This window comes from Type-F symbiont of Plautia stali, from assembly GCF_059731105.1.
The window spans coordinates 1-193,573 of sequence record NZ_AP035911.1; the positions used below are offsets into that span (position 1 = coordinate 1).

160 protein-coding genes and 4 pseudogenes are annotated in these 193,573 nt (G+C 53.7%); 93 read left to right on the top strand and 71 right to left on the bottom strand.

All coding sequences use genetic code 11. The features are described 5' to 3' along the window. The first annotated feature begins 91 nt into the window (after positions 1 to 91). The 12 genes from AC6I7A_RS21470 (at position 92) to AC6I7A_RS21525 (ending at position 14,481) form a co-directional block, all read left to right on the top strand. Entirely contained in the window at positions 92 to 1,294 is a 1,203-nt protein-coding gene (locus AC6I7A_RS21470; RefSeq protein ID WP_009093252.1) for an AAA family ATPase, read from the top strand. Beyond that, positions 1,291 to 2,262: a ParB family protein gene (locus AC6I7A_RS21475; protein ID WP_009093251.1), complete on the top strand. Its 972-nt coding sequence runs from the start codon at positions 1,291 to 1,293 to the stop codon at positions 2,260 to 2,262. The genes AC6I7A_RS21470 and AC6I7A_RS21475 overlap by 4 nt, the downstream gene beginning before the upstream one ends. Positions 2,263 to 2,446: 184 nt before the next feature. Next, on the top strand, positions 2,447 to 3,373 hold the full coding sequence (cscK, locus tag AC6I7A_RS21480; RefSeq protein WP_058958383.1) for a fructokinase: 927 nt from the start codon (positions 2,447 to 2,449) through the stop codon (positions 3,371 to 3,373). A gap of 158 nt (positions 3,374 to 3,531) precedes the next feature. Further along, positions 3,532 to 5,046: a carbohydrate porin gene (locus tag AC6I7A_RS21485; protein ID WP_267372807.1), complete on the top strand. Its 1,515-nt coding sequence runs from the start codon at positions 3,532 to 3,534 to the stop codon at positions 5,044 to 5,046. A 66-nt stretch (positions 5,047 to 5,112) separates the two neighbouring features. After that, the gene (locus tag AC6I7A_RS21490; protein WP_046103061.1) at positions 5,113 to 6,483 is read left to right on the top strand and encodes a sucrose-specific PTS transporter subunit IIBC; all 1,371 of its coding nucleotides are present in this window, start codon (positions 5,113 to 5,115) and stop codon (positions 6,481 to 6,483) included. Further along, positions 6,483 to 7,892, top strand: a complete 1,410-nt coding sequence (locus AC6I7A_RS21495; RefSeq protein ID WP_058958381.1) for a sucrose-6-phosphate hydrolase — start codon at positions 6,483 to 6,485, stop codon at positions 7,890 to 7,892. Before AC6I7A_RS21490 ends, AC6I7A_RS21495 begins: the two co-directional genes overlap by 1 nt. 28 nt (positions 7,893 to 7,920) lie before the next feature. Next, positions 7,921 to 8,925, top strand: coding sequence for a substrate-binding domain-containing protein (locus AC6I7A_RS21500; RefSeq protein WP_058958380.1), 1,005 nt, complete (start codon positions 7,921 to 7,923; stop codon positions 8,923 to 8,925). Between the two features lie 477 nt (positions 8,926 to 9,402). Continuing rightward, positions 9,403 to 10,350: a LysR family transcriptional regulator gene (locus AC6I7A_RS21505; protein WP_009093245.1), complete on the top strand. Its 948-nt coding sequence runs from the start codon at positions 9,403 to 9,405 to the stop codon at positions 10,348 to 10,350. Positions 10,351 to 10,675: 325 nt separating this feature from the next. Further along, a complete protein-coding gene (locus tag AC6I7A_RS21510; RefSeq protein ID WP_058958379.1) occupies positions 10,676 to 11,245 on the top strand; it encodes an HD domain-containing protein in 570 nt (189 codons plus the stop codon). A gap of 37 nt (positions 11,246 to 11,282) precedes the next feature. Continuing rightward, entirely contained in the window at positions 11,283 to 11,981 is a 699-nt protein-coding gene (locus AC6I7A_RS21515) for an RraA family protein (RefSeq protein WP_058958378.1), read from the top strand. Positions 11,982 to 12,007: 26 nt separating this feature from the next. Then, positions 12,008 to 13,426: a DASS family sodium-coupled anion symporter gene (locus AC6I7A_RS21520; RefSeq protein ID WP_058958377.1), complete on the top strand. Its 1,419-nt coding sequence runs from the start codon at positions 12,008 to 12,010 to the stop codon at positions 13,424 to 13,426. Positions 13,427 to 13,449: 23 nt separating this feature from the next. Further along, positions 13,450 to 14,481: a hydroxyacid dehydrogenase gene (locus AC6I7A_RS21525; protein ID WP_058958376.1), complete on the top strand. Its 1,032-nt coding sequence runs from the start codon at positions 13,450 to 13,452 to the stop codon at positions 14,479 to 14,481. A 249-nt stretch (positions 14,482 to 14,730) separates the two neighbouring features. Here the strand turns inward: AC6I7A_RS21525 and AC6I7A_RS21530 are convergent, their stop codons facing one another. The 3 genes from AC6I7A_RS21530 to AC6I7A_RS21540 all read right to left on the bottom strand — a co-directional run bounded on the left by AC6I7A_RS21530 (position 14,731) and on the right by AC6I7A_RS21540 (position 17,287). Next, complete coding sequence (locus AC6I7A_RS21530; protein WP_058958375.1) at positions 14,731 to 15,276, bottom strand: chorismate mutase; 546 nt, start codon at positions 15,274 to 15,276, stop codon at positions 14,731 to 14,733. Between the two features lie 310 nt (positions 15,277 to 15,586). Further along, on the bottom strand, positions 15,587 to 16,753 hold the full coding sequence (locus AC6I7A_RS21535; protein WP_046103058.1) for a zinc-dependent alcohol dehydrogenase: 1,167 nt from the start codon (positions 16,751 to 16,753) through the stop codon (positions 15,587 to 15,589). Beyond that, entirely contained in the window at positions 16,754 to 17,287 is a 534-nt protein-coding gene (locus AC6I7A_RS21540) for an SRPBCC family protein (protein WP_058958374.1), read from the bottom strand. A gap of 229 nt (positions 17,288 to 17,516) precedes the next feature. Between AC6I7A_RS21540 and AC6I7A_RS21545 the strand changes: the two genes are divergently transcribed. After that, the gene (locus AC6I7A_RS21545; protein ID WP_058958373.1) at positions 17,517 to 17,756 is read left to right on the top strand and encodes a hypothetical protein; all 240 of its coding nucleotides are present in this window, start codon (positions 17,517 to 17,519) and stop codon (positions 17,754 to 17,756) included. Positions 17,757 to 17,758: 2 nt separating this feature from the next. Here AC6I7A_RS21545 and AC6I7A_RS21550 read toward each other — a convergent pair whose 3' ends face one another. After that, a complete protein-coding gene (locus tag AC6I7A_RS21550; protein ID WP_058958372.1) occupies positions 17,759 to 18,670 on the bottom strand; it encodes a hypothetical protein in 912 nt (303 codons plus the stop codon). A gap of 415 nt (positions 18,671 to 19,085) precedes the next feature. On the opposite strand from AC6I7A_RS21550, the gene AC6I7A_RS21555 reads away from it, so the two are divergent. The 7 genes from AC6I7A_RS21555 to AC6I7A_RS21585 all read left to right on the top strand — a co-directional run bounded on the left by AC6I7A_RS21555 (position 19,086) and on the right by AC6I7A_RS21585 (position 27,920). Continuing rightward, positions 19,086 to 19,295 carry a hypothetical protein gene (locus tag AC6I7A_RS21555; protein ID WP_058958532.1) on the top strand — a complete coding sequence of 70 codons (210 nt, stop codon included), beginning with the start codon at positions 19,086 to 19,088 and terminating at the stop codon, positions 19,293 to 19,295. Positions 19,296 to 19,882: 587 nt separating this feature from the next. Further along, positions 19,883 to 20,836, top strand: coding sequence for a hydroxyacid dehydrogenase (locus AC6I7A_RS21560; protein WP_058958530.1), 954 nt, complete (start codon positions 19,883 to 19,885; stop codon positions 20,834 to 20,836). A 10-nt stretch (positions 20,837 to 20,846) separates the two neighbouring features. Further along, the gene (locus tag AC6I7A_RS21565) at positions 20,847 to 21,545 is read left to right on the top strand and encodes an RraA family protein (RefSeq protein WP_167429303.1); all 699 of its coding nucleotides are present in this window, start codon (positions 20,847 to 20,849) and stop codon (positions 21,543 to 21,545) included. Positions 21,546 to 21,614: 69 nt separating this feature from the next. Beyond that, complete coding sequence (locus AC6I7A_RS21570) at positions 21,615 to 23,012, top strand: DASS family sodium-coupled anion symporter (RefSeq protein WP_058957578.1); 1,398 nt, start codon at positions 21,615 to 21,617, stop codon at positions 23,010 to 23,012. A 12-nt stretch (positions 23,013 to 23,024) separates the two neighbouring features. Further along, complete coding sequence (locus AC6I7A_RS21575; protein ID WP_058957577.1) at positions 23,025 to 24,188, top strand: metallo-dependent hydrolase; 1,164 nt, start codon at positions 23,025 to 23,027, stop codon at positions 24,186 to 24,188. Positions 24,189 to 24,324: 136 nt separating this feature from the next. After that, the gene (locus tag AC6I7A_RS21580) at positions 24,325 to 26,205 is read left to right on the top strand and encodes a sigma 54-interacting transcriptional regulator (protein WP_058957576.1); all 1,881 of its coding nucleotides are present in this window, start codon (positions 24,325 to 24,327) and stop codon (positions 26,203 to 26,205) included. Between the two features lie 134 nt (positions 26,206 to 26,339). Beyond that, on the top strand, positions 26,340 to 27,920 hold the full coding sequence (locus AC6I7A_RS21585) for a sensor domain-containing diguanylate cyclase (RefSeq protein WP_058957575.1): 1,581 nt from the start codon (positions 26,340 to 26,342) through the stop codon (positions 27,918 to 27,920). 24 nt (positions 27,921 to 27,944) lie between these two features. Here the strand turns inward: AC6I7A_RS21585 and AC6I7A_RS21590 are convergent, their stop codons facing one another. Then, the gene (locus AC6I7A_RS21590) at positions 27,945 to 29,726 is read right to left on the bottom strand and encodes a sensor domain-containing diguanylate cyclase (protein ID WP_009093227.1); all 1,782 of its coding nucleotides are present in this window, start codon (positions 29,724 to 29,726) and stop codon (positions 27,945 to 27,947) included. 346 nt (positions 29,727 to 30,072) lie between these two features. Between AC6I7A_RS21590 and AC6I7A_RS21595 the strand changes: the two genes are divergently transcribed. The 3 genes from AC6I7A_RS21595 to AC6I7A_RS21605 all read left to right on the top strand — a co-directional run bounded on the left by AC6I7A_RS21595 (position 30,073) and on the right by AC6I7A_RS21605 (position 34,508). Further along, a complete protein-coding gene (locus AC6I7A_RS21595; RefSeq protein WP_046103052.1) occupies positions 30,073 to 31,506 on the top strand; it encodes a methyl-accepting chemotaxis protein in 1,434 nt (477 codons plus the stop codon). Between the two features lie 348 nt (positions 31,507 to 31,854). Continuing rightward, positions 31,855 to 32,094, top strand: coding sequence for a hypothetical protein (locus AC6I7A_RS21600; RefSeq protein ID WP_009093224.1), 240 nt, complete (start codon positions 31,855 to 31,857; stop codon positions 32,092 to 32,094). Between the two features lie 278 nt (positions 32,095 to 32,372). Continuing rightward, entirely contained in the window at positions 32,373 to 34,508 is a 2,136-nt protein-coding gene (locus tag AC6I7A_RS21605; protein WP_058957582.1) for a sensor domain-containing phosphodiesterase, read from the top strand. A gap of 48 nt (positions 34,509 to 34,556) precedes the next feature. Here the strand turns inward: AC6I7A_RS21605 and AC6I7A_RS21610 are convergent, their stop codons facing one another. Further along, positions 34,557 to 35,093 (bottom strand): GNAT family N-acetyltransferase, encoded by a 537-nt coding sequence (locus AC6I7A_RS21610; RefSeq protein WP_153009203.1) that lies wholly within the window; start codon positions 35,091 to 35,093, stop codon positions 34,557 to 34,559. Between the two features lie 246 nt (positions 35,094 to 35,339). Between AC6I7A_RS21610 and AC6I7A_RS21615 the strand changes: the two genes are divergently transcribed. Together AC6I7A_RS21615 and AC6I7A_RS21620 are read left to right on the top strand one after the other, a co-directional pair. Further along, a complete protein-coding gene (locus AC6I7A_RS21615) occupies positions 35,340 to 35,909 on the top strand; it encodes a pyridoxamine 5'-phosphate oxidase family protein (RefSeq protein ID WP_058957573.1) in 570 nt (189 codons plus the stop codon). Positions 35,910 to 36,273: 364 nt separating this feature from the next. After that, on the top strand, positions 36,274 to 37,650 hold the full coding sequence (locus AC6I7A_RS21620) for a DUF2382 domain-containing protein (protein ID WP_230200863.1): 1,377 nt from the start codon (positions 36,274 to 36,276) through the stop codon (positions 37,648 to 37,650). 326 nt (positions 37,651 to 37,976) lie between these two features. Here AC6I7A_RS21620 and AC6I7A_RS21625 read toward each other — a convergent pair whose 3' ends face one another. Beyond that, complete coding sequence (locus tag AC6I7A_RS21625; RefSeq protein ID WP_153009202.1) at positions 37,977 to 38,474, bottom strand: hypothetical protein; 498 nt, start codon at positions 38,472 to 38,474, stop codon at positions 37,977 to 37,979. Positions 38,475 to 38,673: 199 nt separating this feature from the next. Here AC6I7A_RS21625 and AC6I7A_RS21630 point away from each other — a divergent pair, with 199 nt between their 5' ends. From AC6I7A_RS21630 to AC6I7A_RS21665, 8 genes are all read left to right on the top strand, one after another. Then, positions 38,674 to 39,288, top strand: coding sequence for a TetR/AcrR family transcriptional regulator (locus AC6I7A_RS21630; RefSeq protein ID WP_058957571.1), 615 nt, complete (start codon positions 38,674 to 38,676; stop codon positions 39,286 to 39,288). Positions 39,289 to 39,744: 456 nt separating this feature from the next. Next, on the top strand, positions 39,745 to 40,818 hold the full coding sequence (locus AC6I7A_RS21635; RefSeq protein WP_058957570.1) for a TauD/TfdA family dioxygenase: 1,074 nt from the start codon (positions 39,745 to 39,747) through the stop codon (positions 40,816 to 40,818). A 132-nt stretch (positions 40,819 to 40,950) separates the two neighbouring features. Beyond that, a complete protein-coding gene (locus AC6I7A_RS21640; protein ID WP_082668194.1) occupies positions 40,951 to 42,336 on the top strand; it encodes an MFS transporter in 1,386 nt (461 codons plus the stop codon). 27 nt (positions 42,337 to 42,363) lie between these two features. Continuing rightward, complete coding sequence (locus AC6I7A_RS21645; RefSeq protein WP_058957569.1) at positions 42,364 to 43,521, top strand: ATP-grasp domain-containing protein; 1,158 nt, start codon at positions 42,364 to 42,366, stop codon at positions 43,519 to 43,521. After that, on the top strand, positions 43,522 to 44,787 hold the full coding sequence (locus AC6I7A_RS21650) for an ATP-grasp domain-containing protein (RefSeq protein WP_058957568.1): 1,266 nt from the start codon (positions 43,522 to 43,524) through the stop codon (positions 44,785 to 44,787). 112 nt (positions 44,788 to 44,899) lie between these two features. After that, positions 44,900 to 46,024, top strand: a complete 1,125-nt coding sequence (locus AC6I7A_RS21655; protein ID WP_058957567.1) for an ATP-grasp domain-containing protein — start codon at positions 44,900 to 44,902, stop codon at positions 46,022 to 46,024. A 148-nt stretch (positions 46,025 to 46,172) separates the two neighbouring features. Next, entirely contained in the window at positions 46,173 to 47,408 is a 1,236-nt protein-coding gene (locus tag AC6I7A_RS21660; protein ID WP_058957566.1) for an aminotransferase class I/II-fold pyridoxal phosphate-dependent enzyme, read from the top strand. After that, positions 47,386 to 48,684 carry an NtaA/DmoA family FMN-dependent monooxygenase gene (locus AC6I7A_RS21665; RefSeq protein WP_058957565.1) on the top strand — a complete coding sequence of 433 codons (1,299 nt, stop codon included), beginning with the start codon at positions 47,386 to 47,388 and terminating at the stop codon, positions 48,682 to 48,684. Before AC6I7A_RS21660 ends, AC6I7A_RS21665 begins: the two co-directional genes overlap by 23 nt. A gap of 547 nt (positions 48,685 to 49,231) precedes the next feature. On the opposite strand, the gene AC6I7A_RS21670 is transcribed toward AC6I7A_RS21665, so the two are convergent. After that, complete coding sequence (locus tag AC6I7A_RS21670; RefSeq protein WP_072215493.1) at positions 49,232 to 49,417, bottom strand: hypothetical protein; 186 nt, start codon at positions 49,415 to 49,417, stop codon at positions 49,232 to 49,234. Positions 49,418 to 49,765: 348 nt separating this feature from the next. Here AC6I7A_RS21670 and vapB point away from each other — a divergent pair, with 348 nt between their 5' ends. The 6 genes from vapB (at position 49,766) to AC6I7A_RS21700 (ending at position 56,051) form a co-directional block, all read left to right on the top strand. After that, a complete protein-coding gene (gene vapB / locus AC6I7A_RS21675) occupies positions 49,766 to 49,996 on the top strand; it encodes a type II toxin-antitoxin system VapB family antitoxin (protein WP_498005065.1) in 231 nt (76 codons plus the stop codon). Next, positions 49,993 to 50,409: a type II toxin-antitoxin system VapC family toxin gene (locus AC6I7A_RS21680; RefSeq protein ID WP_058957563.1), complete on the top strand. Its 417-nt coding sequence runs from the start codon at positions 49,993 to 49,995 to the stop codon at positions 50,407 to 50,409. The genes vapB and AC6I7A_RS21680 overlap by 4 nt, the downstream gene beginning before the upstream one ends. 32 nt (positions 50,410 to 50,441) lie before the next feature. Next, a complete protein-coding gene (locus AC6I7A_RS21685) occupies positions 50,442 to 51,185 on the top strand; it encodes a hypothetical protein (protein ID WP_058957562.1) in 744 nt (247 codons plus the stop codon). A gap of 864 nt (positions 51,186 to 52,049) precedes the next feature. After that, positions 52,050 to 53,435 carry an aminotransferase class I/II-fold pyridoxal phosphate-dependent enzyme gene (locus AC6I7A_RS21690; RefSeq protein ID WP_498005068.1) on the top strand — a complete coding sequence of 462 codons (1,386 nt, stop codon included), beginning with the start codon at positions 52,050 to 52,052 and terminating at the stop codon, positions 53,433 to 53,435. Positions 53,436 to 53,464: 29 nt separating this feature from the next. Further along, complete coding sequence (locus AC6I7A_RS21695) at positions 53,465 to 54,961, top strand: class I adenylate-forming enzyme family protein (RefSeq protein ID WP_498005070.1); 1,497 nt, start codon at positions 53,465 to 53,467, stop codon at positions 54,959 to 54,961. Between the two features lie 124 nt (positions 54,962 to 55,085). Next, positions 55,086 to 56,051 carry a DMT family transporter gene (locus AC6I7A_RS21700; protein ID WP_058957561.1) on the top strand — a complete coding sequence of 322 codons (966 nt, stop codon included), beginning with the start codon at positions 55,086 to 55,088 and terminating at the stop codon, positions 56,049 to 56,051. 39 nt (positions 56,052 to 56,090) lie between these two features. On the opposite strand, the gene AC6I7A_RS21705 is transcribed toward AC6I7A_RS21700, so the two are convergent. After that, positions 56,091 to 56,969, bottom strand: a complete 879-nt coding sequence (locus AC6I7A_RS21705; protein ID WP_058957560.1) for a LysR family transcriptional regulator — start codon at positions 56,967 to 56,969, stop codon at positions 56,091 to 56,093. Between the two features lie 370 nt (positions 56,970 to 57,339). On the opposite strand from AC6I7A_RS21705, the gene AC6I7A_RS21710 reads away from it, so the two are divergent. Beyond that, positions 57,340 to 58,428, top strand: a complete 1,089-nt coding sequence (locus tag AC6I7A_RS21710; RefSeq protein ID WP_058957559.1) for a hypothetical protein — start codon at positions 57,340 to 57,342, stop codon at positions 58,426 to 58,428. Positions 58,429 to 58,439: 11 nt separating this feature from the next. Further along, positions 58,440 to 59,192, top strand: a complete 753-nt coding sequence (locus AC6I7A_RS21715) for a hypothetical protein (RefSeq protein ID WP_058957558.1) — start codon at positions 58,440 to 58,442, stop codon at positions 59,190 to 59,192. Positions 59,193 to 59,211: 19 nt separating this feature from the next. Here AC6I7A_RS21715 and AC6I7A_RS21720 read toward each other — a convergent pair whose 3' ends face one another. After that, positions 59,212 to 59,967: an RES family NAD+ phosphorylase gene (locus AC6I7A_RS21720; RefSeq protein WP_498005084.1), complete on the bottom strand. Its 756-nt coding sequence runs from the start codon at positions 59,965 to 59,967 to the stop codon at positions 59,212 to 59,214. 379 nt (positions 59,968 to 60,346) lie between these two features. After that, entirely contained in the window at positions 60,347 to 60,703 is a 357-nt protein-coding gene (locus tag AC6I7A_RS21725) for a hypothetical protein (RefSeq protein ID WP_230200858.1), read from the bottom strand. 195 nt (positions 60,704 to 60,898) lie between these two features. Between AC6I7A_RS21725 and AC6I7A_RS21730 the strand changes: the two genes are divergently transcribed. Next, positions 60,899 to 61,210: a GNAT family N-acetyltransferase gene (locus tag AC6I7A_RS21730; RefSeq protein ID WP_072215492.1), complete on the top strand. Its 312-nt coding sequence runs from the start codon at positions 60,899 to 60,901 to the stop codon at positions 61,208 to 61,210. 102 nt (positions 61,211 to 61,312) lie between these two features. Here AC6I7A_RS21730 and AC6I7A_RS21735 read toward each other — a convergent pair whose 3' ends face one another. The 4 genes from AC6I7A_RS21735 to AC6I7A_RS21750 form a co-directional block, all read right to left on the bottom strand. Beyond that, a complete protein-coding gene (locus AC6I7A_RS21735; RefSeq protein WP_058957580.1) occupies positions 61,313 to 62,110 on the bottom strand; it encodes a hypothetical protein in 798 nt (265 codons plus the stop codon). Positions 62,111 to 62,271: 161 nt separating this feature from the next. Beyond that, the gene (locus AC6I7A_RS21740) at positions 62,272 to 62,565 is read right to left on the bottom strand and encodes a DUF1493 family protein (protein WP_058957557.1); all 294 of its coding nucleotides are present in this window, start codon (positions 62,563 to 62,565) and stop codon (positions 62,272 to 62,274) included. Further along, complete coding sequence (locus AC6I7A_RS21745) at positions 62,559 to 63,017, bottom strand: STM2901 family protein (RefSeq protein ID WP_058957579.1); 459 nt, start codon at positions 63,015 to 63,017, stop codon at positions 62,559 to 62,561. The genes AC6I7A_RS21740 and AC6I7A_RS21745 overlap by 7 nt, the downstream gene beginning before the upstream one ends. A 147-nt stretch (positions 63,018 to 63,164) precedes the next feature. Beyond that, positions 63,165 to 64,445: a DUF1173 family protein gene (locus tag AC6I7A_RS21750; protein ID WP_058957556.1), complete on the bottom strand. Its 1,281-nt coding sequence runs from the start codon at positions 64,443 to 64,445 to the stop codon at positions 63,165 to 63,167. Between the two features lie 410 nt (positions 64,446 to 64,855). Here AC6I7A_RS21750 and AC6I7A_RS21755 point away from each other — a divergent pair, with 410 nt between their 5' ends. From AC6I7A_RS21755 to AC6I7A_RS21780, 6 genes and pseudogenes are all read left to right on the top strand, one after another. Next, the gene (locus AC6I7A_RS21755; protein ID WP_153009200.1) at positions 64,856 to 65,077 is read left to right on the top strand and encodes a hypothetical protein; all 222 of its coding nucleotides are present in this window, start codon (positions 64,856 to 64,858) and stop codon (positions 65,075 to 65,077) included. A 425-nt stretch (positions 65,078 to 65,502) separates the two neighbouring features. After that, positions 65,503 to 66,780, top strand: a complete 1,278-nt coding sequence (locus AC6I7A_RS21760) for an HlyD family secretion protein (protein WP_064484510.1) — start codon at positions 65,503 to 65,505, stop codon at positions 66,778 to 66,780. Then, positions 66,773 to 68,872: a peptidase domain-containing ABC transporter gene (locus tag AC6I7A_RS21765; protein ID WP_058957554.1), complete on the top strand. Its 2,100-nt coding sequence runs from the start codon at positions 66,773 to 66,775 to the stop codon at positions 68,870 to 68,872. Before AC6I7A_RS21760 ends, AC6I7A_RS21765 begins: the two co-directional genes overlap by 8 nt. 137 nt (positions 68,873 to 69,009) lie before the next feature. Then, positions 69,010 to 69,618, top strand: a complete 609-nt coding sequence (locus AC6I7A_RS21770) for an ATP-dependent Clp protease proteolytic subunit (protein WP_058957553.1) — start codon at positions 69,010 to 69,012, stop codon at positions 69,616 to 69,618. A gap of 573 nt (positions 69,619 to 70,191) precedes the next feature. Further along, a pseudogene (locus AC6I7A_RS21775) lies at positions 70,192 to 71,311 on the top strand (IS3 family transposase). Positions 71,312 to 71,788: 477 nt separating this feature from the next. Next, the gene (locus AC6I7A_RS21780; protein ID WP_058957550.1) at positions 71,789 to 74,326 is read left to right on the top strand and encodes an excinuclease ABC subunit UvrA; all 2,538 of its coding nucleotides are present in this window, start codon (positions 71,789 to 71,791) and stop codon (positions 74,324 to 74,326) included. Here the strand turns inward: AC6I7A_RS21780 and AC6I7A_RS21785 are convergent. The 6 genes from AC6I7A_RS21785 to budA form a co-directional block, all read right to left on the bottom strand. Continuing rightward, positions 74,323 to 75,183 (bottom strand): MBL fold metallo-hydrolase, encoded by an 861-nt coding sequence (locus AC6I7A_RS21785; RefSeq protein WP_058957549.1) that lies wholly within the window; start codon positions 75,181 to 75,183, stop codon positions 74,323 to 74,325. The genes AC6I7A_RS21780 and AC6I7A_RS21785 overlap by 4 nt on opposite strands. Positions 75,184 to 75,348: 165 nt before the next feature. Next, on the bottom strand, positions 75,349 to 76,662 hold the full coding sequence (locus AC6I7A_RS21790) for a CitMHS family transporter (protein ID WP_058957548.1): 1,314 nt from the start codon (positions 76,660 to 76,662) through the stop codon (positions 75,349 to 75,351). 331 nt (positions 76,663 to 76,993) lie between these two features. Continuing rightward, the gene (locus tag AC6I7A_RS21795; RefSeq protein WP_072215494.1) at positions 76,994 to 78,445 is read right to left on the bottom strand and encodes a flagellin N-terminal helical domain-containing protein; all 1,452 of its coding nucleotides are present in this window, start codon (positions 78,443 to 78,445) and stop codon (positions 76,994 to 76,996) included. A 203-nt stretch (positions 78,446 to 78,648) separates the two neighbouring features. Continuing rightward, the gene (locus AC6I7A_RS21800) at positions 78,649 to 79,422 is read right to left on the bottom strand and encodes a (S)-acetoin forming diacetyl reductase (protein ID WP_058957546.1); all 774 of its coding nucleotides are present in this window, start codon (positions 79,420 to 79,422) and stop codon (positions 78,649 to 78,651) included. A gap of 23 nt (positions 79,423 to 79,445) precedes the next feature. After that, the gene (alsS, locus tag AC6I7A_RS21805) at positions 79,446 to 81,125 is read right to left on the bottom strand and encodes an acetolactate synthase AlsS (RefSeq protein ID WP_009093213.1); all 1,680 of its coding nucleotides are present in this window, start codon (positions 81,123 to 81,125) and stop codon (positions 79,446 to 79,448) included. A gap of 14 nt (positions 81,126 to 81,139) precedes the next feature. Beyond that, complete coding sequence (gene budA / locus AC6I7A_RS21810; protein ID WP_009093211.1) at positions 81,140 to 81,922, bottom strand: acetolactate decarboxylase; 783 nt, start codon at positions 81,920 to 81,922, stop codon at positions 81,140 to 81,142. Positions 81,923 to 82,026: 104 nt separating this feature from the next. On the opposite strand from budA, the gene AC6I7A_RS21815 reads away from it, so the two are divergent. Both AC6I7A_RS21815 and AC6I7A_RS21820 read left to right on the top strand, forming a co-directional pair. Beyond that, positions 82,027 to 82,929 (top strand): LysR family transcriptional regulator, encoded by a 903-nt coding sequence (locus tag AC6I7A_RS21815; protein WP_058957545.1) that lies wholly within the window; start codon positions 82,027 to 82,029, stop codon positions 82,927 to 82,929. 71 nt (positions 82,930 to 83,000) lie between these two features. Beyond that, a complete protein-coding gene (locus tag AC6I7A_RS21820; RefSeq protein ID WP_033736884.1) occupies positions 83,001 to 83,246 on the top strand; it encodes a hypothetical protein in 246 nt (81 codons plus the stop codon). A gap of 38 nt (positions 83,247 to 83,284) precedes the next feature. On the opposite strand, the gene AC6I7A_RS21825 is transcribed toward AC6I7A_RS21820, so the two are convergent. The 4 genes from AC6I7A_RS21825 to AC6I7A_RS21840 form a co-directional block, all read right to left on the bottom strand. Next, complete coding sequence (locus AC6I7A_RS21825) at positions 83,285 to 86,329, bottom strand: efflux RND transporter permease subunit (RefSeq protein WP_058957544.1); 3,045 nt, start codon at positions 86,327 to 86,329, stop codon at positions 83,285 to 83,287. Then, positions 86,326 to 87,459 carry an efflux RND transporter periplasmic adaptor subunit gene (locus AC6I7A_RS21830; protein ID WP_058957543.1) on the bottom strand — a complete coding sequence of 378 codons (1,134 nt, stop codon included), beginning with the start codon at positions 87,457 to 87,459 and terminating at the stop codon, positions 86,326 to 86,328. The genes AC6I7A_RS21825 and AC6I7A_RS21830 overlap by 4 nt, the downstream gene beginning before the upstream one ends. A 93-nt stretch (positions 87,460 to 87,552) precedes the next feature. Continuing rightward, entirely contained in the window at positions 87,553 to 88,722 is a 1,170-nt protein-coding gene (locus AC6I7A_RS21835) for a sensor histidine kinase (RefSeq protein ID WP_058957542.1), read from the bottom strand. Next, complete coding sequence (locus tag AC6I7A_RS21840; protein ID WP_058957541.1) at positions 88,719 to 89,414, bottom strand: response regulator; 696 nt, start codon at positions 89,412 to 89,414, stop codon at positions 88,719 to 88,721. Before AC6I7A_RS21840 ends, AC6I7A_RS21835 begins: the two co-directional genes overlap by 4 nt. A 129-nt stretch (positions 89,415 to 89,543) precedes the next feature. On the opposite strand from AC6I7A_RS21840, the gene AC6I7A_RS21845 reads away from it, so the two are divergent. Beyond that, positions 89,544 to 90,332 (top strand): MipA/OmpV family protein, encoded by a 789-nt coding sequence (locus AC6I7A_RS21845; protein WP_058957540.1) that lies wholly within the window; start codon positions 89,544 to 89,546, stop codon positions 90,330 to 90,332. Between the two features lie 195 nt (positions 90,333 to 90,527). On the opposite strand, the gene AC6I7A_RS21850 is transcribed toward AC6I7A_RS21845, so the two are convergent. After that, complete coding sequence (locus tag AC6I7A_RS21850) at positions 90,528 to 91,409, bottom strand: ROK family protein (RefSeq protein WP_058957539.1); 882 nt, start codon at positions 91,407 to 91,409, stop codon at positions 90,528 to 90,530. Between the two features lie 316 nt (positions 91,410 to 91,725). Here AC6I7A_RS21850 and AC6I7A_RS21855 point away from each other — a divergent pair, with 316 nt between their 5' ends. Together AC6I7A_RS21855 and AC6I7A_RS21860 are read left to right on the top strand one after the other, a co-directional pair. Next, positions 91,726 to 92,550 (top strand): winged helix-turn-helix domain-containing protein, encoded by an 825-nt coding sequence (locus AC6I7A_RS21855; protein ID WP_058957538.1) that lies wholly within the window; start codon positions 91,726 to 91,728, stop codon positions 92,548 to 92,550. Continuing rightward, positions 92,547 to 93,044, top strand: a complete 498-nt coding sequence (locus AC6I7A_RS21860) for a FidL-like protein (protein ID WP_058957537.1) — start codon at positions 92,547 to 92,549, stop codon at positions 93,042 to 93,044. Before AC6I7A_RS21855 ends, AC6I7A_RS21860 begins: the two co-directional genes overlap by 4 nt. Before the next feature lie 105 nt (positions 93,045 to 93,149). Here the strand turns inward: AC6I7A_RS21860 and AC6I7A_RS21865 are convergent, their stop codons facing one another. The 13 genes from AC6I7A_RS21865 to AC6I7A_RS21925 form a co-directional block, all read right to left on the bottom strand. After that, positions 93,150 to 93,623 (bottom strand): YqeJ family protein, encoded by a 474-nt coding sequence (locus AC6I7A_RS21865; RefSeq protein ID WP_058957536.1) that lies wholly within the window; start codon positions 93,621 to 93,623, stop codon positions 93,150 to 93,152. After that, on the bottom strand, positions 93,616 to 94,491 hold the full coding sequence (locus tag AC6I7A_RS21870) for a winged helix-turn-helix domain-containing protein (RefSeq protein ID WP_058957535.1): 876 nt from the start codon (positions 94,489 to 94,491) through the stop codon (positions 93,616 to 93,618). The genes AC6I7A_RS21865 and AC6I7A_RS21870 overlap by 8 nt, the downstream gene beginning before the upstream one ends. 197 nt (positions 94,492 to 94,688) lie before the next feature. Further along, positions 94,689 to 95,027, bottom strand: coding sequence for a hypothetical protein (locus tag AC6I7A_RS21875; protein WP_009093197.1), 339 nt, complete (start codon positions 95,025 to 95,027; stop codon positions 94,689 to 94,691). 645 nt (positions 95,028 to 95,672) lie between these two features. After that, positions 95,673 to 96,110, bottom strand: a complete 438-nt coding sequence (locus AC6I7A_RS21880) for a DcrB-related protein (RefSeq protein WP_058957534.1) — start codon at positions 96,108 to 96,110, stop codon at positions 95,673 to 95,675. Positions 96,111 to 96,158: 48 nt separating this feature from the next. Further along, entirely contained in the window at positions 96,159 to 98,321 is a 2,163-nt protein-coding gene (locus AC6I7A_RS21885; RefSeq protein ID WP_058957533.1) for a peptidase domain-containing ABC transporter, read from the bottom strand. A gap of 24 nt (positions 98,322 to 98,345) precedes the next feature. Continuing rightward, positions 98,346 to 99,605, bottom strand: a complete 1,260-nt coding sequence (locus AC6I7A_RS21890) for an HlyD family secretion protein (RefSeq protein ID WP_058957532.1) — start codon at positions 99,603 to 99,605, stop codon at positions 98,346 to 98,348. A 14-nt stretch (positions 99,606 to 99,619) separates the two neighbouring features. After that, positions 99,620 to 100,939 carry a TolC family outer membrane protein gene (locus tag AC6I7A_RS21895; protein WP_058957531.1) on the bottom strand — a complete coding sequence of 440 codons (1,320 nt, stop codon included), beginning with the start codon at positions 100,937 to 100,939 and terminating at the stop codon, positions 99,620 to 99,622. A 22-nt stretch (positions 100,940 to 100,961) separates the two neighbouring features. Further along, entirely contained in the window at positions 100,962 to 101,561 is a 600-nt protein-coding gene (locus AC6I7A_RS21900) for a LuxR C-terminal-related transcriptional regulator (protein ID WP_498005015.1), read from the bottom strand. Between the two features lie 50 nt (positions 101,562 to 101,611). After that, positions 101,612 to 102,349, bottom strand: a complete 738-nt coding sequence (locus tag AC6I7A_RS21905; RefSeq protein ID WP_064484509.1) for a fimbria/pilus periplasmic chaperone — start codon at positions 102,347 to 102,349, stop codon at positions 101,612 to 101,614. Next, positions 102,315 to 103,658: a fimbrial protein gene (locus AC6I7A_RS21910; protein ID WP_058957528.1), complete on the bottom strand. Its 1,344-nt coding sequence runs from the start codon at positions 103,656 to 103,658 to the stop codon at positions 102,315 to 102,317. Before AC6I7A_RS21910 ends, AC6I7A_RS21905 begins: the two co-directional genes overlap by 35 nt. An 8-nt stretch (positions 103,659 to 103,666) precedes the next feature. Continuing rightward, entirely contained in the window at positions 103,667 to 106,252 is a 2,586-nt protein-coding gene (locus AC6I7A_RS21915) for a fimbrial outer membrane usher protein (RefSeq protein WP_058957527.1), read from the bottom strand. Next, positions 106,230 to 107,027: a fimbrial biogenesis chaperone gene (locus AC6I7A_RS21920; protein WP_058957526.1), complete on the bottom strand. Its 798-nt coding sequence runs from the start codon at positions 107,025 to 107,027 to the stop codon at positions 106,230 to 106,232. Before AC6I7A_RS21920 ends, AC6I7A_RS21915 begins: the two co-directional genes overlap by 23 nt. A gap of 54 nt (positions 107,028 to 107,081) precedes the next feature. Further along, entirely contained in the window at positions 107,082 to 107,633 is a 552-nt protein-coding gene (locus tag AC6I7A_RS21925) for a fimbrial protein (protein ID WP_058957525.1), read from the bottom strand. Positions 107,634 to 109,108: 1,475 nt separating this feature from the next. On the opposite strand from AC6I7A_RS21925, the gene AC6I7A_RS21930 reads away from it, so the two are divergent. The 4 genes from AC6I7A_RS21930 to AC6I7A_RS21945 all read left to right on the top strand — a co-directional run bounded on the left by AC6I7A_RS21930 (position 109,109) and on the right by AC6I7A_RS21945 (position 115,219). Further along, positions 109,109 to 109,699 carry a helix-turn-helix domain-containing protein gene (locus AC6I7A_RS21930; RefSeq protein WP_033736875.1) on the top strand — a complete coding sequence of 197 codons (591 nt, stop codon included), beginning with the start codon at positions 109,109 to 109,111 and terminating at the stop codon, positions 109,697 to 109,699. Positions 109,700 to 109,734: 35 nt separating this feature from the next. Further along, complete coding sequence (locus AC6I7A_RS21935; protein ID WP_058957524.1) at positions 109,735 to 110,370, top strand: helix-turn-helix transcriptional regulator; 636 nt, start codon at positions 109,735 to 109,737, stop codon at positions 110,368 to 110,370. A 242-nt stretch (positions 110,371 to 110,612) separates the two neighbouring features. Continuing rightward, entirely contained in the window at positions 110,613 to 110,762 is a 150-nt protein-coding gene (locus AC6I7A_RS21940; RefSeq protein ID WP_230200864.1) for a DUF333 domain-containing protein, read from the top strand. 506 nt (positions 110,763 to 111,268) lie between these two features. Next, positions 111,269 to 115,219 carry a S6 family peptidase gene (locus AC6I7A_RS21945; protein ID WP_058957523.1) on the top strand — a complete coding sequence of 1,317 codons (3,951 nt, stop codon included), beginning with the start codon at positions 111,269 to 111,271 and terminating at the stop codon, positions 115,217 to 115,219. An 80-nt stretch (positions 115,220 to 115,299) separates the two neighbouring features. Here AC6I7A_RS21945 and AC6I7A_RS21950 read toward each other — a convergent pair whose 3' ends face one another. From AC6I7A_RS21950 to AC6I7A_RS21960, 3 genes are all read right to left on the bottom strand, one after another. Continuing rightward, a complete protein-coding gene (locus AC6I7A_RS21950) occupies positions 115,300 to 115,503 on the bottom strand; it encodes an Hha/YmoA family nucleoid-associated regulatory protein (protein WP_009093180.1) in 204 nt (67 codons plus the stop codon). Beyond that, a complete protein-coding gene (locus AC6I7A_RS21955; protein WP_058957522.1) occupies positions 115,496 to 115,933 on the bottom strand; it encodes a PACE efflux transporter in 438 nt (145 codons plus the stop codon). Before AC6I7A_RS21955 ends, AC6I7A_RS21950 begins: the two co-directional genes overlap by 8 nt. A gap of 308 nt (positions 115,934 to 116,241) precedes the next feature. Further along, positions 116,242 to 116,844, bottom strand: a complete 603-nt coding sequence (locus tag AC6I7A_RS21960) for a YceI family protein (protein ID WP_058957521.1) — start codon at positions 116,842 to 116,844, stop codon at positions 116,242 to 116,244. Positions 116,845 to 117,049: 205 nt separating this feature from the next. Here AC6I7A_RS21960 and AC6I7A_RS21965 point away from each other — a divergent pair, with 205 nt between their 5' ends. From AC6I7A_RS21965 to AC6I7A_RS22005, 9 genes are all read left to right on the top strand, one after another. Beyond that, positions 117,050 to 117,253 carry a hypothetical protein gene (locus AC6I7A_RS21965; RefSeq protein ID WP_153009197.1) on the top strand — a complete coding sequence of 68 codons (204 nt, stop codon included), beginning with the start codon at positions 117,050 to 117,052 and terminating at the stop codon, positions 117,251 to 117,253. 255 nt (positions 117,254 to 117,508) lie between these two features. After that, positions 117,509 to 118,645: a UDP-4-amino-4-deoxy-L-arabinose aminotransferase gene (arnB, locus tag AC6I7A_RS21970; RefSeq protein WP_058957520.1), complete on the top strand. Its 1,137-nt coding sequence runs from the start codon at positions 117,509 to 117,511 to the stop codon at positions 118,643 to 118,645. A gap of 1 nt (position 118,646) precedes the next feature. Then, the gene (gene arnC / locus AC6I7A_RS21975) at positions 118,647 to 119,630 is read left to right on the top strand and encodes an undecaprenyl-phosphate 4-deoxy-4-formamido-L-arabinose transferase (protein ID WP_058957519.1); all 984 of its coding nucleotides are present in this window, start codon (positions 118,647 to 118,649) and stop codon (positions 119,628 to 119,630) included. Then, entirely contained in the window at positions 119,627 to 121,606 is a 1,980-nt protein-coding gene (gene arnA / locus AC6I7A_RS21980) for a bifunctional UDP-4-amino-4-deoxy-L-arabinose formyltransferase/UDP-glucuronic acid oxidase ArnA (protein ID WP_058957518.1), read from the top strand. The genes arnC and arnA overlap by 4 nt, the downstream gene beginning before the upstream one ends. Beyond that, positions 121,606 to 122,508, top strand: a complete 903-nt coding sequence (gene arnD, locus AC6I7A_RS21985; RefSeq protein WP_498005023.1) for a 4-deoxy-4-formamido-L-arabinose-phosphoundecaprenol deformylase — start codon at positions 121,606 to 121,608, stop codon at positions 122,506 to 122,508. Before arnA ends, arnD begins: the two co-directional genes overlap by 1 nt. After that, entirely contained in the window at positions 122,508 to 124,175 is a 1,668-nt protein-coding gene (gene arnT / locus AC6I7A_RS21990) for a lipid IV(A) 4-amino-4-deoxy-L-arabinosyltransferase (protein WP_082668217.1), read from the top strand. Before arnD ends, arnT begins: the two co-directional genes overlap by 1 nt. Beyond that, complete coding sequence (gene arnE / locus AC6I7A_RS21995) at positions 124,175 to 124,495, top strand: 4-amino-4-deoxy-L-arabinose-phosphoundecaprenol flippase subunit ArnE (protein WP_058958154.1); 321 nt, start codon at positions 124,175 to 124,177, stop codon at positions 124,493 to 124,495. Before arnT ends, arnE begins: the two co-directional genes overlap by 1 nt. Next, a complete protein-coding gene (gene arnF / locus AC6I7A_RS22000) occupies positions 124,492 to 124,857 on the top strand; it encodes a 4-amino-4-deoxy-L-arabinose-phosphoundecaprenol flippase subunit ArnF (protein WP_058958153.1) in 366 nt (121 codons plus the stop codon). The genes arnE and arnF overlap by 4 nt, the downstream gene beginning before the upstream one ends. A 149-nt stretch (positions 124,858 to 125,006) precedes the next feature. Beyond that, entirely contained in the window at positions 125,007 to 126,536 is a 1,530-nt protein-coding gene (locus AC6I7A_RS22005) for a Fic family protein (protein WP_058958152.1), read from the top strand. A 22-nt stretch (positions 126,537 to 126,558) separates the two neighbouring features. Here AC6I7A_RS22005 and AC6I7A_RS22010 read toward each other — a convergent pair whose 3' ends face one another. Further along, positions 126,559 to 127,263, bottom strand: a complete 705-nt coding sequence (locus AC6I7A_RS22010; protein ID WP_058958151.1) for a haloacid dehalogenase type II — start codon at positions 127,261 to 127,263, stop codon at positions 126,559 to 126,561. Between the two features lie 406 nt (positions 127,264 to 127,669). Between AC6I7A_RS22010 and AC6I7A_RS22015 the strand changes: the two genes are divergently transcribed. Next, positions 127,670 to 129,352 carry an AAA family ATPase gene (locus AC6I7A_RS22015; RefSeq protein ID WP_498005027.1) on the top strand — a complete coding sequence of 561 codons (1,683 nt, stop codon included), beginning with the start codon at positions 127,670 to 127,672 and terminating at the stop codon, positions 129,350 to 129,352. 1 nt (position 129,353) lies between these two features. Beyond that, positions 129,354 to 130,349, top strand: a complete 996-nt coding sequence (locus AC6I7A_RS22020; protein ID WP_058958149.1) for a hypothetical protein — start codon at positions 129,354 to 129,356, stop codon at positions 130,347 to 130,349. Positions 130,350 to 130,800: 451 nt separating this feature from the next. On the opposite strand, the pseudogene AC6I7A_RS22025 reads toward AC6I7A_RS22020, so the two are convergent. The 5 genes and pseudogenes from AC6I7A_RS22025 to AC6I7A_RS22045 all read right to left on the bottom strand — a co-directional run bounded on the left by AC6I7A_RS22025 (position 130,801) and on the right by AC6I7A_RS22045 (position 136,060). After that, a pseudogene (locus tag AC6I7A_RS22025) lies at positions 130,801 to 131,076 on the bottom strand (type II toxin-antitoxin system RelE family toxin). Then, positions 131,076 to 131,324, bottom strand: coding sequence for a type II toxin-antitoxin system Phd/YefM family antitoxin (locus AC6I7A_RS22030; RefSeq protein ID WP_058958148.1), 249 nt, complete (start codon positions 131,322 to 131,324; stop codon positions 131,076 to 131,078). The pseudogene AC6I7A_RS22025 and the gene AC6I7A_RS22030 overlap by 1 nt, the downstream one beginning before the upstream one ends. 280 nt (positions 131,325 to 131,604) lie before the next feature. After that, positions 131,605 to 132,738, bottom strand: a complete 1,134-nt coding sequence (locus AC6I7A_RS22035) for a glutathione-independent formaldehyde dehydrogenase (RefSeq protein WP_009093156.1) — start codon at positions 132,736 to 132,738, stop codon at positions 131,605 to 131,607. A 390-nt stretch (positions 132,739 to 133,128) separates the two neighbouring features. Next, on the bottom strand, positions 133,129 to 134,076 hold the full coding sequence (locus tag AC6I7A_RS22040) for a sulfonate ABC transporter substrate-binding protein (protein ID WP_058958147.1): 948 nt from the start codon (positions 134,074 to 134,076) through the stop codon (positions 133,129 to 133,131). Positions 134,077 to 134,170: 94 nt separating this feature from the next. Further along, positions 134,171 to 136,060, bottom strand: a complete 1,890-nt coding sequence (locus AC6I7A_RS22045; RefSeq protein ID WP_058958146.1) for a sigma-54-dependent Fis family transcriptional regulator — start codon at positions 136,058 to 136,060, stop codon at positions 134,171 to 134,173. Between the two features lie 275 nt (positions 136,061 to 136,335). Here AC6I7A_RS22045 and ssuD point away from each other — a divergent pair, with 275 nt between their 5' ends. The 5 genes from ssuD (at position 136,336) to AC6I7A_RS22070 (ending at position 143,297) form a co-directional block, all read left to right on the top strand. Beyond that, on the top strand, positions 136,336 to 137,508 hold the full coding sequence (gene ssuD, locus AC6I7A_RS22050; RefSeq protein WP_058958145.1) for an FMNH2-dependent alkanesulfonate monooxygenase: 1,173 nt from the start codon (positions 136,336 to 136,338) through the stop codon (positions 137,506 to 137,508). Between the two features lie 19 nt (positions 137,509 to 137,527). Next, positions 137,528 to 138,940: an FAD/NAD(P)-binding protein gene (locus AC6I7A_RS22055; protein WP_058958144.1), complete on the top strand. Its 1,413-nt coding sequence runs from the start codon at positions 137,528 to 137,530 to the stop codon at positions 138,938 to 138,940. Positions 138,941 to 139,010: 70 nt separating this feature from the next. Beyond that, positions 139,011 to 140,417 (top strand): LLM class flavin-dependent oxidoreductase, encoded by a 1,407-nt coding sequence (locus tag AC6I7A_RS22060; protein WP_058958143.1) that lies wholly within the window; start codon positions 139,011 to 139,013, stop codon positions 140,415 to 140,417. Positions 140,418 to 140,626: 209 nt separating this feature from the next. After that, entirely contained in the window at positions 140,627 to 142,087 is a 1,461-nt protein-coding gene (locus AC6I7A_RS22065) for an MFS transporter (protein WP_009093150.1), read from the top strand. Further along, positions 142,080 to 143,297 (top strand): acyl-CoA dehydrogenase family protein, encoded by a 1,218-nt coding sequence (locus AC6I7A_RS22070; RefSeq protein ID WP_046103096.1) that lies wholly within the window; start codon positions 142,080 to 142,082, stop codon positions 143,295 to 143,297. Before AC6I7A_RS22065 ends, AC6I7A_RS22070 begins: the two co-directional genes overlap by 8 nt. Positions 143,298 to 143,332: 35 nt before the next feature. Here the strand turns inward: AC6I7A_RS22070 and AC6I7A_RS22075 are convergent, their stop codons facing one another. From AC6I7A_RS22075 to AC6I7A_RS22105, 7 genes are all read right to left on the bottom strand, one after another. Next, positions 143,333 to 143,983 (bottom strand): methionine ABC transporter permease MetI, encoded by a 651-nt coding sequence (locus tag AC6I7A_RS22075; protein WP_058958142.1) that lies wholly within the window; start codon positions 143,981 to 143,983, stop codon positions 143,333 to 143,335. Next, the gene (locus tag AC6I7A_RS22080) at positions 143,967 to 145,070 is read right to left on the bottom strand and encodes a methionine ABC transporter ATP-binding protein (protein ID WP_058958141.1); all 1,104 of its coding nucleotides are present in this window, start codon (positions 145,068 to 145,070) and stop codon (positions 143,967 to 143,969) included. Before AC6I7A_RS22080 ends, AC6I7A_RS22075 begins: the two co-directional genes overlap by 17 nt. Before the next feature lie 2 nt (positions 145,071 to 145,072). Further along, on the bottom strand, positions 145,073 to 145,879 hold the full coding sequence (locus AC6I7A_RS22085; protein ID WP_058958140.1) for a MetQ/NlpA family ABC transporter substrate-binding protein: 807 nt from the start codon (positions 145,877 to 145,879) through the stop codon (positions 145,073 to 145,075). A 24-nt stretch (positions 145,880 to 145,903) separates the two neighbouring features. Continuing rightward, complete coding sequence (locus tag AC6I7A_RS22090) at positions 145,904 to 147,262, bottom strand: LLM class flavin-dependent oxidoreductase (protein ID WP_058958139.1); 1,359 nt, start codon at positions 147,260 to 147,262, stop codon at positions 145,904 to 145,906. Further along, positions 147,259 to 148,449 (bottom strand): SfnB family sulfur acquisition oxidoreductase, encoded by a 1,191-nt coding sequence (locus tag AC6I7A_RS22095; RefSeq protein WP_058958138.1) that lies wholly within the window; start codon positions 148,447 to 148,449, stop codon positions 147,259 to 147,261. Before AC6I7A_RS22095 ends, AC6I7A_RS22090 begins: the two co-directional genes overlap by 4 nt. A 9-nt stretch (positions 148,450 to 148,458) precedes the next feature. Continuing rightward, positions 148,459 to 149,670, bottom strand: coding sequence for an SfnB family sulfur acquisition oxidoreductase (locus tag AC6I7A_RS22100; protein ID WP_058958137.1), 1,212 nt, complete (start codon positions 149,668 to 149,670; stop codon positions 148,459 to 148,461). Positions 149,671 to 149,939: 269 nt separating this feature from the next. After that, entirely contained in the window at positions 149,940 to 150,407 is a 468-nt protein-coding gene (locus AC6I7A_RS22105) for an SgcJ/EcaC family oxidoreductase (RefSeq protein ID WP_058958136.1), read from the bottom strand. Between the two features lie 838 nt (positions 150,408 to 151,245). Here AC6I7A_RS22105 and AC6I7A_RS22110 point away from each other — a divergent pair. Then, positions 151,246 to 152,283, top strand: coding sequence for a tyrosine-type recombinase/integrase (locus tag AC6I7A_RS22110; RefSeq protein WP_058958135.1), 1,038 nt, complete (start codon positions 151,246 to 151,248; stop codon positions 152,281 to 152,283). 228 nt (positions 152,284 to 152,511) lie between these two features. On the opposite strand, the gene feoB is transcribed toward AC6I7A_RS22110, so the two are convergent. The 3 genes and pseudogenes from feoB to AC6I7A_RS22125 all read right to left on the bottom strand — a co-directional run bounded on the left by feoB (position 152,512) and on the right by AC6I7A_RS22125 (position 155,820). Continuing rightward, positions 152,512 to 154,836: a Fe(2+) transporter permease subunit FeoB gene (gene feoB / locus AC6I7A_RS22115; RefSeq protein ID WP_058958134.1), complete on the bottom strand. Its 2,325-nt coding sequence runs from the start codon at positions 154,834 to 154,836 to the stop codon at positions 152,512 to 152,514. Next, the gene (locus AC6I7A_RS22120; RefSeq protein ID WP_058958133.1) at positions 154,836 to 155,060 is read right to left on the bottom strand and encodes a FeoA domain-containing protein; all 225 of its coding nucleotides are present in this window, start codon (positions 155,058 to 155,060) and stop codon (positions 154,836 to 154,838) included. Before AC6I7A_RS22120 ends, feoB begins: the two co-directional genes overlap by 1 nt. Before the next feature lie 191 nt (positions 155,061 to 155,251). Further along, positions 155,252 to 155,820 (bottom strand): annotated as a pseudogene (locus tag AC6I7A_RS22125) (Rpn family recombination-promoting nuclease/putative transposase). Between the two features lie 355 nt (positions 155,821 to 156,175). Between AC6I7A_RS22125 and AC6I7A_RS22130 the strand changes: the two are divergent. The 3 genes from AC6I7A_RS22130 (at position 156,176) to AC6I7A_RS22140 (ending at position 158,267) form a co-directional block, all read left to right on the top strand. Next, positions 156,176 to 156,457: a hypothetical protein gene (locus AC6I7A_RS22130; protein WP_058958132.1), complete on the top strand. Its 282-nt coding sequence runs from the start codon at positions 156,176 to 156,178 to the stop codon at positions 156,455 to 156,457. Between the two features lie 914 nt (positions 156,458 to 157,371). Then, positions 157,372 to 157,608 (top strand): YgdI/YgdR family lipoprotein, encoded by a 237-nt coding sequence (locus AC6I7A_RS22135; RefSeq protein WP_058958131.1) that lies wholly within the window; start codon positions 157,372 to 157,374, stop codon positions 157,606 to 157,608. 353 nt (positions 157,609 to 157,961) lie between these two features. After that, the gene (locus AC6I7A_RS22140; RefSeq protein ID WP_058958130.1) at positions 157,962 to 158,267 is read left to right on the top strand and encodes a hypothetical protein; all 306 of its coding nucleotides are present in this window, start codon (positions 157,962 to 157,964) and stop codon (positions 158,265 to 158,267) included. 66 nt (positions 158,268 to 158,333) lie between these two features. On the opposite strand, the gene AC6I7A_RS22145 is transcribed toward AC6I7A_RS22140, so the two are convergent. Continuing rightward, on the bottom strand, positions 158,334 to 158,510 hold the full coding sequence (locus AC6I7A_RS22145; RefSeq protein WP_072215522.1) for a DUF2256 domain-containing protein: 177 nt from the start codon (positions 158,508 to 158,510) through the stop codon (positions 158,334 to 158,336). Positions 158,511 to 159,725: 1,215 nt separating this feature from the next. On the opposite strand from AC6I7A_RS22145, the gene AC6I7A_RS22150 reads away from it, so the two are divergent. After that, positions 159,726 to 160,127: an H-NS family histone-like protein gene (locus AC6I7A_RS22150; RefSeq protein WP_009093130.1), complete on the top strand. Its 402-nt coding sequence runs from the start codon at positions 159,726 to 159,728 to the stop codon at positions 160,125 to 160,127. Between the two features lie 153 nt (positions 160,128 to 160,280). Here AC6I7A_RS22150 and AC6I7A_RS22155 read toward each other — a convergent pair whose 3' ends face one another. Further along, entirely contained in the window at positions 160,281 to 161,837 is a 1,557-nt protein-coding gene (locus AC6I7A_RS22155; protein WP_058958129.1) for a sensor domain-containing diguanylate cyclase, read from the bottom strand. Between the two features lie 275 nt (positions 161,838 to 162,112). Here AC6I7A_RS22155 and AC6I7A_RS22160 point away from each other — a divergent pair, with 275 nt between their 5' ends. Then, positions 162,113 to 162,514 (top strand): H-NS family histone-like protein, encoded by a 402-nt coding sequence (locus AC6I7A_RS22160; protein WP_058958128.1) that lies wholly within the window; start codon positions 162,113 to 162,115, stop codon positions 162,512 to 162,514. A gap of 361 nt (positions 162,515 to 162,875) precedes the next feature. After that, complete coding sequence (locus tag AC6I7A_RS22165; protein ID WP_058958127.1) at positions 162,876 to 163,544, top strand: DUF2268 domain-containing putative Zn-dependent protease; 669 nt, start codon at positions 162,876 to 162,878, stop codon at positions 163,542 to 163,544. A gap of 52 nt (positions 163,545 to 163,596) precedes the next feature. Here AC6I7A_RS22165 and ahr read toward each other — a convergent pair whose 3' ends face one another. The 3 genes from ahr to AC6I7A_RS22180 all read right to left on the bottom strand — a co-directional run bounded on the left by ahr (position 163,597) and on the right by AC6I7A_RS22180 (position 167,337). Next, positions 163,597 to 164,613, bottom strand: a complete 1,017-nt coding sequence (gene ahr, locus AC6I7A_RS22170) for an NADPH-dependent aldehyde reductase Ahr (RefSeq protein WP_009093125.1) — start codon at positions 164,611 to 164,613, stop codon at positions 163,597 to 163,599. A 104-nt stretch (positions 164,614 to 164,717) separates the two neighbouring features. Further along, positions 164,718 to 166,691 carry a methyl-accepting chemotaxis protein gene (locus AC6I7A_RS22175; RefSeq protein WP_058958494.1) on the bottom strand — a complete coding sequence of 658 codons (1,974 nt, stop codon included), beginning with the start codon at positions 166,689 to 166,691 and terminating at the stop codon, positions 164,718 to 164,720. Between the two features lie 349 nt (positions 166,692 to 167,040). Then, the gene (locus tag AC6I7A_RS22180) at positions 167,041 to 167,337 is read right to left on the bottom strand and encodes a hypothetical protein (protein ID WP_058958493.1); all 297 of its coding nucleotides are present in this window, start codon (positions 167,335 to 167,337) and stop codon (positions 167,041 to 167,043) included. Between the two features lie 198 nt (positions 167,338 to 167,535). Between AC6I7A_RS22180 and AC6I7A_RS22185 the strand changes: the two genes are divergently transcribed. The 3 genes from AC6I7A_RS22185 to yajD all read left to right on the top strand — a co-directional run bounded on the left by AC6I7A_RS22185 (position 167,536) and on the right by yajD (position 168,619). After that, positions 167,536 to 167,712, top strand: a complete 177-nt coding sequence (locus AC6I7A_RS22185; protein WP_009093122.1) for a con-10 family general stress protein — start codon at positions 167,536 to 167,538, stop codon at positions 167,710 to 167,712. A gap of 215 nt (positions 167,713 to 167,927) precedes the next feature. Continuing rightward, positions 167,928 to 168,095: a hypothetical protein gene (locus AC6I7A_RS22190; protein WP_162836542.1), complete on the top strand. Its 168-nt coding sequence runs from the start codon at positions 167,928 to 167,930 to the stop codon at positions 168,093 to 168,095. Between the two features lie 176 nt (positions 168,096 to 168,271). Then, a complete protein-coding gene (yajD, locus tag AC6I7A_RS22195; protein ID WP_009093119.1) occupies positions 168,272 to 168,619 on the top strand; it encodes an HNH nuclease YajD in 348 nt (115 codons plus the stop codon). A gap of 56 nt (positions 168,620 to 168,675) precedes the next feature. Here the strand turns inward: yajD and AC6I7A_RS22200 are convergent, their stop codons facing one another. Further along, positions 168,676 to 169,398, bottom strand: a complete 723-nt coding sequence (locus AC6I7A_RS22200; RefSeq protein WP_058958492.1) for a 2-phosphosulfolactate phosphatase — start codon at positions 169,396 to 169,398, stop codon at positions 168,676 to 168,678. Between the two features lie 749 nt (positions 169,399 to 170,147). Between AC6I7A_RS22200 and AC6I7A_RS22205 the strand changes: the two genes are divergently transcribed. From AC6I7A_RS22205 to AC6I7A_RS22215, 3 genes are all read left to right on the top strand, one after another. Beyond that, entirely contained in the window at positions 170,148 to 172,475 is a 2,328-nt protein-coding gene (locus AC6I7A_RS22205; protein ID WP_058958491.1) for an FdhF/YdeP family oxidoreductase, read from the top strand. A 236-nt stretch (positions 172,476 to 172,711) separates the two neighbouring features. Then, the gene (locus tag AC6I7A_RS22210) at positions 172,712 to 173,827 is read left to right on the top strand and encodes a metallophosphoesterase (protein ID WP_058958490.1); all 1,116 of its coding nucleotides are present in this window, start codon (positions 172,712 to 172,714) and stop codon (positions 173,825 to 173,827) included. 56 nt (positions 173,828 to 173,883) lie between these two features. Beyond that, entirely contained in the window at positions 173,884 to 174,684 is an 801-nt protein-coding gene (locus tag AC6I7A_RS22215) for an MBL fold metallo-hydrolase (protein ID WP_498005043.1), read from the top strand. 49 nt (positions 174,685 to 174,733) lie between these two features. On the opposite strand, the gene AC6I7A_RS22220 is transcribed toward AC6I7A_RS22215, so the two are convergent. Continuing rightward, the gene (locus AC6I7A_RS22220) at positions 174,734 to 176,659 is read right to left on the bottom strand and encodes a methyl-accepting chemotaxis protein (RefSeq protein WP_265139309.1); all 1,926 of its coding nucleotides are present in this window, start codon (positions 176,657 to 176,659) and stop codon (positions 174,734 to 174,736) included. Positions 176,660 to 177,266: 607 nt separating this feature from the next. Beyond that, positions 177,267 to 178,931: a methyl-accepting chemotaxis protein gene (locus AC6I7A_RS22225; RefSeq protein ID WP_058958489.1), complete on the bottom strand. Its 1,665-nt coding sequence runs from the start codon at positions 178,929 to 178,931 to the stop codon at positions 177,267 to 177,269. A 610-nt stretch (positions 178,932 to 179,541) separates the two neighbouring features. On the opposite strand from AC6I7A_RS22225, the gene AC6I7A_RS22230 reads away from it, so the two are divergent. After that, positions 179,542 to 179,871 carry a hypothetical protein gene (locus AC6I7A_RS22230; RefSeq protein WP_046103071.1) on the top strand — a complete coding sequence of 110 codons (330 nt, stop codon included), beginning with the start codon at positions 179,542 to 179,544 and terminating at the stop codon, positions 179,869 to 179,871. A 59-nt stretch (positions 179,872 to 179,930) separates the two neighbouring features. Here the strand turns inward: AC6I7A_RS22230 and AC6I7A_RS22235 are convergent, their stop codons facing one another. Further along, entirely contained in the window at positions 179,931 to 180,164 is a 234-nt protein-coding gene (locus tag AC6I7A_RS22235) for a hypothetical protein (protein ID WP_058958488.1), read from the bottom strand. 726 nt (positions 180,165 to 180,890) lie between these two features. On the opposite strand from AC6I7A_RS22235, the gene AC6I7A_RS22240 reads away from it, so the two are divergent. From AC6I7A_RS22240 to AC6I7A_RS22250, 3 genes are all read left to right on the top strand, one after another. Further along, a complete protein-coding gene (locus AC6I7A_RS22240; protein ID WP_058958487.1) occupies positions 180,891 to 182,108 on the top strand; it encodes a diguanylate phosphodiesterase in 1,218 nt (405 codons plus the stop codon). A 169-nt stretch (positions 182,109 to 182,277) separates the two neighbouring features. After that, on the top strand, positions 182,278 to 182,487 hold the full coding sequence (locus AC6I7A_RS22245) for a CsbD family protein (protein ID WP_009093260.1): 210 nt from the start codon (positions 182,278 to 182,280) through the stop codon (positions 182,485 to 182,487). A gap of 187 nt (positions 182,488 to 182,674) precedes the next feature. After that, a complete protein-coding gene (locus tag AC6I7A_RS22250; protein ID WP_033736893.1) occupies positions 182,675 to 183,439 on the top strand; it encodes a MerR family transcriptional regulator in 765 nt (254 codons plus the stop codon). 72 nt (positions 183,440 to 183,511) lie between these two features. Here the strand turns inward: AC6I7A_RS22250 and AC6I7A_RS22255 are convergent, their stop codons facing one another. Both AC6I7A_RS22255 and AC6I7A_RS22260 read right to left on the bottom strand, forming a co-directional pair. After that, entirely contained in the window at positions 183,512 to 184,000 is a 489-nt protein-coding gene (locus AC6I7A_RS22255; RefSeq protein ID WP_009093258.1) for an Hsp20 family protein, read from the bottom strand. A gap of 171 nt (positions 184,001 to 184,171) precedes the next feature. Beyond that, complete coding sequence (locus AC6I7A_RS22260; protein WP_009093257.1) at positions 184,172 to 184,411, bottom strand: hypothetical protein; 240 nt, start codon at positions 184,409 to 184,411, stop codon at positions 184,172 to 184,174. Between the two features lie 368 nt (positions 184,412 to 184,779). Here AC6I7A_RS22260 and AC6I7A_RS22265 point away from each other — a divergent pair, with 368 nt between their 5' ends. From AC6I7A_RS22265 to AC6I7A_RS22275, 3 genes are all read left to right on the top strand, one after another. Continuing rightward, complete coding sequence (locus AC6I7A_RS22265; protein ID WP_058958486.1) at positions 184,780 to 185,004, top strand: DUF3606 domain-containing protein; 225 nt, start codon at positions 184,780 to 184,782, stop codon at positions 185,002 to 185,004. Positions 185,005 to 185,522: 518 nt separating this feature from the next. Beyond that, positions 185,523 to 187,307 (top strand): EAL domain-containing protein, encoded by a 1,785-nt coding sequence (locus tag AC6I7A_RS22270; RefSeq protein ID WP_058958485.1) that lies wholly within the window; start codon positions 185,523 to 185,525, stop codon positions 187,305 to 187,307. A gap of 168 nt (positions 187,308 to 187,475) precedes the next feature. Then, a complete protein-coding gene (locus AC6I7A_RS22275; protein ID WP_009093254.1) occupies positions 187,476 to 188,663 on the top strand; it encodes a diguanylate phosphodiesterase in 1,188 nt (395 codons plus the stop codon). Positions 188,664 to 189,924: 1,261 nt separating this feature from the next. On the opposite strand, the gene AC6I7A_RS22280 is transcribed toward AC6I7A_RS22275, so the two are convergent. Both AC6I7A_RS22280 and AC6I7A_RS22285 read right to left on the bottom strand, forming a co-directional pair. Then, positions 189,925 to 190,998, bottom strand: coding sequence for a RepB family plasmid replication initiator protein (locus tag AC6I7A_RS22280; RefSeq protein WP_009093253.1), 1,074 nt, complete (start codon positions 190,996 to 190,998; stop codon positions 189,925 to 189,927). Positions 190,999 to 192,222: 1,224 nt separating this feature from the next. Then, positions 192,223 to 192,971: pseudogene (locus AC6I7A_RS22285) on the bottom strand (NmrA family NAD(P)-binding protein); the annotation flags it as partial. Positions 192,972 to 193,573 lie beyond the last annotated feature (602 nt).

Genomic DNA, 193,573 nt, shown 5'->3' on the forward strand with positions numbered 1-193,573 from the left:
GAAAAATCCAGGTTTTTGGCATTTTTCTAAAAAATTGGCAGATATGCGCTTTTTGTGTAGTATGCCAAAAAACATTAAATCAGAGGGGCTTATGAAGCGTGATTATGGTGGCGTGCTGGAAATGGCCACGCGCGCCAATTCCATGTTACATGGACTGAGTAACCATATTGAGCAGCAGCGTCAGGAGTTTAACCAGACCGGTTTTTACCAGACCTTCTCACGTAATGCCGTTGCCAATATGCCTTTGCTGAGCAAGCACGCGGTCGTCGCGGCTATCGGGGATATGGAAGCTGCAGGCTACCAGTTTGGCAAAAAACAGACGGGCAGTACCTCGCAGTATGCACTGACCATTCAGAACGTCGTCGACATTTATCAGCACCGTAAAGTGCCGAAATATCGCGACCGCCACGACGGCCCCTTTGTCGTCTTTGTTGTCAGCCTTAAGGGCGGGGTCTCTAAAACGGTCAGCACCGTTACGCTCGCCCACGGTATGCGCGCGCACCCCTCCATGCTGCATAACGATCTGCGCATCCTGGTTATCGACCTGGACCCGCAGGCATCAAGCACCATGTTCCTGAGTCATACCAACAGCGTGGGTTCCGTTCTGGAAACGGCCGCTCAGGCGATGCTCAACGATCTCGATGCAGACCAGCTTCGCGAACAGTTCATCAAACCTACCGTCATGCCTGGCGTGGATGTTATCCCGGCGTCAATTGACGATGGCTTTGTGGCCAGCGACTGGGAAGAGCTGGTTGCCGAACACCTGCCGGGGGTCGCGCCATCCGAAGTTTTACGCCGTAACGTCATCGATCGTCTGGCAGGTGATTACGATTTTATCTTTCTCGACACCGGCCCGCATCTGGATTCCTTTATGCTAAACGCGATCGCAGCCAGTGATGTGCTGCTGACGCCTACGCCACCGGCCCAGGTCGACTTCCACTCCACGATGAAGTATCTGACCCGCCTGCCGGAAATGCTGGAGCGTATAGAATCTGAAGGCGTTGAACCGCGACTGAAGGCAAATATCGGCTTCATGTCAAAAATGACCTCTAAACACGATCACCTGACTTCACAAAGCTATGCGCGGGAAGTCTTTACGAAATCGATGCTGGACTGCAGCTTACCGCGCCTGGATGGATTTGAACGCTGCGGTGAATCTTTTGACACAGTGATCAGCGCCAACCCCTCCTCGTATCCGGGCAGTGCCGATGCCCTGCGTAAAGCGAAATATGAAGCTGAGCAATTCTCAAGGGCGGTATTTGATCGCATCGAATATATCAGGAGCACCCTGTGAGCAAACCTATACAGCGCATTGGCCGCAAATTTGGCGACTCCGCGATAGCAAGCATGATCGACAGCAGCAGCCAGTCGCGGACTTTTACGCTGAAATCAGGCGCGAAGGCGACCTTTGTGCGTCAGCTGATCCCGCATGACGATATCGAAACCCGGACCAGCGTCGACCCGGCCATTAACGGAAGGGACCAGAGCAGCCTGACACCGGAGTCGCTGCAGGAGATCACCCGGACCATTACCCTGCAGCAGTTTTTCCCGGCCATTGGTCGCGTGAACGGTGACAAAATTGAGATCATGGACGGTTCCCGCCGCCGCGCCGCCTGCATTCTGTCGGGTGCCAGTCTGGAAGTCCTGGTAACCGCCGATGCGCTGAGCCTCGCGGATGCGCGTCAGCTGGCCGCGGATATTCAGACAGCAAAAGAGCATAACCTGCGCGAGCTGGGACTGCGCTTTATGCTGATGAACGAGAACGGCATGAGCAAATCAGAGATTGCTAAAGCCGAAGGCATCTCTAACGCCAAAGTCTCCCGCGCGTTCCAGGCGGCTGCCGTACCCGCCGAATTTATCGGCCTCTTCCCGGTGGTGTCGGAACTGACATTGCAGGACTACCAGTTACTGCTCGACGTCTGGGAGGAAGCAAAGGCGGAGGCCGCAGACGTCACGGAACTGGTCAGCGGGATTGAGCAGCAGCTGGAGGCTGAGGGTTCACTGCTGAGCGCAAATGCAGATGAGAAAAAAAGTGCCATTCTCAATGCCTTTAAAAGCGCCCGTCGCCAGTTAAAAAAGCCCGCGCCGGTCAGCAAAACGGTGACGGAAAAACTGGCCACCTTTACCACAGCAAACACCTATGCGCGCCGTAAAACCAATGACGAGAAACGCACCGTACAGTATGAATTCAGTCGTCTGCCGAAAGAGATCGCTGAGCAGATAGATGCATCAATCCGGCAGATTCTCGCCACCATGAAGTAACCTGCCTCGCTTCAGCGTAAACGAAACCGGCTCAGGCCGGTTTTTTTATATCGCTTCTCTACCCCAATGACCTGCTCGCGGCTGTCAGCGAGATATCACTCCAGCAGAAGAACACTTGAAGTCGGCATCGTTTCCCGCTATAGCTAAAACGGTTTAGCGTTCAGGTCTGATTAAAGGAGTAGGTATGTCAGTTCGCGTGTGGTGCCTCGGCGATGCCGTGGTGGATTTACTTCCCGAAATGCCGGGTCGGTTAATGCAGTGTCCGGGCGGGGCGCCCGCCAATGTCGCAGTGGGCGTCGCGCGTCTGGGGGGAAACAGCGCGTTTATCGGCCGGGTTGGCGCGGATCCCTTTGGAGAGTTCATGCGGCAGACGCTGCAGGAAGAGCAGGTCGACACCGGGGCCATGATAAACGATCCCCGGCACCGCACCTCGACGGTGGTGGTCGGGCTGGATGAACAGGGCGAACGCTCCTTTACCTTTATGGTGCGGCCAAGCGCCGACCTGTTTCTTGAACCGGGCGACCTGCCTGCGTTTGACCGCGGGGAGTGGCTGCACTGCTGTTCCATCGCCTTAGCGGCAGAGCCTTCGCGCAGCACCACGCTGAAGGCGATGGAACAGATCCGGGCCGCAGGCGGGCATGTCAGTTTTGATTTGAATCTGCGCCACGACCTCTGGCCCAATCCGGCACTGCTGCAGGCGGTAGTGAGCGAGGCGCTCAGCCACGCCGACGTCGTTAAACTGTCAGATGAAGAGCTCGATTTTCTCTGTCCGGAGGGTGAAGCGGCCGGGCGCATGCTGCAACTGGCGTCGCGTTATCAGATCAATTTGTTGCTGGTGACGCGGGGCAGGGAAGGGGTGCTGACCTGTTATCAGGGCCGGGTTGCGCACTACAGCACCTCCCCTGTGGTCAGTGTCGATACGACGGGCGCAGGCGATGCCTTCGTGGCGGGGTTATTGTGGGAACTCGCAAAGTCGGGTCTGCCCGCCAATGAATCGCAGCTGGCCCGCGCGCTGGCGAGTGCCCAGCGCTGCGGGGCACTCGCTACCACGGCTAAAGGTGCCATGACTGCACTCCCCTGGCTCCACCAGCTTCACGAACTGACGGAGTAATCCCTGCTTTTTAACCCCTGTTTTGCGAACTATCTCACAATCACTAAACCGGTTTAGCTATTTTCGTTGCGAAGGGAAATTACCCGTGGCTATGATTTGGCCTAAACCGGTTTAGCAAAAAGCCGGTGATGATAGCCTCCTCTCAGGGACATAAAAAAATGAAAAAAAGCACCATTGCAGTGACCCTTTCTACCCTGTTGCTTTCCTCTCCCGTCTGGGCCGATTCCAGCATGAGCAGTATCGAAGCCCGTCTGGCAGCCATGGAGCAGCGGCTTCAGGCGGCCGAGCAGCGGGCGGATGCCGCCGAAACCCGCGCGCGGGCTGCTGAGAAGCAGGCTCAGCAGCTGGCGGCGGTTCAGCAGCAGAATCAGGCCTCTGCCGCTCAGGTCGAACAGCGCACCGCGAAGCTGGAGCAGCATTCGGCCGATGAAGGCGGCTTTGAATTTCACGGCTATGCCCGATCCGGCCTGCTGATGAACAGTTCAGCCGCGAAAACCCAGGGCGGTCCGACCGTAACCCCCGCCGGGGAGACCGGCGGTCACGTTGGTCGTCTGGGTAATGAACCGGACACCTACGTTGAGCTGAATCTGGAGCATAAGCAGACGCTGGCCAGCGGGGCCACAACCCGTTTCAAAGCGATGCTGGCCGACGGGCAGCGGACCTATAACGACTGGACGGCCGCCAGCAGCGACCTCAATCTGCGTCAGGCGTTTGTTGAACTGGGCCAGCTGCCTACTTTTACCGGCGCCTTCGACAACGCCACCGTCTGGGCCGGTAAGCGTTTTGACCGTGATAACTTTGATATCCACTGGATCGACTCCGATGTGGTGTTCCTTGCCGGAACCGGTGCCGGTATCTACGACATGAAATGGAGCGATCAGGCGCGCAGCAACCTCTCTCTCTATGGCCGTACTTTTGGCGACATTGAAAACAACGAAAACACCGCGCAGAACTACATCCTGTCACTGAACAACTTTGTCGGTCCGGTGCAGATGATGGTCAGCGGCCTGCGGGCAAAGGATAACGATGACCGCCGGGATATTGAGGGTAACAAAGTCAAAAGCGATGCAGCCAATACCGGCGTCCACGCGCTGCTGGGCCTGCACAACGACAGCTTCTATGGGCTGACAGACGGTTCGTCGAAAACTGCACTGCTTTACGGTCACGGACTGGGGGCGGAGGTGAAATCCATTGGCTCTGACGGCGCACTGCTGCCGGAGGCCAGCACCTGGCGTCTGGCAAGTTACGGCATCACGCCGCTGGGCGGAGGCTGGCACATTGCGCCTGCTTTACTGGCGCAGCGCAGTGACGACCGTTACGTCAAAGGGGACAGCTACGACTGGGCGACGGTCAACCTGCGGCTGATTCAGGAAATCACGCAGAACTTTGAGATGCAGTATGAGGGCTCCTATCAGTACATGGATCTGCGTCCGCAGGGGTATAACAATCGCAACGCGGTCAGCGGCAGCTTCACCAAGCTCACCGTGGCGCCCACGCTGAAAGCCGGTGATGTCGGTGACTTCCTCAAGCGCCCGGAAATCCGGCTCTTTGCTACCTGGATGGACTGGGATCACCGGCTGGATAACTATGCCAGTGACGACGCCTTCGGCAGTAAAGGGTTTGATGCCGGTGGCGAATGGAACTTCGGCGTTCAGATGGAAACATGGTTCTGACCGGCTGGCCCCGCATCCGGGGCCGGATAGTCACGCGGATAAAAACATAACAAGACAGAGGTATGTATGGACTATGTGAAGATTTCCCGGGCACTCCTGCCCCTGCTGGGTGGCAAAGCGAACATCGCCAGTGCCGCACACTGCGCTACCCGGCTGAGGCTGGTGCTGGCCGATGATGCGCTGGCGGACACCGCTGCCATTGGCCGGATTGAGGGGGTAAAGGGGTGCTTCCGCAATGCCGGACAGCTTCAGGTGATCTTTGGCACCGGCGTGGTGAACAAGGTGTATGCGGCGTTCATCGCCGAGGCGGGCATCAGCGAATCGAGTAAGTCTGAGGCGGCGGATATTGCGGCCCGTAAGCTCAACCCTTTCCAGCGAATCGCCCGTCTGTTGTCGAACATCTTTGTGCCGATCATTCCGGCCATTGTGGCGTCGGGGCTGCTGATGGGTCTGCTGGGGATGGTCAAAACCTACGGCTGGGTTAACCCGGAGAATGCGCTCTATATCATGCTCGATATGTGCAGCTCGGCGGCCTTTATTATCCTGCCGATCCTGATTGGCTTTACGGCGGCGCGCGAGTTTGGCGGAAACCCCTTTCTCGGCGCGACCCTCGGCGGCATCCTGACGCATCCGGCCCTGACTAACGCCTGGGGGGTGGCGTCGGGTTTCCACACCATGAACTTCTTTGGTTTTGAAGTGGCGATGATCGGCTATCAGGGGACGGTATTCCCGGTGCTGCTGGCAGTGTGGTTTATGAGCATGCTGGAAAAGCAGCTGCGCCGGGTTATTCCGGATGCCCTCGATCTGATCCTGACCCCGTTTCTGACGGTGATTCTGTCCGGCTTCATTGCGCTGCTGATCATCGGTCCGGCCGGCCGTATGCTGGGTGATGGCATCTCCTTTGTGCTCAGCACCCTGATCGCACACGCAGGCTGGCTGGCAGGCCTGGTGTTCGGCGGACTCTATTCCGTGATCGTTATTACCGGTGTGCATCACAGCTTTCACGCTATCGAGGCGGGGCTGCTGGGTAACCCCTCCATCGGGGTGAACTTCCTGCTGCCTGTCTGGGCGATGGCGAATGTCGCTCAGGGCGGTGCCTGCCTGGCGGTGTGGTTTAAAACCCGTGATGCAAAAATCAAAGCGATTTCGCTGCCCTCCGCGTTCTCTGCGCTGCTGGGGATCACGGAAGCCGCGATCTTTGGTATCAACCTGCGCTTTATGAAGCCTTTCATTGCCGGCCTGGTCGGGGGCGCGCTGGGGGGAGCCTGGGTGGTTTCGGTGCACGTCTACATGACCGCCGTCGGCCTGACCGGTCTGCCGGGCATGGCCATCGTGCAGGCCGGATCGCTGCTGAACTATATTATCGGTATCGCCATCGCCTTCATTTCGGCGTTTGTGATCTCTTACCTGCTCAAATATAAAACGGACGCGGAATAATGAGCGCATCAACACGTCTGGCCGCCATCCTGCAGGCGGTCATGCAGGGTATGCCCGCGGCGCTCAGCGATCGCCACTATCCCGGCTGGCATCTGGCACCGGTGACCGGGCTGCTCAACGATCCCAATGGCTTTATCCATTTTGACGGACACTATCATCTCTTTTACCAGTGGAATCCGCTGGGGTGTGCGCATCAGCATAAGTGCTGGGGTCACTGGCGCTCAGCGGATCTGCTGCACTGGCAGCATCAGCCCATTGCCCTGATGCCTGATGAGGAGTATGACCGCAGCGGTTGCTACTCCGGCAGCGCAGTGGAGGAGAACGGCGTGCTGACGCTGATCTACACCGGTAACGTCAAATTTGAGGATGGCTCGCGTACCGCGTGGCAGTGCCTGGCGCAGCAGAACAGCACAGGGGGATTCGACAAACTCGGCCCGGTCATTGCCGTGCCGGAGGGCTACACCGGCCACGTCCGCGATCCTAAAGTGTGGCAGCACGAAAACCACTGGTACATGGTTCTGGCGGCGCAGACCACGCAGCGGCAGGGCAGGGTGCTGTTACTGCGTTCTGACGATCTGCGCGCGTGGCACTCTCTCGGCGAAATAGCGGGCAGCGAGCGGGGGGGACTGGGTGCTGCGGGCTACATGTGGGAATGCCCGGATATGTTCACGCTGGGCGACAGCACCTATCTGATCTGCTGTCCGCAGGGCGTGGCGCCGGAAGAAAAACGCTACCTGAACAGCCACGCCTGCGCCTGGCTGAGCGGCTCTCTGAATTATGAGCGGGCTGAATACACACACGGCCCGCTGAATGAAATGGATGCCGGGTTTGAATTTTATGCGCCGCAGACCACGCTTACTGCGGACGGACGGCGTCTGCTGGTGGGCTGGATGGGCACGCCGGATGGCGAGGAGATGGCCCAGCCGACGGTCGCGCACCGCTGGATCCACCAGATGACCTGCCTGCGTGAACTGAGCTCACGCAACGGGCGGCTCTGTCAGCAGCCGGTTGCCGAACTGCAGGCGCTGCGCGAAGCGGAGCAGCACTATCAGGGTCGCGCTGATGACATGCCACCGATCGCCGCCGCGCGACTGGAGCTGATGCTGGAGAGTCAGGGAGATATCGAACTCAATTTTGCCGATACGCTGATCCTGTCGTGGCAGCAGGATGAACTGCGGCTTGCCCGTCGCAGTCTGGTTTCGGGCGAGTGGATCTTCCGCTACTGGACAGGGGCAGCCCGCCGGTTGCAGATCCTTTGCGACCACTCCAGCGTTGAGATCTTCATCAATGATGGGGAGGGCGTGATGAGCAGCCGCTATTTTCCGGACACGGCGGCGAAGCTCACCCTGCGCGGAGGCGCAGAACTGACGGCCCGCTACTGGTCGTTGCGTCGCTGCATGGTAGAATAACGGCCTGTTCCATCAACCGTGTCCTGCCGTGAGAAAAACCAAACGCGTTACCATCAGTGACATTGCCGGGCTGGCTGGCGTTTCAAAAGCCACTGCCAGCCTGGTGCTTAACGGCCGTGGCGAAGAGTTACGGGTGGCAAAGGAGACGCGTGAGCGGGTTCTGACGCTGGCCCGTGAACACCATTATCAGCCCAGCATTCACGCCCGGATGCTGCATGATGCCCGCAGCCACACACTGGGGCTGGTGGTGCCGGAGATCACTAACCATGGTTTCGCGGCCTTTTCGCATGCGCTGGAAAATCTCTGCCGGGCAGCCGGTCTCCAGCTGCTGATCTCCTGTACCGATGAAAATGGTGCTCAGGAGAGGGTGGTCGTGAATAACCTGGTTGCCCGTCAGGTCGATGGGCTGATTGTCGCCTCCAGCATGCTGGATGACAGTGATTATGTCAGCCTCAGCGAACAGTTACCGGTACTGCTGTTTGATCGCCACATGAACAACACCGCGCTTCCCTGGGTGATCACCGACTCGGTCACCCCTACCGCCGATCTCGTTGAAAAACTGGCGCGCGCCTGTCCGGAAGAGATCTACTTCCTTGGCGGACAGTCTGCGCTGTCGCCCACCCAGGATCGTCTGTCGGGATTCCGGCAGGGGCTGGCGCGCGCGGGGGTGACCCTGCAGCCGGAGTGGATTATTCAGGGTGCCTACCATCCCGGCAGCGGCTATGAGATGTTTTCGGCATTGTGTGACCGGCTGGGACGCCCTCCTAAAGCGATGTTCACCGCCGCCTGTGGTCTGCTGGAAGGGGTGCTGCGCTACATGAGCGAGCATCACCTGCTGACCCGCGATATCCGCATCGCCAGTTTTGACGATCACTATCTGTATGATTCGCTCTCCATTCCGATCGATACGGTAGAGCAGAATGTCCCGGCGCTGGCGCAGGCCTGTTTCTCCATGCTGACCACCCTGATCCGGGGAGACGATCCCACCGAGAGCCAGCTGGTCTTGCCGGCCACACTGCGGCTGCGCGGTTAACGGATGCGGGTCAGATCCAGCGCCTGAGTTCGCTGTTCTCTGCATCACTGAGGCATACAACGTCATATACACCCGCCAGATCATTTTCGCCGTATCGTTATAACGATACGGCGACCTCTTAAGGTGCGTAATGCACTGTGCATTCACCCTGAGACTGCGGCACCTGATAAGGGTACAGGCGGTATCGGGCCATGCATAACGAGCCATCGCTCACACGTATTAAAAAAACCATCGCTTCAGCTCAGGTTGTCGGGGGACACAGCGCGCGAGAAAAAATATAATGGCAATCGATAATTCAAAGAAGATGATGCAAAAAAGTTAACGATGTTTAACCTCATTTACTTGCAAATATAAAATCATCATCTCTTTTAGCAACTTTGAAATTTTTAATCATTATCTTCAGCATTTCAATACACGCAGATTGCTGTAAATCAGGCGAGTAAAACGCGCTGATTACAGGCTTACAGGGAGGTCATAATGAACTTAATCAGCATGCGATACTTTGTTGAGCTGGCTGAAAATTTAAATTTCACCAGGGCTGCACAAAATCTTTCAACCTCTCAGCAAAATCTCAGTGTACACATAAAAAAATTAGAGGATTATTATGATACGATTCTCTTCCACAGAAAACCGCAGATTAAACTCACTCAGGCTGGCAGCGCGCTGTATGATTCTGCGATAAAGATACTGATGGAAAGCGATAATATCTCATCGCGATTAAGCGACATTAAGCATCATCATATTGGCACGTTATATATCGGGGCGACGCCCTACAGAGGAAGTTACTGGCTTCCTATGGTTCTGCCGGACTATATAAAAAAATGGCCCAACATTACGATAAACCTGACAAACGAAAAATCAGCCAGGATGGAACAGATGCTGATGTCCGGAGAGCTGGATTTTTTTGTCGGGATAAAACAAGGGGATGATCCCCTGTTAAAAACCATCCCATTGATGAACGACAGGCTCTATCTTGCCGTAAATAAAAATCTGCTGATTGAGCATTTTGGCAGTGACACGGATAATTTTATCGCAGGATGCCAGCAGGGCACGACGCTTGATAAATTCAAAGACTTTCCCTTTATCTGTTTTAAATCGGATTACCGGCTGCACAAAATTGTTAACGCATGCTTTGAGGAGGCGGGGTTTGAACCGCGGAGAATATTTGAGGTTGACTCCATCGATGTTATGCTTGCCCTGTTTGAATTTGGTGTCTTTTTTCTGACTGAAATAAGAATACCCTCCTTACAGGAACGCTATCCGGAAGGTGTGTTTCTGCCCGTTCTTCTTCAGAATGACTATGTTTTCAGTCCGCTGAGCATTATTTACCACAAAAACCGCTATCTATCACGCTATGCGCGTGACTTCATCTCCCGGACAACGGCGCTATTTGGTACGCCCGGACCTTTTTCACGGCATCGCTGACGCAACCCGCGTGGTGATAAGCCTTCCTGTAACGGAGTTGACGGTTTTATTATGAACCAGACTCCGGAATTTCTGTGAGGTTAATTGCAAATCTCACCGTTTTATATTGACGGCTTAAGCGTGATTAACGAAGTCCTTATTGCAGAATAGTTAAATTAACTTTAAAGAATGCATAAACAACATTTCTTTGTCGGAAATAAATAAAATATTGTTTCTGTTGGTGCGTATTAAAAAATAGAATGCCCGCAAGGTCATCATATTCACCCGGTTTCCGATAGGGTGAAGGTTCTTCTTTATTATCTGACAGGACTTTGTGAGGCAGGAAATGTGCGAAATCACCATTGAAAAGATAAAAGAGTTTTTCCCTCAGTTAGCAGCAGTCAAAAACAGAAGGCTTGCGGATGCTGCATGTGAAATCTGGGTTGAGGCATTTCGGAACAGTGCATGGGAGAACATTGAAGATGCACAGTTTGCGATCAGAGCACCGGATGTTTCTTTGGTTAAGCACACCGAGAATGTCACGGATAATGTCCTGCTTATTGCCCGGAATATCCAGAAAAAATTCGGGTATGAAGTTGACACCGATATTCTGATTGTTTCCGCTGTACTGCATGATGTATGCAAGCTGGAAGAGATGGAGATGGGGGCGGGTGGGCCGGGCACCAGTAAAAAAAGTCAAACAGGTAAGCTTTATCAGCATGGCTTTTTAAGTGGCTATTACACCCATAAATACCGACTTCCGGAAGCAATTACGGCATTGGTCGTCGCGCATTCAGGACAATCCAAAGTTATCCCTCAGGGCATTGAGGGGATGATTTTATTCTATGCAGACATGATGGATGCTGATGTCCATTTTGTTCATGCCGGAACAGATATTTGTCTTACTGAAAAATAAAACGTCAGAAACAGATCATATTAATAAGGAGTCGCTCATGTCAGTGGGTAATCGCGTTTTCACCAGGAGAAAATTGCCGGATCCTGAACTGGTTAAAGCTTTCAGTAAAATTGCAGCCGCAAATGTGGCGGATTGCATGGGGAGATTATGCGGAATGAACCCGCAAATCAGACTGATGTCGAACCCCTCCGGCAGAATTATGTGCGGGGTTGCATTGACGGTCAAAGCCCGAGCGGGTGACAACATGATGCTCCATAAAGCGATGAATATTTCACAACCTGGCGATGTCATTGTTGTTTCCAATGAGGGGGAACGGAGCCGGGCTATCATGGGTGAAATCATGTTTAATTATTTACAGGGCTTCAAAAAAATAGAGGGGATTGTTATCGATGGCCCGGTCAGAGACATTGATATTCTCTCTCAGGGAACATTACCTCTCTATGCAACCGGAACCACCCCCTCGGGACCTTACAAAGAGGGAACCGGAGAAGTTAATGTCCCGATTTCCTGTGGCGGTATCATGGTCAATCCTGGCGATATCATCCTGGGTGACAGGGATGGCGTCATCGTCATTCCGAAAGACGACGCTTACTCTGTTCTGGAAAAATCAAAAATATTATCTGAGAAAGATAAAGAAAAAGCCGTCAATTCCGCAGCCGGTACGGTTGATCGTCAATGGGTAGACGATTTAATGGAAAGAAAGAATGTAGAGATTATTGATAATCACTATGAGTAATAAAATAAAACCAGGAAGAACGAAAAATGAAAAGCAAGATAACAAAGCTTATTCCGGTCGTTATTTTCCCTGCGTTATTCTGGACGCTACCCTGTCCTGACGGACTAGATATTAATACATGGCATATGGCGGGCTTATGCCTTGCGCTGATGTGTGGACTCATTCTGAAGCCGTTTTCCGAGCCCATTATCAGCCTGATTATCGTAGGGCTTGGGGCTTTTTTCGTGAAAGATCCCAACGCGCTTTTTTACGGATGGGGACAACAGAACGTCTGGTTTATCCTGGCCGTGTTACTGGCTTGCAGCGCATTCAGAAAAAATGGGCTGGGTAAACGCATGGCATACATTTTACTTTCTAAATTCGGCAACACCTCCTTTGGCCGTTCGTCGCTTGGCCTGGGTTATGTCATGCTGATATGCGATCTGATATTGAGCCCGGCAACGGGATCTAATACATCACGGTCTGCGATTGTCTTCCCGATTTTCAGGGGCTTATCGGAAGCGCTGGATTCCCATCCCGACAAAAATCCCCGAAAACTGGGCGCATATCTTGAGCTCTTACAGCACGTCGTTACCATGTCAACAGCGGCGCTGTTTTTAACCGGAATGGCATCCAATGCCGTGATTGCATCGACGATAAACAATGTCGTTGGGATTGAATTGACGTGGGCGCTGTGGTTCAAAGCCGCTCTGGTCCCCGGTTTACTGATCCTTTTTCTCAGCCCCATTGTGGTCTACAAGTTATTCCCACCCGAAATGCGTGACCTGGGAAATATAAAACCCATCGTTCTGCAAAAGATTGCGGAAATGGGCCCCATGAAGCGGGATGAAAAGGTCATGTTTGTGCTTTTTATCTGTGCCATTCTGGGATGGAGTATTGGCTATAAGATTGGCATGGGACTCTATATTGTTGCCTTTATCTGGTTAGCGCTGGAGCTGGTGTTTGGATTGTTAAACTGGGATGACCTGATGGCTGAAAAAGGCGCCTGGAACATGTTTACCTGGTTTGGTGCTTTTTACAGTCTGACCGTGGCGTTAAATGATGGCGGATTCTATACCTGGATTGCGTCACAGCTTCAGCTGTATCTGAATCTTAACGCGATTAGCGGCTCTCTGGTTCTGGTGATTCTGGTATTACTCAGTCTGGTCGTGAAATATTTTTTTGTTTCGAACTCCGCTTATATCGTTTCCATATATCCAGTGGTGCTGACCTTAGCCAAAGCGACCCAGGTCAATATGATGGCCCTGTCGTTGATGCTGGTCTTCTTTGGCGCATACGGTGCTTTGCTTTGTAATTACGGAAACGGGGCAAGTATTTATTTATGCGGGAACGGCTATGTCAGCCAAAAGGACTGGTATACAAAAGGCACGATAATACTCATCCTTATTTCTTTAGTGCTCTTTACTGTCGGTCTTCCCTACTGGAAATTGATAGGCATACTGTAATCTATAAATAACGAGGTTTTATTATGGGATGGAAAGTGCTTTTGCCACAGGAATTGAAACAGGATGGACGACTTCTGCTTGAACGGCAGGGGCATACGTTAATTGACGGGCGTGGCTTTGAAACCGACGACGTGATTGCAGACATGCAGTTACACCAGCCGGATGCCATCATTGTTCGTGTGACCAAAATGTCTCGCAAAGTGTTTGAGGCGGCAGCACCGAATTTAAAAGTTCTTGTCCGGCATGGTGCCGGGTTTGATGCGGTTGATTTGAAGGCTGCTGATGACTTTGGCGTCAAATGCCTCTATGCGCCTGTTGCGAACAGTACATCCGTTGCGGAGACGGCATTGTTACTCATGCTTTATATGAGCCGCAATGTCAGCCGACTTCGTGCAATGCTGCCGGTCGACTACTATGCGGCAAAATTAAAAACGCCGATGACAACCTTAAACGGCAAAACCGTGGGGATCATCGGGTGCGGAAACATAGGCAGCCGGACCGCTAAACGTTGTCTGGCGATGGAAATGAACGTGCTTTGCTACGATCCTTACAAGCCTGCTAAAGATTTTCCCGATGGGGTTGAGGTCGTAAGAGACCTGGAGAGAATTTTTACGGAGAGTGATTACGTCTCACTGCACGCCCCCGATACCTCAGTGACGCATAATATGATTAACAAAGAAAAGTTAGCCATGATGAAACCGGGTGCTTTTCTGATCAATACCGCGCGCGGTGGGTTGGTCAATGAAGACGATCTGGTTGAAGCCTGTAAAAATGGCATCATCGCTGGCGCAGGACTGGATGTCATTGCTCATGAGCCGATGCACCCGGATAACCCTCTGGCGGCACTGGATAATGTGCTCATCACCCCGCACGTGGGAGGCAATACGGCTGAAGCCGCCATCCGGGCTTCTTACATGGCTGCTATGGGGGTTGCCGAGATGTATGAAGGTAAGGCCCCCACCTGGCCCATTCCGGTGATTGATTACCAGATTGCGCGAACTTACGCTGATACAAAAGAGAGTCATAAAATCCCCGCCGGGATGTTTGATTATTAATTCACTCCTGCACTGATCATCGATCCTGGCATTGCTAACACTCTGCATAAGAGCCTGTCGGACAACAGGCTCTTATGCCTGCATTAACGTAAACGCATCCTTTCGCGAACAGCATTTGCCGCTATCCTTCAGAGTGAAAAGTCGCAACAGGGCTGATGCCTGTAACGTTCTCACTTATGACCGGTGACGCATCCTGAGATTCCCCCTTGGGAGCAGAACGTTCTGCAGGGTCTGCGTGACGCCCTCCGCCTAATGCCTGCGCTGAATGCGGGAAAGGGAGGTCACGAGGTTGTTTTTGTCCGCCTCACTGAGGTGGGGGGCCGCGAGCTGCGAGAGCAGCCAGGCTTTGTCGGCGTCTGCCAGGGTGCCTGCCATCAGCCGCTGACTGATCGCCGTCAGTAACTGTGTATCCAGCCGTTGTATCTGCTGCCGGGTCTCTGCCAGATCCGGAACAGCCTGCAGGCTATCCGGCGTGGAAAGCCAGTCAGCCCGATAGCGATACTGAATGGCTTTACTGGCATTCATCAGGGCGTGAATAAAAGGTTCCACCGATTCCGGCTCAAGTCCTTCCTGCTGCGCATTGTGCAGCATGTTCTCCAGTACCACCTGCTCCCGGGGCAGATCCTCCACGGGTAAATGATGCTGCGCTTTATAACCTGCCACGGCTTTCATGACCTGCATACGTTCATTCAGGGCGGTTGAAATGGCCCCGAGTGAGACGGAAGAGACCGACCCGGCGAAAACGTTGCTGCACATAAAGAGTGAAGAGAAAAAAATCGCTACAAACTGCGTCATTTGCCTGCTCCATGAGTGAAAAGTGGCACTAATTTATGCATGAAACGATAACGTAGTGTGATTAATATTTTTACAAAATGTGAATAATGGCGGTACCGGCAACATTCAGGCAGGTTATTCATTTAACATCGTTTTTTGGCTTTCAGGTTCATAAAAAATTCATATGATCCTGCCATCCTGATCGGTCGGTCCCCGCTCTGCTCAGGGGGAACGGGCTGCCATAAAAGGATAATCTGACGTTGAGGTAAGCGCGGGGGACAAAGAGAAAAGGGCGGCTCAGCCGCCCGGATCGGTCAGGGGCATCCTGTTCTCAGGGAACAAAGACGGCACGAACACAGCCATCTTCTTTATGCTTAAACATCTCATAGCCGCGCGGCGCTTCTTCCAGCGGGAAGCGATGCGTCGCCATAAACGCCGGGTTGAGTTCATTCTGCGCGACATGTTCCAGCAGCCTGTGCATATAGCGTTGCCCGTGCTGCTGGGCGGTGCGGATGGTCAGACTCTTGTTGATCATCAGCCCCAGCGGAAACTTATCCATCACGCCATACACGCCCAGGATAGCGATGTTGCCGCCTTTGCGGCAGCTGTAGAGTGCCTGACGCAGGGCGGCCCCCACATCCGTTTCAAGATGCAGCATCTGTTTCGTCTTGTCGTAGACCTGACTTAAGCCTTCCCCCCTGGCCTCCATGCCGACCGCATCGATACAGCTGTCCGGGCCGCGGCCGCCGGTCAGTTCCAGCAGGGCTTCGTGGATATCGACCGAGGTGTAATCCAGCGCGATGCTGCCTGCAAAGTCCCGCGCCATCGCCAGCCGCTCAGGATAGCGATCGATACCGATGACCTGATGTGCTCCCATCAGCCAGGCACTCTGCTGAGCCATCAGGCCGACGCCGCCACAGCCCCAGACCACCACCGTGTCACCCGGATGGATGTTGCAGAAATCGGCACCCATGTAGCCGGTTGGTGTCGCATCGGAGAGGAACAGCGCCTGCTCATCGGTGACACCGTCGGGAACGACAAAGCAGTCATTGTCGGCAAAGGGGACGCGGACATACTCCGCATGCGAGCCCGCATAGCCGCCAAAGGCATGGCTGTAAGCGTAAATTCCGCCGGTCGGATGGCCCAGCGCCGTCTCCCCTTTTTCCCACTGCGGATGTGTGTTGTCACAGCAGGAGGGGAGTTGTTGCTGGCAATACCAGCAGGAGCCGCAGGAGATGAATGAGGGTACGACCACCCGGTCACCGCGGCGGATATTTTTCACCGCGCTGCCGACCTCGACGACCTCGCCCATAAATTCATGGCCCAGGATATCTCCCTCGCGCATCGTCGGGATCAGACCGTCAATGACGTGGAGATCGGAGCCGCAGGTCGTGGTAAGCCTGACCCGTATGATGGCATCATGAGGGTTAATCAGACCAGGATCGGCCACCGTTTCAACGCTGAGATCGTTGACGCCATTCCAGCAGAGTGCGCGCATCTATTTCTCCTTATCCTTACGGCTGGCATGGCGGCCCGCAGGCTGCCCCTCCAGCGTGGGAATTTCACCGGTTTCAGCCAGGCTCTTGAAGCGATGTAACGCTTTGCTGGCCACCTCTTTCGGCAGCAGATCGAATAACGTGGTCACCTTTTTCCCCAGTGCCCCGCCCGGTGGGGTGAACTGCAGCGTCAGGGCCAGTTCGGTCCCCCATTCACCCGGCGCGGGGCGAAAACGCAGTTCACCTTCGTTAGGAATGTCCGCGCCGTCCAGCGAACGCCAGGCAATGACTTCGCCCGGCTGCGCTTCAACAATCCGGCTTTCCCAGCGGTAATGCCTGCCGAGAGGCCCTTCAACCTGCCAGTGCGCATCGCTTTTATTCACCGGTGTCACGCTGGCGAAGTGGCTCATAATCCGGGGCAGGGTATCCGGCTCAAGCCACAGGGCAAAAAGCTCGGTTGCGGGCAGGCCGATCGTTATCCAGCGCCGGAGCGTGAGGGTATTGTCACTGGTCGTTGTCTCAGATGTGGTTGTCAAAACGTCCTCCGGGAGTTCTCAGTGGAACGGGATTACAAGATTTGAGTTAAGGACAGTGCGGGGGATTATGCGAGCGAAGCCGCGTCAGTCAGATCAAAGCTGCAATCTCAGAAAGAGGTCAGGATGCCTGCCGGATAGCCAGTGCAGAGACGCACTCTGGCATTCCGGAACAGAGACCTGGCGCCGCCGGGAGGGACATTTACAGCAGCAAAAAGAGGGAGATAGGGCCTTGAGTAACCTGTTTTCCGCGAACAAAAACGTCGCGGAATATGTGAGAAAGCTGGAGAAGCAGGCAGCCAGCCGCTCAGAAGCGAACTGGCATGAAGGACTGAAAATTAGCACCAAAAGCGCGCTGGAAAAAATCAATGCGGCTTATGAGGCTAACCTGATCGGTGCTGAAGAGAGCCTGAGTCTGAAGCAGCGGGTTTACCGGGTGCAGGATAAGCTGATTGCGCTCGCCTTGTGGTGACCTCAGCCGATCAGACCGCCTGTGCGTAAATCGGCGGGGGTAAAAAACTGATACTTCAGCACGCAGCGTCGTCCGGCATTGAAGGCCGTTCGTAAAGAAGGAAGGTTGCCTGGCAGAATCGTGCCGGTCAGCAGCGCGCGCTCGCCATGGTGCAGATGAAGCTGCCGCAGCAAAAGCCGCTGCGCGCTCGCGGCAAGCCCCCGGCCCTGACAGGCAGGGATAATGACTTCATCCATAATCTGGAAGCCTTCAATAAACGCCGTTTGCCGTGGCACACAAATAATCAGTCCAGCCATCCTCTCCTGCCAGACAATCAGACGGACGTGCCCGTCAGCGATATCATCACGCAACTCCTGCCTGCTGGTAGCCTGTAACTGATCGCGGAGATGCGGCAGGGTCTGCCTGCTGACGCGATAGGCGTGATGAATCGCCGCGAGACAGGCGGGAAAATCGCGCCGGCTGGCAGTGACCAGAGACAGTTCGCCTGTGACAGGTTCCGGCAGCGAAGCGGGATCGCTGAGAAAAAGCAGCTGGTCAGTAAAGCCGATTTCAGCGTGAGTCACAGGCAACAGGACCCGCAGCCTGAGCGGATTCAGCACCTGCCACGCCCGCATGATGGCGTCAGCCGCCGCAAAATCCAGCGCGCCATCACGTGCGATGACATCAATGAAGGGCTGAGCCAGGTCTCCTCCCAGATAGCGCGGCCCGGTGAGATAGCGCTGGCCGTTTATCGTCAGTTCCCGCTGCAAAAAGGTGTGCTGGGGCAGGCCGGTTTCACGCCAGGGAAACGCGGCGGAAAAGTGATGATCGTGGCAGCGACTCTGCTCCCGGGCCAGCCAGCGGGCAAGCCAGGCGCTGAGACAGCCCGACGAGACAGGAACAGTACGGTAGAGCGACACCATATAATCCAGCATAAGAGTCCTTATTGCCTGCCGTAAGGGAACGTCTGAGCCGTGCCGGTTCGCAGAGAAGGCTGCTGAGAGTGTAACGATATGCTCTGTTTTTGACCATCCCGACAGCATCGGTGACGCTCTGCCCGAGCGGGCGCGCATCTGAAGCCGGAACGGTAGGCCAAAAAAATGCGCGGATGAGCGTGTTATCTGTGCTGTCGTCAATCGCGACAAGGGGCGTCTATTCACATCCGGCCCTGTTATGTCTGCATCGTCAAATTAATTGATGCAATAAGGCTGGCTTGCCCAAAAAAATACTTTGTTTTATCTTTTACGTAAATATTACAGATTCAGATAATCGGCGGGCGGATCCTGCATTATGCTTTAAAGGCTATTCCATAATTATAAAGCGTGCCTTTTTTACACAGCAGGGGGTTCCATGGTTCATATTGATTTATGCACCAAAGAGGGCGTGATGAAAGCTTATGCTTTTCAGACGCCCATGCAGGCGATGAGCCTGGTAGAGAAAATAAAAGATGATGAGTTTCAGTGGTTTAATCTTGAGTGGGACGGGCAGCGTTTTACCTGTCCCTACCATTTTATTAAAAGACTCAGCAGCCGTTCTTATATTAAGTCATTCTGGCGTTAACGTAACCTGATTGATGACGTTATCACGCTCTCGCCAGCCAGTACCGTTCATCTGTATCTGAAAAAATGATGGGTGGGGCAGAAATAGCTCCATCCAATTTTTCAATGAAGCGCCTGTCATCAGTGCTCAAAAAAGTTGAACGGAATGAAAATTTTTATCTGTCACCTCTGAGCGCAACCCGAAACGAAAAAACCTTTCCTTTTTCATTATTGCAGGAAAAAGAGATCTTTATTTCTTTCCTGTTGTCGGTGGTCTGGAAATAACATTAACAGCGTTATAATTTATCCCTTCATTAATCTGATCTACCTTCCTTTAACCAGTCAGAAAAAATAAGAAAATTTAATTAACCAGCTATTAACGTAGTGGTTATTTCATATTGAAATTTTTTCTTTTCACTCTGAAATGTGCTTATTTTTCCATTGCGCAGGGTGAGACTGTTGTCACTCTTTTAAAGCGGCTTGTCAGCTAACATTAAAATAAAAAATTATTATTTTTCATGCTCTTAATTATTTTAGTTTGTCTGTCTTTTTCATTCTGGCATGACCTCTGCAACAGCCGGGGAAAGAAACCACAAGGGAGTACCTTAAATGAGCTATAAAATTCTTCTTCCGCAGGAGATCATGAAGGAAGGGCGGGACTATCTGGAGAGTCGTGGCTACGAACTCATTACCGGTTCCGGCATGGAAGAGGAGGATATCATTCGCGATATTCCTGACTGTGACGGAATTATTGTTCGACTTTCAAAAATGTCTGAGCGCGTATTTGCCGCAGCAAAAAAATTAAAAGTGGTTGCACGCCATGGCGCAGGCTATGACACCGTTGACTTAGAGGCGGCAAAACGCCACGGCGTCACGGTGCTTAATGCGCCTGTCGCCAACAGTATGTCCGTGGCTGAACTGGCGCTTTTTTTCATGCTGCACTGCTCACGTAACTTCCGTCTCGTCGAAGAGAAGATGCTGGAAGATTATTACCGGGCAAAACTGCGCACGCCAAAAGTTGAGCTGGACGGGAAAACCCTCGGCCTTATCGGCGTCGGCAATATTGGTTCACGCGTAGCCATGAAGGCTCTGCATGGCTTCAACATGAAAGTCATTGCTTTTGACCCCTACAAAACAGCTGCTCAGGTGCCGGATGGTGTTGAGTTAACTCAGGATTTTGACCGGATTTTCCGGGAGAGTGATTTTGTTTCGCTGCACTGCCCGGCGACAGAAGAGACCTTTGACTTTGTCGGTGAAAAGCAGTTTTCACTGATGAAGCCAGAGGCTTACTTCATCAATACCGCACGCGGCAAGCTGGTCGATGAAAAAGCGCTGTATCACGCGCTGTCGACCTTTCAGATTGCCGGAGCCGGGCTGGATGTCCTGAAGAAAGAGCCGTTCGACCCCGCCGATCCCATTTTTGCACTGAGTAACGTCGTAATTGCCCCCCATATTGGTGCCGCCACGAAAGAAGCCACGGACCGTGCCTCGCTGCATTCCGCCATCGGCATTGATGAAGTGTTATCGGGCAAAAAACCATCCTGGCCGGTGCCGGGCTTTTAAGGAGAAGCGTATGTCTATTGGTAACCGTATTTTCACACAGCGTCCCGCTTTTGACGTGGCGTTACTCGAAGCCTATCAGCAGCTGCCTGTAGCCAACATTGCTGACACCATGAACCGGATTGCTGTACTCGGTAACGGCATCAGGCGCATCTCTTCACCGGCCAGACCTGTCATGGCGGGCTATGCCATTACCGTGAAGGCGCGCGCCGGTGACAATCTGATGCTGCATGCGGCGCTGGATATGGCAACAGAAAATGATGTCATCGTGGTCTCTAACGAAGGCGATCGGTCCCGTGCGCTGATGGGAGAGATCATGATCGCTTACGCTCACTACGATCGCAAAATTGCCGGCATCGTGCTGGATGGGCCTGTCCGGGATATTGATGCCCTCTCGGTGCTCGATTTCCCCATCTTCGCCACGGGTTCAAACCCCGCCGGTCCGTTTAAAGAGGGACCGGGAGAGGTCAATACCCCCATCGCCGTCGGCGGTGTTGCGGTGTGTCCGGGGGATTTGATCGTGGGCGATGCGGACGGGGTGATAGTCGTCCCGCTGAACGATGCCGCGGCGCTGCTCGAAAAAGCGACGGAATACGCCAGTTTTGACGCCGGTAAAGTTGCCGCAGCGAAGCGTGGCACCGCGAACCGGGCATGGGTCAGAAAAGCATTAGATGAAAAAGGCGTTGAGTTCATCGACGACGTTTACCGCTAATTCTTAAAATAATGAAAAGCCGCGTCCCGGCGTCCCGGCGCGCGGCTGCTAAGCTGAGGTAATATCATCATGCTTTATCTGAAGCTCTTACCCATCCTTTTTTTCCCCGTTCTGTTCTGGATGATCCCGCCCCCGGAAAGCCTCTCCGCCCAGACCTGGCACTTAGTCGGTATCTATCTGGCGATGCTGTGCGGTCTGGTTCTGCGTCCGTTCACCGACGCCGTGATTATGCTGATTATTCTGGGCTTCGCGTCACTGTTCATTGCGCCAGGCCCGCTGTTTGCGGGATTTGGCAGCCCGATGGTCTGGTTTATCATCAGTGCCTTTATCATATGCAAAGCCTTCGTGATCACCGGCTTAGGTAAACGTATCGCTTACCTGCTGCTTCAGCGCTATGGCAAAAACACGCTGACACTGGGTTACCTGATGATGGTGACCGACACGGTGCTGGCACCGGCCACAGGCTCAAACATGTCGCGTTCCGGCGGCATCACCTACCCCATTTTCCGCAACATCGCCGAAGCACTGGGATCAACGCCCGATAAGGGCAGTCGCAGGATTGGCGCTTATCTCACGATTCTGATGTATGTCGTCTCGATGGGAACCTCCAGCCTGTTCCTGACCGGGATGGCGACCAACTCGATTACCGTCTCGCTGGCGAATGAGATCATGAATGTGAATCTCAGCTGGATGGTCTGGTTTAAGGCTGCCATCCTGCCGGCGGGCCTGGTGCTGCTGGCGGCCCCCTGGATCCTCTATAAACTCTATGCGCCTGAGCTGAAGAGCATCGATAACGTCAATGACATTGCCGTTCAGGGATTGCACGAGCTGGGCCCGGTTAAGCGTGAAGAGAAACTGCTGATGGTCTTCTTTGTGCTGGGTATTCTCGGCTGGATGACCGGCTCTTTAACGGGGATCCCCTTCATTCCGGTGGGGCTGGCATTCCTGGCCTGTCTGCTGCTGTTCGGCGTACTGAACTGGAACGATGTAGCCAGTGAAAAATCGGCCTGGCAGACCTTTGTCTGGTACGGTGCGTTTTACGGTTGTGCGGTCGCGCTCTCTAAAGGCGGTTTCTATGTCTTTCTGGTCGACGTGATCAAAAACTATCTGGACCTGTCGCAACTCAGCGAAATCAGTGCCCTTGGCGTACTGGTTTTTATCAGCCTCGCGGTGCGTTACTTCTTCGTTTCTAACAGTGCCTTTGTGGTCTCTTTCTATCCGGTGTTATTCACGCTGGGCATGACCACGCAGGCCCACCCGATGTACATCGCACTGTCACTGGCCTTCTCTGCCGGGTATGGCGCACTCCTGACCCATTACGGCAACGGCGCGGGTGTCTTCACCTTCTCAAGTGGGTATGTCCCGCAAAAAACCTTCTGGTTACTGGGTAGCGCCATGGTGCTGGTCAACGTGCTGGTCTTTTTTCTGATAGGGATCCCCTACTGGAAAATGATCGGTATTGGATAAAGGAAAAGCAAAATGAAACTGGATATTCTGATTAAAAATGGCCGGGTAGTGGACCCGGAACGCGCCATCTTCCTTGACCAGAGCGTTGGGGTGGCAGGCAACCGTATCGTCGATCTGCAGTCGGTTGACAACCCGGAGGCGGAGACCGTTATCGACGCGGCGGGCTGCCTGGTGCTGCCGGGCCTGATTGACTTTCATGCCCACGTTTTTCATGGGGGCACAGCTATCAGCGTTAATCCCGATGTGATCGGCCTGCCCAATGGCGTGACCGGGGTGGTGGATGCGGGCAGCAGCGGCTGGGTGAACTACGGGCTGTTCCGTAACAGCGTCATCAACACGGCGCAGACGCGGATAAAAAGCTATCTGAACGTCGTCAATGTCGGCCTCTCCACGCTGGGCGGCGGGCCGACCGGGTATCTGGAGAATACCAACCCGGCCAACTTCAACGTGGAAAAGATTGCCCGGACGGTAAATGAACATCGCGACAATATTCTCGGTCTGAAGCTGCGTTACAGCCAGGATATCGCCAGAGGACGTCACTTCAGTGGCGATCCCTTCTTCGCCACCGTGGAACTGGCCCGCGAGCTGAACACCGGGCTGTGCGTGCATGTGACAGATTCGCGTCTGCCCGCCGATGAACTGATTACGCATTTTCAGGCTGATGATATCTTCGCGCACTGTTTCCACGGCACCGGCCATGCCATCCTGCAGGCCAACGGCGAGCTCTTTCCGGACATCAAAGCGGCCAGGGATCGCGGCGTCATTTTCGACTGTTCGAATGGTGTGGCGCACTTCGACTTTGCCGTGGCGCGGAAGGCGATGGAGCAGGGGTTTAATCCGGACATCATCAGCACCGATCTGACCCTGCGAAATAGCCTGCGCACCGATAAGGTCTTCAGTCTGCCCTTTATCATGTCCAAGTATCTGAACATGGGAATGTCACTATTCGATGTGGTTCGCGCCGTCACCACCACGCCTGCACGCCTGATGAAGATGCAGGGCGAGGCAGGCACGCTGGCTTCCGGCGCCTTTGCCGATATCGCTATCGTGAAACTGCGGCAGGAGAAAGTGGTGTTTGAAGACACCCGGGGTGAACGCTTAACGGGCGATCACTATCTCGACAACTGTGCGACCATCAGCAATGGACAGATTGTCTATCGTCGCCAGCGTTTCTGATTGAGAATCCCGCTCATAAAAATCTGCCTGCGTATTGCCCTGCGCAGGCGTTGTTCGTTTCGTCACGCGGCATCGGTTGCTGTCAGCGTGACGAAAGTTGCCGCTTTTCCGGTAAAACGATGGCGCAGAATGGCCTATGAAAAACAACGAAATTGCGATCCTCTCGGTGTCACAAACCATCACACAACGCATCTCGAATGTCCTGCTTGAGAAAAAAATCGATATTCCGGTTTACGAATATCGCTATTTTGACGTGGTTGAAAAAGCGCAGCAGCTGATTCAGGGAGGAACCCGCATCCTCATCAGCCGGGGTGGCACCGCGGCACTGCTTCGGAATAACGTGGCGGTTCCGGTCATTGAAATCGCCCACGACCTGCACGGCATATTTCGTATCCTGATGGAAGCGCGCAAGAAGTCACAAAAAATCGCCGCAGTCGGGTTTCCGCAGTTCTGCCATGTTCTTCGTCATTACCAGAACATGACGCATGAAGAGTTCAAAATCTGTCAGGTCTACAACCACTATGACATTGATAACGTCGTCAAAAATCTGGCAGATAATGATTATGATCTGGTGATTGGCGGCCTGACCGTCGCGGAAATGGCCAGAAAGTACGATCTGAAGGTCATCATGGGGGACACCGATAATATCGCTATCGAGCAGGCTCTCGATGTCGCGGCGAGCACGCTGAAATATATCAACAGGGAGAGCACGAAGCTGGCGATGGCCTGGTCAGCCCTCAATCAGTCGCGGGAGGGGATCCTGTGGCTGGATCAGTCCGGGGAAGTCATCAATATCAACGCCCGGGGCTTGTCGCTTTTTCCCTGCCGGATCGGGGATAAGATTTTAAAAAACGACGCGTTTAAAACGCTGTTCAGCTGCATCATCAATGAGCGGGATATCACCGACGAGGTACATGAGATCAAGGGCGACGCCCTCCGGCTGACGGTGAAACATATCCCCGGTCAGCAAAATTTTTATACCCTCATCACCGCCGTCAGAGCGGGACAGCACGAGGGATGCGCTCCGGTCCCGGCGAGAAAGCCTGCAGGCAGCAGCTTCACCACGGTTTACACCTTTTCGGACATCGTGGGCCGCTCGCCTGAGATGGTGTCTGTGATTGAGCAGGCCAGACTTTATGCGGCTCACGATCTGCCGGTGAATATTCTCGGGGAGACGGGCACGGGCAAAGAGCTGTTTGCCCAGAGTATTCATCACGCCAGTGCGCGCAGCGCAGGGCCTTTTATTGCGCTTAACTGCGCGGCAATCCCGGAGTCCCTGCTGGAAAGTGAACTGTTCGGCTACGCTGAAGGGGCGTTTACCAGTGCCCGGCGGGGCGGCAAACCCGGTATTTTCGAAATGGCGATGAACGGCACGGTGTTTATCGACGAAATCAGCGAAGCCCCGCCCGCCGTGCAGATCAAATTGCTGCGTATTCTGCAGGAAAAACGGTTCAGCCGGGTAGGGGGCGAGGGGCTCATCACCGCCAGTTTCCGCCTGATCACCGCCAGTAACAAAGACCTGAGTCAGATGGTGGCCGCGGGACAGTTCCGCCAGGATCTCTTTTACCGCATTAATATTCTGGAGCTGCGGCTGCCGGCGCTGAGAGTGCGTCGGGGCGACATTATGCTGATTGTCGACGCGCTGCTGGCCAGCCAGAACCGGACGCTGACGTTTAGCGACGAAGCGGTTGCCCTGCTCAATAATGCGGCGTGGCCGGGCAATATCCGTGAGCTGAAAGCCGCTATCCTGCGGCTGGTGGTGCTGCATAAGAGCAGCACAGTCGATGCCGATGCATTGCAGTCACTCTGCCACCTTTCTTCAGCTGCCGGTGAGCGTGAGGCGCCACCCTGCACACTCAGTGACGAGGTGAATTTACTGGAGAAGCAGGAGAGGAAACTGATCGCGTCGGTGATCAACAGAACCGATGGCGATCGCGCCCGGGCCGCCGTGATGCTGGGCATCAGTCCCACCACCCTGTGGCGAAAGATGAAGCGATATGGACTGAACTCTGACTGACCGGCGTGCGCGCTGTCGGGTAGCGCCGGAACGGTAATCATCCGGAAGGAGAGGTAAATCTTCTTCTTTTCTCCCCTTCAGCCGTGCCATCAACGGTTACACTAAAGGGATACTTACTCCGGATTCCGACTGCAATGCCCCACGAAAAAATACGCCTTCGCTCCCTGCTGACGCTGCTTTCCATTGGCGGCGTCATCCTGACCTCCGGTCTGCTGCTGGGAGCGCTGCTGCTGTTTCAGAAGGCCAATATCGAAGACAGCCTGCTTGAGGGGAATATTGCCTATGCCCGCAAACTGGCGGATACCACCGATCGTTATCTGGCGACAGCGCAGCGCGAACTGGCGTGGAGTGCGTCGCAGATCAGGGACCTCGGCAATCTGACACAGCTGAAAAGCGAAACCGATCGCCTGCGGATGCAGTCGGGCTTTTTCAACTCGGTCGTGGTCGTGAATCATGACGCTGTTATTGCCGCAACTTCACCGGAAAGTCTGAAACTGGTTGGCGTAAAACTCCACTCGGCGGCCAGCCTGCAGGCGATTTCCACCAAAAAGCCCTTTATCTCCGCGCCGTTCACCTCTGCCGCCGGTAACTATGTGCTGTTTTTATCCCAGCCGCTATTCAGCGCCGATGGCCGCTACCTGGGCTACATAGGCGGCACGATCTATCTCAAAAAACAGAGCATGCTGAGCGACATCCTGAGCCAGCATTTTTATACCAAAGGCTCTACGGTGAGCGTGGTCAGCAATGAAGGTCTGATCATCTTCAGTCACGACCCGGCACAGGTCGGCACGAAAATGCAGCTGAGCCAGGCGCTGCAGAAGCGGCTTGAGGATACGGAGAGCGGGCATTTCACGCTGGAAAACGACGGTCGTCACTATCTGATCGGCTATGGCACACTGCACAAAACCGGCTGGAACGTGTTTATTACCGGCACCTCAGAAACGGTCAGGCACCTGCTGATGCGCACGGCGGAAAACGCTATCTGGTTCACGCTGGGCATTATCGTGCTGACCGCGGCGATTATTGCTTTTCTGGCGGGACGCATCGCCTCTCCGCTTGAGAAGCTGGCGGACAGAGTCCGCAACGGCGGCAGCGAAGCGCAGGCTGAATCCCTCTCCTCGGTCAAAACCTGGTATTACGAAGCCGACCGGCTCCGGGAAGCGGTGCAGGAGCATCGTCACGCCGTCGCCGGACATCTGGCGGCACTGAACGATGAAGCGATGACTGACCCCCTGACCGGACTCTGCAACCGGCGCGGATTCTCGGCGCTGGCGGCGCAGAGTGATAACGAATATGAACAGTGCGTGATCGCCATCGATATCGACCATTTCAAAAAGATCAATGACTGGTACGGACACGATGCGGGCGATGCGGTGCTGGTAAGTCTGGCGGCGCTGCTGCGTCAGGCCAGTCGTACGGGGGATATTGTCAGCCGGTTTGGGGGAGAAGAGTTTATTCTGCTGCTGCCGAATACGTCGCTACCGGACGCCGCCCGCACGGCGGAACGTATCCGTGAGAGCGTCAGCGCTACCCTGTTTCCGTTTGTCGGGACGATGACGATATCCGCAGGCGTCGCGTCGCGGGATCAGAGCAGCGAACGCGAAGCGCTGTTACGGCGTGCGGATGAAGCGCTCTATGAGGCAAAAGGCGCCGGACGCAATACCGTTGTGATTGCCGGATCGGCGGGATTCAGCGTGTTTGATCCGGCCCGGTAGAAGGCTGACGCTGGCGCAACCGGCTCAGCATTTGCTGCGGAGTCGCCAGCCGAGCCACTCATCCAGCGCCGCTTCCGCCAGCGGCCGGGAGTAGAAAAATCCCTGCGCCTGATCGCAGCCAAATTCGGTCAGCGTGTTGACCGTTTCCGCATTCTCCACGCCTTCGGCCAGCACCGTATAATCGAGATCTTTCAGCATCGCAATAATACTGCGGGCGATAACCCGCGAGCCGGTATCACTGGAGATTTCGCTAATCAGCGAGCGGTCCAGCTTGATGACGTCCAGAGGCATACGTCGCAGGTAGCTGATATTGCTGTAGCCGGTACCAAAGTCATCCAGAGAGATCCCAAATCCGCGCAGTTTCAGCATCTCAAGCCCCTGCATCGCTGACGGGCTCTCCAGAATCCGCTCTGTCTCCAGGCACTCGATGCCCAGCAGTGAAACCGGCAGCTTTGCCTTGATCATCTGCTCTTCAAGCTCGTCGGCAAACCCGCTGCGGGAGAAATCGCTGCTGCTGACGTTGATGGTGACGGGCAGCTGAATATAGTTGTCACGCAGCCGGGAAAGGCGGGTGATGGCCTGCTCTGTCACCCAGCGGGTCAGCTCGCTGAGCAGTTCAGTCTGTCCGGCAAAAGGCAGAAACTCTGCCGGAGAAAGCTCGCCGCGCTGCGGATGCCGCCAGCGGATCAGTGCTTCCAGCCCAATCGGCTTTCCGCTATGCAGACAGATTTTCGGCTGATACGCGAGCCACAATCCTTTGTTTTCCCGTATCGCCAGGGCCAGATCGTGCATCAGCGTGAAATCCTGAGTATGCCGTGTGTCGGTGGCTTCACTGAAACACATCGACGCGACATCCCGGGCGATCGCTTCATGAAGGGCGCTGACGGCGCGGCGCAGAATCTCCTGCGCGGGCATCTCACCGGTGATGAAACTGGCCTCACCGGTATGCGTCATCAGCGCGACAGACAGCCCGTCGCCCAGATCCGCGCTGATGCCCGTCAGCTGCTTCGCCACCCATCCGGCACTCAGCCGGCTCTCCTGGCGGGTTAACAGGGCAAAACGCCCGGTGGCCACGGTATAGAGTATCTCGCCCGGCGCCGGGCGCAGGCGCAGAGGCAGCAGCGTGGCGACATCTTTCAGCAGGCTTTCAACCGGCCCCATCCCCATCGAACGCGCCAGCTCGTAGGCGCGCGGCATATCAATGCAGTCAATCAGGACCAGTCGCCGTGGTGTCCGATCACCCGAGGCGGCCAGAAACTGGAGGTCGCGGATAAGCCGCTGACGGTTAGGCAATCCGGTGACGGGATCGGCAAAACCTGCCGAATACCAGGCTTCCAGAAATGACATGACCAGGGTGGCCAGCATCGTGAGCATGGTGACCTGAGCCGGACTGAAAGGGTGGGGCGTGGTGTCGGTGACACACAGGGTGCCCAGAATCATGCCCGTGCTGTTTTTCAGCGGCGTACCGGCATAGAAGCGGATAAAGGGTGCGCCGATGATCAAGGGGTGCGTCGCAAACCGTTCATCCAGCAGGGTATCCGGGATCACCACGGTGCTGTCGCTGTCGACCGCATACCGGCAGAGCGAATCTTCGCGGCTGGACCGGGTAAGGGTAAAATTATGCGCGGCCATCACATGCTGCTGCTCATCATCCAGCACGGAGATAAAACTGCCAGGAATGCTGAGCGCCTGACTGGCCAGCCGGACAAACTGACGCAGTACTTCATCACGACTTTCGTCGGGATTGCGCAACGCGCGCAGGGTTCGCGTGCGACCATCATCGCCGCCGCTGAGACTTATGAACATGAATTCCTCCGCCCCGGCTGGTTACGGAGCGAAATTAAGCAGAAAAATTGCAGAGTAGTGTGTAATGAGTACAGGCAATTTCCGTAAAAATAAAGTGTCCTGACAAATTTATTACGTAACGGAATGCAGAGAGCAGCAAACGGTTACCGGAACGGCTTTCTTCAATAAAATATTTTCAGAACGGCGATTCTTTTATTTTGTCGTCAAAAAATTTGTATTTCTGAAATATCCTGCCAGGATAGAAAGAACAAAAATAGTGCACTATATAATAACGCACTAAAGCAGATGACAGAACTTATTATTGCCCGACTTTTACACACACCAATAACAACATCAGGGAAACCTTATGAACTCACTCCGGCATTTCACCATCCGGCGCGTCGTGCTGTGGATGATGATCATTTCACTGGGCGTGGTTGCACTGGCAGGCGGCTACAGTAGCCATGTGCTGCGCGACATCTATCGTCAGACCGATCGCACCGCCGTTCTCACTCAGCAGCTCAGCTTTCTGACGCAAAGCGCTATCGCCATGCAGAGCGGAAGCGCCGCCGACAAAAGTGCGGTGATGGCTGCCATGCCGGAAGGCGCTGACTGGGAGCGTCTGCGTACGGCACTCACCACCACACCTGCAGACTATGCCTCTGCGGCACGGGCGCAACTGAACAGCATCACGCAGCAGCTGGCGCAGCATCAGGCGCCGCTCAGGGCTGACCGGCATCAGCTGCAGGGTGTACTGCTGGCGGCGCTGCTGGCGGCGTTCGCGTTACTGCTGTTCTGCGATCGCTATCTGGTCGTGCATCTGGTGCGTCCGGTGGCAAAAATTCGCGGTCACCTGAAAATCATTGCAGATGGCGATCTGACGCAGGAGCCGGAAGACCTGGGCCGTAACTGTGTCGGACAGCTGGTTCCTCTGGTGAAAGAGATGCAGCACAGCCTGTTGCATATGGTCAGCGCTATCCGCGATAACGCCGCCATTCTTCATCGTGAAGCCGCGGATATTGCTGCAGGTAACGCAGACCTCTCCGATCGGACCTCCACCCAGGCTGCGGCACTGGAGCAGACCGCCGCCAGCATGGAAGAGATTACCGTCACCGTGCGCCACAACGCGCAGAACGCCCGTGAAGCGCGGGAGCTGGCCGTCAGCACAACCGATACCACGCAGCAGGGCGCGAAGCTGGTGCAGACGGTGACTGCGGCCATTACCAGTATCGCGGAAGGGTCAGAAAAAATTCGTCAGTTTACCGCCACCATTAACGGCATCGCGTTTCAGACCAATATTCTGGCGCTGAATGCGGCCGTAGAGGCAGCGCGTGCCGGTGAGCAGGGCCGCGGCTTTGCCGTCGTGGCCAGCGAAGTGCGCTCGCTGGCGCAGCGCAGTGCGGCGGCGTCTAAAGAGATTGAAGAGCTGATTTCAGATACCGTGGCGCGGGTTGACGATGGCCGCCGTGCAGCGGAGAGTGCCGGCACCACGATGGAAGCCGTCCTGCGCGGCGTTGGCGGCGTGAATGAGCTTATCGGGCAGATTGCGCTGGCGTCAGATGAACAGAGTAAAGGCATCGCTCAGGTCACCGTCGCCGTTGCTGAGCTCGACCGCGTGACGCAGCAGAATGCGACGCTGGTGCAGCAGGTGTCAGCCACCGCGGGCAGTCTCAGCGGTCAGACGCAAACGCTGGGCAGCGTCATCACCCGCTTTACCCTCCCGCATCAGGCGGCTGCCGTGGCGAACAGACGCGAAGCCACGGAACAGCCTGGCGGATGGGCTGCCTTTAGTCAGGCCTGACATCAGTCGCCCGACGAGGAATGGGCCTGTATGAAAACCGCGTGCACGTTCGCGAATGATTATTAAATCGCGCTCTGACACCTTATTTTTTAAGGGCAGAGCGTGCGGCAATAATCGCAGGATGAGTCTGCAACTCATCCTGTCGGTTATTCTTTTATCGATGTGCTTATTATTCAGGCATCGTCAGAAAGATAATTTGCCTTATTTAATCATCGCACGCTGCATTCACTGATTTCACAGGACGGCCTGCTGTGCCGGGCGATTAAAACATAACCAGCATTTATGCTTTGGTCAGGCGTGTGATGGCGTCCGGCCCTCTTTACGGCCACCCTAAGCCGGGAGTTTCATATGGGAAATCAGATTTTACAGCGGCCTGTCGCCGTGCAGTGCAACGTACGTGAACTCCGCCTTGCCGCCGGGTTTTCTCAGGAGATCGCCGCAGAGCGTTTCGACCTCAGCCAGCGTGTCTGGCAGACCAAAGAGGCGTCAAAAAATCCTGCGCGGCTCAGTCAGGGGGAATACGAATTGCTGATGCTGCTGGCCGGGGAGCATCCGCACTTTGAGCTGGTAGCAAAACAGAAAAAATAGGGTTTTCAGCCGCTGTTTTCTCTGAAGTTAGAATATGGCAGGCCGATAAACAGATTAAGCGAAGCGCAGCCACCGGCTGCGCCAGATTTTACTGACGGGCCTTTCTTCCGGCAGCGGGTCAGCAGCGCATGCTGCCTGGCCTGTCTGATTGAACGTGTCCTCTTTATGCTGTGTCATGCCGTCCACAGTACCGATCCGCAGAGGAAGTGATCCTGAAACGTCCCGTTTATCATGATGCCGAGGCGGCGCGCCTCGATGCACTCAGGCAGTACCAGATGATGGATTCACCGCCAAACGATGCGCTGGATCGTCTGACTACGCTTGCCGCCCGACTGTTTCAGGTGCCCGTCGCGTTTGTTTCCCTTATTGATGAAAAGCGGCAGTTCTTTGCTTCCCGTTACGGACTGAACATTACGGGCACGTCACGCAACGTCGCGTTCTGCCATCACACCTTAACGCAGGGCCGGATACTCTGTGTGCCGGATACCCTGCAGGATCCGCGCTTCTGCGACAGCCCGCTGGTGCATGGCTATCCCTATATCCGCTTTTATGCCGGTATTCCGCTCTCCACGCCGGATGGTCATCACATCGGCACGGTCTGCCTGACCGATACCCGTCCCCGCGCGCCGCTGACCCCAGAAGATCGGCAGCATCTCAGCGATATTGCCGCGCTAGTGATGGATCGCATGGAGATGCACCGGCTTAAATTACTGCGCTATACCAGTCAGCAGCGGCTGGAGGCGATCTCCTCTACCTCGCCTGACGCCATTATCTGCACGGATCTGCAGCGCGGCATCACCTTCTGGAACCCTGCTGCTACCGCTCTGTTCGGCTACAGCGCGGAGGAGATGCGCGGTCAGTTCGTCAGTGAGCTGATCCCGGCGCGCTGCCAGATCGACTACCGTAATGAACTGGCCCGGATTACCTCCGATGAATCGGCGATCTCGCGTCCGCGCTCTCTGCAGATCTGGGGACTGACGCGTAACGGACGCGAATTTCCGGCCGAGGTCTCTTTCTCCGGCTGGCGTGAAGGGGGAGAGCGGCTGGTGGGCATGATTATCCGCGACGTTACCGCCCGTCATGAAAGTGAGGCACGGCTTTGTGAGCTGGCCTCTCTCGATATGCTGACGCGCCTCGCCAGCCGCAGCGCGTTTATGGATCAGGTCGCTCAGCTCACTAAAGCGGAGATCCCCTATACGTTACTGATGACCGATCTTGATGGCTTTAAGGAAGTGAACGATACCCTGGGCCATGCGGCCGGGGATGCGCTGCTGTGTCACGTTGCCGAACAGATTCGTACCGTGTGCACCGGTGCGGTGACGGCGGCGCGCCTGGGCGGTGATGAATTTGTCATTCTGCTGACGGGGGGCTGCGCGGAAGCGGCGCTGACGGCAGAGAAGCTGATTGCCGCCGTTCAGACGCCGTTCAGCTATCACGACTCACCGGTTGTGGTCGGCGCCAGCACCGGTATCGCCTCCTACCCGGAGCACGGCCGGGATCCCTCTGCAGTCATGTCCGCCGCCGACCTGGCGCTCTATCGTGCCAAAGCGTCGGGCAAAGGCTGCAGCATCCTGTTCAGGCCCGCCTTTCGTGAAGCGGAGCAGCAGCGCCGTCGTTTTGAACGTGAACTGGAGTCCGCGGTGCGGCAGCAGCAGTTCACGCTCTACTATCAGCCCCGCTACGACGTCGAAAGCGGCAAGCTCACCGGCTGTGAGACGCTGGTGCGCTGGCAGCATCCGACGCGCGGCCTGCTGTTGCCGGCTGATTTCATCGCCATGCTGGTGAAGAGCCCGCTTTCCGTCACGCTGGGGGAGTGGATTATCCGGACGGCGCTGGATCAGGTCCGGCAGTGGCAGGTGCGCGCGCCCCATCTTCGCGTCAGCATCAATCTGTTTCCGCGCCAGCTGGTGGGCAACAGCCTGGAGAAGGTGCTCCGCGAGAGTGCCGGTGGCGATGCCGGTTTTGTCGAGCTGGAAGTGGATGAGCCCCTGCTGACGGTGCTGGTGCAGGATATGCCGGTGCAGGTTGAAGCTATCCGCCAGACCGGCGCTTCATTCATTATCGACCATTTCGGACGGACGCTGGGCGCGATCAACCTGCTGCGCTACAGCTTTGTATCGGGCTTTAAAATCGATAAGTCACTCACGCGCGAGCTGGGCTCCAGTATGCGGGTGCGTATGATGTTCCGGGCTATCGCCGGGCTGGGTAAAAGTCTGGGTATCCGGGTCGCCGCCGAAGGGGTCGAGGAAAAAGAGCAGATCGCGTTCGTGACGACGGCAGGATGCGACATTATGCAGGGTAACGGGCTGTGCCAGCCGCTGAGCCCGGCCGATTTTGAAGCGATGCTCTGCGCAGAAACGCCGTCTCTGCCTGCCGCGGCCATCGCCGCCGGTTCAGGGGCCGCTCTGCGCTGATCGCGCGTCACTGAGGCGGGGGAGAGTCATCTGTGGCCTCTCCCGGCCTCAGGGCCGGTACTCCTGTTTCAGCAGGCCGAAGATCCAGTCATCCTGCCACGCGCCGTCCAGAAAGAAATTCTGCCGCAGTGTTCCCTCCTGAACGAAACCCGCCGAGAGCAGGGTGCGGCGTGAGGCTGCATTACCCGCCGTCACCGTGGCGACCAGACGACGGTAATCCAGTTGCTCAAAGCAGAGCCTGATGGTGGCATGCAGTGACTCACGGCCGTAGCCTTTTCCCTGCGCATGGGCGGCAACAATAAAACCGAACTCGGCAATGCCGTCTCCGCGATCGATAAACCCGCAGAAACCTGCGGGCAGCCCGCTGGCTTTTTCCTCCATCACCAGGCAGAGCCAGTGCTGGCAGCCCTTTTCCCATTCAGGCAGGCGAACATCAAAAGAGCGAGTTTTTATCTCTTCGGCGCTGCGCGGGTCACAGATATATTTCATCACCGATCTGTCCTGACTGACTGCCAGATAGAAGGGCCAGTCCTCAGGGGAGAGCGGCCGGTAGGTCAGACGTGGCGAACACATTTCAGACAACATAGCCGCCTCCATGGCGTAACGCTTTTCGCGATCTCAGGGATAGCGCAAAAATAACACAGAGACGCAGAAACAGAACATGCGGCACGCATTTTCCCCCTTCCTGACCCGTTCAGTGACGGCCGGATCGGCTAAAGGGACCCGATCCCGCAGTCTACCTCCCGCGATGGCAGGCCATCTGGTCACTTCGTTGCTACGCTTGAGCAGAGCCGTCTGGCTTGCCTCCCAACCCTGACGAGAGAAACCCCGATGGATTTGACACAGTTTGAAGCAATCGCCTGGGCTGCGCTGGAGGCGGCCGCCGCCGATCCACAGGACGCATTTCGTTATCTGGCACTCTGTACCGTTGACGCTGAGCAGCGCCCTCAGGCGCGCACGCTGGTCCTGCGCCAGAGTCGCAGTCCCCGTCGGATGCTGACTTTTCACACTGATGTCCGCAGCCCGAAGTGGCAGGAGATGGCGGCCAATCCGGCGGTCACCGTACTCGGATATTGTCTGCAGCGGCGCCTGCAGCTGCGACTGGCGGGCCGGGTCAGCTGTTATGCGGCGGGGAGTGATATCGCCCGGCAGGCCTGGCAGGCATTACCTCAGCACACCCGGCAGACCTATCAGGGCGGGCCGCCGGGCGAGATACCGATACCGGCGAATAAGATGCCCGCTGTGCACGCCGCAGACTCTGGCGAGCCGCACTTCGGCGTGGTGATCCTGCAGGTCACCACACTGGAGGGCTACCAGTTACAGCGTAACGACAATCAGCGCGCCCTGTTTCGCTATGCGCCCGACGGCGAACTGAAGGCGTGTCAGTGGCTCAATCCCTGAAGGCAGACGTTCCTGTTCCCCGGGCCAGCCTGAAAAAAGGGCTGGCCCTTTTTTTGAGCAGGCTAAAACAGCAATCTGACTGTCTGACACAGTAAGAACCTTTTTTTATCTGTCGCCTCGGTTATGCGATTTTAGCGCCACGTTATCCTCATATGGCTGCGTTTATGTGCATTTTCCTTTCTTTTGCTCATCTTTGTGCCAGGCTTTAACTAACCGAAAAGCAGTGACTTATGCTCAAGGCCAGGGGAAGTACAAATGATCGCTCTGTATGACAGGCAGGTTAACCATGAACAATCAGCCTCCTGAAAAATCAGGGTCAGCGGATAACGAGCAGGTGATAAGCCTTGCTGAAGAAACGGCAGAGGTGTCAACACAGCGGATCAGTGACGGCGTTGTCAGGGTAACCCGGCAGGTCACTGAGCATCAGCAGACGATGGCGCTGATGCTCCGGCAGCAGACGGCGGCGATAGAGCGCATTCCCAAATCGGAAAGGCTGGCGGCGATGCCGGCGATCCGGGAGGAAAATGGCGTTCTGATCATCCCGATTGTGGAAGAGGAAGTCGAGATCGTTCGTCATCTGGTGCTGAAAGAGGAGTGGCACATCCGCACGGTCGTCAGCGAGGCGGCGACAGAACAGGTCGTGACCCTGCGCAGACAGCACGCTCACCTGACCCGATCCCCTCATCCAGAGTCATCCGAATCCATCAGCGAGGAACACAACATGGCGCGTGAAACAATCGTAACAATGTTCAGCAATCTCTCACTGGCAGAGGGGGCAAAACGTAACCTGATCAAAGCAGGCTTCCTGGATGATGATATCGATATCATCTCCGGCGAACGGCTGCGGACAGAAGGTCATGAGGCCCGCCATCCTGGCTTCTGGCAACGCCTGTTCGGCAACACGCTGGAGGAAGATCAGGCCGAAGTGTATGAAGATGCGATGCGTACCGGCGGGGTGGTGCTGTCGCTGCGCGCTGATGAAGATGAGCTGCCGCGCGCGCTGGGCATTCTTGATGCCCATGAAGAGCTGACGGAGCGTACCGCCGCCGTTCCCGGTGACGCTACGGTTAACAGTAGCCTGACGCCGCCAGCCAGCGGAACGTTACCGGGTAACGAGACGGTCAATCCGCTGAACAGTGAGCGCGGCACGACCCGCACCGCGCTGACCGGTGATGAGAGTGATGAGGATGTGCTGCGTCTGGCTGAAGAGCGACTGGAAGTGGGTAAGCGACTGGTCAGCGAAGGCTCGACCCGCGTCCGTCGCTATACGGTCACCGATCGGGTGTCTGAAAATGTCTCGCTGCATGAGCAGCACGCCGAAATCTTCCGCCGCCCGGTGAACGAAGCGGGTTCGCCCGATAATGTCGACTGGTCAGAAAAAACGGTGGAAGTGGAGGAGTCGCACGAGCAGCCGGTGGTTAATAAGACCGCGCAAATCATCGAAGAGGTGGTGCTACGTAAAGAGGAGAGCGACCGGGTGGAGACCATCAATGACTCGGTGCGCCGTCAGGAAGTCGACATCGACCATGCCAGGGCCGATCACACCCGCGCCGCACCGGTCAGCGGCCAGGGCACAGCGACCGATCCCCTGCTGGAAGGCACGCGACAGGCCCGTGCAGAGCAGGATCACCGCTCGCTGACGCCAGACCATCCCGATCACCAAGAGGGGCTGATGGACAAGGCCGGGGACAAAATCGCGGAAGCGAAAGAGAAAGTCGAAGACAAGTTTAAAAAGCCGTGATGCAGTGAGGGCGTCGCGCACTGTCCTCAATAAGCATTGATAGCTTTTTATCGGGCCGGACTGTTCCGGCCCGGTTTAACTCGCTATTTCAAGCCTTATGATTAGGAGCCGGTTACTGGCAGATCCTTTCATGATGTGCACTGAACCACCTTTTGTAGTCAGCCTGATGCCATCGTACATGACCTTATCCTTCTGTTTAGTTAATGATGATGACCTGACTTTAAGATTTTCGTCATTCATCTTACATAAACTTCATTCATAAGCGTCAGATTTTTATAGAGATTCAGATTAAGTTAATCTGAATCTTATGTTTACATAAACTGCATTCATAAAATGTTAAATGACAGCGCTACGCAAAATCTGGCGGGATTTACCCCTGCGGCTTTCTCAGATTTCACCCGGTGACGTCTGCTCGTAATCAGCCCATTTTCCCCTATCAGGCGGGCGGGGACCACCGGAAAAATCCGCTGAGCGATCCAGGAAGATTTTTCGATTACCGGATATATACCATAAAACGGAACAAAACAGCAGGCGGGTGACGGGCAGGGCAGATCCTGAAAGGATTCGGTTATGCCTGGATAAAGGGTGCGGTGTGGTGATTGGGCACTATAAGTTGAGGCTCCAGCCGTAAATCGTCCCCCTGATGCCGGTTTTCCGGTTATAGTCTTTTTCGGATCTTCTAAATCAGGAGAAAGAGACGTGAGCAGCATACAGTGAATAGGCAGCCAGAATGGCACATCTGATATAAAATAGAACTTATGCTGAATTATTGACTGAATGCGGAAATTATTGCTTATAAGAATAAAAGCTGCATTATTAGTCAAATTAGCTCAGCCTGAGTGTCTGAGGGACGACATCACTCAGAAGACAGGATCAGACTGGCCGGCACCATAACGTTCCATATCGTCCCGCCTTATCCTCTTTGCCTCACCATCATCGAAAGTAAAATTTTAGTTAAAAACGCTTTACGAAGGCATTAACCGGATTGTAGATTAAGTAATCCACAATAAAGGTTCGTGATCCATGAAAAGAAACGCTGGCAGACCAAGAGAATTTAACCCTACTGACTTTCTGAACGTTGCTCTGGCGCTGTTCTGGGAGAAGGGCTTCAGGGCGACATCTCTTGCCGATCTTAGAGAAAAATCGGGGCTGGCCAGCGCAAGCATCTATAAACTTTATCCCGACAAACATGCCATCTTCCTTGCTGCGCTTCGTCAGTACATGGATGGCGGCCTGCGGCGCCTCACGCAGCGTGAAACCGAACTTGAACCCGAAACAGCCCTGACCCAGACGCTCGATTTTTTTGCACAGCTCACCGCCGGTCCTGATGGATCACGGGGATGCTTTTCCATTGCGGCGGCCAGTGAACTGCTTCCTGGCGATGAGGATGTCCGGGAGCTGATTGAATATATGTTTTCAGGCCTGATTTCCCGGCTGACGCGCATTCTGCAAAAGGGCCAGAAGAAAGGCGTATTCCGGAATGATTATGATGCCGGCGTTATGGCTGAAGGCCTTTTTATGATGCTGGAAGGTATGAGGTTATACGGTAAAGTAAAACCAAAAATTGAAAATCTGCGAAGATCGAATGCGTTTTTTATCAATTCTGTTCTCGCATTGCCTATCAGTAACGATAAGTGACCGGGATAACGTGATGCTGATGGCAGGAATGACCGTCCGGAGAAAAAAAAGGAACAGACTCTTGACCGTTCTGCATTCGTCAGGCAAAAACGTTATCTGCGGCTGGAACGAAAAAGGAAAGTTCTATAAAAGAACATTTGATGAAAGCACACTGATTATACTTACACCATCAACTGCAATAATTACAGTAATGTAATTATCAACCCTTACATATAAACACTGAGCTCGTTGCCTCAGGGTATTCTCACGCCATCAATAAAAATGAAACCGTTTCACACCTGTTGACAGTGAAAACATGACCCATACGTGAAAAAGCTATTTATCCTATCTTTCATTGCTTATGCATAATTGTCACTAATAATTCATCAAACAGGTTTGACTCAGATAATTTCGGAGAGTAGTTTTTATATAGTTTTGTAAAGAACCCCCTGTATCACACTGGATGAGGATTTATAAATGAAGCCGAATGTAGACCAGAATATTGTTCTCAGTACGGAAGAATCAGAATATATCCGATCAGTTCTTGAAAAAATTGACTATGATCCGTCAGGCTCAGACGTTTATTTAAATAAAATCAGAAAGGTTGCCTATACGGTATTTCCTGAAAGGGTGATCACGGCAATCAATAAGGTTAAAGGCTTTTCAGCGAGCGCGCTCGGTTCATTGCAGATTGATAATCTGCCGGTAGATGAGTCAGTCACCGGCAGTCCACGTCATAATGAATCAGGCAGCGCATTCAAAAGTGGCGTATTGACTGAAAATATACTGGTGACAATGGGTGTGCTTACGGGTGAACCCTATTCCATTGCTCATGAAGGCCATGAGCTGGTAAATAATCTTACGCCGCATAAAGAGGCAGCCAAAGAGTTTACCGGTCTCGGGTCTGAAGTTGAGCTCGATTTTCATATTGAAAATGCTGCGCAGGCATATATGCCGGAAGGCGATACGTCACCGCTTGCACTCATATTACTGGGCGTCAGAGGGGAACCGCTTGGCGGGCCGCAGACCCGCATTTCCGACTGCCGCCGGGCGCTGGAAAAACTTTCAGAAGAGGATATCAAGCATCTGTACGGCAAAAATTTCATTATCCGCGTGCCTTACCGCTGGCGCGGCGCGTCTGCTGAACCACGTGATAATACTGACCTGAGTCCGATTCTGTCAGGCCCTATCTCTTCCCCGCGTGTGACCGTAGCCTTCTACCCGGATATGGTACTGGCCGTGAATCCGCGTGCAAAACAGGCTCTGGAAAATCTTTATCAGGCAGTACGCGAAGTTTCATTCGGCGTTCAGATCAGCCCCGGCAGGCTGATCCTCATTAATAACAGTTTTACCCTGCATTCCCGTGACAGCTTCAAGCCCGCTTTTGATGAAAACGATCGTGCGCTCCGCTGGGTACAGCGCATTTTTGTAGCCCGCAACCTCTGGAACTTCAGGTCGTTCGTACCCGTTAAAGACCGCGTGTTTGATCCCAACGTGAAAACCGCAGCATCCGAAATACCGGGGCGCGAGAAAACGCCGTCGGCTGCCTGAAGCCACACCGCCACCGGCAGCCTGCTGTCCGGTGGCATTGACAAGCCTGCCTGGCCTCCGTACGTCAAAGGCAAAACAGGCGCATCAGAGTCAGCTGGCTTACTGTCAGTTGCCATGCCAGAAAGGAACACTATGAACCCAGCCAGCCGGACATCTCATCGATCAGCCATAACGGGAGGCCAGGGCAATACTGTGACGGGAACCCTGCTCGCAACCAGCTTTGGCTTTATTGTGGTTCAGCTGGACGTGACTATCGTGAATGTTGCGCTTCCGGAAATTGGCAGCAGCCTTGAAACAGGGGTTTCAGGGCTTCAGTGGGTGGTTGACGCTTATACACTGTCCTTTGCCGCTCTGTTACTTACGGCGGGCGCAGCCGGAGATCGCTTTGGCTGCCGCCGGGTTTTTAACAGCGGGCTTTTTCTTTTCTGCCTGGCTTCCCTGACGTGTGCGCTTACCCATTCCGTGGATGTCCTGATCGCGGCCCGATGCATTCAGGGTGCCGGTGCGGCGCTGATCCTCCCGACGTCACTGGCGCTGCTGTCCCATGCCTGCGCGGGCGATCCGGTAGTGCGAAGCCACGCCATCGGATGGTGGAGTGCCATCGGGGGAGCGGTAAGCGCTATGGGGCCGGTCGCCGGTGGTCTTCTTACGACCGCTTTCGGATGGCGCGCCATTTTCCTCGTCAACCTTCCCGTGTGCCTGCTCAGCCTGTGGGCAACTTACCGGTTTGTGGCGGAAACGCCGGCGGAGAAGAGTAAAAGCTTTGATATGCCCGGTCAGGTCCTGGCCATACTGTTTCTGTTCCTGCTCACGTATTCCGTTATTGAGGCAGGAGCAGAGGGATGGCTATCACCAGAAATATGGGCCGGACTGGCTCTGGCTCTGGCTGCTGCCCTGCTGTTTGTGGCCCGTGAGGCGCGGGCAGCAGAGCCGATGATCCCGCTATCGCTGTTCCGGAACTCCGTGCTGACCATTGCCGTTCTTCTGGGACTGCTTTCCAATCTGACCTTCTATGCTCTGATATTCATTCTGAGCATTTTCTTCCAGAGTGTAAAAGGGTACTCCCCAACACAGACGGGGCTGGCCCTGCTGCCATTCACAGTGATTATGATTGCCAATGTGGCAAGCAGCCGCCTTACCCGATATTTCACGCCCCGTATCACAGTTGCTGGCGGCGGAATTTTATGTGTACTGAGCTTTCTGGTGTTGCATGACCTTAACAGGGATACGCCGTATTACGTTGTCATGGTGAGTATGATTTTCCTGGCGATCGGTTCCGGAATAAGCACCCCGGCTCTCACATCGGCCATTCTCGGCAACGTGCCGTCAACGCGTTCTGCGACTGCATCAGCCATTTTTAACGTATCCCGGCAGGTTGGCAGCGCGCTGGGCGTCGCGCTGCTGGGCGCACTGATAGTGGGTGCTGCTGAGAGCATGACCGCTGGCGCAAGGCTTGCCTTTGATATCTCAGTGGTGCTTCGGGTGGCCGGAGTCATCCTGGCCGCATTATTTCTTTAATTAAATATATTGTCAGGAAAGGGGAGCATGATGAGGCTTGTAATTATAGGCACCCGGAAAACAGGCACAAGCCTGGCACTGGTCAGCACCGCACTAAAAAGAGGAATGCCCGTCACAATTATCAGCAATCCTGAAGACAGATTAGAGGAAGTTTTCCCTCCGGAAGTGGAAATAAAATATCTGCCTGCTGATGTCAGCATTATTTCCGGGTGGATTAGAAAAGAATACCTCAGGCCGGAGGCTGACCTGAGGATCACCACGATTAATGATGTGTACGCGAGCGTTGCTGCACAGGTCAATTCGGCACTTGACCTTCCTGGACCCGATGCCTCAGCCGTTACCCGTGCGGTATCAAAATTACAGCAGAAAAGGATACTCACCGATAACAATATCCCGACATCCGGCTATTCGGAATTCCGCCTTTCAGATCATAAAGCCCGGGGGGAAGCGCTCCACAGGCTGCAGCTGCCGGTAGTAATAAAACCTTCAGAAGGAACTGCGAGTAATGGCGTGAAACTCTGCTGTCAGCATTCCGAGGTAATCAGCCATCTCGACTATCTGGTTAATCAGAAAGAGCAGCGGCCGGACCTGGTCCCCAGCGATACTGTACTGCTGGAAGAATATCTGCCCGGAACAGAATACTGCGTTGAGTATTTCGACGGGCATTACGTTGGCGCCATGCGCAAGTCCAAACGGTACGGCGCTGAATTTCTGGAACGCGGCTATACGTCAGAACTGGATATTGATGAAAAGACACTTCGTAACCTTATCGGAACAGGCGCCCGGGCAGTACAGGCGGCGGGGCTCGATTGGGGGCCGGTACATGTTGACTGCATCGTTCATAATGGTTTCGCCAGCATCATTGAATTAAATCCCAGGATTGCCGGCAGCTTCATTTGCGATATTGTCCGGGATGCCTATGGCTTTGATATGGTTGAACACCTCGTTGATAAGCTTCAGGGCAAAAAGGTCACGGTGCCTGCAGCCTTCCTGCCTGCCGCTTACGCCTGCGTTAATTTTTTCCTCAAAAGCGACCCGTTACCCTGGTCATTTACTGAAAAGGGTGAACTCAGTAACCCCTTTATGCACATCAGCTACGGTCCACAGCACCTGAGTAACCGCAGGCGCAGGGCGTTCGTTTACGTCAGAAACCTTATACAGAATTTCCAGCCGGAGACTAACTAAATGAAACTAATCAGTACTGTCGTGATTGTGGATGGTGCATCAACCAGCGCGTATCTGGCGCCGGCATTCCGTTCTTATGGTGTTCAGTGTGTTCACGTTCTCAGTAGTGAGACACTGCCGGAACGCCTCAGGGCGCAGATCAATCATTCTGACTTTATACGCAGCCTCGTATATCAGGGTGATATCCGCGTGCTGGCAGAGAACCTGAAGGATCTGCAGATTGACGTGGTATTACCGGGTGGGGGAAGCGGTATCGAGCTTGCGGCCGAGCTTGCCGAAGCGCTTGATGTTCCTTACAAAAATCCCGTCCATCTTGCCAAGGCACGCCGCCATAAGTTTGAGCAGATAGAAGTCCTGAGCCGTAGCGGACTTCTCACGCCCAAGCAGTATCAGTCAGAACAGGCAGACGAGATCATTGAATGGACGCAGGCTCATCTTACCCTGCCGGTTGTGGTGAAGCCTACCCGGGGAGCCGGTGTGAGTGGCGTGAAAGTGTGCCACACCCTTTCTCAGGTCAGGGAAGCAGCCGAAAATATTCTCAATTCAAAATCTTATTATGATGAAGATCAGAACGAAATCCTGGTTCAGTCCTGCACGCAGGGGCAGGAGTACATTGTTGATATTGTTTCTTTCGATGGCCATCACAAAGTTGTCAGCGTATGGGAAGTGGACCGCGATCGCCGGGAATCACCGCGCCTTGAAAAAATGATGGTGGTTGACCATACCCAGCACAGATTCTCGGCACTGATTGATTACGCCAAAAAAGTACTGGATGCAGTCGGCCTTAAATTCGGACCGTCTCATATGGAAGTGATGCTAACCGGCGACGGGCCGATAATCGTTGAGCTGAATTCCCGTCTGCATGGAAGCCTCGATCCCTTACTGACGACGGCGGTGACGGGGGAAAATCATGTGTCAGCTACCGTCAACGCGTTTGTCAATAATGCGCACTTTATTGACAGCATCGGTAAGGCCCCCGGATTCAGCGGCTACTGCGGACATGTCCTGCTGGTTTCTCCGGTTTCAGGCCGTCAGTTACAGAATTTCCCCTGGGACAGAATTGAAAGCCTCCCTTCATTTGTAAGCGTAAAGCGGTGGGTGAAACCGGGCGGTCAGCTCCAGGTCACTACGGGCCTGCAAACGGCTATTGGCATGGTCGGGTTGTTTCATGAAAATTTTGAACAGCTGAACAGGGACTGGAAAACGATCAGGGCAATCGAAAATGAATACTTTATGGTTCCTCAGGCGTCAGCCGAGCCCGCATAAGAGATCTGAAAAGGCCGCACAGGCGGCCTTACCCAAAGCTGACAGCCAGTATCATCTGTCCGTGCCGATTCCTGCATACGGGCAATGAGCTATACGGGAAAACGAGGAACTTATGCATCTTGTTATTATCGGTGCCAGGAATACGGGGACCAGCCTGAATCTTGTGGACCAGGCGCTGGCCAGGGGGCTGCACGTAACGGTGATCACTGCTGAACATGATGACCTGACCCATGTTTTCAAAGAAGAAGTGAATGTCGTTACTCTGACTGTTACGGCAGATAATGTCGCTGGCTATATTCAGAATGTCATCTGTAAAGACAGCGAGTATATCCGGGTTACAACAGCACATGATATGTATGCTTCGGTGGCGGCACAGGTTTCGAATCGTCTGGGCATTCCGGGACCGGATGCTGAGGCTGTCTCTCGATGTGTTTCAAAAAAGTACCAAGACGTAATTCTGAACAGCCTGGGCTGCAGGCTGGGTGCATCATGCCAGTACAACCTTGACGATGAGTTATATCAATCCCGGTTTGAACATTTAACCTTTCCCGTTGTTTTAAAGCCGGTTGAAGGGTCGGCGAGTCATGGAATAAGAAAGTGTCACACCCCGGCTGAAGTTTCAGACCACATGCAATGCCTCAGGGAAATGTATAAAGCTCTGCCTGAAATTATACCCTCCGGATATATAATGATAGAGAGCTTTATAAACGGCCCGGAATACTGCGTTGAAATATTCGATGGCAAGTTCGCAGGTATTATGACGAAGAAAAAAAAGGCCGGTGATTTATTTATTGAGCGGGGGTACACCTCTGAAACCGACCTCAGTGTAAAGGCCATCAGGAATATTGCTGCGCTTTGTGAGCACGTCGTAGCCACAATGAATCTCTGCTGGGGACCTGTTCATATTGACTGCATTACTGAATCCGACAATGTTCATATTATTGAAGTTAACCCCCGCATTGCGGGAAGTTTCATTACGGATATTATCCGTGATGCATGGGGTTTCGATATGGTTAACGCGCTACTTAATAAACTGAATGGTTCAGATGTTTTCTTACCAGAGAGAGCAGAACCTTCAGGATTTGCTCAGGTTATTTTTTTCCTAGACTCCGATCCTGAAATACTGAAATTCAAAGAAACCGGCTTTCTGTCTGCCGAAGATGTCAGGCTGTCATTCTCCCCACAGATTTTAACCGGCAGGGAACGACGGTCTTACCTGTACCTGACTGTGCGTTAAATTATTTTCTGGATTCTTCTGGGCGGTAAATGCACAACGCCTGAGACATTTTTTAAAATACGATCACTCCATATGGTGCGACCATTCCCAGGTCTTTGCGTTTGAATTTTATTGCGCCATATATTCAGCATAAGTAAGGAAAACATTGATGAATAATGTTAAGACACACTCGAACATCAGCAAGGTTCATGAAACTTCATCCCCTCACTGGAATACAGCACGTCGCTCCAGAACTAGTCAACTGAGCGTCACGGTAAACGGAGATAACAGCCTGACGGATCAGTATGGACGTGATTTCATCCACTTCTGCACTACGTCCTATCTTGGCCTGGACTACGCGCAGGAAATTCAGCGAGGTGCCATCGAGGCTGTCCAGGAACAGGCAACGCTGCGGATAGCCTGCTCAAGGAACCGCTGCCGTCTCGCTCTGCTGGATAACTATCAGAATGCGCTCAGCGATCATTTCAACGCGCAGGCTCTGGTAACGCTTTCCTGCAGCAGTGCATCAGCAGCAATGTTACCTTTACTGGCATCAGGTGTTTTTAATGGCGGTATAAAACCGTTAATGGTGTTCGACCGGTTCGCGCATTATTCAATGAATCATCTCAAAGCATTATGCGCAGAAGAAACGTCTGTAATGACTATCGGCCATAACGACGTCACCGCTTTAGAGGACATCTGTAAGACTAATCAGCACGTTATTTACGTGGCGGATTCTTTTTACAGCATGGGTGGTATATCGCCCATCAATGAAATCGTGAGCCTTCAGAATAAGTATGGGCTTGGTCTGTTCTACGATGATTCACATGCCATGAGCATTTCTGGCGCCTGCGGTACCGGTTATGCCCGCTCTTTCTTTACTGAACTCCCTGAAAACACGTTTATTGTAGCTTCCCTGGCCAAAGCATTTGGCGCTTCGGGTGGCGTTATACTGTACGGAGATAAAAAGATCACCCCGGTGATTGAGCAGTACGGCGGCCCGGTTAACTGGTCCCAGAGCCTGAATGCGGCCGGTATAGGTGCAGGAATGGCTTCACTGACGATACACCACTCCGAATTGCTGCCCCGGCTGCAAAAAAAGCTCTCAGACAATATTAATCATTTTGATGAACTCTGCGCCGCGAGAGGAGATTTGAGCCCGAGTCCTGTAAGGTTAATCCGGTGTTCAAGTGCAGAGGAATGCATCTGGCTCAGCACAAAGCTGGCAGAGGAGGGCTTCCTTACCTCTCCGGTATTTTTCCCCGTGGTACCAAAATCAAGCCCGGCAATACGGATCACCTTAAGGGCTGATATGAAGAAGGAACAGATCAGCGCCTTTCTGGTAAAGCTGAACTTTTTGATGGCAGAAAGAGAGGTGCTTAATGAAAAGCCCGTTAATTTTTAACGCCTTTGTTCTTAACTCCCTTACCCATCTTAATCCGGGCCAGTGGAAAAATCCGGACAATCAGTGTGCCGGTTTTATGAATCCGGATTACTGGAAAAAGCTGGCCACCACGCTTGAGGATGCTCTGTTCGATGGGGTTTTTTTTGCTGATGTTTTAGGCCTCCATACTCAGAAAGACGATGAGTCAGAATATTGCATGTCCAGGGGCATTCAGTTCCCTCTTCACGATCCTGCACCGGCGGTCGCGCTTATGGCATCCGTGACGCGTAACTTATGTTTCGGCATGACCTCGTCAGTTTTTGCTGACACACCGTATCTGTTTACCAGAAAGATGAGTACGCTGGATCATCTCACTCGGGGCAGAATGGCCTGGAACATCGTCACGTCTTATTTGCCATCGGCCATGCAGGCAATGGGGTTCAGCGCTCCTATGAATCATAAAGAAAGGTATCTTTATGCAGAGGAGTACGTCTCGCTGTGCATGGAAATGTGGGCCGCTGCCCCCCGGTTGAACACCATCCCGGATGACGCTTTCTTTTCACCTGCAAAAAAGCTGAGATTTGAGGGGGATTATATAAAATTCTCCGGATATGGTCTGTCAGCGTACTCACCGCAGGGCTACCCCGTTCTCTACCAGGCCGGAGCATCTGATACAGGACTCGCTTTTGCTGCTAAAAATGCAGAATGCGTTTTCCTGGCCGGTAAGTCGGTAGAAAACACTAACCATCTTATTTCCGGCATAATCCATAAGTTTTCAGAACGCAGAAGAGCGCGCACGTCATACCGTATCATTCCTCAGGTAACTTTTATTACGGCAGAAAATAACAGAGTCGCTCAGCAGAAGTATGAACATATGCTGCATTTTGCAGATAAAAAGGGTGCGGAGATTTTAGCTTCTGCCTGGCTGGGTATTGATCTGACCGACCAGGACCCACTCCGGCCGCTGGCTTCCTTCCAGTCAGAAGCCATTCAGTCATTTGCTGAGCAGTTTACAGTATCAGGTCACAGTAAATGTCCCGAAACTGTCGGCGAGCTGATCCGGCGTGCGGCTGTCGGGGGACTGGGGTGCGTTATGGTGGGCGGTCCTTCAGAACTGGCTGATAAGATTGTTACTTTACAGCAAAACGGCGCGGACGGGTTTAACATGCCTAGCATAGTGAACTCCGGAACTTATGAGGATTTTATAGGCTATTTAATCCCGGAATTGAAGACCAGAGGCGTGTACAAAACTGAATATTCAGAAGGAATGTATCGGGAAAAAATATTCGGTGCATAAAAATACTTCGAATTTTCGCAAATTTAAATTTTAAAACTCAACAACCGGTAGTCATGTTCTGAGCCAAAAGTCTTCCCCTGACAACAGGCTCTAAAAATCGAACAACAAAAATGCCGCTTATGCGGCTTTTCATGTCCTGATCATGTCTCCCTGCATTACCTGACACCGCCATCAGCGAGTCTGGTGATCAAGTCATCGTGACCGCCTACAGCCCGCAGGACTACGCGGCTGCAGCATGGAAAGTGCACATCCGTCTGAAGCTCACCAAAGTCAGGATCCGCGTTCCCGGTCTTGGAAAAGCGTCTGTTCGTCCCGGATCAGTCTTACCGGAAGGTGATGATCTCTGACAGTGATGAATGGGATATGGGGTTTGCGTTCAGGGACGGGGTCTGTGAGCTGCACCTGTACTCCAATGGGATCCCGGAGGAAAATTCGGTTCCGCTCAAAAAGGTGGTCAGAACTGTTCAGCAGTATCGAGAGCCGCCTGTAATCCTGCCACTGCTGACCGTCCCGCTACAAAGCTCCCTCTGGGAGCTTTTTTTACCTGTCAGCAGGTCAGTGATCGGCGAACCACATCCATAATGTGCTGATAGTGATTTGCCTGGCTGGAAGCAAGCCGCAGTCCCTCTGCCCAGCATTCATCCGAGAATTTCAACGCCTCATTGCCGGTCCGCTGCTCCGGTGCACGACTTGCCAGCCAGAGAGCCCCAACGTCCTGACGTGTTCTTTTCATTGCTTTATCCTCACGGAGTTAATGACCCCCTGATCCTGCCGTCACGACATCGTTTTCTCACCATACCTTTTCGTTCAAACCTTCTAATCCCGCTCCGGGGCACAATTTCTGCACCGCCTTACCCGGACATCAGACATGGATCCGCTTCTGCCTTTTTCCGGATCTCCCGTGAAAATGAAACAAAACAGCATAGGTGTTACATATCCATATGCCGGACATCTGCATAGGTGTGGGTTACGCATATACTTACCATCTGCATATGGGCAACCTATACAAAGCAATGTCAGAAGCATATACTCCACCTATGCGGGAATTCTCCCTGGCACACTCAGCATATGAGGAAAAACCATGCGCACAGTCTCTATTTTTAAAAACGGCAATAACCGCGCCATCCGTCTGCCACGTGATCTGGATTTTGAGGGGGTAAGCGAGCTGGAGATCGTCCGGGAAGGGGACAGCATCATCCTGCGTCCCGTCCGGCCGACCTGGGGCTCATTCTTTGAACTCGAAAAAGCCGCTCCGGATTTTATGGCGGAGCGCGAGGACGTTGTCAGCGACGAAGGAAGATTTGACCTGTGAACAAAATATATATGCTCGACACCTGTATCTGCTCATTCATCATGCGCGAGCAGCCGGAAGCCGTACTGCAACGTCTGGAGCAGGCGGTGCTGCGCGGCCACCGGATCGTGGTCTCGGCCGTCACCTACTCCGAGATGCGCTTCGGCGCCACCGGCCCGAAGGCCTCGCCCCGTCACATTGATCTTGTTGAGGCGTTCTGTGCGCGCCTCGATGCCATCCTGCCCTGGGATCGCGCTGCGGTGGACGCCACCACGGACATTAAAGTGGCGCTGCGCCTGGCCGGGACGCCGATTGGGCCGAATGATACAGCGATTGCCGGGCACGCCATCGCGGCCGGTGCCATCATGGTGACGAATAATACACGAGAGTTTGAGCGAGTGCCTGGCCTGCTGCTGGAAGACTGGGTAAATTAGACCGCTTACTGTATGGAAGGAAGTAATAAAAAATGAGTGAACTGAAGATTGATAATCCGGCGCAACGTTTGCTGGATATTCTTGAAGCAGGAAAAACATATTCGCAAGGCACGAACTGTCGCGAAGTATGGGTCTTGCTCCTGCAAGCACAACTAAATAATGAGCAGCATCTTCTTTCCCGTCTGGCCCGGGTCATGGAGTTGCCAGGACGAATAGTGCAGGTCAGAGAGGATCACTTCTCCGCTCTCAGGGGGAAATCCATGTACTGGAAATCTTGTGTTGATAATGCATTTGTTTCACAGTCTCTTAACAATACCTGGCAGTCGTTCATGCAGCATATTGATGCTCGCACACTTTCAGAACTCAGCATGCTGTCCGACCTGTTTGAAACCCGCGGGGCGCACGCGGCTATCCAGTCAGATGAAATTGATGCTTTGCTGGAGAGGTTAACTGAACTGCGTAATGAGATTCGGGAGGCTGATCTGCCTCTCACAATGAAAACCCTGCTGCTGAAACAACTTTCACAAATCCAGGAGGCATTGGAAACATACAGTATTTCTGGCGTTGAGCCGGTAATGGATGCAGTGCAGTCAACCCTTGGCTTGGCCGTTCTGAATCCGGAGTACCGGCAGGAAATCAGTAAGGGGACAGACAGCAGGTTCGGTGAGAAAATTTCCGATCTTCTGAGCGACGTGGCGAATGTTGTCACTGTCGCAGGCGCGCTGCCTGCATTAACCGTTGCTGTAAGCAACGCACTAACCTATATCGGCCAGTGATCCTCAGGCACTTTTCCACAGGTGCCTTAATTTTAGTCGTCACTCATTACCCGCCCAATCAGATTTCCGACATTGCCTTTTTTCGGATCTTAGCCAGAAAAAGAGAAAGTATACATATGCTTTACGGTTGCATATGCGCCCCATATGCATGTGCCTACCACGCAATTGCGTAATGAGATTCGGGCGGCTGACTTGCCTGCCACGATGAAAACCCTGCTGCTGAAACAGCTCTCACAAATCCAGGAGATATTGGAAATATACGTTCTCTCAGGTGTTGAGCCTGTTATGGATGCAGTGTAGTCAATCCTTGGTTTGGCCGTTCTGAATCAGGAGTACCGCACCGAAATCAGAAAGGGAACAAATAGTAGTTTCGCAGAAAAAGTATCCGATCTGCTGAGTGACGTGGCTAATGTTTTCACAGTCGCTGGCACACTGCCTGCATTGACGGCTGATGTAAACACCGCCCTGACCTATATCGGGTTTTAACCCTCAGGCATCTTATCACTGGTGCCTTATTTTCAGACTTTACTAATTATCGGCCTGTTAACTTTCTAAATTAATACTTTCCGGATATTAAGAAATTAACAGTAGAGAAGTAAGCAGGATACAGTGGATAGCAGAAAAGGATTGTCATGATAATTCTTTTAACCCTTAAATGAAGATTCGTGATTAGCAAAAAAATGCATACAAGTGGTGTAATTTACCATCTGCTCGCACAATTTTCCGACCGTATACTGCCTGTCAGCCCAAGAGAGTGAAAGAAGCATTATCACTAATCCTGATAGCACAATCAAAAAAAACAAATATTCATTTAAAAATAATGGCCGCATATTTTAACCACACAACATAACGTCGAGAAAAAAAATGAACGCAAGAGTAGTAAATATGATCGGTGCCACACCAGTTCTTAGTAGGCTTCAATCTCTTAGTAATAGGAAAATCTTTTCCTTCCATGCGCTTCCGATATCCAGTTACGGGGATAGCGACATTATCGGTGACCTGACACCTGATATTTCTGAATGCCCTGAAGCCTCATTTACCGGCGAAATTTTCGACAATTTCTTTTTCCCTACAGGCATTATTTCAGAGTCACAGAAATTGACTGCCAGACTTTATAATGCGGATGCATCATTCTACATAACCGGCGGAACAAGTACGGCTAACCAGATCGCCATTTCAGCTCTCTGCGAGAAGGGTGATATTATTTTGGCTGACCGCAACTGTCACCAGTCAGTTCATTTCCACACACAGTCAAGCGATGCTGAAGTCCATTATCTCTACCCGGATCTTCGAACGGAGGATGGTGAAATTAGCGCCTGGTCTTATGAACATCTTGAACGGACTCTTCTTACGCTGCAGCAGAACGGTAAAGCCTGTGATATGGTTATCCTCACCGCGCAGTCCTATGAAGGGATCATTTATGATATTCCTAGTGTCCTTGAACGACTTCTGGCCGCCGGCATTAGCACCCGACGTTTTTTTATTGATGAGGCATGGGGGAGTCTGAATTATTTCAGCGAAGACACCCGTCCACTGACCACGATGAATATCGCTCCGCTATTTGATAAATATCCTGACTTAGATGTTGTCTGCACACACTCCGCGCATAAATCCCTTTTCTGTCTCCGGCAGGCCTCTATTATCCACTGTCGCGGTACCCGCAGCCTGCCGGACAGAATTGAAACAGCAAAATACCGCATCCATACCACTTCACCGAGCTACCCGATAATAGCCTCACTCGATGCCGCACAGGCGGTAATGGCCGGGCACGGGAGTGAGCTTGCTGCGCATGCACGCGATCTGGTTAGCAACTTTTTTAACGGCCTGTCTTCACTAAAAATTGCTGATATTGAAGTAGTATGTCCACATTTTTTCAGCTCACACAACCACATTCATTATGATCCGACAAAAGTGATGCTTGATGTCTCTTCACTCGGTACAGGTGCAGAGATTAAAAAATACCTCTGTGAAGAAAATATATATGTAAAGCGATTACTGAATAACGTGCTTCTCTTTAATTTTCACATAGGCATCAATGAACAGGCAGTCACTTCGCTGCTTTCAGCACTTAATAAAATAAGTCAAAGTAAAATCTTAAATACGCCTTCCGAAATGGAGGTTTCGGAAAAGTTTATCATCCCTTATCCTCCAGGTGTACCGCTTGTTTTTCCAGGGGAAATCATTGATGACTCTATCAAAAATAAAATAAATGAATGCCGTAAAAATGGCCTCCTAATTATTGCAGCCTAAATTTAATCTTTTCCAAGCGGATATATATCATGATTACGCTCAGCAGAATGACTGAGATTGCTGCCTTACGTGGCAATCAAACCTGTATTACCGATAATAATGGACAGTATACATGGAATGAGATTACTCGACAGACCGAATCCCGCATAGTATTCCTTCGTCGCACTTTCAGTGAGGAGCAACTACGCTCGGTTTGCTATCTGTCTAAAAACAGTGCAGAACTGGTCTGCTGGCTTGCTGCGTTCACAACGCTCGGCATTCCAGCCAATGGGCTGGATTACTCACTTTCTGTGAAAACACTCAACACGCTTCTAGGACGGATAAAACCCGGTTTATTGCTGGTTTCCTTCGATCTCTTTACTTGCGATGAACTCAGCTATCTTAATACAGCTGGCACGAACATGCTGGCCGTTGATGCCCCAACGGATCCAGTTATAGGCAGTATCGGAGAACTTCACCTTCCGGAGCTGAACTGCCTGCTATTAACGCGCACTCCGCCGCCATATCGCGGACTTTCCCTGACATCAGGAACCAGCTCTATACCCAAAATAGCCCTGCGCTACCAGTCATTTGATACACGTCGTTTCGCATGGTTTACCGAAAAGTTTGGCTTTAACAACGCGGACGGGTTCATGCTCATTCTGCCTCTCTACCATGCTGCCGGTAACGGCTGGGCACGAATGTTTATGGGACTAGGGGCCTCCCTTCATCTGGTGGACCAAGATGATGAACAGGCCTTTGTGCGGACGCTTTCGCGCGAGTGCGTGAAAGCCACGGTAATGACACCTAATCTTGTCGCCCGAATGACAGGTCTTGCAGCTCGAATTAACCTCAGCCATCACCTGCGCTGGGTGCTTGTCGGGGGCAGTTATTTTCCTGTCAAAAGCAAACACGCCGCATGTACAGCCTTTGGTAATATTTTCTGTGAGTATTACGGCAGCACAGAAACCGGGGTAAATGTACTTTCAGAGCCGGACGACATGCAAGTCTGTCCTGAGAGTGTTGGCCGCCCCTTTGACGGTAACCGAGTAATGATCCTTGATGAGAACAACGAACCGCGCAAGTCGGATGAGAAAGGAAGAGTAGCCATATCAAGCTATATGCTCATGGATGAGTACAGTGACGGAAGCAGGCCGTTCATTATGATAGGCGATGAACGTTATTTTCTGATGGCCGATTATGGCTATCTAGATGATAGCGGCAGGCTGTTTCTGCTGAACCGTAACGGTGAAATTCACAGTAACCATGATATTTACCTCATTGAAGAAAAAATTCGTTTACTACCCTGCATTAGGGATGTGGCACTAACCACCGTGCAGCTTCAAGGGGTTAACCATGTTAAATGTATTTTTAGCACTGCCCAGAGCAACAAACAAAAATTTATGCGTCTGATTGAAAAAATAAAGGAGCAGGCTTCCTCAATAGGCGTCATTAATTTCTCAGCACATCAGGTAGATAAAATACCCTACAGCCCGAGTGGGAAAGTGCGCTTCAGTGAAATAATGCGTATTCTGGATGCAGCATAACACATTCCCTCAGAATTTCTGATAGCAAAATAAATACTCTTGAATAGTCATTTTTCAATGACCGTGAAATTATCAAGGCCCACTATCTGTCATGACAGTTTGAATATAAAAGGAAGATGTACTTATGAATACTTATATCAAAGGGCTGCTCTGCTGCTTGCTGGCCACTTTGTCATGGGGAGCCATGTTCCCAGTTATGACACATGCCCTGACCCGAATAGATCCATTTAACTTTACCACACTCCGTTATGGTATTGCGGGAATTGCTTTTGCTCTGCTGCTGCTGTTACGTGAAGGACGTCCAGCTTTCCGGCTGAAGAACCAACGCTGGGGCCTAGCCTGGTTATTCGGAACTCTGGGGTTTGCAGGATTCGGTTTTCTTGTGTTCCTTGGTCAGTATCTTGCGGGCCCGAGCGGGGCACTGACCGCATCCATCATGATGGCCACCATGCCTATGCTGGGCCTTCTCACGATTTGGGCGCTCAAAAAAGTCCGCCCGCAGGCCAATACCTTCGGATTCATTCTGTTATCCTTTAGCGGCGTGGTACTTGTAATCACAAACGGTGATATGTCTGCAATCCTGAACTCTCCGGCTAGTCTAACTGCAAACCTTCTTTTGATTGCCGGCGCACTCTGCTGGGTTATTTATACGATCGGTGGTAGTTATTTTCCCGGCTGGAGTCCGCTACGTTACACCACGCTGACCACACTACTGGGTATGACGAGCGTGGCTGCCACAGACCTGGTGCTGATAGGAACTGGTCTGATTACAGTACCGGATGCTGCTACAGTCACGGTAGTAATCCCGCATCTGCTGTACATGGCTCTGATTGCAGGCCTGATGGCGGTACTGTGCTGGAACATTGGTAACCGTATAATCACGCCCACAAATGGTGTGCTCTTTATGGATGTCGTTCCTGTCACGGCCTTTATTGTCTCTGCGCTGAACGGCGTGGTGCCGACGCATGTACAGATTGCCGGTGCCGCACTCACCGCAACCGCACTGGTGCTCAACAACCTCAACCAGCGCAAAATGTTACGGCAGGCCGTACCAGATACTGTGCTGAAAGCCTCTACCGTCCGCCGTTAATATCCCGAGCCCTCGCCCGGCGGGAGGGGGCTACAAAAATCAGACCGTAACCTGCCAGATGTCTTTCACCGAATCAATCAGTGCTGCCACTACGGGAGATGACTCTTTTTCACGATCCCAGACAAAGCAGAGTTGGCTCACCGTTTTCTCACCAGGCCAGATATAAAGCTCTTCGTTATCCTGGTGTACCAGAGCAATATCTTCACGCATTAGAGTTATGCCGGCCTCCATGGCGACTAGTTCGGCCAGCGTTTTTTCCTGATCGGCGACAATTACCGGCTGGACACTCACACCATGTCTTTGTAGAAAATCACGAGCTATTGAACTGAAAGAACATTTTTCCGGTGTAGCAATCCACGGAAATTCCTCAAGTTTGTCCCAACCGCAAACCGCAAGCTGAGCCTTCCAAGAATAGGGGCCAACAATGCATAGAGTAATTGGAGAAATCGCGATCACACCCAGCCGGTTTTCCTGTACATCTCCAATAATAAAACCCGCATCTAGCTCTCCCGCAAGAAGACTATCAATTATATTACCAGAAATATTCTGCCTGATTGTCAAGCTGACGTTCTGATGCCGCCGACGCAGTTGAGAAAGAACCTGCGGTAGATTAAGTATTACAGGAACGGAAATAGTGCCGAGTGCACAGGTTCCGACAGCATTAATCGAACGGGCCCGACTTAAAAATTTACTGGCAGCATCAAGTGCAATGCGGGCCTCGTCCCGCATAATCAGACCGGATGCAGTAAGTTCCATACCGCGTGGGGTACGTTTGAAAAGCCGTACATTAAATTCAGTTTCGAGCGACTTGATATGAGCACTTACCGCCGGCTGGCTCAGAAAAAGTTGACTGGCCGCGCGGGTCAGGCTCGATGTCTCAGCGACGGTAACGAATGTTCTCAACTGGTTTAAGTCCATTAAGCTTCCTGCCTTTTCAAGTTAGATAATGCATCGTCCTTCAGCGATTAGCCCAATCTACATTAACTCTTATTCTCTTACATTTGTATACGTATGGCATAAATATCCTGCGAAGTCCTAGTCCAAGTTTCATCAACATGGGATAAAAGTGCGGATAATTTATGCATCATCGAATGAACTATAGATCCGGTTCTGCCTTTTTTCGGATCTAAGCTGAGACAGAAGGGCCAGAGTGCTATTAAATCAGAGATCACATCACAGCAGAGAATTTTGCTTTAGTCGCCTTAGTGACTTAAAAGCTAAAGTTTAAATAGAATATTTATGATGCTAGGTTAGCAGCAAAACAAAAGCACAGATGGAAGGAATGATGATGCTTAGTCAGCTTAACCTGCGTTTTCATAAAAAACTGATCGAGGCGTTAAAAATGCGCGCCGTTCGCGAAAATACTTCGGTCAATGCCCTAGCCGAACGCTTCCTTGATGATGGTCTGAAAACTGCCACTGCTGGCGACGGCTATTTTCAGCTGATCGCTGATCCGGACGCCACGGCCCGGCAGCTGTACCGGCATATCATTCTTGGTCAGACCTTTGGCACGAACCCAGTATCCCGTGACGAGTTGCGCTTTATTCTGGTTCACGCAAGAGAAGCCTTTCTAAACGGAAAGGACAGGCTGGCTACCCTCCCGGCCCTGGGCACGCTGCTCGACATCACCCGCGAACTGTTGGCCTGCCAGATGGAGCATGGCCATCCGGTGGACAGCCAGTACCTGAAGGGAATCTTCCGGCTGGCCGGGGAAAACTGGACGGCAGAATTTGACGCCTTCCGGTCGGAACTGCGTCCGGTTGTTGACCAGATGTATGCCGAATATCTTCTGCGCCCCCTTGAGAGCGACTGCTTTAAACTGGCGGACGTGCCCGATAGCCAGTTGGCTGAGATTTTCACCCTGCCGCGCATGAAGACGATTTTCCCATTGGTTCTGCGCGGGCTGGACTGGCGCGCGGAAAAAGCCAGAGCGCTAGCGCAGGAACTGCGTCCGATCATCCCGGCCGTGACGGAAACCATTAAGGCCGGCACCCTGCGTATTGATATCCGTATCGAGGGCCAGCAGCCCGGCGAACGTCCGGGGGCCTGGTATAACACGCCGCGCCTGCATCTGCTGCTCACCGGGCAGGATTTTGTGGTGCCGTACGGATGGGAAGCGTTCTCTGAACTGCTCGGCCTGTTCACGCTTTATTTCCGTCATCCGGAAGCCCTTGCGCACGGCCATCAGGGTGAACGGGTAATGTTCTCTCCGCCCGGTCACGTATCAAAAGAGGGATTCTTTGGTGTGGACGGGTTGAGAGTTTTTCTGCCGGCAGAAGCTTTTGAGGGGCTGGTCAGCGAGCTTACCTCGAAATGCGCAGAAGGCACGCTGGCGGAGGCCCTGACCGGACTGCGCTGCCTGCACGGCGATCTCTGAGGAGCCACAAAATGCATAAGGAAAGTCGTAATGACCGCTGGATACGAACAGTCTTCGTGCTGTTTCTCATCGTACTGATCCTGTTGCTCATCTTTAACGGAACGGCGAAAACCAGCGACGTCAGTAACTGGATCATCGCCTTCGCCAACATCGCGATGGCCGCTGCTGCTGTCGGTGCATGGCGCGCTGCCCGGAAATTTTTACCCGAATTTTTTGCGCAGGAAGGTTATCGTCTGGCAATCGCCCTCATCAATGAGAATGTTATTCATCTCGGGATCGACAATGAATTTACTCTGCGCGCTCAGGAAGCCATTGTGGTATGCCAGCAGCTTCATGACGAAGAGCATACAAAAAGTAACCATGACCGTTTTAGGCAAGTAATTAATCAGTTTGTCACCCTGCACGACGATCACAGCACATGGCTCAGAAACAGCCGGTCGCTGTCATTCAGAATGGAAACCTACGGGATTCATGCAGCGGAAAGTAAAAAAACGGCTCTGACAGAGATGATACCGGCTCTGGACAGCATGGTTCGGCAGGGAGAGTACCTGATTTCGCTCCTGAGAGAGGATCTTGGTGAGTATGAGCAAAAGATTAAAACCGGATCAAATTTGTATTTTCCTTTCAGGAGTAAACATCTGACTGAAATACAGAAAATCTTTCAGCATATTAATGTTGAATGGAACCGGATGGTGTCCTTCAGGGATACGTTCTTCTCAGGAGACAAACATGTGAGGACACTATTTGTGGTCAGAAAAAGCTGACAACTTATCTGGCTGATGATCAGTACGGTATGTCATCCGGCCAGTCATTGCTTTCCAGGCGAGGGGAAGTCAACATAGTCGGGCTACTGTCAACTTCCTCAATAATATGCTTTCTCCGGCTTACAGAGTCTGAAGAATAGTCAAACGTGACTCCGCGTATGTGGTGAACACAGACTGTAGCCAGATCAATCTCTAATGCAGGCACTCGCTCATCAAATGGGCGGGGAGCCATTTCATATCGGTTTATTTGCGGTTCCGGTTCCTCCGGCTCTGCTATCTGCGTCACACAGATATCATCTTCCCAGTCATCTTCTGCACTCTGATACCCAAAACTTATACAGCAGTCAGCCAGTGCAGGTAACACCTGATAATTAACCCTCGAAGCTTTATGGAACAGAACAACGTTATAGTGTTCAGAAGCCGATAGTTTAGGATTCTGGACGGAGGGGTAAAGGATGCCATCAAGTGCGAACTGAGAAGAATCGGCAAGATATTCGGCAATAACCTGAGTGGGGATATAGCGAAACTCTTCTTCACCAGGCAGAACAGGTTCTGTCATGAGTCCGGACAATTTTCTCAGAAAAGTAACCTGAGCACGCTTATTAATAAAGTCAGGATCAAAATAACTGCCACGTTCCCAGACACCCTCGAGTGCAGGAAGGTTTAACAATCTGAGAGGGCGGATGATGCGGAATCCTACAGATACAACGTTGCAGCCAGCCGGAGGACGTATCTCCGGGATTGCAGTAGCAACTGAGCTGGCGCCGTAAAACAGAAATGCCTCTGGCGCTCATACGGTTTGCACCGCTGAAATGGTGGGGAGGAGGCCCCAGTTCACGATCAGGGTTAATCAGCATATTCTCGAGTTCAGCATGGTCGCGACACCACTGTGCTCGATAAAGGACAGGTATGGCCCTACCGCCTCCGGCTTTAACAATCACCTCTTTCTCCCTGCCCGTCCGCATACTTTCCAAACCGCTGAAAATGCCGTCCAGCGTTTCTCTGACTGAGTGGTTTATGAACCGGGATTCAGTTTTCAGGCTGGAGCCGAATTTGGCCCACATACCGTCAAGGTAACTAGTATCAACCTTCCGGTGCTCCTCATAATGTGATTCAGAGTCAAACTCGGTTTCTTCACCCATGATTGCTGACTCTTAGTCAGCGTGCCTGTTCTTCAGACACTGTTGAACAGCACCGGCAATTTCTGACCTAGTCTGAAGAAGATTCTCAAGAAGGGTGTGTATTTCTTCGCCATGCCGGTACCAGTCTTGCTCTCCATGTCTAATCATGGCGTATTCCATCGGGTTTCGATCTACTGGCGTCCGTATAAGGTGTTGTCTGATGGCAGTCTCAGTTGCATCACTGATCTCTTCGAGAGTGAAACAAGGATTCTTTTCACCACAGAATGTACAGGCCTCTTTTATACCTTCATTTTCGATCCGGGCACTGAGGAAAGACTCTGCTACGCATAATGCACAAATCCAAGTTTTTTCAGGTTTATAGCTGGACATCACACGCGCCTCCCGCTGGGGTTCAGAAAAATCAATTTTTATTAGAAAAATAGAAGGGCAATCCGGGCCCGTCTCTGCTTTGTTTCGGGTCTCATGCTAAAAAGAAGAATGCGGCATATATCTAACATTTCTGGGATATTCGTCTTTCTCAACTCTCAACTATAGATTTATCAGCCACTTAAATTTCATCCTCTTATGGCTCCGGACTCAGGTTTACTGTGCAGACTGGCTGAAACAGAACGACAAGTGGTGGGGTTTGCTATTTGCGCTATGCACCCTGGAGCATGGTCATCACAGCCACTCTGTTATCTTGCGGACCTTTTTGTTGCGACCGAGGCAAGAGGTGATGGAACCGGCAGTGCACTGATTAAAGCTATTCATGATGAAGCACAGAGAAATGACTGGTCGATAATTTACTGGGTGACAAAACCGCATAATCCGGCGCGTGTGCTTTATGACAGAATAGCTGTCCTGGATGATTTCGTACGATACAGCATCAAAATGTAAAGCAAGAATCAAGAGGATCTGAAAAGCATTGTGCGGGAAAAGGATCCTCTCTTCCCGTATAAACACAGAGGTATATTTAAAGTAAGGGTAATCATCCGTAATTCAGATACTCATCTGAAAACTGACAGCATTGATTCGCGCATTGCGCAGTTTTATCAGGGCGAAAAAATCCCATTTAGGTTTCGCTATAGCTATATTAAGCGCTTTATAAATCGGTAAGGCAGGGTCAGTGAATGGAAGAACACAAATCCTGTCGCCATGAGATATGGCCCATACGTTAAAAGGCTTCAGCCGTATGAGTTTTAGCGACTCGGCGGGTACAGAAATCGAGGGTGCAACCCATGCAAGCATGGCACTTCTGTGGCGTTTAAAGAGATCCACTCTGTTTTTCCCTTCAAGGGCTATATAGAGAGGCAACTCTCCGGGACAAAGATATTGTGGGTCACAGATTCCAGTTTCACATTCCTCAACAGTCTTATCTGACCAATCCATCACCTCATCCGGTCGATTCTCTGCGTAACCTCCAAAATGACCGTGGTTATAATTGCGATATGAGCCTGATACAACAAGCTGAGGGTGAATGAGTCGTTTTTCATATTTTACCCTATCAGCACTTAGATCGTACAAGAAAGGAAGTGCATAATGCATAAAATGAGAGGGATAGGTCGCAGTGGCTTTACGACGCGGCCGCCCATATCTATTCAGCTTTTCCGAGGGTTCATAATACCCCAGTAACCACCTCAGCTTCCTGACGAGAAACGGATGAACACAGGATGTCCGGTTCGAAAGGTCCAGGTCGTCCTTAAACTTTACAAAATTACAGCATGCCTTTACTAAAGGATCATGCCAGTCATGACGCTCGATTTTAAAATTGTTCAAAGCATCTAAACCTGTATTCATTGAGTACACGTGACTTATCTTCTGAGAAGTTATTCTGCCGAATACGGCGGTAACATCCATCAATATTCAGTTTGAGCGTATATCTTCGTTGTAAGTTCAGATGAACAGGAACTAAGACTTATGCGTCTTAACGATGATAACTGTCTCCGGCGTCTTACGTATCAGTCATAGCGCCATTGCCTGGCACGGGCTGATTCTATCAGCATTCCGATAGTCAGAGGGATAGCCTCGCGCGGGTTTTCTGGATAGTAGAGGCTGAAAGTTACCTGGTCAGAATCCATTCCAAATGTATCGAAGACGTTCTGAAGGCATTCCGCAGCGTCCTCCGGGTCCAGCTTCATGTCCAGATTGAGCGACATCTCAGGCGTGAGTGTTTTTTTCCGGAACGTAAGCAGGGAGCGGCCGTTCCACGGCTCGATGAGTGCCATTACGCGTGCCAGGGTATCATCTACCATATCTTATCCTCCCCGCGGGCGATGGCATTGTACAGTCTGACCGAATTAAAACCGATCTCGGCAACGTCTCTGACCAGAATCACCCAGCCCACGACGGGTATCGCCCGTCCGACAAAGGTGCTGAGCTTGTGCGTAAAAAGAATTTGCGCTGTCCGGGGCGGGTATCCCCCTACAATGGTTGGGAGCTTTATGCCGAAGGGAAATTTGGCATTAGGGAAAACCCTGCGCGCTGCCTTTGATGCATAGGACGTCCCCTTAGTGGCATCACGCGGTTTAGCTCGGGTAGTCAGGACATTACGTCCGGACAGGATGGCCACAATTGCGGCGAAGTCATCAACCCCAAGCTGTTCAGCAACTTCTTCACAGAAAATCATGAAAAAGAGTTCAGCAGCGGTGAGATTCGGTCTTCCTGCGTAGAAATAGGTATTATTGAGTTCTTCAGTCGTGTCCATAGCGAGCTCCTGCAGGTTCAGCTTCATTTATCGTCCTGACATTTCTTAAACAATAACTCCCGCGTTCAGGCCTGACAACCTGTCAGGCACAGGATAGACAGAGACGGTAGTTCAGCCATGTTTCCCGACAGTTAAAAGACACCAGTGTCAGATGCAGGGAAATGCAGGCATGTCAGACTCCTCAGCAGCATTCCAGTACCACCAACGGCCGGGCCCATATTCCGCCTCATAGTGAGAGGTTTTTACCTCCCTGCGCTGCAGGTACTCTGGCGAGTTCATGCCGAAAACTTCCATCGGCAGCGCATCAATGCCAGGAACGTCTTTGAGCACGAAATCCGGAAACACATCTTCCTCACCGTCGTAGCGCAGAGGCTTAATGAAGGCGCGTTTTTCCTGCCACAGTTTTTCTTCGACAACCCCCTCATAGCCGGAATCCAGCGGAATAAAGCGTGGGCTGACCGTCATCAGCGCCACATCGATCACGGTACTGCAGCTGGATGGCCATTTACGCCCGTCTGCATACCTGAACGATGTTTCAGGCGGTTCCGTTTGAGCGATAATCACGACTTTCATTCCCCTGCGCCAGTCGCCGAGCTCTCGGCTGAAGCTCCTCTCCAGGCGGTAACGAACGTCTTCAGGCAGAACCAGGTCAGGAAAACCAGAAAACAGCCCCAGCGGCAGCATCGTCTTCAGCCGTGCTTCACCGGCTTCACTCCAGCCAGCCAGCACAGAAACGACAATGAGTCGCCTTTTGTTCTTTTCAGCCGCTCTCAGGTGTTCCCGGTTAGCAATAACCTGCGGCGTATCTTTCATGGCCATGAGCAGCAGGGATTCATCCAGTGGCACGCGACCAATACGGATACGGGCAGCAGTCTGCTGCAGGCGCCAGCTTACCCAGCCAGGGGTGCGTTTCTTTTTATCGAAAGCCGGGTGCCAGACATTGATACCGGACTGCTCCCATAGCAGGTGCAGAAGCCCCAGCAGGCTCATCGAGGGCCGCCGTTTACGTTTCACCGGTTCGTCATCTGGAACGGTTTCAGCCGGTTTTACCTCGGAAGGGGCCTTTTTCTGGAGGCCTGTGGGAAGTCTGACCACAATAGTGCCATCAGCTGCAGCACGGACCGCGTCCCCCGTATAAATATCTGCCTGGCGTTCATCGGACCATACTGAATAAAACCGGCAGTCAGGTTTATGCTCATTGCCTGTGAAGGCGTACGAAGATAGCCAGCAGCGTTCAGTATCACGGGAATAATGAACCTTCAGCCGTCTTCTGACCGGATCGCTTTCAGCCGGCAGACACCTGCAGGTCACCACTGTGGTTTTTTTATTATCCCGGGAATGTTTGAGCCAGCGCTGCCAGGTGGAAGTTTCATTTTGCTGGAAAGCTTCAGAGGCATCGCCTGTAGCATAGAGTAGGATCGGCCACAGGTAGACCTGTCACTGCTGAAAACACATGCAATTTATTTTTCACATCTGCAGTAACACGCATCAATTAGAACTGTTAAAAATACCAGCGCTCTTTTTCATTCATTTTAGTTGACAGTAAAATGCGCTTCAATCCGTTAATTATTTGAGTTAATTTTTTTTATCTTCGACAGGCTAGTATACATGGATATGCCAGCACTCCGGATTATGGGCCAGGGCAGCTGACTTGTATAAAATTTTTCACTAAAAATGAAAATACTTTCGACGCTAACTAATATTAATGCATTTTTTTACATTGGTTTACAATTCTTGATTTTGTCTTTACGTTAGCGCTGTGTATTTTAAGTAAATTGAAAATTTTTATTAACCATAATGTAAACAAACTTCTATGCGATAATTTTCAGGTTGGCAGAATGGCAAACAACATATTTAAAGCATTACCCATGAAAGGTTTTCTTTCACTCCTGCTTCTCGAAGGCGCTTTCTTTTTACTGTGCCTGCCTGTTGGCATTTTATGTGCAAGGCTGAATGTATCTGATAACTCTATATATGGCGTCATCGCGTCATATGTATTTTTATCAATGACGGTAGTACCTTTTATTCACAAGCGATTTATTTTAAAGGAACGAAAATGAGAGAACTGGACGTAAGTGAAATAAGTATGGTATCAGGCGGAAATGCTAATTCGGGCTACGAAGGTGGCTGTTCGTCGCGCGTATCGCACGATGCAGCGCGAGGGGCGGCAAACGGTGCCTATGCAGGTGCGGTCAGAGGCGCTTTTACGGGGTGGGCCGGCGGGCCGGAAGGAGTGGTTGTTGGCGCAGCATTAGGCGGTGTTAAAGGTGCCGCGCAGGGAGCGGCAATTGCAGGGGCGGCATCATATGCAAAGAACTGTCACAATGATAATCACGGCGCGCTGGGCGGTGACTCCAGCCGCAATAGTGTAAACGGACAGTGTCACTGGTAAAAAAAGGGGAGAGGGTATTATTACCTCTCCTTCATCTTTTCTGAACCAGCCATTACATTGACAAAGTAACTGACTCACAGGAATCTGCAGTTTATGCTTTTCAGAAAGGAGGCTCTGGAAACCAGGAGCAGAAACTGGTCGGGAAAAGCAGTACTGCTTTCTGATCTGCCCGGCCGTTATGTAATAGCTTTTACCGCCGCATTCTTCCTGCTTTTCTTTATTCTAATAACTGAGTTTTCTTACACGCGCCGGGTGAATGTTTACGGGGAAATAACATCAGTACCCCGGGCAGTCACGGTTTTCAGTGCACAGCCGGGTTTTATCGAAAAGTGTGTGGTAAAACCAGGTCAGAAAATAAAAAAAGGTCAGCCGCTATGTTCTGTGAATGTCAGCCGTACCACTGCCTCAGGCGCAGTAAACATACGACACCGGGAAAGTATTGAAAAGCGTATTGACACACTTACGCATATTGATGCGGAAATTCGACATAACCGCAGCATTACGCTGGCTATGCTCACAGAAGAAAAAGAGCGTTATGAACTGGCACTGCAGCATTCTGCTCAGGCAGTGATTCATGCTCGTGAAGGACTGGGGCTGATGAAGGAGAATATGGACAATTACCGGCAGTATCAGAAGCAGGGATTGATAAACCGCGACCAGCTTATTAGCCAGACGGCTCTGTATTATCAGCAGCAGAACGATATTCTGGGACTGGATACGCAGAATGAACAGAATGCCTTGCAGGTGCTTACACTGCGAAGCGCTATGCAGACACAGGCATCCGATTTTGATAATCAGCTTTATCAGATCAGCATACAGAAAAGTGCGCTGGAGGGTGAACTTGCTGATGCAGATGCTGGCGGAGACCAGGTGATTATTTCTCCTGTTGATGGCACCGTTGATACGCTGAGCGTTACCCCCGGTCAGTCCGTAGGCTCAGGGGATAGCCTTATTCAGATCATCCCGGCCACCGCACACTACCGTCAGCTGGTATTGTGGGTACCTGATTCTGCTGTACTTTATCTGACCGCTGGACAGCAGGTTAACATTCGCTACGATGCATTCCCCTCCGAAAAATTTGGTCAGTTCCCGGGAAAGATTTTTTCAGTAGCCCATACACCAGCTTCCTGGCAGGAAATGGCAACATATTCCGGCTCTCCGGCACGATCCGTCAACGCGCCGGAAACCTGGTATAAAGTCATTGTTACCCCTAACTCTGATCAGTTTCATTACAAAGACAGCATAATCAGAGCAGAAAACGGTATGAGGGCTTCAGTTACGTTATTTCTTGATGAGCGGAAACTGTATCAGTGGATATTTTCTCCGCTTTATGACGTTCGCGACAGTGCACTGGGCCTGATACATGAGTGAAGAAGTACTGCTTCGTCTGCGCGAACTTCTGCATTTTGACAAGCGCAAAAGGGTCCCCTTACAGCTGCAGACCGAGTCATCAGAATGCGGACTGGCCTGCCTGTCCATGCTATCCGGCTTTTATGGAAGACACACAGACCTTCTGACCCTGAGGCAGCAGGCTGAACTATCATCCCGCGGCAGCAGTCTGGCCTCTCTCATCCAGACTGCGGGTAAAATCGGTATGGCCAGCAGACCCGTGTCTGTAAATATCACCGAACTAAGTGAGATGCGATTGCCCTGTATACTGCACTGGGATTTCAATCATTTCGTGGTACTGGCTGGTATCAAAGGCAAGAATTATATCATCCACGATCCAGCTACAGGTCGTTGTATTGTTACCGTGGATGAACTCTCAAAACATTTTACCGGGATAGGGCTTGAAGTCTGGCCAGATGCAGACTTTAAGCCTCAGGTGCAGCAGTCACGTCTCAAAATCGGTAATCTGCTGTCCGGTATTACCGGCTTCAAAACAGCCATCTCCAAAATATTTTGTCTTTCACTGATCATTGAATTCATCACTCTGTTAATGCCTGTAGGTACTCAGATGGTAATGGATAATGCAGTGCCGGCTTCTGATCGCGGATTACTGATGCTGGTCTGTCTCAGTCTTCTATTAATGATGCTGATTCAGGCAGGGAGTAGTGTCATACGCGGATGGATGATCATGGTCATGAGCACATATACGAACTTACAGTGGAAAGACGGCCTGTTTCGTCATCTTTTAAACCTGCCTTTAGCCTGGTTTGAACGGCGGCATATGGGCGATGTTCAGTCCCGTTTTTCCTCACTGGATTCGCTCCAGTCAGCACTGACGCAGAGTCTTCCGGGGGCAATTATTGATGGAATTATGGCCGCCGGAGCTTTTATCCTGCTACTACTCTATGGCGGTGTGTTAACCTGGATAGTGACAGCATTTACCTTTGCATTCGTATTATTAAGGGTGATCACGTGGCCTCGCTACCGGCAGGCACAGGAAGAACTGCTCATAAAAAATGGCCGTGCTGCTTCATCCTTCACAGAAACGCTCTATGCAACTGCGACCGTTCGTGCCCAAGGGCTTTCAGAACAGCGGCGACAGAGCTGGCTTGCTCTGCTGGCTGATGCGTCTAATTCCAGCATCAGTCTCATGCGCTTTGATGTGCTGGCAGGTATAGCCGGTACGCTTATCGGAGCGTTCGATGGCGTTGTTATTTTATGGATAGGCATTTCTGCCGTCATGGATCACACCATGACGCTTGGGGCATTTGTAGCATTCAGCTCGTTCAGGGGAATGTTTTCAGACAGGGTTCTGTCGCTCACGGCTCTGCTCCTTCAGCTAAGGATGCTGATGCTTCATAGTGAACGAATTGCTGATATTGCCCTGAGTGAGCCGGAAACCCAGAAAACTGAGCAACTCATCTTTTCACCAGGCCAGGGACTCTCTCTAGAGGCAAAAAATCTTTCATTTTCATATGATGCACACTCGCCTGCAGTATTCAGCGATTTTAATCTGACAGTCCTGGCCGGGGAAAGTGTGGCAATAACCGGCCCGTCAGGTATGGGTAAAACCACCCTGATGAAAGTACTTTGCGGTTTAATCGAAGCTAAGGCGGGGACTGTTCTTGTGAACGGAATCGACATTGCTGCCGCAGGGCTCAGCAGTTATCGTCGTGCTGTGGGATGCGTTCTACAGGAGGACCGACTGCTCGCGGGATCACTGCGCCAAAACATCACAGGGTTTTCGCGCGAGGTCGACGAGGAATGGATGACCGAATGCGCACGGCTTAGCCATGTTCACAGTGACATAATGGCTTTCCCTATGGGGTATGAAACTCTGACGGGGGAGCTGGGAGAAGGGTTGTCTGGCGGACAGAAACAGCGGATTTTCATTGCAAGGGCACTTTATCGCCGGCCTGGGATTCTCTTTATGGATGAAGCAACCAGTCATCTTGATGAGAGCAATGAGATGTTAATCAATGTAGCCATATCCAGATTAAATATCACGCGAATCATTATCGCACACCGGCCATCAACAATAGCTTCAGCCGGTCGGGTTATAAAGCTTGGATGAAATTACACGATTGCTCAGAAAAATCAGAAGCGCCTGTTTAGCGTGCACTCTGTTAACAAACTAGAAAAGGGAATAAATTGAAAAGACTATTATCATCTTTGATTTTTTTTATGTACTCATTGTGTGCTCATGGAAGCATGACGTTTATAAAAGGCGATACTACCAATAATTCCGAGGTAAAAGATGCCGGCGTCTATTTTAACGGGGTAATAAATAATCAGACGATAAGCTGGCTGATGTCTGGACTGACTGATATTCATGCTAACTTTCGCAATGTCAGTAATATTGACATTTACCTTAACAGTGATGGCGGGGACATGGATGCCAGTTTTGTTGCCTATGAGTTCATTAGAAACTTTCCTATAAGAATCAATATGATAAACGCATCAATGACCGGCTCTGCGGCAACGATTATTTATTGTGCGTCCGCAGAGCGCTATACAATGCCTATGGCGAACTTTTTACTGCATCCGGCTGCTGCAGGTTATGAAAAAACAGATTACATCAAGCCCGATCAGGCAAAAAGGATTCTGGAAGAAGATGATGCTTATAATAGGATGTTTGAGAAAGTTTATGCATCATGCACAACACTCATGCCAGATGAGCTGAAACAGATCACTGCGGCAGAGTCTGGCCGTAAAATCTATGATGCAGACAACGCAATTAAGCATGGCCTGGTGAATCAGGGCCTGAAGGAAAGCCGTACATATTTAATTACCTACTTCATTACCGACGCGCAGAGTTAAAAATCTTTATGGCTTAAAAAAGCGCTATAGTCGGCCAATCATGATTATGAATGGATTATATAAAAAGCTCATTTATGGCGAAAGATATTATATTTATGGAGTAGTGGTCTAGACAGTGTTTCACCAGAAATAAATCAGCGCATGTTTTTTAAGTTACTGACATAAGCGGCTTGTGGCGCTCTCCTGTGAGGGAGAAGCTAAAGTGATAATGCTGGTATCAATCCTGCTGATATTGCAGAAATTGCACGCCAGTTTACGCATTATCATTGTTTTCAGGCAACTGACCGGGCGTCCGTAAGGACTGAAGGAACTTGAATCAAGGCGGGGGATTACACCCCGACCTTTTTCATTTCTATTCATTGTTCGTTTTATAATTTTATGTCACTCCACAACTTCATTTTATCAGCGGCATTTCTTTTAACCTCGTCGTATAGCGTTTCGCACTTCATCTGCCAGGCTCTGCCACGCTCTCTCTGACCCGCAAACCACACCTTTCCCACCTTGACCTACTCCCCGTTGATTAACACACCGCGATGTCAGTAATGTCTTCATAAGTCACATGAGGACTCCCCCATGAAGAAGCGTTTTTACGACGAACAGATCATCAGTATTCTCCGCGAGGCTGAAGCCGGGGTTTCTGCGCGTGGACTCTGCCGTAAGCACGCCATTGCCGACGCCACCTTTTACACCTTGCGTAAGAAGTATGGCGGTATGGAGGTGCCCGGGGTTAAGCGCCTGAAATCGCCTGAGGAAGAGAACGCCAGACTCAGGAAGCTGCTTGCCGAAGCCATGCTGGACAGGGAGGCACTTCAGGTAGCTCCGGGGCGAAAGTACTGACGACAGACCAGAAGCGGGAAGCCGTTGAGTTTATGTGTGATGCGACCGGTCTGTCACAACGTCGTGCCTGCATACTTACAGGTTTGTCTCTGTCGACCTGCCGCTATGAGGCTCAGCGCCCGTCGGCTGATGCGCATTTATCAGAGCGCATCACTGAGCTGGCACTGGAGCGCAGGTGTTTTGGCTACCGCCGCATCTGGCAGTTACTGCGCCGTGAAGGCCTTCATGTTAATCACAAGCGCGTGTACCGCCTTTATCATCTGAGAGGGCTGGGCGTAAAACGCAGACGGCGTTGTAAAGGGCTGGCAACAGAACGTCTGCCGCTGCTCCGCCCGGCGGCGCCCAACCTGGCCTGGTCGATGGATTTGTCATGGACGCGCTCGCCACCGGTCGCAGGATCAAGTGCCTGACCTGTGTGGACGACTTTACGGAGGAATGCCTGACGGTCACTGTTGCCTTTATGATTTCAGGCGTGCAGGTGACACACATTCTGGACAGCATTGCGCTGTTTCGAGGCTATCCGGCGACGATAAGAACTGACCAGGGGCCGGAGTTCACCTGCCGCGCACTGGATCAATGGGCTTTTGAGCATGGTGTTGAGTTGCGCTCAATCCAGCCGGGCAGGCCAACGCAGAACGGATTTATTGAGAGCTTTAACGGACGATTTCGCGATGAATGTCTGAATGAGCACTGGTTCAGCGATATTGTTCACGCCAGGAAAGTCATTAATGACTGGCGGCAGGATTATAACGAGTGTCGTCCACATTCAGCACTGAATTATCAGACGCCATCAGAGTTTGCAGCACGGTGGCGGAATGGAAAATGTGAAGGTAAACAAATCGACATTACTAACTGATGGTTGTATCTAATACTGGGGGCAGGTCATTCCGGTCAATTATTATGGCTTTAATCTTTACTTGAGTCTGTATGCCTTTTTTTGGTTTTAGTTAATATGTCCCATTTCAGGCAATATGATTGATTTTATTGTTCTTATTCGATATTCGATATTTGAAAGGTGAAACGATTGTTAGGTGAGCCAAAACGCATGACAACGCTCTTCAGACAGTTTCTTCTTTGCACTATGCATATGTTTACTCTGGAAAGCTCTTCGCTTGTCTGAGCACTAATGTCCATTTTGGAGCCTATTCGCCTCAGCCCTCAACTAGCACCAGTCAAAGCTCCCTCCATAAATTGTTAAATCCGGGTTCCCTGACTACCCTTGCTGTTGTTTTTCAGAAGCGGGCCAGTACGTCCGCCAGATTAGCCGCTGCAGTTTTCGGCCATTCATCGCAGGCGATCATCAGTCGGCCGCATTTCACCAGGCAGGGACATCATGACAGAACACCGCTTTACCGAGACATACCGCGCTGAAGAAGGGGAGATCGATCCCTGTATCTCCGTGCAGGGCGCGCGCACCCATAACCTTAAAGAGGTGTCGCTGCGTTTTCCCCGTAACGCCATGGTGGTGTTCACCGGGGTTTCCGGCTCCGGTAAATCGTCCCTCGCCTTTGATACGATCTATGCGGAAGCGCAGCGCCGGTTTATCGAGTCGGTTTCACCTCACGCCCGCCGTCTGATCGATCAGGCTGCGGCGCCGGATGTCGATAACATTGACGGACTTCCGCCTGCGGTGGCCCTGCAGCAGAGCCGGGCGGGCGCGCAGGAGCGATCGACGGTCGGCAGCCTCACCCGGATCGCCGTCACGCTGCGTCTGCTCTATTCCCGTGCGGGCACCAGACCGGACGGTGTTCCTTTTATGACGGCCGACTATTTTTCACCGAACAACCCAAAGGGTGCCTGTCCCCACTGCCAGGGGCTGGGAAAGGTTCACACTGTCAGAACTGAGGCGCTGGTGCCGGATAGCTCACTGAGCATCCGGCAGGGGGCTATCGCCGCCTGGCCCAGGGGCTGGCACAACAAGAATCTGCGCAGCATCCTTGATACCCTCGGCTACGACATCGATGCGCCGTGGCACACTCTGTCTGAGCGTGACCGGCAGTGGATACTGCTGACTGAGGAGCAGCCGTCGGTGCCCATCTACGAAGGTCTCAACGCTAAGCAGCGCGAAAAGGCGATAGCGGCAGGCGAGGAACCGGGATACACCGGCACTTACACCAGCGCCGCAAAAATCGTGTTGCAGAGCTATTCGGGCGGCAGCGAATCGGTCAGAAAACGGCTGGCGCGCTTTGTGACGGTCACGCCCTGTTCTGAGTGCCACGGTAAACGACTCACCCGCGATGCGCTCTCCGTGACGTTTGCCGGGTATGACATCGCCAGTCTAAGCGAGCTGACAGTTTCCGCGCTGGCGGAACGCTTTCGTCCCCATGCCCGTGGCGAATCTCCCGATCTGCCAGAAGAGCCGGCGCTGCGTGAGGCGGTCATCCGGATGGCGGCAGACATCTGTATGCGGCTTGAGCAGCTTGACGCGCTGGGCCTGGGACATCTCGCGCCGGGGCGTCGCACCACGCTGCTCTCCTCCGGCGAGCTACAGCGCGTCCGTCTGGCAACCCAGATGATTTCGCGCCTGTTTGGCGTGCTCTACGTGCTGGATGAGCCGTCCGCCGGGCTGCATCCTGAAGATGTGAAAGCGCTGCTTGCCTCACTGAAAAGGCTGGTTCGCGCAGGCAACTCGCTGATAGTCGTGGAACATAACACTGACCTCATCGCGGAAGCGGACTGGCTGGTAGAGATCGGGCCTGGTCCGGGCGGTTACGGCGGGGCGATCGTCTACAACGGCGCCCCGGCGGGGGTCAAAGAGGTCGAATCGCCCACCTCAGGCTATCTCTTCTCCCGACGCTACACCGGACTGCGCCAGCGTCAGTCGCCGGATGACTGGCTCAGGCTGGAAGCGATCGACTGCAACAATATTGCCGGGATGGATATCGCCCTTCCGCTGGCGAGAATGACGGCCATCACCGGGGTGTCAGGCTCAGGGAAATCGACGCTGCTGAATCGCGTGCTGCCTGAAATGCTCGGTCATGCGGATAAAGAGTCCGACAGCGAGGAGGGGGAGGACGAGGATCTGGTGCCCGACGTGAAGGGACGCGTGGTCAGCGGAAGCGACGCATTCGGCCGACTCATCAGAATCGATCAGCGGCCTATCGGACGGACGCCGCGCTCCAACCTGGCCACCTATACCGGCTTTTTCGACATCATTCGCCGATTGTTTGCCGATACCCCCGAAGCGAAGGCAAGAGGCTTCGACGCCGGGCGGTTCTCATTCAATCTGCCTGCCGGGCGCTGTCCTGCGTGTGAGGGGCAGGGGCAGATCTCCATTGAGCTGCTGTTCATGCCCAGCGCCACGGCCACCTGCTCCGTCTGCGCGGGCAGCCGCTACAACCCCGGGACGCTGGAGGTAAGGTGGAACAACCTGACGATTGCGGATGTGCTCGATCTTACGGTGGACGAGGCAACAGCGGTCTTTAGCGGCAACGAAGGGATTCAGCGTTCGCTGTCGGCACTGACGGCGCTGGGGCTGGGATACCTCCGGCTGGGGCAGCCCGCCACAGAACTTTCCGGCGGAGAGTGTCAGCGTATCAAGCTCGCCTGGGAACTGCAGCGGGTCCAGCGCACCGCCACGCTCTATCTGCTCGATGAACCTTCGACCGGATTGCATCCGGCGGATATGGATAAGCTGCTGCGGGTGCTGGATGAGCTGGTTAAACGCGGCCACACGGTCATCATGGCAGAACATAATATGCGAATTGTGGCGGAGTCGGACTGGGTGATCGATCTGGGGCCGGGTTCGGGCGATAAGGGGGGCCGGATTGTTTCATCCGGCTCACCGGATGCGGTCAGTCAGTCATCAGAGAGTCTGACCGCTCCGTGGCTGTCAGCCCAGCTGCAAAAGCGAGCGGGCGATCCGGATTAATCGGGCCGGGCACTCTGGCTGAACCGCGGCGCATTAACCTGCAGGGCCTCCAGCTCACGTGCGTCGTGACTGCAGAAAAAGGTGATTTCGCTGCCGCGCTGACAGGAGAGCTCCCGCAGGCGTTGCTGGTTGTGTCGTCTGGCGCTGTTATCCATCGCCATCATCCACTGGTAAAAACGCAGCCCAGGCGTGCAGTGGCGCGTCTGCTGGCGCATTTCGCCCCGATAGAACCACGCATCGCCGCCGTGCAGCAGCCAGCCGTCAGGCTGCTGAATGGCGATGCCCGCGTGACCCGGCGTGTGGCCCGCCAGCGGAACCAGCAGAATCTCTGGCGGTAAATCCCGCAGGCGATTTACCGCCTCAAAACCAAACCACGTTTCGCCCTGCGGCTGATAGGTCTCCCAGTGGCTGATCCCACCCCATTGTCCGGGACGGTAACGCTCCCGCGACAGCCAGCTATGACGCTGATGGGCCGTGTCCACCTCCTGCTGTAGCAGGTGGATGCGCGCCTGCGGAAAATCGGTCAGTCCGCCCGCATGATCAAAATCGAGGTGGGTCAGAATAATATGCCGCACATCCTCAGCCCGGAAGCCCAGCGTCCTGACCTGTGACAGGGCGGTCAGTTCGTCGCGACGCTGAATATTGTTCAGCGCGCGGAAAAAGCCGGACAGGCGGCTGCCCGGCGCGTGGATATCCTGGCGGCCAAAGCCGGTGTCGACCAGCACCAGACCGTCGTGGTCCGTCTCAATCAGCAGGCAGTGACAGACCAGATGCGCTTTGATGCCTTTGCTGAATCCATCATAAAATGCTCCGCCCAGTGGGCACATGCAGCCACAGTTCAGGTGGTGAATTTTCATCGGGCCTCCATCGCAATCATCGGCAGAATGGCTGAGGTGCTTCGGCTCGTCTCCGGCACGCAGCAGATCAGCCTGGCTTTAGAGTGTAGAGAGGGTTGTAACAGTAGGCGGAGCGGTGAAGCGGATAACCGGGCAAAATTGCCGGTTATCCGCCAGAAAGCAGAGTTAACGATGGAAGAACGGGAAAGCGCCGGTGATCAGACCGCCCGCCATCAGCACCAGACTGACCAGAATCCCCCATTTAATCGCAAAGCGCTGGTGGTCGCCGATATCGACTTTTGCCAGCCCCACCAGCAGATAGACTGACGGCACCAGCGGACTCAGCAGATGGAAAGGCTGACCGACGATAGAGGCGCGGGCGATCTCCTCTGCGGTAATGCCGTAGCTGGCCGCCGTCTGCGCGATAACCGGCAGGATGCCGAAGTAAAAGGCATCATTCGACATAAAGAAGGTGAACGGCAGACTGACCAGTGCGGTGAAGACGGCCAGATAAGGTCCGAAGCTGTGCGGGATCACCGCCAGCAGGCTCTTCGCCATGGCATCCACCATGCCGGTGCCGGAGAGAATACCGGTGAAGATACCGGCGGCAAAAATCAGCGCGGTCACAGCCAGCACGTTACCGGCATGAGAGCTGATGCGCGCTTTCTGCTCCTCCAGGCTTGGATAGTTGAGCATCACGGCAATCGCAAACGCCAGCATAAACAGGATCTGAATCGGCATTAACCCGACCACCAGCAGCACCAGCAGCACGGTGGTCAGGATGAAGTTGGGCCAGAACATCTTCGGACGGCGGTTGGCGGCGCACTCATCGGCATCGCCCAGCCCCAGCTCAATGTTGTCGAGATGGTGATCTTTCAGCGTCATGACGCCTAAACGCTTGCGCTCACGCAGGCCAAACAGCATGGCCATCGCGACCAGGCTGACGCAGGCCAGCAGCATGGCGGGCAGCATCGGGATAAAGATGTCGAGGGCGTCAATGCGCAGGGCAGCGGCGGCGCGGGCGGTCGGGCCACCCCAGGGCGAGAGGTTCATGATGCCGCTGGCGAGGTTGACCAGACAGGTCATCATCAGCACGTTCATACCCAGCCGGTGATAGAGGGGCAGGAAAGCCGCGATGGCGATCATGTAGGTGGTGGAGCTGTCACCATCCAGTGAAACCAGCAGCGTCAGCACGGCGGTGCCGACCAGCACTTTAAGCGGATCGCCGCGCACCAGCCGGAGAATAAAACGGACCAGCGGGTCAAACAGGCCGGCGTCGATCATCAGACCAAAATAGAGAATCGAGAAGGTCAGCATGACACCGGTGGGGGCCAGCTTTTTGACGCCATCCAGCATCATTTCGCCCAGTCCCGCATAAAAACCGCCAATCAGCGCAAAAATGGTTGGTATCAGGATCAGCGCAATTAAGGCTGACATGCGTTTGGTCATGATGAGATACATGAAGCAAACAACCATGGAAAAACCCAGTATCGTCAGCAAAATAACAGCCCTCACAATGGCGTAAAAGTAATGAAAAGGTGGCGTTCAGTCAGGAAAATTCAGGAAATTGCTTAGCGTGGTAACGATTAACCTGTTGTTTTAATTAACCCTGATCGGAAAGATGATATTAAATTGTTATCAGGTTTTAGCATTTCTTTAACAGGGAAGGGTGATCGGGATCATCTTTAAACGAATGTTAAACGAGATTGTGTGACTGAGATCAAACGATAGGGGGGCGTAAGAGGGAATTGCGGGCCAGACGGGGGCTGATGCAGCGGCGAAAATCCGTCAAGGGGAAGCGGCTGAGCGCGAGCGCTCAGCCTAATGGGCTTTAATTATTCAGCAACTGGATAATCGTCTCAGGCGTTTTGTTGGCCATTTTGCTGACGGCGGTCTGTCCCTGCTGAATAATCTGGCTGCGTGCCAGCTGGCTCGCTTCTTCCGCGTAGTCAGCATCCTGAATACGGCTGCGGGCGGTGGCGGTATCCACACCCTGCTGCGACAGCACATTCCGGTTCGACTCGTAGCGGTTAATCTTCGCGCCATAGAGCGACTGATAACTGCTGATCTTCTCCAGGGCTGAATCCAGCGCCTTCATGGTGACGGAGATGTCACCGCTGGTCAGCAGCGTGGTGTTATTCAGCTTCAGCGTTTTGGTGTCCGAGGGCGTGGCCGGAATCGAGTCCGACTGCACCGGCTGACCATAATCCGCACTGGTAATCACCTCCATCGGCTGACTCTTATGCGGCGGTATGGCGGGCATCCCTTTCGGCTCAGGCAGGATCCCCCAGGTCAGATTGCTGGTGAAAGATCCGTTGCCGACCACCACTACAATCAGATCTTCGCTGACGGTATCCAGCGTGATGCGCTCCAGCCGGTTGCCGGTAATGGTGCCGTTGTTGAAATCGCCGCTGGTGGCATCTTCATAGCGATCGCCGTCACCACTGTAGGTGATGTTCATGCCGTTGTAGCTGCCGCTGTTACTGCCCGCCAGCGCCCAGCTCGATCCCCCTTCCAGCAGGGAGGAGCTGTCATAGGCCGCGTTGCTGTCAAAGCCGTTACTGCTGGTCAGCAGGCGCGATTTTGCGGTCGCCGCATCGGTTATCCCCTTGCTGGTCCAGGTGTAGTCGGGCGCGCTGCCTTCCAGCGGCGTGCCGACCAGATGCTTACCGTCGCGGGTAAACAGCTGAAGGTCATCATCCTGACCCAGCGAGTCGATGGTGATGGTAATCGACGTCGCGCCTGCCGGAATATAGGCCAGCGGGATCACCCCGGAGCTGAAGGAGTAATTCCTGCCCGAAACCGGAAATTTGGTGTTGATGGGATCAACGTTGCCCAGCTTCGCGGGCGGAAGATCGGGATTATCGGTCGCCAGCGGATAGCGGCCAAAAATCTCAGTGTGATCGGCCACTTCATCAATACCGGCCAGAATCTGCTGATACTGGTCGTTAACGCTCTGCCGATCCGCATCAGAGAGCGTGCCGTTTGCCGCCTGCACGGAGAGCGTGCGGGCCTGAATCAGCAGATTGGCGATGGTGCCCAAACCGCCGCCTGCCGTCTGGGAGTAGCTGATCGCATCATTGAGGCCGCGCGCAACAACCGCATCGGCATTCACATTGGCCGTCATGCGGTTGGCAATGGCCTGGCCCGCCGCGTCATCTTTAGCACTGTTAATCCGCATCCCTGATGAAAGTCGTTCAACCGTTCGTCCCAGAACAGAGTCAGTGCCGTACCGCGTTTTGTTCGCTATCGCGGCGGTGTCGTTATGGTTGATTGTTAACATGGTCGCTTCGAACAGGGAGAGGAGTCTTTGATTTATCGGCAGGGTGATAAGCAGCTTTAACCTCTGCAGTGACAAAAAACCAGCAGGGGCGCGGCCAGGCGGGCAACCTGCTGATGGTTAACCGCTTTTCAGATAAAAAATATTTAAGGGTGAAGCCGGGCAGGAAAAACAGCTGCTGCGCGCTGGCGCAGCAGGCAGGGGGATCAGTTAAAGACCATGCCGCCGTCGATCAGCAGGGACTGGCCGGTCATGTAGTCGGAGTCGGGGCTGGCAAGGTAGGCCACACAGGCCGCCACATCTTCCGGCTCAGAGAGACGTCCCAGCGTAATACGTCTGGCGAACGCTTCCGTGCCGTAACCGGCGGGTTTTCCGGCCGCTTCCGATATCTGCCGATCGATCGCTTCCCACATTGGCGTCCTGACGATGCCGGGACAGAAGGCGTTGACCGTAATGCCGGCCGCGGCCAGGTCGCGCGCGGCGGTTTGTGTCAGGCCCCGCACGGCAAATTTACTGGAGCTGTAGACGGCCAGCTCCGGGTTGCCGACGTGTCCGGCCTGAGAGCAGGCGTTGATAATTTTGCCGCCGTGCCCTTCAGCCGCAAAAGCCTTTATCGCCGCCTGCATACCCCAGATCACGCCTTTGACGTTGACGTTGTAAACCTTGTCGACCACCTCTTCGGTAATCTCCGCAATCGGCGTCGAGGGGGCAATACCGGCGTTGTTGACGATGACGTCGAAGCCCCCCAGCGCACGACGCGCCTCCTCAACTGCCGCCATCACCTGATCGCGCTGCGACACATCTACTTTCAGCGCGATCGCTTTACCGCCCTGCTGAGTAATCTTCTCCGCCACCTGACGGGCGGTGTCCTGATTAAAGTCCGCCACCGCGACCGCCAGTCCATCTTTCGCCAGACGCAGGGCAATCGCTTCACCAATGCCCTGGCCTGCGCCGGTTACAAATGCCACTCTGTTTTTCATCGTGATTTCCTTTTTGCATGAAATTAAAGAAGCTGGCTCAGATGCAGCTGGCCCATCAGCAGCGGGTTATCGGCGTAATCCACCGGGACAGCCACTACCGCAGGTCCCTGAACATCCATCGCTTTACGCAGCGTCGGCTCCAGTTCTGCCGCGCTGGTCACCGCAAAGCCTGCTGCGCCAAACGCTTCGGCATAGGCTTTGAAATCGACCGGGCCAAAGTTAACGCCCGAGACGCGGTGATATTTTTTCTCTTCCTGCATCGCCACCATGTTGTAGGCGTTGTCGACCCAGACGATGTGCAGAATGTTGGCTTTCAGCCGGACGGCGGTCTCCAGCTCCATGCTGGACTGCAGGAAGCCACCATCGCCCGAGACCGAAACGACTTTGCGCTGCGGGTCGACCAGCCAGGCCCCGATTGCCCACGGCAGGGCGACGCCCATGGTCTGCTGACCGTTGGAGATCATGATCTGGCGGGCGCGGAAGCTGTAGAGATAGCGGGCGATCCAGATGTGGAAGCTGCCCATGTCCACCGTGAGGCTGACGTCGCTGTTAATGATGTCCTGCATGGCACGCACGATGCGCAGCGGATGCAGGGCAAACTGATTGAGGCTGGCACCCTGCATCGCCAGCAGTTTCCGCTGCTGCTGACGGTCATCGAGGATGGTGGCGGCTTCCGGCGTCAGCTGCAGCGGCGCGGTGATGCGCGCCGCCAGTTTACGCAGCGTGGCGGCGATATCGCCCACCAGCTCGGCGTCCGGCAGGTAGCGGTTGTCGGTCTCTGCGGGGATCACGTCGATGTGAATCAGCGTGGCGTTGCCGCTGTTCCACATGGCCGGTTCATACTCCACCGGGCTGTAACCGATGGTGATGATCAGATCAGCCTGTTGCAGCAGCCGATCGCCCGCCTGGTTGTTAAATAATCCGACGCGTCCGGCAAAGCGTGAAAAGTGCTCCTGGCGGATGGCACCGGCGGCCTGATAGGTACTGGTGACCGGGATGTGACTGCGGCTCAGCAGATCGTGGATCGCCTCGCTGTTCTCGGGCTGACTCGCCATCAGTCCCAGCAGGATGACCGGATTTTTAGCCCCGGCGATAGCCTGGCTCACGGCATCGATCATCGCGTCCGGTGCTGCGCCCAGGACGGGACGGGCTTTGCTGCTCAGTGCTTTGCCGGTAACAGGCTGGTCGACAATATCCTGCGGCAGGCTGACAAACGCGCCGCCGCCCCGGCCATGTTCGGCATGACGAAACGCATTCGACAGGCACTCGGAGAGCGCGGAGGGATCGGTGACCTCAACTGCATATTTGGTGATCGGGCGGAACATCGAGACGGTATCCATGCTCTGGTGCACCTGTTTGGCGCTGTCGGAGCGTTTTACCTGGCCGCCGAGGGCGACCACCGGGTCCCCTTCGCTGGTGGCGGTAGCCATGCCGGTGATCAGGTTAGAACAGCCCGGTCCGGAGGTGACCAGCGCCACTCCCGCATTGCCGGTAAGGCGGCCTACGGCTGCTGCCATGAACGCTGCGTTCGCCTCGTGGCGAACCGGAATCGTCTGGATGGAGGAGTCCAGCAGGGAGTCAAAAACCTTATCAATCTTGGCGCCGGGAATACCAAAGACGTGGCGGACGCCCTGCGCCTCAAGCTGCGCGACCACCAGGTCAGCGCCACAGGTCCAGAGCGTGGTATCGGTTGGAGTTTTCATCGTCATTCCTCTGATTAGCTTTCGACCGCACGGATGGCAGCGTCAAGATTGGCGGGGTTCAGGTCGGCATTGAGAAAGTCACTGTCCTGCGGCAAGTCCACGACCAGTTTGCTGATGGCACCGAAGGTCAGGGTTCCCTGTTCCAGCGCATAATCCAGAATGTGTCCACCGCCTTCGCGATCGTCGGTAATAAAATGTTCGTGATAGCCCGCGACGTTAATCCCCTGCATGTACTGGGGTGTGCGGAAGCCGATCAGTTCCCCCGCACGCTGGCGGAACGCAAAGGTCGGCTGATCGCCCAGCACTTCCGGCATGGAGCGATAGGGGCGACACTGGCACGGCACGGTGCGGGTCTCGACCCGGCTGAAACGGCCACTGATCCGCAGCGCGCAGAACTGGTTGTCGGAGGTGATTTCGCTGTCGATCACCTGATGGATGGCCTCACGCGACATCGGCCGGTCAAACTCAAACAGATATTGCGGTTTGAAAAAGGTCATGACAGCAAACGGGGTTTTCTGCGCCGGATCGGCCGGATGGGCGCTGCCATCGGCGTGCAGCTGGTAAACCTGACTGTCAAAGGCGATCAGCTCGCCATCCAGCCGGTTAAAGGTGCCCAGGCCAAAATCGCCTTTGCGCAGAAGATCGGCAATCCGCGTGTTCCCGTCGTAAACGCCGCTCAGTAGCGCACTCATTAAAGAGGTCTGATAGATAACACTTTCTGGTGCATCCTGGGAAAGCGTTAAGACAGTTCGTTTTAGTTGATCCTCACAGGAACAATCAGTTACACAATTGCTCATTTGATGCCTCGTAAGTTAACCGTTAAGCCGTGTTAACCTAAGGGTGAACCGATTCAGTCGTAAGATCCAATAGCGAAACCTGTTAACTTTGAGACGTTTTTGATATGGAACTGCGCCACCTGCGTTATTTTGTTGCCGTTGCCGAGACGCTTCACTTCACCCGCGCCGCCGAAATGCTGGGGATATCGCAGCCTCCGCTGAGTCAGCAGATATTGCGGCTGGAGCAGGAGATTGGCACACCCCTGCTGAAGCGGCTGACGCGCGGGGTGGAACTCACCGAGGCCGGCGAGGCTTTTCTGGCGGATGCCGTGCAGATTGTGCAACTTGCCGACCAGGCGCTGGAGAATGCGCGCGGGATCGCCCGTGGGATCAGCGGCCAGTTGTCACTGGGATTTGCCAGCTCGGTTGCCTTTAATCCTCATATCTTTACCCTGATCCGCCGCTTTACCGGGCGTTATCCGGCGATGGAGCTGCTGACGCGCGAAGAGAACATGTCCCTGCTGATGCAGGATTTGCAGGAGGGATTGCTGGATGCCGCCTTTATCCGGCTGCCGTGCGAAAGCAGTAAGGCCTTTAATCTGCGCGTCATCTCCACCGAAAAGATGCTGATTGCGCTGCCGCGCTGCCACCCTCTCAGCGGCACACCCGTCCTGCCCTTATCGGCCCTGGCCAGTGAAACCCTGGTGATTTTCCCGCGTGACGTTTCGCCCAGCCTGTATGAGCTGATTGTCACCGCCTGTCTGCGGGCGGGGTTTTCGCGCCACACCTTCCAGCAGGCGCCGCAGATCACCACGTCACTCGGTATGGTGGCGGCAGGGTGCGGGATTGCGCTGGTGCCGGAGTCGATGCGCTGCGTTGATAACCCGGACGTCAGCTTCAGCGATATCGAAAACAACACGCTGTTCACCGACGTGGCGTTTGCCTGGCGGCGGCATCACCCCTCGAAAGCGGTGCTGCACCTGCTGTCGCTGCTGGCGGAACAGTCGGCTTCAGGCGAAGCGGGTTGATAAGCGCCAGCTATTGAACTGAAAACAATAACCAGCTGGCGGGCGGTGGGCGGGATATTAATAATCGGGGCATGACTACATACCGCGTAAGAGTCGGGTTTCACAACCCGTCAGCCCTGACATTCAGGCAACTGGATGAAATTCTGGAGCCGCAGCGATTCTGGAGAACAGATTCGGCGGGTGGCCAGTTCCGCTATTTCATGGAGTATGAGTACCAGTCTGACGTGCGTGACCTCTGTTCGGTCTGTTCGCTGGCCTATACCCAGGCCTGTAAAGTCAGAAAGTGCCCGCTGATTCTGGTGGAGGTGATGAACTGAGCATGTCAGGCGATCCCGCGCGATCGCCTGACACCGTTTCAGCGCGACCGGCGCTGCATCAACAGGCTTAACGCGGCGGGCAGCACGGTGAGCGTCACCAGCGTTCCGCTGACCAGCCCCCCGATAATCGCCAGCGCCATCGGTCCCCAGAAAACCTGATGGGCGATGGGGATCATACCGAGGATCGCGGCGCAGGCGGTCAGCAGGATAGGCCGCGCGCGGTGATGCGCCGCCTGGCGGATGGCCTCACCCGCGGCCAGCCCGGCGCGGGCATTGGCATCCACTTCACTGATCATGATCACCGCATTGCGGATGATGATACCTGCCAGTGCAATAATCCCCAGCAGCGCCACAAAGCCCAGCGGGGTGCCGGTCGGCAGCATGGCGGAAACGATGCCGGGCAGGCCGAAGGGGGCCATGCTCAGCGCGAGCAGCATACCGGAAAAGCGTTGCAGCTGAATCATCAGCAGGACCAGCATGGCGCAGAGCGTCATCGGCAGCAGGGCAAAGACCGAACTGTTGCCCTTGTCCGACTCCGCTACCGTGCCCGCTTCCTCAATCGTGTACCCGGCGGGCAGGGAAGCACGCAGGGCGGCGATAGCCGGTGCCAGCTGTTGAGAGACCGCTTCCGCCCGCTGGCCGGGGGCGATATCTGTCTGCACCGTGATGTAGGGCAGCCGCTGACGCCGCCAGATCACCGGGTCATCCACGCCCCACTTCAGGGTCGCCACCTGGCGCAGCGGGATCTTCTGACCGCTGGCATTGGTGATCATCAAACCCGCCAGCGTCGCCGTATCCTGCCGCTCCGCGTCATTGCCGCGTAACACCACATCAATCAGCCGGTTGCGGTCGCGCAGTGTCGTCACCACGCTGCCGGACATCAGCGTATTCAGGGCACGGGCTATCGTCCCGGAGGAGAGTCCGGCCGCGCGGGCTTCAGTCTGATTGACGGCCAGCGTCATGACGCGCTCCGGTTCTCCGGCGGTCAGATTGACCTCGCGGGTCAGCGGTGAGCGGGCAATCAGCGCCGCCAGCCGGGACGCCGCCAGCCGGACATGACCATAATCCGGTCCGGTAAGGCGGTATTTCAGTGGCCAGCCAACCGGCGGTCCCAGCTCCAGCGGCGAGACCCGTGTCGTGATATCACTGAAGTTCTCAGCGAGCCTGCTCTCCAGCCTGCGCTGCAGCCGGTCGCGCACCGTCAGGTTTCTGGCGACCACCACCAGCTGCGCGATGTTTTCATTCTCCAGCAGCACATCCATCGGCAGATAGAAACGGATGGCGCCCGATCCTGCGTAGCTGCTGAAGCTGGCCACATCGCGGTCATAGCGCAGCACCTCTTCCAGCTGTGCGGTCCGGCGCGTGGTTTCAGCCTGCGTCGCACTGGCGGGAAGCGTGAGGCTGACCAGCAGTTCGGGGCGGTCGGACGCCGGGAAAAATTCACCCTGCATAAACGTGGTGGCGTACAGGCTGACCAGCAGCACCGCCAGCGCCGCGCTCACCGTCACGCCCCGATGACGCAGAATGACTTCCAGCAGCCAGTGATAGCCGCGCATCAGCACGCCCGGTCGCGGGTCGGCATGATTCAGTTTTGCCGACAGCAGCCAGCAGCCGGTAAGCGGAGAGAAGATCACCGCGACGACCCACGAGCAGAGCAGCGCCAGCGCGATGACCACAAACAGCGAGTAGCAGTACTCGCCGGCGCTGGAGGCGGCGAACCCGACCGGAATGAAGCCGGCGATCATGACCAGCGTGCCGGTCAGCATTGGAAAGGCGGTGGTTTTAAACGCCCAGGTAGCGGCCTGCCACTTACTGTCACCCGCTTCCAGCCGGGCCACCATCGCCTCGACGGTGATCATGGCGTCATCCACCAGCAGCCCCAGTGCGATAATCAGCGCACCCAGCGAGATGCGCTGCAGCCCGATACCGGCCAGCAACATACCGGTAAAGGTCATCGCCAGCACCAGCGGGATCGCCGCCGCCACCACCAGTCCGGCGCGCAGCCCCAGCGAGATAAACGACACGGCTAACACAATCACCACGGCTTCGCCCAGGATTCGCATAAAACCGCTGACCGCCGTTTTTACCACCGCAGACTGATCGGCAACGCGGGTCATGGTGATGCCGTGCGGTAACTGACCAGCCAGCGTCTGCATGCGCTGATTCAGCTGCTGACCAAAGTCGAGCAGGTTGCCGCTGGCGGCCATGGAGACGGCCAGCCCGATAGCGGGCACGCCATTGACCCGGAACGTCGGGGCGGGCGGTTCGGCGGGTTGCAGGCTGATCGTCGCGAGATCGGTCAGCGGGATAAAGCGATCGCCGATATGCAGCGTCATCGCCTGCAGGCTGTCGACGGAGGTCAGGGTGCCGCTGACCCGCAGCGCAATATTCTCGCGGTCGGTGCGCAGGCTGCCCGCCGGGACGACCTCGTTCTGCGCGTTGATGGCGTCGCTGACCTGCTGCAAATCGAGACCCATGCCATTGAGCTTTTGCGGAGAAAAGGCGATAACCACCTGTTGCTCCTGCACCCCCAGCAGCCGGGTTTTGCCGATGTCGGGCAGGGTCGCCAGAGCGCGTCGCAGGTTATCGACACGGTCGCGCAGCTCACGGGCGCTAAAGCCCTCAGCCGTGAACCCATAAATCGTGCCGAAGGTGTCATCAAACTCGTCGTTCACCGCCGGACCCTGCACGCCCTGCGGCAGAGAGGAGCTCACATCCTGCATCTTTTTGCGCAGCTGATACCAGATGCCCGCGACCTGAGATGGCGGCGTATCGTCACGCAGATTGACATAAATGACCGTCTGCCCGGCGCGGGTTTCACTCTCCACCGTATCGAGAGAGGGGAGTTCCTGCACCTTCTGCTCCAGCACGTCTGTCACCAGCTGCACCATGGTATTAACGTCGGCGCCCGGCCATTGGGCAGAGACCACCGCGGTTTTGATGGTAAACGCCGGATCTTCATTACGTGACAGATGTTCATAGCTCATCACGCCCGCGGCCATCACCAGCAGCATGAAAAAGACCACCAGCTGCTGATGCGCCAGCGCCCAGCCAGAGAGGTTAAAGCCAGCCGGTTTTTTCATGGTTCCTCCTGCGCAGGCAACACTTTTTCGCCAGGCTGCAGGGTGGCGACACCGGCGGTAACGATGCGCTCGCCCGGCTGAATACCGGATGCGACGAAGATTTGCTGAGCGTCAAAGCGGGCCAGCACCACCGGGCGAAGCTGCAGACGGGAAGCCGCATCCACAACCAGCAGTGCCGGCTGGTCGGCTAAGCGCGTCAGGGCGCTGGCGGGCAGGGCGATGACCGGCGGTTGCGAGTCGGGCAGGGTAACCATCACGGTGGCACCGGGCGCCATCGCCTCGGGCGGCTGATTCAGCGTGACACGGAGCCGCCAGGTGCGGGTCTGCGGGTCAGCCTGCGGACTGATGTCACGGACCGTGCCGCTGGCCTCGATGCCGGAGTCGGCAAGCAGCGTCACCTTCAGCGGTGTGCGATCAGCGATCTGCAGCCGCTCGGTGGTGGTCAGATCAAACACCGCATCGCGAGCATCCCCCGCGGCCAGCGTCATTACGCTTTGTCCGGCGCTGACCACCTGACCCGGCTGAACCGTGATAGCGGTGATCCGGCCCGCAGCAGGGGCCGTCAGCCGGGTCCAGCTGAGGCTATCCTGAGCATTTTTCAGCGCCGCTTCGCTACTGAGGCGGCGGGACTGCGCGCTCTGCCAGTCCGCCTGGGCACTGTCCAGCTGGCTGCGGGCGATAGCACCGCCGGGCATCAGCAACCGCATCCGATGCAGATTCAGCGCGGCGACCCGCTCCGCCGCCCGGGCGCTGTCGAGATCGGCCCGGGCGCTGCTCAGCTGGTTACGCGTCTGATCGTTTTCCAGCGCCGCCAGCGGTTGCCCGGCACTGACCCGATCGCCCAGCTCGGCCATGCGGCTGACGACCCGCCCGTCGAGCCGGAAGGCCAGGGTGACTTCGTCATGCGCCCGGATTTCACCGGTCAGCCGCAGAGAGGCCGCACCGCCGGGCGGCGGCGCGGTCACGGCTTTTACCGGGCGGGGCGGAGCTGGCGGCGGGGCCGCACTGTTATCGCGGCAGCCGGTCATAATCAGCACCCCGGACAACACAAAGACGAACGGCACCACGAGGTGAACAGAGAAGAGGTGACGCCAGATCTGGCGGGCAGCATCAGATAAGAAGTCTGTCATAGCCGGGTTCCTGTAATGAGTTGTGCTCATTGAACCCGGCCCGTGTCCAGAAACGTTCCATGAACCATCAAGAAATGGTCAAGTCAGAACAATTTATCGATCCGGGAGTGTTATCCGAATCAGCAGGCCGCCGTCGGCGGGTAGCGAGGCGGTGATCGTCCCGCCGTGCGCGTCGACAATGGCTTTGGCAATGGACAATCCCAGTCCGCTGCCGCCGGAGTGGCGGGCGCGTGAGGAGTCGGCGCGGGTAAAGCGGTCAAACAGCTGTGGCAGGAAGTCCGGATCCACGCCCTGACCGTAATCACGAAAGGTCAGTATCGTGGCCTGGGCGTCCCGGCTGGCGGAAATGAGCAGCACACCGCCGTCCGCCGCGTAGCGCAGCGCATTTTCGCAGAGGATGGTCACCACCTGCCCCAGCCGGAACGCATCGGCGCAGAGCAGCAGGTTGTCAGGGGCTTTCACGCGGAGGGTCAGGCCTGCCTGCTCTGCCTGCGGCAGCAGCCAGCCAGTGCGCTCACGCAGCAGCTCGGCGGGGTTAAAGCACTCCGGGTTCAGCGTAAGCTGCCCCGCATCCGCCAGTGACAGCAGATGCAGTTCGTCAGTCAGCCGGCTCAGTTGTGTCAGCTGCTTCATGATCATCGCCAGCTGCTGAGGGTCGGCCGGAAAAACGCCATCCAGAATGCCCTGCAGACGGCCCATCGCCGCCGTCAATGGAGAGCGCAGTTCGTGCGCCATCGCGACGTGAGAGGCGCGCAGCTCGCGCTCGTAACGCGCCAGCTGCTGTGTCATCTGATTAAAGTCTTCGGTAAAGCGCACCAGCTCCTGCGGAGCCGCGTCAACGACCGCCGCCGGGCGGCCAAACTCCCCCTGCGACACCGCACGCGCCGCCGTTGCCAGCTGGCTGAACTGTGCGGAGAGCGGACGCGCAAAGCGCAGCGCGATCAGTACCATAAGCGGAATGGTGACCACGACCAGAAGGATGACGGTCAGCCAGTCAGAGGAGGCCAGCGACGGATCGGAAAAATTGATGCCCCAGTATTGATCGACAATCTGATGGAAGCGCGCCGGATCGCTGGCGGGATGCTGGCGCAGCCGGGTGAACTCCTCCACCAGCGCGGGGGGCATCCGGTGGTAGACCCAGACCGCCTGCACCGCAAATCGCAGCCACATACAGAGGGCGATCAGTACTACGCTGCCTATCGCCAGCAACAGAACCCGGATGCAGATCCAGCGCCACAGTGAGGTGTGGGTTGCGTTCTTCATGGCTGTCTGAACCGATAGCCGACGCTGCGCACCGCCGGCAGCACATCAGCGATGCCAGCGGCTTCGAGTTTACGGCGCAGGTTGTAGACATGGGTATCGACTACCCGCTCCAGCGCATCACTTTCCGGCAGGCAGTGCTCCAGCAGAAACAGGCGGGTAAAGGGACGCGTCGGGGCGCGCATCAGCGTGACCAGCAGGGAAAATTCGGTGGGCGTCAGATCGAGCCGGTGTGGGGCGGCGCTGTCACCCTCCACGATCGCGGTGAGCGCCTCGGGATCGACCGTTAAACCAGCCCAGCGCAGGACCCCGGCCGCGGCCGCGGGCGGCTGGCTGCGGCGCAGAACGGCCTGCACGCGCGCCACCACTTCACCGGGATGATAGGGTTTTACCACATAGTCATCGGCCCCATAGCGCAGCGCACCGATGCGATCGGGCGCGTCACCCATCGCCGTGACCATGATCACCGGGGTATCGTCACGCCGCCGCAGCGCCGCCAGCACCTCGGTGCCGTTCATGCCGGGCAGCATGATATCGAGCAGGATCAGATCCGGCTGCCAGCGTCTGGCCGCCTCCAGCCCGCCCGGTCCGTCACCGGCTATCGTAACCGCATAGTTTTCACGTTTCAGGTAAGCCTCAAGGACGCCCGCTGCATCCGCGTCATCTTCAATAATCAGTACACGTTTTTCCTGCATTTCCGGACCACCTTGACTGTTTCTTCATAAATCCCTGGCCGTTCATTGATACGCGCCTCGCATACTCACCTCCGGTGACGCGGTACTGACTCCCCAGCTCCGCACCGGATGTGATAATGAGGAAACGTGATGATAACCGGAAAAATAACGCTTCACATGGTCTGTTTGTCGCTGGGTTTCAGTGCCGCCGCCGCGATGGCCGAAGAGAGTCCCACGCCGCCTCCCAGCATGACGCTGGGCATTGCGGGCATCAACGCACCGCGCTACAGCGGCGCAAAGAGGAATCACTGGCAGGTGATGCCGGTGATTCAGGCGCGCGACGGGGCGTTTTTTCTCGATTCGCAAAAAGGTATCGGCTATGACCTGCAGGCGGATAACGGACTTTACCTTGAGCATACGCTGGGCTACGGGCTGGGCCGCTCAGACCGGAACTCCTCCTGGCGTGACGGGGATGACCGGCTGCGGGGAATGGGAAATATCGACGCGACGGTCAATACCGCGCTGGCGCTGGGCTGGTCTGTAACGCCGTGGCTGGTGCTGGAGGGGAAAGCGACGCTGCCATTGAATGACAGTCAGGGCGTGCAGTACCGGACGTCCGTCACCCTGATCCCCTGGCAGACCGCGGATGATACCGTGGCGCTGCAGGTGGCCGGTCTGTTCGGTGACGGACGCTACATGAACACCTGGTACGGCGTGAACAGCCAGCAGAGTGCGCGCAGCGGGTTTGCACGGTATAACGCTTCAGGGGGATTCTACGGAACGGACGCCAGCCTAACCTGGAGTCATCAGCTGACCCCTGCCTGGGCAGCCAGCGTCACGGGTGACTACAGCTGGCTCGATAAATCTGCCTCCGACAGTCCCCTTGTCGCACGGCACGACGGTGCCGGGGTCACGCTGGCCCTCAGCTACACCTTCTGAGCTACATGGGAATAAGCGGGATGCGCAGTCACCGTGCTCTGCTTGTCGCGCTCATCCTGTTATATCTGCTGGTCTTTACCCTGACCGGTGCTGCACTGAGCCTGTTTGATGCGCCGGAGCCGGGCTGGTGCGACAGGGAGGCGACAGAAAGGGTCGGGCGCCTCCCTTATGCTGACGCTGTCTGTGACCGGTCAGCTAATCTTTCTGTGGCTGGCGCTGGAGGAAATTCCATGTTGCACCCAGCATGCCGGAGTCGTTGCCGTAGGTGGCCGCATCAATGCGAATATCAATCTGATACTTTTCCAGCTGCTCAGCGAGTTCTTCAAGGAAAGGTTCCCGCGCCGTAATGCCGCCGCCGATAAATATCATCTGCGGATCAAAGACGCTGAAGAGGTTATATAAACAGGCCGCAAGATCCTGGTAGAATTTTTCCACCACCTGCTGCGCCATTTTTTCCTGGCGGTCGCAGGCGTCAAACACATCTTTGCCACTGACGTCGTCGACAGGCCGATCGGTGAGCTGACTGTAATTCTCCCGCAGCGCGGTCATGGTACAGCTCTGGCTCATGGTGTGGCGTTCAATGTCGCTGCTGGTGGGGCGTGAGGTCAGCAGACAGCCAAACTCACCGGCCCGGTTCCGGCCACCGCGAATCAGCGCACCGTTGCAGAAAGCGGCTCCGCCCAGCCCGGTTCCGATGGTCAGCATCAGGAAGTCGTTCAGTTTTTTCGCTTTGCCCAGCCAGTATTCCGCCAGCAGGGCACAGTGCGCGTCGTTTTCCACCGTGGCAGGCAGGGCGGTTTTCTCCGTCAGCCACTGGCTCAGATGAAACCCGTCAAAGTCACGGATGGTGCCGCCCATCTCAATAAAGCCTTTATCGGGGTCGATATAGCCGGGCGTACTCACGGCGATACCTTCACAGCCGGGATTCTTCTTCAGCCAGCCCACTATTTCTTCCAGAATTTTGTCCCGCGCGTTGTGGGAAATGTCGGCGCTCTCCTGCGTCAGAATGTTTCCCCGATCGTCCACCACGCCCATTTTTAAAGAGGTACCGCCAATATCAAAAGCTGCAATATTCATCAACGTTCTCTGAAATGATGTTGGTGCGATTAATTGTAGTGACGAAATAAAATCGCAGGCGGCCGGGCAGCCCTAATTTTGTCAGGAAAGGTACAGATTTATAAAGCTGCCGGAACAGGGCGCCATGAGCGAAGCGTTAATAACGGGAGGTGCTGCTATTAAGTAAGCGGTGCGGAGAATAGTAAACATTCCGGCGGCGATGTTTCTGTTAAGCGAATGTTTTCGGTATTAATTTACCGGATTAACCCTGCCTGGTGCTTCTTAAATCCAGCTGAATTATACTGTCGGCAATGAGCGCAAATTCAGTGATTTCTTAATGATTTACATTATCGATGACCAGATTACGTATAATTCAGATGACTGTACGCTGAGCCATATACCTACTCAGGAGTCGCTGAGCCTGAGTATCTCTTCCGGCCGGTTGTTTGAGCAGCTGCTGAATTCTGGCGGAGAAATCCTGTCGCGTGACACCTTACTGACAGAGGTCTGGGACCGGTATGGCCTGCGCGGCTCTAACAGTAATCTGAATCAGTATCTGAGTATTCTGCGCAGGGCGCTTGCGGCCTATGGTTGCCAGAATCTGATAATGACCCTGCCGAAGATTGGCATCCGACTGAATCCGGAGATCAGGATTGTGCGGCAAACGGCTCAGCCGGTGGCGGTGTCTGATATCGTGCCGGAGCCGGTAGCGGGCACAGACACCGATGCGCCGCCGGATAACGTCACCGCGCCGGAGCCCTCTCTGGCTCCGGTGGCAAAGCCGATGCGCAGGACCCGACAACTGAGTGTGGCCCTGATTCTTCTGGCGATATTCATCGTTGCCTTCAGCTTTTACATCTTCATCCATCCTGCGCAGAAGAATAGCGGGCTGACCACTGTGTCACTGGCGGGCGGCTGTGAAGCGGTACTGCTGAAAGGCCTGGATGTGGTAGAGCGCGAGTCTATTGATCAACAGATTCTGCAGATGCTCCGGGAGAATAATCAATCCTGCAGCGCCGGGCGACGGATCTATTTCGATAAAAACACGGCGTTCACCACCACGAACTACGGCAGAACGATGCTGTCAGCCTGTAATCTTGATGAGCGTGGGCACATCATTTCCTGTGACAACGTTTATTATCTCGACTGGAGAATGAATTGAAACGCAGCGCCACTCTTACGCTGACGGCAACGCTGGCCATATTGCTGCTGGTTACCTTTGCAGCCATCAATTTTTATCGTCATCAGGAAACTGATTTGCCGTTCCGATGCTCGGCGTTCAGCCGCTACGATCTCAGTCGTCAGGAAGGGAAGAAAGTCGAGTTTGCGGTGTCGCAGGATTTGCGTTTTATTGATGCGCACTCCGGTTATCTGTTACTCAACGGGCAGGTCACGCTGGGAGATAAGGTCACCACGCTCAATCGCCGTATTGCACTGAGCGAGGGGGGAAAAATAGAGAGCGATACTTATCGCTATAAAATTAAATCGATTATCACCTCGACCAACGATACCACCCCGGATGCGGTATTCAATCTGCTGCTGGCGGAGATCACGCTGGATCCGACCTACCTGCAGCTGGATGTGCGCCAGGTGGATCAGCAGGCCTACCTGATTAGCGGGCCGCTCTCCTATCTGTTTACCTGCAAGCGTTACTGAATGACGGCAGGCCTCTGCAGGGGCTTGTTAAGCGTTGAAACCGGACGTTAGGCTTTATGCCATTTTGAGTGTATCCGCTCTTCCCTGCATCGGACTAAGAGGCTGTTAACCTGATATCGAATTGCAGATATAGGTCGGGATAAAATTGACCATAAAAAGAAAGTTTTTGTTCTTCTGCCTGATGATTCGCATATAAACTTCCTTCTCAGAGGCGATGAAAAACCGCGAGAGATACTGGCTGATCTCGTCATCACTGAGATTGTCATCCGGTAGCCTGATATTTTTTTCAGTGGTCATATAATAGATATCGCCATTGCGCTGCAGGCTGAAGGAGACTTTACGATTAAACACCTTTCCAGGGTTCATTTCTGAATAGCCGGTGATATGAGCTAACGCAAAGTTATCGCGAATCATATAGTTGAGTGACAGATGATAAATGTCGTCACTGTAATGTTCTACTAAGTTTGCAACACAGTTAAAACTTTCTGTGGGACGGCGCTGCAGATAGGGGTAGGCCAGAAAAGCCGCCTCCATTAAAATTACGATACCCGTTAGTACGATAAGCGTTTTTTTAATCACCCGGATTCAATCCTCTGAAATGATATTCTGAAATGCACTGATTTTTCTGGCTCATCGGTTTATTGCAGCGAATGACTGAGGTTCTGGGCAGGAGCGCATAATGCGTCACATAGACCCAGGGATAATGACTGCAGCTGCTTTTCAATTTTTCAACCAGAGAAAGCGTTTTCTTTTTCTCCTCTGAACGGGCATCTTTGTCGGCAATATAAACCCGGCATCCATTGATATCTGCCAGAAAAGGGTACTCATCAAAATGGACGCGGGGCGCATCTGATGCGTTGTTAGTTTTCAGAATTACCATCAGCAAAATCAGTGCGACCAGGCTCATGGTCCAGAGTAAAACCGCTGGCAGGAAAGATTTCAGCGGTGCTCCCGATTCCTGCCGGGCAGCGTGCGCCACCAGCGGCTCGCCCTGTTCAGTATCCGCTGAGGATGGCAGGCTCATTTCATCATAAGGTTCTTCCGCAAAAGTATCTTCATCTCTGGAGTGCGTGTTTTCCTGACTGCCATCAACGTGCGTTTCACTACTGCGTTTCTTTATATCTGTTCCACTGGCCAGTGTCAGACCGACGCGTGGGATTGTTACGACAGGATCTTCCGCTAGCCCGACCTTTTTTAAACCCTTCCGCAGAATAGAAATATTCTGATAAAAGGTATTGGGAGAAACCAGCATCCCATTTTTCTCCCAGACAATCTCCATAAACTCCTGCTGCGTAATAATCGTGTCATTTCGTGTGATTAATAATAAGAGGCAGCGGCCTGCCGGAGAATTGAGGACTACACATTTTTCTGGATCGTTCAGATTACGCAATGTACTGGCCGCAGGATGAAACTCAATAAATCCATTAATGATGTAGTGATTATGCATCAGGCTAAACTCAGCAGAAAAATCTGAGTCTAGCTTTTTTACCCCCTTATTGTTACCTCCAATCTGTGCGACATTTTAAGATTCCATTTTCATTTGGGAATTTTTATAGGGTCAGCGTCACAACGCAGCCCGCTTTTACCGGACATAAAAAAAGGTGCAGAATGTTCTGCACCTTGTCAACGCCAGTCATATAAGCATCAGATCAAGCGGCTTGCCGCATTATCCTGGAAGGTGCCGTTGAAAGCGTTAGTGATAAACTGATTGACCAGTGCATATACTGACTCTGAATCATTCCAGCCCATAATTGCACCGGCGACAGCACCCGCCGCGGCACCGATCATGCCTGCACCCAACATACCCACCAGCTGGCCAATGGCACCAATGCCGAGGATACCGCCACCGTCGCCACCGTGCATGCCGCCGATGGTGGCACCCGCAGCGTAGCCTGCCGCTGCCAGCAGAACGCTGCTGGTGAGTGATTCCCATAACCCCGCACCCGATACGGCATCAATTTCCATCATGCTTAAATCGCGCATTATTATTTCCTCAGATTAATTTTAAAGTTAAGCCATGTCTTATCTTCTCATTTGAGAAATTAAAATATGACTTTTCATAGGCTGTTTCAAAATGACGGCAGTGACATGCTGTCTTGTTTCAAAACAGGTAAAGCAGGCATTTTTATTACAGCATGCCTTTCTGAATTATTATCCTGTGCTACATGGATAACCTATCAGGATTACACGTTCAATATTCTGACGATAAAGTGAATGGCTTAGCGCTTCTCTTTTTATCTCTTATCCGATTAATTTTGCTGCGGCGTTATGCCGTTATGCTTCAGTCAGGAAATGAGCTGGCACGGGTTCGTCAGCGACTTTACGCCCGTTGAGTGATTCCCGATGATGATGACGACCGCAACATCCCTTGCAGATATCAGCAGAACGCGGTTGAAGCATTCCTCCTGAATATTCAGCGGTGCAAAAGTCAGCTTCCGTGATACTGAAATCACGCACGGTCACTTCCTGACCCTGTCACTGATGGCAGGTGGTGTTATTAATGTTAATTTTCGGCGTTAATTATGCATTTTACCTGAAGCCTCTTAAATAGAATTACTTCTATTTTTAATTTCTTTCAGCTTTTGTGTTTGTATCTGGTATGGCCATTTTAAGATCCGTGTTAATACCTCAGGTGTTGTTAAGCGTAAATGACTTTACGCAATGTGCCAGCCTGTGCATCTCATTCTTCATGGATACTTCATCAGGGTAAATTGACGTGAAGTTGATCGTAACATTATCAGCCAGCAGACAGGCATAGGTTACCTGCCAGACTCGCTGACTGCCGCCCTGGCCGGTTATAAAGCTGTAAATCACCTGGAAAGTTTTCGTAAATGCATGGCCATCATTGACCTCTTCCATTTTTACCAGGTTGAACTGATTAAATATTTTTTCGGCATTACTGACCTGTAAGGCAATATTCTCGCCAAGGGTTTGTCCTTCAGCAAGCCGGTCGCGGTTGATGGTGATCTGCTGGCCGGTTCTGAATGCCACAACATTAATTGTCTGAGTTCTGACTTCTTCGTCAAATTTAAGCGTGCCTTCCAGGCAGATTAGACTGTTTTTCATATTCACTCCTTGGTTTCAGGGCTGGGCAGCACTTAACAGTGCCCTCTGTTAATTTATTTCCAGCGTCACCTGTGAGGCGTTCACTAAAGCTGCAAACTCTGCTTTGGTGATTTCGGTCACGCCATGGCGGTTGATTTGGATAATGCGGTCTGCGCTCATGATCGTTTCCGGCCGGTGTGCGATGATGACGCGGGTGATGCTCATGTGCTTTATCGCATCATTGATGGCACTCTCTCTGGCCACATCCAGATGACTGGTGGCCTCATCAAGGATAAGCAGGCGCGGCTGGCGGTAAAGCGCGCGGGCGAGGATGACCCGCTGCACCTGCCCTCCGGAGAGAGACGAACCCATATCGCCCACCATGCTGTTGTAGCCCATAGGCATTGCCATAATGTCGCCATGTATCTGGGCGATACGCGCTGCCCACTCGACCCTGGCTTTATCCAGGCTGGCATCAAAGAAACTGATGTTGTCCATGATGGAGCCGGCAAACATCATATCGTTTTGCATCACGCTTCCGATCAGATCGCGGTAATGCGTCATTCCCAGTTTTGTATGGTCGATACCGTTAATGCTGATCATACCGGCGTTCGGTTTGAGCAGTCCGAGCAGCAATTTTGCCAGCGTCGTTTTGCCCTGGCCGGAGGGGCCGATGATGGCGACAGATTCACCGGCCGCAATGCTCAGGCTGAAGTCAGAGAAGATCTCTTCGTCAGTGGCTGAATAACGGAAGGTCATGTCGCTGATATCCAGACGCACCGGCCCTGTTTCTTCCGCCACCGCGATGTGGCTTTCCATATTCTGCTCTTTCTCCGTCAGGACAATATCGGAGAGACGTTCACCGTGTAAGCGGAGCATTTTGAATTCGATCAGCGCGTTGATCAGGCCCGCAGAGCGAGAGATAAACTGATCGGAGAACGAGATGAACGCCACCAGCATCCCGCTGGTAAAGTTACCGTCCAGCACCTGCGCCGCAGCCAGCCAGATCAGAACAATTTTGCCAACGCCGGAAATCATCCCCTGCAGCGTGTTGAATCCAATCGAGAGTTTCTGCGTCGTAATCCCTTTGTTTGTCGACTCCACGGTTTCATTGGTATAGGTCGAAACGCGCAGATCCTGCTTATTGTTGAGCTTGATCGCCTGCACGCCACGGATCGATTCAAGCAGCTGTGACTGCACTACGGCGGAGGCCATCAGCTGATTCTCATTCGCCTGGCGAAAGGGTTCGAATGAGATCCAGCGAATCAGTGCATAAAGCAGGAACAGGCCAACGACCACACAGGTCAGGGTGGCGTTATAGGTGAAAATTACGCCGAGGGTAACCAGCGCCATTACCCCGTCGAAAACAGACGAGATAAAGCGGCCGGTTAGCGTGCTCTGAATATTGCCGATGGATCCGAAGCGCGAAAGAATGTCGCCGACATGACGTTCTTCAAAGTAACTGAGCGGTAATCCCAGCAGATGGGCGCACAGATTAGAAGACCACTGAACGCTCAGCATGCTGGAGAACCAGGTCGTAACCCAGCTTCGCAGTGCTGAAATCAGGTTCTGAAACAGGGTGATGCAGATAAAGGCGACACCGAGCAGCGTCAGCAAATCACGGTCCGCAGAGACCAGCACCTGATCCATCACCCACTGCATGTAAAATGGCGTGATGATGCCAAAAAATTCCAGTGCCAGTGACAGTAAGGCCACCTGCACGAACGCAGAGCCAATTCCGGACACGTTACGGATCAGGCTCAGCATGGAAATCGATTTTTTCTCGTTCTTCTTCTCAAAGGTGGCGCCGGGATAAAGCTCCAGCGCGACGCCAGTGAATGAGGCGGAGACTTCATCCATCGGCACTTTGCGTATGCCACGCGCCGGGTCATGAATAATGAGCCTGTTTTTAGCGATGCCTTTCAGCACGACAAAGTGGTTCATCTCCCAGTGCAGAACGCAGGGCAGATTCAGTTTGTCCAGTTCATCCAGTTCGAGGCGAACCGCACGACAGCCCATGCCCATGCTCTGTGCGAATGACATCACATTCGCCAGCGTGCTGCCTTTAAGGGAGGTCGGGAAGCGCTGGCGCAGCGAGACCATATCGGTGTGATGACCATAGTAGCCGGCAATCATGCCGATACAGGTCAGGCCACATTCAGCCGCCTGGGTCTGACGTAAAACGGGCAGTTTCTGGCGAAATGACAAATTCAGTTTGTGAAATAAATCCATAGGTAACCTGATAAGATAATGAAATTATAAGGACGTCATTTTGCCCAATGCGTTTAATGGCTCCAGAACCCACTCGTAGAGGCGTCGTTTATCGACGATAAAGTCTGCCTCCAGCGCACTGCCCGCGTGCAGGCTGCTCTGCCTGCCGTAGGCCTGCACCGTCTGCTTATCCAGCGCCACTTTCACCTGATACATCGACTCTTTCACCTGACCATCGCCGGTCAGGCTGGCGACTTCCTGCGGTGACAGGGCTGACTTTGAAATTTCCAGCACGGTGCCGTATTGCTGGCCGAACTTCTGCCATGGGAAAGGTTGATAGCGCAGCACGACACGCTGGCCTGGCCGGATAAAGCCGATGGCGCGGCTGCTGAGCATAATCCTTGCCTGCAAACGCGCGTTATCCGGCAGCATCATCGCCACGGTCTGACCCGACGTGACGATCTGTCCTGGTTTGACCAGCACGGCACTGACGGTGCCGTTTTCCGGCGCATGCAGCTCAATCGAACGACGGGATTCGTTTTCCATGATCGACTGCGTGATCCCGGAAAGCTTTTGCTGTAACTCGTTTTTCTGCTGGTTATAAGAGAGGGGTTGCTCACGCAGCTGTTGCCGCGCCTGAGCCAGTTGCTGGCGGATATCAATACGCTGACGTGCGACATCCTGTAAACGCACGCTGGCATCAAGCAACTCATTCTGCTGCTGTTCTACCTGCGTATTGGAGGCGTAGCCCTCTTTGCGCATGGCGCTCATTTTATTGAGTTGTGTTCTGGACAGCTGAATCTGCTGGGTGCGCTGGCGAAAAATGGTCTCCAGTTCAGCCGATTGCTGGCCGAGTAAACTGACCTTTTCCTCAAGAGATTTCAGCGTTTCGGTGTGCAGTTGCTCAAGATTGATCAGCTGATTTTTCAGCCCTGCTTGCTGAAACTCCAGCTGGGCCGCGATCGCCTCCCGTGTCTGGCCATAGCGTGTTGAAATTTCCGATGAGACGGTGGCGATCAGGCTGCCCTTTTGCAGGCTCTCACCTTCACGGGCGGGCAGAGCGATAACCGTGCCGGTGCTCATCGCTGTAATCGTCATCATGCCGTTTTCCGGTACCAGTACACCCTGCGCACTTTCACGTTTGGTGTAAGTGCCAAAGATGCAAAAGGCGATCATGACGGCAACCAGCAGTCCGATCAGCGTGATGACAACCCAGCGGAAAGGGGGGCAATACAACGCGACAGAGCCCAGGACTTTAGTTTTCCTGGCATCCAGCGCTTCCTGTCGAAATAAGTCGTTATTCATCTATTCGATTCCCGTTATGCCGCGCCACAGCTGAAACTTTTCATCGCGGCGTAGTCGAGCGAGCCAGTGGCCGTTTTTAGTTTGACGATTGACTGGATGAGCGCGTTCTGCGCCTGTGCCAGATCCTGCACGGCCTGGAAATAATCCTTTTCTGCATTGAATTCATCGATCAGGGTGCGCTGACCGATTTCCCGGCCATAACGGGTGGCACTCAGGCGTTTGTCTGCTGAGGCGATTGCGCGTTGACAGGCTTTAATCCGGGACTGGCTGTTATGCACACCGGACGCCGCCTGAATGGCCTGCTGTTCCGCTTTGCGTCTGGCATCGGTGATCAGCTCTTTGCTCTGTTCGAAGCGGTGCGCCGCTTCCAGACTTTGTGAGACAGGGCCACCCCCGCCAAACAGGGGGATCGAAACATTAACGCTAATCTGGGTGTTATCAGTTTTAGAGGTGGTGCCAAAAAGCGTGTCAAGATAGTTGCCGTTTTCTGCCCGACTCCAGTTCTTGCCGTACCCAGCCTGCAGGGTGACGACCGGCATATGACTGGAGGTGGCGGATAGAATGTCTGTCTCACTGGCTTTGTGCGTCTGAATAGCGGCAAGTACGTCGAGGTTGTTAGTAGCGGCGTCGCGTTTCAGTTGTTCAGGAACGAGCCTGTCGGGAAAGCGCACACAGCGCATGCTGCTGTCTGGGATGCTCCGGGGATCCCTGCCAGTAAGCTGACGGAAAGCAAGACTGGCATCGTTCAGATCGTTTTCTGCCACCAGTTCGTCTGCCACGGCTTTATCATAGTTGGCCTGTGCTTCAGCTAAATCGAGCCGGGTGCCGTCGCCTATTTCCAGCGCTTTTTGTGTCTGTTTAAGCCGTGCACTGAAGGCAGCAAGAATGCGATGACTGGTTTCCAGCACGCTGCGTTGATAAAGCACGTCGTAATAAGCCGTGGTGACACTGGCGATCATTTTCTGCTGTGCAATAAGCAGATTGACATCGGCCAGATTACTAATCACCACGCTTCTGCGCCAGGTGGCATACTTTGCCATATCAAAAACGGGCTGTGTCAGATTGACGCTATAATTGTGGCGGGTGACACCGGCAGAATAGGCCGCATCCGGCTGATCTGTTTTAACCCAGGTACCGTCAATGGAGATTGCCGGCAGTAATCCCGCAAAGCCCTGATATTTTTTCTGCCCGTCGGCATCATGTTCACTGCGGGCAGCGTTCATTTCTGCATTATAACTGTTTGCAGCCATCAGCGACTCCTGAAGTGACAGCGCACCGGCCTGACCGGACAGCAATAATCCTCCCGCCAGCGGGAATAAAAATTTTTTCAGCATGAGATTCCGAAATTAATACGAATTAAAAAAATGCGTTCTGGTGCAGAAAGCGCAATAGCTCTGTTTCATTTCTCAGATGTAGCTTATTCATGGCGTTTCTTTTTTGTGTTGAAATAGTACTCATTGCGCGACATTTTTTAGACGCTATTTCTGACAGCGAATAACCCTCCTGAATCAGATTGATGACCTCCCACTCCTTGGGTGTTAAATCTGTGCACTCCTCCTGAAAATGTTCATGCACAGAGCGGGAAATATAGGTTTCTGCTGACGATGCAGGCATGATGCTTCTGAGTGCGTTGACCAGCTCCTGCGGGGTATCCTGCAGACTGAGCATGATGTTTACACCCGCATCAAGCATCTTTTTCAGCAGCACAGACCGCATGTTCTGAGTAAAACAAACAGTAATGATGTTTTCATTGCCACACAGTACGCTGAGCACCTTTTTGATTTCTGTCTCCCGGAACGATCCATCAAACAGACAGGCGGAATTGATAACAATCACGTCGATACGATTTTCTTCTGCAGCCTTCAGTAAACTTTTTACATCAGGAAAATGATGCAGATTAAATTGCGTGTTATTCATTTCCTGCCGGAGGAACGAGGTAATTAAATCGTATGACATATGATACTTATGAAAATAGGTCATATTTATTGTTTTGTGTGTAGTGTCTTTCACTGGCTGCTCAACTCTCTTTTATAAGGTATATGCTTGCCGTAATCATCGATTACTGTCCAGTTCAGGGTGTGATCGGCACTTATCTCTTTTACCGCAAGGGTGAGAGACGAAAAGGGTGCAATCATCTCTGCTTTCAGTGGTGTTCTCCCGAGCGTGATACTCCCTAATGTCATGTAATAGGGTGTTGGATTGTTCACGGTCAGTTGTGCATGTTTAGTTTGTGTCTGGCCGAGGATAAACCGTAATTTTTCACCGACATCTTCTTCCGGCTCCTTTAAACCGGTCGGGCGGATAAATACTTTTAAACGGATGCGCAGCGGCAAAATTACTTTCTTCTCCAGCGCCGACTTCTGGGCAGTATTTGGTGGAATCTGATAAATGTTCAGCCAGTACAGACGCTCGCGGTCTGCAGGCATCCCTTTGCGGGAAATGAGCATGACACGCAGGTTGCGCGATTCACCGGGGGCCAGTTTAAACAGTGGCGGCACGACGACGAGGGGTGTACTGATGCGATCGGGCGGACTGAGAGGATCGTCATCATCGCTCCAGACCTGTACCAGTGCCGGGGATCTGACAGAATTCACCACGGTAAGAGACTCCGCCACGCTCTTTTCATTGAACACCAGCCGACTCTGGGTGCTGTTAACTACCGCGGTGGCCGGGCCAGCACTAAGAGTCAGCGCGCTGGCCAGTAGCAGGCTACTGCAGACTGACAAGAATCTGTGCCTGCGCATTGACCGATCCTCCCTGTGCGGTTTGTCCCGGAAGTTGCTCAAGGGACGCCGTAAAAACACCGGCATAGGATTTATCGCCTTTAAGCGATAACCCGGTTTTACTCAGCAGTTCCGTAAATCCGTACCAGCCCGCTTCTGAACCTGTGCCTGTTTCTGCATTACTGGACAACAGGTTTAACGCCCTGCTTCCAGCATAGATGCGGATGCCAACACCCTCTGCAACGCCTTGTGTGCCGTAGTTATTGTCGAGTAAATGGCTGATGCCCCCGGCACTCGTTTGCAGCTTGAGGGCTTTCGCCTGAGCCAGTGCCGTCGGTTGTGTCACCAGAAAACCCATCGCGACTGGCGGTTTTGAATCGCTGGATTCAGTACCTGAAACGGCCCCTTTTTCGCAATTAATCTCCACGTTGAAGGTATTGCTACTGGTCATGCCATTACGCAAGTCATTGGCGCTGATGGTCGGCAGGGTTACAACCTGGTCAAAATCCCCAAGGAGACAATTCTTTCCCTGTATGACGGTGGTATTACCGCCGCGCATACTCCAGACTGCTGAGGCATACCCAGAGCTGGGCGGATAGGCAACTTCACCTGTTTTATTGGTGGTATTTATCGTGGGTGTTCTGATCGCTATATATCCCTGCGGAACGGTTATTTGCTTGAAAATATTTCGCGAAGGGAGGCCGAAATCGTCGTCACTTTTGATCAGTTCGAAAGTCGCGCTACTAAACGATGATGCCGGGATATAAATATGTGAACCTACAGTAATGTAATCATCGGCGGTCAGTTTTCGCTCCTGCCATTCACTCTTGTAATAGAGTCCGGTTTTCAGGTTAGTTATGCGATAGGCGATATGCTGTGCCGGTGTCCGGTATCCCCCCTCAACATCACTCACGGCTGTACCACCATACTCTGCCCCATATGAGGCAGCCAGGGCATAAATTTCATACAAGCTGTCCGCGTCGGACAGTGCACATTTATAGACAATCTGATTGGCTTGATAGGGTACATTCAATCCTTTCGTCAGAAATGGCATGTCAGCAGAGGCCAGCACGGTTCCGGCTGGCGCAAGTGAATCCGTGCCAGTTCCGATACTGATTGCCCCAAAGTCAAGCTTCGCACTTATGGCATCCCCTGTGCCCGTACCCCATGACTTTGCAATATAGCCCCGATTCACCACTTCCTGCGGCAGTTCGTTAAACCGATCACCTACCTCAAGTATCTTGTAACAAAATGCCTGTGCCGCGGGCGTACACACTATGAAAGCGGATGCGAGCAGCCAGATTTTGAGGCGGCTATGTGCTGTTTTCATCTTCTTCCTCACTGAATACAGGTGCCGTTTAAATGAACAAAGCTGGCATCCTCAATTTTTTTAGAGGGCAGCTGATAGTTGATCCGGCAGGTGTTACTGCTTCCCCAACTGATAAACAACGTGCCAGAGGCGTTGGGAAGACGGGCGTAAATCTGCCCGTTCTGGCCTGCCATCCCAAGGCTGTTGCCCTGGCTGTCTTTAACTTCTGCACCCATCGGAACAGGTGTGCCGTCAGCCTGCGAGGCGAGAATCAGTGCCGGCGTACCCGTCAGGGTCTTAAAAGCTATTTTGGGTACGCCACCATGCACCGGCACCACGCGCACGTTACCGCCTTCGAGTTCAACATCCTGAGAGATTGAGCTGCCGTCGAGGCTGATGGTGTTATAACGGTAGGGAGCCAGCGATGGCATGATGGCGTAGCCAAAGGTATCGATCCTGGCACCCTGACCGTTGTTGATGCGCGCGCCGCTGGCACCTTTGGCTTCAATCAGTGCAAAGGTGTCGCTGGTGTAAGGACCATAGGTGATACCGCCCCCGTGGATGGCCAGCGTGCCCGATGTGCCCAGCCCAAGCTGGTGATAATCATCACTGCGGGCATAAGAGGCGCGAACGGCACCCAGGCGCGTCCGTTCCTGTACGTTCGTTCCCCAGCGCATCGCATGGCTTTTTCCCTGAGATACATCACGGTATTTGTCGTAACTGGAATAGAGGGCGTAAGTAAAATCGCTCTCCTGGCCCGCGGAACCTGACAGAGTGGTCATTGCCGATGAAGTCGTTTTATCTCTGGTCATATCCAGAGAGACGGTGGAACGGCTATCACGCCAGTCCAGCGGAAGGGAAAAACCCAATGAGATGACGTTTTCTGTGTATTTCTGATAGCGGTTAGCATCGTAATCGCTGTCGTAAACGCTATAGACGTCTTTACTGTTCCAGCTGGAGCGTTGCCGGCTGAGGTTAAGGTTGTAGCTTACTTTCTTCCACATATTGTTGTAAGAAAGCTGCATCTCTGAGATACGTGAGCGATTGTGATAGTAGTCAGTGCTGCTGCCGCTCAAAGACAGGGTACCGTAGTCACCCATGTACTGACTTACCGTCGCAGAGAAGCGATTCCGCTGTCTGAGCGTATCGGAGTAGTAGTCCGCCCCACCATTCTGCTGACGACGAACGCCCAGTACATCTTCCAGATCGCGATAACCGGAAGTCGAGTAACGATAGGCTGCCAGCACCAGGTTCGTTCTGGTGGGGAAACTCTTGCTGTACGATGCCTCTGCACGCCAGCCGCTTCTGGTAATGTCGTTTTCTACCCTCGCATGTGACCAGGTGGTGTTGAGTGACAGCGCGCCAACTGGAGAGGCGTAGACGCCACCGGCCAGTAAAGCCTGATATCCATTTGCGAAGCGCGCCCCGGTATTGGTGGTAAGACTGTTACTGAGACCATACTGTAAAACGGCCTCAGTAAAGGTGTTCTGGACGGAGTAAAAGTTCCTCACCTTCCCGGCGGCAAACTGATAACTCAGATTACCCGGCCGCATTGAGCTCGGCACTGCGGCATAAGGCACAGTGAAAAAGGATGATTTGCCGTCAGCCTCGACGATCTGTACTTTCAGGTCGCCCTGACTCTTGGTGTTATATAAGTCATCAATAATAAATGGGCCTGGCGGAACCTGAGTTTCATAGATTACGTTACCGGCCTGGCTTATCAGCACACGGGCGTTGCTGGTAGCGACGCCCCGGACTTCCGGCGCATATCCGCGACGTGCCTGAGGCCACATACGCTGGTCGGTCGCGATCTTCACACCGTTGAAGGACATTGAACCAAACATCGTGCTGTCAGTGTAGGCATCACCGACCACCAGTTCGCTGGAAAGAGAGGGCAGGGGGCGCTGTACCCAGGTGCGTACAGCATTCCATTTGTACTGATCGGTGCTGACGCTGCTGTTCATATAGCGGAGGTTGGCCTGATGACGTAACTGCCACATGCCCAGGTTACCCCCTGCGTTGATCATGCTCCAGAGATAGCTGGAGTGCGTGTCGCGCAAAATATTGCGGGTAAAGCTGGAGCTATGACGCAAAAAAAGCAATGGAGCTCCCGCATTCCATTCAGAGGTCGGGATGTAATCGCGTGGCTGGCGGTTCAGCAGAATCTGCGGGATCAGAAAATCAAGTGTCAGCGTGGACTGGCGGATATTCCAGTTACCCTGACTGCTGATCTCTGACAGAAACAGACACTGCGATTCAGCCGCTTCTTTCAGGCCGGTCTTCAGCTGCAACAGTTTGACCATGTCGGCATCAATACAGGGTTGCGCACTTTTATCGGCGGCATCCTTCCTGCGAAAATTCACCGCCACCTGACTTTTTATTATTATGCCATTCAGGCTGATATCCAGAAGCTGTTGACCTTCAGGAATAGTGATCTGCTTTTCGTTAAATTGCTTAAGGTCTACGCCTTCCTCAAAACCGGATCCTGCCAGCAAACGACTATCAAAATGGTATTCTTCGGCATGAGCAGTCTGTGTCAATAAAGCCGCTTTTACAACGCAACTGATTATAGCCAGACGAGGATCTGTTTTTTTATTTTTGAATTGGAAACTCATATGTCACCGTTGCCCCATAATCATTCACTAAGCCTATTTCTATTCCCTGGGCGCTTTTTGTTAATTTCTGTTCTGTTAATGGCACATCAACAGACGAAAACGGCGCGATCATCGGTGCAGTCTCTTTTGCGACTCTGTTTCTGACAACGACTTTGGTTAATGAAACGTAATAGGGTGAACTATTGGTGATGCGTACGCTGGGCGACGATACGTTACTGAATGTTAAATGTTCAGAAATGTGATGAGCGCTGATTTTAAGGCCTTTTGGGCGGTAAAACAGTTTCAGTCTGTTCTTTAATAACAACATCATCTGATTACCTGTGTCACCAGAAACATTGCCTGGTGGGACCTGAAGAAAATTAAAATAAAAAACGGATTCACGATCCTGGGGTAATGAATTTGCACCCGTGAAGAAAATGCGCAGCACCTGACCATCTTTAGCGGCAATTCTGAATGTCGGTGGGGTGACGATGAACGGCGCTTTGCCGGTGGCTGGCGTAGATTCTTCGTCACCATTGTCCAACCATGCCTGGATTACGTACGGGAAAGCATCATTATTTTTCAGTTTTACATCGACCGATTTTTCGTCAGAGGGATAAATAATGCGAGATCCCGTCATAACAACGCTGGCGAATGCTGGCGGGTAAATAACAAGAGACAGAAGGAGTAATAGAATGGTACGCAATGATGAGTGAGTGATAAGCAATCGAGGCATAATAACCATCCGTTGAAATTTTACTACCAGACCCTGGATAAAGTAAGTCAGGCCATCCATGGCCTGATTAAATCCACTTATAGATTAAAAATATTTCGCATCCATGCTGATTTTTTATTTGTAGATGATGGCGTATTGCATTGTGGCTTCCACCGCACCGGCAACTGCGTCCTTTTCAACGGCGACATATTGCGCAGTATAGGTTGCAGAGGCATTTTTTACTCCGGCAGCAAGAGTCAGATGACCCTGGCCGGTAAAAGTACCCTCACCAAATGGAATAATTTTATTTTCTTTATTACTCACAATCTGAATTTCTACATTTTCCGCAGCACCTTCGGTTGCCAGGTTACCCAGATTACCCGCCTTAGTGACATTATTACCGCTAAGCTGGGTAGAGATTGTTGTGGCATCAGTATCACTTCCTGTACAGCCAGTAACACCAATTTCAAAAGTTGTCTTACCCGCGACATTACCATTTGATAACGCAGAGGTGCTGACAGTTGGCAGGAGCACCAGAGGTTTAGCGGTGTTACCATTGACTGTCACGGTACAGGTTTCTCCTGTGACCAATCCCTGGAACGTAATAGTATTGTTGGAGACCGCAAATGCCTGAGAAGCTAACAGTGCAGATACTACAGATGCGGTTAAAAAGGCGATTTTTTTCATGTTCAAATTCCCTATTGAAAGTTGGACTGCGTTGACGTGCTACAGACAGGACAAATAATCTTGTCCGACCACTTAAAGGTTAAGCCCGGAGGCAATCTGTTGCTTCTGAAGTAATCTTAATAAAGCTTAATTTAACTTCAGCGTGGCTGTATCATTCCCAAATGAGAAGGGTACTGACATTCAGGGTTAATATTTTTGCCTTTTGTTAATAGGTGAAGATAATGTTAATTTGTATACATTTATACAGAGACGGCCTATTAAGCCATGTTTTCTGTGACCAGGGTGCGATAAAAATCTTCTGTAACAACATTTACCTTCTCAGGTACGTTAGCGCATCGGGACTTTCAACCCGATGGGGTGCTTTAACGCCTTTCCACACTATTTTTTAATCTGTCACGCTGTAGGTTTTATTTTTTACAGAGTTAACTATCAGTCACCTTCTCGGTCCTTCTGAATTCGTTGCAGAGGCCAGTTAATGGAGAATCTTCATTATTCGGCAGCACATTGCGTACTGCATGCTGAATCAATCTGCTCATCGCCTTTTCGTATAATAAAGCGGTGGTATCAGATGTGAAGTGAGAAAATTAAGGCGAGTAATGTTAAACGTCATCTCATAAGAGCACTGCTCAGAAGTCACAAGAGATTAACTTTTAACGCGAAACAGTGATGCCGATAGGCAGCCTATTGTGTCAGGGATTCACTTTCTCTCCCTGCAGGGACGCCTGTTAATATCCCGTTCAGGGGAATGAGACTAGCGGCGCCAGCTCTGCTTTAAAGGTGCTGGCTTCTGAGGTCGCTGCTGGAATCAGGCTACTGGAATCAGCCATAACATTATCATTTGTGCTGAGAAGTGAAACGCACCGAAAAGAGGTTCTGAGTGCATTGGATTTTAAAACTGAAAATCAAATATAAATCAGAACATAAATCTAAATGCATGGCGTTTTTTAATTTAAATCTCCTAATTGACATCGTTATGGTTTAATCATTTCCAGGGAGTGATGTTGAGTATTTTTAATTTTCCAGGAGAATTAACAATGATGCCAATGTGATTCTGACCTTTTCATTTATCGGCTTTCTTTATTGAAGTGCATACATTCATGTTAATACTGTATCTGTTTCATAACATGAAACTTCAAATGAATATGTTGGGTTCTCTTTTATAGAAAAAAGTTATAACAGTTTCAGTAAGTCACGGCATGATGGGTTAATATGCTAATTGAGTGACTTTAAAGCGGTGTAATGTATGGTTGCTGCGCCACTGTTTGGCGATGTACTCTCCCTTTTCGCATGTTTATGGTGTTGAGTTTCACAGTTCCTGTTTTACTATAGTCAAGCCAATTACGTATTTTATCCGATATCAGAAGTGTGAACTGGAAGATTGTCGTACACCAGGCGAAAAAGAAGATTATAAAAACCAGCTTTACTAATTTTGCTACTAATCACTAACCTGTGTTAGTTAGATTGAGTTGATTATTATGTATAGAGTGACTGAAAATCATGAACGAATCATTGATGCACTAGCAGGATATACGCAGGTGGCTAATCCGGATGAGATCTCGCGCGGAAAACGCCGTTACCACCTGACGAAAGATAATGTGCGTCGGGTTATGTTTATTCTTGATGGCGATTTTTTGCTCAAGCTCAAAAGTGAAAATAAAGTGCTTAACATTGTCTCTGCTCCTTTTGTTGTTGGTGTCACACCGGCACTGGATGAGCCACCGGTTTATCTGGAGAGAATAGATTACGGCAAAGTCAGTTTCATTGATTATGATGTGTTCTGGCGGCTGATTTTTGAGAAAGATCTTTTCAACGATGCCATGTCCGTTCTTTCAGGACAGTATTCAGATCTGATGGACTACATCCAGCTGCCTAAGAGCAACTCTTACGATGAGGTTATTTCTTTAATCGGACGCTGGGAAAAACTACCGGCTCATCTGAAGAAACGTTTCTCTGCCCTGTATCTGATTGAAAATAGTTCGCACCTTTCCAAAAGTTCAATTTGCAGAGTACTTAAAGAGCTTAAAGAGAAAGGCGAGCTTGTGCTGGTTAACGGGAAGTTTACCTGAATTTATGGAGGTTTTTGAGATGCCTGAGGAGAAAAATGGATCTTAAAGTCATTTGTACAGAAGAGAATTATTTCTTCAGGATAGGCATCTCAAAAGTGATTGAGGGCGCATTGTTAACTGAAGCTAATGTGGAGTTTTTGTCGGGTTTTGACAGCCACAATCTCAGGCAGGCTGATTTTATCCTGATCAATGTTTCGCAATGGCGTTTATATATGTGTCAACCTGCGTACCGGGATCGGAAGCCCGGTAGCATTATCATGGTTTTTGTTAATCAGACTGACGATATTATGACAGAGCAGCTTCCGGTCTGTTATCGCTCTCTGGTTGTTATTTCACGACTTGATTCTGTTCGTACGATATCTCAGAAAGTCATCTGTTCCTGGCTGGCCTTTCAGGACAGGGTGCACGCTTTTTTGCCAGCGGATTGTCTGCATTGTGAGTTCGCTCGCATAACAGTGGTGCAGTTACAGGTGCTCAGCCTTTTAAAAAAAGGTTACAGCGTCAGACAGACGGCGAAACGTCTGGATCTCTCAGAAAAAACCATCTATGCGCACAAATATAACGTGATGCGAAAATTCGCCTTGCGGGGTGATATGGAATTTAACGCATTTATTAACGATCTCTCTCTTCTGGAGCTTTACAGAGGAGTCATAAACTCTGTTGAGGTTTAATTGTTCCGGATCGTTTGACGGGTAGCAGGGCAGACGATTCTCTGCTGCCGCAGGGTCACAGTAAATGACTGACGACAGGGCAGCTGTCAATCAGAGTGCACCCTTTCATTCTCTATTTTGAATACGTTATTCCCGAGGCTTTCATTATGCGTATAAAACAGATGTCCGGCATTTCTGTGATGCTGCTGGCTTTGCAACTTACAGCCTGTGCTCCACACGCTCAGCAACCGCAGCGTATGACAATGCGTAATCCTGCCAGCGTCTGGTGCCTTCAGCGTGGCGGCCAGGAAGTAAAGGGAATATCTCCGGCAGACAGTACCCTTTACTGTCTGCTGCCGTCTGGCGAGCATATTGAGCAATGGGCACTGTATCACCGCGACCACCCGCAGTAATTTCAGACCTCGCCTGAATAGAGTTATCTTTTCGATTCAGGCGAAGGCTTCCCGAGCTAATATTTTATGTTTACCCCCACTGTCACGAAAGGGTTTTTCTTTTTACCTTACATAAAACAGATCTGTCTTCAGACAGCATATGGTTTTTTCTTATCCATATGTGTCTGTTTGCTTTTATTTTTAGTCAGCTATTCAATCTAAAGCCTTTCAGGTTTATGTTGATTTAATATTAAATTAATAACCATTCCATTCTGGTGTTTATTTTATTGTCATTCTGTTCAATAGCTTATCGATGTCCTGCTGGTGTATGGCCTGTTTTTTTTGATGCTGGTCAATATCAGTGCCTGTTGTGGATTCAGGGAAGGATTTGCCAGGTGATACTATTTGTCAGATTAAAATCTTCTCGCAAATAATAATGGCCGCATGAGGGTATTCTATTGATATATTTCGGGCGCGCGGCGCTATGCTGCACCTTTTTTAACTGCACTGCTTCGTATGCTGGTATTATGCTTAATGATATCGACGTGCAGACCTATCGGGACTTTGCCGAAAACCTGGGTAACTATAATGCCGGTGCAATGAATGTTCCGGTTTATAAAAAAGAGGGATCACTTTCTGACTATCTTCGTTTTCCTGTTCCCGATTTTGGCGGAGTCTCTTCGTCAGGTTATGCGACGCTCGTCTCGGCTTCCTATGTGCTGAGTGTTAAGCACAATACCGGTTATAAAACGGTGGAGTTTGGCAACGGGGCCGGATACGCCACCGCTTACCGTCTTATCAATCGCAATGATCTCAGCACGCAGGATTTCCATGCGCCACGCCTTGATAAGGTCGTCACTGAAGCCGCCCCCTATTCTTATGTCTCCAAAGCGGACTTTCTGTCTGACTATAAATCACGTTATGCCTGGTATGCGCGGGCAGGAACAGGAACACAGGAGCAAATTAATGATGAGCAGACGAAGCGGGTACGCCTGACGGGTGCTTACAACTGGATATCGGGTGGCACTATCAGTGCGGCGAATGTGCGCGACATTTCCAATAATAGCTATCTGCGCTACTACAACCTTGGGCCTGACGATGCAGATACCACACCCCTGTCAATCGGAGCTAATGCCGGAGACAGCGGCAGTCCGGTTTTTGCCTGGGACGACATCGGGCAGCAATGGAAACTGGTTGCGGTGCACGTCGGCTATGACGCTGACAGCGGTCTCTACCGCAAGCGCGCCGTCGCAGGTTACATCCCCGGTGATTTTGTCGCTTCAGTACAGGCAGCCAATACCTCGCCGGACGTTGTTGATCGCGCCGGAAATGGCACGGTTTTATGGAACGACGATGCAATAAAACAGGGTGGCGTTTCATGGTCCTGGTCGGGGCTGACCTCAGCCTATGCGTCCGTCGCCCCTGCTAAAGCCTCCACATCTGAACTGGATGCCACGAAAGATCTTCGTTTTAACGGAGATGGTGGGCTGATTACATTAAGCACACCGATCAACATGGGCGCGGGAAAACTCCAGTTTTCCAGTGATTACACCCTGACTTCAGCCAGCGGCGTGAACGCAACCTGGGCAGGGGGTGGGGTTGAGATAGACGCCGGCAAAAAAGTTGTCTGGCAGGTTAACGGGTTAGCCAGCGATGCGCTGCATAAAATTGGCGCGGGCACGCTCCACGTGAAGGCTGAAGGCGTGAATGCGGGCTCACTGAATGTGGGCGACGGCAGCGTTATATTGGATCAGCAGGCTGATACTTCAGGTAACCAACAGGCCTTTTCCGCCGTGACGTTAGTCAGTGGCCGGCCAACTGTCGTGTTAAACGATGAGCATCAGGTCGCGACTGACCAGATTTTCTTTGGCTATCGCGGTGGTCGTTTAGATTTAAATGGCAATGCGTTGACCTTCAAAAAAATTAATCATACGGATGGTGGGGCTAAACTGGTCAACCACAGTGATACCACGGCGACGCTCAACATTACGGGCAGTACCGCCGCCGACGTCCCTTTCTACACCTTCAGCAGCAGGACTCCTGAAGGAACGCCAGGTAACATTTATGTTTATAACAATCCCTATACGAAGGAGACCGAATATTTTCAGTTAAATACTGCCTCATACTGGTACTTCCCTACCGATAAATCGTCGACGAAAACCTGGACTTATCTTGGTACCGACGCAAATGAAGCTATCAATCACCGTCTGACGCAACTTAACGTTCAGATTTTTCGCGGTTTTCTTGGTGAGACCCGAGAAAATATCCTGAATGGCGCGATGAACGTTAACATCCAGCCGCGCAACGCGACGGCCATTACTGCCCTGACCGGTGGAATGAATCTGAATGGCGATCTGAATGTGGATAATGGCACGCTGATTCTGTCGGGACAGCCCGTGGCGCATGCTGGAGGAGTGGTGATTGATGACGACTGGCGCACCTCACTTTTCAGCGCCAGGCAGATTAAGGTGGGTGCGGGGGCTTTTTTCCAGGCGGGAGAGTACGCTGGCGTCAAAGCGAATTTTGTTGCTGCTGAGTCAGCCACGCTCTCATTTGGCTACAATGACAGCCCGCTGACAGGGGAGAAGAGCTGGCGTTGTTATGCTCCCATTTACGCCGATGAGACTCGCTGCAGTCAGCCTGTACGCAGTGCAGAGACGCTGGCGCGGCTGCCTGCCAGTGAGGTTGAAGGTGATGTCCGGCTGGCAGACCATGCGTCGCTCTATCTGGGTAAAGTAGATTATCAGGGTGCGGTGACATCATCCGGCAGCAGCCAGATGACCCTGGCGTCAGACGCAAACTGGAGTATGACCAGCCACAGTAACGTCACATCGCTCCGGGCACAGCGTGGCGCTTCGCTTTCGATGGTGCCAGCGGGTAGCTGGCGTCCCAAAACGCTGAGCGTTGATACCCTGGACGCAACCGGGCTGAAGCTGCTGCTGGGCGCTAAACCCTCAACAAGTGAAAACGATCGGCTGATGGTTAAAAACGCTGTCAGCGGAGGCGATAATCTGCTGGACGTGAGCCTGTTACTGGGCAACGAAGGGCAGGCCACCTTATCTCAGGATCTGGTGATGGTGGATGCCCCTGCAGGCACGTCACACAGCTACTTCTCCTTTGCTGACAGTTACAGCGGATTCAGTGTTTACACGCCGAATTATGAGGTGAAAGAGAATAACAATCGCGTGCTATGGGTGCTTGAAAGCCGTAAAACGGCAGAACCAGAACCAGAACCAGAACCAGAACCCGATGCCACGCCGGAGCCGCCCCCTGTACCGGATATCGCGCCAGAGCCCGCGCCGGTGACAGATGTCACGCCGGCACCAGAGCCGACGCCTCTGCCGGATGCCACCCCGGTTCCGGAACCCGCACCTGTATCAGACGTCATCCCTGTTGCAGACGTAACGCCAGAGCCCACCCCGGTAACGGATGTGACGTCTGAGCCCAAGGCTCCAGCAGAGCAGCCAGCCGCTGCTGAAAAAGAGAAAGCAAAGCCTGAAGCGCAAGCTGAGGCGCAGGCTACAGCAGAAGCCGAAAAGGACACCCAAAAAACCGCGTTCAATCCGGATGAGTGGTTCACGGTTTATGACAACCAGCCACTGATTCAGCAAACCCGCGCTTTGATGGCCGCGCGGCAATATATTATCAGTGAGGCCGTCAGCCAGCTGCACAACCGGACAGAGAGTCTGCGGACTTCACCCGATCGTAGCGGAACCTGGGCCGCAATTGAGCAATCACAAGGGCATTTTCTGGGCCTGACGAGTGACCAGCAGACGCTGAATGTCGGCTGGGACAGGCGCGGCGGTGCGCACACGGCAGGCGTCAGTGCCAGCTATACCCTGGGTGAGGTGAAAGGAGGGGGACAGGAGAAACACCGTCTGGCCACATTAGGTGCCTATTATGCCTGGCAGCGTGATGGCGGATGGTTCGCGGATGCCGCCAGCCGCTATATGTTTCTGACTCAGGAAATAAGCCTCGATCCTGCATTACGCATCCCGGGGGTGAAAAAGAAGAGTCACATAGTGGCGGGGAGTCTGCGCACCGGCTATCAGTTTCGTCTGGCCGACGACACGATCTCTGTTGCGCCTTTTGTTGGCGTCAGCGCCGGTATCCTGTCCGGCTATAGCCTTAAGGGGGAAGATGCGACGGTCTCATTAAGTTCAGCCACGCCCTGCTTCACCACCAGTGGGGTGATGGTGCAGAAACGCGGCCTGGGGACTTTACTGCCAAAGGTTAATCTCAGTGCCAGCCTCTCTTATCACGCTTCACCGGGCAGGAGAGGATCCACGACCACGCTCTCCGATCGCCAGTCTGACCGGCGCTACAGCACCTGGTCTGATGACCGCTACCGCAGCAGTATCGGACTGGAGGGCGAAATTCTCCCTGACCTATCTGTGAATGCAAAAGTCGATAGCAGTTTTGGGGGCGTCTTTAATACGGATTACAGCGGGCTGATCGGGTTGTCATACCATTTCTGATCGCGCACTGTTTCCTGCTCGCCGGGCATCACGTCATTACCGGATGACGTGATGCCCGGTCTGCAGATTATCTGACCGGATCAGCAGACCAGTCGCCAGACATCTGCAGGTACTTCAGTGAAGGTCTCATTCATTATCAGCTCGGCTTTGCGATGATCGTAGGCACCTTCAAAGGAAGAAAGATCGTCATAAGGCAGTTTTTTACGCATATAGCTTGTCACGATATCCAGGATATCCCTGGAGGGGCAGTTTCTTAACTTTTCCAGATAATAGACTTTATTCATAATGTTTTTGCAATTCTCTTCCATAATCCCATAGCAGATTGAACAGACAGGTATAAACCAGAAAGAACAGCACCAGACCGCATTCAAGCTTCAACGCTGAAAGCAGCGAGATATCCAGCCACCATGCGGCAAAGGGGATTAATACCACTAACAACCCCGCTTCAAATAACAGGGCGTGAAGGCATCTTATCCGCCAGCTTTTTTTCATGCCTTTTCGCAACAGGAACTGGTCAAACAACAGGTTAAACAGATAGTTCCATCCCATCGCCAGTGCTGATGAAGCTACCGTCAACAGTGCCGACTGCGCAGGCGCCGCGGAGGCGCAGATCATCAGAATGATGAACACCAGACAATTGGCGACCACCTCAAAGACGATGGCATGCAGCACTCTTTCTGTTGTCGTGCGCATCGGGGATAAAGCGTGTTCCAAACCAGATTCTCATAATGTCGTCAGTACGCAGATCTGCCCTGGCGTGCCGTAATATCCGTCGGGCCCGCCCCGTTGCGATCTTTCTGCCTGCCTGTTAATTGACTGATGCAGGCTGTCCGGTTCTCTCTGAACACGCAGTTCATAAACGTTAAGCCGCACCAGAAGCAATATTAACGCCACCCCGAAGTCATAAAAGATTAAAGCTGCGAAAACCGCATATATAGTTTTTTATTTTAGTATTCAGGTTGACTATAGTTTTTTAGCCTGACCTGAGCGTTTATCTTGCGAGTCAGGTTAAGGGACAACCCTTATCGGGACGATATTAACGGTGAGGACAGCGGCCGCTTCACTTCCGCCGCAATCGTCAGTGCAATGTTGACGCGATCATCCACCACGCCGACCAGCCGATCCACCCGGAATGCCGTGCGGGAAATCGCGGTCGAGGCATGCAGGGCCAGCGAATCTGAGGCGGGGTCAAAGGCCTGTCCGCTGTCGAGCGTGGCCAGCATCACCACTGGCCGGCTGACATCTTTGACCGTTAACAACCCGAAAATCCGGTAATCAGCGCCCCCCATTGAGGCAACGCGGCTGCTGACGAAGTGAATCTGCGGATAATGCTCTGCATCGAAAAACAGATCGCTTTTCAGTTGCCAGGTTAACAGCCTGTTTGAGGCCACCAGCGTCGCGACCGGAATGGTGACGTCAATATGGTCATCACGCTCTTCATCGCGATTAAGCGTCACCGTGCCGGTCACGCCCTGCAGTGTGGCCTGAGAAAAGTCATGACCAAAGGCACGCCATGAAAGGCCGATCGACGTTTTCTCAGGCGCGATGGTATAGGTGACGGGGGCGGCGTAAAGCGCCGGGCTGAACAAGGCGAGCAGAGCGTATAAGCAGGCGACACGGTTCATCACTATTTTCTCATTCTGAGCGGGCTCAAACGCTGACGCCTGAAACCGCGATTTTATTGACTTTGTAACACTGTTTTACCTTTCTGTCGTGACGTATGTGACAAATATTAACGTGCTGTCATCTGAGATTCACGAAACGTTAACGGTGGCCGTCGTCTCAGCGCAAAAATAACGGGAAATATTAAGAATACATTAAGGCGGGAATATGGAATCTGACGTTTACCGGGATTGTAAGAGGGCGGTGATTAATCATCTGCGTTCTTCAGTAAGCTATTTTTATCTGAGAGGCCCCCTGACCGGACATAATGGAAAGCCGATCATTCAGCGGCAGGTTCCGTTGTTTTATAAACAAATCATCAATCAATCAAAAAGAAGTCTGCCCGGAGGCGATATTAATGTATATCAGTGAACTTTTTCAGAAATGACCAAATGAACCCTGCATTAATTTATTGTTATTCATTCCCTTCATTTAATGTTCAGTTAACTTTCGTGCGCTAGCTAGTTTGTATTACCCGTCCGGCAACCCCTATTCCAGAAATGGACGCCAGGGGTAAATAACATCCCTGCCGGCGGATGATAAATCGCTATTTAAGTTCTGTTTCCGGCGTTGTGCCTGATTAATTTCGCGCGATCGCTTATGGGTTTGATCTGCAGGAGTTTTAGCATGGATTTTTTGCCTTTTTCCCGTCCCTCATTGGGTGATGAAGAGCTGTCAGCCGTGAAAGCGGTCTTTGACTCGGGCTGGATCACAACCGGCGCTCAGTGCGCCGGTCTGGAGCAGGCCTTTGTCCGCCTGACCGGCAACCTGCACGCGATTGCCGTCAGCTCTGCCACCGCCGGGATGCACGTCACGCTGATGGCAATGGGAATTGGGCCAGGTGATGAGGTGATTACGCCCTCCATGACCTGGGTTTCCACGCTGAATCTGATCACGCTGCTGGGCGCCACGCCGGTCATGATCGATGTGGACCCTGATACCCTGATGGTGACGCCGGAACTGATTGCACAGGCGATTACGCCCCGGACCCGCGCCATTATTCCGGTCCATTACGCTGGCGCACCGGTCGATCTTAACCCGATCTACCAGCTGGCTGAGCAGCATAACATTGCCATTATTGAAGATGCGGCACATGCGGCAGGCACGACCTATCACGGAAAGCCGATCGGGCACCGCGGCACGGCAATTTTTTCGTTTCACGCCATTAAAAATATCACCTGTGCGGAAGGTGGCCTGGTGGTGACCGATGACGCCGCGCTGGCCGATCGCATACGCAGCCTGAAGTTTCATGGTCTGGCCGTTGATGCTTTTGATCGCCAGACGCAGGGCCGTCTGCCGCAGGCAGAAGTGATGATGCCCGGCTTTAAATACAACCTGCCCGACATCAGCGCAGCCATTGCGCTGGTGCAGTTACAGAAACTGCCCGGTTTTATTGCACGCCGCCGCGAGATTGCCGAACGTTATCTTGCCGCGCTGCGCGCACTGCCTTTCACGCCGCTGTCACTGCCCGCCTGGCCTCATCAGCATGCGTGGCATCTGTTTATTATCCGTATTGATGAACGCCAGTGTGGCCTGTCGCGTGATGCGTTTATGCAGGCGCTGAAGGCGCGCAATATCGGCAGTGGCCTGCATTTCCGGGCCGCCCACACCCACAAATATTATCGCGAGCGCTATCCCGATTTACGTCTGCCCGCCAGTGAACGCAACAGCCAGCAGATGTGTTCGATCCCCCTGTTTCCCTCAATGACGGACCAGGATGTCGAGCGCGTCATTCAGGCGCTGCATGACATTGCCGGAGTCTGATATGGGCGAGAATAAACCAATCAACAGACTCTCCGTGGTTATCCCGGTCTACAACGAGCAGGAGAGCCTGCCGGAGCTGCTTCAGCGCACCGCTGCCGCCTGCGACACACTGCAGATGGACTATGAAATCCTGCTGGTCGATGACGGCAGCAGTGACCGCTCCGCCGAGCTGATTGAGCAGGCGGCTTCCGCACCCGGCAGCCGGGTCATCGGTGTGCTGCTCAACCGCAATTACGGGCAGCACTCCGCCATCATGGCCGGTTTCAGTCAGGTGCGTGGCGATCTGATTATCACGCTCGATGCCGATCTGCAGAACCCGCCGGAGGAGATCCCGCGGCTGGTTGAGGCGGCGCGTCAGGGCTATGACGTGGTCGGCACGGTCCGGCAGCAGCGCCAGGACACCTGGTTTCGGCGTAAAGCCTCGCGCACGCTCAACCGGCTGATCCAGCGGGTGACCGGCAAAGCGATGGGGGATTACGGCTGCATGCTGCGCGCCTATCGTCGCCACATCGTTGAGGCGATGCTCAACTGCCACGAGCGCAGCACCTTTATTCCGATTCTGGCGAACACCTTTGCCCGACACACCATCGAACTGCCGGTGATCCACGCTGAGCGGGCATTTGGCGACTCGAAATACAGCTTTATGCGCCTGATCAACCTGATGTACGACCTGGTGACCTGCCTGACCACCACCCCCCTGCGACTGCTCAGCGTTATCGGCAGCCTGATTGCGCTCGCTGGCTTCGCTTTCTCGCTGGTGCTGATTGTTCTGCGCCTCTTCTTTGGTGCGGCCTGGGCGGGAGATGGCGTCTTTGTCCTGTTTGCCGTGCTGTTCATGTTTACGGGTGCCCAGTTTGTGGGCATGGGGCTGCTCGGAGAGTACATCGGGCGCATTTATAACGACGTTCGGGCGCGTCCGCGCTATTTCGTTCAACGCATTGTTCAGGCTCCAGAAGAGCCATCAGTACAGGATACTCAATCATGAAGACCCTCGTTTTCGCCTATCACGATATGGGCTGTGTCGGCATCAATGCGCTGCTGAAGGCAGGCTATGAGATCACCGCCATTTTCACCCACAACGACGTGGCGACCGAAAATCCTTTTTTCGGCTCGGTTGCGCGTCTGGCGGCAGAGCATGGCATCCCGGTCTATGCGCCCGACGAGGCGAATCACCCGATCTGGCTGGATCGTATCCGCAGCATGGCGCCAGAGATGATTTTCTCCTTCTATTATCGCCATCTGCTCAGCGATGAGATCCTGCAATGCGCGCAAAAAGGGGCCTTTAACCTGCATGGTTCGCTGCTGCCAAAATACCGGGGGCGGGCACCCCTCAACTGGGCGCTGGTGAACGGTGAACGCGAAACGGGTGTCACCCTGCATCGCATGGTAAAGCGTGCCGATGCCGGTCATATTCTGGCGCAGCAGGCGGTGGCTATCGACGACCAGGACAATGCGCTGACCCTGCACCGTAAACTCATCAGTGTCGCAGAGCAGCTTCTGGGCGACGTTTTACCCCGCCTGCGTCAGGGTGAGGTCAGTGAGTGGCCCCAGGATGAGAGTCAGGCGACCCGTGTCGGCCGTCGTACCGCCGAAGATGGACGGATTGACTGGAACCAGCCTGCTCAGACGATTCACAATCTGGTCAGAGCGGTCACCGATCCCTGGCCTGGCGCCTTTGCCTTCGCCGGGTCGGTCCGCTTCATTGTCTGGAAGAGCCGGGTTCATCACGAGCCGCATCAGGCCAGACCGGGCACGGTAATCTCTAAGCAGCCGTTCCTGATTGCCTGTGGTGAAGGGGCGCTTGAAATCCAGACCGGGCAGTCCGAGCATGGCGTCTATATGAACGGCAGTCAGCTGGCGCAGAGTCTGGGCATGGTGCCTGGCGCGCTGCTCTATTCGCAGCCGCAGTCGGCGCTCCAGCGCCGCACCCGGGTGCTGATCCTCGGCGTTAACGGCTTTATCGGTAACCATCTTACCGAACGGCTGCTGGAGGATGCGCATTTCGAGGTATATGGCCTGGATATCAGTTCCGATGCCATCAGCCGCTTCCTCGACCATCCGCGTTTCCACTTTGTCGAAGGGGACATCGCTATCCACTCCGAATGGATTGAGTATCACATCAAGAAATGTGACGTCATCCTGCCGCTGGTGGCGATCGCCACGCCGATTGAGTACACCCGCAATCCGCTGCGCGTGTTTGAGCTCGATTTCGAAGAAAACCTGAAAATCATTCGCGACTGTGTGAAGTATCAGAAGCGCATTATTTTCCCGTCCACCTCTGAGGTGTACGGCATGTGTACCGATGACAGCTTCGATGAAGATTGTTCCAATCTGGTGGTCGGGCCGATCAACAAACAGCGCTGGATCTATTCGGTCTCCAAACAGCTGCTGGATCGGGTGATCTGGGCCTATGGCGAAAAAGAGGGACTGCGCTTTACCCTGTTCCGGCCGTTCAACTGGATGGGGCCGCGTCTGGACAACCTCAATGCCGCGCGTATCGGCAGCTCCCGCGCCATTACCCAGCTGATCCTCAACCTGGTGGAAGGTTCGCCCATCAAGCTGATTGACGGCGGCAAACAGAAGCGCTGCTTTACCGACATCAAAGATGGCGTGGAGGCGCTGTTCCGCATCATCGAGAACAAACAGCAGAATTGTGATGGGCAGATCATCAATATCGGTAATCCGGACAACGAAGCCAGTATCAAAGAGCTGGCCGAGCAGCTGCTGTGCAGCTTTGAGCGTCATCCACTGCGCAGCCAGTTCCCGCCGTTTGCCGGTTTCCGCGAAGTGGAGAGCAGCAGCTACTACGGAAAAGGGTATCAGGATGTGGAGCACCGTAAACCTGCTATCCGCAATGCGCGCCGCTTACTCGGCTGGACCCCAACCGTGACGATGGATGTCACCATCGACAACACGCTCGACTTCTTCCTGCGCACCCTTGAGCAACAGGCTGATAAGTGATGAAGAAGATCGGTCTGCGGATTGACGTAGATACCTGGCGCGGCACGCAGCAGGGCGTGCCGGCGCTGCTGACGCTGTTCCGGCGTCATGCTGTACGGGCCAGCTTTTTCTTCAGTGTGGGGCCGGACAACATGGGCCGCCATCTCTGGCGACTGGTGAAGCCGGCTTTTCTCCTGAAAATGGTGCGTTCCCGGGCCGCGTCGCTCTATGGCTGGGATATCCTGCTGGCCGGAACAGCGTGGCCAGGCAAGCAGATGGGGCGCCGTCTGCGGCACATTATTCAGGACGCCACCCGTCAGCATGAGGTGGGACTGCACGCCTGGGACCACTTTGCGTGGCAGACCTGGGCGGGCGTCTGGCCGCAGGAAAAGCTGGCAGAGCAGATAGCGCGCGGCACCGACCTGCTGAGTGAGATCCTCGGCCATCCGGTCAGCTGCTCGGCCGTGGCCGGATGGCGCGCGGATGGCCGGGTGGTCGCCGCTAAACAGCCGTTCGGATTCACTTACAACAGCGACTGTCGCGGCAGCGGCCCGTTCCGGCCGGTGCTGCCAGACGGGCAGATTGGGACGGTTCAGATCCCGGTAACGCTGCCGACCTGGGATGAGGTGGTGGGGCGCGAGGTCAGCGCAGAGGGGTACAACGACTTCATTCTGACCCGAATGCTCGCTGCGGAAGAGGGGGCGGTTTACACCGTTCACGCCGAAGTGGAGGGGATCATCGGCTACCCGGACTTCGATCGCCTCCTGACCCTGGCCGCCGATAACGGCATTCAGTTCTGTCCGCTCAGTGAACTGCTGCCCGCCGATCTGACGACGCTGCCATTAGGCCGGGTGGTCAGAGGCGAAATTGCCGGACGGGAAGGGTGGCTGGGCTGCCAGAAATGGATGGAAGAGGCGAACTAGTGCGGATACGTAACCAGACAATATGGCTGCTGTTTTTCAGCTTTTTTATCCTCTATTACCTTGTCCCGCCAGTGTTCCGCGATCTCTGGCAGCCGGATGAAACCCGCTATGCGGAGATCAGCCGGGAGATGCTGGCAACCGGCAACTGGATCACGCCACACTTTTTCGGCCTGCGCTATTTTGAAAAACCGATTGCGGGTTACTGGATTAACTCGCTGGGTCAGTGGCTGTTTGGCCACAATAATTTTGGCGTGCGGGCCGGCTCGATATTCTCCACTGCCCTGACCGCCGCCCTGATTTTCTGGCTCGGCAGGCGGATGTTTGCTTCCTCGCGAACCGCGATCACCGGCGCGATCATTTTCCTCAGCTCGCTGCTGGTCTATGGGGTCGGCACCTATGCGGTGCTCGATCCGATGCTGATGCTCTGGCTGGCGGCCGCTATGTGCAGCTTCTGGCTGGCGACAGAAGCCAGTGGACGCGCCGGGCGCGTAAGCGGCTATCTGCTGCTGGGACTGGCCTGCGGCATGGGATTCATGACCAAAGGCTTTCTGGCACTGGCGCTGCCGGTACTGACAATCCTGCCGTGGGCGATCTGGCGCAGGAGAGTGCCGGAGCTGCTCTGCTTCGGGCCACTGGCGCTGCTCTCTGCTACGGCAATCAGCGCGCCCTGGGTGCTGGCCATTTATCATCAGGCTCCCGATTTCTGGCACTACTTCTTCTGGGTCGAACATATCCAGCGCTTCGCAGAAGCGAATGCGCAGCACAAAGCCCCATTCTGGTATTACCTGCCGATTCTGTTGCTGGGCACGCTGCCGTGGCTGGCACTGTTGCCGGGGGCTCTGCTTACGGGCTGGCGTGAGCGTCATCAGCACCCCGGTGCGCTCTATCTGCTGAGCTGGACGGTGATGCCGCTGCTGTTTTTCAGTCTGGCTAAGGGCAAACTCCCGACCTATATCCTGCCCTGTTTTGTTCCGCTGTCACTGCTGATGGCCCATTATGGCCTGAACGCTGCGCAGCGGGCAGGGCGCGCCCTGACGCTGAATGGCTGGCTGAACCTGATATTCGGTATCCTGACGCTGGCCGCCGTACTGCTGGTGCTGGCCCCCTGGAGTCTGACGCATCATCCGCTGTTCGCCACGCATGAGATGCTGAAGCTGGTGCTGGCGGCAGTGGCATTTCTCTGCTGGGGGCTGGTGGGGGCGTACAGCTGCCGTTCTTCCTCGCGTCGCTGGCTGGCGGCGGCACTCTGCCCGCTGGGCGTTGCGCTGATTATCGGTGCGGCCATCCCCGATAAGATCCGCGATGCCAAACAGCCGCAGCGTTTTGTGGCGGTTATCAGTAAGCAACTGGCTGCCAGCCGCTTTATCCTGGCTGACAACCCCGGCATCGCCTCTGCGGCCGCCTGGCACCTGCAGCGCAGCGATATCGGTTTCTATGACAGCAAGGGGGAACTGGAATATGGGCTCGGCTACCCGGATGCACAGTCCCGTTTTGTTTCACGGGCAGATTTCGCCGGCTGGCTTGCCCCACATCGTCGCGAGGGGAGCGTGTCGCTGCTGTTGCTGATGGACTCGGTTCACAGCGATATCGATGAGGATGTGCCGGTGCCGGACGCCGTTTATCGTCAGGGCAGGCTGGTCTGCCTCTACTACAGCCAGACAAAGTAATGCTGCTGCTGATTATTCTGGTCAGTCTGCTCAGCTGCAGCGCACAGCTTTGCCAGAAGCAGGCGACGAGGGCGGCATCCCGCCGGACGCGCCTGAGCTGGATTGGCGTGAGCGTGCTGCTGCTGGGCGTTGCGATGCTCCTCTGGCTATTGGTGCTGCAGCGGGTGCCGGTCAGCCAGGCCTACCCTATGCTGAGCCTTAACTTTATTTTTGTGGCGCTGGCCGGACGTCTCCTGTGGCGTGAACGGTTAACGCCGCGCCAGATAACCGGCACGCTGCTGGTGGTCACCGGCGTGGCGCTGATGGCGAGTCAGATATGAAAGGGTATGGATGGGTTGCCTGCAGCGTGCTGCTGGTCTCGGCGGCGCAGCTGATGATGCGCTGGGCGATGCCGCAGTTGCCCGATGTCAGCAGTCTGACGTCACTGCCTGCTATCGGCATTCTGCCCGCCCTGCTGCTGGTGGCGGGGCTGGGCGCCTATGGCCTCTCCATGCTCTGCTGGATCCGGGCGCTGGGTCATTTCCCCCTGAACCGGGTCTATCCGCTGCTCAGCCTGAGTTACGTGCTGGTCTGGCTGGCCGCAGTTTCTCTGCCGGTATTTCATGAGGCGTTCAGCTGGCATAGCCTGGCGGGCGTGGTGATGATTGTCATCGGGCTTTTGTGCATCGTGGTTAAGCCCTGAATAGGGTCTGCATTACTGTTTTCGCATCAACTCTCTTTTTTATTCACGTTTTCGGGCAAAGATTAGCCGGGTCGGCGTAGCGAAGTTATCGTTTTCGTGATAGAAATCCTTTCTGTTAGCGTTTTAGCGTGAAAAATAAAGGATTCAGTATGCTGGTCGGCTTTAGCGCATTGCGCGAACGTTATGCAATCAGACTGGCGCAGCCACTGCGTGTGAAATCAGCGATTGGAACGGTGCGTTCTCATCATGACAGTCAGGGGCAGGTGGAAAATTACTATCCTCCTGGCTATCAGCCGGAAGATGATTTTGCCGGGCATTTTGCCTTTGGTCTCAAATATGAAGAGATCCACCTGGAGTTTTTTGCCCGCCTGTTTACGGTAATCGGGCCGGAACCTCTGGAGGCGTGGTGTCGTCAGGAGCCGTTCGGACAATATGCGCGTCGGGCAGGGTTTTTCTATGAGTGGCTGACCGGTAACCTGCTGCAGGTGCCCGATGTCACTAATGGCGGCTATATTGATGCGATTTCATCGAAAGCGTATCTGACCCGAACCACCGTGAAACGCAGCAGACGCTGGCGCATTAACGATAACCTGCCGGGATCGATCGATTTCTGCCCCCTGGTGCGCAGAACAGCTGCCGTTGAACAGGCGCTGGCGTTCGATCTCAATGCTGCTTTTTCAGATCTGGATAAGGCCTTTGGCGCAGATATTCTGATGCGCACCGCCAGCTGGCTGACATTTAAAGAGTCCCGCGCCAGTTTTCTTATCGAGAAAGAGTCGGACCAGGGCGATCGCATTCAGCGGTTTGCCCACGTTATCGCGCAGTATTGCGGTCAGCTGGACGATCCGCTCAGCGATGTCAGCCTGCACACGATACAGCAGGGCATTCTGGGGCAGGATGCACTGGGCCTGGGTCTGCGCCGCTCGCCGGTATTTGTCGGGCAGTCGACAATGCGTGAAGATATCGTCCACTATATTGCGCCGCACTATGATGATGTTCCTCGCTTCATGCAGGGGCTGAAAGCCTTTGAACAGGCGACGCACGGAGCCGCGCCGCTGGCCCGTGCCGCTGTTGTTGCGTTTGGATTTGTCTATATCCATCCCATGCGCGATGGCAATGGTCGTATCCATCGTTTTTTAATTAATGACACGCTGATTCGTGACGGAGCGATACCGGATGGGGTCATTCTGCCCGTCTCGGCCACCATCACCAGTTCGATGGACTTTCGTGTCGGTTACGATCGCACGCTGGACGTGTTTTCTAAACGACTTATGCGGCGTTATGCAGGCTGCTATCGGTTTGGTGAACTCAAAACCTATGAAGATGGCACGCAAAGTAACTTCATTTTCAGCGACTATGAGGATGCCCGTTTCGCCTGGCGTTATCCCGACTTAACCGAGCATGTGCTCTATACGTGCAGAGTGATAGAGCACACCGTTCGAACAGAAATGGCAGATGAAGCGCGCGTGTTAGTCATATTTCAGCGTGCGCAGCAGCGTCTGAAAGAGGTTGTGGAAATGCCCGATCAGGATGCAAGCCGGATTATTCGTTCGCTGAAGGAAAATGGCTGGCAGATCTCAGGCAAGCTTAAAAAAACGTTCCCGATGCTGGACGACGCGACGCTGTCCGGACGCATCGTGGAAGCGGTCAGATCGGCATTTGAGACACAGGCAGGCTGAATGCCCGGATTTGATCTGCCGGTCATTGCGTTAAGCAGAGCCGTTTAAGCTGTGCGGCCAGCGCACCTGTATCGCTGACGATCAAATCCGGTGCAGGTGCCAGTGGATAAGGTGACTGGCCTTTGCGGGTGATAAATGCGGTCTTCATCCCTGCCCGTTTTGCGCCACCGACATCCCAGCCATGCGCCGCCACCATCATGCACTCTGCGGCAGGCTTGCCTATCTCTTTCATTGCCCACTGATAAACTCTCAGATCGGGCTTATAAACCTGAACCTGCTCCACGCTGAGAATGCGGGTGAATAGCGGTGCCAGCCCGGCTGAACTGAGTTGTTGTTCAGCCAGCGCCGCTGAGGAGTTGGTCAGCGCAACCAGCGTAAAACCCTGCTGCTGCAGGGCAGTCAGCCCTGCGGCGACATCAGGATGCGGCGGCATTGCGGCGATAATGTCAGCCAGTGGCGTTGCTTCTTCAGGCAGGGTTACACCGTAACGCGAAGCGGTCATCTTCAGCACCGCTTCGGCGATATCACCAAAGTTATGCCAGCTGCCGGTCACGGATTCGACCAGAGAGTGGTGCAGCACCGAGGTAAACCAGGCTTCGGTACGTTCCGGCCGGTCACCGAGTCGCTGTGCGACCACCTGATTCAGTTCGGTCGTGTCCAGCAGGGTCTCATTGACATCGAAAAAGAGGGTGTCACTGCAGGAATGGGGGTTGAGATTGTTAGTCATCTTGACTCCGGTTGGCTTGATGAGAGGCGTTAAGGGCGCTGATTGAAGGTAGGACACCGGGAAGGATTGCTCAAGAACGGGGGCTGCGTGTCGTTGTAATTCAGGCTGTGAAATCAGATCTCAGCTGGATTCGTATAATACTTATTATGTTAAATATATCATTTATTACATATTAAATTAAAGCAAATACGAAGTCGTAACTAATGATTTTCATGGGCAAAGATTTTATGTCGGATGCTGAGGTTAATCATTTTATCCTTTTACGGCAGTAGCTTAAGTGATCATTGTCAGACCATTGCCGCTAACATAGTCTTAAGAAAAACTTTATTCATTTAGAAGAAAAATGTAAAATATGAATGTAGATAATGAATCTATACTCATAACGCATTGTATAAGGAGAATACCTGTGTTAGTAAAATTTTCAGGAAAAAATTATAAAGCTTTCGAATCATTTGATATTGATCTTAAACCTTTAACAGTGTTATTAGGCGCTAACAGTTGCGGAAAAAGCGCTATCTTAAATTCTTTTTTAATGATCGCACAATCTGTGGATACAGCATCACGAACTGAAACACCATTTCGTTTAAATGGCTCAAGAGTAGGAATGGGAGAGTCATTAAATATTGTTAAAGATAAAAATCCACATAATATACTTTCTTTTTCTTTCGAGGTAGATGACCAAACCTCAATAAAAGCTTTAGTTGATTCAGCAAAAAAAGAATGCATCGAAGTACATTTAGCTTACTCAAGATTTATTTTCCAAGCATTTAGACGTGAAAAACTGTTAAACGATAAAGCCCATGGGATATTAAATGATCTTGAGGAGTTTTATTATGGAAGCGAAACATTCAGCAACAAACAACTAAAAAAAATAGCTTCGAAAATTTGTTCTTTAATTAGGTTTTATCGCGCCAATAAAGATGTAATTAATAGCAAGACTAAGCTTCAAAACTCAAAGGCTATTCACGATTTCGTTGAAAATGTTTCTTACCAAAGAATAACTGACTGTTTGGTTGGGCTGTTGACAATACCATTATCAAAAATGGCGGCACAGAAGATAGATTTTAATTTCTCATATAGTCGTAAGAATGACTGTCTGAAAATTTCTACTTTAAATATGTATAATAAAGTTGGTGAGAAGATATTTAGCCTAAAGGTTGAGAGGATGAATGAGGTTACGATTACCTCAGATATCATTGAAAATGACCTTCTAAAAAGGTCCAAGAAAGATTTAACACATTTTACAGATCTTACGTCATTAATATCATTTAATAATGATACAATTATAAGATCATCTCCAATAATGTATTTCTCGGAGACGATTAACCCGGTTGCTATTTATCTTTCAAAAGCACTCAGTGCATCAATGAGAGAGTTAAAGAAAGCTTTTAATGGCGTTAATATCAATCATGTTAGTCCATTGAGAGCCTTTCCCCAAAGGTATTATCTGTTAGATAAAGCAATTTATCATAATCAATTAAATGCACTTGATGGTACAGAACTGGCAGAGGTATTAAAGAATAATGAACACATTAAAAATGCGATCAACGAATTATTAGCTGAGTTCAATTTGGCTGTGGAAGTTGAGCGCGTTAACGATGTTATACATAAAATTATAGTTAATCAAAATGCTGTTAATTTGGAACTCACAGATGTTGGTTTCGGTATATCGCAAGTTCTTCCTATTTTAGTACAAGCTCATTTATCTCCAGCCCATTCAATAACTATAATTGAACAGCCTGAAATACACTTACACCCGAAAATGCAGGCTTGGCTGGCCGATGCGTTGATAAAAATTGCGTTAAATTCTTCAAAGAAGTTTATTATTGAAACTCATAGTGATGCTCTGGTAAGAAGGATTAGATTAAGAATCGTAGATAGCGAAAGCGCTTTAACTGAAAACGATTTATCAATGTATTATCTTGAGAGAGATAAATTAAATAATAGAACGACGATGCGAAAAATACCTGTATCCCCAGATGGAGATATTTCGTGGCCGTCTGAATTCATGGACGTTGAGATTAAAGATACTTTAGAAATTCAACAAAAACAACTTGAGCGCATGCTTCAAAATCACGGGGCTCAATAATATGTCGAATGCTCATTGTATATGCCCAGGTTTTTTTGCAAATCATATTTCTGATCCAATTGTATTTAATAACGTTTTTCTAGGTGCTTTGCTTCAATCTGATGACCAAGTAATTACAGATGAAAACGGACGGCTCAAGCTCGAATATGGCAAAGCCGTAGAACATGATCAAAATGCTTTTGGATTATACAAGATTTGGTTCAACCAACTTGAAGCAAGGAATGACGGGAAATGGCTTAAAACACCTATCCCTTTTTTATCCTCTATTGAGGAAACTGTTTATGAATCTATAAGAAAAGCAGCAACCACTTTTGACAAAAATATCATTACTTCTGATAATCAAAAGTATAGCCCTTTTGTAGAGGAAATGAGGAAACAAAGAATTTCTCTTTTCAATCTTCAAAACTTAACTGTGACTAATGTTCATAGGGTTTCTCGTAGAAAAGTTTCTTTTGATGAATTGTCATATGATATAGGTTGGGTTCTTCACCGGTTAGCAAGAACTAATAGCAAAGGAACTACTGAGGATGATTATAATGATCATTTAAGAAACTTGCTTCTTTCTAGCAAGTATGAAGTTAAAGATCAGACTCGAGAAGGCCACTCTTCAAGTGGACTAAGTGCTGGTGAACTTGATTTAATTATTGAGGAAAATGGCTTCTTATTCTCTATCATAGAGGCCATGATATTAACTTCACTGGATAAAAATTACATAGATAAGCATTACAAAAAGGTAATAAATAATTACAACCCCCTTAGGGCGAACAAAAACTTCCTAATAACATATTATACGGGTAATAAGTTTGAGCTGTGGTGGGAAAGATATGTTACGTACATTACATCATTTGATGTCAGTAAGTTTGAACTGGATGGAAATGTTTCATTGTTCAGAACTGACATGGAATCAACATTTTATCCAAACCTAAAAAAATTAACTCAACACTTCTATGTGGATGGCGCACATCACTTTTGTGTTCATTACGCTATAAAGTTTTAGTTCAATTAGCCCGGGATTTTTCTCGGGTTTTTGATTTAAAAATATTTTTAGCATTAAAAATTTTAAATTAATTTGGCTGTAAATTTAAAATAGAGGGAAAAGAATCAATAAAAATATAAGTATTGGCATCAAAATAGCCAATCACTTTAGCTAACTAAGTTTAATTTAAGATTTATTATCAAATTGAAATTCCTAAGTAAGCGCAATACGTATCAGCTACATGCAATACCCGTACGATAGTTAGGCCATTCTAGTCCCTAACTAGAAAGATAGCCACAATATGTGCAATTCTGACCTTATATAATTATCATCATGTAAAGCTTAATGTAAATTAAATAACCAACCAAAATAAACGCCTTTATCTTGAAAATTGCTTTATCATCAGTAGTAAATCCTGATAAAGCGTATACCCTCAACCAAAAATATGCATCTACGGGCAATCCCAGCCCTGCTACCGCATCCTCTCGCTCGCCAGATGATAAATATCACTGCGCTCACGCTTGCCCACTGCGACGATGGCAATAATCAGTTGGTCATCTATGACCTGGTAAACCAGGCGAAAACGGGACGCTTTATAGCAGTCTTTCATTCCACGCAGTCTGGCAGAGGGAATATGAGAATTCTCACAGCACTTCTTCCGCTATTTGGCAAACTGCTGCTGGAGAGATTTGTCCAGTTTCTGCCACTCTTTAAATGCTTCTTCGCGGAACCTGACGGTATAACTCACTAAAACGCATCCAGATCGACATCCAGCAAAGCCTGACTACTGCGTTCCTGGACCAGCTTAACCAGTTCCTGATCGTCAAGGGCATCCAGCATCTGCTCATAAAGCTCAGCCGGGACGCAGTAGAAGACAGGCTGGTTGCGATTGAGAATAGCCACCGGATAGCCGTCACCGGCGCTGACGGTCGCCATCGGGTTTTTCTTCAGTTCACTGACGCTGGCGTTGGTATCACTTAAAATAATATGAGGCATAGGCCCTCCGGGACTGCTTAACAGGTCTTTAAAGTATCAGGCTGAAGGATAGCTGACCAGTCGTCATGCATTGACAGAGACCGGTGACATTCATCACTTTACTTTGAAGAACGGAGAACCTGTTTCCGATAACGACACGCGGTCATGAAGGGATTGCAAAACACGCGAACGCGTTTTCGGGGGGGCATAAATGCACTAAACATCCCCAGCCACAGACAGGCAGTTTGCGTTCTCCCTCTTCCCACCGCCTGAATGTGTCTTGTTTCTTCTGAACGACCTGTCAGGGTTTCAGAATGACTTTCGTCCAGCCATTATCACGATCATCAAAATGCTTATAGCCTTCGGCTGCGTCTGCCAGCGCGAGTCGGTGCGAAATGATCTGCGCCGGATTGGCTCTGCCCTGATGGATAAGCCTGGCGAGCTGGCGGTTATACGCTTTGACATTACACTGGCCGGTCTTGATCGACTGGCCCTTGAACCAGAAATTACCAAAATCGAAAGGCACTTTACCCTCTTTGGCCAGATCGGTCGCGCCGCCGGGGTCCTGCGGAACAAAAACGCCTACCGCACCGATGCCGCCTGTGGCCTTGGTTGAGGCGACCAGGCTGTTCAGCGTGGCAGAGTTATCCTCGTGGCCATGTTTATTGCAGCACTGATAGCCCACGCACTCGCAACCGCAATCCGTGCCGCGCCCATCGGTTAATTCGAGGATTTTATTGACGGCCTCATCACCCACGCCGTTGATGGCCACTGCGCCCATCTGCTCGGCCAGCGCCAGTCTGTCCGGATGGGTATCCACCACAAACACCTGCGAGGCGCCCTTGATCAGGGCCGAGTGTGCAGCCATCAGGCCGACCGGTCCGGCACCGTAAATGGCAACACTCTCTCCGGGGCGTAATCCTGCCAGTTCAGTGGCATGCCAGCCGGTGGGGAAGATGTCGGACAGTAGAACGTAGTCTTCCTCTTTTTCTACCGCATCAGGCGGCAGCACCAGGCAGTTAAAGTCAGCATAGGGAACGCGCAGTAACTCCGCCTGTCCGCCATCCCATTCGCCCATTTCAGCAAAGCCATAGGCGGCACCGGCCGTACCCGGGTTTGCCGTGAGACAGTAGCCGGTTAACCCTTTCTCGCAATTTTCACAGAATCCGCAGCCAACGTTAAAGGGCAGGCAGACATAATCGCCGACTTTGACCCGCTCAACCGCGCCGCCGATTTCAATGACCTGGCCCAGGTTTTCATGGCCAAAGATGCGACCCTGTTCGAAGCTGGTGCGCCCTTCGTACATATGCAGGTCGGAACCGCAGATATTGGTGGTGGTAATACGGACAATGACATCGGTAGGACGAACGATTCTGGGATCCGGCACCTCTTTGACTGAAACGTCAAAAGGTCCGTTATAGACAACTGCTTTCATGGTGTTCTCCTCACGTGCATGATCAGTTATGAAGGCTGCGGCTGCGTGAATGTTTACGGTCGCCACCCTCTTCGTGATGCTGATTTTTCAATCAAATGACGTGATTGAATGTGTAAGTGTAGAACAGCGCATGACGCAGTCTGAGGATATTAATATTATGTAACCCTATGAAATGTAAGCACCGCTTCGCTAAAGCCCTCCTGTTTCTCACCTTATCAACGGCTTTGCATCCTGCTGCCGTTCGCCTTACGGCAGGTTGATTTTTGCTCTGAAGCCGGTGGCGGATAATATCCTGACCGTCATAAACAGGCTCCGGACGGATGGAGAGGCCGTGCCGGTGTCCCCTCTGGCGTCAGGCGGAAGCCCCCCGAACCTCCGCCCGGCTCTCACCTACTTTTTATCCTGCGACCAGGTGGCGCTGCGGATATCGACCTTCACCGGCAGCAGACCAATCCGGGTAAAGGTATCCGCCAGCGCCTGCTGCTGGGTGAAGACCTCTGGCGTCATCCGCTCTGCGCCAAACGGCATTCTCGCCAGCGCGCGCTGCCAGACAGGCTGGGGCAGCCCGGTTGATGTGGACATGATTCTGGCTGCCTCTTCCTGATGCTGATTGGCCCAGCTGCTGAGCGTGCCGAGTTCATCCACGACCCTGCTGGCGATCTGCGGGTACCCTTCCGCAAACTTACGGCTGGCGAGGTAGAAGGTGTAATGGGGCACCAGCCCTTCTGCATTTTTGATCAGCCGCGCGTGAGCATTGGTTTCCACTTCTGCATAGTAAGGATCCCAGATGACCCAGGCGTCCACTGCGCCGCGCTGGAAAGCGGCACGCGCATCGGCAGGAGGCAGATAAACCGGCGTAATGTCTTTGTAGCTCAGCCCCGCCTGCTCCAGCGCGGTGACCAGCAGATAGTTCACGTCAGAGCCTTTGTTCAGCGCGACGCGCTTCCCCTTCAGATCCGCAACGCTTTTGATCGGCGAGTTGGCCGGAACCACAATCGCCTCGGTTTTCGGGTTGGCGGGCGAGTGTGCCAGATAGACCAGATCGGCCTGGGCGGCCTGCGCAAAGGTGGGCGGCGCGTCGCCGGTCGCCGCGAGGTCGATGCTGCCGATGTTGAGCCCTTCAAGCATCTGCGGCCCGGCCGGAAACTCAATCCAGTGAACCGCGATCCCCTGCTTTTTAAATTCCTGATCCAGCGTGCCGCGATATTTCAGCAGCGCGAAGATATTGGCCTTCTGGAAACCGATATTGATCGTTTCGGGCTTCTCTGCTGCCTGAGTGCTGAACGCTAAGCCCGCCTGAGCGGCAATAATGAGTGCGCTGAGTAATACTTTTTTCATTTCTCATTCCTGAGTCTGTTGTAGTCAGCGCAACATATCAAACGCGGGTTGCCGCGCTTAGCGAGGAAAAGTTCGATGCTTAGCTGAAAAAACGCTATGGATGCCAGACGGACTCGCGAACCCGGATAGCGCGATTAAACAGCCCCAGCGCATAGAAGCGGTCTGCGATGGTCTGCTGTTCGCGGATGATGGCTAAATTCATGCGCTGGGTCTGATGACTGCGCCGGGCCAGGGCATGCATCAGAGAGGAAGTAGAGATGCCGAGTTCGGTAGAGAGCAGTCCGGCCGCTTCCGCGCGGTGCGCATCAATGTAACGTCCCGTCTGCTCCAGCGCGCCAAGCAGAACCTGCAGCAGATCGCCCGAATGGGCGGCAAATCCGCGTTCGGCGAGATAGAACTGATGGTTGTTGACCCGCCCGGTGCCGTCAGCAATCACCCTGAACTGCCCGCTGTTCTCGGCATCGCTGAGCAGGGGATCCCACATCATCCAGGCATCCACCGCATTGAGATCGCTGGGCGTTAAGGGATATCGGGGCGGCGCGTAGACGATACGCACATCATCCAGGGCTAACCCCGCCTCATCCAGAATCTGCAGCAGCAGATAGTGAACGTTGGAGCCGCGGTTGACGGCGATACGCTTCCCTCTGAGATCGCCTATCTGCTGAATCGGGCTGCTGTCCGGCACCAGCAGCGCGACACTCTGCGGCGCCGCTGGCTCCCAGGCGACATAAATCATCGGGCTGTTGCTGGCCTGGGCAAACAGCGGCGGCACTTCGCCGGTGGTGCCGAAATCGATCTCCTTATTGCTCAGCGCATGCAGAAGCTGCGGACCCGCCGGAAACTCGCTCCACAATACGCTGACGCCACGATCCGCCAGCTGCTGTTCCAGCGACTGACGCGCTTTCAGAATGCCGAGGTTGCCGAACTTCTGATAACCGATGCGCAGTTCCCGCTCACGCTCCGGAGCCTGGCAGGAAGGGGTCTGGCGCTGACGCAGGGCGGTGCGGCGCGGTTTAATCACGCCGAGGTGTCCCAGCTGGGTTCGCAGCGTATGACGGCTGATGCCGAGCAGAGCGGCAGCCTGAAGCTGATTGCCCTGGGTCAGTTCCAGCGCATTTTTTACCAGCGCGGCAATCACGCGGGGATAGAGTGGCGTTTCGCTCTGCTGCATCTGCTGACGCAGGAACTGATCCAGCGCCTCTTCGCCAGGCGGCAGATCGTTTTCCGCCAGCGGACTCAGCCGCAGCTGCTGCGGCGTCACCACGGAGCTTTTGCTGAGCAGCACGGCGTTGTGCAGCGTGTTCTCCAGTTCGCGGATGTTGCCCGGCCAGCTGTAGGCCATCAGCGTCGCCAGCGCATCCTCGCTGAGTCGGAGCTGAGGACGGCCCAGGCGACGCGCATAGAGCTGCAGAAAGTGCGTGGCCAGCACCGGGATATCCTCGCTGCGCTGGCGCAGCGGAGGCAGCGTCACGCTGGCCACATTCAGCCGGTAGTAAAGATCTTCCCGGAATCGCCGTTCACGAATCGCTGCGGCCAGATCACGGTTCGTCGCCGCAATCACCCGCACATTGACCTTTACCGCCCGTGACGATCCGACGCGGGTGATCTCACGCTCCTGCAGCACGCGCAGCAGCTTTATCTGTAGCGACAGACTCAGTTCGCCGACTTCATCCAGCAGCAGCGTGCCGCCTTCTGCCGCTTCAAACCAGCCGCGATGCCGCTCCTGTGCGCCGGTAAACGCCCCTTTCTCATGCCCGAACAGTTCTGACTCCGCCAGACTTTCGGTCAGCGCGCCGCAGTTAACCGCCAGGAACGGCTGCCGGCTGCGCGCGCTGTGATGATGCAGATAGCGCGCCATCACCTCTTTACCGGTGCCGGTTTCGCCAATAATCAGTACGGTCGCATCGGTGGGGGCGAGCTGATCCAGCACGCTTTTAAACGCGCGCGATGCGGGGTCAATCAACTCAGGGCTGGAAATCTGCATCTCGTTTTACCGGGTTACCAGAAGAGTGATGACCATACCGCGCGTCCGCCGCATAAACGAGAGGCCGGAGATGCCGGATTGTTGCCGACGCGACAGCCTGCCACCCTGGCTGTTGCAAATGCAGCAGCACCAGTCGAAATGGTAAATGCCTATCTCACTGAATTAACGGGATAAAAATAGCTGCCTACTCTGGCACGCTATCTGCTAATGGCTATATAACCAAAGGAATTATCCCTATGTATTAAATTCAAATATCGTTATAAAGGAATCTGCTAATGAGCCACGCGACACAGGAAAACCTGAATCTCTTCTGGTTTCTGCCCACCCATGGTGACGGGCGCTATCTGGGGACAACCGAAGGAGGCCGGGCGGTCGATTTACCCTATTTACAGCAGGTGGCGCTGGCGGCAGACAATCTGGGCTACTACGGTGTGTTAATCCCGACCGGCAAGAGCTGCGAAGATTCATGGCTGGTCGCCTCGGCGCTGGCCCCGATCACCAAAAAACTGCGCTATCTGGTGGCCGTACGCCCCGGCCTGCAACCGCCGAGCCTGGCGGCACGCATGGCAGCGACGCTGGATCGCCTCTCGGGCGGGCGTCTGCTGATTAACGTGGTCACCGGCGGCGACCCGGTGGAGAACAAGGGTGATGGTATCTTCCTCAGTCACGCCGAGCGCTATCAGGTGACCAGGGAGTTTCTCGACGTCTACTCCCGCCTGCTGAAAGGCGAGAAGGTCGACTTCGCAGGAGAGCACATTCGCGTAGAAGGCGCGGAGATCCTCTTTCCTCCGGTGCAGGAGAACGGCCCGCCGCTCTATTTTGGCGGTTCCTCAGAGGCGGCTATCGACGTTGCCGCCAGCCAGATCGATACCTATCTGACCTGGGGAGAACCGGTCGAACAGGTGGCAGAGAAGCTGGCGGTGGTGCGTCAGCGGGCGCAGGAACAGGGCCGCACGCTCTCCTATGGCATCCGGTTACATGTCATTGTACGGGAAACGGAAGAGGAGGCCTGGGCCGCCGCCGATCGGCTGATCTCGCATCTGGATGACGAGACGATCGCCGCAGCGCAGAAGATTTTCGCCCGGATGGATTCAGCCGGTCAGGCGCGGATGAGTGCGCTGCATCAGGGGTCGCGCGAAAGTCTGCGCATCGGGCCTAATCTCTGGGCGGGCGTGGGACTGGTGCGCGGCGGCGCAGGCACCGCGCTGGTGGGCAATCCGCAGCAGGTTGCCGATCGTATTCGTGAATATCAGGCGCTGGGGATTGAGAACTTTATCTTCTCCGGCTATCCGCACCTTGAAGAGGCGCACCGCTTTGCCGATCTGGTGATGCCGCTGCTACCGCTGGCGGCAAATGCTGAAAAGAAACAGCGCAGCGTGAATACCGGGCCCTTTGGCGAAACCATTGGCGGCGACCGTCGCCCGGAAAAGCACTCCAGCGCCAGTTAACAGAAGAAAAGGCTCGTTTATGTCACAACAGCAGATTGTCATCATTGGCGGTGGATTCACCGGCACCGCACTGGCGATCCATCTCGCCCGGCTGGGCGAGGCGGGGTTGAGCGTGACGGTGATCGAACCGCGGGCGCAGCTGGCGCAGGGCGTGGCGTATGGCACGCCCGATCCGGCGCATCGTATCAATGTGCCTGCTGCCAGAATGCAGCTGGCCGGGGATGAAGCCGGCGCGTTTGACCGTGACTACCGCGCCTCGCCGCACTTCCGCGACGATCCGGACGCGCTGTGGCATGACGGCAATGTTTACCCGCAGCGCGGTGAGTTTGGCCGCTGGGTCAACGCGCAGTTTATTTATCAGCAGCAGCACTCGCCTATGATGCTGCGCCATTTACGGGACAGCGCGGTTTCCCTGCAGGATGGCATCGTCACTACGGCTTCCGGTCAGCGCATCCGGGCCGATCAGGTGGTGCTGGCGATCAGTCATCCGCCGCCTGAACTGCCTGCGCTGCTTAAACCGCTGCAGGCGCACCCCGCCGTCATCGCTAATCCCTGGCAGGGTGATGCGCTGGCCCGGATTGCGCCAGACGAGCGGGTGGTGATCATCGGCTCAGGGCTGACCATGTCTGATGTCGTCGCCTCGCTGCACCGCCAGCGGCATCGCGGCGGGATAACCGTTTTCTCGCGTCGCGGGCTGGTGCCGCGCGCCAACCTGAGCGGCAGCGAAGAAGAGTACAGGCTGGATTACCGCCTGCCGCAGCCCGCCAGCGCGCGAGGCTGGTTACATCGGGTGCGTCAGGAGGTTAAACAGGCCGCGGCGCTGAATCTCCCCTGGCAGCTCGTGCTGGATGATATTCGCCGCAACGGGCAGCGTATCTGGCAGAGCCTGCCGCTGCATGAACAGCAACGCTTTCTGCAGCATCTTCGTCCCTGGTGGGACGTTCACCGCTACCGCATCGCCCCGCAGGTCAGCCAGGTGCTGACTCAGCTGCAGGCCAGCGGGCAGCTTTCGCTGCAGGCGGCGCGTCTGATCGCCGCCGAACCGGCGGGAGACGCGCTCCGGCTGACGCTGCGGCTGCGGGGCGCGCATCAGGAGAGCCGGGTAGTGGATCGGGTGATTGTGACGACCGGCCCGGCGCATAACGCGCTGCTCAACAGCAATGCCCTGCTGCGCCAGCTACACCGCGACGGCGTGATTCAGCCCGATGCACTGTGGCTGGGCATCAGCGTCAATGCACTGTCGCAGACGCTGGATGCCCGGGGCGAACCCAACCCGCATCTCTATGTCGCCGGGCCTGCCGCACGCGGACGTTTTGGCGAGCTGATGGGACTGCCACAGGTGGCAGAGCATGCGGAAGCGGTGGCGCACAGGCTGCTGAGCATCACGCCCTCCTCCCTCAGTGAGCGATGTCCCGGCTCCCTGACGCACTGATTCAGCCCTGAAAAAAACCTCAATCTATACGCGGGCGGCAAGCGATTGCCGCATCCGCTCAGGAGTCGCTATGTCATCGCAACGTGAAATTCGCCTTAATGCTTTCGATATGAACTGTGTCGGTCATCAATCACCCGGCCTGTGGGCGCATCCCCGCGACCGCTCCTGGCAGTATAAAGATCTGGAATACTGGACCGACCTGGCGCGCCTGCTGGAGCGCGGTAAGTTTGACGGGCTGTTTATTGCGGACGTACTGGGCGTCTATGATGTGCTCAACGGCAATAATCAGGCGGCCATTCGCCAGGCCACCCAGGTGCCGGTTAACGATCCGCTGGCGTTAATTACGCCGATGGCGCTGGTGACGGAGCATCTGGGGTTTGGCCTCACCGCCTCGCTCTCGTTTGAACACCCCTACCCGTTTGCACGGCGCATTTCCACGCTCGATCACCTGACCAAAGGCCGCATAGGCTGGAACATTGTGACCTCCTATCTGGAGAGCGGCGCGCGCAATATCGGCCAGCAGACGCAGACCGATCATGACGCGCGCTATGACTATGCCGATGAATATCTTCAGGTGATCTACAAACTGCTTGAGGGAAGCTGGGAAGATGACGCGGTCGTGCGCGATCGCGAACGCCATATTTTCAGCGACCCCGATAAAATTCATCCGATTAACCACCAGGGCACCTTCTTTCAGGTGCCGGGCATTCATCTCTGCGAACCGTCACCGCAGCGCACGCCGGTACTCTACCAGGCGGGAGCGTCCAGCCGCGGTAAGGCGTTTGCGGCAGAACATGCCGAGTGCGTGTTCGTGGCTGCGCCCTCGAAAGTGCTGCTGAAAAAAACCGTGGCGGATATTCGCCAGCGAGCCGCCGCGGCGGGACGCGATCCACGCGACATACTGATCTTCAATCTGCAGACGGTGATTGTGGGTGAAACTGACCTGGCAGCGCAGGCCAGATGGCAGGAGTACAAACGCTATGTCAGTTACGAAGGCGCGCTGGCGCTGATCTCCGGCTGGACCGGTATCGATTTTGGCCAGTATCAGCCGGATCAGGTGCTGAAGCATCTGCATACCAATGCGATTCAGTCGGCGGTAGAGACCTTCTCCACCGCCGACCCGAACCGCCAGTGGACGGTCCAGGGTCTTGCAGACTGGGTCGGGATTGGGGGATTCGGGCCACTGCTGGTGGGCAGTGCCGAAACCGTGGCGGATGAGCTGCAGAGCTGGGTGGAGGAAACCGATGTGGATGGTTTTAACCTCGCCTACGCCGTAACGCATGAAACCTTTACCGACGTGGTGGAGCTGCTGGTGCCGGAGCTGCAAAAACGGGGTGTCTATAAACAGGATTATCAGCCGGGAACGCTGCGTGAAAAGCTGTTCGGACAGGGGCCACGGCTGGCATTGCCGCATCCGGGGGCTGGCTATCGCCGGCGTTCCGATTCAGCGCAGCGGACGCTCAACCTGGCGGTTTAGCATCAGGCTGTTCGCACAGCCGCCTGACAACGAATTTGCCTGAACGCTGCCGGATGAAATAACCCCTTCATCCGGCCTTTTGCATGCCAGTAAAAACGAATTAACTTATTGAAATTATTATAATCGTTATCCATATTTGTTGGTTGTTTACTGCGTCGGGAATACCTATAAAAGCCTCGTTACCTGCTGAACATAATAACGAGGATACGATGAGTACACTGAATATTGACGACACCCTGACCATCCCGCCGCCCCACTCCACGCCGGTGCGTTCGGTGAGCGACGTGGCCCGGCTTATCAACAGTAAAAGTGAGAAAAACAGCTACGCCCGCTGGATCGTGTTTCTGGCGCTGGGCGGTGTGTTTCTTGATGCCTACGACCTGACGACGCTCTCTTACGGCATTGATGATGTCGTCAGGGAGTTCAGCCTGACGCCGGTGCTCACCGGGCTGGTGACCTCCTCCATCATGATCGGCACTATCGTGGGCAATCTGATCGGCGGCTGGCTGACCGATAAATATGGCCGCTACTCCGTATTTATGGCGGATATGCTCTTCTTTGTCGTCTCGGCCATCGCCGCGGGTCTGGCACCCAACGTCTGGGTGCTGATTGGAGCGCGCTTTCTGATGGGGATCGGCGTGGGGATCGATCTGCCGGTGGCTATGGCTTATCTGGCGGAGTTTTCTAAATTCTCCGGCAAAGGCAATAAAGCGTCGCGCCTCGCGGCCTGGTGCCCGATGTGGTATGCCGCCTCATCCGCCTGTTTCTTCATTATTTTTGCGCTCTATTTTCTGCTGCCTGCTGAACACATCGACTGGTTGTGGCGCGCCTCGCTGCTGTTTGGTGCCGTACCGGCCCTGCTGATTATCGCGGTGCGCAGCAGATTCATGAACGAGTCTCCTCTCTGGGCAGCTAATCAGGGCGATCTGCGTGGTGCGGTGCGTATCCTGCGGGACTCTTACGGCATCGAGGCGCATGAAGTGCAGCCCGAAAGAGGCGTTACCGTGAAGGCAGCGCCGAAAGTAAGTTTCCGGGTGCTGTTTCAGAAGCCTTATCTCGAGCGCACGCTGGTCAGTGGGGTGATGAACGTCTGTATCGCCTTTGAATACACCGCTATCGCCTTCTTCCTGCCGTCGATCCTTGCGCAGTTTCTGGGAGCGGGCGTCTTCGAAACCATCTCTGCCTCGCTGGGACTGAATGCGCTGTTTGCCTTTACCGGCGGCCTGCTGGGCATGCGGCTGGCGTGGAAATTTCCCTCCCGTCATGTGGCGATTGCCGGCTTTGCGCTGCAGTTTATCGCGCTGATCTCGCTGGCACTGATTGGTCATCCGCAGGCGACGACGGGTGTGGTGGTGGCGGTGCTGATGCTCGGTCTCTGGCTGTTTGCTGAAGGTTTCGGGCCGGGTGCGCAGTTGATGATCTATCCGGCACTCTCCTACCCGACGCATATCCGGGCCACCGGTGTCGGCTTCAGCCGCTCGCTTTCCGGCATTGGCAGTGCGCTGGCGCTGTTTATTCTGCCCATTCTGCAGGCGCGCTACGGCACCAATATGTTCTGGATTGTCTCTCTCGCCGCCCTTATTCCGATTATTTTCCTGTTGATCGTCCGGTTTGAACCGACCCGACAGGACATTGATGAACAACCCGCCACAGGAGACGATCATGTCTGAACTCAACCCGACTGAATTTGCCGCGCTGCGTGACCATTTCAGACCGCTTTTTGCCCGTATTGCCAGCGAGGCGGCGGCACGGGAAACCGGCCGCACGCTGCTGCATGAGCCGATCCGCTGGCTGAAAGAGGCCCGGTTCGGCACACTGCGAATCCCGAAAGAGGACGGCGGCTTTGGTGTTTCGCTGCCCCAGCTCTTTTCGTTACTGACTGACCTGGCCGAGGCAGATTCGAACCTGCCACAGGCGCTGCGCGCGCACTTTGCCTTTATCGAGGATCGCCTGAACCAGCCTGACAGCGACGCACGCCGTCGCTGGTTCCGGCGTTTCGTCGACGGTGAGCTGGTGGGCAGCGGCTGGAGCGAGGTCGGCGCGGTGAAGCTGGGTGAGGTGATCACCCAGGTTTCCCCCGCGCCGGCGGGATGGGTGATCAGCGGTGAAAAGTTTTACAGCACCGGAACCCTCTATGCCGACTGGATCGATGTCTATGCAAAGCGGACGGACAACGGCCGTGATGTGATTGCGCTGGTGAACACGCACCAGAACGGGGTGGAGCGCGATGACGACTGGGATGGTTTCGGGCAGCGGCTGACCGGCAGTGGCACCACCCGCTTTCATCAGGCCGGGGTTGAGCAGCCCCACGTTTATGATTTCAGCGAGCGCTTCCGCTATCAGACCGCTTTTTACCAGCATGTCCTGCTCGCAACGCTGGCGGGAATTGGCCGGGCGGTGGTGCGCGATGCGGCACAGGGGGTGGCGCAGCGTAAGCGGATTTACAGCCACGGCAACGCCCCTCAGGTGAGGCAGGATGTGCAGGTGCTGCAGGTGGTCGGACAGATCAGCAGCTGGGCCTGGGCCGCCGAAGCCGCCGTTGAGCGCGCGACCCACTCACTGCAGCGGGCGTTTGAATTACAGCTCAGTGGCGCGGATGCTACAGCGCTTCACGCGGCTAACGTGCTGGCAGAAGTGGAATCGGCTAAAGCGCAGACCGTAGCCACGGAGCTTGTGACGCGGGCCGCCACGGAGCTGTTTAATGCGCTTGGCGCGTCGGACACCCGCGTCAGCAAGGCGCTGGACCGCCACTGGCGCAACGCCCGCACGGTCTCATCACACAATCCGGTGATCTACAAAATCCGCAATGTGGGTGACTGGGAAGTGAACGGCAGCGATCCGACGTTCATCTGGCAGATAGGCAATGGCGAAGGCGCGTGAGATCGCTAAGGCCGGGGGTTCCCGGCCTTAACCGCTCAGCGATGATTCAGACGACGTGACAGCCGGTCACCGCATGACTGAAGCAGCGTGACCAGTGCGACCAGCACCACGATGACCGTTACCATGACCTGCATGTCAAAGCGCTGGTAACCATAACGATAGGCCAGATCCCCTAATCCCCCGGCACCGATGGCACCCGCCATGGCTGAGGCGTTGATCATGGTGACCAGCGTAATGGTGAAACCGCTGACGATGCCAGGGCGCGCCTCCGGCAGCAGCACATGCCAGATAATGTGCCAGCGATGAAAACCCATCGCCTGCGCCGCTTCGGTCAGCCCTTTATCCACTTCCCGCAGGCTGACCTCCGCAATGCGGGCAAAGAACGGGGTTGCCGCCAGGGTCAGCGGCACGACGGCCGCCCAGACGCCGTAGGTCGTCCCGACGATCCAGCGGGTAAAGGGGATTAACGCCACCATCAGAATCAGAAAGGGTATGGAGCGGAAGAGATTCACTATCCAGCCCAGCACCCGATTGAGTGCCGGACTGGGAAAGAGATCGCCCCGTCCGCTGACCACCAGAATCACCGCCATCGGCAACCCCAGCGCAAGAGCCAGCGCAGAGGAGACGCCAACCATCAGCAGGGTGTCCAGTAACGCGGTCCACAAACGATCAATAGCCTGTGACATAACCCACTACCTCCAGTCGATCGGCAATGTGCGCCAGTTGAGCGGTGACGGATTGCGCCTCATGCTGTGCATCCAGCAGCACCAGCAGCTGCCCCACCGGTTTCTGTTCCACCCACTCAATCGCGCTGTGGATCAGCGTGATTTCCCCCGGCACCCGCGCGCCCAGCGCGCCGATATCAGGCCGGGCACCCTGCCCGGTGTAGCGCAAACGCAGTAACAGCCGCGCATCCTGATGCAGCCGGTGATCACTCAGGCGGGCGGCAACGGATTCGGGCAACGTCTGATGACCGGGATTGAGCAGCTGACGCGTGGTTTCCTGCTGCGGATCGCTGTAGACCTGCCAGACCGGGCCGCGTTCGATGATTTCCCCCTGATCGATGACCGCCACGTTGTGGCAAAGGTCATGCACCACATCCATCTCGTGGGTGATCAGCACAATGGTGATATGACGCTGCTGATTAATCTTTTTCAGCAGCGCCAGAATCGCACGCGTGGTCTCGGGATCGAGTGCTGAGGTGGCCTCATCGCACAGCAGCAGTTCCGGGTCGTGCACCAGCGCACGGGCAATACCGACGCGCTGCTTCTGCCCCCCAGAGAGCTGTGCAGGCCAGGCGTGTTGCCGCGCTTCCAGCCCGACCAGTGCCAGCAGTTCATCCACCTTTCGCGCCCGCGCGGCTGGCGGCACGCCGGCAACCCTGAGCGGCAGCTCAATGTTCTGTCTGACGGTTTTGGCGGAGAGCAGATTGAAGTGCTGAAAGATCATGCCCGTGCTGCGCCGCCATTCGACCAGCTGCCGCGCGCCCAGCGCGCTGATGTCGGTGCCGTCGATGACGATGCGTCCACCGGTGGGATCTTCCAGGCGATTCAGGCAGCGGATAAGCGTGGATTTACCTGCGCCGCTGCGGCCGATGATGCCAAAAATCTCACCGCGCTGGATCTCCAGATTGATGTGATGCAGCGCATCGGCCGTCTGACCGGGATAGCGTTTACTGACCGCTTCCAGCCTGACGTGAGCAGCAGCGTGGGTGCGGATTTCAGCGGCGGCATGGGGCAACGCCGTCGCGTCAGGAATGACCAAACTGATCATCGTTACTGACTCCAGCCCGGCTGATAGAGTCTGCCGTAGAAGCTGTCGAGGCTGGCGCGTACCACCGGCGAATGCTGATAGATATCGACAAATTTTGCCAGGCGCGGATCGTCCTGGTGCCCCTCCCGAATCACAAACTGAATCACATATTCCGGATGTTCCAGCCCGTCGAACAGCAGCGCGTGATTCGGATCGATGGTTTTCGCCAGACGCAGATAGTGCGGATATCCCTGCGCCAGGTCGACCTCTTCCAGCGACCGTGAGAGCTGTACCGCTTCGACCTCAATGATTTTCAGCTTCTTAGGATTGCTGACGATATCATCGACCGTGGATTTTAGTCCGGCGCCCGGCTTGAGGGTAATCAGCCCCGCCTTCTGCAGCAGGAGTAAGCCACGCGCGCCGTTGATTGGATCGTTGGCGATGGCGACGGTGCCCCCTTCCGGCACCTGGTCAATGGCGCTGTGCTTTTTAGAGTAAAGCCCGATATTGTTGATGATAGCAGGCGCATAAGCGACAAGATGGAACCCTCCTGACTGATTAGCGTTCTCCAGAAAAGGCTTATGCTGGAAAAGGTTAACGTCGATATCGCCATTCTCCACGCTGACGTTGGGCGCAGTCCAGTCGGTAAATTCAACCAGTTCAACCGCCAGCCCCTGCTTTTTCGCTTCCGCCACCGCCGTCTCCAGCGGCGGAGCAAAGGCCGCGGTCGTGCCCACTTTGAGCGGACCGGAATAGTCCGCAGCGGCGACGGCAGAGAGTGTCAGCAGCAAGCCGCCCAGCGTGGCGCGTAATCTGTTTGTACGTGTCATGATGATTCCTTGAGGTTAAGCGGATCAACGACGGCTGGTGGCATGACGCCACTGCGCCGCCGGGTGGCGATCGGGCAGGCGATCCTGCTGAAAGAGTTTGTTGCGCAGTGATCCGGGCTGATAAGCCGTTTTGTAGCGACCGCGCTGTTGTAATTCCGGCACGACTAACTCGATAAAATCACGGTAACTTTGCGGGTTAAGAATGCGGGTCAGGTTGAAGCCGTCGATATCTCCCTCATCCATCCACTGCAGCAGCGCCTCCGCAACCTGCGCGGGATTGCCGATAATCAGGGGATAACGACTGCCCATGGCGTGCTGCTCCAGCAGGCGACGGCGGGTCCAGCCGCTGTACGCCTGACTGACCGACTCTATTGCGCGAGTTTCACCGCTGATGATGGGCTCATCGGGACCGAAAGCTGCCAGATCGAGGCCAATCGAGCTGGAAAAATGGGCGATACCCGCCTCCGGGCTGGCATATTCGAGATAGCAGCGGTGCTTCTCCTGCGCTTCCCGCTCGGTCGGAGCCACAATCACACCGACTCCCATGAAAACACGCAGGTCCTCTGCACGGCGGCCCGCTGCGGTCGCCGCTTCACGCAGCCGCTGCGTCTGCTGACGCATTGCCGCGGGTGTCGCGGCATTGACGAAGGTGCACTCGGCATGACGCGCCGCAAACTGAATGCCACGGGCAGAGGTGCCGGCCTGAAACAGCAGCGGCGTGCGCTGGGGTGACGGACTGCTGAGGTGATACCCCTCAACCTGATAAAATTCCCCCTGATGTCTGATGGGATGAATTTTGCTGGCATCGGCATAAAGACGACGCTGGCGGTCGACGACGAGGGCATCATCCTGCCAGCTGCCTTCCCAGAGCTGATAGCTGACGTCGAGAAACTCATCCGCCTGAGCGTAACGCTGGTCATGCGCCAGCAGCTGTTTGTTACCCATCGCCCGTGCGGCACTGTCCAGGTAGCCGGTGACGATGTTCCAGCCAATCCGCCCCTGCGTAAGATGGTCGAGCGTTGAGAGACGACGGGCAAAGGGAAATGGTGCTTCATAGCTGAGGTTGGCGGTCACCGCAAAACCGAGATGCTGTGTGACGCCCGCCATGGCTGAAACCAGCATCAGCGGATCGTTGACCGGCAGCTGAATCGACTCGCTCGCCGTCAGCCCGATACCCTGCTGATAAACGTCATAGACGCCCAGGATGTCCGCAATAAACAGTCCGTCGAACAGCCCGCGCTCCAGCAGGCGTGCCAGATCGGTCCAGTAACTCAGGCTATTGAATTCGGTGGAGTGATCCTGAGGATGTGTCCACATGCCGTGATGAATGTGCCCGACACAATTCATGTTGAAGGCGTTGAGCAGAACCTGTTTCTGACTCATAGCGTGCCCCGGCGCGGCGGCTGTACGCCATTGAGCAGGAAGTTGCCTATCGCGGGATATTTCCAGCGTACCGGATCGTGCAGGGTGTGAGTCCGCGCATTGCGCCAGTGGCGGTCGAGATGATATTCACGCAGGCTGGCTCGTGTGCCGCCGAGTTCAAATAGCAGGTTAGCGGCCTCCAGTGCGACCTCCGTGGTCCAGGCGCGCGCCTTCGCCACCGCAATCGAAGCCTGCGCCACCGTATCCGCGTCAGGCTGTTGTTGTGCAACGTCGATGGCTGCACCCGCCTCCGCGATGAGCGCCTCGCCAGCCCGCAACCGTGCCGCCAGACGCCCGGTGCGATCGAGCGTTAAGGGGTCCTCACAGGCGCGGGTCACGCCGCTGTCTGGCCACGGCCGGGCACGCTGACGCAGAAAGTCGAGCATGTCATAAAACGCCGCCTGAGCGATGCCCTGATCGATCGCGGCATGCAGGATCTGTGCAAAAGGGCCCAGCGAGGTCGGCCGCTCAAATGCGGTCTGAAACGGCACCACATCGTCTGCCTCTACCCTGACGTTCTCAAACAGGACGCTGCCGCTGCCTGTGGTGCGCTGGCCGAAACCACTCCAGTCATCAATAACCGTCACGCCTGCCTGATGTCGGGGCACAAATACCAGCTGCTCTTTCTCGTCTTCGTCGCGCGCCGCCGTGGGAATGCGATCGGCAAACAGCGCACCGGTGGCGTAAAATTTCGTGCCGTTAAGGACATTATCGCGGATCTGTGTGGTGCGCTGATGTGCCGCGCGGGAGGCAAATTCCGCTAGTGCATTTCCCAGATGGACGCCAGCCAGTACCTCGCCATAAAAGCGTTGCTTTTGTGATTCACTGCCGTTAAGGCGCAGGACTTCCAGTGCATAGAAGTGATTCTGCGGAACCTGCCCTATCGCCGCATCGGCCTCACTGAGCAGGGTGATAACGGAGGCGAGCGTGGCGGTTGAAACCGCAATGCCGCCATACGCCTTTGGTACGGTGATCGCCCCCAGGCCTGACTGAAACAGTCTCTGCAAGGGGGCATAGGGCAGCTCACGTTCGCGATCCCGCTCGGCGGCACCCGCACGGAACGCCTGCGCCAGTTGCGCGGCCACGTCCAGCACCTGTTGCTCACTGCGGAGGCGGTCGGCGGGCTGTTTCGGCTGAACCTGACTCATTCTTTCTCCTTAAATCCACGCATGGCGCGCAGGGTAGATCGCATTGAGGTAGTAATTACCAATGGCGTGGGTTTTCCAGCGCACCGGGTCATGCAGCGTGTGGGTGCGGGCATTGCGCCAGTGGCGGTCGAGTCCATGCTGCAGCAGCGTCGCGCGGCTTCCACCCCATTCCAGCAGCTTTTCGCTGGCACGCAGCGCGATATCGGTGGTCAGCACCTTGGCTTCCGCCACGGCAATTGAGGCGGCGGCGCTGTTTTCCGCCGTCAGAGGCTGCGAGGCCAGCGAATCAAGGACCCGGGCCGCCCGTCGCAGCAGGGCATTCGCGGCACTCAGTTCGGTACTGATGCGCCCGATGTCAGCCAGGATATAGGGGTCATCAGCGTTGCGAGTGACGCCTGCATCCACCCAGGGACGTGAGTGATGGCGCACAAACTCCAGCGCATCGTCCAGCGCGCCCTGCGCGATACCGGCATCAATCGCTGCCTGAATCAGCTGTGACACCGCACCACGCAGGGTCGGTTTGTCTGGCGATGGCAGGGGAATGATTGCGTCAGGCCCGACGATGACCCGATCAAGCCTTACCGTTCCGCTGGCGGTGGTACGCTGACCCATCCCTGACCAGTCATCCACGATCTCCACCCCTTCGGCAGGCAGCGGGATAAAAGCCATGGCCGGCTGGTCGTCCTCCTGCAGTGCGGTCGTGACCAGGATGTCCGCGAACAATGCGCCGGTTGAGTAGAACTTTTCCCCGCTCAGACGCGATGTCTGACCCTCACGCACCAGTCGGGCCTGGATGTCGCGGGTATGGCGGCTGTTCTTTTCAGGGCCACCGTTGCCCAGTCGCTTGCCACTGACCACCGCCTGCAGCCATTTTTCCTGCTGTGACGGTTCGCCTTCGCCAAGAATGAACTGGATCAGGCCAAAGTGGTTCTGCGGGATCTGGCCCAGGGAGGGATCGCTGGCCGAGATGATGCGAAATACCTCCGCCACGGTCCCGAAATCCAGCCCGCCCCCGCCAAATCGGCGCGGCACGCTGATGCTGCCCAGGCCAAGCCGGGTAAACTGGCTGATCAGTTCACGGGGATAGAGCCGCTGCTGATCCCGGGCAACAGCACCCGGTTTCGCCTGTTCAGCCAGCGCATGCGCAGCCTGAATGGCCTGTTTTTGACAGGTTATGACGGCCGCCTGAAAGGTTTCGGGTGGAGCGGAAATAAGATTCATGGCGCTTCCGGTAAAAGAGCGAGACATCAAATCAGGCAGGCTGATATTGAGTGCATCACATTAATAAACGTTGAAAGCGATAATAGGCAGCTGGTCAGAACGAAGTAAATAGCGCGGTTATTACAATATACGCAAAGCTAATTCATATTACAGCTTTGCATTTTAAATGCATATATGGCTGGTACTGCAGAAGTGAAACTGTCGGTTTATATAAAATTAAAACCAGCTTCAGAGGCTGGTTTTAATTTCAGGGTGACGATGCGCAGGGATTATTTGCTTGCCGACTCCGGCATGGCCGAGGAGTGATGGGTCGAAATTTTCCAGCCTTTTCCATCCCAGACGTAGGTAAAGGTATAGCGCGCGGTTACCTGCGTGTTATCTTTAAATGTAAAGGTATAAACGCCGGCATCAATCGCTTTATTACAGCCGGTTCTGATGGTGCGGGAGTTGATTTTACCGCGCGGCCCTTTTTTCAGAAAGTCTTTGAAATAATCAATCCGTTCCTGATCGGTGAGTCTGACCTGATTGGAGATAGTGGGCAGTAATACCGCATCACTGACATAGAGTTGCGAAACTTTAGTCGCATCGCCGGTTGCCAGCGTGTCATTCCACTTGTCGAACAGACTGGCGACATCCTGTTCAGAGGCTTTGATGCAGGTTTCCGGCTGCTGTGCCAGCGTAATGGCGGGCGCACAAAGCAGACCTGTCAGGGATAATGATAATAATGTTTTATTCATGAAATAGTCTCCATTAACTCATCCTGGCTTAGGGTGGCGCCCTCTCTGATCTCTGAGAAAACACCGGTAAATACGGGTTAAAATAAGGAATCGTGAATCTGAAATGTAAAGGGTTTAATTAGTTTCTGATGCCGTAAAGAATAAAAAAGCCGGATTTGGTTATTCTTTTGTTAATGCTGGCTATACGTGCTCTGCTATTATGACGTAACGATACCTTACGCCCTGCTCTGCATGAAACTTAAATCTCTGATATGCGATTATTTAGATTTATATGCTGATTTCATGTTCTCCTCATTGGATTGTTAAAGGCGTTAAGGCGCATTTTTCAGGAGTAAAGCAGGGGGCGCAGATAACGTGCCCGCAGCGTTTCGGGTGATATTTAAAGCGGAGGTAAATATAGCGTCGCAGTTTTTTAATCAGCGCCAGATGGCTAATTACTTCACGACCGGACATTGACGGATCTCAGTTAAACATAAACCATCAGCTTCGCTGCCTTCCCGCTTAAATTCGGATAAACCTCTGGCGCGATTTCTGAATTTCATTCCTGATCCTCTTTCCTGTCACTTTCCATCCGGTGTCGGTATCTTCGCGAACGTTAGCGGATGCCTTGCGGCCGTCGTTGCCTCCTGATGAAAAATTGGATCTTCCTACTGGCTTCGTATAATTATTCTTATACGAAGTCATGACAGTATGGATGCGCCGGGTTATGATGACAGACAGTCAAAACCATTTTATAAAATGGCAGCGCTACGTAAATTCTGGCGGGTTGACCCCCTGCTTTTTTCTCAGAATTCACGTAGCGCGATCAACGCCGTTTTCGGTCAATCAGTGAGCAAAAATGACAGAGTTAGTGCCGTTAACTGAACTGCAGATGAACCGGAGCGGGGATATCGCTGAAAGACTCAGACAATTTGTGCAGGACAAAGAGGCCTTTTCGCCTAACACGTGGCGACAGCTTCTGAGCGTGATGCGGATCTGCAATCAGTGGTCGGAAGAAAATCAGCGCAGCTTCCTGCCGATGAGCGCTGATGATTTGCGCGACTATCTTACTTTCCTGGCTGAAAGCGGGCGGGCTTCCTCCACCGTCACGTCACATGCGGCTCTGATTTCGATGTTACACCGTAACGCGGGTCTGCCCGTGCCCAACACCTCGCCGCAGGTTTTTCGTGCGATGAAGAAGATCAACCGGGTGGCGGTGATGAGTGGCGAGCGGGCGGGACAGGCTGTGCCCTTCAGGCTGAGCGATCTGCTGGCGCTGGACAGGCAGTGGTCAGGTGCTGACAGCCTCCAGGCGCGCCGCGATCTGGCCTTTCTGCACGTCGCATACGCAACGCTGCTGCGTATCAGTGAACTGTCGCGGTTACGGGTGCGTGATGTGATGCGTGCCGGTGATGGACGTATCATTCTGGATGTGGCCTGGACCAAAACCGTCGTACAGACCGGTGGATTAATTAAAGCCCTCAGTACGCGTTCCACCCAGCGGCTGGAGGAGTGGCTGGACGCGTCCGGACTTTCCGGCCAGCCCGATGCCTATCTGTTTACCGCCGTTCATCGCTCGGGACGTTCCCTCCCAGCCGAAAAACCTATGAGCACCCGGGCTCTGGAGCAGATTTTCGAACGCGCCTGGCGCTGCGCGGGAAAAGCCGGAGGCGTGAAGGCCAATAAAAATCGCTATACCGGCTGGAGTGGCCACAGTGCAAGGGTCGGCGCAGCACAGGATATGGCAGACAAAGGCTACCCCATAGCCAGAATCATGCAGGAAGGCACCTGGAAAAAGCCGGAGACGCTGATGCGCTATATCCGTCATGTCGAAGCGCATAAAGGGGCTATGGTGGAGTTTATGGAACAGCATGCTGACGGCACATTGCCTGATTAACGCTGACATAAAAGCGCGCTCAGCGTCTTCGGCGGATGAAGTTATCCACAGAAAAAGTGGACAGCCTGTGAGTAAACCGGTACGGGACGGCACTTTTCGGGCTCTCTTACTGAACCATCTCACTGATTAACAGGCGGTTTCGCCGTTTCCTGACGCGTCGCCGCCATTGTATTCAGAATTCCGGTCTGGCCCCTGGTCACTAACTGACGCTATCTCCGGGTGATCGGGTCAGGCATATCCGCCCTGCTTATCACAATTGCCGTGGCAGCCCTGACAGCGTCCTTTCTCCTCCCTGAACATGATGGGGATGTTCTGCACACGGTTCCCTGCTTTGCGCAGTGCCAGCAGAATGATGACATTCAGCACTACGATACATAAGATGCAGATCGCGCTGAATGCGGGATGACGGGCAAACGTGACCGTCTGATAAAAGAGCGTCGCCGTGGTGTAGGCGATGTTCAGTCCCCAGAAAAAGGAGAACATCATCCATTTTTTGCCTGCTTCGCGTGCAATCGCTCCCATGACGGAGACACAGGGAACGTAAAGCAGCACAAAGATTAAATAGCTATAGGCGGCAAAGCCGCTGCCAAATTTATCCGACATCACACTCATCGGGCCGGAGGCCATCTCGCCATCACCTTTACTGGCTTCAATGGGATGCGCCAGTGCATCAATCCTGAACGCAGCCGCTAAACCAGCCCAGGTTTCAGTCAGCGCCTCTCTCAACTCACCTCCCAGGTCAAAAGCCTGCGGATCGAACGGGCTGCTCTGAATCGCCTCGGTAGTGTAAAGACTGTTGAGTGTTCCCACTACCACCTCTTTCGCCATAATGCCACTCACCAGTCCCACGGTTGCCTGCCAGTTATCCTGTGTGACACCTATCGGTAGCAGCGCCGGCGTAATCGCTTTACTGGTCGCAGCCAGTGCGGAGTGGTTAATGTCATTCACCAGCTGGCCATTGAATGCAAAACTGCTCAGTACGCCAATCAGCATGCTCACCAGGATGATGACCTGCCCGGCCCGCACCACAAACATTTTCAGCCGTTGCCACGTCTGCAGCAGCAGACTTTTGAGATGGGGCCGGTGATAGACCGGCAGCTCCATGATAAACGGTGAGGCTTCACCTCCCAGCAGGGTATGCTTGAGTACCAGCCCGGTCACGACCGCGACGACAATACCCAGCAGATAGAGGGAAAAAACCAGACTGGAGCTGTGCGCATGAAAAAATGCCGCAGCGAAAACCGCAAAGATCGCCAGCCGCGCACCGCACGACATAAAGGGTACAATCAGTACGGTCAGCAGACGCTCACGCGGCGTGTCCAGCGTGCGTGTCCCCATCACTGACGGCACGTTACAGCCAAAGCCAACAATCAGCGGCACAAATGATTTTCCCGGCAGGCCCAGTGACTGCATCAACCGATCCATCACAAAAGCGGCGCGAGCCATATAGCCCGAGTCTTCCAGAAAAGCGAGAAACAGGAACATCAGGCCAATCTGCGGAATAATCGGCAGCACTGTATTGATGCCAGCCCCGATCCCCTGCGCCAGAAACACCGTCAGCCAGGCCGGGAAGTGACAGACCGCACCCAGCCATTGTGCACCATGAATGAATATCGCCACCGAACTGCTGTCGAATAGGGGCTGCAGGGCGGCGCCGATATTGATGGAGAGCACGAACATCACATACATCACCGCCAGAAAAATCGGAATGCCCAGCCAGCGGTTCAGCACAACCTGATCAATCCGGCTGGTCAGATTCGCGGGCGCGGCCTGATCGTTATGACTGACAGCCGCACAGATTGCATTAATGGCGCGATAACGATAGTCGGCAATCTGTACACCCGCCTCTTCACCCGCCTGCTGCCTGATTTCTGGTAAGTGGGCTTCCAGTTCCGGACAAAGCTTCAGGCTGTTGATATCCCCCTCCAGCAACTGTAAGGCCAGCCAGCGGCGTTTCTGTGGCGCTGTTGAGGCGGACATCTGCTGACATAGCTGCCCGATGGCCGATTCAATCGCTGCCGGGTAGCATACCTGCTCCGGTGCGCGATAAACCTGCGGTTCATCGATTAACGCTTTAAGCTGTGCAATGCCGTCACCCCGGGTTGAGGTCAGTGAAACGACCGGACAGCCCAGGCGGGCCGACAGCGCACCGGTATCGATAGTGATATTCTGGCTGACAGCGATATCCTGCATATTGAGGGCAATAATGCAGGGTAGCCCGAGTTCCAGCAGCTGAAGCGTCAGGAACAGATTGCTTTCAAGACGGGAGGCATCCACGACGTTGATTACGACATCGGCATGTTCCTGATAAAGGTAGTGGCAGGCGATGCTCTCATCGATGGAGCTTTCAGCGGACAGCGTTGTCAGCGAGCGGGTTCCCGGTAAATCGACGAGCCGGACATCTGACTGAGCGGTGAAAAACTGTCCCTCTTTACGCTCGACTGTGACGCCCGCCCAGTTCCCCACCCGCTGACGGGCGCCGGTGAGCTGATTAAACAGCGTTGTTTTGCCGGTGTTAGGATTACCAATCAGCCCGATGGTTATCTTTTTCATCAGACGATTTCCTCCAGAATAATTGCGTCCAGGTCACCCTGCCGCACCGCCAGAGTGACACGACGGGTGGAGATCTGTACCGGGTCACCCAGGGGGGCGACACGAATAATTTCAATCACTGCGCCCGGCAGCATGCCCATCGTCAGTAATTTCTGACGCCAGGTAGAATTGACCGAGGGCTGATAGCCCACTATCCGGTAGGAGCAGCCTGTGTTAATTGCCATACCCTGTTCTGCCTCTGAGTAAGAAGCACTTATTCTACAAATGATAAGCGTTTCGATTTTTGATCTGACGTCGGACAGGCAGGGGAAAATGGCCGTCAGGGTCAACGGCAGTTCAACAGGCTGTAAAAGGGATAATTCTGCGGGATTAACGAGAGGATGAGGCGAACTCAGTGGCGGATTTGTGACAGTTCCTAATCGGTCAGGCCGGTCATCTTCATGACGGTATCGCGGTCGAGGCCATTCTGCAGCATCGTCCGCGCAATTTTCAGGGTTGCGTCGCGTTCACCTTCAGAATGGCCCTTCTCTCTGCCAATCTGAATCCCTTCCTCAATGCCTTTTTGCTCAAGTTGTTGTGCGATGGTCATGAGTGCGTCTCCGTGTTGCGGCACACGCTGTGCCAGTTCGCGAACAAAGGATTGGGCGTCGGATGTTTCGCCTCCAGATGACGCTGCATGGCCGCCACCGCATAGCGCATCAGACGGAAGGCCATATGTTTGTCGGGCGTAGACTGATGCTCAATCAGAACATGAATGTAACCGTCGCCAGCGCGTGTTTTAAGGCTGTAAAGCACGTCGCTGAAATATTGCCGCAGGTCATCCTCGACAAACGAACCGGATTCCAGCGTGAGTGTGCTGAGATCACAGATTTCCCGAAGCTCTGCCGGAAGATGGATTTCCATAAAATCACGGGCAACATCTGGCTGGGTCAGAAATTGACGGAACATAGCGTCATGAGGTGTAGGGGTATAGTTTGTCTTCATCTGCCCTGACTCCGAAATAGGGACATGTTCACTACCACAGGCGCAAGAGCAACGATGCAGAGTTACAACGGACGTTATTTAAACACAGGGCACACAGCTCAACGCGTCATGCTCTTCTTACTCACGTTCTGTTTACCTTTTTAACCTGCAATAAACCTGGTTCGTTTTTTTAAAGGGATATCGTGTGCCTGCAAAAATGTCAATCGAAGCACTTCGATTAGCTATTCTCTTTGAAAAAAATTAATCGTTATTCTGGCCTGCTAATCTGCTAGACCAGCAGCGTTGAAAAAGACTTTTTTGATAAAATGACGCCGCAATACCCAGTTAATGTAACTTAAATGTTGAGGGAGTTAATATGCGCTTATTAAATATATCAGAAGCGAAAAGCGTCAGCGGTGCTGATATCGGCTACGCAGAGTTACTCGGGATGTGGAATGATGCTGGCCTGAATTCAGATTGCTGCTTCAATTATCATCGTGCCGCTAAAAGTATTAATGCTATCGGTCTGGCCAGCGCGACTGAATACAAAAGCTGGAACAATTCGTCTATGGATGAAGCCGGATGGATGCTCAACGAGGCGGGCGAGAAAGTGACCTGGTTCAATAACGGTCTTTTTATTGCTTTTCAGGTCAGTTGATTCGGCCTGCGCAGTGGGCGAATCGTTGCATTATCTGACCGCGTGATACCGGAAAAGGTTTCTGACGCCTCAGGAACCTTTTATTTAAGTTAAGCAGTGGCTTTACTGATCTGCCGCTATATTTGATCTGACATCCACCTTTGGTTTTAGTTACATCATACATATACTACAGAAACAGCTGTTACGGCCCTCCGGGCCGTGCGGGGCGGCTTGTCAAAGAGCACTCGGAGTTTCAGAACAGCTCGATGATAATTACCAGGGAGGGGCAGCGGGACTCAGGCTCGCTCGGATAATACTGCCAGCTCTTATTGGTTGTTGTAACTAACATAAAGATTAATGACAAATAATCTTGCCTTTCTTTTCCGCCTGCACATCATGGCGCAGACCTTCGTGGCTTTCATTATCCGGTATAAGTGCCAGGATGCTGTTATGGGTGCTATATCCTGCTCTCTGAATTGTCTTTGAAAACGTAATTCCTCGCGGGCTGTCAAGCAAGTAACATCATTCAATTCTTCCTGATCCGGCAAATACCCTCCCCTTGAGTCGGCTATAACGCCTTAATGACTCAGCGATTTATGTAAAAAAGAGCCACTCAGATAGGTGGCATATATAGGGTTAATTTGAAATCCAATAGTAACCTGTAATTACATTGAGGCTTTATCCCGATGCGACATCTTTGCATACCGCCAAACATAAGCGTGTGTGCTCTTCGGCGTCATTGTTCTGCCAGAAGTTAAAGCGGCTTTAAGTGGCTGGATAAGGCTGCCGTTAAAAGCGGGGGCTCAGCTTGTTATAAATGATCCAGATCAATTTAATTCACATAAATTTTTTGAACGCCCTACCGTTATCACGTCGTTTAAGAATGCGAAAACATAATACGGCATCGTCTTAAACAGGAATATACGGGAACGGTTATGAAATCCTCAGCCTTTATCCACAGAAGTGCCATTATCCTTGCCATGATGCTCTCAGCCATGTCACTGGCTGCCTGCTCCGGGAGTTACATCATCTCAACCACGGATGGTCACATGATTACCACCAAAGGCAAGCCGGCTAAAGACAAAGAGACCGGCATGATTGCCTATAAAGATACAGATGGAAATATACATCAGCTCCAGCAGCATGATGTTAAGGAAATTGTACAAAAGTAGGCCTTTTCTGCACTGAGCAGAGTTACCTCATCCTATGACTTCACGGGAAACAGGTTCGATGGAATGTCGTTTGCGCGGTCCTGGCTTAGCACTGAGTGCCTCTTCCTCTGCAATGGCGACAGGCCTCAACGCAGAACAGGGTAAACACTTCACCACCCTTAGGGCAGAGACGGGCCACTCCTCCAGCGGTATCTATCCGGACAGTCAGTGGATAAAAAGACGATAGATGACGTTGAGGTTGCTCAGACAGGAACGGGCTATAGCCTGGAGACTGGGCCAGAAATTATAACCGCCGGCGTTAAAACCACGTATGTCGTTGGCGGTATGACTTTTTAATAATCGCTGAGAAACAGATGATGAAACCTTTCCTGTTACTTTTCTTTACTCTCTGTCTGACCGGATGCGTTCAGTACAAATGGGTTAAACCTGATGCCTCTGATCAGCAGGAGATGATGGCAGAAACCGCGTGTCAGGCTCAGGCGCTGCGTGAGTTGCCGCCTGATAACATTGTCAGTGGCAAATACACGTCTCACGACGACAAGCATAAAACAACGGATACCGACTACTCCACCAGTGACGCGAACGAAAGTCAGCGCGAAATCCTGGTGAAAGATTGTATGTTCAGACAGGGCTGGCAACAGATTGAGGTTCAGCAGTGATGATCTGATGACAGGCGTGGCCGGGAGAACGCCTTCTGGCCCGTTCTGTTTCACCGTTGAAACGTTTTACAGAGGATCGTTCTCTGCCTGATCCCTGCGCTGTGCATGCGCCGCGCGTCGGCAGCGTTCAGAACAATATTTCACTTCCTCCCAGCATCTTTCCCATTTTTTCCGCCAGCTCATCGGTTTTTTGCACATTTGACAGTAACGAACCGGTAATGACTTTTTATTCCCCTTAAACACGTTACTCCCCCGCCTAATCAATCCTGACGCTGCTGTTAACCCCTCTGTTCTCTGAGTGTAGCTCAACCCGACAGCGCAACGTTTTCCGGATCACCTGATCCATGATACCATTTTCAGGCTCAGAACGGTCTCAGCTGTTTATAACCGTGTAAAATCTGACCATATTATCTGGCGAGACGGGCACATCTAAGCCTGAGCCGGTATCGACATCTGTACTCTGGCTGTTATATACAGCGTTAAACTGTACGCTTCTTAAAGGCAAATTAATTACATCAGGCAACCATCGGACTCTGTTAATGCCCGCCAAGGTTAGCGGATAGTCAGGGGCGCTATTTTGCAGGGTGTCATGCAACAGGCTGTCGATACCTGTGCGCTTTGCAATGTTTTTACGATGCTGATCATAAGATCCTCACCCACCTCAGACAGCAATGATGTGCCACGTTTAATGCATCCTGTGCAATAATACCGTCAGATAATATTACGCACGATGACATTAGCGCCCCCTGATGCACTTAGTTGTCCAGTCTGTGCCTGTATGCAGAGTAATTAGAACCGTAAATACTCTCTGAAGAACGGATTAGCGTTGCATGATTCCGCTTAAGTTATGTCCATCGGTTTAAGCACGTATTCGCGTAACATATTAAAGCCAAACGGCACGACGTTTAGTAAACTATCCGCATCCTGATTATGTTAACAGCACCAGGCCACTCCAAATAAAATTAATCAAATACAGTGCGTTACAAATAAAACCGGGCTAACCAGGCGGCCTGGAATTAACCGCTCTGGCGTTATTTAATAAGGATTTTCACAGCTTATCCCTTCCTGACAGGATAAGCATTCGCCGTTTATCTGACGCCCGGTGTAAATAATTTTATCTTTTCCTGCTCATGAACCTAATCTGAGAGCACACGGCTTCGCTTGAAAAATGGCGAACAAGTCTGGTAACAGACTGAATTATCCGATGAGGGCTGACAGGTTTTTTTTGACAGCGTACGTGAGAAAAGGGTAAAAATGCATAAATTTACTTTTGTTTAACGCTGATGCGCTAAATAGAGTTTCAACTCTCTCAGAAAGCGATTAATATGGCTGTGTTGAACTCCAGGTTCTGTATTTGATTCTTCGAAGGCAAGCATCCTAAAAAAGCAGGTCTGACGAAAAGCATCAGCGTGAACCCGCTCTGTATTTTATTATCTGAACATGACTATGGTGACTTTGATGAGTGACACTCTCAATAGCTTGAATAATATCCGTACCCTTCGCGCTAACGCTCGCGAACTTGATCTTGCTGCTTTAGAAGAAATGCTGGAAAAACTCTCCGTTGTCGTTAGCGAGCGTCGTGAAGAAGCGCAGGCTTCAGAAGCGGCTAATCGTGAAAAAGCAGAAAAACTGGCAAAATACCGCGAATTACTGCTGCAGGAAGGTATCGATCCTAACGAGCTGTTAAATGGTATGCAGACTGCGCCGACAGAGAAGAAAAAGCGTGCGCCCCGCCCTGCCAAATATCAGTACACCGATGAAAATGGCGAAGTTAAGCAGTGGACCGGTCAGGGCCGTACCCCTTCTGCGATTAAAGCTGCCATTGATGAAGGTAAATCGCTGGACGATTTCCTGATTTAATCCGGCAGGCGTTTATCAAAACCCGCCCGGCGTTGCCCGGCGGGTTTTCTGCATCCTGTTGTTTAGCGAAACGCGATGAAACTAACCCCGTCATGCATGTCTGTCATACCCTCCTGACATCACATTAGCTCCCTCAATGGCTGATCTTCCGCGTTACTGCTCTTCACCCATGACCTGGTTTCGCCCTGCCCGTTTTGCACGATACAGAGCCTCGTCCGCGCGCGCTATCAACGCCTGAGGCGCTGACGGAGAGTCAGCCGCCAGGCTTACAGCACAGCCAGCACTCAGCGTGACATGCTTTTGCGGCAGTTCAGAAGTGAGGTGCGGAATATCAAGCTGATTAACGGCTTCGATGAGGGTTTCAGCGAGATGGAGCGCGGCTGACAGCGGCTGACCCGGCAGAATAATCGCAAACTCTTCTCCGCCGTAGCGTGCCGTGAGTTCGTTTTTGCGCCGCGTGTTCTCTGCCAGCACGGCAGCGACTTTTTTCAGACAGTCATCACCGGCGACATGGCCATAGGTGTCGTTGTAACGTTTGAAATAGTCGATATCAAACAGAATCAGTGATACGGGCTCGCCGCTGAGCGCCGCCTTCTGCAGGCTCTGCATCAGCATTTGATCAAAATAGCGCCGGTTGGCGACGCCTGTCAGGCCATCACTGTGTGCCAGATTTTCTAGGGAGCGGTTAGCAGCGGTCAGCTCATCGCGCAGTCGGGTCAGCTCACGCTGATACCGCAGCGTATGCCGTGCCTGACGCAGTACAAAGTTACCCAGTAAGATGATAACGGCCAGCAGGATGAGGCTCAGTATCAGATCCTGTACCCAGCCTCTGAGCCAGTGCTGAAACAGGGCGCGTTTGTCATACCCGGCGGCAACCACCAGCGGATAGCGCTGCGATCGGACAAAACCAAAGATGCGCTGTTTACCATCCAGCGCGGCAGTCCACTGACCGCTGCCTTTATCGGCATTCGCCAGCATCTTCAGGAAAAGCGGACTCACCGAGAGGTTTTTGCCGATGTAGCTATCCGGCATTGGCCGGGCGTAGAGCACCGTACTGTCTGCCAGCATCAGCACCAGTACATCCCCTTCACTGAGTTCGTAGTAGCTGTAGAAACGGCGGAAATAGTCCACCTTGATGGTAGCCAGTAAAACGCCGCGAAACCCGTTATAGGCATCATTAACGCGCAGCGTCACCGGAATCACCAGTTCATGTGTGGTGCGACTGCGCAGTACCGGGCCAACATGCAGAGTGTTTCGCAGACTGGAGCGGTGATAAGCAAAATATTCGCGATCGGCATTATTAATATCAGGCGGTATACGGTTCATGGATGTGGCTATCCACTTACCGTGCGCATCATAGTAAAACAGGCCGTGAAGCTGAGGCAGACGGCTCTGCAGCAGGCGCATTGTCTCGCTCAGCCCCCGGCCATCCACCCCGTTCGTCGCAATCTGCTTTTCGAGCTCGCGCTGTAATTCACGCAAAGAGAGTTCGGTCTGTAAAAACGTATCGTCCGCCTGGCGCGCCTGCGATAGCGACAGGTTGACTGCCGTATCCTCAACTTTCCTGACGGTGTTGTTCCAGTCTTCACGCAACGACCAGAGATCGGATCCAATCACCAGGACAGCAAGCAATACGCCTGACAGCGTAATGCTTCTGAGAAGGGGGGAAATCCCTGACGCTGTCTCATCATTTTTACGGCGAAACTTCATGCCTGTCCTTAATAAAACCTGTTGACTGATTTAAGCACAGTTATCCCCCGGCAAAAATGTAAATCCCGCAATCCCCTTTCGATAGCGATAATCGCTATTTTATCAGCAGATTTCGCTTTTATATTACGTCGGGTCAACTCAGGGAACACACCCAAAACCGGAAAAGCAGTGCATAAATCTACAGAGAGACTTCAAATGGCATGTGGGTCAGTGTTACCCTTGCCCGCTGAAAAATTTGCACTTTATTGATTAACTTGAGTATTTGAGAATTTTGTATGAATAAGAACCTGAACAGCCTGAATAATATCCGCACGCTTCGCGCCGAGGCACGCCATCTGACTGTGGCCACGCTGGAAGAGTTACATCAGAAATTAGAGGCCGTGGTGAACGAGCGTCGCGAAGAGGAAAATGCGCGGGCAGCAGAGGCGCGTGAGAAGGCGGAGAAACTGGCCTTCTACCAGGAGCTGTTGCAGGAAGAAGGCATTGATCCGGCGGAGCTGGTCAACAGCACCCCGACCCCGGCTACCGGTAAAAAGAAACGGGCGAAGCGTCCGGCGAAATACCGTTACAGCGATGATCAGGGCCAGGTTCACTTCTGGACAGGTCAGGGCCGGACGCCCAGCGTGATCAAAACGGCCATTGATAAGGGTCAGTCGCTGGATGATTTCCTGATCTGATAAGGGTGAACGTACTGCCGTACGCTGGTTGCCCGCTGCAGCCGATCGCGGTATTCAGGCATGACCAGGCCCTGATCCTTACCCTGGTCATGCCCCATCCCGCCGCGTATGTTATTAAACACCGGTCGATCAAGAAACTGTGCCTGACTACCTTCCCCTAAGTCGGCACCACCATGCGCCAGCACGATGGCAATGTCATCGTGCTGGCGAGAATATCGGGACAGCAGTCGATACCTGATGCGATACCCGTCGTAGTTTTCAGCCCCTCCTGTCAGTGATAAAAGGCATTGCTTTCAGATTCGACAGGATTAGGCCAGACTGCCTGATAGAGAAATGACTATCCCTCTGAAAGGAGTTCCCTGTGAACCATCTTTGGAAACTGCACTGGCTGGAGGCATCAGGTCAGGTCAGGCAGTACGAATCGGTTATCGTCAGGGAAGCTGAAACCGCCTTCCACCATCTCTCGTGCGTAACAGACGTTCCACGTCTGGATATATTAATTCAGTGTGTACCGGAGGCTGTGATACCTGAAACAGGTTTTGCAGGCAGGGCTTACAGTTCGACATTGTTCGGCATGGCCATTGATCCGGTAAACCCGAACCTGTCCCGGGAGCTGCAAAATGGCGGGCTGATACGGCAGATCGTGCACGAGGTCCATCACTGTCTGCGTATGCGCGGGCCCGGGTATGGCTGGACGCTGGGCGAAGCATTAGTCAGCGAAGGTCTGGCCGGTCAGTTTGTCTGCTGGCTGCTGGAAACAGCGGCAGAACCCTGGGAGTGTGCCATCGAGCGCTGTGAATTACAGGCTAACCCGGTCCCACTGACGACGCTGCAAAGCGCCCGGTACGACCATTCAGCCTGGTTCTTCGGCACCGGTGCGTATCGCCGCTGGTATGGGTATACGCTGGGCTATCAGATGGTTGCCGCCTGGCATCGTCGTCATCGGGCATGTCCGACAGAAAAATGGTTCGGCGTCACAGCAGATGACGTCATTGCCGCGGCTCTGGAAGAGGGATTAGTCACACAGTAAAGATAAAAAAATGCCGCAGCAGGCTGCTGCGGCATGACTATTCAGGCTTCCATCAGAAATCGGCTTTCAGTACCACACGGTAATTGGCTTTACCGGCACGAACATGGTCCAGCGCCTTATTGATGTCAGACATCGGGAAATACTCAACCTGAGGGGCAATGTCAGCCCGGGAAGCGAGGCGCAGCAGGGAACGCAGCTGCCCTGGCGAACCGGTGGACGACCCCGTCACTGCCTTGTCACCCATGATCAGTTCGAAAGCACTCACTTCAATCGGCTTCATCACGGCACCCACGGTGTGGAATTTGCCCTGAGGAGCCAGCGCAGCGAAATAGGGCTTCCAGTCGAGGTCGACAGCGACGGTGCTCAGGATCAGGTCAAAACGACCCGCCTGTTTCTTCAGGGCTTCAGCGTCGCGGCTGTTAACTACTTCGTCCGCACCCATATCCAGAATTGACTGCTTCTTATCCGGGGTAGAGCTGAAGGCCACAACTTCGGCGCCCATCGCGTGCAGGATCTTAATGGCAATGTGGCCCAGACCGCCGATACCAATCACGCCGACGCGGCTGGTGGCAGTAATGTTGCTCATCAGCAGCGGTTTAAAGACGGTAATCCCGCCACACAGCAGGGGACCCGCGGTCGCTGCATCCAGCTTCTCAGGCAGCGGGATCACCCACTGCCAGTCAGCGCGCAGCTTCTCGGCAAAACCACCTTTGTTCATGATGGTCGGGATACTGCCCTGCTGGCAGTTAACCTGTTCGCCGTTGATACAGGCATCACAGTGCTGACAGCTTTTTGCCGTCCAGCCAATGCCCACTCGCTGACCGACAGAGAGTCCTTTGTTTTTAGCCGCATCACCCAGGGCAGAGACCCGGCCGATGACTTCGTGTCCGGCGATCACCGGAAACTGAGAGATGCCCCATTCGTTGTCGATCATCGACAGGTCTGAGTGGCAGACGCCACAATACTCGACCTCGACTTCAACTTCTTCGGCTGCCAGCTCGGCGGCATCGTACTCATAGAGTTCCAGGGCCTGGCCAGCCTGCATGGCTGCATAACTTTTGATTTTCATTTATACCTCTGCGTGGTTAATCACCGACAAGTGTAACAACTGCGGGCGCGGCTTGCCTGGCCGATGCGCTTATATCGCAATTTCTTACATTTTATCGAGATAAATCAGCCTTTAACCTGTGCGCCGGAGAGCGTCTGCAGCACCTTGAGCTGGGCTACTGCCTCCTGCATCGCGTCCATGCCCTGCGTGAGTTCACGCAGGCTGCCGAGGTGCTTCGCAATATCGGCGCGCTCATGTCGCGTCTGCTGATTCATGGCAGCCAGCGTGTCGGCTGCGCTGATGCTGCGCTCTGCCATCTGCGCGGCGGTCTGCGCTGAATCACTGGCCACCAGCCGGATACGTGAGATGGTGCTTACGGCCTCACTGATGTTACTCGCGGTCGCTTCAGCCTGCTCTTTCGACGAGTGCGCCAGCCGACGAACCTCGCCCGCCACCACGGCAAAGCCGCGTCCCGCCTCGCCTGCGCGCGCCGCTTCGACTGCCGCATTCAGGGCCAGAATATTGGTCTGGAAAGCAATGTTGCTGATGCCGTGCGTAATGTCGTTGATGCCGTTAGAGATTTTCTCCAGATCGTCCAGCCCCTCATCCAGCCGGCCCTGTGCCTGCTGACTTTCCGTCGCGATGTTACTGATGTTACGGATGCTGCTCTCCGCCAGGCTCAGGGTTTCGCCCTGGCTCTGGGTCGCCAGTTCCAGAACCGGCAGCGCTTCCATCAGCGGAGTCAGTGCCTGCTGATAGGTGATCACCCGATCAAGCACCCGCGTCTGGATGCTGTTCAGCGCTTCCCAGCGACGCAGACCGCGTTGCGCGTAATGCGCGGCATAACCGGCATACTCCACCGGGAACTGGCTCATGGCTTTCACATCGCGATTGAAGAAGACCAGCGCCGAAAGCGTCTGGTTGATCGGCACGCCCAGAATTTCGCCGAAGCTGGAAAAACCGGCAGCGGCAATCCCTTTAAAGAAATGGGTATTGTGCAGCTTGTCGGCATTGCCGACGCGGCGCAGGATACAGTCATTCATCAGAATCGCCGCCGGTTTACCGTGCTGAGCGGTAAACGCCTGCCACTCCTGCAGCGTCGTCTGCTGGAAATCTTTTTCCTGCATCAGGAACAGCCGGTCGCCAAACTCCAGGTCGCAGAAAAACTGCACGCCGCTGGATTCGATTTTGGCAATGGAGCGGATAAAAAACTCATCCCCGACTTTAACGCCAAAGGTTAACCCTTTCAGCCGCTCGGCCAGTTGTGCTTCACTGCAGTTGAGGTGCTCACACAGCGCCGGAACAAAGGGCTGCTGCTGACCGTGACGGTTAAATACCGAGGTGACGGTACGCGCGACCGGGTCAGCTTCAGCAATCAGCCAGCTCTGATCGCGTGGCGTAAAATTCTGACTTTTAAACGGCGCAAAGGATTTCCCTGGCGCCATCTGGCAGAAAACGATCACCGCTTTGCCCTGCAGCACCTTGCCACCGACACCGATCCAGGTGCCATCAAAAGAGATCCGGCCGCCCGCTGAACCGCCAATGGCCAGGCAGGGAAAGCGCCCGCTGTTGTACCAGGCCTGCATCAGAAAACCTTCTGATGCGGAAAGCCCGTCACAGTAAATCATGGCGAAAGTACGGTCGGCAGAGAGCGGCATCCGCACCGGTAATCGCGCCAGCTCCTGCTGGATGGCGCTGATGCGCTGGCTGGCGGTCTGCGTATCGGCGACGTGAAGATCGACAATGTGCGTCTCATGACGGGCGATCAGCGTGTCCGGTAGCCAGAGATAGCTCCCTTCCGGACCATTCCCCTCACAGTAAGTGCTCTGTGGACGGCTGCTGCTCAGCGCGCCATTCGAGGAGAGTGTCAGCACCGTCAGATCGGCAGACGTAAAGCGTTGCCATGCCTGACTGACCCGCCGGAAGTCCGCCTCAGGCGGAACAAAGGTCATCAGGATCCCGCCCGCGCGTGCGCTCAGGCCGATGGAAGAGAGTGAATCAGGCATTGCACGGCAATCGTAAGTGCCATTTGCAGGCTGGCTGCTACGCCGGAGACGCGCAGCAGGCAGGCGACTTTTGATCGTCTTGATGATCGACATATTATTATTTTCGCTTTTATAAGATTAACTTACGCATAAATTTTGCGTTTACTGGTGTGTAAAAGGAGGGCTAAATGCAGGTCCGTTCGCGTTCAGAACTCGGCGCTGAGTACCGGTTTCGTCAATGATCGGCGGGCTCAACGCCTATGGGTTATCGCCCGTAGTGGGAAAACCTTTAACGATTGCTGCAGGTGGTTTAATCAATGAATTTGTTACATTTTATTAGCATGATGTAACCCCGGACAGCGGCAGACCAGGAAGATATAAAGCTGTGCAGGCCTCTCTTCCGCCGCATCCGGATAAATTACGTGGCCGCACGGTTTCAGGAACTGAGCGGCACACTTTCCCGCTACCTTTCGTTCTGCTCCTGCCAGTGTTTTTCGCACCGCGCCCGCGCTTCAGCGGGCAGATCGCGCAAATCTGGCAATGTATCGCCGGAGCCGTAGCCCATTGATCCTGTTGCCTCCTGCTGTTCATCCTGCGCAGCAAAAGGAAGTTTCTCCTCCAGGGCCTGCCAGCTCTCGCCCTGCTGCCGGTAGATCACGGCATAAGTGGGCGTCTGGTCATCATCACCATAAATTTCATATTTCTGCTTCTGTCCACCGGAACCCAGCTCCAGCGTGTCGATTAAGGTGTCATTACGCATTGCGTTCTCCTTTTTCGTCAGGCTTTTAAGCGTAGTTCAACTGCCATGACCCTGCCGGGGCTAAAAATTCATTCTTTAACCCTCCGCTTATCAAGGAATTCATCGTCTGCCTTTGCTTAAACGAAGCGGACGACTATCCTTCCTGCTGTGGCTAGCTAGTCCTTTTTATCTTACGGAACACTGATAGGAGGTCTTTCTATGACACAACAGAAATACAGAGGTGGTGCCGGTAATTTTGCCAACGATCCAGAACGCGCGAGTGAAGCTGGCAGTGCAGGAGGCAAGGTCAGTGGGGGCAATTTCAAAAATGATCATGAAAAAGCCAGGGAAGCGGGTCGGAAAGGAGGCAAGATTAGTCGCCGTCCTTCTAAGTAGTTCTGAATAAAGCGCTTTAGGAGTTTGTACGCCATGGAGTGGCATCTCTGCCGACAATGTCCGGTGTTCTCACTCCGCCGTTTCGCTCTATTTACTTCTGAACGTTGCCGATACAGGCTGGCAGAGGAAGGGTTTATCATTCGTCTGATGAAGCACCGCGCAAATTAGTCAGTCCTGACTATCCTGAAATAAAGGATATTAATCAGGAGACAACCATGAAATTCTTCTATTTCGTTTCGCTTATTGCCTCTGCACTCTATTTACTGGCCTTTCTGCCTAAACTCCGCACTCGCCGCGAACCCATTGCCTACTGGGGATGCTGGACTTATCTTGGTGCTAACGCCATTTTCTGGGCCGTTTATGGTGTTCTGCATTACATTTAGTCGAACGCCGTAAGCAAAGCGCAAAACAGCCATTTACTCCGGCTATCCGATTGAAATCAATGGCTGTTTTAACCCTCTTCTTCACAACAGCAGAGGATGATCTCTTCTTCTGTCCGATTGTGGGATATATTGGCAGCACTCTCGTGAACCTCTCTGCATAACAGGTACTTTCGGCAATGGCTTTAATCCCTAAAAACTATGCGCGGCTTGAAAGCGGCTACCGTGAAAAAGCACTCAAACTCTACCCCTGGGTGTGTGGTCGCTGCTCGCGCGAGTTTGTTTATTCAAACCTGCGTGAACTGACGGTTCATCATATTGACCATGACCACACCAACAACCCGGAAGATGGCAGTAACTGGGAACTGTTGTGTCTCTATTGTCATGACCATGAGCACTCGAAGTATACCGAGGCTGACCAGTACGGCACCCGCGTCGTGGCAGGCGAGGATGCACAAAAGGATGTCGGTGAAGCCACCTACAATCCTTTTGCTGACCTGAAATCGATGATGAATAAGAAGAAGTAACCTCTGCCCTTCCCGCCTGTCGGGTCGCTGAACGCGCACTGACAGGCTCAGATCCTTCACTGCCGGGCGGTATAAAAATCACCCTGCAACTGACACGCCTGTTGCCCGCTGTCCACCTCCAGACAGAGATCAACATCCTCACCAAACCCGCGCTGCTGAAGTTCCCGGGCTGAAGAGCACTCGCGAAGGGATAACGGATTCATCTGCTGCCAGGCAGCGACCGCCCCCTGCGCTTCCGGGGAACAGCGGTCACGTCCGATAGCGGCAATAATGCCGCCTGCGGCCAGATAGTCTTCGATCGCAGGGCGAAGCGTGCCGTCAGGCCACCGCTCGCCGCAGGGGATAACCAGGACGCGCCGGAAGTCACGACAGGCTCTGGCAGTGAGTGAGAGATTCCGGAAACAGCCGCTGAATACCGTCACGCCACTCTCCCGCGCCAGGAACGAAATCGCTGAACCATTGGGAGAGGGAAGCACCAGTTTTTCGCCCGCGGCCAGTTTTCGCATCGACGCCGGAGAGAGACTGAAACCGCCTGAACCACTCAGCCTGTCAGGGCTGGCTGCCCTTGCTCTAATGCTGTCTGCATACGTCAACGCAGAGGCATCTTTCCAGGGGTACGGATAAACCTGTGCGCCCTGGTCGACCGCCAGACTGACACAGGTGGAAAATGACATGACGTCAACGATCACAATACAGTCCACATCCTGAGCAACGTAACCGACGGCCGCGGGCCCCCACTCAAGACGGATGTCAGACTGCGCCTGATTACACCACTGCATCTCTTATCCTCCGTGGCAGCCTGCCACTCATCGCCAGCGATCATGCGCCAGATTGCCAACGGGCGCTCGTCAGTCAGAATATCAGGCTGCGCAGGAAGAAAACGATGGCTGAAATAAATGTTTGAAAATCAATTTCCTGGCCAGCTATAGTCAGCCAGAGAAGATGAGCGACGACGCCGGAGCAGAACGATGATTTCAAAAGAGAATGCGGAACATTATCAGTGGAGTGACAGATGCGACGGCTGGTACCTGGTCAACCGCCTCTGTCATTACGGCAGGCGCGAAACACAAGAATACACTGCCGTCATATTTACGCTGAACAGGCACGCTGCACCTTCTGTTGATATTGCCCTTCTGCGGCTGTGAATATTATTGCCGCTTTAATACAGGTCATAAAATTTATCGACACAACTTTCCCTATCAGAAACTAATTAATTTCCGGGTACTTTCCGCGCCATTCACTTTTATTAAAATACATAAAAACAGTCAGTTAAAAAGTTAAAAACGATACCAATGCTTACCAGGCTTAAATTACGCACGATATTCCTGTTAAGTCATGACAGTCCGCCTCGCTTATTTACCGACAAAAACAGCGCGGCGCTCTGCTTATTTTCGCGCTGAAAAGGATGGCGCAGCACCCACCGAAACATTTTGAGAAAGAATTTCGCGACATATTAGCCAGAATCCACGCGGTTAACGATTTTCTGTACCAGACTTAGCCGATAACAATAGAGACAATGTGGAGCATTATGAAAGAGCAAAATCGCACAAATGGCATTGCCCCTTATGGTGGCGCGGCCGGTGGCTGGGGTGCATTAAAGGCGGTTGCCGATGCTATCCGCGGCCAGATGTCGGTAAAACAGGATGTTATCGCCCTGTTCAAAGTTAACCAGCCGCAGGGCTTTGACTGCCCGGGATGTGCCTGGCCGGATCCGCAACATGCCTCGTCCTTTGAGTTCTGCGAAAACGGGGCAAAAGCGGTGTCATGGGAAGCGACCAGCAAACGCACCACACCCGCCTTCTTTGCCGCCCATACGGTGACAGAACTATGGGAGCGCAGCGCACTGCACCTGGAGGGCGAAGGCCGCCTGACGCATCCGATGAAGTACGATGCCGCATCTGACACCTATCAGCCCATCGAATGGGAAACCGCGTTTCGTGAGATTGGTGAACACCTGCGCAGTTACGAAGACCCGGACAGCGTGGAGTTTTACACCTCCGGCCGGGCCTCAAATGAAGCCGCGTTTCTGTGGCAGCTCTTCGCCCGCGAATATGGCACCAATAATTTCCCCGACTGCTCAAACATGTGTCATGAACCCACCAGCGTCGGACTGCCGGAGTCCATCGGCGTCGGCAAAGGCACGGTGGAGCTGGAGGATTTCGACCACTGCGACCTGGTGTTATGCATTGGTCACAATCCCGGTACAAACCACCCTCGCATGCTGGGGACGCTGCGCGAAGTCGCCAAGCGCGGTGGCACGATTGTGGCGATCAACCCCCTGCGGGAGCGCGGTCTGGAGCGCTTTACCTCACCGCAAAGCCCGATAGAGATGCTGTCGCTCAGCTCGACTGAACTGGCCTCAACCTATTACAAAGTACGGGTGGGCGGCGATGCAGCGATGCTGAAAGGGGTGATGAAAATCCTGCTGACCCTGCATGAAGAAGCGCTGAGTCAAGGCAAACCGGGCGTCATTGATGAGGCGTTTATCACTCAGCACACCGAAGGCTTCGACGCGCTGAAAGCCGACCTGGAGAGCACCGACTGGGATCATATCCTGAAGGTCTCGGGGATGACGCGTGAAGAGATCCAGCACGTTGCCCGGCTTTATGCCAGCGCTGAACGCACGATTATCTGCTACGGCATGGGGATCACCCAGCACCAGTACGGCACCCAGAATGTGCAGCAGATTGCCAACCTGCTGCTGATGCGCGGCAACATCGGTAAACCCGGTGCAGGTATCTGTCCGTTACGCGGTCACTCCAACGTTCAGGGCGACCGCACGGTGGGCATCACGGAGATCCCGCCGCAATCGCTGCTGGACAGTATTGAGAAAGTGTTTGGCTTCCGGCCGCCGCAGAAGCATGGTCATGGTGCCGTTGAGGCGATTAAGGCGATGCGCGATGGCAAAGCCAAAGCGCTGCTCTGTCTGGGTGGTAACCTGGCAGAAGCGATCTCCGATCCACAGGTCACCTTCCCGGCGATGCGCAATCTCGATCTGGTTGTGCATATGGCGACCAAGCTGAACCGCTCACACCTGCTGCTCGGCAGGCATAACTATCTGCTGCCGGTGCTGGGCCGCACGGAGACGGATGTGCAGGCAACGGGCGCGCAGAGTGTGACGGTGGAAGATTCGATGTCCATGGTGCATGCCTCTCGCGGCTCACTCGATCCGGCATCGCCGCATCTCAAATCGGAACCGGCACTGGTGGCCGCGCTGGCTAAAGCGACCCTGCCAGACAGCGTGGTGGACTGGTCCGCGATGGCAGCCGATTACAGCCGCATCCGTGACGCCATCGAAGCGGTCTTTCCGGCGTTCGAAAACTTCAACGAGCGGATTAAGCACCCGGGTGGATTCCGGCTCTATAACGCTGCATCAGAACGCGTCTGGCATACGCCTTCCGGTAAGGCGCAGTTCAAAGTGATGCAGGGCATCAATGAAGATCCCCGCTCGCTGAAATGCCATGACCTGGTGCTGACTACCCTGCGCAGTCACGACCAGTACAACACGACCCTTTATGGGCTGAACGACCGTTATCGTGGCGTCACGGGCCGTCGTGATGTGCTGTTTATTAATGCGGAAGAGGCGGAGAAACGCCAGTTGCGGGTGGGCGACCGTGTCGATCTGATGGCGCTGGACCCGGAGGGCAATCCTACCTCCCGCCAGATGAAAAACCTGACGATTGTGATTATCGATATGGCACCCGGATCGGTCGGGGCCTACTATCCGGAAGCCAACGTGATGGTACCGCTCGACAGCCACGACACGCAGAGCGGCATTCCGGCTTACAAAAGCATTCCGATCGCCATGACGCGCGTGACGGAGGAGACGCAGACAACGTCGGGTGTGCTGCGCTGATCCTGCGTGTCGCAAAGGGTGAGACCTGATGTTACCCGCGTGGCCGGCGTGCCGGTCACGCGGGTTTTTTCGTCCCGGCCAGGCGCCCCGCTGCGCCGGATTGAACACGGCCAGAGCACCTGCCGTGAAGCAGACCTGGCCAACTCATCCTATACCTTACCGTGCTAAAACGGTTTCATTCGCTATCCTCTCTTAACTGCCTGCGCTGACCGTCAGCGCCTCACCGGAAGATTGCCATGTTTCACCTGATTTTCAGCTTACCCAGCTGGTATGTCATTGCCCGCGTCATTATTCCTTTGTCCCTGCCCCTGTCCGTAAAAATCCTGCTCTCTGCACTGGCGCTGCTGGCCTCTCAATATCTGCTGGTGAGTCGCTTCACATCCGGCGGGATCTTCTCGGCCGAGATGCCCCGCGCCATCATCATTCTGTTTAACTGGGCTTACGGCACCGTGCTGCTGCTGGCCGTGTTTCAGATCGTGCTGGATGCTGTCATGCTGCTTGCCCTGCTGCTGCGACATCCGCTGCCGCTGTCGCCCGGTGCGCGCTATCTGACCGTCCTGCTGGCGATGGGGCTGGCGGCTTTCGGGGTTCAGCAGGCAATACGGGTGCCTCCCGTCAAAGAGGTGACGCTGTTCCTGCCGAATCTGCCTGCTGAGTTTGATGGCTATCAGCTTCTGCAACTGACCGACCTGCATATCACGCGACTGTTTAATGCTGCCTGGACCCGCGCCATGGTGGAGCGGGCGATGTCCCTCCGGCCCGACCTTATTGTGGTGACGGGGGATGTGATCGATGGCAGCCTGGAACACCGGCGGCATGATGTTGCGCCACTGCACGGTCTGGCTGCGCCCGACGGCGTCTGGGCCATCACCGGCAATCACGAATATTTCTTTCATCAGGCGATCTGGACGGCGCATCTGGCTTCGCTGGGGCTGCAGCCGCTGCTTAACAGCCATACGGTGATTCAGCGCGGTGAAGCCAGTCTGGTCATTGCGGGTCTGCCCGACGCCTCCGCACCGCGCAGAGACGCGACCGGTCCCGATCTGGCCCGGGCACTGGAGCAGGTTCCCGAAAACGCCCCCATTATTCTGCTGGACCACCAGCCACGTCATGCCCGCGAGAACGCCGCACAGGGTGTCGATGTTCAGCTCTCCGGCCATACGCACGGAGGTCTGATTGTCGGGCTGGATCGCCTGTTTGCAAAACCCAACGCCGGTTTTGTTTCCGGGCTTTATCAGGTCGGCGGAATGCAGCTTTATGTCAACAACGGCACGGCGCTCTGGCCTGGCATGGCGATCAGGCTGGGCCGCCCCTCGGAGCTGACCCGGATTACCCTGCGCCGTCAGCCCTGAGGCGATAAAGGCGCCGCCAGGTGCGCATCATCCCGATCGAGACAAAGGAGAACATCATGACCCTGTTATGTACCGCCTGTGGCACCGCCTATCCTGCTTCGGCTACGCATCAGCACTGTAAAATCTGTGAGGATGAGCGTCAGTATGTCCCGGCTTCCGGCCAGGGCTGGATCCCGTTCGACCAGCTGCGCGCCAGCCACGCCAATAAATGGACGGCACACAGTGAGGCGCTGTTAAGTTTTAAAACCGTGCCGGCTTTTGCCATCGGCCAGCGCGCTTTTCTGCTGCGGATGCCGCAGGGCAACGTGCTGTGGGACTGCCTTGCCAACCTTGATGATGCCACCTTTACGCTAATCGCGGCGCTGGGCGGCATTGATGCCATCGCGATTTCACATCCGCACTACTACACCACGATGCAGGAGTGGGCGGAGGCGTTTAACGCGCCCATTCATCTGCATGCCCGTGATCGGCAGTGGATCGTCCGGGAGAGCCCGCATATCCGGCTCTGGCAGGGCGACTCGCTGACGCTGATGCCGGGTGTGACGCTGTTACGGCTGGGGGGGCATTTTCCGGGTGGCTGCGTGCTGCACCGGGACGAAGCCGACGGGATCATTCTGGCGGGTGATATTCTGCAGGTTACGCCGGGTGCGCATGGCGTATCGTTTATGTGGAGCTATCCGAACATGCTGCCGCTCTCTGCGGCCACGGTTGGTGACCTTCTGCAGCGGCTCTCGGGTGTGACATTCGGACAGCTTTATGGTGCCTTTGAAGGTCAGGATATCCTTCAGCAGGCGAAAGAGAAGGTGATGCGATCGGGAGAGAAGTATCTCGCCTGTCTGCAGGATCATCAGGCGTGACACAGTAATCGAACAGCCGCCCCTTCAGGCGACGGCTGTTCCGGTCTTATCAGGCCGTTTTGAATAGCGCGACCAGGGTACGCAACTGAACGGCCCGCCCGGCAAGCTCATCCGCAGAAGAAGCGGACTCTTCAACCAGCACGGCGTTCTGCTGGGTGACCTGATCCATCTGGTTGACCGCAATATTGACCTGCGAAATGCCGCTGGTCTGCTCTTCCGTGGAGGAGGAGATATCGCGCATCAGCTGAGAAGTCTGTTCAATCGCGCTGACGCTCTGCTTCACTCTGTCCCCTGCGTTCCGGGCCATCGTGATCCCTTCCTGCGCATGAAGCACCGACTGCTCAATCAGACTCTTGATCTCTTTGGCTGCTGTCGCTGAACGCTGTGCCAGCGCCCGCACCTCTGAGGCAACAACGGCAAAGCCTTTACCCTGCTCTCCGGCACGCGCCGCTTCAACCGCCGCATTCAGTGCCAGAATGTTGGTCTGGAAAGCAATGCTGTCGATTACCGACGTGATCTCTTCAATTTGTCCCGAACTGCCGCGGATTTTGTGCATGGTTTCCATCACCGAATCCATGGCCGAGCCACTGGAGAGGGCCGCCTGTGTCGCAGAATCCGCGCGTTCAGAGGCAAAGCGGGTGTTCTCGGCATTCTGCTGCATGATGGACGCCAGTTGCTCCATGCTGGCAGCCGTTTCCGCCAGGGACGCCGCCTGCTCTTCGGTGCGTGACGAGAGGTCGCCATTGCCGCGGGCAATCTCTTCCGACGAGCTGGCGATGGTCGCGGCGTTGCCTTTGATATCGGATACCAGCTGGGCAAGACGCTGCTGCATCTGCATCAGGGCATTCAGCAGCTCAGCCATTTCGTTGCTGCCGGACACGGTCAGCTCTGCCGTCAGATCACCGGCGGCAACGCGACTGGCGACTTCCACGGCCTCTCTGACCGGCCGGGTGACCGAACGGGTGATCATCACGGCCAGCAGGATCGCCAGCAGGGCAATCGCCAGAAGGCCAGACAGCAACAGATACTGTGCATGTCGGCGCTCATCGATTTGTGACTGCAGGAGTATCTGCAGCTGGTTGCTGCTCTGACTGCTCAGCATGCCATAGCGATTAATCGCTTCGGTTAAGATACGGACATATTCAACCGGCGTAATCGTGACATTCCCGGTCACAATTGCCCCTTCAGCCTGCTGCAGGGCATTCAGAGCCTGCTGTCTGGCATTCTGCGCCAGCTCGCCGAACATCGCTTTGAGATCCGGTTCAATGGTGAACACCTTATCCATGTTACTGCTGAACTGTGACAGCGCCGTTTTGCCATTATCGATCTGGAAGGCCAGGCGACTGCGATCGGCATCAGAGATGTTACCGCTGGCGATCAGTGAGGCCCCCCCGCCACGGATCTGACCCAGCGTCTCGGTCAGCAGCGGCAGTCGGCTAAAAACACTGACGATCAGCTGGTAGGTATTCAAATCAGCATCCAGTGAGAGCTGATAGTAATCCAGTACATCCTGATTCGTTTCCAGCAGAACCTGAATCAGATGCGTGTGCCGTGCCAGGCTGGTCGCCAGCGTCAGTCGTCCGCCAACCAGATCTTCCTGCAGCTGACGCCACTCCTGATTAACCTGGTCCAGACGCGTTAATGGCTGCGCCTGCTCACTGCTTTGACGCAGATCGGCAGCAATGCTTTCAGATACGCTGTTGATCTGGGTTACTAACGCCAGACGCGGTGGGTTATCCATTCTGTTCTGGCCAATGGCGATGGCGCTTTCTGCACGATGACGCTGCAGCAGGCTCAGCAGCTGCAGCACTTTTTTCTCAACCGGAATACCGGTGAGTTCAACTTTCTTTGTGTCAATGAGCTGGTTGCCCGTCTGAATAAAGAGAAAAGTGGGTAAAACAAACAGCACCAGTGCAAAGGCTCCCAGTAAAAGGAATTTTGCTGGCAAATTAATCCGGTCGAGTACTTTTTTCATTTTTTTCCGCTCTGATGTGTTAAGCATGCAGGTGATGTCATACCCAAAATGGGTAATGTAATTTTATTTTTACGAATTTTCATTTGCAGCCCATAGCGGTTTGCGCGTAGCACGAAGCCGCCTGAAGGCAATGAAATTTACTTAGTTAAATAAAGGGCTGGATAACAGCAAGAGAGAGTATAGATTGCACCAGGTTATTTTACAGTGAATAAACAGACGATAGTTACAGCCACTTTCACTTAAGCCAAACCGAAAAATAACGATAGATATCAATGTTATGAAAACTGCCTGATAAATATCACCTGTAAAGCCTTAAGCCAGACTTCAGCATCAACATCTGGAAAATAAAGAAATTAAAGTTAGCCCGGAATCAGCCGATACTAGCTGCCGTCTTTTTTCAGGAATAATTATCATTAAGGATAAGAGATTAATTTATCCTTCCCGGGCAATTAATATTCAAACCGTTATTACCGGGCAGGCCCTGAAAATATAATAAATGAAATCGTTTTCATTTAATTTAAAGAAGCGTGATGCGTTGAAATAAAAATGAAATAAAGGCAAAAAAAAGCCCCCACAATGTGGAGGCTTTTCGGGAACGGCTTAAAGCTTAAAAGCTTTCCCAGTTTGCTTTGCTCAGGTCAACGCTCTGCGGTTCAGGCTGACGGCTCTTTTTAGCCGGACGGAAAGCAGAAGCGGTCTGAGGCTGCGGCTGCGGTGCAACACGGCCTGAGCTTTCAACGGTAAAGGTCGAGACCAGCGCCGACAGCGTTTCGGCCTGTTCCTGAAGTGATTTCGAGGCAGATGAGGCTTCTTCCACCAGCGCGGCGTTCTGCTGCGTCACTTCGTCCATCTGGCCAATCGCCTGATGAACCTGCTCAATGCCTTTGCTCTGCTCAGAGGTGGCCGCAGCAATCTCATTGACCAGATCGGCGACCTGCTGGATCGCGTGACGCACGTTTTCGCTGTTTGAACCGACGCTGTTGGCCTGCTCTAACCCGTGCTCAACCTGCGAAACGGACGTGGAAATAAGGTCTTTGATTTCGCGGGCAGCCGACGAGGAGCGTTGTGCCAGGTTACGCACTTCCGACGCAACCACGGCAAAACCGCGACCATGTTCACCGGCACGTGCTGCTTCCACCGCCGCATTCAGCGCCAGGATATTCGTCTGGAAGGCGATGCCTTCAATCAGCCCGGTAATTTCCGAGATTTTGGCCGAGCTGGCGCGAATATCATCCATCGTGGTGAGCATCTGCTTCACAGCCGTTCCGTTCTGGATCGACATGTGGTTAGCGTTATTCGCCAGACCGCTGGCCTGATGCGCGCCTTCAGAGTTCTGCCGCACCGTTTCACTCAGCGTCGCCATGCTTGCCGAGGTCTGCTCCAGCGAAGCAGCCTGCTCCTCGGTGCGGGCAGAGAGATCTTCGTTACCTGCCGCGATCTGCGTTGAACCCGTACTGACCGATTGCGCAGCATGATTCACCGAGAGCAGCGTGCCAGAGACGCGCGCCAGCAGCTGATTAAACGCCATGGCCGTCTGGCCAATCTCATCCTTACGGCTGACATCCGCAGTATGCGTCAGATCAAGCGTGTGGCTGACCTGGGTCATGGTATTCACGATGCCAGAGAGGCTTCTCTTGATGCCCATGATCACTTTAACGGAGAAGGCAGCCAGAATCAGGATCACCAGTAATGATCCACCTGACATCGCCCACAGTGTCTGAGTGTAGACGCGCTTGTTTTCAGCACGCAGCTGTTCGCCGATGTCGATGTTCAGCTGAATCTGACGGGTGAAGTCCGCTTCCATCTTGCGGGTTGCAGCGCCCACACCATTTTCACTCTGCAACAGTGGCAGGGTGACTGCGTCATCATGAGCGCGGGCCGCGGCAAGAAAAGCGGGCAGTGCGCTGCGCACCGCATCCAGATTCCTGTTAGCCTGCTCTGTCATCGCCTTGTCTTCATCGTTAGAGATGTCATTCGTCATGTAATAATCGTTAAGCGATTTAATCTGCTGCAGCAGATTATTAATCTGCTCTTCTGCAGCGGGCAACTTTGTCGCATCGCTAATGCTGTGATAACGATAAAACGCAATACCTAACTGATTGGTTACACTGATCGATTTATTCAGATCGCGAATGCTGGGTATCGCATTCGCCTGTACATATTCAAAACGGGACTGAAAACCCGAAATCACAGATAACGAGATAATCACCAGTGCAATCAGTGACATTGCAAGCAGTGAGAAAATCGTTACCAGACGCTGTGTAATAGTCATAAAGCACCCCTGGGGAGAAAGAATAATTTGAACAAATGTTAATGCTGGATCGTTCTTATCGGCTTTCTTCAGCGCGGCTTTAATTGATCGCGGGAGATATATTTTTTATTTTTTCTTGCGCCTGACGCAGAGTGAACTAACAACGCGAAGAGGCTGATTCTTATTCTCTTTTAGAGTTAACATATTATTTACATCCTGCCATCCATGCTCACTCTCCCCCCTTAACTCTTTATCGTTATATGCAGCAACAATGCCGGATATAAGCACTGAATGTCATTTGTGGTGATCTGATAATAACGTGGCTGATTTAACAGCAGTGCTCAGGTAATCGGCAACGCTAAGCCTGCTCTTCTGCCGGAGAGGGTACGCGGCGGCTGTCAGCGGCAGAACGCGACAGCGAAATCCTGCCCTGTCAGCGCGCTCAGCAGCCTCAGGGCAAACCTCGTTATGGCGGGAGCACCTGCCACTCAGATTTTGGCCATTTGTGGCAGGGCCAGATTAAATTAGTGAATTGACTGGCGGAATGCTGATTCTGGTCTATGCTCACTGGCCCGACCAGGTTTTAACCTGCGGACAGTACTAACGCTTACAATAAAAAAAGGTAGTCATCATGGATTTAGCCACATTTGAAACCAGAACCGGTCTTTGGCCACACATGCAGTTTACGGATGTTGAATATGAAGCATGCAGCAGTGGCGTTGAGATCTACGCCATTGATGTCACCCGTCAGACCAAGAGCAAGCTGTTCATCTGTCGCGTTGCAAACGAACAGCAGGCGGCCTCGCTGACGGCACAGTTTAAAGAGTGGTTACCGAAAATTAAGCTGAAAAAACGCAAAGTGGCTCTGAATATGGCCCGCACGGGCTGTGAGAAGAGCTATTCTGCCAGGCCGAACTACCAGGACCGCGCCGGGTTGCGTCAAAGCAGCGTCAGGGCCTGATGGCGACCTCAGCCTGTCTCTGCAGGCAGGCTGAATGCTTATTGGTTATGCGGTGCGCGCTAATCGCGCGCCGCAGGAACCTGAAATAGCCGGCACTCACCCGGTTCGGTGGAGATATCACTGAACGTCGAGATATGGATCTCTATCCAGACATTCGCCGCTCGCAGGGTGTGAGGTGTGTTGTGCAGGTCAAGCTGCGTGACAAAATCCCGGGTGCTGATCGTACACAGCCCCTCGCTATCCCGCCTCATCGCCTCTCTGAATGCGATCCAGATCGCATCATCCTGTTGCATTGCATTGCCCCCGCAACGTCTCACCACCATTAACTGTATATATAAACAGTATAATTATTCCCGAAACTGGTCAAGTCTGTCTGGTTTTCTGTTGCGGATGACGCCCTGCCCTGCCATTTTTATCCGTGCCCATCAGCGAAACGGGACTTTAATCCAAATCTTAGAAAACGTTTTCATTGGCGTTTAACACATTGATTAAAATGAAAATGTATTAAAGTGATCATTCTAATCATCTGATATCAAACTAAAAAAACGGTTAACCGCAGCGGCACTCAGGCCGCTTTTGCCCTATCTTTAAATGGCTCTGTAACGAAATCCACTTCCTTTACAGAGTGATCTGACTCCTACCCTTGCCCCCTTTAACAGGGGGGCACTTTTTCAGAGAGTGCAGCAGCAGAGATCACGTTTCACCGGCCAGCGTGAAAGGGCTGATGAAAGCAACCTGTAAACATCCGATTAACCAGCGCCTCACCAGGGATGCTGTGTCGTTATAATAATGCGCTATATCTTCTGTTCGCCCCCGCTTTAACGGGGGGCTTTTCTGCTTTATTACAATTGCCTGATCGCTGTCCCGGGAAAATGGCGATTAATGCCTCTTAACCCGGGCGGGATTCAGAGCGATATTAATACCGAAAGCAGAACAGCATAATCATTTCAGTTGTGCCCTTAACCCCCGAAATATCTGTGATATGGTTAATAAGTCTCAACTGCCATGCGAGTCCGCTTATGCTCTCCACCCTTATTTACCGCAGCCAGCTTGCGGGTTCTGTCTCGCCGGAGAAACTGCAGGCGCTGGTGGAGCGTGCCAGTGTTAAAAACGCCGAGGCCGAGGTCACCGGGATCCTGCTTTATGACGGGCAGCACTTTTTTCAGGTGCTGGAGGGGAGCGTTGAGAATGTCCACACGGTTTTTCAGCGAATCAGTCAGGACGATCGGCATTTTAATCTGATCGAGCTGATGCGTGACTACGCCCCGGCACGGCGATTTGGTCACGCCGGCATGGCCCTGTTTGATTTGCGTGACTATCAGGAGCATACCGTGGTGGAGGCTCTGCTTGACCGGGTCACGCTTAATGAGGAGCGTATCCGGCATGATCGGGTCGTCAAATTCCTGCGTTCGTTTGTTGAAGGACGGGATAAAGAGACCTTTATTGAGATCGAACCAGCCAGTCAGTGGACACTGACCACTCCCTCCTCCTCCGCTGTACCGCTTTCCTGCCCGCCGGCCGCCGATCAGCGCTGTGCGTTTGCGCTGCAGCCGATTGTGGATGCCACAAATCGCCAGATTGTTTCCTGTGAAGCCCTGATCCGCGGTCAGCATGGCGCTTCACCCGCCGACTATTTTTCTCAGCTACCGGAAAGCCAGCGCTATCAGGCCGATCTTCACTCCAAGACCTATGCTTTCCGGCTGGCCGGACAGCTTGGCCTGGGCGATCAGACCCTCTCCGTTAACCTGTTGCCGATGTCACTGGTGATGATCGAGGGGGCGGTCGATCATCTTCTTCAGCAAATCCGGCTGCAGGGATTGCGACCGGAGCAGGTCGTGGTTGAGGTCACTGAAGATGAGGTCATCTCACGCTTCGACGCCTTTCAGTCCGCGGTGCGCCAGCTGAAAGCGGCCGGCATCAGCCTGGCGCTCGACGATTTTGGCGCCGGTTTCGCTGGCCTGTCTCTGTTAGCCGATTTTCAGCCCGACAAAGTTAAAATCGATCGCAAGCTGATCACCGATATTCACCGCAGCGGCCCGCGTCAGGCGATTGTGCTGGCCATCCTGAAATGCTGTCAGGCGCTGGAAATTACGGTCATCGCAGAAGGCGTTGAAAAAATCGAAGAGTGGCTCTGGCTCGAAGGTGCCGGGGTTCGCTATTACCAGGGTTTTCTGTTTGCGCGCCCTGCTCTCAACGCCCTGCCTGCCGTCAGCTGGCCCTCACGACGACTGGCGTAATCCCGCCTGACTTCCGCTTGCACGCTGCCGTTTTGCTCATAATTTGATGCGGCTCACACCGCTTCGCTGCAAAGAGCAAAAGCTGTGCCATGCTTGATTCATCTGACAGCCATCTGGCCAACAGATATTCATCAGATCCCTGGATAATCACCGAGTTGGGAGAATCACCATGAACGAAGATCGCATTGGCGGTAACTGGAAGCAGTTCAAAGGTAAGGTTAAGGAAAAATGGGGCGATCTCACGGATGACGATATGACCGTTGTGGAAGGGAAGCGCGATCAGCTGGTCGGTAAAATTCAGGAACGTTACGGCTACGAGAAAGATCGTGCCGAGCAGGAAGTGAAAGAGTGGGAAGATTCCAACAAGTATCACTGGTAATCCCCTTTTCCCGCCGGGCGTTTACGCGCCCGGTGCCTGCCCTTTTCTCTCATGGATGTTAACGACCCCGCCCCGCTGTGCAACACCCGATACATTATGGAAATGATTGTTTCTTTATTCATCGCTGGCGCGCATACTACGCTGACTTCCCTGGTGACGGGAGCCCAAAACCTTACGGATACCAATCATGCCTCAACACTCTACCGACACGATATGTGCGCTTGTCGGTGTTCTTCCTGAAACGCTGAGACGCTGGCGCCGCGCCGGGTTGATTACGCCACCGGATGCTGGCGGTTATTCAGATAATCAGCTTACGCGTGCCCTCTATGTGCGGGATATGACGTCAGGCGGCCATACGCTTTTCGATATCCATGCAGCGCTTAACTGGCCCAGTGTTACGCTGCCCGGCGGCTGGGCCTGCCGGGAAGAGGATATGCTGCAGCTGCTCTCTCAGAGCTCAGACGAGGATATTCATCGCGAGTTGCGGATGATGAACATTGACTACTGTGGCGATGATTATGTGAACTGCTACCTGCGCCCGCTTAATCTCTGGCTGCGTACTGACGTCAGCGAAGGGGCAGCGCAGCGTCTTGAGCGTTTTCACACCGCCGTGGTGGGTCAGTGGGAACGCCTGGCGCAGGCCGCCAGACGACGCAGCACCATCCCGCTGTTCCTTGAAGCGGTCAGCGTGACGGATGAGACAGAGATCTGGATGGAAGCGATACGGCTCAACGGACAGGGATTCCGGGTTGAAGTGGCCGCCGAGGCGTCAGGCGTGCCTGCCGTGGCGAATCACCGCTTTGAGCACCATCTGATGTGGTGTGGCGACGGAATTACGCCATCCATGAAGGCAATTTTTCAGTCCAGTCTTGAGGCAGGCGATCCCGTCATGCTGACTGGAACAGACACCCGCGTGAAACTGCCTGAAAACACCCTCTCCGCCAGCGCCTGATTCCATGACTTCTTTTGCCTGCCCGCCATCAAAAAGGCGGAAACAGCCTTTGCCATTTCCGCCCTGCAGCTATCAGTGATGCTCAAGCGTACGCGGACCGCCGATGGCAATCGGAATGCGACGCGGTTTCTCGCTCTCCGGTATCTCCTGAATCAGATCGATACGGAGTAATCCCTCAGCCAGACTGGCTCCGGTGACCTTCATATGCTCCGGAATGGAAAAGTTCAGCTGGAAGTCGTGGCGCGCTATCCCGCGATGGATCCAGCCGCCGCTCTCTTCCCGGGCCTCGCCTGTCGATTCCTGCGACGCTTTTTCCCTGTGACCGGCGATGGAAAGACGCCCGCCACGTAACTCGATCTCCAGCTCATGCTCTTTCCAGCCAGGCGTGCTGACGGTCAGCGCATAGTGGTTATCCTCCACGCGCTGCAGATCATAAGCGGGAACGGAGGTGACCGGGCTGTCACCCGTCAGCTGACTGAACAATTTATCGATGCGGCTGAAGCGGTCTGAAAAAACGGAATCAGCCAGCGAAGGCAAAACTGAAAAGGGTTGTAGTGACATCGTGATAATCTCCTGAACAGGTTCATCCAAAAGTTCATCTGACCGGTTTCAGATTCCCGATCACCTTCAAAATAGGGATTAGCGCTACATTTTCAAGCCGGGAAATAGATTTTTTTCCGCTTCTCCGGATCCTGTTATCACCGGGAGTCAAATCAGGATAGCGGGCTGCCGCTATTTTTTATTCTGCGGTGCAAGAACGAAATGAGGATGACGGCCGGCCAGCAGCAGCAGCAACTCATATTCACCCTGACTCAGTAACGCAGGATTGGCTGCAGCTTCTTTCGTCTGCCAGACGCGCAGACTGAGGTCGAAACGCTCTGCGGCGCTCTGCTGTGACAGCCCGGCGGCCAAACGAAGTTCACGCACATTACTCTGAACAGCCACAGGCGGCTGAGGGGGACGATTAACCAAAAAAGGACTCCTTCAACATGATGAAACCGCAAAGGCGCAGCGCTTCGCCTGTATAAAGCGAAGCGACCCGGAAGTGGCCCTGCGAATTGACCTGAGAATAATTGACCATTTTAAATAAATGTCAAATTCCGGATTCTGCATTCCGGCAGGATTTCTTTGTAAACGAAACGGGTAATTCTGCCCCCGCCGGCGACTTTTCTATTTTTTAGAGTGCCTTATTGCGCCAGCCAGGAATAGTCCTGATATTTGACTTAAGCGCGATTCAGGGATTAATCCGCTACCTCAATGCCTCACTCTTCATCACGATAGCTGTTTAGCCTGAGGATGCTGCTCAGCGGGCACCATCTAAAATATGAGGAGGATAATAAATGAAAAATCCTATCCAGCGTCGCTCACCCGACGATCTGTCACGTGTAGAGATCCGTGAACAGTGGCAAATCACCTACTGGACCCAGGAGCTGAAGACGACTCAGGAGAGGCTGACGCGTGCGATTCGCGAACAGGGATCGCTGACCGAACAGGTGCGTGCGTGGCTGGAGCAAAACCCGCCACCCCGGCGTCCGTCACAGTCCGGCCACAACATCAAACGTTAACCTGATTACTGCCTGACGTGCTGCGTCAGTGGCAGCCCGGCGGCGGATTGGCCTGCCTCAGCCATCACAATGGCGACAGGTTATCTCTGCCGGAGTGACCCGGTTTTCTGCTTTTACCAGTCATATTAACAGGTTATCTTTCTCACCCGTCTCTGCTCAGCGACGCGGTTCCGCAGCCTGTCGCGGCTGCAGGGTTCAGACTGACTTAGCAAAACCATTCACGCTCCTGAATGCATATTGTTCTGCTGCCCTGAAATAAATATTAAAAAGTCTGAAATCACGCGTTTTCTGAAAATGACAACAATATGTAAATATTAACGCCTCTCTTCGATTAAATTTTCGAATCGTAAACATGCTTTTAATGCGTTAAAGAAAATATTCAGAGACAGCTGCCGCAGAGTCACCTATCATTCAGCGGAAAATAAAAAATACGCTATATTTACTGCCGCCTGATCGACATTTCAAACCGGACAGTTTTCTTTTTCGCTCCGTAATCAACCGGTGCGGGGTATACACACATGCTTAAGAATTTAAACGGCGATGATGAACGCAGAAGCCGTGCTATACAGGCGTTGCGCAGTCCTGATGAAAGTCGCGATGACGTCCTGCGGAAATTTGTCCGTCTGGCGAGTCAGGCTCTGGGCATTCCGGGCAGCTTTATCTCTGTTCTGGATGATGAGTTTCAGACCGTGCAGGCCTCACACACATTTAATCTTCAGCGCTCCACGCGTGAGGATTCACTCTGTCGCCACGTGGTCGACAGTAACACGCCTATGGTCGTGCCCGACACCTGGCACGACCCGCGTTTTGTCAGGCATCCCCTGATCACCGGTGCGCCCTTTATTCGCTTCTATGCCGGCGTGCCGCTGAAAACGCGCGATAACATTATTCTGGGTACCCTGTGTGTGACCGACACCGAGCCGCATATTTTCACTTCCGATCAGGTCATGACGCTGACCCTGCTCTCCACGCTGGTCATGTCTTTTCTGGAAGCCTGGCATGCGGCCGGGTTTGTCGATCCCGTAACCGGACTGCCTAACCGCCAGCGTCTGATCCGTGATTTGCAGTATCTGGCCGTGGCGGGCGACATCACACCCCGCCGCCTGGTCCTGATTGATTGCATTGATATGTCGCGAGCCTATGAACTGGCCCGCACGATGGGAATGGGTCCGGTTGAAAGCCTGCTGAAAGATATGGCCACCCTGCTGCCACTGCGGCTGCGTCCGGCGGTGGGGGAAATGCTCTATACCGTGGCCACCGGGCGGTTTGCCATCCTGACCCGGGCAGACAGCCGCCTGAGTGCCGCCTGGGTGGCCGGTCGTCTGGAGGGTATCAGTGCAGATGTGGATGATGGACTGTCGGTCGCGCTGACACCGCACACCGGCGAAGCGGGCTTTGTGGCCAGTCAACTGTCGGCACCTGAGGTATTACGTCGCGCCGTCAGTGCCCTGAACGATGCGGTCGGACTGGGGCTGCCCTCGCAGCGCTATGACGCCGAGGCGCAGACGCAGCATGCTGACGATTTACTGCTGATGAACGATCTTAAAGCTGCGCTGCGCGACAACGTCGGGCTCTATATGGTTTACCAGCCGAAAATCTGCCTGCAGAGTGGCAGACCGGTGGGGCTGGAAGCGCTGATCCGCTGGCAGCATCCTACCCGGGGTGAACTCTCGCCAGGTGCCTTTATCCCGCAGGCTGAACAGACCGAACTGCTCTCTATGCTGACCGCCTGGATTATCGATCAGGCGGTAGCGCGGCTGAGACGACTCAGGAATAGCTGCATCCAGCTGCCGTTAACGATTAACGTCAGCGTGAACGACTTCTCGCAGGAAGGCTTTGCTTCAGCACTGGAAAGCAAGCTGGTCAGGGCTAAGCTCCCCACCTCACTGCTGGGCATTGAGTGTCTGGAAACTGAACGTATCCTTGAAAGCCCTGATGCCCTGCGCGGGCTGGAGAGACTCAGAGAGTGTGGATTTACGATTTCGCTGGATGATTTTGGCTCCGGCTACAGCAATATCAGTTATCTGCGCCGGATGCCGCTGGATGTTATCAAGCTGGATCGCTCCCTGATCAGTGAGCTCTCTTCCGATACTGCCTCACGCATCATTGCCCGCAGCATCATCGCCATGCTGAAAGAGCTGGACTACACCGTGCTGGCTGAGGGGGTCGAGTGTCCCGATGCGGTGACCTCGCTGACAGAGTATGGTTGTGACCAGGCACAGGGCTACTTCTATTCCAGACCGCTGAACGAAGAAGCGCTGGATCACTGGCTCAACTGGAAGCTGCGCGGAGAGCCCTGCTGAGTGACCGTCTGCACGTACCGGATCTGTCAGCCGGAACGTCACCCGACAGCCGCTGCGCTTAGTGCTGCCTGCCCGTGTGCACGCCGTGCTACAGTCAGTAAGGAAAGATGAAACATTTTTTAAACAGTGTTAGCGTGTGCGCTATATTCACCTAAAGCGGAGCTGCACATGCTGACTACCATTATATACCGCAGCCATATTTCCGATGATTTTCCGGTCAGAACCCTGCCTGAGATGGTCGATCACGCCAGCGAAATCAACACTGCGCACGACGTAACAGGCATCCTGTTATTCAACGGCACACACTTTTTTCAGTTGCTTGAGGGGCCGGAAGCGGGCGTTCAGGCAGTCTATCAGCGCATCTGTGCCGATCGCCGGCATCATAATGTCGTGGAGCTGATGCGCGACTACGCACCTTCCCGCCGGTTTGGTAATGCGGGTATGTCGCTGTTTGACCTGCGTGAACATGACCGCTCGTCGCTGCTCCAGGCGGTGCTGGACAAAGGGACCTCGAAATATCAACTGACCTATGATGATCGGGCACTGCAATTCCTGCGGACCTTTGTTGAGTCACGCGAGAAGGAGAACTATTATGAGGTTCTTCCGCCCGGTTACTGGGAATTCATTTCAGAGCATAACGAGGTGCCGGATTCCCGCCCTGAAACTGAAGGCGTCAGTTTCCGCCCGGTCGTCGATCCGCTGGCTCGCAAGGTTACCGCGATTGAAGCCACTATTGTCAGAGCGGCACCCTCCGATGCAGCCTCAGACGCCCAGCTTCACGCTGACGATCTGGAGACCCTGAAAAAGACATTCGCCCATGCAGGTCAGGTCTGCCCTGATGGCATGACGCTCTACGTCAGCCTGCTGCCGATGACGCTGGTGGTGATACCCGATGCCGTCACGCAGATTGTGGCCGCCATTCAGCAGGCGGGACTGGTGCCGGAGCAGGTGGTCATCGGCGTGAGCGAAACGGCAGTTATCTCGCAGCTGGCCGCCTTCTCTGAAGCGGTTCGTGCGTTGAAAGCCGCCGGGATCAGCCTCTCTATCGACAATTTTGGAGACGGCTCCGCCGGGCTTTCGCTGCTGACACACATTCAGCCGGACCGTATTCGTATCGACGCCGGGATCACCCGCGACGTTCACCGCAGCGGCCCCAAACAGGCGGTGGTTCAGGCAATTATCAAATGCTGTTCTGCGCTGGAAATCACCGTAATCGCAGCCGGTATCGTCCAGGCCGAGGAGTGGATGTGGCTGGAGGCGGCTGGTGTGATCAACTTCCAGGGCACCCTGTTTGCTGCCGCTGGCCGCTACCAGGCTGAATCGGTCGCCTGGCCGGAATACCGGGAGGCGATGTAACGCAACCTGCCTGAACAGCAACAGAGCGGCTGGCGCGCCGGCCGTTTTGTTGCCTCACTCCTGACAGTCCTCACACAGTTCACTGATTCACTTCCCTGCCCCGTCTCCTGCCCCTGACCTGCTGTATGAGCTTTTACAGCTTCCCGTTTTGACAGCGTATTTCTGACCAGTCAGGTACAGGAATGAGGGATAACCACTATAGCGAGTAATGTTACTTCCCTGCTGCCTGCGGAAAGGCAATTTGTTGCATATTTATACACCGGCAAAGACGTAATGTGACGCATATCCACTATAGCGAGTGAATCGCTGCTCAGCTCAGCATCAGTAACCACTGTAGCGAGTAATGGTGCCAGTGAGTGTTGCTACTCAGGCGGTTCAGCGACGGGAAACAGGCGAGCAACCACTATAGCGAGAAGACTTCTCAGGCAGGAGGCGTGTTTGCTGTTGCAGGGACTCTCTGAGGCCATTTCGGGTGCATCGGGCCTTTCATGCAGGTCAGTTCTGTGGCGGTCAGTCTTAAGAGAACCACTATAGCGAGTAATGACTGAGGCAGAGCATCGTCTTGGTATTTTTCTTGAGGTCTTATCTGACAGGGGATATAACAATAGTAAGCACTAACACATAAGGTAAACCCCCTTAAGGCGTGGCCGGTCAGAAACAGTAACAACCACTATAGCGAGTAAACCTCCCCTGCCTGTTTCCGTTTGGCAACCACTGTAGCGAGTGTGTTTACCCCTTAAAACGCTATTATCTGATCATTAACTCACCGCTTTAGCGATAAAACAACCTGATAACCACTGTAACGAGTAGCTCACAGGAGAGGAAGAGCATGGGAATGGCACGATTAGCTTCGAAAACAGAAAGGGTAACCACTATAGCGAGTAAGTGAAGCGCGCGCTGCGCGATAAATACCTGCCCTGCCCCGCTTCTTCTGAGGCAGGAAGACGTTCAGCCGGATAACCACTGTAGCGAGTAAAGCAGAGAAATCTCTGTGTCAGCCGTACTCATCATCACTTTTAACAGAAGAGCAACCACTGTAGCGAGTTAACACTGGCTGCGTCGGTTAAAAACGACACAAGGCAGATTAGGTGGAGGCCACAGCGATTGAGCAGTATCTCTGAGCGGGCAGCGGATGGATAACCACTGTAGAGAGTAACGTAACTTGCTACAGTGGTTGGGTCAGGCCTTCCTGACATCCCGACTCTCAGGCCGCGAGCGGAAAGGGCTATCACAGGGAACGAGGCGTGCTAACGTCTGAAAATTATTGCTTTTTTTGCTTCCTGATTTTGTTCAGCAGCTCTTTCTCCTCACGTGACACCATCACCAGCTCGCTGCTCTCCTCTTCCATCACGGCTTCAGGCTGGCCGACATCAATAACAGTCGGATCGTTGTAGAGATCGTCGAACTCATCCATTTCGTCATCGATCAGACCAGACTTGCTGAGCGGCAGCTCGGCCGGGCGCAGCTTGGGGTGACGGTAATGGACCCAGAAGTAAACCGATGAGCCGCGCCGGGTTTCTGTGTAGTCAAGGTATCCAATCTCTTTCAGCTGCTCCATGGCCTTTCTGACGGTGGCGTTCTGGGTGATCACACGCGAAGTCAGATTAAGTCTGGCACGCAGACGGGCCATGGATATCGGCGCCGGTTTAGGCGGAAGACTCTCAATGAAGGTGTAGAGCGCCTGGGCCGACTCTTTACGTGCCAGTTCATTAATGGCTTTCAGCTGCAGCAGGACTTTCCTGTCGAACTGGTAGAGCTCAAAGATTTTGGGATCGGCCTGTAGGGTGACCGTGTCCTTTTTGATGCTGTATTTGGCAGACTGCACCAGATGCGTGGTGTAGTTCTCGCCGCCCTTGCTGGTAAATGTCAGCGTATTGGAGGCAATACGGGTCAGGGAAGCATCCAGACGGCTTCTGAGCTTCGAGGAGAGACGCACAGAGGGTATGCCACACAATTTGGCGAATTCAACGAAAGAGAGCGTTACCGTGTCTCCCAGACACTCATGCGTGGCGAAGGCACGGATGATCCCCACCCAGGTTTTGAAATCGTTGTCCATATCCAGGCGGGCACCCAGAATCTTGATGTTGTCATACCCTTCCGAGCGGACCAGGGATAACTGTTTAAGATCCTGTGTCACATCCATGGCATTCATCTGGTTTTTCTGACTGCGCGCCGTGGATTTCAGCGTCGGAACGAACAAGCCAAGTCGCATCAGCGCGACCGGCTGAACAGTGTTATTGCTGTTAGGCGTGAGAGTAACAACCTCGCCAGTGCGTTTGTCTGTTTCGCTAAATGCATCCGCTATGTTCAGGATATCGGGTTCTTTTCTTGGCATCAGGCAGATCCGTGTTATGAACAGGCAACAGCCGCTGTTACTCGATACAGTGGATACTATCACTCACTATAGCGGTTAATCTACTTACCGCAGTGGTTATTTCTCTCACCACAGTGGTTATCTTACTCGCTACAGTGGTTGCTGACAGGGCCTTAAGCCAGCGCTGTCGGGGCCTGGCCTGCTGCAGGGATCTTTCAGGAACTATTAATGATCTTATGAGGATCGGTTACTGGATCGAATCGGTGGATAAACGTGTAAAAACGGGCTGTTAAACGTTCATTTTCAGAAAATCAGACCAGCCACCAGCCTCATATCTTCAGAGCCAGCCTGAAAGCAGGCTGTTACTGAAAGCATTGCCGTTTATCCACCGTTACCAGGGCCGTCTACTCGCTACAGTGGTTGTTCACTACTCACCAGCGCGGTTACTTCTCTCGCCATAGTGGTTGTTATACTCTCCGCAGTGGTTTTTTTTCTCGCTATAGTGGTTATCGATCCCCTCTCAGGCCTTGTGTCACAAGGCTCAGCCGCTGCGGGGATCTGTTTAGGATCTCAATTTGATCTATTGGGGATCGACCAATTGGATCTGGCCTGTGGATAACGGGGATAAAAAGACCCAAACCAGACGCTATTCCCGTGTCAAATGAAACTGCTTTTCTGCCGTGACTCAGCGTTAAGCTGTTTCAGCAAACATGACCAGATCCAAAGCCTGACACAGGAGGGTTTAAACAGGCTCATTGAAAAACAAAAATTAACATCAGCGGGGTTTTCGAGTGAGTACTGCGCTTAAGTTGTCGATCAGCCATCAACTTTTTCTGAAGAGAAAAACGTAAACTCACCCTGAAGAAATATTACCTAAGCAATTGATTTATATATTTTTATCTGGAATTTTTCATGATGAAAACACCGTGAATTATTGCGATATTCAACTGACATCCAGTGAAATATTTTTGCCGGTAAAGGAAAATTACACACCAGTAAAGCAAAAGTCAGAATGCGAGAGCAGAGTGATATGCAGAAGAAGAGAAGTTCAGACCTGCCAGAAAAGAACCCGATTCAGAGCGCAGTAGTCAATTTTCGAATCTGGATGAGAAAGCGAGAACTTATCTGGTAATCATCTGCGAATGAAAATGTAGAGCTGAATAAAGGGGAGTCCGGGATCTTAAGGAGGGCGGTTTTAACCGCCCTGATACTTATCCCGGCTTCCTGTTAAACTCCGCCCTCTTTTCATCCGGCCAGAGCCAAAGCCGTTTCGCGGTAAGAATGCAGATCACGGCCTGGCATCTTAACCAAACGCTCACGGTCGCCCTCCTGAAGAATCATGCCGTCGCTGACGTAAGGTTCGGCCATAATGCGCATTTCATATGCCATCCACTCAGGCATGAAATTCGCCATACTGGCCTCAAAGCCGCCCGGATCATCACCTCCATAAGCAATGGGGCGACCCAGCACCTCAGTCCAGATCGCAGCCACATCAGCGCCGGTGAGAATGTCGGGCCCGACTATATTGATTGTCTCAACAGACAGCTTCCCCGACGCCCGATCGCGACGAATCAGTTCAATGGCAGCTATTTAAGCAATATCACGGGCATCAACCATAGCCACCCCTTTGGAACCGATGGGCATCGGATAAACGTTATGTTTTCTGACCGCGTCTGCAATCATTACCTCATTATCGATGAAGTAGGCAGGCCGCAGAATGGTCGCGCTGAAGCCCAGCGTTCAGGCATGCACTCTGCGCCGGACTTTACAGCAAAGTGAGGCACGTTTACGGCCTTATCAGCATCAAACACCGACAGGTAAACGACCCGGTCAATGCCGGCTTCCCGGGCTACATTTAGCGTGATCAGGGCCTGAGTGAATTCATCCCCGGTGACAGCATTCAGAAGAAAAAGCATGTCGACGCCAGAGAAGACTTTCCGCAGGGAATCGATATCGAGCAGATCGCCTTTGAAGACGTCCACGCCGGTTGCAAAGCCCGAAGGTAAAATGCTTCGTTGAATTCATCTGTAGCAGATATAAGACGGGCTGGTTTATGCCATAAGAAAGAGAAAGGTTAAAACTGATGATCATCCCCGAAACCAGACGCCTTATCACATCGCACGCACTGTGCTTACAGCTTCTTCGCCTCTGGTAGTGATCTGGTTGACGCCGGACACAACGGCCTACAAAACAACGTTTTACTCCCCCGCCTTCTTGCTACGCTGTCAGGCAGGTTTAACTAAGAAAAGGATTTTTGTAAACGATTACGCCGCTGAATAAAATTGTGAGGTTCGCCTTTCAGTAAGCGTGGTTCAGAATTCATTGCCGGTCTGAACAGCAAAATGGAAAAGCACCCTGTCTGACCATGCACAACTGCAATTTTCACCAGGCGATTTCACAGTTTACTTATTGATAAATAATAACTATTTTACGATTTTCATGATGAAAACACCCTTCTCACGGCGTTGCCTGCATCGGAACGCCACATCATAAAGACGCTCAGAGCTGGCTGTATCCTACAGAAAATGCCCGCGCCATCACTCCGCTCCCTTCTATACCCTGCCTGATTTCCCGACGATTTCTTATCGTCTGCACT

Bases quoted from the DNA above. Each gene is read 5' to 3' on its own strand.
- budA (WP_009093211.1), bottom strand. From the start codon at position 81,922: ATGAGCAATTGTGTAACTGATTGTTCCTGTGAGGATCAACTAAAACGA.
- AC6I7A_RS22190 (WP_162836542.1), top strand. From the start codon at position 167,928: ATGAAATTCTTCTATTTCGTTTCGCTTATTGCCTCTGCACTCTATTTA.
- AC6I7A_RS22255 (WP_009093258.1), bottom strand. From the start codon at position 184,000: ATGTCACTACAACCCTTTTCAGTTTTGCCTTCGCTGGCTGATTCCGTT.
- AC6I7A_RS21735 (WP_058957580.1), bottom strand. From the start codon at position 62,110: ATGAATACAGGTTTAGATGCTTTGAACAATTTTAAAATCGAGCGTCAT.
- AC6I7A_RS21835 (WP_058957542.1), bottom strand. From the start codon at position 88,722: ATGAAGAACGCAACCCACACCTCACTGTGGCGCTGGATCTGCATCCGG.
- AC6I7A_RS21765 (WP_058957554.1), top strand. From the start codon at position 66,773: ATGAGTGAAGAAGTACTGCTTCGTCTGCGCGAACTTCTGCATTTTGAC.
- AC6I7A_RS21730 (WP_072215492.1), top strand. From the start codon at position 60,899: ATGGCTCCGGACTCAGGTTTACTGTGCAGACTGGCTGAAACAGAACGA.
- AC6I7A_RS21655 (WP_058957567.1), top strand. From the start codon at position 44,900: ATGCATCTTGTTATTATCGGTGCCAGGAATACGGGGACCAGCCTGAAT.
- AC6I7A_RS22235 (WP_058958488.1), bottom strand. From the start codon at position 180,164: ATGCAACAGGATGATGCGATCTGGATCGCATTCAGAGAGGCGATGAGG.
- AC6I7A_RS21760 (WP_064484510.1), top strand. From the start codon at position 65,503: ATGCTTTTCAGAAAGGAGGCTCTGGAAACCAGGAGCAGAAACTGGTCG.
- AC6I7A_RS22070 (WP_046103096.1), top strand. From the start codon at position 142,080: ATGTCTGAACTCAACCCGACTGAATTTGCCGCGCTGCGTGACCATTTC.
- AC6I7A_RS21530 (WP_058958375.1), bottom strand. From the start codon at position 15,276: ATGACGCAGTTTGTAGCGATTTTTTTCTCTTCACTCTTTATGTGCAGC.
- AC6I7A_RS21965 (WP_153009197.1), top strand. From the start codon at position 117,050: ATGGAATCTGACGTTTACCGGGATTGTAAGAGGGCGGTGATTAATCAT.
- AC6I7A_RS21660 (WP_058957566.1), top strand. From the start codon at position 46,173: ATGAATAATGTTAAGACACACTCGAACATCAGCAAGGTTCATGAAACT.
- AC6I7A_RS22030 (WP_058958148.1), bottom strand. From the start codon at position 131,324: ATGCCTCATATTATTTTAAGTGATACCAACGCCAGCGTCAGTGAACTG.
- AC6I7A_RS21510 (WP_058958379.1), top strand. From the start codon at position 10,676: ATGTGCGAAATCACCATTGAAAAGATAAAAGAGTTTTTCCCTCAGTTA.
- arnE (WP_058958154.1), top strand. From the start codon at position 124,175: ATGCTGCTGCTGATTATTCTGGTCAGTCTGCTCAGCTGCAGCGCACAG.
- AC6I7A_RS22100 (WP_058958137.1), bottom strand. From the start codon at position 149,670: ATGAATCTTATTTCCGCTCCACCCGAAACCTTTCAGGCGGCCGTCATA.
- AC6I7A_RS21915 (WP_058957527.1), bottom strand. From the start codon at position 106,252: ATGAGTTTCCAATTCAAAAATAAAAAAACAGATCCTCGTCTGGCTATA.
- arnB (WP_058957520.1), top strand. From the start codon at position 117,509: ATGGATTTTTTGCCTTTTTCCCGTCCCTCATTGGGTGATGAAGAGCTG.
- AC6I7A_RS22175 (WP_058958494.1), bottom strand. From the start codon at position 166,691: ATGTCGATCATCAAGACGATCAAAAGTCGCCTGCCTGCTGCGCGTCTC.
- AC6I7A_RS21560 (WP_058958530.1), top strand. From the start codon at position 19,883: ATGAGCTATAAAATTCTTCTTCCGCAGGAGATCATGAAGGAAGGGCGG.
- AC6I7A_RS22005 (WP_058958152.1), top strand. From the start codon at position 125,007: ATGCTGGTCGGCTTTAGCGCATTGCGCGAACGTTATGCAATCAGACTG.
- AC6I7A_RS22245 (WP_009093260.1), top strand. From the start codon at position 182,278: ATGAACGAAGATCGCATTGGCGGTAACTGGAAGCAGTTCAAAGGTAAG.
- AC6I7A_RS22210 (WP_058958490.1), top strand. From the start codon at position 172,712: ATGTTTCACCTGATTTTCAGCTTACCCAGCTGGTATGTCATTGCCCGC.
- AC6I7A_RS21780 (WP_058957550.1), top strand. From the start codon at position 71,789: ATGACAGAACACCGCTTTACCGAGACATACCGCGCTGAAGAAGGGGAG.
- AC6I7A_RS21930 (WP_033736875.1), top strand. From the start codon at position 109,109: ATGTATAGAGTGACTGAAAATCATGAACGAATCATTGATGCACTAGCA.
- AC6I7A_RS22205 (WP_058958491.1), top strand. From the start codon at position 170,148: ATGAAAGAGCAAAATCGCACAAATGGCATTGCCCCTTATGGTGGCGCG.
- AC6I7A_RS21605 (WP_058957582.1), top strand. From the start codon at position 32,373: ATGGATTCACCGCCAAACGATGCGCTGGATCGTCTGACTACGCTTGCC.
- AC6I7A_RS21565 (WP_167429303.1), top strand. From the start codon at position 20,847: ATGTCTATTGGTAACCGTATTTTCACACAGCGTCCCGCTTTTGACGTG.
- AC6I7A_RS21695 (WP_498005070.1), top strand. From the start codon at position 53,465: ATGATTACGCTCAGCAGAATGACTGAGATTGCTGCCTTACGTGGCAAT.
- AC6I7A_RS21900 (WP_498005015.1), bottom strand. From the start codon at position 101,561: ATGTCATACGATTTAATTACCTCGTTCCTCCGGCAGGAAATGAATAAC.
- AC6I7A_RS22160 (WP_058958128.1), top strand. From the start codon at position 162,113: ATGAATAAGAACCTGAACAGCCTGAATAATATCCGCACGCTTCGCGCC.
- AC6I7A_RS21575 (WP_058957577.1), top strand. From the start codon at position 23,025: ATGAAACTGGATATTCTGATTAAAAATGGCCGGGTAGTGGACCCGGAA.
- AC6I7A_RS21600 (WP_009093224.1), top strand. From the start codon at position 31,855: ATGGGAAATCAGATTTTACAGCGGCCTGTCGCCGTGCAGTGCAACGTA.
- AC6I7A_RS21650 (WP_058957568.1), top strand. From the start codon at position 43,522: ATGAAACTAATCAGTACTGTCGTGATTGTGGATGGTGCATCAACCAGC.
- AC6I7A_RS21535 (WP_046103058.1), bottom strand. From the start codon at position 16,753: ATGCGCGCACTCTGCTGGAATGGCGTCAACGATCTCAGCGTTGAAACG.
- arnD (WP_498005023.1), top strand. From the start codon at position 121,606: ATGAAGAAGATCGGTCTGCGGATTGACGTAGATACCTGGCGCGGCACG.
- AC6I7A_RS21610 (WP_153009203.1), bottom strand. From the start codon at position 35,093: ATGTTGTCTGAAATGTGTTCGCCACGTCTGACCTACCGGCCGCTCTCC.
- vapB (WP_498005065.1), top strand. From the start codon at position 49,766: ATGCGCACAGTCTCTATTTTTAAAAACGGCAATAACCGCGCCATCCGT.
- AC6I7A_RS21665 (WP_058957565.1), top strand. From the start codon at position 47,386: ATGAAAAGCCCGTTAATTTTTAACGCCTTTGTTCTTAACTCCCTTACC.
- AC6I7A_RS21525 (WP_058958376.1), top strand. From the start codon at position 13,450: ATGGGATGGAAAGTGCTTTTGCCACAGGAATTGAAACAGGATGGACGA.
- AC6I7A_RS21945 (WP_058957523.1), top strand. From the start codon at position 111,269: ATGCTTAATGATATCGACGTGCAGACCTATCGGGACTTTGCCGAAAAC.
- AC6I7A_RS21770 (WP_058957553.1), top strand. From the start codon at position 69,010: ATGACGTTTATAAAAGGCGATACTACCAATAATTCCGAGGTAAAAGAT.
- AC6I7A_RS21785 (WP_058957549.1), bottom strand. From the start codon at position 75,183: ATGAAAATTCACCACCTGAACTGTGGCTGCATGTGCCCACTGGGCGGA.
- AC6I7A_RS21925 (WP_058957525.1), bottom strand. From the start codon at position 107,633: ATGAAAAAAATCGCCTTTTTAACCGCATCTGTAGTATCTGCACTGTTA.
- AC6I7A_RS21940 (WP_230200864.1), top strand. From the start codon at position 110,613: ATGCGTAATCCTGCCAGCGTCTGGTGCCTTCAGCGTGGCGGCCAGGAA.
- alsS (WP_009093213.1), bottom strand. From the start codon at position 81,125: ATGAAAACTCCAACCGATACCACGCTCTGGACCTGTGGCGCTGACCTG.
- AC6I7A_RS21670 (WP_072215493.1), bottom strand. From the start codon at position 49,417: ATGAAAAGAACACGTCAGGACGTTGGGGCTCTCTGGCTGGCAAGTCGT.
- AC6I7A_RS21920 (WP_058957526.1), bottom strand. From the start codon at position 107,027: ATGGATGGCCTGACTTACTTTATCCAGGGTCTGGTAGTAAAATTTCAA.
- AC6I7A_RS22080 (WP_058958141.1), bottom strand. From the start codon at position 145,070: ATGATCAGTTTGGTCATTCCTGACGCGACGGCGTTGCCCCATGCCGCC.
- AC6I7A_RS22135 (WP_058958131.1), top strand. From the start codon at position 157,372: ATGAAATCCTCAGCCTTTATCCACAGAAGTGCCATTATCCTTGCCATG.
- AC6I7A_RS22185 (WP_009093122.1), top strand. From the start codon at position 167,536: ATGACACAACAGAAATACAGAGGTGGTGCCGGTAATTTTGCCAACGAT.
- AC6I7A_RS21880 (WP_058957534.1), bottom strand. From the start codon at position 96,110: ATGAAAAACAGTCTAATCTGCCTGGAAGGCACGCTTAAATTTGACGAA.
- arnC (WP_058957519.1), top strand. From the start codon at position 118,647: ATGGGCGAGAATAAACCAATCAACAGACTCTCCGTGGTTATCCCGGTC.
- AC6I7A_RS21640 (WP_082668194.1), top strand. From the start codon at position 40,951: ATGAACCCAGCCAGCCGGACATCTCATCGATCAGCCATAACGGGAGGC.
- AC6I7A_RS21870 (WP_058957535.1), bottom strand. From the start codon at position 94,491: ATGCATAATCACTACATCATTAATGGATTTATTGAGTTTCATCCTGCG.
- AC6I7A_RS21845 (WP_058957540.1), top strand. From the start codon at position 89,544: ATGATAACCGGAAAAATAACGCTTCACATGGTCTGTTTGTCGCTGGGT.
- AC6I7A_RS21910 (WP_058957528.1), bottom strand. From the start codon at position 103,658: ATGAAAACAGCACATAGCCGCCTCAAAATCTGGCTGCTCGCATCCGCT.
- AC6I7A_RS21795 (WP_072215494.1), bottom strand. From the start codon at position 78,445: ATGTTAACAATCAACCATAACGACACCGCCGCGATAGCGAACAAAACG.
- AC6I7A_RS22225 (WP_058958489.1), bottom strand. From the start codon at position 178,931: ATGACTATTACACAGCGTCTGGTAACGATTTTCTCACTGCTTGCAATG.
- ahr (WP_009093125.1), bottom strand. From the start codon at position 164,613: ATGAAAATCAAAAGTTATGCAGCCATGCAGGCTGGCCAGGCCCTGGAA.
- AC6I7A_RS22060 (WP_058958143.1), top strand. From the start codon at position 139,011: ATGTCATCGCAACGTGAAATTCGCCTTAATGCTTTCGATATGAACTGT.
- AC6I7A_RS22075 (WP_058958142.1), bottom strand. From the start codon at position 143,983: ATGTCACAGGCTATTGATCGTTTGTGGACCGCGTTACTGGACACCCTG.
- AC6I7A_RS21615 (WP_058957573.1), top strand. From the start codon at position 35,340: ATGGATTTGACACAGTTTGAAGCAATCGCCTGGGCTGCGCTGGAGGCG.
- yajD (WP_009093119.1), top strand. From the start codon at position 168,272: ATGGCTTTAATCCCTAAAAACTATGCGCGGCTTGAAAGCGGCTACCGT.
- AC6I7A_RS21960 (WP_058957521.1), bottom strand. From the start codon at position 116,844: ATGAACCGTGTCGCCTGCTTATACGCTCTGCTCGCCTTGTTCAGCCCG.
- AC6I7A_RS21590 (WP_009093227.1), bottom strand. From the start codon at position 29,726: ATGTTCATAAGTCTCAGCGGCGGCGATGATGGTCGCACGCGAACCCTG.
- AC6I7A_RS21690 (WP_498005068.1), top strand. From the start codon at position 52,050: ATGAACGCAAGAGTAGTAAATATGATCGGTGCCACACCAGTTCTTAGT.
- AC6I7A_RS21595 (WP_046103052.1), top strand. From the start codon at position 30,073: ATGAACTCACTCCGGCATTTCACCATCCGGCGCGTCGTGCTGTGGATG.
- AC6I7A_RS21470 (WP_009093252.1), top strand. From the start codon at position 92: ATGAAGCGTGATTATGGTGGCGTGCTGGAAATGGCCACGCGCGCCAAT.
- AC6I7A_RS22120 (WP_058958133.1), bottom strand. From the start codon at position 155,060: ATGGCAATTAACACAGGCTGCTCCTACCGGATAGTGGGCTATCAGCCC.
- AC6I7A_RS22250 (WP_033736893.1), top strand. From the start codon at position 182,675: ATGCCTCAACACTCTACCGACACGATATGTGCGCTTGTCGGTGTTCTT.
- AC6I7A_RS21725 (WP_230200858.1), bottom strand. From the start codon at position 60,703: ATGTCCAGCTATAAACCTGAAAAAACTTGGATTTGTGCATTATGCGTA.
- AC6I7A_RS21555 (WP_058958532.1), top strand. From the start codon at position 19,086: ATGGTTCATATTGATTTATGCACCAAAGAGGGCGTGATGAAAGCTTAT.
- AC6I7A_RS21705 (WP_058957560.1), bottom strand. From the start codon at position 56,969: ATGGACTTAAACCAGTTGAGAACATTCGTTACCGTCGCTGAGACATCG.
- AC6I7A_RS21685 (WP_058957562.1), top strand. From the start codon at position 50,442: ATGAGTGAACTGAAGATTGATAATCCGGCGCAACGTTTGCTGGATATT.
- AC6I7A_RS22280 (WP_009093253.1), bottom strand. From the start codon at position 190,998: ATGCCAAGAAAAGAACCCGATATCCTGAACATAGCGGATGCATTTAGC.
- AC6I7A_RS21855 (WP_058957538.1), top strand. From the start codon at position 91,726: ATGATTTACATTATCGATGACCAGATTACGTATAATTCAGATGACTGT.
- AC6I7A_RS22045 (WP_058958146.1), bottom strand. From the start codon at position 136,060: ATGCAGATTTCCAGCCCTGAGTTGATTGACCCCGCATCGCGCGCGTTT.
- arnA (WP_058957518.1), top strand. From the start codon at position 119,627: ATGAAGACCCTCGTTTTCGCCTATCACGATATGGGCTGTGTCGGCATC.
- AC6I7A_RS21815 (WP_058957545.1), top strand. From the start codon at position 82,027: ATGGAACTGCGCCACCTGCGTTATTTTGTTGCCGTTGCCGAGACGCTT.
- AC6I7A_RS21820 (WP_033736884.1), top strand. From the start codon at position 83,001: ATGACTACATACCGCGTAAGAGTCGGGTTTCACAACCCGTCAGCCCTG.
- feoB (WP_058958134.1), bottom strand. From the start codon at position 154,836: ATGAAAAAGATAACCATCGGGCTGATTGGTAATCCTAACACCGGCAAA.
- AC6I7A_RS22085 (WP_058958140.1), bottom strand. From the start codon at position 145,879: ATGACACGTACAAACAGATTACGCGCCACGCTGGGCGGCTTGCTGCTG.
- AC6I7A_RS21585 (WP_058957575.1), top strand. From the start codon at position 26,340: ATGCCCCACGAAAAAATACGCCTTCGCTCCCTGCTGACGCTGCTTTCC.
- AC6I7A_RS21700 (WP_058957561.1), top strand. From the start codon at position 55,086: ATGAATACTTATATCAAAGGGCTGCTCTGCTGCTTGCTGGCCACTTTG.
- AC6I7A_RS21895 (WP_058957531.1), bottom strand. From the start codon at position 100,939: ATGCTGAAAAAATTTTTATTCCCGCTGGCGGGAGGATTATTGCTGTCC.
- AC6I7A_RS21635 (WP_058957570.1), top strand. From the start codon at position 39,745: ATGAAGCCGAATGTAGACCAGAATATTGTTCTCAGTACGGAAGAATCA.
- AC6I7A_RS21740 (WP_058957557.1), bottom strand. From the start codon at position 62,565: ATGGTAGATGATACCCTGGCACGCGTAATGGCACTCATCGAGCCGTGG.
- AC6I7A_RS21710 (WP_058957559.1), top strand. From the start codon at position 57,340: ATGCTTAGTCAGCTTAACCTGCGTTTTCATAAAAAACTGATCGAGGCG.
- AC6I7A_RS22275 (WP_009093254.1), top strand. From the start codon at position 187,476: ATGCTGACTACCATTATATACCGCAGCCATATTTCCGATGATTTTCCG.
- AC6I7A_RS21825 (WP_058957544.1), bottom strand. From the start codon at position 86,329: ATGAAAAAACCGGCTGGCTTTAACCTCTCTGGCTGGGCGCTGGCGCAT.
- AC6I7A_RS22270 (WP_058958485.1), top strand. From the start codon at position 185,523: ATGCTTAAGAATTTAAACGGCGATGATGAACGCAGAAGCCGTGCTATA.
- AC6I7A_RS21800 (WP_058957546.1), bottom strand. From the start codon at position 79,422: ATGAAAAACAGAGTGGCATTTGTAACCGGCGCAGGCCAGGGCATTGGT.
- AC6I7A_RS22110 (WP_058958135.1), top strand. From the start codon at position 151,246: ATGACAGAGTTAGTGCCGTTAACTGAACTGCAGATGAACCGGAGCGGG.
- AC6I7A_RS21715 (WP_058957558.1), top strand. From the start codon at position 58,440: ATGCATAAGGAAAGTCGTAATGACCGCTGGATACGAACAGTCTTCGTG.
- AC6I7A_RS22200 (WP_058958492.1), bottom strand. From the start codon at position 169,398: ATGCAGTGGTGTAATCAGGCGCAGTCTGACATCCGTCTTGAGTGGGGG.
- arnF (WP_058958153.1), top strand. From the start codon at position 124,492: ATGAAAGGGTATGGATGGGTTGCCTGCAGCGTGCTGCTGGTCTCGGCG.
- AC6I7A_RS21935 (WP_058957524.1), top strand. From the start codon at position 109,735: ATGGATCTTAAAGTCATTTGTACAGAAGAGAATTATTTCTTCAGGATA.
- AC6I7A_RS22020 (WP_058958149.1), top strand. From the start codon at position 129,354: ATGTCGAATGCTCATTGTATATGCCCAGGTTTTTTTGCAAATCATATT.
- AC6I7A_RS22230 (WP_046103071.1), top strand. From the start codon at position 179,542: ATGGATTTAGCCACATTTGAAACCAGAACCGGTCTTTGGCCACACATG.
- AC6I7A_RS22240 (WP_058958487.1), top strand. From the start codon at position 180,891: ATGCTCTCCACCCTTATTTACCGCAGCCAGCTTGCGGGTTCTGTCTCG.
- AC6I7A_RS22130 (WP_058958132.1), top strand. From the start codon at position 156,176: ATGCGCTTATTAAATATATCAGAAGCGAAAAGCGTCAGCGGTGCTGAT.
- AC6I7A_RS21850 (WP_058957539.1), bottom strand. From the start codon at position 91,409: ATGAATATTGCAGCTTTTGATATTGGCGGTACCTCTTTAAAAATGGGC.
- AC6I7A_RS21840 (WP_058957541.1), bottom strand. From the start codon at position 89,414: ATGCAGGAAAAACGTGTACTGATTATTGAAGATGACGCGGATGCAGCG.
- AC6I7A_RS22055 (WP_058958144.1), top strand. From the start codon at position 137,528: ATGTCACAACAGCAGATTGTCATCATTGGCGGTGGATTCACCGGCACC.
- AC6I7A_RS21885 (WP_058957533.1), bottom strand. From the start codon at position 98,321: ATGGATTTATTTCACAAACTGAATTTGTCATTTCGCCAGAAACTGCCC.
- AC6I7A_RS21490 (WP_046103061.1), top strand. From the start codon at position 5,113: ATGGACTATGTGAAGATTTCCCGGGCACTCCTGCCCCTGCTGGGTGGC.
- AC6I7A_RS22035 (WP_009093156.1), bottom strand. From the start codon at position 132,738: ATGAAAGCAGTTGTCTATAACGGACCTTTTGACGTTTCAGTCAAAGAG.
- AC6I7A_RS21890 (WP_058957532.1), bottom strand. From the start codon at position 99,605: ATGAATAACGACTTATTTCGACAGGAAGCGCTGGATGCCAGGAAAACT.
- AC6I7A_RS22040 (WP_058958147.1), bottom strand. From the start codon at position 134,076: ATGAAAAAAGTATTACTCAGCGCACTCATTATTGCCGCTCAGGCGGGC.
- AC6I7A_RS21495 (WP_058958381.1), top strand. From the start codon at position 6,483: ATGAGCGCATCAACACGTCTGGCCGCCATCCTGCAGGCGGTCATGCAG.
- AC6I7A_RS22155 (WP_058958129.1), bottom strand. From the start codon at position 161,837: ATGAAGTTTCGCCGTAAAAATGATGAGACAGCGTCAGGGATTTCCCCC.
- AC6I7A_RS22180 (WP_058958493.1), bottom strand. From the start codon at position 167,337: ATGCGTAATGACACCTTAATCGACACGCTGGAGCTGGGTTCCGGTGGA.
- AC6I7A_RS22265 (WP_058958486.1), top strand. From the start codon at position 184,780: ATGAAAAATCCTATCCAGCGTCGCTCACCCGACGATCTGTCACGTGTA.
- AC6I7A_RS22140 (WP_058958130.1), top strand. From the start codon at position 157,962: ATGATGAAACCTTTCCTGTTACTTTTCTTTACTCTCTGTCTGACCGGA.
- AC6I7A_RS22220 (WP_265139309.1), bottom strand. From the start codon at position 176,659: ATGAAAAAAGTACTCGACCGGATTAATTTGCCAGCAAAATTCCTTTTA.
- AC6I7A_RS22065 (WP_009093150.1), top strand. From the start codon at position 140,627: ATGAGTACACTGAATATTGACGACACCCTGACCATCCCGCCGCCCCAC.
- AC6I7A_RS21485 (WP_267372807.1), top strand. From the start codon at position 3,532: ATGAAAAAAAGCACCATTGCAGTGACCCTTTCTACCCTGTTGCTTTCC.
- cscK (WP_058958383.1), top strand. From the start codon at position 2,447: ATGTCAGTTCGCGTGTGGTGCCTCGGCGATGCCGTGGTGGATTTACTT.
- ssuD (WP_058958145.1), top strand. From the start codon at position 136,336: ATGAGCCACGCGACACAGGAAAACCTGAATCTCTTCTGGTTTCTGCCC.
- AC6I7A_RS21830 (WP_058957543.1), bottom strand. From the start codon at position 87,459: ATGACAGACTTCTTATCTGATGCTGCCCGCCAGATCTGGCGTCACCTC.
- AC6I7A_RS22150 (WP_009093130.1), top strand. From the start codon at position 159,726: ATGAGTGACACTCTCAATAGCTTGAATAATATCCGTACCCTTCGCGCT.
- AC6I7A_RS21570 (WP_058957578.1), top strand. From the start codon at position 21,615: ATGCTTTATCTGAAGCTCTTACCCATCCTTTTTTTCCCCGTTCTGTTC.
- AC6I7A_RS21950 (WP_009093180.1), bottom strand. From the start codon at position 115,503: ATGAATAAAGTCTATTATCTGGAAAAGTTAAGAAACTGCCCCTCCAGG.
- AC6I7A_RS22105 (WP_058958136.1), bottom strand. From the start codon at position 150,407: ATGAATAAAACATTATTATCATTATCCCTGACAGGTCTGCTTTGTGCG.
- AC6I7A_RS21755 (WP_153009200.1), top strand. From the start codon at position 64,856: ATGGCAAACAACATATTTAAAGCATTACCCATGAAAGGTTTTCTTTCA.
- AC6I7A_RS21550 (WP_058958372.1), bottom strand. From the start codon at position 18,670: ATGCTGGATTATATGGTGTCGCTCTACCGTACTGTTCCTGTCTCGTCG.
- AC6I7A_RS22095 (WP_058958138.1), bottom strand. From the start codon at position 148,449: ATGAGTCAGGTTCAGCCGAAACAGCCCGCCGACCGCCTCCGCAGTGAG.
- AC6I7A_RS21630 (WP_058957571.1), top strand. From the start codon at position 38,674: ATGAAAAGAAACGCTGGCAGACCAAGAGAATTTAACCCTACTGACTTT.
- AC6I7A_RS21520 (WP_058958377.1), top strand. From the start codon at position 12,008: ATGAAAAGCAAGATAACAAAGCTTATTCCGGTCGTTATTTTCCCTGCG.
- AC6I7A_RS21645 (WP_058957569.1), top strand. From the start codon at position 42,364: ATGATGAGGCTTGTAATTATAGGCACCCGGAAAACAGGCACAAGCCTG.
- AC6I7A_RS22010 (WP_058958151.1), bottom strand. From the start codon at position 127,263: ATGACTAACAATCTCAACCCCCATTCCTGCAGTGACACCCTCTTTTTC.
- AC6I7A_RS21505 (WP_009093245.1), top strand. From the start codon at position 9,403: ATGAACTTAATCAGCATGCGATACTTTGTTGAGCTGGCTGAAAATTTA.
- AC6I7A_RS21875 (WP_009093197.1), bottom strand. From the start codon at position 95,027: ATGCGCGATTTAAGCATGATGGAAATTGATGCCGTATCGGGTGCGGGG.
- AC6I7A_RS21905 (WP_064484509.1), bottom strand. From the start codon at position 102,349: ATGCGCAGGCACAGATTCTTGTCAGTCTGCAGTAGCCTGCTACTGGCC.
- AC6I7A_RS21745 (WP_058957579.1), bottom strand. From the start codon at position 63,017: ATGGACACGACTGAAGAACTCAATAATACCTATTTCTACGCAGGAAGA.
- AC6I7A_RS22090 (WP_058958139.1), bottom strand. From the start codon at position 147,262: ATGAGTCAGAAACAGGTTCTGCTCAACGCCTTCAACATGAATTGTGTC.
- AC6I7A_RS22215 (WP_498005043.1), top strand. From the start codon at position 173,884: ATGACCCTGTTATGTACCGCCTGTGGCACCGCCTATCCTGCTTCGGCT.
- AC6I7A_RS21580 (WP_058957576.1), top strand. From the start codon at position 24,325: ATGAAAAACAACGAAATTGCGATCCTCTCGGTGTCACAAACCATCACA.
- AC6I7A_RS21515 (WP_058958378.1), top strand. From the start codon at position 11,283: ATGTCAGTGGGTAATCGCGTTTTCACCAGGAGAAAATTGCCGGATCCT.